Below are 193,791 nucleotides of genomic sequence, written 5' to 3'. Positions count from 1 at the left end.
CGGTGGCCTACGGCACGCTCGTCCCGGTGACGCCGAAGGTGTCCGGGTCAGTGAAGGTCGGTTACACGTTGACCGCAACGCCCGGCGCCTGGGGACCGGCGCCGGTGAGCCTGACCTACCAGTGGTACCGGGTTTCCTCCGCTGGCGCAGTGACGCCCATCTCCGGTGCCAAAGCGTCCACCTATAAGGCAACAGCCAGTGACCGTGGCTACCGGTTGAAGGTCGCGGTGACAGGTAGTGAGTCCGGGTACACCACCGCGGACCGCGAGAGCGCCCTCACCAGCGCGGTGGCCTACGGCACGCTCGTCCCGGTGACGCCGAAGGTGTCCGGGTCAGTGAAGGTCGGTTACACGTTGACCGCAACGCCCGGCGCCTGGGGACCGGCGCCGGTGAGCCTGACCTACCAGTGGTACCGGGTTTCCTCCGCTGGCGCAGCGACGCCCATCTCCGGTGCAAAAGCGTCCACCTATAAGGCAACAGCCAGTGACCGTGGCTACCGAATGAAGGTACGAGTCACCGGCACCGAAACCGGATACACAACCGCGTATCGCGAGAGCACCCTCACCAGTTCTGTCCCTCGTTAAAACTGGCCGGAGTTTTACATTCCCTGCTCGTGCTCGGACGCACGCCCGCGGGATCGAGCGTCGTGGGGTGCTGCTCTTCCTCGGCCGCAGCAGTCGCGCCCTCGCGTGCTCGCCAATTGCGCTGCCCTCGCGCGGTGGGGACTGCCGCACGCACGGGTGACAGTTCCTAGTCACGCAGCCTGGTCGGCAGGCGTGGTCATGGTGGTCTCGTATTCGATGGGCGTGAATCGGCTAAGGCGGTCTTGCCGGCGGCGTCGGTGGGAGGTGCGTTCGATCCGGGTCACGATAGCGATCGGCTGCTTCAACCACCGACGCCTCTGCGGCAAAATCGGACTCCTCCCACCCGCCGAGCTCGGGGCCACCCACTAGGCCTCACAGCCCGACGAGCACCACCGTCCGAACCCGATCCCCACCGAGGTCGGATCCAACTAACCGAGCCTCCACGAGACCTGGCGCGCTTCAGTCGGTGACAATGTTCGCTGCATCTCGACAGCGGACGGCGCCTCGCCACGCTCGCGTAGTCCGTACCTCCCCGCGCAACGCGAAGGACGAAGCACCACACACCTCTTGCATTCCCGGTCGTTGATGTGTCGGTCACAGTCCGCAGGGACGCCCGCTGGCGCCTCAGGGGGGTGTGACGATGAGCATCCACAAGCTGACCGCGGGGTCGGGGTACGACTATCTGACCCGTCAAGTCGCGGCCTTGGACGCCACCGACAAGGGCCACACCGGGCTCGCGTCGTACTACAGCGAGAAGGGTGAGACACCTGGGGAGTGGGTTGGGTCTGGGATCACCGGCATCGAGGGGCTCGCCGCCGGCGACATCGTCACCGCCGAGCAGATGCAGGCGTTGTTCGGTTCCGGGCACCACCCGCTGGCCCACGCACGGCGCGAGAGCTTCCAGGGTCAGGGAGTGAGTGCCGAGGACTACCGCGCGGTGACCCGGTTGGGAGTGCCGTTCAAGGTGTACGAGCACGACGTCTCCGCGTACCGGCTCGAGGTCGCGAAGCGCTTGAGGTCACCCAACAAAGCCGCGGGCGTCCCTGGTGAGTACCCAGTCTCGGCCGAGGACCGCGCCCGCGTCCGCACCGAGGTCGCCCGGGAGTTCTTCCGCGCCGAGCACGGCCGCGATCCCGATGACGCCCGCGAGCTGTCCGCAACCATCGCCACGCACTCGCGCCCCAAGACGCAGGCGGTGGCGGGTTTCGACCTCACGTTCAGCCCGGTGAAGTCGGTCTCGACGCTGTGGGCGATCGCCGACCCATCGACCGCTGCCCGGATCGAACGGGCCCATCACGCGGCCATCAGCGACGCGCTGGGGTTCGTCGAGCGGCACGCCCTGTACTCCCGGGAGGGCGCCAACGGGGTCCGTCAGGTCGACGTGCGCGGCCTGGTTGCCACGGCGTTCACGCACCGAGACAGTCGGGCCGGTGACCCCGATCTGCACACCCACGTCGCCGTCGCGAACAAGGTGCAGACCCTCGACGGCAAGTGGCTGGCGGTCGACGGGCGCGTGTTGTTCAAGGCCACGGTCGCCGCGTCCGAGACATACAACAGCGCGCTCGAACGGCACCTGAACGCGGATCTCGGGCTGCGCTTCGAGGCACGAGACGACACCGACCCACGCACACGTCCGATCCGCGAAGTCGTGGGCGTCGACCCGAGGTTGAACCACCGCTGGTCCGCCCGTCGGGTGAGCATCGAGGAACGGCGCAGCACCCTGGTCACGCGGTTTCAGCGCACCCACGGCCGGCCACCGACCCCGATCGAAGCGATCCACCTGGCCCAGCAGGCAACCCTGGAAACCCGCGACGCCAAGCACGAACCACGGGCGCTGGCCGAGCAGCGCGCGACCTGGCGGGAACAGGCCCGCGAGGTGCTCGACGGTGACCACGGAATCCACGCCATGCTCGCCCAGACGATGGCCTCGCACGGGCCCAGCCCCGTAGACCGGTTCGTTCGGGTCGACATCGACACCACCGCCCAGGCGGTCCTGACTCAGATGGAGAACCGGCGGTCGGTGTGGCAGGTCTGGCATGTCCGTGCCGAGGCCGAACGACGGACCCGCGGCGCGGGCGCCTCTCACCTGCTCAGGCCAGGCCTGGTCGACCAGGTGGTGGCCCGTGCCCTCGAAATGTCGGTGCCGATCGGTCGCCCTGAGAACGACATCGCCGAACCGAAAGAGCTGCGGCGCCAGGACGGTTCGTCGATGTACACCGTGGCCGGTGCGGACTTGTTCACGTCCGCGACGGTGATGGCCGCCGAGCAGCGTCTGGTCGAGGTGGCGGGCCGCACCGACGGCCTGGTCGTGGACGAGATGGCGGTCGAGCTGGCGCTGATGGAATCGGCGGCTAACGGTGTCCCCCTCAACTCCGGACAGATCTGCCTGATACGGGCCATGGCCACGTCCGGCGCCCGCCTCCAGCTTGCGATCGCGCCGGCCGGGTCCGGCAAGACCACCGCGATGCGGGCCCTGTCCGGGGCGTGAGCCGAAGGCGGCGGGCAGGTACTGGGACTGGCCCCCTCGGCCGCGGCCGCCGCCGCGCTGCGGTCCCAGATCGACACCACCACCGACACCCTCGCCAAGCTCGTCCACGAAATTTCCAACCGCGACCCGAATGCCCGCACCTGGATCGACGTCCCCGTCAACGAGAAGGACACCGCCACGGCGGCCGGTGCACGCTGGGACCCGCGGGCGCGCTCCTGGTACGCCCCCGAGGGTGCGGCACAGGTCGCAGCCGGGGCACCGCTCGCGCCGTGGCGGGTCTGCGTGACCGACATCGGCCCCGGGACGCTGGTCGTGATCGACGAAGCCGGCATGGCCGACACGATCTCCTTGGATCTGGCGGTGCAGTTCGTCCTGGATCGAGGCGGCAGCGTCCGGTTGATCGGCGACGATCAGCAGCTGGCCGCGATCGGCGCCGGCGGCGTGCTGCGCGACATCCAGTCCACCCACGGGGCCTGCCGGCTCACCGAACTGGTCCGGTTCGCCGACCCCGCGGAGGGCGCCGCCACCCTCGCGCTGCGCGAGGGTCGGCCCGAGGCGCTCGGGTTCTACCTGGACCGGGCCCGGGTCCACGTCGGCGACCTGGCGACGATGACCGAGGACGTGTTCGGCGCCTGGCAGACCGACCGCGCCCAGGGCCTGGACTCGATCATGCTGGCACCGACCCGGCAGCTGGTCAGCGACCTCAACCAGCGAGCTCGCGCGCACCGGGTGGAAAGTGCCGACCCCGGCAGCAGCCGGTGCGACGAGGCGCGGACAGTGTGCCTCGCGGACGGAAACCTGGCCGGTGTGGGCGACCTGGTCATCACCCGGTCCAACGACCGCCGGCTGCGGTCCTCCTCGACCGACTGGGTGAAGAACGGCGACCGTTGGACCGTGCGGGCCATCGACGAGAGGGCTGTGAGGGTCCAGCACACGCGAAGCGGTCGGCTGCTCACCCTCCCGGCGGACTACGTTCACCGCCACACCGAACTGGGCTACGCGACAACGATCCACACCGCCCAGGGCGTGTCGGTGGACACCATGCACGGCCTGGCCAACGGGGACGAATCCCGCCAGGCGCTGTACACGATGCTGACCCGCGGCAAGCAGGGCAACCACGTGTACCCGGAGGTCGTCGGTGACGGCGACCCGCACAGCGTGATCCGCCCGGAGATGACCCACCCGCCGACCCCCACCGGCCTGCTTGAGCAGATCCTGGCCCGCGACGACGCGCCCCGTTCGGCGACCACGATGCTGCGCGAGCAGGCCGTGCCGGCCACCTTGCTCGGTCAGGCGGCACAGCGGTACCTGGACGCCTTGTACGTCGCGGCCGAGCATGAGCTCGGCCCGGAGCAGGTCGCCAGACTCGAAGCAGACGCCGAACGTGTCGTTCCCGAGGTCACGCAGCAGCCCGCCTGGCCGGCGTTGCGGGCCCACCTGATCCTGACCGGTGCACACGGCGTGGACCCCACCGTAAAGCTGCGGGCCGCCGCCGAGTCGCGTGAGCTCGACACCGCCGGCGACACCGCCGCGGTGCTGGACTGGCGCCTTGACGACACCGGCCTGCGCGGCGGCGGCCACGGCCCGTTGCCGTGGTTGCCCGGTGTGCCCGCATCCCTGGCCGGCAACGACACGTGGGGGTCCTACCTCGTACAGCGGGCGGCGAAGGTCACCGACCTGGCCATCACGGTGCGTGAGCAGGCGGTCGCCGGTGCGACACCGGGCTGGGCGCCCAGCGGCCGGCCCGCCGATCCGGTGCTCGGCGATATCGCCGTGTGGCGGGCCGCGACGCTCGTCGACGACGCCGACTGGCGCCCCACCGGGCGCGCCCAGCTGCAGAAGGCGCCCGCGATTTGGCAGCGCCAGCTGACGGAGCGGCTGATCGGTGACCGTGCCCCCGCCATGGAGGAGTGGGGCCCGGTGATTGCCGCAGCCACCGGCACGACCGTCCGGGCCACCGGCCGCGACCCGTTCGCGCCGGTCTTGGCCGGACGGCTCGCGGCGATGGCCCGCTCGGGCGTCGACGCGCCCGGCATGCTGCGGCGAGCCCGCGCGACCGGGACCCTTCCCGACGATCACACCGCCGCCGCACTCTGGTGGCGCCTCCGTCGTCACCTGCCGCCCGCCGTCGTGCAGCAGATCGACCACGCAGGACAGGACGGGGGCCTGCGCGCTGCATGGACGCCGAGGGTGCTGCAACTGCTGGGCCAAGACCGTGCCGCACAGCTGCAGGCCAGCCCCTGGTGGCCCACCCTGGTCACCACCGTCGACCACGCACTGGCACGCGGATGGTCGGTGCAGGACCTGTTCCGAGGCGAGGCGGCGCAGCTGACCGACCCCGGTGACGACCCCTGCCAGAGGTTGGTCTGGCGACTGTCGGTCGCGATGGACCCCGTCCCCGACGAGCCCTGCGACGCCTACCCGGTCGTGGGGGTGTGCCCCTGGCACCACGTCCCCGTGCCTGCCGATGCAGCGCAGACACTCTTGCCGGACCTGTCCGCCGACCAGCTCCCGCCAGTGGTCGCCGAACGCCGGTTGGCAGCGCCTCCGGCCCGGGATCTGCGCGACCGCCTCGTCACCATGCTCGACGTCCAGATCGACACCCGTCCGCCCATCGGTCCGACCCTGACCGGCGCCGCGCAAGAGCGGCGGTCGATCAGCCCGACCTCGCCCGACCGGTCGGTCGGTCCCCGCCGTTGACCAGCGCAGTCCTCGCCGTCCAGCTCCTGGTGCTGCGCGCGCACCTGCTGGCCCCCGGGCAACTGGACCAGCTGGTCCCCGGCGATCGCCGCTCCCAGGCCGAATGCTCCATGCCGAGCTGCTGCATCGCAGCGACATCGGCCAGTCGCCGCGGACAGGAGCGGCTCGTGGCGGGCGCCCGTTATGCCCCAGTTATGCCCGCAAGGGCAGTGACAGAACGCCCCGATCCGCGTTCCCGCAGGTCAGGGCCGTTCTCCTTGCTGGTCGGGGTGACAGGATTTGAACCTGCGGCCTCGTCGTCCCGAACGACGCGCGCTACCAAGCTGCGCCACACCCCGTGGCTGCTGCACCCGTCGTGTGGATCGCACACGAGCCGGATGCAGCCCGGCATACGTTACCGGTAAGGCTCGCGCATCTCCCAATCGGTAGGCGCGCCAGGCGGCCGGCTCACAGCGTGGGGCCGGAGTCCCACGACGGGGGAGCGAGGGTGAGCAGCGTCGCCTCGGGCCGGCAGGCGAAGCGCACCGGTGTGTACTTGTTGTGGCCGAGACCCGCCGACACCTCCAGCCACGCGGCGTCGCACGGCGCACTGGTGGACGGTTGACCGTTCGCGCCGGGCCACCACCGCGAGACCCCCTTGGCACGGGTCCTGTCCAGATCGCAGTTGGTGACCAGCGCGCCGTACCCAGGCACGCAGAGCTGTCCGCCGTGCGTGTGCCCGGCGAGCAGCACGCGCGCGCCGTCGGCCGCCATCGCGTCCAGGACGCGGGTGTACGGCGCGTGCAGCACCCCCAGCGTGAGATCGGCCGCCGGGTCTGCGGGCGCGGCGTCGTACCGGTCGTAGCCGAGATGCGGGTCGTCGACGCCGACCAGCTCCAGGTCGAGCCCGCGCAGCGACAGGGACCGGCGGACGTTGGTCAGGTCCAGCCAGCCGCCGGAGGTGAAGCCCGAGACCAGTTCCCGCCACGGCAGCTCCAGCGTCTCCATGTCCGCGCCACGGGGGTGTGAGCGGTCGAAGTAGCGCAGCGGGTTCTTGACGGTCGGCGCGAAGTAGTCGTTCGAGCCGAGCACGAAGGCGCCGGGCAGTTCCAGCAGCGGTTCCATGGCACGCAGCACCGCCGGGACCGCGTCCAGGTCCGAGCAGTTGTCGCCGGTGTTGACGACGAAGTCCGGCTCGAGAGAGGCGAGCGCGCGCACCCAGGCGATCCGCCGCTCCTGGCGGGGCACGAGATGCAGGTCGGAGATGTGCAGCACCCGGACAGGGGTGGCGCCCTCGGGTAGGACCGGGAGGGTGGCTCGGCGGACGGCGTACCAGTGCCGCTCGACGAGCGAGGCCCAGGCGAGCGCCCCCGCTCCGGCGGTGGCTGCCGCGGCGGCGGCACGGGCGACGGGATGCATCCGCACATCCTCACACGCGCTCGCACACGCGAGGACGGGTGACAGACTGCCCCGCATGAGCCTCAAGGACACCCTGCAGACCGACCTCACCGCGGCGATGCGCGCGAAGGACACCGTGCGCACCCAGACCCTGCGGATGGCGCTCGCGGCTGTGCGCACCTCGGAGGTGAGCGGCGACGCCAAGCACGAGCTGACCGACGACGAGGTGCTGGCCTGTGTGACCAAGGAGGCCAAGAAACGGCGCGAGGCCGCGACGGCGTACGACGACGCGGGTCGGCCCGAGCTGGCCGACGCCGAACGCGCGGAGCTGGCCGTCCTGGAGCACTACCTGCCGGCGCAGCTCAGCGACGAGGAGCTGACCACGATGATCCAGCAGGCGATCTCATCGACCGGTGCCTCCGGGATGGGGGGCATGGGCCAGGTCATGAAGGTCCTGCAGCCGCAGATCGCCGGTCGTGCGGACGGCGGCAAGGTCGCCGCCGCCGTGCGTGAGGCGCTCAGCGCCGGCTGAGGCTCAGCCCGAGCTGGGGTAGATGTAGATCGTGGTGCCCTGAGTCGCGCCGCCGGACGCTGACATCGCGGTGATCTGACCCCGTGGCTGCGGGCCGGGACGGCTCGGACCGACCTGCACGTGGAACCCGGCCGCCTGCAAGGTGGCGATCGCCGAGTTGATGTCCTGCCCGACGACGTTGGGCACGGAGATCTGCGTCGACGTCGATGAAGAAGATGACGTCGACGATGACGAGGACGACGAACTCGGGGTGGATGTGCTGGTGCCGGTATTCATGCCGGGCACCACGGGGAACTGCTCGATGGGTTGGCCCTTGAGGGCCGCGTCCATGATGCTCTTCCAGATCGGCCCGGCGAGGTCGCCTGCGAACACGTAGCCGTTGTACTTCTTGCCGGCCAGGGTGATGTCCTTCAGGTTCGGCTGCGACCCCGACCCGTGTCCGACCCACACCGCTGTGGCGATCTGCGGGGTGTAACCGACGAACCAGATGTTCTTCGCCCCCGTCACCGTGCCGGTCTTGCCCGCGGCCGGCCGTCCGCGGGCAAGCGCGGACTTGTGCCCCGTCGCCTTCGGGTCATTCGGATTGAGTACGGCTCGGAAGATCTGACTGGTCTCCTCGGCCGTCTTCTTGGAGATCACTTGTCTGCAGGTGATGCCGGTCAGCTTGAGCTTCTTGCCGTTACCGTCGGTGATCGACTCGACCGGTCGCGGCGGGCAGTACTTGCCGCCTGCCGCGGCCGTTGCGTAGGCGTTGGCGAGCTGAATCGGGGAGGTGACACCCACGCCCAGCACGATGCCGGCCGGGGTGATCTGCAGGTCTCTGCGGTCCAGGCCCAGTTTGACCATGGTGTCGACCACGTTGCACATGCCGACGTCCGCCGTCAGCTGGGTGAACGCGGTGTTGACCGACCATGCGGTCGCTGTGGCGTACGGCATCGGTCCGGACGGTACTGAGAAGTCGTTTCCGATCTGGAACGTGCCGCGCTTGTTGTCATAGCAAGGACCGTTGAAGGCGAGGTACTTGAAGGTGGACCCCGGCTGATTGTCCGTTGTCTTGATGTTCTGCTTCGGGACGTTGATCGTCTGGTCCGGTGACGCACCGCGCTCGAGCGCCGTGAGGATCTGGAAGTACTTCGTGGAGGAGCCGAAGGTGAACTTCGCCGTGCCTGCGAGGTCCAGGGACGTCTTCCCGCGCGCGGTCGTGTTGCTGTAGGAGGTGTTCTGCGCCGTGGCGATGATGTCGCCCGTGCCTGGCTTGATCATCACGCCCGCGCTGTTGATGCCGTACTTGTTGTTCTGCGGCACCTTCGCACGGATCTGCTGGTCGATGATGGCGGCCATCTTGGGCTGGAACGAGGTCTTGATGGTGAGCCCGCCACTCTGCAGCGCTGCCTGACGAGCCTTGACGGTCTTGCCGAGCGCCGGCTGCTGGTCCAGCCAGCTCGTCACGTAGTTGCAGAAGTACGGGTACTGCGACGACGCGCAGTTGCCGCTGATGTTCTTCAGCTTCAGCGCGATCGGCGACACCGACGCGTCCGAGTACTGCTTGAAGGTGATGATCTTCTGCTGGTACATCTTCTGCAGCACGATGTTGCGGCGCGTCTTGGAGTCATGGGGGTTGTTGACCGGGTCGAACGCGGAGGGCTGGTTGACCACCCCGGCGAGCAGGGCGGCCTGCGGCAGGTTCAGTTGCGAGGCGTGCACGCTGAAGTAGTGCTGCGCGGCCGCCTCGATGCCGTACTGCTGGTCGCCGTAGTAGACGAGGTTGAGGTAGCCGTCGAGGATCTGGTCCTTGCTGTACTTCTGCTCCAGCGCCGTCGCGTACTTCAGCTCCTGCAGCTTGCGGACGTACCCCTGCAGACCTTCGCGCGCCACCGCGTTCTTCGCGGCCGCGGTGTTGCCGGAGCTGAGCGCCTCGTTCTGCAGCGACACCTTCACGTACTGCTGGGTGAGGGTGGAGGCTCCCTGGACGCCGCCCCCCTGGGCGTTGCTGGTGAGCGCGCGGAGCAGGCCCCTGGGGTCGATGCCGCCGTGCTGGAAGAAGCGCTCGTCCTCGATCGCCACCTGCGCCTTCTGCATGATGGGCGAGACCTTGTTCAGCGGCACCACGATGCGGTTCTCGTTGAACGGCGTGGCGATCGTCGAGCCGTCGGCCGCCAGGATCCGCGACTGCTGAGCAAGCGGGTTCATGGCGAACGTCGACGGCAGCCCGTTGAAGAGGCTGATGCTCTTGTTGGTGGCGAGGCCGGCCCCGCCGACGGCGGGGATCAGCAGTCCGGCCGCGAGCAGGCCCATCACCATCGCGGTGGCGAGCAGGGCGATGAGCAGGGTGAGCACGGATCCGAGCCGGCGGGTGGCACGCATGGACACGAGGCTAACCCGGTCCGCTGTGCAAGGCCTCGATCCCGCGCTGTCGCGGCGTCGGAGCAGGTAACTTACCCCAACGTCGGTCCGTGTAAATAGTCATAAATAACTAGGTTTAATTAGTTCTCAGTAGGCCTAGCGGATCAATTACCAAGTATTTACTCTTCTGACATTACCTTGGGGAAAGTACGACGCTATGGGGAAGGGTTCAAGCGATGACTGCAGTTGCTCCCGAGCACACCAGCTGGGACGAGAGCTGGGCGGCGCGTGCCGCGTGTCGTGGAGGTGTGCCGGACGAGCTGTTCGCCAAAGGCGCTGCTCAGCAGCTTGCCAAGGCGATCTGCCAGGGCTGTCCCGTGGTGGCCGAGTGCCTGGCCGACGCCCTGGACAACCACACCGAGTACGGCGTGTGGGGTGGCATGACCGAGCGTGAGCGCCGTGCACTGCTCCGTCGGCGTCCCGAGGTGCGGTCTTGGACCGCCTTGTTCAAGGCAGCCCGCGCCAACGAGCGCCCCTGACCGACGCCGATCGTTCGACCGGCACCGACTAGTCCCCACTGAGTGCCGCACCGATCTCCCGCAGTTGGTCGACATCGTTCACGTCGCTGCCGGACGTCGGCACGTGGACCTGGGGGATGTCCTCGTGCGCCGCGGTGAAGCGGGCCACCGCCGCCCGGTGCCGCGCCGCCTGGTCGGCGGCCTCGGCGTGCACCTGCAGCAGAGCCGCGGTGTCCGCCGGCTTCCAACCCTCCGCCCGGCCGGGTAGATCCCGGATCGCCTGCGCCGTCTCGATCGCCCGCGCCGCGGACAGCGACGGGATGGTGATCGGCTGCAGCCGGTTCACCACGAGCCCGGCCAGCGGCATCCCCTCCGAGGCCAGACGGTCCACGAAGAACGACGCCTCACGCAGAGCATCGCGCTCGGGTGACGCCACGACGAGGAACGCCGTACTCGCGTCGCTGAGCGCGGCGTACGTCACCTCCGCGCGCTCGCGAAAACCGCCGAACATCGTGTCCAGCGCGGCGATGAAGGTCTGGGCGTCCTTCAGCATCTGGGCGCCGAGGATCTTCGCCATCACCCCGGTGACCGAGCTCATCCCCACCGACACGACCTTCAGGTACGCGCGGCCGCCCACCTTGGCGGGCGCGGTCATCAACCGTATGAACCGGCCGTCGAGGAAGGACCCGAGCTTCTTGGGCGCGTCGAGGAAGTCCATGGCCGAGCGCGAGGGCGGGGTGTCCACCACGATCAGGTCCCACCGCCGGTCGGTGCCGACCGTCTCCTGCTGCAGCTGCCCCAGCCGCTCCATCGCCATGTACTCCTGAGTGCCGGCGAACGAGCTGGACACGGCCTCGTAGAACGGGTTCGCCATGATCGCGGCGGCCTTCTCCGGCGTGGAGTGGGACATCACGACCTCGTCGAAGGTCCGCTTCATGTCCAGCATCATCGCGTCGAGCGATCCGCCCGCCGAGGTGTCGATGGTGTGCACGGGGGCCGGATCGTTGTCCAGGTGCTCCAGTCCCAGAGCCTGCGCGAGCCGTCGGGCCGGGTCGATGGTGAGGACCACGACGGACCGGCCTGCCTCCGCGGCACGGATCGCCACGGCGGCCGCGGTGGTCGTCTTGCCCACCCCGCCGGAGCCGCAGCAGATCACGGTGCGGATCGTGGGGTCGTCGATCAGGGTGTCGATGTTCAGGCTCGGGGTCGTCATTGCATTCCCTGGCGGTGCAGGTCGGCGGCGAGCTGACGCAGCCCGCCCGCGTCCATCCCGTCCGGCAGTGCGGGCAGCCGCACGATCGGCAGGTCGAGTGAGCTGAGCCGGGCCCGTTCGCGCTCCTCCAGGGACAGCCGCTCGTCCAGACGCCGTCCGGACTCCACGAGCCCGTCCACGAGCGTGGGTCCGACCCGCAGACCCCCATCGGCCAGGTCGGCGCTCAGCGGCTCGGCGTCGAAATCGGGGCTCTGCAGCAGGGCGCGGGACCTCTTGCCGAGCAGCGCCCCGCGTTCCTGGTTGACGATGATCGATCCCATCGGCAGGCCCTCGCCGCGCAGCTCGGCTGTGGCGTCGATGGTCTCCTGCACGGGCATCTCCTCCGCGACCGCGACCAGGTGCACCCGGCTGCGACCGGAGGTCAGCATCCGCATGATCGAGTCGGCCTGCTTCTTGATCGGGCCCACCTTCGCCAGTCCCGACAGCTCACGGTTGACCGCCAGGAACTTGCCGATCCGGCCGGTCGGGGGAGCGTCGAGGACGACGGCGTCGTACTGCTGGAAACCTCGTCGCGCGTGGTGCTCGTCGCGGCGTACGACCTCGTAGACCTTGCCGATGACCAGCACGTCGCGCATCCCCGGCGCGATGGTGGTCGCGAAGTCGATGGCGCCGAACTTCTCCAGCAGACCGCCGGCCCGGCCGAGCTTGTAGAACATCTGCAGGTATTCCAGCAGCGCCGCCTTCGGGTCGATGGCGAGGCCGCGCACCTCGCCGCCTCCGAGCCCGCGGGCGACGTGGGTCTCCTCGTCGCCGAAGGGTGCGACGTCGAAGACCTGACTGATGCCGCCGCGGCCCTCGACCTCGACGAGCAGCACCCGCCGGCCGTCGTGTGCCAGGGCGAGCGCCAGGGCGGCGGCGACCGTCGTCTTGCCGGTGCCCCCCTTGCCCGAGACGATGTGCAGCTGTGCGGTCACCGTTCGCGCCCGCCCGCGAGATCGGCCGGGTCGGCCAGGTCAGTCGGATCGGCCAGCTCTGACACCGCCGCGCGGACGATCGCGAACGCCGCCGACTGCGGATCGATAACGTCGAAGTGATCGGCGCCGTCGATCACCCGCAGCCGCGTGCTGGGGACGGCAGCCGTGTAGCTCTGCGAGATCGAGAGCGGCACGTGCTCGTCGCGGGTGCCGTGGATCGCGACGACGGGCGCCGGGGGACCCCCGAGACGGGCCGGATCCGCCTGCTCCCAGCCGGCCGGGTCTTTCTCGGGCGTGCTGCCCATCAGGGCCTCGGCGGCGCCTGCGCCCAGGCCGAGCTCGTGCACCAGATGCAGATCCACGCAGCCGGCCAGCGCGACTGTGCCGACGACGCCGTGCGTCTCGGGCTGGGCCGCGAGCCACGCGACCAGGTGGCCGCCGGCCGAATGCCCCACCAGGACGACGCGATCCGGCAGATCGGTGCGGGCCGCGACGGCGGCGACGACGTCCCGCAGGTCCGCGCGCATGGCCGGCCAACCGCCGCGCGCCGCTCGCCGGTACTCCGGCACCACGACGTGGAAACCGTCCTGCGCGAAGGCCACGGCCTCGCTGCCGGTGTGGCTGCGGTCGGTGGCGGGCCGCCAGAAGCCGCCGTGCACGACGATCACCGTCACCCCACGCGGTGGCCCGGTCGGCTGCCGCACGTCGTAGATCTGGTCCGGCTCCTCGCCGTACGCGGTGGTCTCGTCGGGCGGCGCGGCGGCGCGGTCCAGCACGGAAGCCATGCTGGGAGCCTACGCAGCGCGCGGGAGGGGTTCGCACCGAGCGGTCGCGCCCTGCCAGACTGCGGTGGATTCCGCTCGTCCGCGAGTGGACCGACCCGACCCGAACGACGACGAGGAGAACCCGTGAACACGTGGGAGTACGCGACCGTCCCGCTGATCGTGCACGCGACCAAGCAGATCCTGGACCAATGGGGTGAGGACGGTTGGGAGCTCGTGCAGGTGCTGCAGAGCCCGGACGGCGGCAACCTGGTCGCCTACCTGAAGCGTCCCAAGCACACCTGATGTCGCAGGTCGAGGACCGGCTCGCGGCGATGGGGCTGAGCGTGCCCGACGTCGTCGCGCCGCTGGCGTCGTACGTCCCGGCTGTGCGGTACGCCGACACCGTGCAGACCTCGGGTCAGCTGCCGATGGTCGACGGCGCGCTCACCGCCACCGGCAAGGTCGGGGCGCAGGTCACCCCGGAGCAGGCGACCGAGCTGGCCCGCACCTGCGCCCTCAACGCGATCGCCGCGGTGAAGTCGTTGGTGCCCGACCTGGACACCGTGCGGGTGGTCAAGGTCGTCGGCTTCGTGGCCAGCGACCCCGCGTTCACCGGTCAGCCCGCCGTCGTCAACGGCGCGAGCGAGCTGCTCGGTGCGGCGTTCGGCGCGGACGGCGTGCACGCCCGCTCCGCGGTGGGCGTGGCCGTCCTGCCGCTCGATGCCCCTGTCGAGGTCGAGATCACCGTCGTCGTCCGTGACTGAGCCCTCGGCGGTCGCTACCCGCGAGCACGTCTTCGTCGCCGTCGGACCGGTCGGCGAGCTGGCACGTCAGTGGCTGGACGCCGGATCGCCCGCCGGGGTGGCGCCCCGGCGCGCCTCGACGGTGATGGTGCTGCGGCACGGCCGATCCGGTAGCGCACCGGAGGTGTTCATGCTGCGGCGGGTCGCCTCGATGGCGTTCGCGCCCTCGATGTGGGTCTTCCCGGGTGGCGGGGTCGACCCGCGCGACGCCGATGTCGACGTGCCCTGGGCGGGGCCGTCCCCGCGGGAGTGGGCGGTCCGCCTCGGCGTTCCGCGGGCGGAGGCCGTCGAGTTGGTGTGTGCCGCGGTCCGCGAGGTCTTCGAGGAGTGCGGTGTGCTGCTCGCCGGGCGCACGGCCGACGAGGTGCTGGCAGACGTGACCGGCCCGACCTGGCAGGGGCATCGGGCGGCGTTGCTCGCCAAGGAGATGTCCATGACGCAGCTGCTCTCCCACGAGGGGCTGGTGCTGCGCTCGGATCTGTTGTCGTTCCAGGACCACTGGCTGACGCCGGAATTCGAGAAGCGGCGCTACGACACCTACTTCTTCGCCGCGCTCCTGCCCGAGGGTCAGCGCGCCGACGATCAGACCAGCGAGGCGGACATCTCCCGATGGGTCGCCCCTGCCGATCTGATCGCCGACGTCGCCTCCGGTGAAGCGTCGATGTTGGCCCCCACCGTCACCAACCTCGAACGCCTTGCTCAGGCAGCCGGCCCGGAGGCCGTCATCGGGTCCACGCCGCCCGTCGTACCCGTGATGCCGATGGCCGAGTACGACGGGGCCGACGTGATCCTGCGGGCGCAGCTGCCGGTGCGCTGAGACTCAGCGCGCGCCGAGGGCGAGCGAGCGCAGCCCGGCCGTGGTGCCGTTGAAGCGGTCCTTGTCCAGGCCGCCGCTCTGGCTGTACTGCCAGATGTGGGAGAACCGCGTCCCGGCCGGGAGCTGGTTCGGCACGTGGCTGTACTGAGCGATCCAGAACGGCGTCAGCCCGGCGAGCGCCGAGGTGTTGCCGGTGCAGGTGGCCCACCAGTCGTACGTCGTGTAGACCACCGGGTAGCGGCCCGTACGTGAGCGATAGCGGTTCACGAACGACTTGATCCACGAGGTCATCCCGGACCGGCTGTAGCCGTAGCACGACGAGCCGTAAGGGTTGTACTCGATATCGAGCGCTCCAGGGAGGGTGCGACCGTCCCGGGACCAGCCACCGCCGTGCGCTAGGAAGTAGTCCGCCTGGTAGCTGCCGCTGGACTGGTTGGGGAGTGCGAAGTGGTACGCGCCGCGGATGAACCCTGCGGCGTACGACCCGTTGTACTGCGCCCGGAACGTCGAGCTGCTGTACCCCGTGCCCTCACTCGCCTTGACGTAGGCGAAGGAGAACCCCTGGCCCCGCAGGTAGTTCCAGGCCACGTTGCCCTGGTACTGCGACACGTCCACCCCGTAGGCGTTGCCATTGGTGTACATCGGACGCATCATCTGAGCGGTCTGCTGGCCGGACGAGACGGTCTTGGACCGCCAGCCCGGATAGCCGCCGCCGGCCGCGGTGAGGCCCGCGGCCCGTGCGGTGGCAGTGAGGCGGTGGGTGGCGGGCGTAGCGTGGGCCTGCGCCGCCGGCAGAGCGGCGGTGACCCCTAGTGTCACGATCGAGGTGCCGCACAGGGCACGCAGCGCGTTTTTCATGGTGGTCCATTCATCGGTGGGGAGAGGCGAGCGTCGTTGACACAGGTGAACAATGGGTGCGGCGCAGCCCTGGAAAACGTCAGTTCTCCGTCAAGATGTAGTAGTGGTTAACACGATATGGCGCGGTGGCCCTGTTACGCACGGGGCTGGAGTGGTGCTCTGCCCCAACCCGGGCCCGATGACCCTTGACGGCACGAACACCTGGGTGCTGCACAGCCCAGGGGCGGACGAGGCCGTGGTGGTCGATCCGGGACCCCTGGACGAGGGGCATCTGCAGGCCGTCCTGGAGGTCGTCCGCGCCGCAGGGGCGCGAGTGGCGCTCACCCTGCTGACGCACGGTCACTTCGATCACGCGGAGTCCGCGCAGCGGTGGGCGGAGCTGACAGGGGCACCGGTCCGCGGCGCCGGACACGGACGCGCGTTCACCGACGGTGAGTGGATCGCGGTGGGCGAGGTGCGCATCCAGGTGCTGCTCACGCCCGGGCACACCAAGGACTCGGTGTCGTTCGTCGTGCCCGACCAGCAGCTCCTACTGACCGGCGACACGGTCCTCGGCCGGGGGACGAGCGTGGTCGCGCACCCCGATGGCGAGCTGGCGGCGTACCTCGCCTCCCTCGATCGGCTCGCGGGCGTCGCGACGGGTATGACGCTCGGTCCGGGTCACGGGCCGACCCACGCCGACGCGGCGGCCGTGATCGCGCAGTACGCGCAGCACCGGCTCCAGCGGTTGGACCAGGTGCGAGCGGCGCTGGCCGCCGGAGCGAGTGAATCGGACGATGTCGCGCAGGCCGTGGTGGAGCAGGTCTACGCGGACGTGCCGCGCGAGGTGTGGCCGGCGGCGCGCAGCACCGTGCTGGCGCAGCTGGACTATCTGGCCGAGCGGGGCTGACCCCGCAGGGAGCCGCGGTGCATCAGGGCGTCAGCGGGCGCGGTGTTGCAGGCGCTCGACGTCGATCAACGTCACGGCCCGCGCCTCGAGCTTGATCCAGCCGCGGGAGCTGAAGTCCGCCAGCGCCTTGTTGACGGTCTCGCGGGAGGCCCCGACCAGCTGGGCGAGCTCCTCCTGGGTGAGGTCGTGCGCGACCAGCACTCCGTCGTCGGCCGGCTGACCGAACCGGGAGGACAGGTCCAGCAGCGCCTTGGCGACACGACCCGGCACGTCGGTGAAGACCAGGTCGCCGAGCGCCTCGTTGGTGCGCCGCAGGCGGCGGGCCAACGCGCCCAGCATGGTCATCGCGACCTCGGGCCGGTCCTTGAGGAACTCGGTCATGTCGGCGTGCGCGAGCCCGGCCAGCTCGGTGTCGGCGACGGCCGTCGCGGTCGCCGTACGGGCACCAGGGTCGAAAAGGCTGAGTTCGCCCAGCATTTCGCCCATGCCGAGGATCGCCAGGAGGTTCTCGCGACCGTCCATGGAACGCCGACCGAGCTTCACCTTGCCGGCGGTGATGACGTAGAGCGTGTCGCCCTGATCGCCCTCGCGGAAGAGCTCGCGGCCGCGGGCGACCTTGGTGCGGGACATCGACTCGAGCAATGCCTCGGCTGCGCTGTCGTCGAGTGCGGCGAACAATGGCGCCTTGCGTACGGCCTCGGTTTCCACGGGGTCAGTGTGCCACGTCACCATCCTGACGGCGCGTGCTCGGCACACCCTTAGTCTCGGTCGGGTGAAACGCCTCGATGTCACCGCCGAGAGCTCGGTGTCGCGCACCCGCCGCGCTCGCAAGATGTACCGCGTCCTGCACGACACCTACCCCTACGCGCGGTGCGAGCTGGACTTCAGCACCCCGCTCGAGCTGCTCGTCGCCACGATCCTGTCGGCGCAGACCACCGACGTCGGCGTCAACAAGGTCACGCCGACCCTCTTCGCGCGTTATCCGGACGCCGCGGCGTACGCCGGCGCCGACCGCGCGGAGCTGGAGCAGCTGCTCAAGCCGACCGGGTTCTTTCGGGCCAAGACCAACGCGGTGATGACCCTGGGCCAGGCGCTGGTGGAGCGCTACGAGGGCGAGGTGCCGCCCCGGTTGAAGGAGCTGGTGACGCTGCCCGGTGTCGGTCGCAAGACGGCGAACGTGGTGCTCGGCAACGCGTTCGACATCCCGGGGCTCACCGTGGACACCCACTTCGGCCGGCTCGTACGACGCTTCGGCTGGACCGTGCTGGACGACCCGGTGAAGGTCGAGCAGGAGATCGGCGCGCTGTTCCCCCGCAAGGACTGGACCATGCTCAGCAACGTCCTCATATTCCACGGGCGCCGGATGTGTCACGCCAAGAAGCCGGCCTGCGGGGTGTGCCCGATCGCCCGGTGGTGCCCGTCGTACGGCGACGGCGAGACCGATCCCGAGAAGGCACGCAAGCTGCTGAAGTACGAGATGGCCCCTGCGTGAACGACATCCACCCGGTCCCGTCCTGGCTGCTGGGCATCGAGGAGCAGGCGGTCGGGCGGATGCCCACGTTCCCCGCCGGTGCCGACGGGGAAGGCCGCCGGTCAGCGGTGCTGATGCTCTTCGGCCCGCACGACGGCGGGGGTGAGGACGTCGTGCTGACCCAGCGCGCGGACACGTTGCGTCAGCACGCCGGTCAGGTGTCGTTCCCCGGGGGCGGCGTCGACCCGCGCGACGCCTCACCGCAGGAGACCGCGCTACGGGAGGCGCACGAGGAGATCGGCCTCGACCCCACGGGCGTGCAGGTGCTGGGCAGCCTGCCGTCGCTTCCGTTGAGCGTCACCGGGTTCCACGTGACCCCGGTCGTTGCCTGGTGGGAATCTCCCTCGCCGGTGCGCGCGGCCGAGGCGGAGGTCGCACGGGTGGAGCGCATCCCGATCGCCGACCTGATGGATCCGGCGAACAGGTTCACCGCGATCGCACCGGAGCGCCGGTTCGCGGCCCCGGCCTTCGAGGTCGACGGGCTCTACATCTGGGGGTTCACCGCGATCGTGCTGGACGCGCTGCTCACCCTCACCGGTCACACGCTGCCGTGGGACGAGGGCGACGAGCGCGTCGTACCCGAGAAGTACCGCCGCCGCTGAACGATCAGCGGCGGCGATGGTGACTTAGGAGGCCTTGGGCGGCTTGACGGCGGCGATGGCCTTCTGGCTGGTGTCGATGGTGCGCTCGGGCTTGCCCTTGATCTTCTTCAGCGCGCTGATCCCGATCAGTGCCAGCACGATCGTGATCAGCAGGAGCACACCGCCGACGATCAGGAAGCCCGCCCAGGTCGGTACGACGAGGGCCAGGGCCCATGCGGCGGCCGTGAGCAGGAAGCCCAGCGCATACAGACCGAAGAGGCCCGCGCCGGCGAGCAGTCCAGCACCCTTGCCGCCCTTGGCCACGTCGGCCTTGATCTCCAGCTTCGCCAGGGCGATCTCACCCTTGACGATGTCCTTGACGTCGGTCTGGGCGTCGGCGACCAGCTGACCGAGGGTGCGCTCGGTGCCGGCCCCACGGGTGTCCAGACGGGTTGCCCCGGCGTCCTTGGTGCTCTGAGCCATCGAGGGTCTCCTTCGGTGCGGATCGGGTTCTCACCCATGACGTCTGGGAAGAGACTAACGACACGCTACCGCCGGGTCTCCTCGACGCGGGTCCCGTAGCAGTCCGGGACCCCGTCGCCGTCGTCGTCCCGGATCTCTCGTTCGTGCAGCGCCCGGTAGATCCTGCTGCGGGCTCGCAGGACCGCGGCGGCCAGCAGCGCCGACACCAGGGAGCCCAGCAGGACGCCGATCTTGACGTGCTGGTCGCGCACGCTGCCGTCGCCGAACGCCAGCTCGCCGATGAGCAGCGACACGGTGAATCCGATGCCTGCCAGCAGGCTGAGCCCGACGACGTCCCACCAGGCGAGATCGTCGTCGAGGCGGGCACGGGTGAAGCGCGCGACGGCGTACGTGCCCCCGAGGACGCCGACCGCCTTGCCCAGCACCAGCCCCGCCACGATGCCGAGCGTCACCGGATCGCGGACGGCGTCGCTGAACCCGGTCACGGCGACGCCCGCGGAGAAGAACGCGAAGACCGGCACGCACACCCCGGCGGACAGCGGTCGCATCCGGTGTTCGAGGTGGTGAGCGCGATCGTCCTGCACGGGCACCGCCAGGCCGAGGAGCACCCCGGCGATGGTCGCGTGGATGCCCGAATTCAGCACCAGCACCCAAGTGAGCAGCGCGAGCGGGACCAGCACCCACGGGCTGCGCACGCCACGCCGCATCAGCACCGCGAAGGCCACGAGCGGAACGACAGCCGCCAGCAGCGCGACGAGGTTGAGTGAGCCGGTGTAGAAGAAGGCGATGATCGTGATGGCGATCAGGTCGTCGACCACCGCGAGCGTCAGCAGGAACGACCGCAGCGCCGACGGCAGATGGGTGCCGATGACCGCCAGGACCGCGAGCGCGAAGGCAATGTCGGTGGCGGTGGGGATCGCCCAGCCCCGGAGCGCGCCGGCGCCGAAAGCCTGCACCACGGCGTAGAAGAGCGCGGGCACGGCGACGCCGCTGGCTGCTGCCACGACGGGTACGACGGCCTTGCGCCGGTCGCGCAGGTCACCGCGCAGGAACTCGTGCTTGAGCTCGAGGCCGACCACGAAGAAGAAGACGGCGAGCAGCCCGTCGGAGGCCCAGTGGCTGAGGCTGAGGTGCAGGCCGATCGAGGACGGCCCGACGTGCGCGTGCTGCAAGTCTGAATACGTCTTTCGCCAGGGGGTGTTGGCCCAGGCGATGGCGATGACGGCGGCCGTGAGGAGCAGCGCGCCCCCGATGGTCTCGTGGCGCAGGAGCGCGGCGACACGTCGAGCCTCGGGCCATTCGCCGCGGGAGAACAAGCGTGGTCGCTGCGGGTTCGGGAGGGACACTGCGGACCGCCTTCGCGGTGTGGGGTCGGTCGATGACGTGCCGACCAGACTTCCCGGCTCACCTCGCTCCAGGGTAGCGGTGGGATGCTCGCCGCTGTGATCTCGATCCGCGAGCTGGGACCCGACGATTGGCGAGTCTGGCGGGAGGTCCGGCTGGCGGCGCTGCGGGACGCGCCGGAGGCGTTCGGGTCGACGTCTGCCGAGTGGGAGGACGCCGACGAGGCTCGGTGGCGGGCGCGGCTCGTGGACGTGCCGCTGCACGCCCTGGCGGACCTGGACGGCTTACCGGCGGGTGTCCTCAGCGCGACCGCACCGGACGAGACCGGCCGCCTGGAGTTCATCTCGATGTGGGTCGCGCCGTTCGCTCGTGGCCGGGCGGTGGGTGGCGCGCTGATCGAGTACGCGCTGCGCTGGGTGGCCTCCCGCTACCCCGAGGTGCCCGTCGTGCTGCAGGTGCGCAAGCACAACGCGCCTGCGATCGCCCTCTACGAGCGGCACGGGTTCGTCATCGTCGGTGAGAACCCGGAGGACGAGCTCGAATTCACGATGCGGTGGCTGGGAGCGGGGTAGGTGGAGTCGCGGCGCGCTCTATACGGCGCGCGACGACTCCCACTGCGGCCGGGCGCGGCCGGTCGCGCGTCCTGTCCTAGGTTGGTGCGACGTGGCCGGCCCTCTTGACGCTCTCGTCGCTCTGCCAGGGGTGTCCGCGGCCGTCGACGACGCCCGGGAGACCTGTACGGCGCTGCGCTGGCATCCCGCGCTGCGCCGCCGGATCCCTGAGGCGGCGACCGAGTCCAGGGTGCGCGGGGCGCGGGCGAGTGCGGCGCTGGACGGCGCGGAGTTCGCCGTCGACCTGGTGCGCGACCTGATGCGCGGCGCCGTGGCCTGGCCGGACCCGGTCGGCCCGCTGGAGCAGGGTCTGCGGTCGGCGGTGCTCGCCACCGCCGAGACCGAACGGATGGGTGCCCAGGTCCGGTCCGCGCCGGCTGGCGCGCTCGCCCGACTGCACGTCGCCGCGTCCGCCGGGGTCGCCGATCCCGACGACGTCGGGCGCCCGCGGGTCACCGGACAGGACAGCCGGGAGCTGATGGAGCTGGGGCCGGCGCCGGAGGCCCCCGCAGCGGCCGAGCGGATGCGCGCGGTGGCGTCGCTGGTGGCCGATCCGCAGGGTGCTCCCGTGCTCGTGCTGGCGGCAGTCGCGCACGCAGAGATCGCGACCGCGCGGCCATTCGTGCGCGGAAATGCAGTGGTGGCAAGGGCTTTCGAGCGTGCCCTGCTCATCGACGGTGGAGTGGACCCGACCGGTGCGGCGGTGCCGGAGTGGGGTCACGGCAGGCAGGGTGCGGTGGACTACCTCGGTGCGCTGTCGGCGTACGCCACGGGCACGACGGACGGGGTGCGGCTCTGGCTGATCCACTGCGCGGAGGCCGTGGCGGCCGGTGCCCAGGAGGGCGGCCGGATCTGCGATGCGGTGCTCGCGGGACGGCTCAAATAGTGGATTGTCCTCTTCTTCGGGCTCACCCGCGAGGCCTTGTGTGACAGGCGGGGGAGGAGTAGACCTGTGGTCACAACTCCAGACCACCGCGAACGACAGGCACCCACGCGCAGGCAGTTCACTGATGAACGCGATCGGTCCCCGGACCATCTGACGGCCGGGCCGACACAACGCCGAGTGCACGCTTGGTAACCAGGTCACGCGCGTTGGCGAAGACGCCTCCACCGAGTCCGTTGGGGGCGTCTTCGACGTCCGGGTTCGGGCCGTGCGGGCGGAATCCGCCGAGAGGCTTGCCCGGATCGCCGCGACCGTCCACACTTGAAAGACGGCGCTCCCTTCGGGTTGCAGCGCCTGGGTCGGTTGCCCTCCCCCAGGGCGATCCACCAGAAAGGCCCCCGCCACCCCCCTGGCGGGGGTCTTTCTACGTCCGCGGGCAGAGGCTGATTCTCGCGGCCCCTCATCCACATCCCCCGAGAAGCAGCCTCGGCGTCCACAGGTGCTGACGCACGGGTGGGCCTCGGCGTTCCCTCGCCGCTTGCATGTGGCTCATGCGAACAGATGCGGACCGGCGCGACGTCGGCACAGCCGACACCGTGGTGGTCATCGGGTGCGGCGGCGGCGCCGGGGCGTCCCTGCTGGTCGCGGGTCTGGCCGGTGCGGCCGATCGTCGCGGGCTGCGGGTGGCCGCGGTCGACCTCGACCCCTACGGCGGAGGGCTCGACGTCGTCTTCGGCATCGAACGCGCGGACGGGGTGCGGTGGGCCCAGGTCGCCGGATCCCAGGGTGCCCTCGACGGGACGGCGCTGTACGACGCCCTCCCCGCCATGGGAGAGCCCGGTGACACCGCGGTGCTGTCCTACGGCCGTGAAGGTGCAGCGGCACCCAGTCCGGTGGTGGCTGAGGCAGTGACGGCGCTCGCGCAGTCCTGCGACCTGCTGCTGATCGACGCTCCGCGAGGGGCCGACCTCACGGAGCTGCCCGCGGGCGCCGTCGTCGTGGTGGCCCACGGGTCGGTGCGCGGCAGCGCGAGCGCCGGTGCCGTCATCCAGATGCTGCGATCCGCCGGCCGGGAGCCGGCCGTCGTGCTGCGGGACGCCTCCGATCAGCTGGCCGGGGAGTTCGCCGACGCCGTCGCGGTGGAGGTCGTGGGCCACGTGACCAGCGAGCGGCGGGTGCGCAGCGATCTGGCTCGCGGGGTGGCGCCGGGTGCGCACGGCGAGCTCGCGCGGACCTGCGACGAAGTCCTCCGGGTGCTGCTCGAGGACCGGTCCGAGGCGGCGGCGTGAGCATCGGGGAGGCGATGTGGGGCCAGATCCGTGAAGGTGCCGCGCCGACACCGGAGACGGTGGGCGCGCTGGCATCTCTCGACCGGGTCACCCTGGGCGCCGGTCGGGTTCGGCAGTTGCAGTCCCAGCTCAGCGCGGAGGTCTTCGGCGCCGGACCGCTGGAGGAGCTGCTCGCACTGCCCGGAGTCACCGACGTGCTGGTCAACGGCACCGACGGCGTGTGGATCGACCGGGGTGAGGGCCTGGAGCCCACGGCCTGCGAGGTGGGCGACGCAGCGGCGGTCCGCCGGCTCGCGGTCCGGCTGGCGACGAGCGCCGGGCGACGTCTGGACGAGACGAGTCCGTTCGTGGACGGGCTGCTGCCCGGCGGCGTGCGGTTGCACGCCGTGCTGCCCCCGCTGGTGCCCGACGCCGCGCACATCAGCCTCCGGGTGCCACGGCAGCACACCCCGACCCTGGAGGAGTTGCAGGCCAATTCGACGATCTGCCCGTTCGGCGCGGAGGTGCTCGACCAGCTCGTACGGGCCCGCGCGGCGTTCGTGGTCAGCGGCGGCACGGGCTCGGGCAAGACGACTCTGCTCGGCGCGCTGCTCTCCCGGGTGCCTCCGAGCGAGCGGATCGTCGTCGTCGAGGACGTCCGCGAGCTGCGGGTCGAGCATCCGCATGTCGTGGCGCTGCAGGGTCGCACCGCGAACGTCGAGGGGGCCGGCGCCGTGCCGTTGGAGGCGCTGGTGCGCCAGTCCCTCCGGATGCGACCGGACCGGCTGGTCGTCGGCGAGGTGCGCGGCGCCGAGGTGCGCGAACTCCTGAGCGCCCTCAACACCGGGCACGACGGCGGCTGCGGGACGGTGCACGCGAACACGGCGACGGACGTGCTCGCCCGATTCGAGGCGCTCGGTGCGCTCGCGGGGATGTCGCAGCATGCCGTGCGCAGCCAACTGGTGAGCGCCGTCAAGGTCGTCGTGCACCTGCGCCGGGAGCCGGCCGGTCGGGTGGTCAGCGAGGTAGGGGTGATCGGCTGGGACGGCGACGCTCTGCGGGTCCAGCCCGCGCTCGCACGCCGAGACGGCGCCCTGCGCCGCCAGGACGCCTGGCCGGTGCTCGCCCACGTGCTGGGCAGCGCCCGATGATCGCCGCGCTCGCCTGCGGGTGTCTGGCGGTGCTCTGCTGGCCGCTGCGTCACCCGCGCCCGGACATCTCGTCGTCGACGGCGTCGCTGCGCCAGGCGGCGGTTCACCGGCTCCACCGCGGCAGGGCCCAGGATCCGGTGAGCGCCGTCTTCGCCACCTTGGTGCAAGGCATCGCGCCCGCGGTCGAGGCCGGAGTGCCACCGCCCGTCGCGGTCGCCACCGCGGCGGCGGTCGCCGCCCGCACCGTCGAGATCCCCGACCTCGCCGCGGAACTCGCGGGTCTGTCCGCCGTCGCCCGCACCGGCAGCCCACTTGCGGCGACGTGGGCGGGTCTCGCCTCCCGCCACCCTGACGCCGGTCTCGAACCGGTGGCGCGGGCGTGGTCCCTGTCCGACCGGATCGGGTGCGGGCTGAGTGACGCGCTCAGCACCGCGGTCGCATCGATGCGCGAGCAGGAGGACCACCGTCGCCGGGTGGCCGCGGCCACCGCGGGCCCGCGCGCCACGATGCAGCTGCTCACCCTGCTGCCGGTCGCCGGCGTCGGCATCTCGGCGTTCATCGGGGTGGATCCGGTGCGGCTCTACACCGGGACGCCGGGTCTGATCTCTCTGGTCTTCGGGCTGGTGCTGCTGTGGGCGGGTCGTCGGATGATCCGGTCGATGATCGCGCGATCGTGCGCGCCAGGACCGCTGCGATGAGCGCCTCCGCGCCGGGAGAGTGGTGGTGCGCGGTCCTGCTGGTCTGTGCCGTCCCCCTCGTCTGGCCCCGCGTGCAGGGGCCCGAGGGCTCCGCGCCGCTCGCCGCGCCGTCGACCGGCCCGGACGACGTACGCGCTGTTGCGGCGTCACTCGACCTGCTGGCCCTCGCGCTGGGCAGCGGTGTACCGCTGGTGACGGCCGTCGAAGCGGTCGCCGAGGACGCCGGCGCCGAGGTCGCCCGCCATCTGCGGCAGGCGGCGGCCGCGATGCGCTGGGGAGTGGACGAGGTGCGCGCATGGGACGGGCTGCCCGCAGTGTGGAAGCCGGCCGCGGCATCGCTGGCCCTGGCGGTGACCGCCGGCGTGCCACCGGGTGCGCTGCTTCGGCGTGCCGCGGACGACATCCGGCGCCGCGAGCGCCAGCGTCTCGACGAGGCGATCGGTCGGGTGTCGGTCCTCATCGTCGTGCCGTTGGGGTTGTGCTTCCTGCCGGCGTTCGCGCTGCTGACGGTGGTGCCGGTCGTGATGACGATCGCGCGCAGCGTCCTAGCGGGTGCGTCGTGAGCGCGTCCGCCCGAGGTGCGCGGTTTGCGTCCGTGCCAGTGCTGCAGTCCTGGCCACCGACGCAAACTACCCTCCGGCGCACTCCCCACCCATCTCGCACAACGTCATCCATCGACCGGTGGATGGACATCCGGCGCACGACCGCCCCGGTCGACGCCACCAACGATGAAGGAGCACGGGATGACACGACACGCGGTACGGATGCACCGGTGGGGTACGAGGCGCTGGTCTGCGGTGCTTGCCACCGGGCGACAGGCGGGGATGTCGACGGCCGAGTACGCGGTGGGCACCCTGGCGGCCGTCGCCTTCGCGGTGGTGCTGATCGGGGTGGTGAAATCCGGAGCGGTGAAGACCGCTCTGACCTCGATCATCCATCAGGCGCTGAGCGTGGCGTCGTGACCCGAGGGCGCTCGCGGGCTCGGCGCCCGGACGCCGGGATGGTCTCTGCCGAGCTCGCGGTCGCCCTGCCGGCAGTGGTCTTCGTCATGCTGGTCGCGCTCGGCGCCCTCATGGTCGGCGTCGACCAGATCCGGTGCACCGACGCCGCGCGGGTGGCGGCCCGGGCGGCCGCTCGCGGCGACCCGGCGGACGTCGTACGGCGAGACGGGGTGCGGGCCGCGCCGCCCGGCTCGTCCGTCACGGTGCAGCCCGCCGGAGGCCTGGTGCGGGTCACGGTGACAACTCCGGTGCGTGGCCCGTTCGGCTGGGTCGCGGGCAGCGGCTCCCTGCACGCGACCGGGGTGGCGCAGCAGGAGGCGGGACCGCCGTGAGGCCGCCGCCAGACCGGGGCTCCGGCACGGTGCTGATGGTCGGCGTGATCGCGGTGGTGCTGTCCGTGCTCGGCGGCGGCCTCGCGCTCGTAGCGGCGGTGCAGGCCAGCATGCGGGCGCGGACGGCGGCGGACATGGCGGCCCTCGCCGCCGAGTCGGCCCTGCTGAACGGCACGGGTGACCCATGCGTGGCCGCCGCGCGAGTCGCGTCAGCCGGCGGCGCCGCACTGCGGGTGTGCCGCCTGATCGGGGACAGCGTGACGGTCGGGGTCACCGTGGAGACCGGCGCGACCAGGCGGCTCGGCATGGGAGCGGCGACTGCTCGGTCCCGCTCGGGCCCCTCAGCCCTCCCGGCCACCGGGGGCGTCGCGCAGCAGCCGGTCCAGCAGCAGCACGGCGCCGGGCTTGTCCAGGGGTTCGTTGCCGTTGCCGCACTTGGGCGACTGCACGCAGGAGGGGCAACCGTGCGAGCAGCTGCACTCCGCGATCGCCAAGCGGGTGGCCGCCAGCCAGACGCGGGCCGCGGCGTACGCGCGTTCGGTGAAGCCCGCGCCGCCGGGGTGGCCGTCGTAGACCACGACGGTCGGCACGCCGGTGTCCGGGTGCAGCGCGGTCGACACCCCGCCGATGTCCCACCGGTCGGACTGGGCCACGAGGGGCAGCATCCCGATCGATGCGTGCTCGGCGGCGTGCAGCGCACCGGGCAGGTCGGCGGGATCCAGACCCGTTGCGAGAGCGACGGGTTCAGGCATCGTCCACCACACCCCGCGGGTGACCAGTTCGCGCTCGGGCAGGTCGAGGGGGTGCTCGCCGAGCACCTCACCGGACGGCAGCCGACGCAGGAAGGACGTCACCTGGCTGCGCACCCGGATGGTGCCGAAGTGCAGCTCGCAATCGCCCCACACCTCATGTCGATCGGAGCTGACGATGTCGAACGAGCTGACCGACCTCGCCATGGTCGACCACCCCGGGTCGCCGGGCACGACGTGCGCGCTGCCGTCGTCCAGGTCGAGCGCGGTCACCACGAACGGCGCGCCCTGGTGGGTGTAGACGGCACCCGTGTGCACGGTCGTGTGCGACCGGGCACCGTCGACCGTGCCGAGCACCCGCGCGGTGCGGGTCTCCACGATGCGCACGACGTCCTCACCGGAGCCGCGCAGTGAGAAGTGGTCGGCGGGCCGGTCCTCCCGGGCCCAGAACCATCCGCGCGGCCGCCGGCGCAGGACGCCTCGCGCCACGAGCGCCGCCAGCAGGCTCACCATGTCGTCGCCGAAGTAGGCGGCGTCGGCCACCGTCACCGGCAGCTCGGCCGCCGCGGCCGCCAGGTGCGGCGCGAGCACGTACGGGTTCGCCGGGTCGCAGACCGCCTGCTCGACCGGGCGGTCGAAGATGGCTTCCGGGTGGTGGGTGACGAACGTGTCCAACGGGTCGTCGGCCGCGACCAGCACCACCAGCGACGGGGCCGCACCGCGTCCGGCGCGGCCGGCCTGCTGCCGAAACGACGCGACCGTGCCGGGCCAGCCGGCCATCACCACCGCGTCCAGGCCGCTGATATCGATCCCCAGCTCGAGCGCGTTGGTCGCCGCCAGCCCGCGCAGCTCGCCGCTGCGCAGGGCGCGCTCCAGCTCGCGGCGCTCCTCCGGCAGGTAGCCGCCGCGGTACGCCGCCACGGACGACCCGTCCGACCCCAGGGCCGCGCGGGTCATCTCGGCCACCACCTCCACCCCGACGCGGGATCGCGCGAAGGTGAGGGTCTGCACCCTCTGGCGGACCAGCGCGGTCATCAGGTCGGCCGACTCCGCGACCGCACTGCGGCGTCGCTCGCCCGTCGGGTCCGACGGGGCGCTTCCCGGCTCCCACAGCGCGTACGTCGTGGCGCCGTGCGGCGACCCGTCCTCGTCGACGACCTGCACCGGGCGTCCGACGAGGCGGCCGAGTTGCTCGCTCGGCGCGGCCGAGGTCGCGGACGCGAGCACGAAGGTGGGGGAGGCGGAGTACCTGGCCGCGATCCGTTGCAGCCGGCGCAGGATCAGCGCGACGTGCGCGCCGAACACCCCCCTATAGACGTGCGACTCGTCCACCACGACGTACCGCAGCCGCCGCAGGAACGAGGCCCACCGCTCGTGCTGGGGCAGCAGCGTGTGGTGGAGCAGGTCGGGGTTGGTGAGGACGAGGTGGGCGTGCTCGCGGATCCACCGGCGCTCGTCGGTGGGCGTGTCGCCGTCGAGGGTCGCGGCGCGGATGCCGGGGATGGCGTACGAGGCGATCCGGGCCTCCTGGTCCGCGCCGAGCGCCTTGGTCGGCGCAAGGTAGATGGCGGTCGCGCCGCGCCCGGTCGGCGCCGACACGCCCTCGGACAGCGCGGACAGCACCGGCAGCAGATACGCCAGGCTCTTCCCGGACGCCGTCCCCGTGCAGATCCCGACGTCGACGCCCTCGTGGGCCAGGTCGGCGACCCGGCGCTGGTGCGTCCACAGCTCGCGTACCCCGGTGCCCTCGACGGCCGCGCGGACCGGGGCGTGCACCCAGGTGGGCCACGGAGCGGAGTACGCCGGTCGCGCCGGCTCGGTGCGCACGTGCAGCAACCGCCCGGTGCCGACACCGGTCAGGGAGGGCAGAGCCGATGCCACATCGGGTCGGAAGGTGCTGGACGTGATGATCGCTCCGTCCGTGTGGGGTCCGAGTGACTGGTGGGGGGCCATGCCACAATGTGGAGGGTCGTAAGACTTGGTCCGATTGTGACCACCATCATCACTGTCGCATCACCGGACGACATCCCTGTCCCGGGTATCACGACGATGTCCGCGGAAAGGCGGTTTCATGCAGGTCTCGGTGTCCGGCTCGGCCGAAACCGATCCGATGGTCGTGAGCGTCCAGGGTGACCTGGACGCCTCCACCTCACCGGTCCTCCGCGCGGAGCTCGCTCGCCTGATGGCGGCCCGCAACGCCCGGGTGGTGCTGGACCTGCGGGGGGTGCCGTTCCTGGATTCGACCGGACTTGGCGTGCTGGTCGGTCGGTTGCGGTCCATCCGGCTCGCCGGCGGCGATCTGGTCCTGGTCATCGACAACGAGCGGGTGCTGCGGAACTTCGCGATCACCGGTCTGAACAAGGTGTTCCAGATCTTCGACAGCCGCGACGAGGCCCTGACCACCCTTGGCTGAACCGACCGTCGCTGCGGGGGCGCTCAGCGCGCTGCGCACCGACCTGGCGGCGGCCGACTTCACGACCGACGCCATCGGCGACCTCCTCGGTGAGGTGGCGGCACGGGCGCTGCACCGCGAGCAGCCCATGGCCGCGATCCGGGCGACCGCCGGCGGAGGCGTCCTGGCGACGCTGGTCCGCCTCTTCACCCTGGGACGGCCGGTCGAGCCGGCCGATCTGGCGCGAGCCGTACCCACCTGTGGAGTGGGTGGTCTGCAGGACCTGGGCCTGATCGTCGAGCAGCACGACGGCCTGCTGCGCTCCACCTGCGATCTGCGCCCCTACGGCGACGAACAGCACAGCTGGTGGGTCGCCTCGGACCTGTCGCAGGTCGTCACCGGCACGATCCTGCCGCCCGACCACGTCCTCGGCATCGGCGGCGCGTCCACCACGTTGGCGTCCTGGACACCGCGTCGCCCGGTCGCCCGCGCCCTCGACGTGGGCACCGGGTGCGGGGTGCAGTCGCTGCATCTGCTGACCCATGCTGACGACGTGGTCGCCACCGACATCTCGACGCGGGCCCTGGCCTACGCGAGGTTCAACGCGGCCCTGAATGACGTGGACCTCGACCTGCGGGACGGTTCGATGCTCGACCCGGTGCGGGGCGAGACGTTCGACCTGGTGGTCAGCAACCCGCCGTTCGTGATCACCCCGCGCACGACCGCGATGCCCCAGTACGAGTACCGCGACGGCGGGATGACCGGCGACGCCTTGGTCCGCACGCTGATCCGGCGCCTCCCGGACGTGCTCGCGTCCGGCGGGATCGCCCAGCTGCTCGCCAACTGGGAGGTGCCGCGCGGACGGGACTGGCGCGAGGTGCTCACCGAGTGGGTGGACGGCACCGGGCTGGACGCGTGGGTCGTGCAGCGTGATGTGCAGGATCCGGCGCAGTACGCGGAGCTGTGGTCCGGTGACGGTGGTCACACCGTGGGCCACCCGTCGTACGACGCGATGTACGCCGCCTGGCTCGATGACTTCGAGGCGCGCGACGTGGACCGGATCGGCTTCGGGATCATCACCCTGCAACGCCCGCAGACCGGGCGCACGCCGTTCGTGGACCTGACCGAGGCCCACGGCACCGTGGGCGACGCGATGGGCGCGGTCGTCGACGCCGGCCTGCGCGCGCGCACCGCACTGGCGGAGGGCGGCGAGCGATACCTGCTCGAAAGCCGTTGGCGCACAGCGCCGGACGTGACCGAGGAACGCCACGGCCTGCCGGGGGCCGACGATCCGAGCGTCATTCTGCTCCGCCAGGGCGGCGGACTGCGGAGGGCGATCCCGATGGACACCGCGCTCGCGGCGTACATCTCGGTGTGCGACGGCGAGCTGCCTGCCGGAGCCGCGATCGACGCGATCGCGGACCTGCTGGAGCAGGATCCCGCCGAGCTGCGCGCGACCCTGCTGCCACGGCTGCACGAGCTGGTCGCCGACGGCCTGCTCGTCTGAGAACGGGGGTGGGCCTGCAGCCCACGTCCAGGCTCGACCGGTTACCGTCTAAGCGCCCGAGGTCGAGGCGGTGACGAATCCACCGCACCAGGGTGACCAACGCAAGGAGTCCGTAGTGCCACGCAAGCTCGTCATCGTCGAATCCCCCGCCAAGGCCAAGAAGATCGGCGGATATCTCGGCTCCGACTACGTCGTCGACGCCAGCGTCGGCCACATCCGCGACCTGCCGACGCCGTCGGAGATGCCCGCGGACATGAAGAAGGGGCCGTACGGCAAGTTCGCCGTCGACGTGGACAACGGCTTCGACGCGTACTACGTGGTCGACCCGGACAAGCGCAAGAAGGTCGCCGAGCTCAAGCGGCTGCTGAAGGACTCCGACGAGCTGCTGCTCGCGACCGATGAGGACCGCGAGGGCGAGGCCATCGCGTGGCACCTGCTGGAGGTCCTCAAGCCCAAGGTGCCGGTGCGCCGGATGGTCTTCCACGAGATCACCAAGGAAGCGATCGTCCGCGCCGCGCAGGACACCCGCGAGCTGGACACCCACCTGGTCGACGCGCAGGAGACCCGCCGCATCCTCGACCGGCTCTACGGCTACGAGGTCAGCCCGGTGCTGTGGCGCAAGATCCGCCAGGGTCTGTCGGCCGGGCGTGTGCAGTCCGTTGCGACCCGCCTGGTCGTGCAGCGTGAACGCGAGCGGATGGCGTTCCGCTCGGCGTCGTACTGGGACGTCGAAGGTGACTTCGCCCCGCAGGAGGCCGGCCAGTCGTTCGCGGCGCGGCTGAGCTCCGTGGACGGCGTACGCGTCGCCACCGGCCGCGACTTCGCCGACTCCGGCGAGTTGCGCGCCAGCAACGTCGTGCACCTGGACCAGTCCCGCGCGACCTCCATCGCGAACGCCGTCGCAGCGGCCACCGCCACGGTCAGCTCGGTGCAGGAGAAGCCGTACACGAGGCGGCCCTCCGCGCCGTTCACCACCTCGACGCTGCAGCAGGAGGCTAGCCGCAAGCTGCGCCTGTCGAGCAAGAACGCGATGCGCGTTGCGCAGCGGCTGTACGAGAACGGCTACATCACCTACATGCGCACCGACTCCACGACGCTGTCGGAGTCGGCCATGACGGCTGCGCGCGCGCAGGCCAGCGACATGTACGGCGCGGAGTACATCACCGACACCCCGCGCCGCTACGAGAAGAAGGCCAAGGGCGCCCAGGAGGCGCACGAGGCGATCCGCCCCGCCGGGGACCGCTTCCGTACGCCGGCCCAGGTCGCCGGTGAGCTGCGCGGCGAGGACTTCTCCCTCTACGAGCTGATCTGGAAGCGCACCGTCGCCTCGCAGATGACCGACGCTCGCGGCTCGACCGCGACCGTGCGCCTCAGCGTGCCGGTGGCGAGCAGCGGCGTCGCGGAGCAGGTCGAGTTCAGCGCCAGCGGCACCGTCATCACCTTCCGTGGCTTCCTCGCGGCGTACGAGGAGGGCCGCGACGCCGGAGACGCGACGGACGCCTCCGAGCAGGAGCGTCGTCTGCCGCAGCTGACCGAGGGAGCGCTGCTCGACGTCGAGCGCGCCGAGGCCGACGGCCACGAGACGAGCCCGCCGGCCCGCTATACCGAGGCCAGCCTGGTCAAGGCGATGGAAGAGCGCGGGATCGGCCGCCCCTCGACGTACGCCGCGACCGTGGGCACGATCCAGGACCGCGGGTACGTGCGCACCAAGGGCACCGCGCTGGTGCCGACGTGGCTCGCGTTCGCCGTCACCCGGCTGCTGGAGGAGCACTTCCCCTCCCTGGTCGACTACGACTTCACCGCCTCGATGGAGGAGGGCCTGGACCTGATCGCGTCCGGCGACCGCGGCCGAGTGGAGTGGCTCAACAAGTTCTACTTCGGCGCGACCGGGCAGACCGTCGAGGGTCTGCGCGAGATGGTCGAGCACCTCGGTGAGATCGATGCCCGTGAGATCTCCACCATCGAACTCGGCGACGGCATGGTCGTGCGGGTGGGTCGCTACGGCCCGTACGTCGAGCAGGTCGTCCCCGTCGGCGTCGACCCCGCGACCGGTGAGGTCACCGGCGAGGCGCCCGACCCGGACGCCAAGCCGCGGCGCGCCACCATCGGCGACGACGTCGCCCCCGACGAGATGTCGCCGGAGAAGGCCCGCGAGCTGCTGGCGACCGCCGACGACGACGGCCGGGTGCTGGGCAAGGACCCGGAGACCGGTCACGAGATCATCGCCCGCGCCGGCCGCTACGGGCCGTACGTCACCGAGGTGCTGCCTGACGAGCCGGAGGCGGAGAAGCCCGCCAAGGGCAAGAAGAAGGCCGCCAAGGCCAAGCCGCGCACCGCGTCGCTCTTCAAGGACATGGACCTGGCGACCATCGAGCTGGACGCCGCGCTGAAGTTGCTCAGCCTGCCGCGGGTCGTCGGCACGGTCACCGAGGGCGAGGGCGACGAGGCCGCGCAGGTCGAGATCACCGCCCAGAACGGCCGCTACGGGCCCTACTTGAAGAAGGGCACCGACTCGCGTTCGCTCGTGACCGAGCAGCAGCTCTTCGACATCACCCTGGACGAGGCCGTCGCGATCTACGCCGAGCCCAAGCGCCGGGGTCGTGCGGCAACGCCGCCGTTGAAAGAGCTCGGTGAGGACCCGGTGTCCGGGAAGCCGGTGGTGGTCAAGGACGGCCGGTTCGGCCCGTACGTCACCGACGGCGAGAGCAACGCCACGCTGCGCAAGGACGACGACCCGGAGACGATCACGCCGGAGCGCGGCTTCGAGCTGCTCGCCGAGAAGCGCGCGAAGGGTCCGACGACCCGCAAGCGCACGGTGAAGAAGACGGCGAAGAAGTCGACGGCCAAGAAGAGCACCGCGAAGAAGACCACGGCCAAGAAGGCGACCGCCAAGCGCAGCTGACCCGGCGTCCCCCACCCCGCCGAGTGGCATACCTATGTTTCGAGTGCACCCCTTGTAGGTGCGCCACTCGAGGCGTACGTATGCCACTCGGCGAGGGTGACCGGCGCTCAGCCCGTCCTGACATGATCGATCGGTATCCCCCTACCGACTGATGAGGACACCACCATGGCCACTGTTCGTGCAGCCCAGGTCGACGCCGAGGGCGGTGACTTCCACATCGTCGAGAACGACGTGCGGGAGCCCGGCCGCCGCCAGGTGCGGATCACCGTCGAGGCCTGCGGCATCTGTCATTCCGACGCCGGGTTCGTGCACGCAGCGTTCCCCAACGTGCATTTCCCGCTGGTCACCGGCCACGAGATCGCGGGCCGTATCGATGCCGTCGGCGAGGACGTCGAGGGCTGGGAGACCGGAGACCGGGTCGAGGTCGGCTGGTTCGGCGGTAACTGCGGGCACTGCCTGGCCTGCCGCGAGGGCGACTTCATCAACTGCGCCGAGCTGCAGGTGCCCGGCTGGGCCTACCCCGGCGGGTACGCCGACTCCGTGATCGTCCCGGCGACCGCGCTCGCGCGCATCCCGGAGGGCATGAGCGCCGTGCAGGCCGCGCCGATGGGCTGCGCCGGGGTCACGACGTACTCCGCGCTGCGCTCCAGCATCGCCAAGCCGGGCGACCTGGTGGCCATCCTCGGGATCGGCGGCCTCGGCCACCTGGGGGTGCAGTTCGCCGCCAAGCTCGGCTTCGAGACCGTGGCGATCGCGCGCGGCGCCGACAAGAAGGACTCCGCTCTGGAGCTGGGCGCGAAGCACTACATCGACAGCAACTCCGAGAACGTCGCTGAGGCGCTGCAGAAGCTCGGCGGCGCCAAGGTCGTGCTCGCCACGGCCGCGAACGCCGACGCCATGTCGGCCACCATCGACGGGCTGACCCACCGCGGCGAGCTGATTGCCATCGGCGCGGTGCCCGAGGCGATCCAGGTCAGTCCCACCCAACTGATCATGGGCAGCAAGAAGGTGCACGGGCATCCGTCGGGCACCGCCCAGGAGGTGGAGGAGACGATGAACTTCGCCCAGGCGCACGGCATCAAGGTCATGACCGAAGAGGCTTCGCTGACCGACGTCAACGACGCCTTCGCGAAGATGATGAGCGGCGAGGCGCGCTACCGGATGGTGCTGACCACCGGCAACTGACCGCGGCCCGCCACCCCCGCCGAGTGGCGTACCTATGTTTCGAGTGCACCCGATATATGTGCGCCACTCGAGCGTTGTGTACGCCACTCGGGCGAGGGGTGCGGGCCTGATCCGGTAGGGCATGGAACCGCTCCGGCGGTGCGCCCGTCGTATTCCCAACGTCTTCTACGAAGGGAATGCTCATGCGTACCACCCTCACCCGTATCGCCACCGCCTCTCTGAGCGCCGCCGCCGTCGTGGGCATCGCCGCCTGCGGACCGGGTGGTGCGCCGACGGTGGGCGCCGCCAGCAGTAGCAGTTCGGCGACCTCCTCCGCGACGTCGGCGCCGACCACCCCGTCAGTGCCCTCGACGCCGTCGACGGCCTCGTCGAGCCCCACGACGCCGTCCACTACGGAGTCGTCGACGAGCAGTTCTGCGCCGGCCGGCGCCGCGCTGCCCGCGGGCTGCAGCACCAAGCTGAGCCCGCAGACGGCGGCGCTGCGCTACGGCCAGCCCGCGGTCTACAAGGACGACAACGGCACGACCGTGTGCATGACCGTCAAGAAGCTGACGGTCGCGCCGGAGTCGGCGTACGGCGGCAACGTCTCCAAGGCCAACGGCACGCTCTACTACATGACGGTCAACTACGCGAACGTCACGGGCGGGACCAAGCAGGTCGAGGCCGGCGACATGAACCAGCTGGAGCTGCACCCGATCTTCGAGTCGTCGCAGACCGGCAAGACGCTCTACTCCTCGGTGCCGGGGTGTGACAACGAATCCGACTACCAGGCCATCCCGGCCGGGCAGTCGCGCGACACCTGCATCGCCTACCAGATCACCGGGGCGAAGGTCGCGTCGTCGGTCTACGACAACTACACGCTCCGCTACACCTGGAAGTGAGGCCCCGTCAGGCCCGTGACCTAGGCTCGCGGTATGCCGTCCGCGACCTCGCCCTTCGTCGTCTTCGAGGGCGGCGACGGCGCGGGCAAGACCACCCAGATCGAGGCGCTGCGGGCGTGGCTCGCCGAGGGCGAGCAGGAAGTCGTGGTGACGCGCGAGCCGGGGGGCACGGAGCTCGGTCATCAGCTGCGGGACCTGCTGCTGCACGGTGACCACGTGGCGCCCCGCGCGGAAGCGCTGATCTTCGCCGCGGACCGGGCCCACCACGTGGAGACGGTGGTGCGCCCGGCGCTGGCGCGTGGTGCGGTCGTCATCGCCGACCGCTATCAAGACTCTTCGATCGCTTACCAGGGCGCCGGCCGCACGCTCGATGCCAAGGAGGTCGCCGAGGTGTCGCGCTGGGCCACGGAGGGGCTGGTGCCGGACGTGACGATCCTGCTCGACCTCGACCCTGCCGTCGGCCTGCACCGCCGGGGTCCGGGGGGTGACCGCCTGGAGCAGGAGGAGGCGGAGTTCCACGAGCGGGTACGCGCGGGGTTCCTCGCGCTCGCCGCCGCCGAGTCGCACCGCTACCTCGTGGTCGACGCGACCCTGCCTCCCGAAGAGGTCGCGGCGCTGGTGCGCGACCGGGTCGCGCCGATGGTGGAGCGGCAGCTGTGAGCGTCTGGGACGACGTCATCGACCAGCCCACGGTCGTCACCACGCTCGACCGGGCGGTGCGCGATCAGACCGCGATGACACACGGGTGGTTGCTGACGGGCCCTCCTGGGTCCGGAAGGTCCACTGCTGCACGGGCTTTCGCCGCCGCGCTGGAGTGCCCACGGGACGGCTGCGGCGAGTGCCACGAGTGCCGTACGGCGCTGGACGGCAGCCACGCCGACGTCGAGATCGTCGCCACGTCGGGGCTGTCCATCCCGGTGCGCCAGGCCCGCGAGCTGGCGCTGCTGGCGCAGGCGCGGCCGTCGGTGGGGGCCTGGCGGGTCATCGTCATCGAGGACGTCGACCGGCTCACCGAGCGTGCGGCCGACGCGCTGCTGAAGGCGTTGGAGGAGCCGGTGTCGCGCACCGTGTGGGTGCTGTGCGCGCCGTCGCTGGAAGACGTCATCATCACCATCCGCAGTCGCTCGCGGCACGTGCGGCTGCGCACCCCGTCGCCGGAGGCGGTCGCGGAGCTGCTGACCCGTCGTAACGGCATCGACCCGCAGCTGGCGCTGGACAGCGCGCGTGCGGCGCAGTCGCACGTGGGGCTCGCGCTGCGGCTGGCGCGCGACGACGGCGCACGCGAACGCCGAAGGGAGACGTTGCGGTTCGCCGGCGGTATTCACAACCTGGGGGATGCGATGACCGCGGCGGCGACGCTGGCGTCAATCGCGGGCGACGAGACCAGCGCGGCGTCGGGCGAGCGGGACGGTGCGGAGCGGACCCGGCTCCTGGAGCAGCTCGGCGCCGACCCGGCGGCGCGCACCCAGCCGCCCCACATCCGTTCGCAGGTGGCGGCGCTGGAGAAGGAGCAGAAGACCCGCGCGACCCGCTTCGGCCGCGACGTGGTCGACCGCGCGCTGGTCGATCTGCTGTCGCTCTACCGGGACGCGCTGATGGTGCGCTCGGGTGCGCCGGTCGACCTGGTGAACGCCGACCTGGGCGACCAGGTGCGGGACGTCGCCCAGACCCACACGGCCGAGCAACTGCTGCTGGCGATGGACGCGATCGGGGTCGCCCGGGAGCGGATCGAGGCTGCGGTGCCGCCGTTGTTGGCGTTGGAGTCGATGGCCATCTCGTTGCAGGTCAAAGGAGTCCGCGTATGACGCGTCGACCGGCGTACGCCGCGAGTGTCTTTCTCGTGGGTGCGTCGCTGGCGCTGTCGGGGTGCAGTGTGCTCGGCTCCAGTGCGCCGTCGCCGACCACGCCGGTGCCTCCGTCGGTGACGTCGCCGCCGACGCCCTCGCTGGCGAAGTTCTACAGCCAGAAGATCAGCTGGGACGACTGCGGGCCGGTGCGCTGCGCGAAGCTGACGGTGCCGCTGGACTACGCCAACCCGGGCGGCGCCACGATTCAGCTGGCGATCGACAAGGTGCCGGCGACGGGTTCGCGCAAGGGGTCGCTCATCGTCAACCCTGGAGGTCCAGGCGGGTCGGGCTACGACTACGCGGCCGCGGCCGACCAGATCGTCACCGGTTCGATCCGCAAGTCCTACGACGTGGTGGGTTTCGACCCGCGCGGGGTGCAGCGCTCGGATCCCATTCAATGCGTGGGGGATGCGCAGCTCGACGGCATCCTTGGGTCCGATCCGACACCGGATACCCCGAGCGAGGTCACCGCGGCCGTTGCTCTCGCGAAGGGCTTCGGCGCGGCCTGCAAGAAAAACGCCGGTCCGCTGCTCGGTCACGTGTCGACCGTCGAGGTGGCGCGCGACGTCGATGTGCTGCGGGCGGCGCTCGGCAGCCCGAAGCTGGACTACCTGGGCAAGTCCTACGGCACGCTCATCGGCTCGACGTACGCCGGCCTCTTCCCGCGCAACGTCGGCCGGATGGTGCTCGACGGGGTGGTGCCGCCGGACCTCACGTCCGAGCAGGTCGCGCAGGGGCAGGCGGGCGGTTTCGAGCTGGCCACCCGCTCGTACGTCGCGAACTGCGTGTCGTCGGGCGGCTGCCCGCTTGGGTCGACAGTGGATGCCGGGATGGCGCGGATCCGGTCGTTCCTGAAGCAGGTCGACGCGCAGCCGCTGCCGGTCTCCGGCGAGAGCGACGTGAAGAAATTGACCGAGGGGTGGGCCTCGCTCGGGATCGCGGAGGCGATGTACACCAAGCAGTCGTGGCCGACGCTGACCAAGGCGATGAAGCAGGCCTTCGGCGGGAAGGGCGACCAGCTGATGGCGCTGGCCGACCAGTACGCCGATCGCAGCAGCGACGGCAGCTACCAGGGCAACATCATGCAGGTGGGCAACGCGGTGAACTGCCTGGACCAGCCGTCCAGCTCGAGCACTGCCACCTACGAGGCCGACGTGACGTCGTTCTCCAAGTCCGCGCCGACGTGGGGGCCGTTCCTGGCGTGGTCGGGGCTGACCTGCGCGCAGTGGCCCATCAAGGCCACCGGCACCGCGCATCGCATCTCTGCGGCGGGCTCGGGTCCGATCCTCGTGGTGGGGACGACGCGCGACCCCGCGACGCCGTATGCCTGGAGCCAGCGGCTCGCCACAGAGCTGTCTAACGGGCACCTGCTCACGTACGACGGTGACGGGCACACGGCGTACGGCCAGTCCGGCTGTGTCGATGACACGGTGGACGCGTACCTGCTGAACGGGTCGGTGCCTGCGAACGGCAAGCGCTGCTGAGAGGCCTGTACGCGCTTCGGGCTCCCGATTCGGGCGCACGCCTGGTCCCTGCGTATACTCGGCGGCGCGCTCAAGCAGCCTGGCTGCCGGGGCGCACGCCGCTTTAGCTCAGTCGGTAGAGCAATTCACTCGTAATGAATAGGTCATCGGTTCGACTCCGATAAGCGGCTCGACACGCTCTCACCATTGGTGGAGGCGTTCTTACTTCGAGAGTGCCTCAGCAAGAGCTGGCATAATTTGACACAACATCCGCAGCGTCGACGCCACTCGTAAATGCCTCGCGACTATGCACCGTTTAAACGGTGTAGTGCTCGAAGACAATGGGCCGTCACCTATCGCCTTAATGAGTCCAGGCTGGATGTCGCGCGACGCCTCCAAGCCACGGCGTCGACCGGCAAAGGAGACCTTTATGCCGCTACTGTGGCGGCCGCTACCGACAGCTCGCTGCTTTAGAAGATGCGGGTCACTAAGATCCGGCAGTTTGAGAAACACCCGTGCCTCCTCTTGCATAGCGAGAGGTGCAAGACGAAGAAGCCCTTGAGGGAAATACTGCACGTCTTTCGTCAGATCGGGTACACCCGGTGCCGGATACGCTCGTGGGTGACGCGGCGCGACGGGTCGACCTGGCCGAGTACGGCGCGCAAGAGAGCTACTGCCGCGCGACGGTCGATTTTTATGACTGGTCATGCGCTTCTAGTACCGCTCCCGGGATGTGGCCACACGTGACACAAAACCCCGCTCAACTGCGTCGCTCGCGCGCGGATGTCCTCGTCGGTCCACGCCTCCGCGTGGTGGTCGACGATCTCACGAGTGAGGAGCAGGACGCTGTATTTGTTCAGCAGTGACCGCTTTCCCAGGCCCTTGTTCTCGCCGGTTGTTTTAAGGGGGGCGGTGGCGATATCGGTCCAGGGGCGGTGAGACAGCGTCCCATTAAGTTCTGACGTAACGAGGGTGAGGTTGCCCAAGGTGTTGACCAGCCTGTCGCGGTCCGCAGCTTCTTCCGGTGACAGTTTCGGCTCGGGGTCCCAATGGCTTCGCCACGCCTGAGGCATGACGTGCTCCACCGAGAGCTTGGTAGGCACGGTGACAGCCTCGTGCCGCTGAGTGCGCATCTGCAATTCGAGCGCTTCTAGCACCACACGCAGACGAGATTGGCGCACGTTGCCGTAGAGCTTGATGCCAGGCAGGCCCGCGAGCATATCGACGTCGCTTGGCCAAGTCCTCGCGTCCGAGGTTTGGCTGACGAGGTAGTCCCTGACTGCGACGCCAACCTCTCCAATGGGTACCTCGTCAAGGGCCGCCAGGATGGCAACCATCATCTTGTTGACGTCCTTCATGGTACCGCGCAAGAGGGTTCGTCGAATGACCCAGCTCTCCAGTGCACCGAGCGCAATCGAAATCTGATCGTTCGGGACTGAGTGGTTCTCCGACAACATCCAAAGGAGGAGTGGGGTGGTGGCCGCTAATTCGAGCGACTCCACCACCCGCCCGTAGAATCGGCCCTCAACGGTCTCTCGCGACAGCTGCGCGAAACTGCGGAACGTGTCGGCGTCTCGACGCAATTCGCCAAGGAGGGCCTCGGCGTCGGTTGCCGTGGTCATCATGGGTTTGGCGTAGGCGACAAACTCGCGGAACACCTCGTCGGTCAGAACATCGCTACGACGTCGCATGGTCAGCCAGTACTGCAGGAAGATGTCGATGCGGGACCGCATGTGACGACCCTGTGTGATTTCCTCTCGCCACCATGTGTCGTCGAAATCGGCCCAGTACTTCTCGGGCCAGGAGTCGACGCCCGCGTGAACCCGTTCGCCGATCTGGAAGATCCAGTTCTTGATGAGATCTGCCTTTAGTAGAGGGGTGCCCCGATCGTTCAGAGTTTCAAAGATGACCTGGTCGTCGTCGTGACCGGTCAAGTTGATCGCGACGACGTACAGCCGGGACTGGACGACATCGGCAAGGGCGGCCACCCGGTCCTTCTCCTCACCGACCGCCTCCTCGCCTTCGTCGACTATTCCCACAAGCCAGTCACCGACCTCAGTCCGGAAGAACTCGTGGGCCTCGACGATTAGATGGTCGCCGGTGTGGGCTCCCGTTTGATCCATTGCGTACTCGAACGCGGACCGGTCCGAGCGTGATGGCCACAGCTTGAAGCGTTCAGGGCGTCCAGCGAATCGCTTGGCCTGATTGAGGATCAGCTCCTCGATTGCTTCTGCTTCCAGCTCGTGCCCACGGCTGAGGACGGCCTCGTGCACGGCGTCCAGCATGATTTGGAGGGTGGTGCTTCGCTGCTGCCCGTCGATCACGGACTGGCGCGTGACGTCACCCGCTATCGCAGACTTCAGCTTGAAAACGACAGCCCCGAGGAAGTGGCCCCCCAAGGCCTCAAGCATCTCCTCGTCGCCGTCTGCAGCGATGACCTTCTCAGCCACCCGGCGGACGTCCTGCCACAGGGGCCGCCACTGGTCCTCGAGGGTCCAGACGTACGGCCGCTGGAAGGCCGGAATCTCGTAATGCACCGTGGTGCCGAACAGTTCACGCGGGTTTAGCGCGTCAGCCTTCATCAAGTCTCCCCATCCTGGTCTGGTACGCCAACAGGCTAGAGCGTCAGTGTCTTGGCGATGAGCACTCGCGAAACCGAGCAGTTTTTGCCCCGCCAACGCTGGTGATCGCGGAGCGACACCCGCACGTCACATTGGTCAGCATCCACCACCTTCGGTATCGGCAGCTGGACTCGTCACACCAGCAGCTGACCGATCCTGTCACTTATCTGTGCAGCAGCCCCGACGTGTCGTTCGAGGCCATATCGTATGGTCGATCCATCACGCAGCCGGCCGAACAAAAGCGCACTAGAGGCCATCCTCCACAGCGAGATCGTTGCTGGGCGACTTGGACAAGATCAGGCGCCTCCCTCCTTGCGGTTACTGCCGGGGGCAGGTGCGGGCCCGGCCACTCGGACCCGTACGAACGACCCTGACGATTGCGCGTCCGTCGATCTCGACCTGTTCTGCGCGAGACTGAGGCGCCGGCCATAGATGAACCATGAGGAGATGTGTTGAGCAGTCTGGGCAATTTCGTGTGGTCGATCGCGGATCAGCTCCGCGGCGTCTACAGACCACACCAGTACGGCGACGTCATCCTGCCGATGACGATCTTGCGCCGCTTGGACTGTGTGCTCGAACCGACTCGCGAGCAGGTCCGCGACATCGCGTATGCCGAACCTCGCGACGAACTGCGCGACGTCAAGATTAAGAAGGCCACCGGGCTGAACTTCTACAACACCTCACCCTGGACGTTCGCCAAGCTCGTCGGTGATCCGGACGGCCTCTCCGCCAACCTCACCGACTATCTCGCGGGGTTCTCCAAGAACATCGACGTCTTCGAACGATTCCGGTTCGACAGCCAAATCGCGACGATGGCCGAGAAGAACCGGCTGCTGATCGTCGTGCAGAAGTTCGCCGACGTCGATCTGCACCCACAAATCATTAGCAACGCCGAAATGGGCGACCTCTACGAACACCTGATCCGCAAGTTCGCCGAGGCCTCCAACGAAACAGCTGGCGAGCACTTCACCCCTCGCGACGCGATCCGGCTCATGGTCGAACTGCTCTTCGCCGGCGACGACCGAGCTCTCACCGAGAAGGGCGTCGTCCGCAGCATCTATGACCCGACCGCGGGTACCGGCGGCATGCTCTCGATCGCCGAGGAACACCTCATCGGCACCCCCGACAAGCCGGGCCTCAACCCCGACGGCCGCCTGCGGCTGTACGGGCAAGAGATCAACGACCAGTCCTACGCCATCTGCAAGTCCGACATGATCGGCAAGGGACAGGACCCCAAGAACGTCAAACTCGGCGACACCCTGGCCGACGATCTGTTCGCGGGCACCACCTTCGACTACTGCCTGTCGAACCCACCCTACGGTTTCGACTGGAAGGCCTCCGAGCGGGCAGTCAAGGCCGAGGTTGCCCGGGCCGGCGAGCACTCTCGCTTCCCTGCCGGACTGCCGTCGATCGGCGATGGGCAGATGCTCTTTCTGCAGCACCTGGCAACGAAAATGCGTCCGATCAAAGACGGCGGCGGCCGCGCGGGCATCGTCCTGAATGGCTCGCCCCTGTTCACCGGAGCGGCCGAGTCAGGACCGTCCAAGATTCGCCAGTGGCTGATCGAACGCGACCTGGTCGACGCGATCGTCGCGCTGCCGACGAACATGTTCTTCAACACCGGCATCGCGACCTACGTGTGGGTGCTGGACAACAACAAGGCCGTTGACCGGGTCGGCAAGGTCCAGCTCATCGACGGTACCGGCTTCTACGCCAAGATGCGCAAGAACCTCGGCGCCAAGTCCCGCGAACTCTCACCCACCGACCGGGCGGAAATCGTCAAGCTGTATGCCGAGTACGCGTCCTCGAAGCACTCCAAGACGTTCCGCACCGACGAGTTCGGCTACTGGACTGTCACCGTCGAGCGTCCGCTCCTGGACGACGACGGCACCGCAGTCACCGACCGTAAGAGCAACCCAAAGGCAGACACGAAGCTGCGGGACACCGAGAACATCCCCTTCACGTATGCCGGGAACGTCGCCGGGGACGAGGGTCGCGACGCGACCGTCAAGGCGTATGTCGAGTCCGAGGTCCTCCCGCACGTCCCCGACGCCTGGGTCGACCACAAGAAGACCAAGGTCGGCTACGAGATCCCGTTCACCCGGCACTTCTACGAGTACGTACCGCTGCGACCACTCGAAGAGATCGACGCCGACCTCAACAAGCTTGTCACCGAGATCATGGACCTCCTCCGCGAGGTCGAACAGTGATCGGTCGACACCTGGCAGTCGAGCCGCTGACCGCGACGGCTCCGCCCACTTGGGCTATTACACGCTTCAAGGCAGCACTCGACCGGCTCGAGGATCGCAATGCCGACCTCAGTGAGCCCATGATGTCCCTTAAATCATCTGGCGAAATCGTCGCTCGATCGTCGCTTGGTCAACGTCAGGAACCGGACAAGAAGAGCCTTCCGCGGTACCTGGTCACCCGCCCGGGTGACCTCGTCGTAAACCCGATGTGGCTCATCGGAGGAGCGATCGGCACGTCCAAAGTGAGCGGTGCCGTCAGTCCGGACTATCGCGTTTTCCGGCCCCGCAATCACAACCCTCGCTACCTCCATTACCTCCTTCGCACGTGCGCATACATCGACCAGTACCGCCTCTACACGCGCGCGCAAACCACATTTGACCGTCGAGTACAACAGCCCGACCTCGACAATTTGCCGCTGCTGACGCCTCCCGAGACCGAGCAGCGGGCGATTGCGGACTTCCTCGACCGCGAGACCGCGCGGATCGACACCCTCATCGCGAAGCAGGAACAACTCATCACCAGACTCGGCGAACGACGAATCGGAGTCATCCGCGCGTCGGTTGCGGGACTGGCTTCAGGAGGCGCTTTCGATTACGACGGTCACTGGTTCGGAACGCCGCCGTGGACCTGGACGACGGCCCCTGTTCGTTACGATTTCTCTGTCGTCTTGGGCAAGATGTTGAATGCCTCCAAGTCTGGGAACGTACCCGAGAGCGATACCGCCAGGCCCTACCTTGCGGCGGGATCGATCCAGCCAGATCAACTGGTACTCGACGAGTCGAAACAGATGAGGTTCAGTCGTGCCGAACTCGCTCGCTACTCACTGCGAGCGGGCGATGTCGTTGTAGTCGAAGGTGGCGCTGGATACGGTCGCAGCCACCTTCTTCGAAACGACCTTGACGGATGGGGTTTCCAGAACCACGTCGCCCGTATCCGACCATCGTCAGGGCGGGTCGCAAGTGAGTTCCTCACGTACTGCCTCAAAGCATGCCTCGCCACTGGATACGTCGAGGCGAACAATCGGACCGCGACGATGCCGTCCCTCTCTCGCGATGTGCTCGGCGCAATCAGAATTCCCGTCCCACCGATTGCCGAGCAGCACCAAATTTCGGCTTACCTCGACGAGCAGACGGCGAAGATCGACACGCTGATCGAGAAGACCGAGCGGTTCATCGAACTGTCCAAGGAACGGCGGTCGGCGCTGATCACAGCAGCGGTGATCGGTCAGCTCGACGTGCGTGGAGAGGTGACGTGATGGCGATCGAGCACGAGAAGGCGTTCGAGGACGAGATCTGCGCACACCTCACAGTGACGGGATGGCTGTACTCCCCGACCGACGCCGGGTACGACAAACAGCGGGCGCTGTTCCCTGAGGATGTCTTCGACTGGTTGCAGGAGACACAGCCGGACGAGCTGGCGAAAGTGGTCAAGCCGTCGTTGTCCGAGGCTGAGCAGGTACGGGCACGCGACCAGTTGCTGGACCGGTTGGTCAAGACGTTGGACGCGCCCTTGGACGCGGGCGGCGGCACGCTAAACGTCCTTCGTGGCGGCTTCAAGAAGACCCCGGCCCGACTCTCAATGTGCCAGTTCAGGCCAGCGACCACATTGAACGCCTTTGCGCTAGAGCGCTATTCGGCGGTTCGAGTGCGAGTAATGCGACAGGTGCACTACTCGACGAAGAACGCCAACAGCATCGACTTGGTGTTCTTTATCAATGGTCTGCCAGTCGCGACTATCGAGTTGAAGACCGACAACACCCAGTCGATCGACGACGCCACGACCCAGTACCGCCTCGACCGCGACCCGCGGGGTGAGCCGCTATTGGGGTTCGCGAACCGGTGCCTGGTGCACTTCGCGGCCTCCAACGACGAGGTCGCAATGACCACCCGGCTCGCCGGGAAGGCGACGCACTTCCTGCCGTTCAACATGGGCCACGACGGTGGCGCAGGGAACCCGGTGAACCCGGGCGGGGTGGCGACGTCATACATGTGGGAGCGGGTCCTGGAGCGCGATGCGTGGTTGCACATCATCGGTCGCCTGCTGCACTTGGAGACACGCACCGATATCGATCCGATCAGTGGCGGGGCGACCCGGACGACGACGCTGCTGTTCCCGCGGTTCCACCAGTGGGAGTTGGTGACCAAGTTATTGGAGACGGTCAGCGCCGAGAGCACCGGGCACCGGTACCTGGCGATGCACTCGGCCGGGTCCGGCAAGACAAATTCGATCGCCTGGACCGCGCACGGCCTGGCGACCCTGCACGACGAGACGAACCAGCGCGTCTTCGACACCGTGATCGTCGTCACCGACCGGACCGTGCTGGACGATCAGTTGCAGAAGGCGATCAAACAGATCGAAGGTGTGGACGGCACCGTCGCGCAGATCAACGCCGACGAAGTCCGCAACGCGGGCAGCGACGACATCAAGTCCAAATCCGGGCTGCTCGCCGCGGAACTGCTCGCCGGCCGGTTGATCGTGATCGTCACCATGCAGACATTCCCGTTCGCGTTGGAGACGATCCGGGAGAACAAGGGCCTCCAGGGCAAACGGTTCGCGATCATCGCCGACGAGGCGCACTCCTCCCAGACCGGACAGGCATCGAAGAAGCTGCGGGCAGTCCTCTCGTCGGAAGAGCTGGAGACGCTGGCCGATGGTGGCGAGATCGACACCGAGGCGATCCTCGCCGCAGACATGGAGTCCCGCGCAGAGTCACCGAACTTGTCGTTCTTCGCGTTCACCGCGACCCCGAAGAACAAGACACTGGAGTTGTTCGGCCGGCCCGGCGCCGACGGGCGCCCTGAACCGTTCCACGCCTACACGATGCAGCAAGCGATCGAGGAGGGCTACATCCTTGACGTGCTGCGCAACTACACGACATACAACACCGCGTTCCAGATCGCGGAGAAGTCCAAGCGGCACCTGGAGGAGGTAACGCTGGTCGACGAGACCGAGGCCACCAAGGGTCTGATGCGGTGGGTCTCACTGCACCCGACAAACATCGCCCAGAAGGTCCAGATCATCATCGAGCACTACCGCGCTAACGTGCGGCACCTGCTCGACGGGCACGCCAAGGCGATGGTGGTCACCTCGTCTCGCGAGCACGCCGTGCGCTACAAGGAAGCGATCGACGCGTACATCGCCAAGCGCGGCTACCCGCTCGCAACGCTGGTCGCGTTCTCCGGGTCGATCGAACTCGATGACGTCACCTTTGCCAGAATCGAGCAGCCCTACACCGAGACCAACCTCAACAGCGGACTACGGGGCCAAACCTTGCCCGTCGCGTTCGGGACCGACGACTTCCAGATCCTGATCGTCGCGAACAAATACCAGACTGGGTTCGACCAGCCGCTGCTGAGCGCGATGTATGTCGACAAGCGACTCTCCGGTGTGACAGCCGTACAGACGCTCTCCCGGCTCAACCGCACCTATTCGGCGGGCGGCAAAGACACGACATACGTGCTGGATTTCGTCAACGATCCCGACGAGATCCTCGAGTCGTTCAAGCCGTACTACCGGCAGGCCAGTCTCGAAGACGTCACGGATCCCGACATCGTCCATGATCTGCAGGCAAAACTCGACGCCGCCGGGATCTACACCGACGGCGAAGTCGAGGCATTCACTACCGCTTACCTCAGCGGGAAGCACGGCGCCATCAGTGCACCGTTAAAGTCGGCCGCTGATCGGTTCAACGACGAATACGCGGCAGCTCTCGCATCCCAGGACAAGACCGCAGCGGAGCAACTCGACCTATTCCGCAAGGATGTTGGCTCGTTTGTGCGGCTGTATGACTTCCTGTCGCAGATCATCAACTACCAGGACACCGACCTGGAGAAGCGATCGCTGTTCCTGCGGTTCTTACAACGGCGACTGACGGGGCGGACCAGAGCGGACGCGGTCGACTTCAGCACGGTCGAGCTCACCCACATCAAGCAAGCCCGATCAGGCGATCACGACCTCGACCTCGCCGGTGGCGAGACTCGTCACCTACAGCCGGTCGCCGCAACCGGGACGGGAGCCGCCCGGGATCCACGGATGGTCCGCTTGGCCGAGGTGCTGGCGAAGGTCAATGACTTGTTCGCCGGGGAGGACTTCACCCCCGGCGAGCGACAGTCGTGGGTCGAGGGAATCGTCACGGTCCTACTCGACAATGAGACCGTCACCACCCAAGCGCGCGCCAACAGCATCCGTCAGTTCGTCGAGTCACCCGACCTGACCGACGCCGTCACCGACGCGGTTGCCGGAAACCAGACCAGTCACAACAAGATGGTTGACTACTTCTTCACTGATGAACGGATGAAGGTCCAGATCGTCCGGCTCCTTGGCGAGCTGGTCCACGAGAACGTGAAGGCAGAAGGTTGAGGATGGCCAAGCTTGTTGAGCCCCAATGGCTGGAACCACTCCTTGCAGGCTCGTTGACGCCGCAACAGCAGGCGACCGACGAGGCGGCCGCGTACCGATCCACGTTGAGTTTGGCGCAAGCCACGACCGTGGCGGCTCTTGCAGGTATAAACCTCAATCACCGCGTGCAAGCCGTGGATCCGACGGTTGGAACAGGCATGATGCTGGCCACCGCGGCAGCTGCACTTCAACGCACCGGCCATGAGGTAAATGCCATTGGGCAGGACATCAACGCGGTAGCCGCCACTGCGGCAGCCAAGAAAGTTGAGACATCGGCGTCAACATGCGCGATCCACTTCGGTGATCTTCTTACCGAGACCACTAAATTTGAAGGATCCGCTGACCTATTGGTCTCGGAACCACCATGGGGGTTGTCCTGGCACGCGCAGCGTGACGGTGTTGAAAAGATGGTCCAGCGAGGGCATTACGACCTCGGGCTTGGCTCTCAAAACGACTCCAGCTGGCTGTTCGTGCAGCGAGCGCTCGACCTGCTAAGACCAGGGACTGATCACGGCGCCCGAGGCGTTCTGCTGGTGACTCCACAGTGTTTGACCGATGTACCGGGGCGAGCCATCCGCAAACATCTCTGCCAGAACGACCTCCTCGAAGCGGTCGTACGACTACCCGAGGGCTTGGCAGCCAACACGCAGATCCCCCTCTATCTTCTACTGATTCGTCTAGAAAAACCGGTAGCCATCCGCGGCAAAGTCCACATCATCGATCTCCAACCCTTCTTGACGACGACCGGAGGGGGTCGCTCAAGGGCGCTGCGTACCGAAGGACTTCGGGTGCTCTGGTCATCGTTAGCCCTGTCACGCCCCGGGCCAAGCAACCGCATTGTCCCCTCCGAGTCGTTCGTCCGGCAGCAAGCAACGGTCCGACGCGAAGGCACCTCGACCCAACGCACTTGGAGGATCGAGGCACCGCGGGAGAGCAGCGGCGAGTGGCTCCGTCACAGGTACGGCCCAGTCGAAATGGCCCTCGAACGTCACGGCCAAAGTTACGTGAACCTGCGCCTCGACCTAAGTGGCGCCCGTCAGGCGGCGTCGAAGCCATGGCGCACAACCAGGCTCTCTGCTCTTCTCCTGACGACGCCAGAAGTCGCTGCCGAACGAACCGACCATGCGGCAGTCTCGAAGACCAACACGAACCTATGGCTACCAGTCAACGGTGAGATCGATGCCTCGGTGACACCCATCGACGCCAAGAGCCGTGTGCTGCAGCTCGTTGTCGATGCAGAAGTGTGTGGTCCGGAATTTCTGGCCGGGTGGCTCAACTCCACCGATGGACGTGAGGCGCGTCGTCTGGGACTTCAAAACGCATCCACGGGAACCACCATCAGAACGGTGAGGTCTGACCGGCCTTCCCTCTGGCGGCTGATGGATGAGATTGAGGTGCCTGTGCCGGAGTCGGAGGATCAAGCACGCATTAGCGCGAGTGCGCTGACGTTGAAACGAGCAGAGACCGCCGTTCAACAAGCAAAGGCGGAGCTGTGGACCAACCCTCATCGGGCGGAACTCGTCGCAGCGCAGTTTGACCCTCTCTTCGATCAGTCCCTCGAACGGTGGTCCGACAGCCTGCCGTACCCGGTGGCCACGGCCCTGTGGACCCTGACCAGCCGAAGGTCTGTCGAGGCCCAGCACCGACAAGTGTTTCTTACATGGGAGTCCTACGCGGGGTTCCTTGCTGCCGTTCTTGTCTCCGTGGCACGACAGGATGCAGACCTAGCCGAAGTCGAAGGCCGCGCGATACGCCGGACGCTAGACGAAAAGCACCTCAGCCTTGAGCGCGCAAGCCTTGGAACGTGGACCGTCATCATCGAGCGCCTCGCCAGTACCTTCCGCAGGATGCTCCATTCCGAGGACCCTGACGAGGGAGCACGCGTACAACAACTGTTCGGAGGAGCTACACCGAGCACAATCGGCATACTCACTGCATCCCGCTGCGTTGAGCTTCTGCGCGAGGCCGGTTCGCGACGAAACACCTGGAGCGGGCATAGCGGCGCCGCGACAGAGGCAGCCCTCACGATGCAGATCGACCAGATGATGTCGTTGCTTGAGGACCTTCGACAAGCGGTTGGTACTGCGTGGACTGGGCTCCCACTCGTACGTGCTGGCGGCGGCCGCCGAAAAGGTGGCGAGTACACCCAAGACATCGAGATGGTCATGGGTACAAGCGCGCCATTTCGACCAGAGGTGCTCCGTGTCGGCGAAATGATGGACGAAGGCGAGTTGTACCTAGCAACGGACGGGTGCTCCGAACCCGTCCCGCTCACGCACTTGGTAGTGCTGCGGTCGTCCCCTCAGGATCAACTTTTCTCGTGCTACTTCTTCAACCGAATCAACCGCTCCACCGCGCGCCTGGTCAGTTACCAGATGACCGAAGCGGGCGAGATCGAGGAGCCTCTTGCGGACCTCGACTTGCGGATCCCTTGGCTCCTTGCGCCCGACGCCGCCTCGTAAGTGGTTGTACGACGACTCGTCACCAAGACACTGTGACGTTTATACCAAGTTCCACAACTTCGCGAAATGATTAACTGCAACCTTAGGTTCGTTGATTCTGGCTGCAACTCGACAACTCAAATCTCGAGGTGGGCTGTGCCTCTGCGTGGGGGTACTAGCTATTCGGCTTCGCCCATGACCAGGTCCTCGATGGTGTGTTTCTGCTCGATGGGGGTGAGGTGGTCGACGACGGGGCAGTGCAGGTGCTTGGCGGACGCGGTCGGGCAGCTTCGCCCAGTAGCCCTGCGTGACGGCCACGTCGTGGTGTTCGACGTTGCCGGCACCCCGTGCGTCCATCCCAAACACCAATACCGGGCGTGACTTCCGGGTGTGGTTCGTGGTGCCGCGGTGGATCGTCAGGACCGAGCGCGCCGAGATGTCGCCCATCTGCGGGTATTCGCGCACCGCGCATTCCTCGTAGCGCGACCAGGTCGAGCGATCGGGGAACATCTCGTGCTCGAAGTCCTCACCGGTCTCCCACAGAGTGCCGGGCGCGATCTCGATGGGACCCTTGTACCAGGGTCATCTTGACGACTGGGCTAGTCAGCGGCCTGTCGGTGCGTGTCACGGCAGGGGAGGGGAGTCGCGGTGCCAGGCTGGTCGTGCGCCCCAGCGGACGGAAACTCAAAGCCGGCCTCGACATTCGCGGCCGTCGACCCGAGGATCGCTTCGCACACCGACAATGTTCGGCCATCACAGCAACGCTCCAGGCAGGTGCGCGGGTCAGGCGGGAAGCTCGACGGGTATCGACGCGAGGAGCCGCAGGACCTCGGTCACCACTCGCCTCGGCTCGTCGCTCCGTGTGTGAGCGAAGTACCACGACGGTGGAACGCCCGCGAGCTCCACGCACGACACCGAGGCGGGCAGGGCCGGGCCGAGGAGACGTGGGGTGACCGCCACGGCGGACCCACGTGCCACCCCACCCAAGACGTCGGACACAGCGCGGGGCGCGACCTCGACCACCTTCGCCTCGTCCATCGGGCGCACATCGCCCAGGCACCACAGCGACATCCAGTCGGGAGGAGCCGCGGCTGATCGCAGGAATGGCGGGTCGCGAACTGCTCCACCGGCACCGTACGGCGACCGCTTAGCGGATGAGATCTGGCCACCAAGCCGACCCGGGTTATGGGCCACAGCGGAGTCGAAAGGGTCCCGGGCTGGGTCGACGGGCCGGCCGTCAGCAGGATGTCGACGCGCTGGCTCTGCAAGATGAGGTCGAACTGGCCGAAGGCGACCCCACCCAGCACACGAACGCGGCGAGCGTCTATCGGACAGTTCGTGGTTGATCCCGGGCCCACCGCTGCAACACCCGGGCTCCGTCGTACCCGGGCACGCCGACGACCACCGGCGCGGCAGGCTCGTGGGTGGACGTTGCGAGGCGGCGCGCATCGTCGAGCAGTCGCTCGGCTCGAATGGCGAAGAGTCGGCCGGGGCCGGTGATGGCCAGTACGCCGCCCGGTGCGCGTTCCATGAGCGGAGTCCCCAGTTGGCGCTCAAGGCGCTGGATGCGTTTCGTCAGGCACGATGTGGACACGTGCAACTCGTCGGCCGCCCGGCCGTAATGGCCTGCACGGGCGAGGACGGTCCAACTCGCGACCTCGGTGAGATTGAGTTCCACGCTGTCACCGGCTCCGGGCGTCGCCTCATCGGGATGAACTGACGCGAGCGGCGTCCAGCAAATCCACAGAAAACCGTGTCCGATCTGGAAACGCCCGCCGAATTTTATCGCGACTCGGCTCTACGTTGAATCCGATCAGGGAGGAAATCGGCGAGACGATCGCCACCGTTCACGGCGTTCCGTGGACGAGACAAGGACACGGAGGAACGGCATGGCAACACCGCAGGACCCAGGGTCGACGACCGAGACCGTCCACACGCCTGGCGGACCGCGACCTGCGGCCCAGGTGCATACCGTCGCACCGGGCCAGGTTGTCGCGGCCGACGAGAGCGGCCGATATCGAGTGGCTAGCCGACCGCCGTTGACCGTGAAGCGAACTCGCGAGTTGCTCGCGACGGGCGACTACGGAATCACCCCTGGTGGGCTCCGACCGAAGTCGAAGATCCACCTCGTCGAGCCCGATGAGGTCGTGCGCACGGACGGCGGGCGGATGAAGCGGTTCAACACCCGCACCGAGACCTTCATCGAGCCGCCTAAGGTCACCGTCGAGGACGCGGAGCTGCCGGGCCTCGGCAGCGGCTGGATCACGTACGCCGCGTACACCGAAGCGGCCACGAACGTCATCTCATCGATGACCACGACCTGGACAGTCCCGCCCGAGCCCCTCGCCGATGACGGTCAGCTGCTCTATCTGTTCAACGGTCTGCAGGACAGCTCCGTGACGCAGATCCTGCAGCCGGTGCTGCAGTGGGGCGTGTCTCCGGCCGGCGGTGGCAACAGCTGGGCATTGGCCAGTTGGCTGGTCGTCGGCACGAACGCGTTCCGCACCCAGACCCTGGACACGGTGCAGCCGGGCGACGTACTCACCGGCGTGATGAAGCTGGTGTCCCGGCACACGACCTTCGACTTCTGGACGTGCGAGTTCGTCGGCTTTCCTGACACGGTGCTGTCGGTGAACGTCACCGGGCAGCTGGTGATGCCGGTGCAGACGCTCGAGACGTACACGGTCGCCCAGTGTCGTGACTACCCTCCGACGCTGATGACGAGCATGCGCGACATCAGCGTCAACACCGACAGCGGTGCGTTGACAACGGCTTTCGCGGCGTACGACGCGGTCACCGACTGCGGTCAGCACACCGACGTGGTCAGCAACACCGCTGGGGCGGGGCAGATCGACCTGAACTACTCGCAGCAGTTCCTGAGCCTGGCGCCCGCGCCGGTGGCGTCCATCAGTCGCACCCAGGATCAGATCGATCTGTTTGCCGTGGGGACCGACGGCAGCGTCGACTCCACCTTCTGGAACCCGGCCGGCGGCTGGCTGCGCACCTGGTTCCGGCTCGGGGACGGCCGCTTCGGCGACGACTTCACGCTTGCTCCCGGTTCGCCGATCAGCGTGCTGAGCCGCTACCCCGACCACCTCGACCTCTTCGCGACCGGACGCGACGCCCACGTCTACAGCACGTACTGGGACGCCTCCAGTGGCTGGAGCGGGCAGTGGTTCTGGCTCGGCGACGACAATTTCGCCGACCAGTTCACGATCCCCGTCGGCAGTCAGATCAGTTGTGTCGACCGGGCGCCCGATCTGATCGGCCTGTTCGTCGTGGGCTTCGACGGAGGCGTCTACAGCACGTTCTGGAACGCCGGCGGTGGCTGGAACAACCACTGGTTCCGGCTCACGGACGGCCGTTTCGGCGACGGATTCACCGTGGCCCCCGGTACGCCGGTCGGCGTCCTGTCGCGCTACACCGAGCACCTCGACCTCTTCGCGACCGGACGCGACGGCCACGTCTACAGCACGTACTGGGACGCCTCCAGTGGCTGGAGCGGGCAGTGGTTCTGGCTCGGCGACGACAATTTCGCCGACCAGTTCAAGATCCCGGTCGGTGCGCCGGTGACCGCGTTGTCACGCTTCCGCAATCAGATCGACCTGTTCGTATCGGGCCTCGACGGAGGGGTTTACAGCACGTTCTGGAACGCCGGCACCGGCTGGAACAACCACTGGTTCCGGCTCCCGGATGCCCGTTTCGGCGACGGGTTCACCATCCCGCCGAGCTCGCCGGTGACCGCGATCTCCCGCTTCGAGGGCCACATCGACCTGTTCGTCAGTGGGCGCGACGGTCACATCTACAGCACGTTCTGGGATGCCAGCAGCGGCTGGTACGGGCAGTGGTTCTGGCTCGGCGACGACCGTTTCGGCGACGGCTTCACCATCCCTCCGGGAGCCCGCGTCACGGCGCAGTCGCGCGAGCAGGACATCATCGACCTCTTCGTCACCGGCAAGGACAACCACGTCTACTCGACGTACTGGAACGCCGCGGGCGGTTGGGCCGGTCAGTGGTTCAGCCTCTGACGAGGTAGCGCGGCCTCACTCCGCCTCACCCATGACCAGGCCCTCGATGGTGTGCTTCTGCACGATCGGCGTGAGGTGGTCGACGACGGGGCAGTGCAGGTGCCGGCGTACGCGTTCGGGCAGCTGGGCCCAGTAGCCCTCGGTGACGGCCATGTCGTGGTGCTCGGCGTTCCCGGCTCCCGGTGCGTCCATCCCGATCACCAGCACCGGGCGGGACTTCTGGGAGTGGTTGGTTGTGCCGCGGTGGATTGTCAGCGCCGAACGCGCCGAGATATCGCCCATCTGCGGGTACTTGCGCACCGCCCGCTCCTCGTAGCGCGACCACGTCGAGCGATCGGGGAACATCTCGTGCTCGAAGTCCTCGCCGGTCTCCCACTGCGTGCCTGGCGCGATCTCGAACGGCCCCATGTCCTGCTCGGTGTCGACCAGGGTCACATTGAACGCGAGACTCGTCAGCCGCTTGTCGGTGCGCGTCACGGCGGGAGAGGGGAAGTCGCGGTGCCAGGGCTGGTTGTGCGCCCCCGCGAACGGGATGTCGAAGCCGACCTCGACGATCTCGTAGTCCGGCCCGAGGATCGCCTCGCTCACTGCGCGTACCCACGGGTGCTCGACCAGTTCGACGAAGCCGACGAGCGCCTCGGGGTGCATCTCGGCGTACCACCGGTTCGGTCCGCGGCCGACCGCGCCGTTCTCCCGGGAGCGCGCCTCGCGGAACGCTTCCTCCACATCAACGCGCATCTCGGCCACGAAGTCACGCGCCAAGGCACCCTTGCGTCCGATGATGCCGTCGGTGCCCAGCGCCTCGACCGCCGCCTGTACGTCGGCCTCCGTCACCACGGTGCCGGACGTCGTGGTCTCGCTCATGGTCGGCTTCCTCTCGAACAGCTGTAACGTGATTCACGCTTTGCAGCGTTGCAAACGTACGCCGCAACGCGCCGCGGCGGTAGGTCTCACGAGAGGATTCAATGGTGGTGGGTCTTCGAGAGGTCGCCGAACGCGCAGGGGTGTCGGTGCGCACGGCCTCCAACGTGGCCAACGACTTCCCGCACGTGGCCCCGGAGACCCGGCGGCGCGTTCAGGCCGCGATCGAGGAGCTGAAGTACCGCCCGAACACCGCCGCACGGCAGCTGCGTCGCGGACGCACCGAGGTGATCAGCCTCGTCGTTCCCGAGATCAGCTCGCCTTATTTCAGCGAGCTCGCCGCCATCACCGTGCGCGTCGCCGCCGAGCGCGGATGGACCGTGCACATCGACCAGACCGACGGCGACGCCGACCAGGAGCGTCGGATGATCCTCGGCCCGGCCGGTCGCAGCGTGGACGGCGTGCTGTGCAGTCCGTGGGCGGTGTCGCCCGCCGAACTCGTCGAGCTCGCGGCTGGCCCGGTCGTGCTGCTCGGCGAGCGCGAGACCGACGGCGTCCTGGACCACGTCGCGATCGACAACGTGCGGGCCAGCCGGGAGGCGACGCTGCACCTCCTCGCCCGCGGGGACCGTGTGATCGGCGCGATCGGCGCGCAGCCGCATCTGCAGAACGGCACAGCGGAGCTGCGCGTCGAGGGCTACCGGCAGGCGTTGGAGTCGGCCGGACTCCCGTTCAGGACGGACCTGGTCATGCCCGTGCGGTCACTGCACCGGCCGGACGGCGCTGCCGCCGTCACGCGGCTCCTGGAGGTGGAGCCGCGGGTGGATGCGGTCTTCTGCTTCAGCGACGAGCTCGCCCTCGGCGCACTGCGCACCCTGCTCGAGCAGGGCCGCCGGGTGCCCCAGGACGTCGCGGTGGTCGGGTTCGACGACATCGAGGACGGCCGCTACAGCACCCCGACGCTGACCACCATCGCGCCGGACAAGACGCAGATCGTCCGGGTCGCCCTCGACCGGCTGGCGGCCCGCATCGCCGGTCAGACCGGCTCTGGTGCCGAGGCCCCGCTCGATCTCGTCGTCCCGCATCGGCTGCTGATCCGGGAGAGCACCACCTCGGTCCGGACACGTAAGGGCTGAACTCGTCGGGTGGGGGTTCTGCGTTGGTGGCCAGGGCTGCAGCACTGGCCACCAACGCAAACCGTCGTCGTCGTGCTCGGTCAGGCGGTGACGTCGAGCAGCACCTTGCCGACGGCGCCGTCCTCGACGGCGGAGTGGGCATCGGCGGTCTTCTCCAGCGGGTAGTGGTGCAGAGGCAGACCGTGCTCGTCGCCGATCGCGAGGCCGCCGTCGGCCACCGCGGCGGTGACGTCGTCGGCTGCGGCGCGCAGCGCGTCCTGACCGACGGTGTAGAGCAGCACCCACTGGATCCGGGCATTGGTAGAGAACGTCTCCCGGACGTTCAACGTCACCTCGTCGCCGCCGTTGTTGGCGTAGACCGCGATGGTGCCGCGGGGCCGGATGACCTGCAGGTCGAGCGCGAGGTTCTGCGCGGGCGCCACCTCGACCACGATGTGCACGCCCTCGGGCGCGATCTCGCGGATCGCGGCGGCGGTGTCGCCCTCCCGGTAGTTGACGACGTGCTGCGCGCCGGCCGCCGTCGCCAGGGCTGCCTTCTCGTCGCTGCTGACAGTGCTGATCACCGTGGCCCCCGACCACCGGGCGAGCTGGATCGCGGCGTTCCCGACCGCGCCGGCACCACCGGCGACGAGCACCGTCAGCCCGTCCATGGCGCCGCGGTAGAGCCGGTCCGGTCCTCCCTCGGAGGTGGTAAGTGCGCGGTGGGCAGTGACGGCGGGTACGCCGAGGGCGGCGCCCACGTCGTACGACGCGCTGTCGGGCAGCACGGTGACGTTGGCTGCCGGCAGCACGACCTGCTCCTGGGCAGTGCCGCCGGGGCGGGTGTGCTGGGCGAGCATCGTCCACACCCGGTCGCCGACGCGCAGCCCGTCGACCTCGGGGCCGACCGCGTCGATGGTGCCCGCGCCGTCCTGACCCGGGACGATCTCGGGGAAGGCCAGCTCGCCGCCGGCACGGAACTTCCAGTCGGTCGGGTTCACCCCAGCACGCTCGATGCGGACGCGCACCTCACCGCGTCCGGGGTCGGCGGCCTCGCGCTCGACCATGTGCAGGACGGAAGCGTCTCCGCCCTCGGTGTAGACCACGGCGCGCATGAGAATCCCTTCGTCGACAACGATGTACGCCCGGTGCAACGTCGCGACCGGCTCGCGTTATGCCGTGTAGCGGGTCCGGCGGACGCTAGGAGTCCACTCGTTCGTCCGTCTGGTCGCCGTCGGCCCCATCCGTCACCTCGTGGAGCCACGCTGCGTGTTCACGGCGCGCCCAGTGTCGAGATACCCAGCCCGTGCGCATCCCGGCGCGCGCCTCGGGATCCTTCATCGCGAAGGTGATGTGACCGACGACGAGCAGGCCCACAGCGATGGAGAACCAGTCGTGGACGAACGTCGCGCCGGTCCGCCACGGCAGGGGCGCCAGCGTGACGAAGTACATGATGATGCCGGTCGCGAACAGGACCAGGATCGAGCTGGAGGTGAGTGCGCCGTTCAGCTTCTGCCCGGCGTTGAACTTGCCGACCCGGATCGTGCCGTCACGGCGCGTACGCGAACGCAACCAGCGGCGGTCGGCGCTGGAGAACTGGCCGAGGCGGTGCAGGTCCGCTCGGTAGGCGACCGAGACCGCACCCAGCAGCATGGGCACCGGCAGCGCGAATCCGCAGTAGACGTGGATCAACTCGACGAGATGCCGGTGCCCGATCGCGACCGAGAGCGAGCCGTTGTAGAGAACGGCAGCCGTCAGGATGCAGACGATCATGAGGACCGCGGTGATGCGGTGCACGATCCGCTCGGCCAAGCTGAATCGATGGATGCGTCCGTCGTCGCCCTCCGATGCGGAATCGAACGACGTCGACCCCCTACGCCGGGAGTCGTCCGTCGATGGCATAGCCCCTCGGCTCCCAGTAGCCCGGTATCTGGTGGTCGGTCAGTTCGATGCCCGAGAGCCACTTCGTGCTCTTGTAGCCGTAGTTGGAGCCGACGTACATGCGCACCGGCCCGCCGTGGTCGTGGGTCACCGGAGCCCCCAGCATCTCCAGTGCCACCAGGACATCGTCGGCGCGCGCTTCGTCCAGCGTCAGTGACTCGGTGTACGTGCCGTCGAAGGAGCGGAAGCGCACCGCTCGTGCCTGGCTGCTGGGTCGGGCGCGGTCCAGCAACTCCGCCAACCGCACTCCGGCCCAATGCACTTCCGGCACCTGCCATCCCGTGACGCACTGGAAGGTCTGCACGAACGCGGTGCGGGGCAGCGCCTGCAGGTCGGCGTAGGAGTAGGTGTGCGGCGCATCGACCAGCCCGGACACGGGGAGTCGGTACGTCGCCGCCGATTCCGTGCGCACCGCACCCGTCACCGAGTAGAAGCGGAACGTGTCCCCGAGGGGGATGAGGGAGAGCAGGCCGGTGGGGTCGCGTTGTTCAATCGGCGCGAGAAGTCCGGACAGTCCACTCGACACCCGGTCGCCTGCCACGATGCCGACGGCACCGAGCCCCAGTACGCCGAGCATTACCCGCCGACCGACGGGCGCGCCCTCGTCGACGTTCGGTGCTTCCGTGTCGCGCGACGAGTGAGCGCGTCGGATCCGCAAGCGGCTCAGCGGGATCGGCCCCTCATGCCCACTCCGACCAACGCAAGTCCGACGATGATGATGATCGGCCCGGCCACGGACCAGAACGTGGTGTTGCTCATCGAGGACCCCTTCAGCACCCCGACGCCCTGCAGGGTGAACAGCAACCCGAGCAGTGCCACGACGACGCCTACGACGACCCATACCGGCTTCTTCAAGGCATCCGCTCCTGCATCGACGATGTCGTTCGATAGCTGCTCGATCGATGCTACGCGGCGCCCGGGTCGACCAATTCGGCGATCACGGCGGCGATCTCGTCGGGGGAGAGCTGCAGCGTCGCGCGACCGACGTTGAGCTCAACCTTCACGACGTTCGGGTCGATCGTGCTCTGGGCGCCGCGGAAGGTCTGCAGTCCTTCCTCGGCCAGGATCAGCGCGGCGTTTGCGGTGAACGTCGGCTCGTCGACCTGCAGCAGCAGATGCATCATCGAGGTGTGTGGTGGATCGGGGACGACTGTCACACCGGCGACCGGGCGCAGCGCGTCGGCGATGGCGCGGGCGTGCGCCAGACGGGCCGGCATCTCCGGCAGCCGTTCCGGGAGCAGCGCGAGGGCGGATGCGGCGAGCGGCCACAGCCCGTACAGCGTGCCGCCGAGGCGGCGTCGCCACTCGCGCAACTCGTCGGCGACGTCCGACTCACCCGCGACGCAGCACCCCGACAGAGCGCCGATGCCCTTGTAGAACGACACGTACGCGGTGTCGAAGAGCGCCGCGACCGAGGCCGGCGTGCGGTCGTACGCCGCCGACGCCTCCCAGAGCCGTGCGCCGTCCAGGTGCAGGCTGACGTCGTGGTCACGCGCCCACTGCACGTGGGAGTTCAACTCCTCCCAGGTCGGCAGCTGGCCGCCGATCTCCCGCTGCGGCAGCTCGAGCAGGAGCACGGCGAGCTGCTCGGGGACGGCCTCCAGGTCCGACAGCCGCAGCAGCCGCGACGCATCGCCGACCGTGCGGGTCGTCAGGCGGTGCAGGCGGGTGATCGTGTCCAGCTCGTGCACCTGCGGGTGCGCCGTCGGATGCCACGCCACGGTCGAGGAGACGTGCCGGGCGGCGTGCACCGTCAGCGCGGCGCCCTGGCCCATGATCCCGCTGGGGAAGAACACCGCCCCGGGCTTGCCGAGCAACTCCGCCGTGTACCGCTCGAGCTCCTCGACGGCGCCACCGTTGCCGTAGACGTCGGTCTGCGTGTCCGGCGGGATGGTGGCGAGCAGGTCCGCCGCGGACTTCGGGCCGTCGCCGTTGAGGAACCGGGTGGGAGGTGCGTCGGTCGCCGGGGGTTCGTGGGGAGTGGTCGTCACCCGCCCATCGAACACCCCGGGAGACCGGGGGACCGGTGTCGGGTCAGCGCGAGCGTCGGCTGAAGTTCGCCGCCGAGTGATTGCCACCCGAGGCGGCACCCGCTCCGCGAGAGCCCGAGCCCGCACTGCGGGAACCGCCGCCTGAACCGCCGCGACGAGGGGCCGAGCCCGGCGTCGTACCGCCGGAGCCCGAGCCGTTACGGCGCGAACCGCTGCCCGACCCGCCTGCGGGGCGTCCCGAACCCGAGCCGGCACCGCGACCACGGCCGCGACCGCCTGCCTGTCCGGTGGAGGGCGCCTTCTTGCCCGACCGCTGCTGCTGCGGCGCGGCCGGCGGGACGTAGCCCTCGACCAGCACTCGCTCGCCCGGCGCGAGCTCGCGCAGCACCGGGTGCTCGGTGTTGGCGACCTGCGTCGTCGTCGGGTGGATGCCCGCGGCCCGGGTGAGGCTGCGGACGTCGCCGCGCTGGTCGGGCGTCATCAAGGTGATGACGGAGCCCGCGGCGCCGGCCCGCGCGGTGCGACCCGAACGGTGCAGATACGCCTTGTGTTCCGACGGCGGGTCGGCGTGGATGACCAGCGCGACGTCGTCTACGTGGATGCCGCGTGCCGCGACGTCGGTCGCGACGAGGGTGTTCACGGCACCGGAGCTGAAGGCCTCCATGTTGCGGGTGCGCGCGTTCTGGCCCAGGTTGCCGTGCAGGTCGACGGCAGGCACACCGCGGCTGTTCAGTTGGCGGGCAAGGGCTTTCGCGCCGTGCTTTGTGCGGGTGAAGACGATCGTGCGCCCCGGCGCCGAAGTGAGGTCGACGAGCACCGGCACCCGCAGGTCCTTCTCGAGACCGAGGACGTGGTGCGACATCGCGGCGACGGGAGACTGGGCCGAATCGGCCTCGTGCGTCACCGGCTTGCGCAGGAACTCGCGGACCAGGACGTCGATCGCCTTATCCAGGGTGGCCGAGAAGAGCAGCCGCTGGCCGTCCTTCGGCGTCTGGCGCAGCAGGCGGCGTACGCCGGGCAGGAAGCCCAGGTCGGCCATGTGGTCGGCCTCGTCGAGGATGGTGACCTGCACGTCGTCCAGGCGGCAGAAGCCCTGGGAGATCAGGTCTTCCAGGCGACCCGGGCAGGCGATGAGGATGTCGACGCCGGCCTGCAGGCCGCGTACCTGCGGGTTCTGGCCGACACCGCCGAAGACGGTGAGGGTGTTCAGACCCATGGTGCGAGCGAGCGGCGTGATCACGGCGTCGATCTGGGTGACCAGTTCGCGCGTCGGGGCCAGGATCAGCGCGTGCGGCTTGCGGGCCGTGCGGGGGCGCTTGGACTCGGCGAGGCGCGCCACCAGGGGGAGAGAGAAGGCCAGCGTCTTGCCGGAGCCCGTGCGGCCGCGGCCGAGGACGTCGCGGCCCGCGAGCGAGTCGCGCAGGGTGGCGGCCTGGATAGGAGTGGGCTCGGCGATGCCCTGCTCGGTCAGTACGTCGACCAGGAGAGCGGGCACACCGAAGTCAGTGAAAGTTGAAGTCATCGAATCGCGATCTATCAGAAGTCTCCCCGGTCCGGCCGGTTCTCCAGGCTGGAGGGCCGCGCATGGAGCGAACTCGACATGCGAATCAATCCGTGGGTGAGACGTACGACGAATTGATGTCTCACAGGATACCGGCGCGAAGGCTGTGAGCCGAATCGGCGCGCGGCGGCAGCGTCTCAACGCCCAGTGGCAGGCAAACGTGCCGAGTGGCACACCTGCAGAGGGTGCACTCGAAACATAGGTATGCCACTCAGGGGAGAGGTGCTGCGAGACTCGACGGATGGTGGGGGAGCGGGACGCGGTGGTCGTCGGCGCGGGGCCGAACGGGCTCGCCGCGGCGGTCACCCTCGCGCGCGCCGGGCTGCGCGTCGACCTGTTGGAGCAGGCGGACCGGATCGGCGGGGGAGCCGGCACCCGAGAGCTGACCCTTCCCGGCTTCCACCACGACGTCGGGTCCGCGGTGCACCCCATGGCGTTGGCGTCGCCGTTCTTCCGGCAGTTCCAGATCGAACGCCGCATCGACCTGCGGGTGCCGGACATCTCCTTCGGCCATCCGCTGCCGCACGGCCGCAGCGGCATCGCCTACCGCGACCTGGATCGCGCCGCGGAGGCGCTGGGGCGGGACGGCGCGGCGTACCGGCGACTCTTCGCTCCCTTGGTACGCCGGGTGCGGGAGCTGACCGCGTTCACCGGGGAGCCGCTCCTGCAGCTCCCAAGTCACCCCGGCGTGATGCTCGAGTACGGCCTGCGGGCTCTCGAGCAGGGCTCTCCTGCGTGGCGATTGCGCTTCAAGGAGGACGTTGCGCCCGCACTCCTCAGCGGCACCGCCGCGCACACCATCGGGTCGCATCCCCGCCTCGCGATGGCCGGCGCCGGGCTGGCGCTCGGCACGCACGCGCACGCCGCCGGATGGCCGGTGCCGATCGGGGGCAGCCAGACGATCGCCGACGCGCTCGCCGCCGACTTCGAGGCGCACGGCGGCCGCATCGTGACCGGCACGCGGGTGCGAAGTCTGAGTGAGCTCGAGTCCTACGACACGGTCGTGCTGGACGTCTCCACCTCGGCCCTCGCGGCAATGGGCGCCGACCGGCTCCCGGCCAGGTACGTGAGCGCGCTGCGTCGCTTCCGACGCGGCAACGGCGTGGCCAAGATGGACCTCGCACTGGCGGGCCCCGTGCCGTGGACGGACCCTGAGCTGCGGCGTACGCCGACCATCCACCTCGGCGGGACCCGCGAACAGATCGCCGCCAGCGAGCGCCAGGTCGGCCGCAGCCGACTGCCCGACCGGCCGTACGTGCTCCTCGTGCAACCGAGCGTCATCGACCCCACCCGCGCGCCCGCCGGCAAGGCCACGCTGTGGGCCTACACCCATGTGCCCTACGACTGTCCCGTCGACCGCACCGAGGTGATGCTCGACATGGTGCAGGAGTACGCGCCCGGGATCCGTGATCTGATCCTGGCCCGATCGGCAACGCCGGCAAGCAGATTCGCCGATGTGAGCCCCAACTTCGCCGGCGGCGACTTCGCGACCGGCGCGGTCACGATGACCCAGATGATCAAGCGGCCGATCGTGTCGCGGACCCCGTGGCGCACTCCGCTGGCCGGGATCTACCTCGGCTCGTCCGCAACCTCACCCGGCCCGGCGGTGCATGGTCTGAGCGGCTGGTACGCCGCCTGCACGGCGCTGCACGATCGCTACGGCCTGGGCGCACCCGAGCTGGGCATCGATTGAGGAACGCAGCACCGGCCCGAAACCTGCTCGCACACCCGTGCTCCCCCTACGGCACACGGCGGGTGCTCCCCCTCGTTCGGGCCGGTGCGGCCTTCCCGGGCTTAATTGTGTGGGGCCTGAACGTAGCCACACATAGGACTGAGGCCTAAGTTTCCGACCCGGAAAGTCCTAGGACCATGGCCCCCGCGACGTACCGCAACTCTGAACGCTGGCTGACCCCGACCTTCTGGAAGACATGCGACAGGTGTGTCTTGACCGTCTTCTCACTGATGACCAGTCGTGACGCGATCTCGGAGTTGGACAGCCCCTCGAGCACGATCAACCGCGCCACCGCGATCTCGCGATCAGTGAGCGGTGCCTGCGGACCCGAGGCCGCACCCGGCTCCGTCGCAAGCAGCGCCAGCTCGGTGTTGAACCGCTCGCAGAGCAGGCTGATCGAGCGCAGCTGATCGGCCGCGGCCTCGCCGTCACCGGCGTCCAGGGCCACGGTCGACTGATCCACCTGGAGTTTCAGGCGCCCCAGCCGATCGGAGATCGCATGGACCAGATCCGCGCTGCGGTCGAGGGCGGTGTCGGGACCCGCGGTCACGAGGTCCAGGTCGGTGGTGTCCTCGGCGTCGCGGCTGATCGCCCGGCGCAACTGCCGCGCCAGCCATTCTACGACCCCGACCGTCTCCGCCGTGAAGCGCTCGGTGGTGTAACTGAGAGCCGCGAGCATCCCGCTCACCGTGCCGTCGGGCTCCATGAGCGGCGCGACCACGGCGTCCTGCACGAGGGGGTTGCCGAACGACTTCCCGGCGTGGATGAGGCGTCCGCGGTCCTGGGAGAACGTGTAGGTCTTGGACCAGGTGCGCAGCCAGTGCGACAGGCCGAACTCCCCGAACGACATGACGTCGGGCGAGCCCGCCTTGCCCCGGTCGTAGAGATAGGGGATCACCACCCGGTTCGGGCCCCGGTAGTGGCCGATGTAGCACGCGTCGACGTCCGCCACGTGGGTGAGCGCGCCGCGGCACGCCTCGTACAGGCCGTGCACGTCCCCCTGCTCGGTCTGTCGCATGATCTGCCCCGCACGGCGCAACGCCTGTGCCGTCGCCGGCGAGAAATCCGTCGGCGGCGTCCCCTTGGTCATGTCACAGATACTGACACCGCGCTCGGCCTCAGGTGTCCCGGTTGCCTCGGATCGTTTGCGCGCGACGGTCTATCGCACCGGCGCGCAGAGCAGACCCAGGCGGATGCGCGACAATCGACCTCGTGGTCACCGCGTCGTTCCCCGCCTACTCCGCCAAGCTCGACGAAGGCTCCGGTCATGCCATCGGCATCGGTCTGGGCTTCTTCGGCCTCGCGGCGTTCTTCGTGATCCTCTTCCTGCTGATCGCGTGGGTCGGGCGGATGCGCGACCGGCGGCGCGGCGGTCCGCGCCCGGGGCCGACGCTGCCGGTGCTCGGCACGCCCGGCGACGAGCACGACCCGAAGACCCGCCACCCGGGCGCGTCCGGCTAGGACGCGCTGCCCGCCCGCGCGAGGACGGCGTCGGCGACGACCTGCGGCTGCAGCTCAGGCACCCAGTGGTTCTCGTCCACCTCGACGAATCGGTAGTCAGCAGAGACGTACTCGGCCGTCTTCTCCGCCGCGGCCCTCCCGAGTGCCGCGTCGCGGGCGCCCCAGACGAACGTGGTCGGCACGGCGATGCGCCGATCGGGTCGCGGCGCGCTCGAGGACGACTTCTTCTTCCTGCCCGGCAGCATGCTCTGGCGCATCGACCTGCTGGCCGGCATCGCGCGGTACCAGCCGAGCGGGCCGGTGAGGCTCTGCGGCGTCGGGAAGCGGGCGACGTACGCCGCGGCGCGCTCCTTGGGCATCCCGAGCGCACGGTAGATCCCGAAGAGCCGCTTGTGCGTGAGTCGTTCGGCGAGCCACGGCACCTGGAAACCGAGCATGTAGAGGCTCTTTCGCGCCTGGTCGCCGTGCCGGAACGCCCACGCCATCGCCTTCGGGTGCGGCGTCGAGCAGACGGTGAGGGACTCCAGACGGTCGGCGTGCCGCCCGGCCATCGCCCACGCGACCGCCCCGCCCCAGTCGTGACCCACCAGGTGCACCCGCTGTGCGCCGCTTGCGTCGATGAGCGCCACCGTGTCGCCGAGCAGCTTCTCCAGCGTGTACGACGAGCGGCCGTCCGGGGTCGCGCCCGGCGAGTAGCCGCGCTGGTCCGGTGCCAGGGTGCGCAGCCCGGCGGCGTTGAGGAGCGGGGTCACTTCGTCCCACGCGGTGCGGTCCTGCGGGAAGCCGTGCAGCAGCACCACCACCGGGCCGTCGGCCGGGCCGCGGTCGGTGACGTCGAAGGTCAACCCGTCATGGGTGAAGGTGTCCATGACCCCACCCAACCGCCTCGACCGCGTCAGGGGAAAGTCACGCTGCGAGAATCGCTCCCGTGACCGACCCGACGCTGCGCTATCCCATCGGCGGACGTCGCGCGTACGCCGTCTGGGCGGGTGGCCTCGCGATCTACGTGCTGGCGGTCTTCAACCGCAGCTCCCTCGGGGTCGCCGGCCTCATCGCCGCGCACCGGTTCCACATCAGCTCCGCGCAGCTCGCGACCTTCGTGATGGTGCAGCTCGGGGTGTACGCCGCCATGCAGGTGCCGGTGGGCGCGCTGCTGGACCGGGTGGGCTCCAAGGTGCTGCTGTCGGTCGGCGTGGTGCTGATGAGCCTGGCGCAGCTGGCGTTCGCCTTCGCGCACTCCTTCGCGGTCGGGATCATCGCGCGGGTCTTCGTCGGCATGGGCGACGCGATGACGTTCGTGTCGGTGCTGCGTCTCGTCGCGCTCTGGATACCTCCCGCGCGGACCCCGCTGGTGACCCAGATGACCGGCGTCATCGGACAGCTCGGTGCGCTGGCCGCGGCCACCCCGCTGGTCGCCGTCCTGCGTGGGTTCGGTTGGGAGACGAGCTTCCTCATCGCCTCGGGCACCGGCCTCGTCCTCGGAGTGGTGATGGTGCTGGTGGTGAAGGACACGCCGTACGCCGCCGCCGAGCGCACCGAGCTGAAGCTGCGCGCGGTCGCGCGGGCCGTGCGCCTGTCGTGGCGCGAGCCGGGCACCCGCCTCGGCCTCTGGTGCCACTTCACGCTGCCGTTCTCCAGCAACCTCTTCACGATGATCTGGGGATTCCCGTTCCTCACCCGCGGTGAGGGCCTCAGCTCGGGCGCGGCGAGCCTGCTGCTCTCCCTGATGGTGATCGTGTCGCTGATCACCAGCCCGCTGCTCGGGATCTACCTGGGGCGCTTCCCCTACTCGCGCTCGACGCTGGTGCTGAGCGCGCTCGCGACCATCGTCACGGTGTGGACCGTGGTGCTGCTCTGGCACGGGCCGGCGCCGCTGTGGGTGCTGCTCGTCCTGGTCGCGGTGACGGCGGTCGGCGCGCCGGGCTCGATGATCGGCTTCGACCTGGCGCGCAGTTTCAACCCGCTGGAGCGGATCGGCAGCGCCACCGGCATCGTCAACGTCGGCGGGTTCGCCGCGTCACTGGCCGCCGTTTTCGCCGTGGGCGTGGTGCTGGACCGGATCTGCCCGGGCGGCCCGTCGGCGTACACCACCGCCGGCTTCCAGGCCGCACTCTCGGTGCAGTACGCCGGGTGGGCGCTCGGGATCGCGATGATCGTGCGCTACCGGCGTAAGACGCGGGCGATCGTGCACGGCGATGTTGCCCAGTGGGCCCATCTGCTGCCGGCCCGGCACCGTTAGCCGCAGATGTGGGAACGCGCGCGCTCTATAGAGCGCGCGCGTTCAGACAACTCCGGTCCGGTCAGGTTGTTACGCCTCGGGCTGGGCCGCCTGCGAGTCGTCGTCGGCGCGGTCGATGCCGCGCGCGGTGTCCTGCGGGTCGTGCTGCGGCATCGCCCAGCGCGCCGTGGTCACGCCCTCCGCCTTGGCCTTGTCGAGCGCGCCCTGGACGACCTTGTCGGCCTCCTCGACCCCGATCCAGTGCGCACCCTCCTCGACGCTCTTGCCGGGCTCGAGCGCCTTGTAGGTCTCGAAGAAGTGCTGCACCTCCTTCAGCAGGAAGTCGTTGACGTCGCCGAGGTCCTTCACGTCGCTCTGGCGGGGGTCGCCCGCTGGTACACAGAGGATCTTGTCGTCGCCGCCGGCCTCGTCGACCATCCGGAAGACGCCGATCGCGCGGGCGCGCACGACGCAGCCGGGGAACGTCGGCTGGTCCAGCAGCACGAGAGCGTCCAGCGGGTCGCCGTCCTCACCGAGGGTGTCCTCGATGTAGCCGTAGTCCGAGGGGTAACTCATCGCGGTGAACAGCAACCGGTCCAGCCGGATGCGCCCCGTCTCGTGGTCGACCTCGTACTTGTTACGGGTGCCACGGGGGATCTCGATGGTGACGTCGAACTCCATGCGACTTCCTCGAATCTTGGGGTGTGATGATGTCTGCGGCAGGCAGTCTCCCGCACCCGCGGGCCGATCGCGAAACGCCTGCCTGACCAGGGGGTGAGGATGCGCCGTTCCGGCAAGGTCGGGCTCGCCGCCGGGGGAGTCGTGACCGCGTTGGCGGCGTACGCCACGCTCGATGTGTACGACGTGGTGCCCGGCGTCCTCACCCGCGCCACCGCCGCCCGGCATGCCGTACCCGCTCCGGGGCACACGACCGTCGGGCCGTCGGTGGCTCCGCCGCGCGCACCGGTCAACCCCGCCCTGGCCGGGGCCGACACCGGCCCACAGGCGGGCGCCGCCTCCCTGAAGGCGCGCATCCAGGCCGCGCAGAAGGCCGCGGGCCTCTCCGGCAAGGTCACCATGACCGTGCGCGACGCCGTCACCGGCACGGACCTCTACGACCAGGGCGCCGGCACCGCGATGACGCCCGCCTCGACCACCAAACTCCTGACCGCGTGGGCGATCTCGCACACCCTGCCGCTGGAGAGCACGTTCACCACGAAGGTCGTCTCACCCGTTGCCGGGTCCATCGTGCTCGTGGCCGGCGGCGACACCTGCCTCAATCCGCACGCCGGCAACCCGAACGCGGTGTGCGGTCGCGCCGGCGTCGGTGACCTGGCGACCCAGATCGTGGCCGGCCTGAAGAAGCAGGGACGCACCTCGGTGCGCCTCGCGTACGACGCGTCGTACGACCCGGGTCCGGCGACCGCGCCCGGGTGGGGGCGGGACCTGCTCGACATGGGTTTCACCACCCGGATCGCGATGCTCGGGCTGTCCACGCAGCATGCCGAGACCGGGCCGGCCGTCGCGAACCCGGACGCGAGCACGACCGCCGCCCTCGCGACTGCGTTGCGCGCCAAGGGGATCGCGGTCACCGGTGTCGCGCCGACGACCGCGCCCGCGGGCGCGACGACCGTGGCGTCGGTGCAGTCGGCGCCGCTGCTGGACCAGCTGGGATTCGCCCTGCAGGAGAGCGACAACTCGATGATCGAGTCGCTGGCCCGGCAGGCCGCGTACCACTCGGGCACCCGCGCGAACTCCGAGGCGGCGCTCACCGGTTGGGTGCGTTCGCGGCTGGCCGGCGGCGGATTCGACCTGGCCGGGCTGAAACTGGCGGATGTCTGCGGGCTGTCCGACGGCACCACCCTGACGGCCCGCCTGCTCGGCGACCTGCTCAGTGCTGCGACCACCGGCAAGGACCCGCAGTTCGCGCCGGTGCTCACCCGGCTGCCGGTAGGGGGCTGGAACGGCACGCTGAACAACCGGTACGCGACCCTCGCGACGCGGGCCGGCGCGGGGTGGGTGCGCGCCAAGACCGGCAGCCTGCCGTCGGTGAACTCGCTGGCCGGCACGGTGCTGGACGTGCAGGGACGGCTGATGGTCTTCGTCATCATCGCCAACGGCTCGCAACCACTGGGCCCGACGGGGACCCGGGCGGCCATCGACACGGTGGTCACCGCCGTCCGCGGTTGCGGCTGCCCCTAACCCCCGTAACCCCCGTTGGCCCATCTGCGGAACGCGCAGTCGACGGGGTGTGGATAACCCCTGGAACGACCATCTCGCCGAGGGGGATGTAGATAACCAGGGCCTGAATGATCAACATTGGCAGGCCTATTCGCCATATTTTCCTTGCTACCGACATCGAACACGCGTATGATTCACGGTATACGGACGGGGTATCAGCTAGCAGCCGAGGAGGGGCTATGGCGCAGTTGACCAACGCGACACGTCAGCCCGCTGCGCCGGGGACGGGTGCCCGGTTGATGGCCCATCTGGAGCAGGTCGCCGCGGACCTGCAGGAGTGGCCCGGGGCGTTGTGGCAGTTGGACGAGGCGGCCCTGGGTGCGGTGGTCGGGTCGATGCTGCGGATCGGGTCCCGCTTCGAGAACGTCGCTGCGTTGGTGACCGCCGAGGCGTTGAGCCGGGGGACGGTCGCCAACTCGACCGCGACGGGTGCTCCGGCGTGGGTTGCCCGGCAGGCGGTCGGCGCCGAGCCGGCCGTGGTGCGCCGGGTCGGGGCGGTGGGGGTCGAGTGCGCCGATCCCCGCAACGACGTGGTGGCCGAGGCGTTGGCTTCTGGGTCGGCGAGTGTGCCGGCGGCGGCGGCCGCGTTGCGGGAAGTGCCCCGGGTCCTGCCGCTGCTGCCGACCGCGGATCGCGACGACCTGTTGGGCCGCTACCTGTCGCTGTCCGACCACGGCTGGCGCACGCTGCGGCAGCTGTCCACCCGGATCGTCGGCGAATTCGCGCCCGAACAGCTCGTGCGGGACGAGGAACGTCAGCAGGAGTGTGAGTCGGTGTTCTGGACCGACCTGCCCAGTGGGTTGACCCGGTTCGTCGCCGAACTCTCCGGTGGTCACGCCGCGGTGGTCAAACACGCTCTGCAGGCGCTTTCTGCGCCAACGCCAGAGACCGAAGACGATGCACCAGAGCGTGACCTGCGGACCCCCGCCAAACGGCGTGCGGACGCCCTCGTGCGGCTGGTCGACACCGCCGCCGGGGTCCTGGACGGCACCACCCCACGACCGGTCGGGGAGTTCGGCGGGACCGCCAAAATCCTGGTCACCCTGGACTACAACACCCTCTACGAGGGACTCCGCAGCGCGGGCCGGCTCGACCAGCTCAGCGAAGATGGTTCAGCAGCATGTGAATCCGCGCCCACGTACCTGCCCGGGATCGGGCGCACCACCGACGGGGACGACCTCGACGCGGGCACGCTGAGGCGGCTCGCGTGCGATGCGGGCCTGATCCCCGCCGTCCTCGGAGGCGACTCCGAACCACTCGACGTCGGAAGGGCCAAACGCCTCTTCACCGGTGGCCTACGCACCGCGATCATCCACCGCGACCAGCACTGCACCTTCCCCGGTTGCGACCGACCACCCGACTGGTGCGACGCGCATCATGTGAGGCCCTGGTGGGCCGGCGGCGAGACAACCCTGACCAACGCCGCACTCCTCTGCGCCCGCCACCACACCATCGTCCACCGCGACCTGCTCACCGCCCACGTCACACCCACCGGCGTCATCTGGGACCTCACTCCAGGACTGATGCCCACTCGACCCGGGCCGTCGCCAGCAGCCTGAAGTCGTTGCGACGTTGTAGGTGAGTCCGACGACCACTGAGGGCTGTCGCGGTTGTTGCAGGTGGCAGCAGTTCATGCAACCGGCTTGATAGTCCACGGCAGGTCATCAAGTCTTCAGCAAGAGGTTTACGGGAGGTCAAGTAATGGTCAAGGGACGTCTTCGCCGTCCACCTGACCCCCTTGTTCCCGGCCTTCCGTGCGCTGCGTCGCGGCGCACTACCGACTGAAGAAGGAGACCCCGTGCGCGTAGTGATTGCTGGTGGAGCAGGCTTCCTGGGTTCGCATCTGAGCGACCGGATGATCGGCCGGGGACACAGCGTGGTGTGCCTGGACGATCTGAGTACCGGTCGGATGCAGAACGTCGAGCATCTTCTCTCCCACAGCGCGTTCTCCTTCGATCGGTGTGACATCAGCGGCGGGGTCGAGGTCGCCGGCACCGTGGATGCGGTCATCAACCTGGCGAGCGCCGCATCACCGCCGGACTACCACCGCATGCCGCTGGAGACCCTGCGGGTCGGGAGCGCGGGGACGGAGGCCCTCCTCAAGCTGTCCGTCGCGAAGGGGGCGCGGTTCGTGATGGCCTCGACCAGCGAGATCTACGGGGATCCGCTGGAGCACCCCCAGCGCGAAAGCTACTGGGGCAACGTGAATTCCATCGGCCCACGCAGCGTGTACGACGAGGCGAAGCGGTACGCCGAAGCGCTCACCGCCGCGTACGTTCGCACCGAGGGCCTGAACGGCGCGATCGCCCGGATCTTCAACACCTACGGTCCGCGGATGCGTGCGTTCGACGGGCGGGTGGTCTCGACGTTCATCCGCCAGGCGCTCCGTGGGGAGCCGCTCACGATCTTCGGAGACGGGTCGCAGACGCGCAGTTTCTGCTACGTCTCCGACCTCGTCGCGGGACTGGACGCGATGCTGACCTCGCAGGATCCCGGGCCGATCAATCTGGGCAACCCGGTCGAGCGCACCGTCACCGAGCTCGCGGAACTGGTGATCGCCGCGACGAACTCCAGCTCGACGATCGACTACCTGCCGCTGCCCACGGACGACCCGACCCGCCGCCGACCGGACATCGGGCGCGCTACGGCGGCTCTGCAGTGGGTGCCCGAGGTCGACTTCGATGAAGGTCTGGCAGCGACGATCGACTGGTTCCGCCACGACACGGCAGACCTCGACGGCCCCCTCTGGGGCGACCTCGACGGTGAGGCTGAGGAACTGGGACGCATCGTCGAGCGCCCGGTGGTCTCACCGGTCGACAACCCGCTGGCCGTCGCGAGCGGGTTGAAGGTCACGGTGATCGGGACGGGGTACCTCGGCGCGGTGCATGCCGCGGGGATGGCGATGGTGGGCCACGACGTGCTCGGTGTCGACACCGACGCCCACAAGATCGCGGCGCTGCAGGCCGGCGAAACCCCCTTCTACGAGCCGGGATTCGCCGAGCTACTGGCGGAGGCCATCGCCTCCGGGAGACTGCGGTTCACCACCTCTTTCGAGGAGGCCGCCGAGTTCGGTGATGTGCACTTCGTCTGTGTCGGCACGCCCCAGGTCCCCGGGTCGGATCGTGCGGACGTGTCGCACCTCGACGCGGCGGTCACCCGGTTGGTCTCGCTGACGCGCCGCGACTGCGTGATCATCGGGAAGTCCACGGTACCCGTGGGCACCGCCGTCCGACTGACCCGGATCGTGGCCGATCACGGCGCTCCGGGCGTCGACATCCGGCTGGCGTGGAATCCGGAGTTCCTGCGGGAGAGCATGGCGGTCAAGGATACGCTGGCGCCGGACCGCATCGTCTTCGGAGTCGCGGACGCCGAGTCGGAGCGGGTCATGCGCGCCGTCTATGCGCCGGTCCTGGCTGCCGGTACGCCGCTGATCGTCACCAACCTGGCGACGGCCGAGCTGATCAAGGTCGCCGCCAACTCCTTCCTGGCGACCAAGATCTCCTTCATCAATCTGATGGCCGAGGTCTGCGAGCACGCGGACGCCGACGTCGTGACACTCGCCGATGCCATCGGCCACGACGCGCGCATCGGCAGAGCGTTCCTCAACGCTGGACTGGGTTTCGGCGGCGGGTGCCTCAGCAAGGACATCCGGGCGTTCAGTGCGCGCAGTGCCGAACTCGGTGTGTCCGGCGTGCCGGATCTTCTGGGGGTCGTGGACGACGTCAACCTGCGCCGTCGGCGCCGGGTCGTCGAACTCGCGACCCAGTTGGTGGGTGGTGACATCGCCGGGCGGCGGGTCGCCGTCCTCGGTGCCGCGTTCAAACCCGGCACCGACGACATCCGCAACTCCCCGGCCCTCTTCGTCGCGCTCGCGCTGGCGCAGGCGGGCGCGGAGGTGCGCGTGCACGATCCGCAGGCGTTGGACAACGTCGCGAACGCCGCGCCCGAGCTGCACGGCTGCGCGGACATCGACGCTGCGGTCGAGCAGGCGGACATCGTCCTGCACCTCACGGAATGGGAGGACTACGGCCGCCTGGATCCGGCGCTGATCGCCGGACTGGTCCGTTCGCCGATCGTGCTCGACGCGCGTAACTGCCTGGACATCGAGCACTGGACCCGCGGCGGCTGGGAGGTCCACAGCCTCGGGCACACGAACATCCGGACACCCGCAGCGTTCGCGAGCTGACGTCGAAAACCCCTCAACGAAAAGGACTTCCATGAAAATCTTGGTCACCGGCGGAGCCGGTTTCATCGGGTCGCACGTCGTCGATCTCCTGCTCGCGCAGGGGCATGACGTCCGGGTCTACGACAACCTGATCGAACAGGTCCACGAGAGCGATCAGCCGCAGTACCTGTCGGACGCAGTGGAGTTCATCCGCGCCGATATCTGCGATCGCGCCGCCCTGCGCGAGGCGGTGCGCGGCGTCGACAAGATCGTGCATCTCGCAGCCGAGGTCGGCGTGGGCCAGTCGATGTACGAGATCTCCCGGTACGTCGACGCCAACACCGGCGGCACGGGCGTACTCCTCGACATTCTCGCGAACGAGGAGCACCACGTCTCTAAGATCGTGGTCGCCTCGTCGATGTCGATCTACGGCGAGGGCTCCTACACCTGTGCACGCCACGGAAGCGTCGCGCCCCGGCTGCGTACCGAGGAGCAGTTGCGCGACCATCGCTGGGAATTGAGTTGCCCCGACTGCGGGCTCGACCTCTCGCCGGTGCCGACCGTCGAGACCAAACCGCTGTTCCCCACCTCCGTCTACGCCATCTCCAAGATGGACCAGGAGCTGCTCTGCCTGGCGGTCGGTGCGGCCTACGGCATCGGGGTGACGGCGGTGCGGTACTTCAACGCCTACGGCCCTCGTCAGGCGCTGTCCAACCCCTACACCGGGGTGGCGGCGATCTTCAGCGGCCGCATCCTCAACGGCCAGGCGCCGATCGTGATGGAGGACGGGGAGCAGATGCGCGACTTCGTGCACGTCGCGGATGTGGCGCGCGCGACCGTCTTCGCCCTGCACGCAGGACGAGCCGACGGTCGTGCGGTGAACGTCGGCATGGGCGACCCTATCTCCATCCGGGAGGTCGCCGAAATACTCGCCGAGGCGCTGGGTCGGCCGGATCTGCAGCCGCAGATCACGGGCATGTACCGGGCGGGGGACATCCGGCACTGCTGGGCGGACCCGACCGTGGCCCGGGACCTGCTGGGTTTCGTACCGGAGCACGACTTCCGGACGGACGGGGTGCGCGAGCTGGTCGACTGGGTGCGGACCCAGACCGCGGTGGACCGGGCGGCCGCGGCGAACGAGGAACTCGCGCGGCGGGGTCTCACCGTCTGATGTGGGGCGATCTGCTGCTCGTCCTGTTCACCGTCTTCGAGGTCGCGTACCTGACCTCGGTCCTCGTCAGCATCTGGTTCTACACGCTGCCGGTGGACAGGGTGACGCGTCCGAGCGAGGGCGCGGTGCCCACCGCGTTGCCCTCGATCGTCCTCTTCTATCCGGTGCTCAACGAGATGGAGGAGACGATGCGCACGACCCTCACGGGTATGGAGCGCGCGCAATACCCGTCCTTCCTTCTGCGGGTTATCGCGATCCCAAACGACAACGACGTCGTCACGATCGACTCGCTGCGTCGTCTGCAGGACGAATTCCAGTTCCTGGAGGTACTCCCCGTCCCTCCCACGTCGGATCCGAGCTGGGAAACCGTGTGGTCGGCGTGGGGCAGCAGCCGCAAGGCGTACTGGTGGCACGAGGGCAAGCGGGCGGGGATCACCGATCTGCCCCCGAAGAAGACCCGTCAACTGATCTGGGCGATGTACCAGGTCGCTCCCGGCAACGAGGACTCGTTGCTGTCCTACATCGACGCGGACAGCGTCGTACCCACCGACTACTGGATGTGCGCGGCCAGCGGCATGAGCCAGTACGACGTGGTCCAGCACACGAACATCGCCGGGAACATGCTCTCGTCGTGGCCGGCGTCCTTCTACGCCAACGACCACATCGGGTGGGACGCGTCGATGTACCGGCACATGTCGGCAGGCGGGCGTCAGCCGTTCTACGTCCTCGGCAAGGGCCTGTTCTTCCGCTTCTCCGATCTGTTGCGGGTCGGCGGTTTCCACCCGTGGCTGACCATCGAGGACCCCGAGATCGGGATGCGGCTGTGGACCAACGGCGCTCGACTCGGAGTGGTGGAGTCGCCCCTGGTCGAAGAGGTGCCGGCGACGTGGAGTCAGGGCATCACCCAGCGCAAACGGTGGATCGCCGGCTTCTTCCAGTCGCTCGCCTCCCCCCTGGTGTGGATGGGGATGACTCCGGGCCAACGGTTCCGGGCACGCTTGAACTTCGTGCCGTGCCTCTCGCTCGCTCTCAACCCCATCGGGGTCCCGCTCGGAGTGCTCGTCTCCGTCGAGCTGTGGTCCAGGTCCTCGTTCCTGCCGCCCCCGCTCCTGGCGCTCGCGACGGTGACGACCGTGGGTGCGCTCGTCCTCATCCTGCGCGGCTGGTTGCAGGCCTGGAGGATGAGCGCAGCCGTGCTGGCGAGCAGACGCGACCGGGTGCGGTACGTGCTGCGGGTCAATCCCGTCTTCGTGCTGCTCTATTGGATGTGGTGGTCCATCCCGCTGGTCATCGGACTGAACATGTTCGTCCGGGACCGTGGACTGGTGTGGGAGCGCACCGAGAAACGGGACGCCAACCGCGAGCTCGTGCGCGGGTAGCGGGAGCGAGTTGTGCAGTCGGCCCGGTCAGCCGGGGCGAGGTCGGCATACGGTTGAGGGCATGGCCACTTCGGGACGCTCGTACGTCGACTGGGATCTCGCCCGCACGACCGGCCGGCGGCTGGTCAGCGACGGGCCGCAGACCACCGCGAAGGACGCCGCAGCCGTCGTCGCCGATCTGCGCCAGGCCGCCGCGAACGCGGCCCAGCCGGTGGCCGACACCGCGCGGATGGACACCGGTGGCGCGGCCCAGACCGACGTCCACGTGGTCGACCGCGGCGGCTGGATCGACGTCAACGTCGAGTCCACGGCCGCACTGCTCTCACCGGTCCTGGAGAAGGTGACGGCCAAGAAGGCGGCCGGCCCCCTGGCGATCGCGGTCGGCGCGAAGATCACCGGTGCCCAGGTCGGAGCGCTCCTGGGGTTCGTCGCACCGAAGATCCTCGGCCAGTTCGACCTGGCGCCCGAGGGCCGGCCGAGCCTGCTGCTGGTCGCGCCGAACATTGTCTCCGTCGAACGCGAGCTGGACCTGGACCCCACCGACTTCCGGAGCTGGGTGTGCCTGCACGAGGAGACCCACCGGGTGCAGTTCACGGCCGTGCCCTGGCTGCGCGGACACGTCATCGATCGGTCCCGCGGGTTGATGACCGACCTCATGCCCGACCCGGAGGACCTGCAGGAGCGGTTGCAGCACGCGCTGAAGGCGCTGCCCGACGCCGTACGAGGCGGCGGCAACGGGCTGATGGACCTGTTCACCACCGCCGAACAGCGCGAGCAGCTGGCGTCGCTCACCGCTGTGATGTCGCTGCTCGAGGGGCACGCGGACGTGGTGATGGACGACGTCGGCCCGAAGGTCGTGCCGAGCGTGACAGAGATCCGCCGCAAGTTCGACGAGCGGCGCAAGGGCAGCGGCGGTGTGGACCGGTTGCTGCGCCGTCTGCTCGGTCTGGAGGCCAAGATGCGCCAGTACCGCGACGGTGCGGTCTTCTGCCGCGCGGTGATCGACAAGGTCGGCGTCGACGGCTTCAACGCGGTGTGGTCCTCCCCGGATGCCCTGCCCACCGCCCGCGAGATCGAGGCGCCCGCCGACTGGGTCGCCCGCGTGCACGGCTGACCGAATCCCACAGCAGCAAGATGCCCGGACCGCACCCCGCCGTCGCCGCGACCCGGCTCGCCGTACGACGAGCCGTCGCCGACGCGCCCGCCGGAAGCCTGGTGCTGGTCGCCTGCTCCGGCGGGGCGGACTCCATGGCGCTCGCTGCTGCGGCCGCGTTCGAGTTGCCAAAGCAGGGACTGCGGGTCGGCGCGGTGGTGGTCGACCATGGGCTGCAGGCCGATTCGGCACAGGTGGCGCAGGCCGCGGGCGACCGCTGTCGCGCACTGGGGCTCGACCCCGTCGACGTGGTCCGCGTCCAGGTCGCGGAGGGCGACGGAGACGGGCCGGAAGCGGCCGCACGGGCGGCTCGGCACGCGGCGTTCGGGGAGGTCCTGGAAACCCGCGACGCCACCCGGCTGCTGCTCGGACACACCCGCGACGACCAGGCCGAGACCGTCCTGCTGCGGCTGGCTCGCGGGTCGGGCACCCGTGCCATCGCCGGGATGGCGAATGACGGTCCGGGTCCGCTGCGCCGCCCGTTCCTGCTCGGCGTGGGTCGGGCACAGACCCGCGCGGCCTGTGCCGCGCTGGGCCTGACCTGGTGGGACGATCCGCACAACGAGGACCCTCGCTTCGCCCGGGTCCGCGCCCGCCGGGCCCTGCGCCTCCTGCAGGACGACCTCGGACCGGGCCTCACCGACAACCTGGTCCGCACCGCGACCCTGGCCCGTCAGGACGCCGATCACCTTGACGCTCTCGCGCAGCGCCAGGCCGACGCCCTCGACGGACCCCCCTGGCAGGTAGGCGATCTGGAGGACCTGCCCGACGCCCTGCGCACCCGCGTCTGGCGGTTGCTGATGGCACGTGCGGGCGCGACCGCCGCGGACGTGGGCGCCGTACACGTGGCGTCCCTGGACGAACTGGTGACGCGCTGGCGCGGGCAGGGAGCGGTCGACATACCAGGTGGTCTGCGGGTGGTTCGACGCGAGCGGCTGATCGAGGTCGCTCCCCGTCCGGTTGAATAGCGCCATGGATGCATCCGACGCCGGCACCGACCTGGACCACGTGCTCTTCACCGAGGCGCAGATCCACGACAGGCTGCAGGAGCTGGGCGACCGCATCTGGGCCGACTACGAGGGCAAGGATCTGCTGCTCGTCGGGGTGCTCAAGGGCGCGGTGCTGGTGATGGCCGACCTGATGCGCACGCTGCCCGGGTCGGCGCCGATGGACTGGATGGCGGTGTCGTCGTACGGATCGGGCACCAAATCCTCTGGGGTCGTACGGATCCTGAAGGATCTGGACACCGACATCTCCGGCAAACACGTCCTGATCGTCGAGGACATCATCGACTCCGGCCTGACCCTCAACTGGATCCGCAGCAACCTGCTCTCCCGCGACCCGGCCTCCCTGGAGATCTGCACGCTGCTGCGGAAACCGGATGCCGCGAAGGTCGCGATCGACTGTCGTTACGTCGGATTCGACATCCCCAACGAGTTCGTCGTGGGGTACGGCCTGGACTACGACGAGCGGTACCGCAACCTGCGCGACATCGGCACCCTGGCGCCGCACGTCTACTCCTGAGCCGACGAATACGCGCGCACCCGCCGGAACGTATGACGCGCAACGTGCGTTGGACGTATCGATGCCGTGTCAAGTCTTCAGGCTGACGCGGTTTAGGATCGTTCGGTCCTCGGTTGTCGGGCTCATTGCCCGCCGAGCGCCCATGAGCAGGAGGTACGGGGTTCACCCCGGCACATGTTGACTATGAAGCGCCTCGTCAAGAACCCCGGCATCTGGATCCTCCTCGTCGTGGTCGTCGTTTTCCTGATCTACACCTTCGGCAAGGTCGGCGGCTATCAGCAGGTCGACACCTCGCGCGCCGAGACACTGATCTCCACCAGCAAGGTCGAGTCGGCCAAGCTCACTCCCGACTCCATCAACCTCACCCTGAAGAAGGGTGACGAGTTCAGTGGCGACGGCATCAAGGACGCGGCCCGGGTGCAGTCCAACTACGTCAGCGCCCGCGGCAGCCACCTGGTCGATCTGCTCGAGAAGTACCCCCCGAGCAAGGGCTTCACGGACGACCCCGGCAAGCAGAACATTTTCGTCAGCCTGCTGCTGTCGATCCTGCCGTTCATCCTGATCCTCGGCCTCTTCTGGCTGATCATGAGCCAGATGCAGGGCGGCGGCTCGCGGGTGATGCAGTTCGGCAAGTCCCGCGCCAAGCTCGCGACCAAGGACATGCCCAAGGTCACCTTCCACGACGTGGCCGGTGCCGATGAGGCCGTCGAAGAGCTGGAGGAGATCAAGGACTTCCTGCAGGCGCCGAAGAAGTTCCTCGACGTCGGGGCGAAGATCCCCAAGGGCGTGCTGCTCTACGGCCCGCCCGGCACCGGTAAGACCCTGCTGGCGCGCGCCGTCGCAGGGGAGGCCGGAGTGCCGTTCTACTCGATCTCCGGTTCGGACTTCGTGGAGATGTTCGTCGGTGTCGGCGCCTCGCGCGTCCGCGACCTGTTCGAGCAGGCCAAGGCGAACTCCCCGGCGATCATCTTCGTCGACGAGATCGACGCCGTCGGCCGGCACCGTGGCGCGGGACTCGGCGGTGGCCACGACGAGCGCGAGCAGACCCTCAACCAGTTGCTGGTCGAGATGGACGGCTTCGACGTCAAGACCAACGTCATCCTGATCGCCGCCACCAACCGCCCGGACATCCTCGACCCGGCGCTGCTGCGCCCGGGCCGTTTCGACCGGCAGATCGCGGTGGAGGCCCCCGATATGGCGGGTCGGCACCACATCCTGCAGGTGCACGCCAAGGGCAAGCCGATGGTCGACGACATCGACCTGCTGACGGTGGCGCGTCGTACGCCGGGCTTCTCCGGTGCCGACCTCGCGAACGTCCTCAACGAGGCGGCCCTGCTGACCGCTCGCAGCAACGCGCAGATCATCGACAACCGTGCGCTGGACGAGGCGATCGACCGCGTGATGGCCGGACCGCAGAAGCGCACCCGGGTGATGAGCGCCAAGGAGCGCAAGATCACCGCGTACCACGAGGGTGGTCACGCCCTGGTCGCGTCGGCGCTCAACTACACCGACCCGGTCAGCAAGATCACGATCCTGCCGCGTGGTCGCGCCCTCGGTTACACCATGGTGCTGCCGGCCGACGACAAGTACTCCACCACCCGCAACGAGCTGCTCGACCAGCTGGCGTACGCGCTCGGTGGCCGGGTCGCGGAGGAGATCGTCTTCCACGACCCCAGCACCGGTGCCTCCAACGACATCGAGAAGGCGACGGGGCTGGCCCGCAAGATGGTCACCCAGTTCGGGATGAGCGAGCGGATCGGCGCGATCAAGCTCGGCTCCGGTGGCGGCGAGGTCTTCCTCGGCCGCGACATGGGCCACGAGCGGGACTACTCCGAGGACCTCGCCGGTGTCGTCGACGAAGAGGTACGCCGCCTCATCGAGGCCGCGCACGACGAGGCCTGGCACGCGCTGAACGACAACCGCGACCTGCTGGACCAGTTGGTGCTGGAACTGCTGGAGAAGGAGACGCTGAACGCCGAGGCGCTCGCCGAACTCTTCGCGGCGGTCCACAAGCGCCCGCGCCGTCAGGTCTGGCTCTCCAGCGACGCCCGCAACGTGAGTGACCGCCCGCCGGTCCTCACGCCCGCGGAGCGCGAAGCGGTCGCCCGTGGTGTCGACCTGGACAAGCAGGATCGCCAGCAGGTCGATGCCCACCCGCCGGAGGCGGTCATCGAGGTGCCGGACGGTGGGTATGTCGACCCCACCGAGGGTTGATCTGCAGCGCGCCGCCGCAGCGGTTCGTGAGTTGCTCATCGCGGTCGGGGAAGATCCCGGCCGCGAAGGGCTGCTCGACACACCGGACCGGGTGGCCCGCGCGTACGCCGAGATGTTCGCCGGCCTCGGGAAGGACCCGGCCGAGGTCCTGAGCCGCACGTTCGACGTGGCTCACGACGAGATGGTCCTGATCCGCGACATCGAGGTCTACAGCACGTGTGAGCACCACCTGCTGCCCTTCCACGGGGTCGCGCACGTCGGGTACCTCCCGCCGAAGGACGGACGGGTGCCGGGGTTGTCCAAGATCGCCCGGCTGGTGGATCTCTACGCCCGCCGCCCGCAGGTGCAGGAGCGACTCACCAGCCAGATCGCGGATGCGCTGGTCACTCATCTGCACGCTCAGGGTGTGATCGTCGTGGTGTCCTGCGAGCATCTGTGCATGTCGATGCGCGGCGTCCGCAAACCGGGTGCCCTCACCACGACTTCCGCCGTCCGAGGTCAGCTCCGCGATCCCACGACCCGCGCCGAGGCGATCAGCCTGATGGCACCGGATCACCGACGGTGACGGCGCTTCCCGCTCGCCCCGCGACCCGCCCCCTGGTGATGGGCGTCGTCAACGTCACGCCCGACTCCTTCTCCGACGGCGGCCGCTGGTTCGCCGCCGACGAGGCCGTGCGCCACGGCCGCGAGCTGCACGAGCAGGGCGCCGATCTGGTCGACGTGGGCGGGGAGTCCACGCGGCCCGGCGCGCGTCGCCCGGACGAACGGGAGGAGCTGCGCCGGGTCGTGCCCGTGGTGCGCCAGCTGACCGCCGACGGCGTCCGCGTGTCGATCGACACGATGCGCGCCCGGGTGGCGGCCCGCGCGGTGGAGGCGGGGGCCGTGATCGTCAACGACGTCAGCGGTGGCCTGGCCGATCCGGAGATGGCCGCGACCGTGGCGGCTCTGCGGGTGGGCATGGTGGCCATGCACTGGCGCGGGCACAGTCACCAGATGGCCGACCGGGCGGTCTACGACGACGTGGTCGCCGACGTACGCCGTGAGCTCGGCGACCGGGTCGACGCGTTGTTGTCCGCCGGGATTGCACGTGACGCGCTGGTCATCGACCCCGGCCTGGGCTTCGCCAAGACCGCGGAGCAGAACTGGACCGTCCTGCGGGACATCGCCGCGTTCGAGCAGCTGGGCCTGCCGGTGCTCGTCGGCGCCTCCCGCAAGGGGTTCCTGGCCAGGGTCGGATCCGACGCTCCGCTGCCGCCGGACCGCCGCGAAGGTGCCACGACGGCGTTGACCGTCCTGCTGGCCCAGGCGGGCGTGTGGGGCGTTCGGGTGCACGACGTGGCGGCGGCGCGCGCGGCGCTCGCAGTGGTGGAGACGATGGGGGCGGGGGAGTGAGCGACCGGATCGGGCTGACCGGCATCGTGGCCGAGGCGTGTCACGGAGTGCTGGAGCACGAGAAGCGGGAACCGCAACGGTTCGTCGCCGACATCGTGCTCGAGTGCGACCTGCGCAGGGCAGGCGCCGCCGACGAGCTGCACTCCACGGTGAGTTACGCGGACATCGCCCAGGGCGCGTACGCCGTCCTCACCGGCGACAGCGTCGACCTCATCGAGACGCTCGCGGAGCGGATCGCCGCTCTGGCTCTGGTGCCGGTCGCGGTCGAAGCCGTCGAGGTCACCATCCGCAAACCGCAGGCGCCGGCCGGTGTGCCGTTCGTGGACGAGCTGACGGGTGGCCCGTTCGTGACCGTGCGGCGGGTGCGCGACCGGGAGGTCGTGATCGCGCTCGGTGCCAACATGGGCGACCGCGCGGGCACGATGGCGGCCGCCGTACGCGCCCTCGCGGCCGTCGACGGGTTGGAGATCGTGGCCTGCTCACCGCTGCTCGAGACCGGCGCGGTCGGCGGACCCGAGCAGCCCGACTACCTCAACGCGGTGGTCGTCGCACGCAGCCGGCTCGCTCCGTGGAGCCTGCTCGACGAATTGCACCGCATCGAGCGCAATCACGGCCGCGTGCGCGAGGTGCGTTGGGGCGCGAGGACGTTGGACCTCGACCTGATCCAGGTCGGTGACTCGACCGATGACTCCGATCTGGAGATCGACACCGAGGAGCTCACGCTGCCGCACCCACGTGCGCACGAGCGGGCCTTCGTGCTCGTGCCGTGGTCGCGGGTCGACGGCACCGCTCAGCTGCGGACGGACGCCGGGTCCAAGGACATCCGCGAGCTGATCGCCGCGCTGCCGCCGGGCGCGCTCGACGGTGTGCGCCCCGGGCCCGGATGGCACCCGCTGTGAACGCCCGACAGCTCACCTGGAAATACGCGCTGGGCGTCGCCGCCGTGGTGTTCGTGGTCGCGTACGCCGCCCTCTCCGTCTGGAACGCGCGGGGTCGGTCGATGCCCCAGAACTCCTGGGTCGCGGTCGGTGTGGTCGTCGTGATGGCGGTCCTGGTGCTCTACGCCGGCAACGAGATCCGGCTGTACCTGCGTGGTGAGTCCACCCGTCCGCCGTCACCGCAGCGGGCCCGCAGCACGCTGGTCGGTGCGCAGGCCTGCGTCCTGGGCGGCGCCGCGTTCGCCGGTTGGTACGGCGGGACCGCGGCGGTCGAGGTCGGCCGACTGCAGACCACGACCGGACCGAGCTCGTTCCTGCTGGCCGTCGTGCTGACGGTGGTGTGTGTCGGGCTCGTGGGGAGCGGCCTGGTCGTGCAGTGGTGGTGCAAGCTGCCCGAGGACGACGACGACAAGAAGCGGCGTACGCCGAAGGGGCCCCCCGGCGAAGTCGTGTGAACGAGCGCGCTCGACAGCGCGCTGACCGTCACACGACGTCGATGCGGTATCCGGTCAGGACCGGGGCAGATCCATGGCCCGGGCGATGAGCCGGTCGAAGGCCCGGTCGGGCAGAGCGCGACGCGCCGCGATGAGCGGTTTGGCGGCGAATCCGACGGCGTAGCGGGTCCTGGGTCTGCGGGCGGTGACGGCCTTGCCGATCGCGTCCGCGACGACCCCGGGTGGCGAGCTGCGGCGCGTCTCGCTCTCGGATTCCAATGCCGCGGCGACCGCCTGCACCTGCGCCGCGTAGGCGCTGTCGTCGGCGGTCCCTCGCAGGTGCTCGGCCGCGATCCTTCCCCACTCCGTCGCGATCGCGCCGGGCTCGATGACGACCACTGCGATCCCGAACGGCGCGACCTCCATGCGAAGGCAGTCGCTGAGCGCTTCGACCGCGAACTTGGTGGCGTGGTACCACCCGCCGAGGGGGGTGTGGATCCTGCCGCCCATCGAGGAGACGTTGACGACCAGACCAGACCTCTGGTCGCGCATGTGCGGCAGCACCAGTTGAGTGAGCCGCGCCAGGCCGAAGACGTTGACGTCGAACTGTCGACGCGCCTCCTCGATCGAGACGTCCTCGAGGGCGCCGTACGAGCCGTACCCGGCGTTGTTGACGAGGACGTCGATTCGGCCCGTCTCGCCGATAATCGCTTCGATGGCAGCGGTCATCGCGTCGTCGTCGGTCACGTCCAGGGCCAGCGGACGGATTCCGTCGGCCGACAGCGCCTCAAGACGGTCCGTTCGGCGCGCGGCCCCGTAGACGGTGTAGCCCAGCGAGTGCAGCTTTCGCGCGGTGGACTCCCCGATGCCCGACGAAGCGCCGGTGACGAGGGCGGTCTTGACGGGTGAATCAGACATGATCCGGTCCTCCATGGGGTGAGCTCTCAGCCTATGTTCGATCCGAACGGCGGCCCCTCCCGCTGCAGGGCCTGCTGCCGAGCGCTCGCGGACCACGATCGAGCCCACCGGGCGCAGGGGCGTGGCTGCAGTACCGATAACCGAGCGGGCAGGGTCCCTGCTATTTGTCGATGTCGCCGACCACGAAGAACATCGAGCCGAGGATCGCCACCATGTCGGCCAGCAGATTGCCCGGCAGCAGCTCGGCCAGGACCGCGACGTTGTTGAACGACGCGGACCGCAGCGCGAGCCGCCACGGGGTCTTGTCGCCGCGCGAGACGAGGTAGTAGCCGTTGAACCCCAGCGGGTTCTCCGTGGCCACGTAGTCGCTGCCCTCGGGCACCTTCAACACCTTCGGCAGCTTCAGGTTGACCGGTCCCGCGGGCATCGCGAGCAGTCGTTCGACGCAGGCCTGCGCGAGGTCGAGACCGACGTGGGTCTGCTCCAGCAGCACCTCCAGTCGCGCGAGGCAGTCGCCGGCCTGCCGGGTGACGACCCGGCCCGGGCCGCCGGGTGCGAACAGTTCGTCGTACGCCAGGTAGGGCTGGTCGCGGCGCAGGTCGACATCGAGACCACTGGCCCGCGCGATCGGACCCGAGACGCCGTACGACGCGACGGCCTCGGCGGTGAGGACGCCGACCCCGCGGGTTCGCGCCTGCAGGATCTCGTTGCCGACCAGGAGGCTCTCCAGCTCGGGCATCCGGGCACGCACGCCGTCGATCGCGGCCTGCACCCGCTGCAGCCAGCCGGCCGGGATGTCCTCCCGCAGTCCGCCGACCCGGTTGAACATGTAGTGCATCCGACCGCCGGAGATCTCCTCCATCACCGTCTGCAACTCCTCGCGCTCGCGGAAGGAGTAGAAGATCGGGGTGATCGCGCCGAGCTCCAGGGGGTAGGAGCCGAGGAACATCAGGTGGTTGAGCACCCGGTTCAGCTCCGACAGCAGGGTCCGGGTCCAGGTCGCGCGGACGGGCACCTCCATGCCGAGCATCCGCTCCACGGTGAGGGCGAGCCCGACCTCGCTGCTGAACGCCGACAGCCAGTCGTGCCGGTTGGCCAGCACCATGATCTGTCGGTAGTCGCGCACCTCGAAGAGCTTCTCGGCGCCGCGGTGCATGTAGCCGACGATGGGCTCGGCGCGGGAGATGCGCTCGCCGTCGAGGGTCACCCTCAGTCGCAGGACGCCGTGGGTGGCGGGATGCTGCGGACCGATGTTGAGGACCATGTCCGCGGTCGCGAGCTCACCCGCGCCGACGCCGACGGTCAGTTCACGGGTGGTCATGGGCTCAGTCTGCCAGGGTGTCTCCGCGGTCCGCGGCGCGCACGAGCACCACGCCGAGCACGATCAGTCCTCCGCCGACGAGCTGGACCGGCAGCGGCAACTCGCCAAGGAAGAACCAGGCGAAGAGGACGGCGAAGAGCACCTCCGCCAGTGCGACGAACGAGGCGACCCGGGTGCCGAGCATGCGGGCAGCGACCACGCCGGAGACGTACGCGAAGGCAGCAGCGAGGACGGAGATGCCGAGCACCGGCACCAGCACGCTCACGTGCCACCCGGCCAGCGGCACCGACCTCGTCGACGCGTGCATCGGCAGTGCCCCGGTGACACCGAGAAGGAGCAGCGGCACGAGGCCCACGGCGAGACCCGCGCCGGACAGCACCAGCGGTGACAGCCCGTCCTCGGGCGTTTCTGCGGCGACGACGAAGTACGTGGCGGAGCAGACCGCGGCCCCCAGGCCGAAGACCACGCCGATGGCGTCGACGCTGACCGACCCGAACACGTCGAGCACCAGCATCAGCCCCGCCAGCGCGACCACCGCACCGAGCAGTGTGAGGCGCGACGGTGCCCGACGCGTCCGCGCCCAGGCCAGCAGGACCAGCAGCGTGGGGGACAGGTACTCCAGCAGCAGCGCGACGCCCACCGAGAGGTGCTGCACGGCGAGGAAGTAGAACAGCTGACCACCGGCGACGCCGAAGAGCCCGTAGAGGAGCACGGCGCGCAGGTGCGTGCGCAACAGATACCACCGTCCGCGCAATTCGCGCGCCGCCGGGATCGCGAGGATGGCGGCGGCGATCCCGATGCGCATTGTCACAGCCGCCGCGGGGGACCAGCCGGCGCTGAAGAGTTCCTTGGCGAACGGCCCCGACGTCCCGAAGGCCGCCGCGGACGCGAGGGCGATGATCAGCGCGCGAGATGTGGAGCCGGTCGGGGCTGTGGCCGGTGCGACTGCGTGACTGGTCTCGATGTCGACGGACATGGCGCCCCTTTCCCTGTCGGGCTGCTGTAATGGGTAAAGATGTCTTACACTCGTGACTATGCCGAGCGTACGGTGCCGCCAGGTCAGGAGTCAACATGCCATTCACTCATGACACGGAGGACGCCTTGTCGGCTGCGGTCGCGCTGGTGAACTCGGCGGCGTCCACCGGCCCGGCCGGCAGGGCCGGTCCCGAGCACGACGTGCTCGTCGACCCCGAGGAGTTCGAGGAGTTCGTCGCCCAGTGGGACTGGACCGGGGCGCGTGCCCGCGACGAAGCCGAACGCCGTGCCGTCCGCGCGCTGCGGCCCCGGCTGCGGGCCTTGTGGGAGGCGGACGGCGAGGACGAGCTGGTGGTGCTCGTCAACGATCTGCTGAGTGCGGGCAGGGCCCTGCCCCAGCTCGTCCGGCACGGGGAGTGGGACTACCACCTGCACGCCACCTCCGCGGACGCGCCGTTCGCGACCCGCTGGATGGTCGAGGCCGCCATGGCGATGGTGGACGTGCTGCGCGCCGGTGAGATCTGGCGGCTCAAGACCTGCGCCGCCGACGACTGCGACGACGTGGTCGTGGACCTGTCCAAGAACCGGTCGCGACGCTTCTGCGACGCGGGATGCGGGAACCGCACGAACGTCGCGGCGTACCGTGCGCGCCAGAAGTCAGGCGACGACGGGCCGCCCGGGTAGCGTTCGCCGCGTGTCAGACAGTGGGGAGCCGTCCTCGCAGGACCGCTACTACGAGCGGTACCAACAGGCCGAGGGCGGGTTCCAGGACCCCGGTGGCGGCCGGCGGAGCACCCGCGTCTGGATCCTCGGTGGCGCAGCCCTTCTCGTGCTGATCCTGATCGCAGTCGTCACCTTCGTGTTCGTCGACCACAGCGGTTCGGATCAGCAGGCCGACACCTCGTCGTCCAGCTCGACGGCGACCAGCACCGGCAGCGGGTCCGCCAGTCCGACCACGGGAGCCCAGGGCGCACTCCTCGTGCGGCCGGTGGTGCCGGGCTGGCAGGCCGTCGGCGGGGTCGTCAACGACGAGTCCCAGATCTATGGCGCGTACGACGCCCCGCCGAACTGGCAGGTCAAGCAGGACAACGCCATCTACTACGACACGGCCACGGGCACCAAGCTCTTCGGGCAGCACACGAGCTGGGGGCTCTCCGAGATCAACTACGGCAAGTGCGCCGCCCATCCGAACAACTCGCAGGCCAGCGCGAGCTTCGTCGACATCGGCAAGCGCGATCCGGTCGATGCGGTGCAGGGTGTGCTGCAGGACTTCGCCTCGGCCGCCAGCCTCGACAAGGACAAGTCCACCCACGCTGCGCAGGGCACCGTGTCGGTGCGCAACACCACGGTCGCGGCAGGATCGATCCCGGCCGTCCGGGGCAGCGTCACCGCGACGGCGGGCACGCTGAACGCCGACTGCGGCACCGGCAGACCCATCACGTTCCAGGCCGTGGCCTTCACCACCAACGGCAGGTCGGTGATGGTGCTCGTGGCGATCGCGACCTGGCCGGGATACAGCCCGCCCGCGGCGGACACCATCGACAAGATCCTGTCGTCGGTACGCCCCGCCGGCGGCTGAGCGGACCCTGCTCGATCACCGCGTCGGGTGCGGTGGCGCGGTTACGATCCGCTCGTGAGCGACAACGGGAACCACGGGCCGCCGACCGGCCCGCCAGGATCTCCCCAGGATCGCTACTACGAGCGGTACGCCCAGTCGGCGGGAGCGCTCGACCGGCCACCCCACCGCGGCAGGGGTCGATGGCTGGCGCTGGGCGCCGGCACGCTGGTCGTCGTACTGGCCGCCGTGATCGGTTTCGTCGTATTCGGTGACAACGGCAGTGGTGACGCCGCGGCATCTTCGTCGTCGACCGCGCCCTCATCCGGCACCACGCCGTCCTCGAGCACCACGCCGGCATCGGGGGCGACGTCGACCGCGGTGGACGGCGCCCTGTCGGTGCGTCCGGTCGTGTCGGGGTGGCAGGCGGTCGGCGGGGTGGTCAGCTCGGATCTGCAGGTGTACGGCGCGTACGACGCGCCGCCCGGGTGGCAGGTGAGGCAGGAGAACAACATCTACTTCGACGATGCCCACGGCACGGGTATCGCGGGCGAGCACACCGACTGGGGCCTGGCGGCGTACAACCTCGGCAAGTGCACGGGCCACCCGAACGGCACCCAGGCGAGTGCGAGCTTCGTCGACATCGGGAAGCGAGACCCGGCGGAGGCCGTCGGGACCCTGCTGGTGGACTTCGGGTCGGCGGCGAGCGTGAACAAGGACAAGACCACGCACGCCGCGCAGGGCAGTCCGGCCACGACCAACATCACCGTGGCGAACGGGTCGATCGCCGCCGTACGGGGTCAGCTCACGGTGACCGAGGGCACGCTGAACGCCGACTGCGGGGTCGGGAAGCCCATCACGTTCTACGCCGCGGCGTTCACATCGAACGGGCGCTCGGTGATGCTGCTGATCGCCGTCGGCACCTGGCCCGGCGTACCCGGTCCGGACTCCGGCACGATCAACAAGATGCTGCAGTCACTGCGTCCGGCCGGCGGCTGACCGGGTCGAGCGACCACCAGAATCCGCCGAGCCCGCCCCGAGCGGTGAGGGCGGAGTAGGCACCGCGCAGTGCGAGCGAGCGCAGGTACGCCGGCGGATTCGTGCGCGCGAGCGCGTCGTCGGCCGCGTCCGGGCGGATGCCCAACTCGGCGAACAGGTCCCGCTGCCGCACGAGCCGTGGTGCGCCGAGCGTGTCCATCGCGACGTGCGCCGTGATGTCGGTGCCGCCGTCGGGGAGCGGCGGGCGCGCCTGTCCGTCGCGGTAGCCCATGAGCGTGCCGGCGCCCGGGCGAGCACTCCGCAGATGGCCGTAGTCAGTCGTGACCAGGACGCCGGAGCGCACCGATCGCCGCAGCTCGGCGTACGCCGCGTCGCGGGTCAGGCCGACCTCCACCCGTGCGTGCGCCACGTCCCAGCCGGGCCAGTTGTCTTCGCACCAGCGGCGATCGGCGCGCGTCGCCGAGGCGCCCAGTCGTTCGGTGCCGTCCTCGTCGACCTCCACCACGCGCAGCCGCCGGCCGTCGTGCTGCAGCACCGGACACGGCACCACATCGAGCCACTCATGGGCGAGGACGAGCGCATCCGAGAGTCCGTGCAGCGACGGCGGCACCGCCGTGCCCCCCGTGCCGGTGATCCACGCGACGTCCTGCGGGATGCCCACCGGGCGGTCGACGATGTCCACCGCGGTCAGTTCCAGATCCGGGGCCGCGGCACGGATCTGGGTGATCAGTTCCCCTCTCCCGCAGGCGAAGTCGACGATGTGCCGCGCCCCGTGCTGGCGCGCGAGCGCCACGACGGCCGTGGCGAGCAGAGCGCCGCCCCCGGGGATGCCCTGCGCGGACGTCGCGAAGTGCGCGGCCGGCCCGCCTGGCGAGCGATAGAAGCCGTGTTCGCCGTACAACGCCCCCTGCCAGGCCTGTTCCCACGGCGCCCAGCTCATCGGGCCACCGTAGGCGCAGATCGGGACGCAGGTAGCGTCACTGCCTGTGAGTACGACGGGTCGGCCACCGAGCTTGCGCGTCGCGGTCATCGGATGTGGCCGCGTCGGCGCGGTGCTCGGTGCCGCGTTCCGCGCGGCGGGCCACGAGGTCGTGGCCACGAGCGCTGTGAGCGACGCCTCGCTGCATCGGGCGGCCGAGATGCTGCCCGGCGTGCCCGTGCTGCCGCCCGCCGAGGTCGCCCGGTCCGCCGAGGTCGTGCTCCTCACCGTGCCGGACGACGAGCTCGGTGATCTGACGCGCTCGCTTGGCGCGGAGGGTGCGTGGAACGGTGGTCGTCTGGTCATCCATACCAGCGGTTTCCACGGCTGCGAGGTGCTCGCTCCTGTCGTCGAGGCCGGTGGTGACGCGATCGCGATGCACCCGGCGATGACCTTCACCGGCACCGCCCGTGACCTGCCCCGGCTCCTCGGCATCCCCATGGCGGTGACGGCCTCGATGGGCGCGGATCTGATCGCCGAGGCGCTCGTGCTCGACCTCGGCGGCGAACCGCTGCCGTTGTCGGAGGAGCAGCGGCCGCGGTACCACGCCGCCCTCACCCACGGCGCCAACCATCTGGTGACGCTCGTCGCGCAGAGTCAGCAGATCCTGCGCCACGCCGGGATCGAGGCACCGCAGCAGGTGCTCGACGGACTGCTGACGGCCGCCCTCACCAACGCGCTCGAGCACGGCGACCGGGCCCTCACCGGGCCCGTGGCGCGCGGTGACGTCGAGACGGTCCGCGCCCACCTGGAGGTGCTGTCCGACGAGTCACCCGATGTAGGGAGCTCCTATCGTGCGATGGCACTCGCCACTGCACGACGCGCTGCCGAACGCCACGCGACCCCGGCGCGATCCACCCGACCGATGCTGGACCTGCTCGACCCGAACGGACACGAGGGATGACGGACGAGACCCCGACGATCGCCTACACCCGCACCGAACTGCAGACCGCTCGCGCGGCGCTCGGTGACGACGTGGGCGTCGTCATGACGATGGGCGCGCTGCACGAGGGGCACGCGCGACTGATCCGGCAGGCGCGTCAGGAGATGGAGCACGTCATCGTGACGATCTTCCTCAACCCACTGCAGTTCGCGGCGGGTGAGGATCTCTCGCGGTATCCGCGCACCTTCGAGGACGACGTGGCGATCTGCGCCCGCGAAGGCGTGGATGTGGTCTTCGCGCCCTCACCCGATGTCGTGTACCCCGACGGCGAACCTGGTGTGCGCATCTCGGCGGGCGCGCTCGGCAACGTCCTGGAGGGCGCCGCGCGACCCGGGCATTTCGACGGTGTCCTGACGGTGGTCGCGAAGATGCTGCATCTGGTGCGACCGTCTCGGGCGTACTACGGGCAGAAAGACGCTCAGCAACTGTTGCTGATCAAACGAATGGCACGTGATCTGGACTTCCCCACCGAGGTGGTGGCCGTCGAGACCGCGCGGGAGGCTGACGGTCTGGCGCTGAGCAGTCGCAACCGCTATCTGACCGAGACCGACCGCGAGGTCGCCGGCTGCCTGTCGCAGGCGTTGCGCGCGGGCGCGGACATGGCGCGGATCGGACCGGCCGCCGTACGTCGTGCTGCCCGCGACGTGCTGGTCCGTGAGCCGCTGGCGATGATCGACTATCTCGTGCTCGTCCATCCGACCGAGCTCACCGAGGTGGCCGAGTGGTACCGCGGACCGGCCCTGCTGGCCGTCGCAGGCCGGGTCGGCACCACGCGGCTCATCGATAATCTGCCCATCGAACTCGGCCCGGAGGGTGGGGCGCGACCCATCTCCTGACCCGGTGTCACTGGCGAGAAACCGACATGTCGCTTTTCCGCTAGCTTCGCCTCGGCATCCGGCGCAGACTGGACGCATGCACACCGACACCGACGCCTGTCTGCGGGCCGTGTGATCCCGTGACGCACGGTTCGACGGCTGGTTCGTGACCGGCGTACGCAGCACCGGCATCTACTGCCGACCCAGCTGTCCGGCGACCCCTCCCAAGGCCCGCAACATCACCTTCCTGCCGACGGCCGCCGCGGCCCAGTCGGCCGGTTTCCGCGCGTGCAAGCGCTGCCGACCGGATGCGAGTCCCGGCTCGCCGGAGTGGAACGTGCGCGCCGATCTGGTCGGTCGCGCGATGCGACTGATCGGCGACGGTGTCGTGGACCGCGACGGCGTGACGGGTCTGGCGCGGCGGCTCGGCTACTCGGTGCGGCAGATCGAGCGGGCCATGCAGTCCGAGCTCGGTGCGGGACCACTCGCGATCGCCCGGGCCGGGCGCGCCCAGTCCGCGCGCACCCTGATCGAGACCACGACCCTCCCGCTGGCCCAGGTGGCGCACGCGTCCGGCTTCGGCAGCATCCGCGCGTTCAACGAGGCGGTGCAGGAGGTGTTCGCCATGACTCCGTCGCAGTTGCGCGCCGCGAAGGCCGGGCGCGGTGAGGCACGGGGTCACGACGCCTCGCCGTGGCAGCGACTGTCGTTGCGGCTGCCCTTCCGCGCGCCTTTCCACCCCGACAACGTCTTCGGCCATCTGGCCACCACGGGTGTGCCGGGGGTGGAGGAATGGCGTGACGGACGGTACCGGCGCACGCTGGACCTTCCCGGGGGAGCGGGCATCGTGGAGTTGTCGCCGACCCCGGACCACGTCCGCGCCGACCTGGCGCTCACCGATCTGGCCGACCTCACGGTCGCGGTGAGCCGATGTCGGTGGCTGCTGGATCTGGACTGCGATCCGGAGGCCGTCGACGCGGCGCTCGCGGAGGACCCGCTCCTTGCCCCGCTGGTGCGTCGTACGCCGGGTCGTCGGGTCCCGCGGACCGTCGACTCCCGCGAGATGGCGATCCGGCTGGTGCTCGGTCAGCAGGTCTCCACGAAAGCGGCCCGCACGCACGCGGGGCGGCTCGTGGCGACGTACGGCCGACCCGTCGACGATCCGGGTGGGGGTCTCACCCGGCTCTTTCCCGGACCGGAGGCGCTGCTGCAGGCCGGGGACGAATCGTTCGCGATGCCGGTGACCCGCCGGGAGACCATCCGGTCGTTGTGCCGCGTGCTGGCCGACGGCGCGCTGGACACCAGCGCCGGAGCCGATCGCGACGAGGCCCGCCAGGTGCTGGGCGCCGTGCCGGGCATCGGCCCCTGGACCGTCGAGAGCTACGCGATGCGGGCGCTGGGCGACCCCGACGCGTTCCCCGGCACCGATCTCGGCGTGCGGATCGCCGCGCGCGCTCTCGGGATCGAGGACAAGCCGCGCGTCATCGAGAGCGCCTCCACGCGGTGGCGGCCCTGGCGTTCGTACGCGGTGCAGCACCTGTGGGCCACCGGCGACCACGAGACCAATCGACTCCCGGAAAAGGACATCTCATGAATCAGACCTCGCATTTCCAGATGACCGGTACTCCTATCGGCGACCTGACCCTCGTACGACGGGGACCGGCGCTCTCGGCGCTCTACATGCAGAAACACCGCCACCAACCGGAGGAATCCACCTTCGGACCGCGCGAGGAATCCGCCACGGGAGTGCTCGCTGACGCGGTGGCGCAGTTGCGGGAGTACTTCCGCGGTGAACGGCGCACGTTCGACCTGCCGTTGGATCCGGTGGGTACCGATTTCCAGCAGCGCGTCTGGGCGCAGTTGCGCGCGATTCCCTACGGGTGCACCCGCAGCTACGGCGACCTCGCCCGCGCGCTGGGTTCGGTCGGCGCCAGCCGCGCGGTCGGACTCGCCAACGGGCGCAACCCGATCTCGATCGTGGTGCCGTGCCACCGGGTCATCGGCGCGAACGGCGCGATGACGGGGTTCGGCGGCGGCATCGAGCGCAAGGTGTGGCTCCTGCAGCACGAACGCGAGACGCTCGGTGAGCAGGACCTGGGCAGAGGCGAGGCCCAGCAGATGCTGCACCTGCCGCGCTGAGCGATCGGTGGGGCGGCCTACTCTGGAGCCATGTGGGCCGCCCTCGAAACACTCGTGCCGTCGATCGGCCTGCTGTTTCTGTTGTATCTCGTGCTGCGCCACATGATGGAGGGCGACCGGCGTGAGCGAATAGCGCAAGCGCAGTGGGAAGAAGAACACAAAAGCGATACACCGGATGCCCCGACACAGCCTCCGACTACGCCGAGTGCCTCTCAAGACTCCTGAATTAGTATGTTATCTTTGCATCGCCTTCAATGACGCCCAGGTGTGCGTTGTTGAAGGGTCCACCAAACGATGCATAACCCACATCGGGTACATAGGAGATTGATATGGCTCAGCGCGTCCAGATTCTGCTGGAAGACGACCTCGACCACTCCGAAGCCGCGGAGACCGTGACTTTCGCCCTTGACGGCGTCAACTACGAGATTGATCTGTCCTCGGCAAATGCCGCCCGCCTGCGCGACGACCTGGCTACCTGGACCGGCCACGCCCGGAAGGTCCGGGGCGCCCGCAAGGCGACCGTCACTCGTGCGACGGCGGGCAGCACGGCCGGTCGCGACGACCTGAACAAGATCCGTGAATGGGGTCGCTCCAACGGTTTCACCGTGAGTGACCGCGGCCGGGTTTCCGGTGAGCTCCAGACCGCCTACGCCCAGGCCAATTCCTGAATTCAGTCCAGCAGCGCGTCGCCGAATAGATCCCCGTCAGAATCGAGTCGGTCAAGCACTTCTTCGAAATCGAGTTGTGTGAGCCGGCCGTGGTCCTCGACTTCTTCCCAGCTGCGCGGGGCGGCCACCATCGGCCGTTCCCTGCCGCGAAGGGAATACGGAGCGATGGTGGTCTTAGCAGCGGTGTTCTGTGACCAGTCCAACAGCACTTTCCCGCCGCGGATGGATTTGGTCATCTTCCACACGACCAGGTCCGGATTGCGTCGGGTCAAAGACTGGGCCAACTCCTTGGCCCAGTCGCGTATCTCCTCGCTCGTACGCGAACCGTCCACCGCGGCGTACACCTGCATCCCCTTGCTACCCGACGTGACCGGGACGGTGCGTTCCATCCCCGCCGCCGCCAGTTCTTCCCGTACCTGCAGCGCGAGACGTGCGCACTCGGCCAGACCCGCCGGCGCTCCGGGGTCCAGGTCGATCACCAGTCGGTCGGGATTGGCGGGGGCTTCGTCGACCCAGCGCCATTGCGGCACGTGCAATTCGATGGCGGCCAGATTGGCCAGATAGGTCAACGCGGCGAGGTCGGACACGAACGGGTAGGTGACACGGTCGCCGCCGCCGCGTGACCCGCTGGAGCTCACCGTCATCCGCGGCAGCCAGGAGGGCGCACCGCGCGGCACGTTCTTCTCGAAGAACGACATGTCGCCCACGCCGTGCGGCCAACGGACCCGGGTCACCGGCCGCCCCTGCAGGATCGGCAACAGCACCGGAGCCACCCGCGCGTAATAGTGCAGCACCTCGCCCTTGGTGGTCTCCGTCGCCGGATACAGCACCTTGTCCAGGTTGCTGATCGCGAGACGACGGCCGTCGACCTCGACACTGACCTGCTGCGCATCAGGCATCCGCGGGGTCCTCTACGGCGGTGTCCATCAATTCGGCGGGCGTGAGGTCGGGACGCAGGCCGCGCCAGGTGGGTTGCCGCAACCGGCCGCCCTCGGAGACACCGTGGTACTCCAGATCCGCCACCAGGTCCGGGTCCACCCAGGTGCAGCCTTTGGCGTCGATCGCTGGAACCCGCTCCAGGAACGGGGAGTCCGAGCGGCTGCGGGATCGCAGCTGCTCCAGGAGGCGAGCACCCGCCGCACCGGCCAGCCCCGAGCCGATCCGTCCCCGGAAGGCCAGACCACTCGGCGTGGGTGTCCCGACGAGCAGCGCGCCCAGCCGCGCGGAGTCGGTCTCCGGTCGCCAACCGCCGATCACGTACGACCCGGTGGTGCGGTGCACGATCTTGCGCCATTGCGGGCTGCGCGAGCCCGGAAGGTAGGCCGAGTCGGTGCGTTTGGAGACGATCCCCTCCAGGCCCTGGTCCGCGGTGGCGCGCAACAGGTCCGCGCCCCCGGGGAACGTCGGCGGCACCTGCACCCGGGCCGTGGCGATCCCGATGCCCTCGAGCAGTTCGCGCCTCTGGGACAGCGGGCGCGTGAGGGTCGGCGTACCGGCGACCCGCAGCACGTCGAAGGCCATCAGCGTCACGGGCGCCTGGACCGCGAGGGTCGCGGCGGTGCGTGCGTCACCGACGTTGAACCGCTCGGCCAGCGCCCCGAACGACGGTCGACCGTCGCGCAGGCTGACGATCTCCCCGTCGAGCAGCAGATCGTCGTACTCCGTGAGGCCCGCGGCGTCCGTGAGCAGCTCCGGGAAGGCGACGGACACCTCCCGCTCGGTGCGTGACGTCAGCCGCACCCGGCCGTCGTGCACGTCGGCCAGCACCCGCATGCCGTCCCACTTGACCTCGTGCTGCCACTGGTCGCCGCTCGGCACCCGCGCGGAAGGGGTGGCGAGCATGGGGCGCATGGGGCAATCTTGCCTGGTGCGAGCCATTTGGAGAGGTGCCGTGTCGTTCGGACTGGTGAACGTGCCGGTCCGGCTGTACTCGGCGACCGAGAACCACGACGTGCAGTTCCGTCAGGTGCACCGCGAGGACGGCGGTCGGATCCGCTATCAGCGGGTCTGCTCGGTCGACGGTGAGCAGGTGGCGTACGACGACATCGCCAAGGGGTACGAGACCGAGGACGGCCAGATGGTCGTGCTGACCGACGAGGACCTGTCCTCGCTGCCGACGAGCAGCAGCCGGGAGATCGCCGTGGACAAGTTCGTCCCGAGCGACCAGATCGACCCGATGTACCTGGACAAGTGCTACTACCTCGAACCGGACAAGTCCGCGGTCAAGCCGTACGAGTTGTTGCGCTCGGCGCTGGAGGAGACCGACCGGGTCGCGATCGTGACGATCTCGATCCGCACCCGGATGACGATCGCGGTGCTGCGCGTGCGCGGCGGCGTCATCGCCCTGCAGACCCTGCTGTGGCCCGACGAGGTGCGGGAGGCCGACTTCGGCGTCCTCGACGACGCGGACGAGTCGCCGGCCAAGCCCGCGGAGCTCGCGATGGCGCAGATGCTGGTCGAGTCGCTGGCCGGCGACTACGAGCCGGACGACTACGTCGACGACTACGAGCAGGCGGTCAAGGAGGTCGTCCGCGCCAAGCTCGACGGAGGCGAGGTCAAGGCTCCTCAGGACGAGGACGAGGGAGACTCCGCCCAGGTGGTCGACCTGCTGGCGGCCCTGCAGCAGAGCGTCGACCGGGCGAAGGCATCGCGGGGCGAGGCGCCGGCGAAGAAGGTCGCCGGCGGCACGAGCACGGCCACGAAGCCGGCTGCCAAGAAGACCGGCGCGGCGAGAACGACCGCGACGAGCGCTGCGAAGAAGACAGCCGCGAAGAAGTCGGCGGCGAAGACGACCACGAAGAGCGCAGCGAAGAAGACGGCGACGAAGGCGACCAAGAAGAGCACGGCCAAGAAAGCCAGCTGAGGCGGGCTGGTCTCGCCGGCGGGGGTGTGTTCGGGGCCGAGCGGGCCAAGACGTGGGCTGGCACAGGCGTTCGGGGTGTGTTCGGGGTCGAGTGGGCCAAGACGTGGGCGGGTGCTGGGTGGCGGGGGTGTGTTCGGGGTCGAGCGGGCCCAGACGTGGGCGGGTGCTGGGTGGCGGGGTGTGTTCGGGGCCGAGCGGGTCAAGACGTGGGCGGGTGCTGGGCGTACGGGGGTGTGTTCGGGGCCGAGCGGGCCACGACGTGGGCGGGTGCTGGGTGGCGGGGGTGTGTTCGGGGCCGAGCGGGCCAAGACGTGGACTGGCACCGGAGTTCCGGCGAGCGACCCAGATCGGTCGATCAGCCCTGCGCCAGCACCCCGTACCTGCACAGTTCCTCGACGGCGGCGCGGACCAGTGCGTCGGCGTCCGGGTGCTCGCCGTGCATCTCGATGCAGATGTCGACCAGTTCCTCTGCGGTGCGCGGCTGCGCGGTGGCGTCCCACACCGTGGCGCCCAGCCCGCTGCAGCGGATCGGGAGGTCCTCGATGAGCAGCAGGATCTCGTCGTCGATCCGGACGGCGTCGGCGTACGCGCCGCGATGGTACGAGCCGACCTGCCCCCGGGCGGGCGTACCGGTGGGCGGAAGGTGCTCGACCTCGGCGACCTCTGCCGGGTCGTCGGCGACCAACTTCCGCAGCGTGTCGGCGCATTCCTGGATCTCGGTGTACCGCAGGCGGTGGATGCCTCCACAGGACCGCACGTGCCGCGTGAGGGTGAGCAGAGGATCGGCCATCTTCGTCAGGAACGACAGTTGCGGGATGAGCGCCAGGATGGCGTCGAGCAGGGCCAGCTGCTCGACCCGCGGCGGGTCGCCCGGTGCGCCGTCGCGCTCGAGCAGGACGATCCGGTGCAGCCGCAGGTCCGGATGCTCGGGCGCGGCGAGCAGCCCCAGCTCGTCAGGCCCGTGTTGCTGCTTGTGGTCCTCGCCCTCGATGATGACCGACAGCGGCTTGGGGAACGGCAACACCTGACCGTCCTCGCGTACGGCGACCGTCTCGTCCGTGACGTAGCCGAATCCGGTCGTGCACAGCCGCTGGGCCGCAGTCGTCTTGCCGGTGCCGGACTCCGCGACGAGGGCGATGACGGCGCCCGTGCCCGGGTCGGCGACCCCCGCCGCGTGCAGCATCATGAGGCGGCCGGCGCACAGCTGAATCAACCGCAGGGTGACGCTGGAGACGACGGTGTACTCGGCGAAGTCGAGGTCGAACTCGGCGCCGTACCGGACCGAATCCACGGTTGCGTCCGCAGAGCCGTCGGCCAGACAACGCGCCCACTGGCCGCGCACACGCCCCGCCGACGCGGGATCGGGGACCTCGATGGCGAGGGTGTGCCCGAAGGCCTGCACCTTCACCACGTCCGTGTCCGTGTCCGTGTCCGCCACGGTATGGATCGTAAGCGTGGCGCTCGGGCTTTCTGCTGACGGCGAACGTCTTTCGTCTGAGGGGTCCGCGCGGAACACACTGTGGGTGGGTCGCGTTGAGGTCATCAGACACCAGCAGCAGGGCAGGTAGGTCGCCCAGCCGCTGCGGATAGCATCGAAGGACGCAGGCAGCAGCCTCAAGGGAGTTGACATGTTCGAACGGTTCACCGACCGCGCACGGCGTGTGGTGGTGCTCGCCCAAGAAGAGGCGCGCATGCTCAACCACAACTACATCGGCACCGAGCACATCCTGCTCGGCCTCATCCACGAGGGTGAGGGCGTCGCGGCCAAGGCCCTGGAGAGCCTCGGCATCTCCTTGGAGGCCGTCCGCGAGCAGGTGCAGGAGATCATCGGCCCCAGCCAGCAGACCCAGCCGGGCCACATCCCCTTCACCCCGCGGGCCAAGAAGGTCCTGGAGCTCTCGCTGCGCGAGGGTCTGCAGCTCGGCCACAGCTACATCGGCACCGAGCACATCCTGCTCGGCCTCATCCGCGAGGGCGAGGGCGTCGCCGCCCAGGTGCTGGTCAAGATGGGCGCCGACCTGGCGCGGGTGCGCCAGCAGGTCATCCAGCTCGTCTCCGGCTACCAGGGCAAGGAGACCGCGGGCGCAGGCGTCGGCGGTCAGGGCCAGCAGGAGGGCACCCCGGCGGGTTCGCTGGTGCTCGACCAGTTCGGTCGCAACCTGACCCAGGCGGCGCGCGACGGAAAACTCGATCCGGTCATCGGGCGCGAGTCCGAGATCGAACGTGTCATGCAGGTGCTGTCGCGGCGTACCAAGAACAACCCGGTGCTCATCGGTGAGCCCGGCGTCGGCAAGACCGCCGTCGTCGAGGGCCTCGCCGCGGACATCGTGCGCGGCGACGTGCCCGAGACGCTGAAGGACAAGCAGCTCTACACCCTCGACCTCGGGTCGCTGGTGGCCGGTTCGCGCTACCGCGGTGACTTCGAGGAGCGCCTGAAGAAGGTGCTGAAGGAGATCCGCACCCGCGGCGACATCATCCTGTTCATCGACGAGATCCACACCCTCGTCGGTGCGGGCGCGGCCGAGGGCGCCATCGACGCGGCCTCGATCCTGAAGCCGATGCTGGCGCGCGGCGAGCTGCAGACGATCGGCGCGACCACGCTCGACGAGTACCGCAAGCACATCGAGAAGGACGCGGCACTCGAGCGCCGCTTCCAGCCCATCCAGGTCATGGAGCCCTCGATCCCGCACGCCATCGAGATCCTCAAGGGTCTGCGCGACCGGTACGAGGCCCACCACCGGGTCACGATCACCGATGCCGCGCTGGTGGGCGCGGTCAACATGGCCGACCGCTACATCAACGACCGGCACCTGCCGGACAAGGCGATCGACCTGATCGACGAGGCCGGTGCGCGACTGCGCATCCGCCGGATGACGGCTCCGACCGACCTCCGTGAGTACGACGAGAAGATCCAGCACGTGCGCCGTGAGAAGGAATCGGCGATCGACGGGCAAGACTTCGAGAAGGCCGCGTCGCTGCGTGATGACGAGAAGAACCTCATCAACGCCAAGGCGCAGCGTGAGAAGGAGTGGAAGGCCGGCGACCAGGACGTCGTGGCCGAGGTGGACGAGGAGCTGATCGCCGAGGTGCTCGCCGCCTCGACCGGAATCCCCGTCTTCAAGCTGACCGAGGAGGAGTCCTCGCGACTGCTGCGGATGGAGGACGAGCTGCACAAGCGGGTCGTCGGCAACGACGACGCGATCAAGGCGCTCTCCCAGGCCATCCGTCGTACCCGCGCGGGTCTGAAGGACCCCCGTCGTCCCGGTGGCTCGTTCATCTTCGCCGGTCCGACCGGTGTCGGTAAGACCGAGCTGGCCAAGGCGCTCGCGGAGTTCCTCTTCGGCGACGAGGACGCGTTGATCACCCTCGACATGTCCGAGTTCGCCGAGAAGCACACCGTCTCGCGGCTGTTCGGTTCGCCTCCCGGCTACGTCGGGTACGAGGAGGGCGGCCAGCTGACCGAGAAGGTGCGGCGCAAGCCCTTCTCCGTGGTGCTCTTCGACGAGGTCGAGAAGGCGCACCCGGACATCTTCAACAGCCTGTTGCAGATCCTGGAGGACGGTCGGTTGACCGACTCCCAGGGCCGGGTCGTGGACTTCAAGAACACGGTGATCATCATGACCACCAACCTCGGCACCAGGGACATCTCCAAGGGTGTCTCGCTGGGCTTCGCCTCCGGCAACGACGCCGCAACCGACTACGACCGGATGCGCGCGAAGGTGCAGGACGAGCTCAAGCAGCACTTCCGCCCCGAGTTCCTCAACCGCGTGGACGACACCATCGTCTTCCCGCAGCTGACCGAGGAGCAGATCGTCGAGATCGTCGACCTCATGGTCGAGAAGCTCGACGTGCGGCTGAAGGACAAGGACATGGCGATCGAACTCACCTCGCCCGCCAAGGCGCTGCTGGCCAAGCGCGGGTACGACCCCGCGCTCGGTGCCCGACCGCTGCGTCGCACGATCCAGCGGGAGATCGAGGACATGATGTCCGAGAAGATCCTCTACGGCGAGATCGGCGCGGGTGAGATCGTCCTGGTCGACGTCGACGGTGAGGGCAAGACCGCGAAGTTCACCTTCGCCGGCTCGCCCAAGCCGAAGGCGCCCGACGCACTGCCCGAGCCGGCAGGTGTCGGCGAGGGCGGCGGCGAGCACGGCGTCGACCTCGGCAAGGACTGACCGACCGACAGCCGAATTGGCCCCGGATCCCACAGCGGATCCGGGGCCGATTCGCGTCCGCCGACCCGCTGGTTAGGGTCGTGGGGTGGACGACGCGTCGGTGAGCACGACCCTGCGCCCCGCCCGCACCGCCGACGTACCCGCCATCCGCGGCTTGATCGAGCCGTACGTCGCGACCCGGGCCATCGTCGCCAAACCGCCCGTCGCGTACTTCGAGGGCCTGCAGGAGTTCGTGGTCGCTGAGCGCGACGGCGTCGTGGTCGGGTGCGGCGCCCTGCACGTGATGTGGGAGGACGTCGCCGAGGTGCGCACCATCGCGGTCCACCCGCAGGTGCGCGGTCACGGGACCGGTCACCAGATGCTGCGCCACCTGCTCGCCCACGCCCGGGACCTGGGGGTCGGACGGGTCTTCTGCCTCACCTTCGAGGTCGACTTCTTCGCCCGGCACGGATTCCGGGAGATCGAGGGCGATCCGGTCGAGCCGGACGTCTATCGCGAGCTGCTGCAGTCCTATGACGAGGGCGTGGCCGAATTCCTCGATCTGGACCGGGTCAAGCCCAACACCCTCGGCAACACCCGGATGCTGCTCACTCTGTGAACGAGTCGTCGTCCTCCAGCCCCGGCAACGGGCCGAGGGCGGCCTCCGCCGCGTCGGCGAGGACGGCGAGGTCGGCCCGGTAGCGCCGGATCGCCACTCCCAGTCCGTTCGGCTTGAGCGCCAGCCCCTCCTCGTGCCAGTGCTCGAGGGCGTGCACCCGCACGTGCGGTGGCAGATCGCCGTACGAGTTGACCACCCGCCAGAACGGCACGTCCTCCTCCTCGCACAGCGCCATGAACCGCCCGACCATTCGCGGCGACATGGCGAGCATCCCGGCGATGTCGCCGTAGCTGACGACGCTCCCGCGCGGGACCAGCCGGACGATGGCGTAGACGCTGGTGCGCAGATCCATGCCCGCAAGGTAGTCAGTAGGGTCGAGGACCATGAGTACCGCCTCGGGGCACGACCGTCCGCAGTTCGTGATCGTGATGGGGGTCTCGGGCTCCGGGAAGACCACCATCGCCACTGCGCTCGCGACCAGACTCGGGTGGGACTTCGCCGAGGGCGACGACTTCCACCCCGCGGCGAACGTGGAGAAGATGGCGCATGGCACGCCCCTCACCGACGAGGATCGCTGGCCGTGGCTGCGGGCCATCGGAGCGTGGATGGACGAGCATGCGCGCGAGGGCCGCAGCGCGATCATCACCTGCTCGGCGCTGAAGCGCGAGTACCGGGACCTGCTGGTGAAGGGGCGCGACCGGGTGCGGTTCTGCGATATCGACGTGCCTGTGCAGGAGCTGGAACGACGCCTCGCGGCGCGCACCGGCCATTACATGCCCGCGTCGTTGCTGCCGTCGCAGTTGGCCACGCTCGAGGCGCTGCAGCCGGACGAGCCCGGTGTCGTGGTGCACGCCCACGGCGATCCGCAGGACGTGGTCGACGAGGCGTTCGAGAAGTTGGGCCTGGGCGCTCAGCCGGGCAGCGCGTAGGCCCGGTCCGGCAGCGGGTCGATGAGCCCGTCCTCGATCAGGCCCGCCAGGCAGCGACCCCGCTGTGCCGCGTCGGCCCACACGAGGTCGAGACGGGCCTGCTCCACCGGGCCGTCCGCGTCCCGCAGCGCCTGCAGGAGCAGTCCGCGCACCTGCCGGTCGGTGCCGGCCCACCGCTGCGCGCGCTTGACCGGCCCGTCGTACGCCGGGCGGCCGGCCGCCACCCAGGCGCACCGGTCGGCGATCGGGCAGCGGTCGCAGGTGGGGGAGGCGGCAGTGCAGACCAGCGCGCCGAGCTCCATCACCGCGACGTTCCAGACGGCGGCTTTCGCGTCGTCGGGCGGGAGGAGTTCCTCGGCCAGGCGCGACTCGGCCGCGGTCAACGCCGGGGCCGCCTGCGCCGACCCCGTCACGCAGCGGGCGTGCACCCGGCGCACGTTGGTGTCGACGACGGCGCAGCGGATACCGAACGCGAAGGCTCCGACCGCGGCCGCGGTGTACGAACCGACTCCGGGGAGCGCCCGCAACTGCTCCAGGTCGTCCGGGACCGCGCCGTCGTGCGATGCGACCATCGCGGTGGCCGCGGCGTGCAGGCGTAGGGCCCGGCGCGGGTATCCGAGGCGCCCCCAGTGCCGGACAGCGTCGCCGGGCGCGGCGGCGGCGAGGTCCGCAGGGGTCGGCCAACGCGTCATCCACTGCGTCCACACCGGCAGCACCCGTACGACGGGGGTCTGCTGCAGCATGACCTCGGACACGAAGACGCCCCACGGCGTGGCGCCGGGGGACCGCCAGGGCAGGTCGCGGCGTTGCTCGGCGTACCAGTCCAGAACGGGTCGATGGAGTACGGCGTGGTCGGTGGCGGTCACCGCGTGCAGCTCAGACGTACCGCTCGAGGATGCTGTTCTCGGCCAGCCGTGACAGCCCCTCGCGGACCGAGCGGGCGCGCAGCTCCCCGACGCCCTCGACGGCCATCAGATGGTCGAAGTCGGCCGCCAGCAGTTTCTGCAGGCCTCCGAAGTGCTCCACCAGGCGGTCGTTGATCATCGGCGGAATCCGCGGGATCTTGCTGAGCAGCCGGTAGCCGCGCGGTGAGACCGGCGCGTCGAGCGATTCGGCGACGCCGGGGGACCCCAGCGCCCCGGCGCCGGCGTGCAGGTCGAGCAGGTCGGTGGAGCTGATCGCCGCCAGCCGGTCGAGTGCCTGCTGGGTGGTGATGCCGTCGCGGGCGACGTCGACGTAGTCGCGCACGACCAGCTCGCGGTCGTCCGAGAGGGTGCCGACCAGCTCGTCCAGCTGCAGGGACATCAGCCGCCCGTCGACGCCGAGCTCCACGACGTACTCGGCGATCTCCTCGCTGATCCGCCGCACCATCTCCAGCCGCTGCAGCACCGTTGCCACGTCGCGGACCGTGACCAGGTCCTCGATCTCCAGGGCGGACAGGGTGCGGGTCACCTCGTCGAGGCGCGCCTTGTAGCGCTCCAGCGTCTGCAGCGCCTGATTGGCACGCGACAGGATCGCGTTGGAGCCCTCCATGACGTGCCGCAGCGAACCGACGTAGAGGGCGATGGTCTGCATCGACTGGCTGACCGAGATCACCGGCAGTCCGGTCTGCTTCGCGACCCGCTCCGCGGTTCGATGCCGGGTGCCGGATTCCCGGGTGCGGATATTGGGGTCGGGGACGAGCTGGACGGCGGCGCTGATGATCCGCGTGACCGCACTGTCCAGGACGATGGCGCCGTCCATCTTGGCGAGCTCTCGCACCCGCGTGGAAGAGAAGTCGATGTCGATCGGGAAGCCGCCGGTGCTGATGCTCTGCACCACGGCGTCGTGGCCGAGCACGATCAGTGCGCCGGTACGGCCCCGCAGGATGCGCTCGAGGGCGTCGCGCAACTGGGTGCCCGGCGCGGCCGCGGCGAGCGTGTCGCGCAGCAACTGGTCCTCGGTGGGTGGCACGCGCTGGATTCTATGTGAGACGCGGGCCGCCGCCCCCGTCGATCAGTCGCACGGCACTCTGCACGTCGGTGACCTCGACCACCTGCATGCCCTCGGGGGCCGCTTCGCCGGCGAGCGAACCGGCGGGGATGACCGCCCTCTTGAACCCGATGCGGAAGGCTTCGGCCAATCGCCGCGCGACTCCGGACACCGCGCGTACCTCGCCTGCCAGTCCCACCTCGCCGACGGCCACGGTGCCGGCGCCCATCGGCCGGTCCTGTACGCCGCTCGCGATCGCCAGGGCGATCGCCAGGTCGGCAGCCGGTTCGCTGAGGCGGACGCCTCCGACGGTGGACAGGTAGCAGTCGCTGCGGGAGACCGGCAGTCCGGCGCGGCGGTCGAGCACAGCCAGGATCATGGCCGTCCTCGAGGAGTCGATCCCGCTGGTGGTGCGCCGCGGGTTGCCCTGCACGCCGTCGACCATCAGCGCCTGCACCTCGGTGACCAGCGGGCGGCGCCCCTCGAGGGTCACCGTGACGCACGTGCCGGGCACCGGTTGCTCGCGGCGGGTGAGGAAGAGCCCGCTCGGGTCCGGCAGGCCGACGATGCCGACGTCGGACAGGTCGAAGCAGCCCACCTCGTCCGTGGGGCCGTACCTGTTCTTCGCGGCGCGCACCAGGCGCAGCCGCGAATGCCGCTCACCCTCGAACTGCACGACGACGTCGACCAGGTGCTCCAGCACCCGCGGCCCGGCGATCGAGCCGTCCTTGGTGACGTGTCCGACCAGCAGCACGCTGATGTCGCGCTGCTTGGCGACCTGGATGATCGCCGCGGCCACTTCGCGCACCTGGCTGACGTTGCCGGGCGCGCCGGGGATCTCGGTGGAGGCGATGGTCTGCACCGAGTCGATCACCAGCAGCTCCGGGCGGACCTGATCGATCTGCGCGAGCACGGTGGCCAGATCGGTCTCGCTGGCCAGGAAGAGGGTGCGGGCCAGGGCCTCGATCCGCTCGGCACGCACCCGCACCTGGGCGGCCGACTCCTCGCCGCTGACGTAGAGCACCCGGCGCGGCCCGCGCGCGGCACGCGCCGCGACGTCCAGCAGCAGCGTGGACTTGCCGATGCCCGGCTCTCCGGCGACCAGGATCACCGCGCCCGGCACGAGCCCGCCGCCCAGCACCCGGTCGAACTCGCTCACCCCGGTCGGCCGGGCGGAGGCCTGCGAGCCGTCCACCTCGCCGATCGGCACGGCAGGCCGTTCGAGCACGGTCGCGGCGGCGGTGTGCACGCCGACCTGGCCGATCTCCTCCAAGGTGCCCCACGCCTGGCACTCGCTGCAGCGCCCGACCCACTTGATCGCGGTCCAGCCGCACTCGGTGCAGCGGTAGGACGGCGCTGGGGGTTTCTTGCGGGCGCTCGCGGTCGGCATACGCAGAAGGTATGCGCCGCCGCCGACAGGCGTGCGGCCGGTCAGAGGCGCTTGCGGTTCTGCTTCTGCGCGTCGAGCGTGGCCGGGTGGATGAGCAGGGGCAGCAGCGTGCGGTTGCCCGGCCGACGCGCCGCCTTCGCGAGCGCCAGGTGGGCCTCGCAATGGGTGACGAGCACGGCGTACGCCGCCTCACCCATCAGGTGGCGCAGTTCGCCGGCGTTGGAGAGGTAGAGCGGCTCCTTCCCGACGTGTGCCTCGGGGTTGGAACTGCAGTACCAGTCCAGGTCGTGCCCGCCCGGACCCCAGCCGCTGCGCTGGTACTCACCGATCGAGATCTCCAGGTACGACGTGTCGTCGCCCCGCTCGACCGTGCGGAAGGTGCGCCGCAACGGCAGCTGCCAGCAGACGTCCGGCTTGACCGTGTGGGGTTCGACGCCGGTCAGCAGCGCGTGCTGGTGCAGGGAGCAGCCGTCGCCCGCAGGGAAGCCGGGGCGGTTGAGGAAGATGCACGCGCCGTCGACGACCCGGGTCTTGGTCGCGCCGTCCTCCTTCTCGCGCCAGCCGAGGGCGGAGTGGCCCTCGTCGTAGTACTGCCATTCGTCCGGGCCGAGCTCTTTGACGACCCGGCGGACGTTCTTCAGGTCGTCCTTGTCGGCGAAATGCGCGCCGAGGGTGCAGCAGCCGTCGTCCGGCCGGTCGGCGTAGATGCCCTGGCAGCCGCGGCCGTAGATGCACGTCCAGTTCGAGGTCAGCCAGGTCAGATCGCATCGGAAGCGCTCGGCACCGTCGTCCGGGTTGTCGAATTCGACCCAGCTTCGTGCGACATTCGGATCGGTCTCGGCCACGGCGCGATGGTAGCCCGGCGCGCCGGACGACCGGATCGGGAAGGATCGACCCATGACGCCGGCTCACGACCCGCACCGCGATCTGCTCCTGGACTACCTGCGCGCGCAGCGCCGTCACGTGCTCGGCATCGTCGACGGGCTCACCGAGGAGCAGCTGCGCCGTACGGTGCTGCCGTCGGGATGGTCGTGCGCGGGGATGCTGGCGCACCTGGCCAGCGACATCGAGGACTTCTGGTTCACGGCCGTGGTGGCGGGGGAGGGGCAGGACTACCAGAACGCACCCGACGTCTGGGACGTGCCGGTCGACGTGCCCGCCCTGCGGATGGTCGACCGGTACCGCGCCGCGATCACCCGTTCCGACGCGGTCATCGCGCGTACGCCGGCGCACACGCCACCCGGCTGGTGGCCCGGAGATCTCTTCGGCGACTGGCGGATGCACGACCTCGGTGAGGTGATCCTGCATGTGATCGCCGAGACCGCCTGCCACGCGGGGCATCTGGACGCGCAACGGGAGATCATCGACGGGCGCCAGTGGATGGTGCTCACCGACTGAAGCCGTGCCGACTAGTTTGGCCGCATGCGCCTCGGAGTGATCGACGTCGGATCGAACACGGTCCACCTGCTCGTGGTCGACGCCCACCGCGGTGCCCAGCCGATCCCGGCGTTCTCGCACAAGCGCGAGCTGCGGCTCTCCGAGCACACCACCGCGGACGGCGACATCGCCGAGGACGGCATCGCGGCGTTGAACGGCTTCGTCGAGGAGTGCAAGACGATCGCCGAGGACCAGGGCGCCGAGCAGCTGCTGGCCTTCGCCACCAGCGCCATCCGCGAGGCGCCCAACGGCGACGACGTGCTGAGGACCGTCCGCGACACGACCGGCATCCACCTGCAGGTGCTCTCGGGCGAACAGGAGTCGTCGCTGACCTTCCTCGCCGTACGACGCTGGTTCGGCTGGTCGTCCGGGCGGCTGATCGTCATCGACATCGGCGGCGGATCGCTGGAGCTCGCCAACGGGCAGGACGAGGTGCCGGAAGCCGCGATCAGTCTGCCGCTGGGCGCGGGACGCCTGACCCGCACGCTGCAGGGCGACCCGCCGGCACCGGAGGACCTGCGCGCGATGCGCAAGCAGGTCCGCACCGAGATCGCCCGCAGCATGCGCGACCTGACCCGGTTCGGCCGCCCGGACCATGTCGTCGGCACCAGCAAGACGATCCGTTCGCTGGCGCGGCTGTGTGGGGCAGCGCCGAAGGACGAGGGCCCGTACGTCGAGCGCACCCTCGAGCGCGCCGACCTCACCAAGCTGGTGCCCCGCCTGGCGAAGATGACGGCCGCCGAGCGAGCCGGGCTCCCGGGTGTCTCGGCCAGCCGGTCCGCCCAGATGCTGGCCGGTGCGGTGGTCATCGAGGGCACCATGGAGCTGCTCGACGTACCCGCGCTGACGCTGTGCCCCTGGGCGCTGCGCGAGGGAGTGATCCTGCGCCGGTTGGACGCCATGGACGGATGGGACTCCGCGGAGTGAGCATCAGCCGCATCCCGGACGCCCGGGTCGCCCTCTCGACCGCGTCCGTCTATCCGCACGGTGTCGCGGCCACCTTCGACCTCGCCGACCGGCTCGGCTACGACGGGGTCGAGGTGATGGTGTGGAACGACCCGGTCAGTCAGGAGGCGGGCGCGCTGCAGCGCCTCATCGACCACTATCAGCTGCCGGTGGTCTCCATCCACGCGCCGACCCTGCTGCTGACGCAGCGCATCTGGGGCACCGAGCCCTGGGACAAGGTCGACAACTCGGTCCGGGTCGCCCGCGAGGTCGGCGCGGACACCGTGGTGCTGCATCCGCCGTTCCGCTGGCAACGGGACTACGCCGCGGAGTTCGTCGAAGGTGTCGCGCAGCGCGAGGAGGACAGCGGCATACAGCTCGCGGTGGAGAACATGTTCCCCTGGCGTGCGCGGCAACGGGAGATGCAGGCGTATCTGCCCGGCTGGGACCCGGTGGGCATCGACTACGCGAACGTCACGCTCGACCTGTCGCATACCGCGACCGCCGGGTCCGACGCGATGGCCATGCAGGCCGCGCTCGGCGACCGGTTGGCGCATGTGCACCTGGCCGACGGCTCGGGGTCGTTCAAGGACGAGCATCTGGTGCCGGGGCGTGGGGGACAACCGTGCGCGCAGTTCCTGGAGACGCTGGCTGCGAGCGGGTACGACGGGTCGATCGTCCTGGAGGTCGGCACCCGCAAGCTCGACGACGAAGAGCGCGAACTGGACCTGGCGGAGGCGCTGGCGTTCGCCCGTTTCCACTTCGCCGCGCCGGCGGTTCCCTGAGCTGCTTCGGTCGCCGCGCGCGCTGCAGTCAGGCGCCAGGTGCGGGTTTTGCGTTTGCGGCCAGGGCTGCAGCACTGGCCGCGAACGCAAAACCCACGCACCTACGCGCTGCGGCCACGTCGACCATGGCGTGGGCACGTGGCCGACATCCCGGCGTCGGCTAGTGGAGCTGGTCCTGCCAGTCGGCCGGCACCTTGTCGGCGGGCGCGGGGACGCCCTGGCCATGGGGGTGACTGGTGGGCGGGGCGAGCGGAGGCCCGTACGCGAACCCGCCGGTGCGGTAGTCGAAGCACCAGTCCTCGCCCGGTTCGAAGCTCTGGATGACCGGGTGGCCGGTCGCCTCGTAGTGCGCGGTCGCGTGCTGGCCCGGTGAGGTGTCGCAGCAGCCGATGTGCCCGCACTGGGCGCAGCGGCGCAGGTGCATCCACCAGCCCGGGCTCGCGCCGGTCAGGCAGTCCGCGCATCCTTCGCCGCTCGGCGGGACGGAGGTGTCGAAACCCTCGGTGTCGGTCATCCGGCCAGGCTAGGCCCCTCGGCCTCCCGGTGAATCGGGGTCAGCCGAGGTCGTCGATCCACTCGTCGGTGGTCGTCACCATCGCCTGCCGGGGGAAGACCTTCTCGGTGAGCACCCGGTGCACCTCGGGGTCACGGTCCGCACACGCGTCCTGCAGTACGACGAGCCGGTAGTCCAGGTCGGCGGCCTGGCGCAGGGTCGAAAGGACCACCCCGCTCGTGGCGATACCGGACAGGACGATGGTGTCGGCGCCCGCGCCGCGCAGGAGCACCTCGAGATCGCTCCCGGTGAACGCGCTCACCCGGCGTTTGGTGATCACCGGCTCGTCGTCGCGGCGTTCGAGATCGGGATGCAGCCGGGTGGCCGGATGATCCTGGGTCATCGTGTCGCCCGCGTGCTGCGCGGTGCCCGAGAACGCTCGGTTGGACGTGGCCACCTCGGGGTAGCCGGGCCGGAACGCAACCCTGACGAAGAACACCGGGATTCCCGCCGTACGCGCGGCGGCGACGGCACAGGACGCGGCCGCGAGTACGCCGTGGGCGTCAGGGAGGCGTTCGACGATGCCCTGCTGGAAGTCCATGGCCAGGAGGACGGTCTTCGACTCGCTCATACCGATCAATATAGGTAGTTCAAACTGAACAGGTCAATCTGTTCAGGTTAGACTGTAGAAATGGCCCGAATGAAGACCAGCCCCTCGGCAGCCCAGGCCTCCCACGACATCAGGGTGGCTCTCGGTCGATTCCGACGCAGACTGCGCGAGGTCGCCACGGAGGGCGAGCTGAGCCCCGGGCAGGCGTCGGTGCTCGCGCGCGTGTCGAAGGACGAGGCGCACACCGTGTCGGCTCTGGCGAGGTCGGAGGGGGTGCGACCGCAGTCGATGGCCAGCACGGTGGCCTCGCTCGATGCGCTCGGGCTGATCACACGGACACCCGACCCCAGCGACGGGCGTCGGCAGATCGTCACGCTGACCACGGCCGGGCGCCGGCTCGACCTGGGCAACCGGGCCGCACGGGGTGAGTGGCTGGCCGGTCGCCTCGACGCGCACTGCACCGAGGAGGAGCGGCGGACGCTCATCGCGGCCGCGCAGATCCTGGAACGACTGGCCCGCGCGTGACCGCAGCGACGGCATCCGCCGACAGGTTCGACCGCCGGCTGCTCGCGCCGATGATGCTCGGGTCGATCCTCAACCCGGTCAACTCCTCGATCATCGCGGTCGCGCTCGTGCCCATCGGTGTGGCGTTCGGCGCGCCGGCCTCGCAGACCGCGTGGTTGGTCTCCGCTCTCTATCTCGCGACGTCGATCGGGCAGCCGCTGGTCGGGAGCCTCGTCGACACGTTCGGGCCGCGGCGGCTCTACCTGATGAGCACGGCGCTCACCGGGATCGCCGGGGTGGTGGGCCTGCTCGCTCCCAGTCTCGCGGTCCTGATCGTCGCCCGCGTGATCCTCGGCTTCGGCACCTGCGGTGCCTATCCGGCGTCGATGTACCTGATCCGTAGCGAGGCCGAGCGGACCGGCATCAGGAGTCCTGCCGGCGTGCTCACCGCGCTGTCGGTCGCCACCCAGACCATCGCGGTCATCGGACCGACCCTGGGCGGACTGCTCATCGGGCTCGGCGGTTGGCGTACGACGTTCGCCGTGAACATCCCGCTGTCCATCGCGTGTCTCGTGCTCGGCTGGGTCTTCCTGCCGCGCACCACCACCCTGCAGGCCGAGCGTCCGGAGCACCCGCGCATCGATGTCGTCGGCATCCTGCTCTTCGCCACCACCTTGGTACTGCTGCTGGTCTTCCTGCTCCACCTGAGCCTGACGGGTGGCTGGCTGCTGCTCGCCGCGGTCGTCGTCGGCGCCGGATTCGCCGCGTACGAGCTGCGCAGCCGCGCGCCGTTCATCGACCTGCGGCTGCTCGCGGGGAACGTGCCGCTGATGGTGACGTACGCGCGGGCCCTGGTCGCGTACACCGTGTCGTACTCGTTTATCTACGGCTTCACCCAGTGGCTCGAGGACGGTCGCGGGCTCAGTGCCGCGTCTGCCGGCCTGATCCTGCTGCCGGCGTTCGGGACCGGCCTGATCGTCTCCTCGCTCACCGGCCGTCGCCCGCAGGTTCGCGGCAAGCTCATCGTGGGGGCCGTCGCTCAGGTGCTCGGGTCGACGTTGGTGCTGCTCGTGCGCGGAGCCGCACCCATCTGGTACCTCGTACTGATCGCCGTCGTCCTCGGCGTGCCCCAGGGACTCAACAGCCTGGCTATCCAGAACACGCTCTACCACCAGGCGGATCCGGCGCACATCGCCGCATCGTCTGGGCTGCTGCGCACGTTCGCCTACCTCGGAGCGATCCTGGCCGCCGCCGCCGGCGGGGTGTTCTTCCACGCCGGCGCCGACAGCGCCGGCCTGCACGGTCTGGCCGTCTTCATGCTGATCGCGGCCGTCCTCTTCTTCGCCATCACCGTGACCGATCGGTCGCTGCGGCGGGTTGACCGGCTGGCCCGCGGCGCCTAGCAGCACGTCGACCCTCAGCGCCGATAGGTCTGCCCGTCAATCGCCTCACGCAGCAGGTCGGCGTGGCCGGCGTGGCGGGCCATCTCCTCCACGAGGTGCAGCAGCACCCAGCGCACGTTGTTCGACGGTCCGCCCTGGTAGTCCGGCACCTCGCGTTCGAGGGCGATCCCGGACCGCACCACGTCCTCCGTGTGGGTGGCCTCGACCTGCCACGCAGCGAGCAACTCGGCGACCGTCTCGTCGTCGCCGAGGATGAACTCGTCCGTACGCGGCTCCTCCTCACCGCGTTCGACGTCCGTGCGGATCCACGACCTCTCCGTGGCCACCACGTGTTTGAGCAGACCGCCCAGGGTCAGGGTCGTCGACGGGATGGGCCTCAGCCGCGCCTGCGCGTCGGTGATGCCGTCCAGTGCGTAGCGGATCCCGTGGCGTTGCCACTCCAGGAACCCGAGCAACCCGTCGATCTCGTCCGGCCGGTGAGGTGGGGGCGAGGGCTGAGAGGGCTGAGACGGCATGGCCGTCACCCTAGGACCGGCGTACGGCGAGGTGGTCGGTCTGCGTTTGCGGCCAGTGCTGCGGCCCTGGCCGCGAACGCAAACCGCGCACTACGAGGGGAACCCGCGCGACCGACGACGACCGCGCGGGGTGCTCGGATGGGGTCACCCCGCCTTTCCACAGCACCGCCGTCTTTACTGGTGACATGTTGCTGCCGCGGTCCAGACTCCCGCGGTCGCGCACCGTACGCGCGTTGCTCGCGGCGCTCGTGGTCGTCGTTCTGGTCGCCGCTGGGATCGCGCTCTTCAGGCCCGGCAGCCCGCACATCGCCACCCGCTCGCAGTTCGTCGCCGGCACGCCCGAGGGCAGGACCCCGGTGCGGCTCGACACCACGGTCTACCTCCCGGCGAAGACGCCCGCCCCGGCGATCCTGCTGGCGCACGGCTTCGGCGGAAGCAAGACGGATCTCGCGCCCGAGGCGCGGTCGCTCGCCGCGGACGGCTACGTGGTGATGGCCTACACCGCAAGGGGATTCGGGAGGTCAGGCGGTTCGATCCACCTCGACGCGCCGAACTACGAGGTCGCCGACGCCCGGCTCCTCGTGTCCTATCTCGCGGCCATGCCGCAGGTCGTCAAGGACCACCCGGGAGACCCGAGGATCGGCGTCGCCGGATCGTCGTACGGCGGGGGACTGGCGCTGCTGCTCGCCGGCACCGACCGCCGGGTCGACGCCGTCGGAGCCGACATCACCTGGAACGACCTGTCGACGGCCCTCTTCCCCAACGCCGCGGAGGGCGGCGCGCCCGGAGTGTTCAAGAAGCTCTGGGCGGGTCAGCTGTTCGGCGCCGCCGCGAGTCGGACACCCAGCGGAAGCGGGTGCGGGCGCTTCGCGGCCGACGTATGCGCGGCCTACCAGCGGGCCGCTGCGACCGGCCGGCCCGACGCGACGATCCTGAGCCTGCTGCGCGCGTCCAGCCCCGCGCGGGTGCTGAGCCGGATCACGGCGCCGACCCTGCTGAGTCAGGGCGAGCAGGACTCCCTCTTCGACCTGTCCCAGGCCGACGCGAACGCCCGCGGTATCGCCGCCACCGGCACGCCGACCAAGGTCGTCTGGCGCAGCGGTGGCCATGACGGCGGCACCTCGACCTCCCAGCTCGAGAGCTATCTGCGCGGCTGGTTCGACCCGATCCTGAAGCATGGACGCGTCCCGGACCGTTCGTTCACCGCGTCCCTGACCGGCGCAGCCCTGTCGGCCCAGGACGGCTCGAGCATCGATCAGACGGTGCAGGTCGAGGGTGGCTACGGCGCCGGCAGGCAGGTGCCGACCACGCTGTCCGGCCCGTCGACGACGGTCTTCGCCCCCGCGGGCGGAAACCCCGCGGCGGTCACCGCGGTCCCCGGCCTCGGCGGTCTACTCGGCCAGGCGGCCGGTCTCGCCGGCGTGGCCGGAGCCTCCCAACTGTCCTCGATACCAGGGCAGTTCGCGTCGTTCCCGTCGAAGCCGCTGGCGAAGACGGCGCTGGTCGCCGGCTCCTCCACCGTCCGTCTGCGCATCACCGCGCGGAGCACGACCGACGCCACGCTCTTCGCCTCGCTGCACGACGTCGCACCGGACGGCACCGATACCCTCCCTTCCGGCCTGGTCGCCCCGATCCGCCTGACAGGTATGCGGCCGGGCGTGCCCACCACGGTGACAGTCCGACTGCCGGGCATCGTGCAGTCGGTGCCTGCAGGCCACCGTCTCGTGGTGCGTGTCGCGACGACCGACCTCGCCTACCAGCTGCCGGTCGACGCGCGTAGCTACGACGTCGCGCTCGCTTCCCCGCAACTGCAGCTGGCCACCGTCGTCGGCCGCACCCAGTCGACCGGCCACCCATGGCCCTGGCTGATCGTGGGGGTGGTCGCGATGGGGCTGTTCCTGCTCGGCGCCGCTCTGAGCGCCATACGTCGGCGCCGGCGCCGGTCGTTCGAGCCGGCGCTGCAGGAGGTGCCCGTCAGCATCGAGCACCTCGGCAAGGTGTACGCCGACGGCTACCGGGCCGTCGACGACGTCACCTTCTCGGTGCAGCCGGGCCAGGTCGTGGGGCTCCTCGGGCCCAACGGCGCGGGCAAGACCACCCTCCTGCGCACGCTCATGGGGCTCATCGCGCCCACCACCGGCACGATCCGGCTCTTCGGCGAGCTGGTCGGACCCGGAGCCGCGGTGCTCTCCCGCACGGGTGCTTTCATCGAGGGCCCCGGACTGCTGCCGCACCTGTCCGGCCGCGACAACCTGCGCCTCTTCTGGGCCGCGACCGGCCGCCCGCACGAGGACGCCGACTTCGAGACCGCTCTGGAGATCGCCGGACTCGGCCCCTCCATCGAACGCCGCGTCAAGACCTACAGCCAGGGCATGCGGCAGCGCCTCGCGATCGCGCAGGCCATGCTCGGCCTCCCGGAGCTGCTCATCCTGGACGAGCCCGCCAACGGACTGGATCCGCCGCAGATCATCGAGATGCGTGAGGTGCTGCGCCGGTACGCCGAGACCGGCCGCACCGTCGTCCTGTCCAGCCATCTGCTCGACGAGGTCGAGCAGACCTGCACGCACGTCGTCGTGATGCACAACGGACGGCTGATCACCGCCGGGTCGGTGCAGGAGATCGTCGGCGCGGTCGCCGGACCCGACCGCCTGCGGGTGGCCGACCCCGAGCGGGCAGTGCGGGTGCTCGCCGCGGCAGGCATCGACGCCGATCAGGTCGCCACCCGGCATTCGCTGGAAGAGGTCTTCATGCAACTGGTCGGAGCGGACGAATGAACGAGATCGCCGCGACGCGCCGTGGCGTCCACGACCGGCTGGGCGAGTTGCCCACGACCGAGCGCGCGGTGTTCCGCCCCGGACGCACCCTCTCGCTGCGCGTGGAGTTCGTGCGCCAGCTGCGCCGCCGTCGCACCCAGCTGGCGGCCCTGCTGCTGATCGTCCTCCCGGTCATCGTGGCGGTCGCGCTGAAGGTCAACAACGGCGGCGGCGGCCGCGGTGGTGGCGGCGGGGGTGGTGGCGGCGCGGGCGGATCGGCGCTGATCACCCTCGGCACCGCGGGTGCCACCAACTTCGCGTTCTACACCGAATTCGCCTCTGCCGCCTTCCTGCTCGTGGTCATCGTCGCCCTCTTCTGCGGTGACACCGTGGCGAGCGAGGCCAGTTGGTCCTCCCTGCGCTATCTGCTCGCCATCCCCGTGCCGCGCCCTCGCCTGTTGCGTCAGAAGCTCACCGTCGCGCTCTGCCTCAGCCTCGGCGCCAACCTGCTGGTGCCCGTCTGGTCGTTCCTGGTGGGCGGGGTGTTCTTCGGCTGGGCGCCCGCCCAGTCGCCCCTCGGCGGCTCGTTCAGCACCGGAGTGGGCCTGCAGCGCCTGCTGATCGTCGTTGCGTATGCGAGCGTGCAGTCGCTGTTGGTGGCCACTCTGGCCTTCCTGTTGAGCGTGCTCACCGACGCCCCGCTCGGTGCGGTCGGCGGCGCCGTGCTCCTGGTGGTCGTCTCGAACATCCTGGACGCCATCACCGCACTCGGTTCCTACCGCGACTACCTGCCCACCCACTTCCAGTACTCCTGGCTCGATGCCCTGGGCCCGAGCGTCAACTGGGACGACATGATCCGCGGCACGGGCGTGGCGCTGACCTTCTCGGCGGGGTTCCTGGCGCTCGCCTGGTGGCGTTTCGAACGCAAGGACATCGTCAGTTGAGCCGGTCGAGCCGCCCGCGAAACGGCGTACACGGGATCGATCCGGCCGAACGAAACAGCGACTTAACACGATCGGGATAGCGTGACCGGCGTGACGCAGAGCCAGAGCCAGACGCAGGGCGGCACCTCGGGTCAGGTTTTCGGCGGATACCGCTCGGGGACGGACACATTCGACGAGATGTACGACGGCACCAGTTGCCGGCCCGACTACATGGGCATCCAGCGTCAGATGCAGCGCCTGTCGGTGCAGGAGGTGCAGGCGCGGGCCGACTACCTGGGCCACTCCTACCTGGACCAGGGCGTCACCTTCGACATCGGCGGACAGGAGCGCCCGTTCCCGATCGACATCGTGCCGCGTCTGATCGAGGCGCAGACCTGGTCGCACGTGGAAGCCGGTGTCGCGCAACGCGTCCGGGCTCTGGAGGCCTTCCTGGCCGACATCTACGACGAGGGGCAGGTCTTCCGGGACGGCGTCATCCCGCGCCGCGTCGTCACCAGCAGCCCGCACTTCCTGCGGGTCGCCAAGGGGATCAACTACCCGCACGGCGTGCGGGTGCACGTCTCGGGCATCGACCTGGTCCGCGACGGCAACGGGGACTTCCGGGTCCTGGAGGACAACGTCCGGATCCCCTCCGGCGTCTCGTACGTCATCTCCAACCGGCGCGCCATGTCCACGGCGCTGCCCGAGGTCTTCGCCCACCACCGCATCCGGCCGGTGTCGCAGTACCCCGCCAAGCTGCTGGCCAGCCTGCGGGCCTGTGCCCCCAGCGGCGTCGCCGATCCGACGGTCGTCGTGCTGACCCCCGGCGCCTTCAACGCCGCGTACTTCGAGCACGCGCTGCTGGCCCGACTGATGGGCACCCGCCTGGTCGAGGGACGCGACCTCGTCGCCCAGGGCGGCCGCGTGCTGGTCAGGACCACGAACGGCCTACGTCCGGTCGACGTGATCTACCGGCGCGTGGATGACGACTTCCTGGATCCCGTTCATTTCCGCAGGGATTCGATGCTCGGGGTGCCCGGGCTGCTCAACGCGGCGCGGGCCGGCAACGTCACGATCGCCAACGGCGTGGGCAACGGCGTCGCCGACGACAAGCTGACCTACACCTACGTGCCCGACCTGATCCGCTACTACCTGGGCCAGGAGCCGATCCTGCCGAACGTCGACACCTGGCGGATGGAGGACGCCGAGCACCGCGCCGAGGTGCTCGACCGGCTCGACGAGCTGGTCGTCAAACCCGTCGACGGCGCCGGCGGCAAGGGCATCATCATCGGTCCGCGCGCCACCAAGACCCAACTGGACGAGATGCGCAAGCGACTGATCGCCGACCCGCGCGGCTGGATCGCGCAGCCGGTGATCCAGCTGTCCACGGTGCCGACGCTCATCGGCGACACCATGGCACCGCGGCACGTGGACCTGCGGCCGTTCGCGATCAACGACGGCGAGAAGGTCTGGGTGCTGCCCGGCGGCCTCACCCGGGTGGCACTTCCGGAGGGTGAGCTCATCGTCAATTCCAGCCAGGGCGGCGGCTCCAAGGACACCTGGGTGCTCGCGGGCGACCGCGGCGCCGTCCCGGAGCCCTCACCGGCACCGGCCGCCGAGGACGCCGTCGTCCATCCGAGCCTGCGCGCCGGACGTTCGGCCGAGCCCGACACGACGCAGTCCCAGCCCCCTCCCACCGAATCCGCGCAGCCGCAACGGCAGTCGCAGAGCGGTTCCGGTGGCACGCAGAGCCAGAGCCAGACCGTGCAGACGTCGTTCGGCGGTGAGCGCTAGATGCTGAGCCGGATCGCCGAGGCCCTCTTCTGGATCGGCCGGTACGTCGAGCGCGCTGAATGCACGGCACGCATCCTCGATACCTACCTGCAACTCCTCATCGAGGACCCGGTCATCGACGAGGAGGCCACCTGCCGGTCGGTGATGGCCGCCATGGGCATCGACTACGGCGAGGGCACCCCGGACGCCAACGCGCTGCTGCAGACCCTGCTGCTGGACCGTACGGCGGCGCCGTCCATCGCCTACGCCATCGAGACCGCGCGGGAGAACGCCCGTCGTTCGCGGGAGGTCGTCTCCACCGAGGTGTGGGAAGCGATCAACAGCACCTACAACGCGGTGCTCGCGGGCCAGCTGCAACAGCGGCGACCCGCGGACGCGTTCCGGTTCGTGCGCGAACGGGCCAGCATGATCTCCGCGCTCGCCGACAGCACCCAGAGCCACGACGACGGCTGGCAGTTCATCGTGCTGGGCCGCAGCATCGAGCGGATCGACATGACCGCGCGGCTGATCATGATGGGCAACTACGTCTCCGGCCCGAACGGCGCGTGGGCGCTCACGCTGCGCTCCTGCGGCGCCGCCCACGCGTTCACCCGCGTGTATCGGGTGACCGAATCACCCCGCGCCGCAGCGGAGTTCCTCCTGCTGGACCGGCTCTTCCCACGGTCCATCTCCCACCTGCTGGAGCAGGCGGGCCACTGCCTGGAAGAGCTCGACCCCCGGTCGCGGCGGGTCGGCTTCGGCGGCGACGCGGCCCGGGTCATCGGCCAGGCGCACGCTCGACTGTCCTATCTGCCGCTGACCGACCTCGTCACCGACCTCCCGCGGGAGATGGAGGAGCTGCAGCGCGTCTGCGCTGACGCCACCCAGGCGATCGCGAAGCGGTATTTCGAGGGCGTCGTGGCGCCCGAGTGGCTGACGGAGGCGCTGTGAGCGTGACCATGCGGCTGGTGCACCGCACCGGCTACACCTACACCGGACCGGCGACGCAGTCCTACAACGAGGCAAGGCTCACGCCGCTCTCGAGCGCCCGGCAGACCGTGCTGCACTCCCGCGTCGACGTCACGCCGACGCCGTGGATGGAGCAGTGGACCGACTACTGGGGCACCACCGTCACGTCGTTCGAGCTGCACGAGCCGCACGAGGAGCTGAAGGTCGTGGCCATCAGCACCGTCACCGTCGACCGGCACCCCGTCGAGACGACCGGCATGACCTGGGAGCAGTACGCCGATCCCGCCGTGCGTGACGAGTTCGAGGAGGTGCTGCGCATCGCGCCGCGTACGGCGCTCGGCACGGCATTCGCCGACGTGGTCACCCGGATACGCGAGGACTCCCCGACACCGGCGGCGTTCGTCACCGACGTCATCGCCGCGATCCGTGAACGGCTGGACTACGTCGCGGGCCGGCGGACCGTCTACGCGCGCTGTGCGGGCGCCTGGGACGACGCCCAGGGCGCGTGCCAGGACTTCGCGCACCTGACCCTCGGCGCGCTGCGTTCGCAGGGCATCCCGGCCAGGTTCGTGACCGGGTACGTCTTCCCCGACCGGGACGCGCCGGTCGGTGCGAACGTCACCGGTGTGTCACATGCGTGGATCCAGTGGTGGGACGGCGCGTGGACGGCGGTCGACCCGAGTGCAGGGGTCGTCCCGGATGACTTCTACATTGAGGTGGCGCAGGGTCGCGACCACTCCGACGTCGTACCCCTGCGGGGCATCTTCACCGGTACACCGGGGAGCAAGATGTTCGTGACCGTGGAGATCAGCCGGCTCGCGTAACTCGAGGAGATCGATCGTGTTCGACCCCAGCGCAGCACTGCGCGCAGGCCTGCTCGGCCTGTCCCGTAACGACAAGGTGCGGCACGTCGTGCAGAGCGCGCCCGTCAGCCGAGACGTCGTACGCCGCTACGTCGCCGGCGAGGGCACCGCCGACGCGGTCGCCGCGAGCACCGGACTGCACGAGCAGGGACTGCTCGGCACGCTGGACTTCCTCGGCGAGGACTGCACGGATCTGGAGGGGGCGCAGCACACCCGCGACGCCTACCTGGACGTCCTGCGGGCGCTGCGTGACGCCGGACTGGCCGAGCACGGCGGCGTCGAGGTCAGCGTGAAGCTCAGCGCCATCGGCCAGGCTCTGCCCCACGACGGGCACAAGATCGCGGTGGACCACGCGCGGGAGATCTGCACCGCGGCCGCCGCGGCGGGCACCACGGTGACCATCGACATGGAGGACCACACCACCACCGACGACACCCTCGAGGGTGTCCGCGAGCTGCGCGCCGACTTCCCCTGGGTGGGCGCGGTCCTGCAGGCCTATCTGCGGCGTACCGAGGCCGACTGCCGCGATCTCGCGACCGCCGGCAGCCGGATCCGACTGTGCAAGGGCGCGTACGACGAGCCGGGCAGCGTCGCGTACCTGGACAAGTCGCACGTCGACCTGTCCTACGTGCGGTGCCTCAAGGTGCTCATGCACGGCGACGGCTATCCGATGGTCGCCAGTCACGACCCCCGACTGATCCAGATCGCCGGTTCGTTGGCCGACCGGTGCCTACGTGCCTCGGACTCCTTCGAGTACCAGATGCTCTACGGCATCCGCCCGGACGAGCAGCAGCGACTGTCCGACGCCGGCCACCAGATGCGCATCTACGTGCCGTACGGCGACCAGTGGTACGGCTACCTCGTGCGACGGATGGCCGAACGACCGGCGAACGCGATGTTCTTCGCCCGCTCCCTCATCAGCAAGGGCTGACCATGTCACGCGCTCACACGGTCGCGATCCTCGGAGCCGGGGTGATGGGCGAGGCGCTGCTCTCGGGATGGTTGCGCGGCGGCCGCGACCCCGCGTCCGTGCTCATCAGCGACCGCAGCCCCGAGCGGCTCACGCACCTGGAGGGCAAGTACGGCGTACGCGCCGTCCCCGCGACCGACGCCGCCGCCCAGGCGGCCACGCTCGTCCTCGCGGTCAAGCCGCAGGACATGCGCGCGCTGCTCGGGGAGATCTCGGGTGCGGTCGGCGAGGGCACCCTCGTGGTCTCGCTGGCGGCCGGCATCACGACGGCGTTCCTGGAGACGCATCTGCCGGACGGCACCTCGGTTGCCCGCGTCATGCCGAACACCCCGGCCCTGGTTGACCAGGGCATGTCCGCGGTGAGCCCGGGCGCGCACTGCGACGCCGACCAGCTGGCCACCGCGACCGGGCTGCTGCAGGCCTGCGGCAGGGTCGTCGCGCTGCCCGAGCACCACCTCGACGCGGTGACGGCCATCAGCGGCAGCGGACCGGCGTACATCTTCTACGTCGTCGAGGCCATGATCGAGGCCGGCGTGCTGCTCGGGATGCCGCGTGGCACGTCCACCGAGTTGGTCGTGCAGACCCTCTACGGCGCCGCGACCATGCTGAAGGAGACCGGCGAGCACCCCACCGTGCTGCGCGAGCAGGTCTCCAGTCCAGGCGGCACCACGATGGCCGCACTGCGCGAACTGGACGACCACAAGGTCCGCGCCGCGTTCCTCACCGCGATCGAGGCGGCGGCACGGCGCTCGGCCCAGCTGGCTGCGGGGGAGTGAGGCCGCGAGGGGTGGACGCCGCTACCCCCGGGCGCGACCGCCGTGCGAGAGTACCGGCATGACTGACATCACGGTTCGTGCTCTCGGGGAGCAGGACTGGCAGATCTACCGTGACGTACGGCTGGCTGCACTGTCCGACAGTCCCAACGCCTTCGCGGCCAGCGCCGCACAGGAACGGCAGTTCGACGACGCGTTCTGGCGTCGCCGCCTGGCTCGCTCCCGCCGGTTGATCGCCGAACGCGGCGACGACGTCGTCGGCGTCGTCTCGGTCGGGCGGTCTCCCGCGGAGGATCCGCGCAGCTGCGAGCTGTTCGGGCTGTGGGTGAAGCCGGATCTGCGCGGCCAGGGCGTCGCGTGGCAGCTCGTGCAGGCCGGTGTCGAGCAGGCCAGCACCGATTCCTTCCAGTTCGTCGTCTACTGGGTGGGCACCGACAACGGTCGGGGCGTCGCGTTCGCCAGCAGTTTCGGCTTCCGTCCCACCGATGCCCGTCGGCCGATGAAGGTGACCGGTGTGCCGGAGGGCACGCAGACTGTCCCGGAGGAGCAGGACTCCCCCGAGGACGAGATGGCGATGGTCTACTCCCTCGGCGAGGACCCCGGCACGGTGCCGACGTCGGCGCTGTGACGAGGACCGGTCGATGAGGAGTCGATGACCGCGTCGACGCGGATCGTCTGGGACGAGCGGTTCACCCGCTACGACTTCGGCGATCACCACCCGATGGACCCGCGGCGGCTCGCGCTGACCGCGATGCTGGCGCGCGAGTACGGCGTCTTCGACGCCCCCGGCGTGCAGGTCACGGCACCGTCGGAGCCGACCGAGGACCTGATCCGCACGGTGCACGACGCGGCGTACGTCGACGCGGTGCGCGTCGCGTCCGCCGACCCCTCGCAGGCCGACGTGGGATACGGGCTCGGCACCACCGACGACCCAGCGTTCCTCGGGATGCACGAGGCGTCGGCACTGATCGCGGCCGGCACCCGCGACGTGTGCGACGCGGTGTGGGCGGGCGAGGTGCAGCACGGGGTGAACTTCGCCGGCGGCATGCACCACGCGATGCCCGGCTCTGCGTCCGGGTTCTGCGTCTACAACGACGTGGCCATCGGGATCGAGTCGATGCTGCGGGCCGGCGCCCAGCGGGTGGCGTACGTCGATCTCGACGTGCACCACGGCGACGGGGTCGAGAAGGTCTTCTGGGACGACCCGCGGGTGCTCACCATCTCCATCCACGAAGGTCCGCGCACGCTCTTCCCGGGCACCGGCTACCCAGGGGACACCGGTGGCCCCGGTGCTCCGGGCAGCGCCGCCAACATCGCGCTGCCGCCGGGGGTCGGTGACGCGGCCTGGCTGCGGGCCGTGCACGCCGTCGTACCCGGTCTGCTGCGCGCTTTCGCGCCGCAGGTGCTGGTCACCCAGCACGGGTGCGACTCCCACTACCTGGATCCGTTGGCGCACCTGCGGCTGTCGGTGGACGCACAGCGGACCGCGGCCGAATCGATGCACGACCTGGCGCACGAGGTGGCGGGCGGCCGCTGGGTGGCGCTCGGCGGCGGCGGCTACGAGATCGTCGACGTCGTCCCGCGCACCTGGACCCACCTGCTCGGGATCGCGGCTCACGCGCCGATCCCGCTCGAGACGGCCATCCCGCAGTCCTGGCACGACTACGCGCGGATGTCCTGCGGTCGGCCCGGACCGGCCCGGATGGGCGACGGCGTGGCCGAGCACGGTCGGGTGTGGTGGAAATCCTGGGCCACCGGCGCCGACCCGGACGACCGCGTCGACCAGTGCGTGCTCGCCACCCGTGAGGCGGTCTTCCCCGAGCACGGCCTCGACGTCTGGTTCGACTGAGTTCGCGAGCCGAGTCGTCACAACGGCGCCGCGTGGTCCGTGGTGCGCGCCGATGGGGTGGGGGACCGCCGTAAGGGCGCCGCGTGGTCCGTTGTCGTCCCGGTCCTGCGTGTGCTCCGTGACGACGCCCGACAGCAGCCGTAGGCGGACAGGTGAAAATCCACGCTCGTACGGCGTGTCGACTGGACATTTTAGTCCCAAACTTCACACGGATCGCGTTTTACCCCTAGGGTGCATTTCAGCACCAGCCGACCCGCACTCCTGGCCCGCTGAATTGACCATCCGTTGCGGACCGCACAGAAAATCGAGGGCCCCACCATGCCGCAGGAGACCAACGTGGGCGAGGTCAACTTCATGACCGTCGCCGAGGTCGCCACCATCATGCGGGTGTCGAAGATGACGGTCTACCGGTTGGTGCACAGCGGCGAACTCGAGGCCGTCCGGGTCGGGCGCTCCTTCCGGGTGCCCGAGGGAGCCGTGACTGAGTACCTCAGCCAGTCCTACATGGGTACCGCCTGAATCCCGCCAAGACCGCTCGCCCGGGCCAGGAAACGGTTGATTCGGCCGCATCCCGGGTATGCCGTAGCCTGGCGGACAGCCTTTCTCGAATTTCCCGATCATCGAAGGACAGCGTTCACGCATGGGTTCAGTAGTCAAGAAGCGCCGCAAGCGGATGGCGAAGAAGAAGCACCGCAAGCTGCTGCGCAAGACGCGTCACCAGCGTCGCAACAAGAAGTAGTAGCGAGACCTACGAAGGCCCCTGTCGCCTGGCGTGAGCCGTGGCGGGCGGGGGCTTCGTCGTAATATCTGCGCACAGCGATCTTCCGCACCCGCGAGAGGGAAACCGATGGCCACGACCGTGCTCGTCACCGGGGTCTCGCGTTTCGTCGGCGGCCTCGCCGCGCGGGCACTGTCGACCGACCCGCGGATCGAGCGGGTGCTGGCCGTCGACGTCGTACGCCCGGCCCACGACATCGGCCGGGCGGAGTTCGTCCGCGCCGACATCCGCAACCCGATCATCGGCAAGATCATCAAGCAGGAGAACGTCGACACCGTCGTACACCTGGGTGTGATCACCACGCCGCGACAGGCGGGCGGGCGCACGACGCAGAAGGAGATCAACGTCATCGGCACGATGCAGCTGCTCGCTGCGTGCCAGAAGGCGCCCTCGTTGAAGCGGCTCGTCGTGAAGTCATCCTCGGCCGTCTACGGCTCCTCGCCGCGCGACCCCGCGATGTTCACCGAGGATATGACGGCTCGGCGCACCCCGCCGCGCGGCTTCGGCAAGGACTCGGTCGAGGTCGAGACCTATGTACGCGGCTTCGGCCGTCGCCGCCCCGACGTCGAGGTGTGCATGCTGCGGATGGCCAACGTGATTGGCCCGGGTCTGCGCACGATGTTCTCCGACCTGTTCCACCTGCCGGTGATTCCCTCGCCCGTCGGCTTCGACGGCAGGTTCCAGGTGCTGCACCTGGACGACGCCATCGGCGCCATCCACGCCGCGACCCTGCGCGAGGACTGCACCGGCGTCATCAACGTCGCCGGTGAGGGCGTGCTCACCCTGCACCAGGCCGCCCGCATCGCCGGGCGCCCCACCCTCCCGGTGCTGGCGCAGGCCGGCCCGCTGGTCCAGCAGCTCACCGCACGTACCCGGGTCGGCAACTTCGACGCCGAGCAGATGGACCTGCTGTGCTTCGGGCGGGGGATGGACACCACAGCCCAGCGCACCGTGCTCGGGTTCACCCCGGAGCGCACCACACGCCAAGCATTCACCGACGTCTTCGGCGGCGACAACCGGCTGACGGCGCTGCTGCGAGCAGGGGGAGCCCATGCCTGACAAGCCCACCGGATCCGACGCCACCGGCGCCCGCAAGCGTCCGCCCCGCTCCGCGTTCGCCGGTGCGCGCGCCGACCGGCCGCTGCATGTCGTGCCCGACCCCGCACCGGCACCGCAGACCGGCGGATCGTCGTACGACGTCGAATCGATCATCAAGCTGCTCGTGCGCGGGCTGCGGATGACCGGCGCGGCGGCCGGGTTGTCGGGGGAGGACCTGGACCGCCGGATCACCAGGGCGCTGGCCTTCCTGCGCCGCCGGCTGACCGGTGAGTACGAGGTCGACGACTTCGGTTTCGACCAGGAGTTCACCGATGAGGTCTGGCTGCCGCTGCTGCGGCCGATCTACAAGCGCTGGTTCCGCGTGGAGGTGCGCGGCATCGAGAACCTCCCGCTCGAGGGTGGCGCGCTCGTCGTGTCCAACCACTCCGGCACGGTGCCCGTCGACGGACTGATGGTGCAGGTCGCGATCCACGACGAGACGCCGGGCCACCGGTACGCGCGAGCGCTCGGCGCCGACCTGGTCTTCCAGTCCCCGGTCCTCGGCGATCTGGCCCGCAAGTCCGGCTCCACGCTGGCCGCCAACTCCGACGCCGAACGGCTGCTGCGCGCCGGCGAACTCACCTTCGTGTGCCCCGAGGGGTTCAAGGGCGTCGGCAAACCGTTCGGGGAGCGCTACCGGCTGCAACGCTTCGGCCGCGGCGGGTTCGTCAGCGCCGCACTGCGCACCGGAGTGCCGATCATCCCGTGCTCGATCGTGGGCGCCGAGGAGATCTTCCCGCTGCTAGGCAACGCCAAGAGCCTGGCCCGCCTCTTCGGTTTCCCCTACTTCCCGCTGACGCCGACCTTCCCGTGGCTGGGACCGCTGGGGCTCGTCCCGCTGCCCAGCAAGTGGATCATCGAATTCGGCGCGCCGATCCCCACCGACAGCTTCGAACCAGCGGCGGCCGACGACCCGATGCTGGTCTTCGATCTCACCGACCAGGTGCGCGAGACGATTCAGCAGACTCTCTATTCGCTTCTGCTGCAACGGCGTTCGGTCTTCTGGTGACCCAGGATCCGCGCATCACCCTCATCGGCAAACCGGGGTGCCACCTATGCGACGAGGCGCGGGCGGTCATCGCCGCGGTCGCGGCCGACACCGGTGTGGGGTGGGTGGAGGTCTCGATCCTCGACGACCCGGCGTTGCGCGAGCAGTACGCCGAACAGATCCCCGTGACGCTCGTCGACGGCGCCCAGCACGACTACTGGCGTGTCGACGAGAAACGGCTGCGCGCGGCTCTGGCCTGAGACCCGTTTCTGATCAGGCCCTCAGGGCGGCGAAGATCTGCTCGTAGCGGTCCGACGGGTCGAGGGAGAGCCCCGACTTCACGAACTTCGCCCATTCGTCGGCCAGTACTTCCTGAGCACCCGACTCGACGGCGTCCAGACCGGCGTTCGCGAGATCGGACGGCGAGATCTTGGGCGCCTGCATGCCCTTGGCCATGTCGGTGTCGACCAACCCCATGTGCACGGCGACGACGTGTGTGCCCTGCGCGGCGAGCTCCAGCCGCGCGCTGTCGGAGAGCATCCAGGCTGCGGCCTTCGATGCGGCGTACGCGCCGGCGCCCGGAGCGGTGAACCAGGACAGCGCCGAGACGACGTTGAGGATCGCCCCTCCGCCGTTGACCGCCAGGATGGGCGCGAAGGCACGCGTCATGAGCAGCGGCCCGAAGAAGTTCGTGTCCATCTCGCGCCGGATGCTCGCCTCGTCTCCGGTCACGAGTGAGGTGCCCGTGGAGATACCGGCGTTGTTGATGAGCACCTGGACATCGCCCGCCGCGGCGGCCGTCGCTTCGATCTGGTCGGGGTCGGTGATGTCGAGGTGGAGCGGATGTACCCCGTCGGCGTCGATCGAGTCGGCATCGCGGGCGGCGGCGTAGATCTTGGCTGCTCCGCGCCGTTGCAACTGCTCGACGAACTGCGCGCCGATGCCTCGGTTGGCTCCGGTGACAAGTACGACCGCACCCTTGATATCCACGATGACCTCATTCTGTAGTGATCGATACTGTTTGGTCTGACGACGGTAACACAATTCGTAGTGATCGATACGATATGCTCATGGGCATGGCTGGTCGCCCGCGGAGTTTCGATCGGGACGTCGCCCTGGGAGCGGCTCTCGAGCAGTTCTGGCGGTCCGGGTACGAGAGGACCTCGCTCGCGATGCTGACGTCCGCGATGGGAGTGACGCCTCCGAGTCTCTACGCGGCGTTCGGTGACAAGCACCGCCTGTTCGAAGAGGCGTCAGCGCTGTACTTCGCGCGCACCTGTGAGGCGGTCGACCGTGCCGCCGCGCTCCCGAGCGCGCACGAGGCCATCGCGAGGATGTTGGACGACACGGCACACGCTCATACCGACGCGGCCACACCCGCGGGGTGCCTGATGCTGACCGAGCCGCGGCTCGAAGCGCAGCGCGAGGTCCTGTACGCGAAGATCAAGGATCGGCTCGACAAGGCGGTGCGGGACGGCGACCTCGCACCCGCGGCGTCCACCGACCACCTTGCCGCGTTCCTGGTCGCCGTCATGCGTGGCATGTCCGGCCGTGCTCGCGACGGCGGCACCCTCGAAGAGCTCCTCGCCATCGCGGAGACCGCGATCCACGCTCTGCCGCGAGCAGGGGGCTGATGCGGCAGGTGTAGTGCCGCTTAGCACTTATGACGCCGCGGAGCGATTTTGTGCATGCCTTCACAAAGTCTTATGGTCAGGGGGTATTACATCCTCTGCGCAGGCGTTTGATATAGGGCCTGCCGACCTCGGGAGGAGTCGAGCGCTCTTGACGACCGACCCCATGACGCGGCGGGACATCCCGGACGCGACGGTAGCTCGGCTTCCGGTCTACCTACGTGCCCTGCACCCCCTGGTGACAGCCGGTGTGGAGGTCGTCTCCTCCGAGGAGCTGGCGACCATCGCCGGTGTCCGTTCGGCCGGGTTGCGCAAGGATCTGTCGTACCTCGGCTCGTACGGCGTGCGCGGCGTGGGCTACGACGTGGAGCGGCTGGCCAGCGAGATCACCCGCCAGCTCGGACTGCAGCACCCGTGGTCGGTCGCGATCATCGGGATGGGCAACCTCGGCCACGCTCTCGCGGCGTACAGCGGCTTCGCCACCCGGGGATTCCGGGTGCAGTGGCTCGTCGACCGGGACCCCGCCGTGGTCGGCACCGAGATTGCGGGCATGCGGGTCGTGGACTTCGAGCAGTTCGCCGCCACCGTCACCGAGCAGGTCATCGCCGTCATCTCCACCCCGCCCGTCGCGGCCCAGGAGGTCGCCGACGCCGTGGTCGAGCTGGGAGTGCGCTCGATCCTGAACTTCGCTCCCGGGGTGCTGAGCGTCCCGTCGCACACCCAGGTGCGCAAGGTCGACCTCGCCACCGAGCTGCAGATCCTGGCCTTCCACGAGCAGCGCGGCAAGGACGACGCCCGGATCGCCACCGACGGGATCGAGGCCAGCGGATGAGCGTCATCGTCATCGGCATCTCCCACCGGACCGCCGACCTCGCCACCCTCGAGCGCGTCGTCCTGAACGACGTTCAGCAGGACCGAATCGGGCAGTCCCTGGTCGGCAACGAGCACGTCAGCGAGTTGCTCGTGCTGTCCACCTGCAACCGCACCGAGCTGTACGCCGAGGTCGGCACGTTCCACGGTGCGGTCACCTCGATCAGCGAGACGCTCGCGGCCGTCACCGGGATGCCGCTGCCGGCACTGCGCGACCACCTCTACGTGCACTTCGAGGACCGGGCCGTCGCCCACCTCTTCTCCGTGGCGGCCGGGCTGGACTCCATGGCGATCGGCGAGAGTCAGATCCTGGGTCAGCTGCGTGCCTCGATGCGGGCCGCGCAGGACGCCGGCCGACTCGGATCGTCGCTGTCGGAGCTCGTGCAGCACGCGCTGCGGGTGGGCAAGCGGGTGCACGCCGAGACCGACCTGGACACGGTCAGCCGCTCGCTCGTCGAGCAGTCGCTGGGCATCGCGCAGGAGCACCTGGGCGCGCTGTCCGCGCAGTCCGCGGTCATCATCGGTGCGGGCTCGATGAGTGCGCTCGCTGCGCACACCCTCACCCGTGCCGGGGTCGGCGCCCTGACCATCGTCAACCGCACGCCGGAGCACGGGCAGCGTCTCGCCGCCTCCACCGGGTCCACCGCGCGGCCCTGGGCGGAACTGGCCGACACTGTCGCCGGCGCCGACATCGTGATCTCGTGCACCGGCGCGGTCGGGCACGTCCTGGTGCCGCACCTGCTGTACGCCGACGGACCCGCGACCCGGCCGATGGTGCTGATCGACCTGGCGCTCCCGCGGGACATCGACCCTGTATGCGGCCAGCTCGACGGCGTCACCCTCGTCACGCTGGACGAGCTCGGCGCCCGCACCACCGCCGACGGCCCGCAGCGCGACTCGCTGCGCGTCGTACAGGACCTGGTCACCGCCGAGGTCGCCGAGTTCCTGGTGCTGCGTCGGTCCGCCGCAGTCGTGCCGACGGTGTCGGCCCTGCGGGTGCGGGCCGCCGATGTCGTCGACGCGGAGATGGACCGGCTGGGCAGCCGGATGGAACTGACCGATGCGCAGCGGGCGCAGGTGCGCCAGACGCTGCACCGGGTCACCGAGAAGATCCTGCACACCCCGACGGTCCGGATGAAGCAGCTGGCCGGCGAGGAGCACGGCCAGGACTACGCGGCCCTGTTGCGCACCCTCTTCGACCTGGACCCCCACGACGCCCGCGTCTCGCGGGTCCCGCGGCTGCCGGACGGTGAAACCCGATGATCGTGCGACTGGGCACCCGGCGCAGCGCGCTCGCGACCACCCAGAGCGAGAGCGTCGCGAAACTGCTGCGCGAACGCGGACACCAGGTGGAGCTCGTGATGATCACCACCGAGGGTGACACCAACCGCGCACCTCTGGAATCCATGGGTGGCACAGGGGTTTTCGCCGCCGCGATTCGTCATGCACTGCTCGCCGGCGAGGTCGACCTCGCGGTGCACTCGTTGAAGGATCTGCCGGTGCAGCCCGAGCCCGGCCTGGTGATCGCCGCGATCCCGCCGCGGGAGGACCCCCGCGACGCAATCGTCGCGCGTGACGGACTCACCCTCGCCGAGCTCCCGCAGGACTCCGTCGTCGGCACCGGCTCTCCCCGTCGGGCCGCGCAACTCAACGCCCTCGGGCTCGGCCTGCAGGTGCGCGGGATCCGCGGCAACATCGACACCCGCATGTCGCTCGTGACCAGCGGGACGGTGGACGCGGTCGTCCTAGCCCGCGCCGGACTGGCCCGGGTGGGCCGCACCGAGGCGATCACCGAGGTGCTGGACCCGCTGCAGATGCTGCCGGCACCCGGACAGGGCGCACTGGCGCTCGAGGTCCGGGAGGACGACACGGAGCTGCGGACGGCGCTCGCGCCCCTGGACGACCCCGACACCCGCGCGGCGGTCACCGCCGAACGTGCGGTGCTCGGTGCGCTGGAAGCAGGCTGCTCGTCGCCGATCGGGGCTCTGGCGGAGGTCGTCGAGGAGCTCGACGGCTCCCTGCTGATCTCGCTGCGCGCCTTCGTCGGCAGCAAGGACGGGTTGTTCGAGCTGCGTCGATCCGTCACCGGACCGATTGAGGCCGCCCCCCGACTGGGTACCGAACTGGCACAGCTGTTGCTCCAGGACGGCGCCGCCGACGTCATACCTCCAGGGGCGCCTCCGCAACCGGATGCGTCCCGCACCCACCCCGAAGACCTCGTCCCAACAAACGCTGCGGAGCGTGAATCGTGAGCACCACCACTGCATCGAATCGGAAGAGCAGCACCTCCGGCACCTCCACCACCTCCAAGGGCGCCAAGGCCAAGACCCTGCCGACGGTCGCCTTCGTCGGCTCGGGCCCCGGCGACCACGGGTTGCTGACCACGCGGGCCGTCAGCCTGCTGCGACGCGCGGACGTCATCGTGATCGACCGGATCGCGCGGGAGGACTTCGTCGCGCCGTACGCCCGCGCCGACGTGGAGATCGTGGACGCCGGACACGGCGAGGCGGGCCAGCCGCTGACCCACGCCTCGCGCGCCAAGCTGGTCGTGCGCGCCGCCAAGCAGGCGTCGCCCAGCGACCCGTCGTCCGAGGAGACCCTCGTGGTCCGGCTGATGGACGGCGACCCGGCCATGTTCAACGGTCTCGCCGAAGAGGCGATCGCCCTCAGCAAGGCCGGCATCCCCTTCGAGATCGTGCCCGGTGTGAGCGCGGTGTCCGCGGTGCCGGCGTACGCCGGTATCCCGTTGACCAACAACGCGACCCGCGCCGTGCACGTCATCAGTGCCGGTGACGGGAAGGTCGCCTGGGAGCGCTCCACCGGAGACGACACGACGGTCGTGCTCCTCGGTGCGACCGAGAACATCGCCGACGCGCTCGGGCGGTTGCTCGCTGCGGGCCGCGACGGTGACGCGAAGGTCGCGCTCACCGCGCAGGGCACGCTGATCGAGCAGGCCACCCAGGTCACCACCCTGAGCGAAGCCGCAGAGGTCATCCGGGCCGACAAGGTGCACGCGCCGACTGTGGCGATCGTGGGCAGCACCGTGGGTCTGCGCGACCAGCTGTCCTGGTGGGAGACCAAGCCGCTCTTCGGCTGGAACGTCCTGGTGCCGCGCACCAAGGAGCAGGCCGGCACGATGACCGAGCGGCTCGCGTCGTTCGGTGCGGCCAGCGACGTCGTCCCGACCATCAGCGTCGAGCCGCCGCGCACCCCGCAGCAGATGGAGCGGGCCATCAAGGGCCTGGTCACCGGCCGCTACGAGTGGATCGGTTTCACCTCCGCCAATGCGGTGCGTGCGGTCAAGGAGAAGTTCGCCGAGTTCGGGCTGGACGCGCGAGCGTTCGCCGGCCTGAAGATCGCCGCCGTCGGGGGAGTCACCGCCGACGCCCTGCGCGAGTGGGGTCTCGAACCGGATCTGGTGCCGGAGGGCGAGCAGTCCGCCAAGGGCCTGCTCGCGGGCTGGCCGGAGTACGACGACCTGCTCGACCCGATCAACCGGGTCTTCCTGCCGCGCGCGGACATCGCCACCGACACCCTGGTGGCGGGTCTGCAGGAGATGGGCTGGGAGGTCGACGACGTGACGGCCTACCGCACGGTGCGGGCCGCTCCGCCGGCTCCGCAGGTGCGCGAGGCGATCAAGTCCGGTCGCTTCGACGCGGTCCTCTTCACCTCCAGCTCGACCGTGCGCAACCTGGTCGGCATCGCCGGCAAGCCGCACACCTCGACGGTGGTGGCGTGTATCGGCCCGGCGACCGCGAAGACCGCCGAGGAACACGGCTTGCGGGTCGACGTCCTCGCGGCCGAGCCGTCCGCCGCATCGCTGGTCGACGCCCTGGCCGACTACGGCCGCGGCCTCGCCCTGTCGGCGGCCGAGGCGGGCGACGGCGTACGCCGCCCGAGCGACCGCCGTTCCGCGACACGGCGCAAGGCCAAGGCCTGATGGAGCACCGCCCGCGCAGGCTCCGGCAGACCCCCGCGGTCCGCCGGCTGGTGGCGCAGACGCGGCTGCACCCGGCTGACCTCGTGCTGCCGATGTTCGTCAAGGAAGGGCTGACCGACGCGGTCCCGCTCGGCTCGATGCCCGGCGTCCTGCAGCACAGCCTGGACTCCCTCGTGGTCGCCGCGCGGGACGCGGTAGCGGCCGGAGTCGGGGGCCTGATGATCTACGGCGTACCCGAGCATCGTGACGAGATCGGTTCGGGCGCAACGGATCCGGACGGGATCCTCAACGTGGCGCTGCGCCGGTTGCGCGACGAACTGGGTGACAGCACCGTTCTGATGTCCGACCTGTGCCTGGACGAGTTCACCTCGCACGGGCACTGCGGGGTGCTCGACGAGCAGGGCCGGGTCGACAACGACGCCACTCTGGAGATCTATGCGCAGATGGCGCTCGCGCAGGCCCGCGCCGGCGCGCACGTGCTCGGGCTGTCCGGGATGATGGACGGGCAGGTCGGCGCATGTCGCGCGGCGCTGGAAGGTGCCGGCTTCACCGACACGATCATCCTGGCGTACACCGCGAAGTACGCGTCGGCGGCGTACGGACCGTTCCGGGAGGCCGTCGACTCGACGCTCCAGGGCGACCGCGCGACCTACCAGCAGGACCCGGCGAATTTCACCGAGTCGATGCGGGAGCTCACCCTCGACCTCGCCGAGGACGCGGACATCGTGATGGTCAAGCCCGCGCTGCCCTACCTCGACGTGCTGCGCGCCGTCGCCGACGAGGTCGACGTCCCGGTGGCCGCCTACCAGGTGAGCGGCGAGCTCGCGATGATCGAGGCGGCCGGAGCCAACGGCTGGATCGACCGCGACCGGATGATGATGGAGACGCTCACCTCCATCAAACGGGCGGGTGCCTCGATCGTCCTCACCTACTACGCCGTCGAGGTCGCGACGATCCTGAGGTCGACCGTCTGAGACGGTGCGCGACGGTAGGCTCAGCTGACATGGACGGGCAACCGTGACAGCCGCCGACCAGCCCTGGCTGACCAAGGACCAGCAACACGCCTGGCGTGCGTACCTGCGCGCCAGCCGTGCGCTCGAAGTGCGCCTGGACACCGAGTTGCAGGGCGCAGGACTGTCGTTCGCGGAGTACGAGCTGCTGTCGATGCTCTCGGAGGCGCCGGACGGTTCGATGCGGATGAGTCAGCTCGCCGACCTGATCATCCAGTCGCGCAGCCGCGTCACCCACACCGCCAACCGTCTCGAGCGGCGCGGATGGGTCTCGCGCAGCGATGCGCCCGAGGACCGCCGCGGTGTGGTGCTTTCCCTCACGGCCCCCGGGTGGGAGACTGTGCGTCGTGCGGCCCGCCTGCACGTGCAGGGCGTGCGGGAGCACTTCATCGAGCAGGTCGGCCCGAGCGAGCTGGAGGTGCTGGGGAAGGCGATGGACGCCATACGCCGCCACCTCACCGGCAAGGACACCGAAGTCGCCTGAGGTCGTCGCCTGACCCCCTCGCGGCGGTGCACGCACCCCTCCGCGATGCGCGCGTTCTGCGTCGAGGTGCGCGTTCTGCGTCTGCGGCCAGGACTGCAGCACTGGCCACGGACGCAAAACCCCCACCTGGACGCAGGACGACCGCGTAGGCCACCACGTCGCCTTGGAGACCCGACCGCCTGGACGGTGGGGGCCGAGCCGGGCGTCCGGGCGCCTGCGAGGATGGCGGCATGCCTGCAGCACAGTCCACGACCCGATCCGACGAGTTGATGCGCACGGCGCGCGCGGTGATCCCCGGAGGCGTGAACTCGCCCGTGCGAGCCTTCCGATCCGTAGGCGGCACACCGCGTTTCATGGCCTCCGGCACGGGTCCGTGGCTGACGGACGTCGACGGGAACCGGTACGTCGACCTCATCTGCTCGTGGGGTCCGATGATCCTGGGGCATGCCCACCCGGACGTGGAGCAGGCGGTGCGGGACGCGGCGGCCAAGGGCTTCTCCTTCGGTACGCCGAGTGAGAACGAGGTCCTGCTCGCCGCGGAGATCGTCGACCGAGTCGCCCCGTTGGAGCAGGTCCGGCTGGTGAGCTCCGGCACCGAGGCGACGATGAGCGCGCTGCGCCTCGCGCGCGGTGCGACCGGGCGCAGCAAGGTCGTGAAGTTCGCCGGCTGCTACCACGGTCACGTCGACGCCCTGCTGGCCGCGGCTGGGAGCGGGCTCGCGACGTTCGCGCTGCCCGATTCAGCAGGAGTGCCGGTCTCCAGCGCTCACGAGACGATCGTGCTGCCCTACAACGACGTGGCCGCTGTCGAAGCGGCGTTCGCCGAGCACGGCGACGAGATCGCCTGCGTCATCACCGAAGCGGCCGCCGGCAACATGGGAGTCGTACCGCCCGAGCCCGGGTTCACCGCAGCGCTGCGACGGATCACCCACGAGCACGGCGCACTACTGATCAGCGACGAGGTGATGACCGGCTTCCGGTGCTCGCCGGCCGGCTGGTACGGCCTGGAGGGTGAGCCGGAGGGCGGCGCGCCGGACCTGTTCACCTTCGGCAAGGTGATGGGCGGCGGCTTCCCGGCGGCGGCGTTCGGCGGGTCGGCCGAGCTGATGAGCAGGCTCGCACCCGACGGGCCGGTCTACCAGGCGGGCACGCTGTCGGGAAACCCTGTCGCGACCGCCGCCGGCCTCGCGACCCTGCGCGGCTGCACCGCAGAGGTCTACGAGCGGCTCACCCAGGTCAGCGACGCGCTGGCCGCGGGTGCTGCCGATGCACTGAGCGCGGCCGGCGTCCCCCACGTGATCGGGCGCGCCGGCTCGATGTTCAACGTGTTCTTCCGCGAGGAACGGGTGCGGGACTACGACGACGCGCGCGACCAGGACACGGCGGCATTCGGGCGGTTCTTCCACTCGATGCTGGAGCAGGGCGTGCACCTGCCGCCCAGCTCCTTCGAATCGTGGTTCGTCAGCGCGTCCCACGACGACGCGGCCGTGGACGCCGTACTGACAGCGCTGCCCGCTGCGGCCGCCGCTGCCGCCGCTGCCGCAAGGTCCTGATCGGCCCCCGGCACGTCGCGTTCGCGTCGACGCCCCTGCGGTCACGAGGCACACAGACATGGATGAGAAACTGGGGGACATGACGGGCAGTGAGCGCACGATCGTGCACCTGGTGCGTCATGGGGAGGTCTACAACCCCGGCAAGGTGCTCTACGGCCGGATGCCGGGGTTCAAACTGTCCGAGCTGGGCCACGAGATGGCGCAGCTGACCGCGGCGTACCTGGCGGACAACGACATCGCGCACCTGGTGTCCTCACCGCTCGAACGCGCCCAGCAGACCATCGAGCCGCTCGCCGAGGCGGCCAAGCTGCCCGTCGCGCTGGACGACCGGGTCATCGAGGCCGACAACGATTTCGAGGGGATGACGGTGGGCGCTCAACCCCGGCAGCTGCTGCAGCCGCGCTTCTGGCCCAAGCTGGTCAACCCGATCAAGCCGTCCTGGGGCGAGCCGTACGCGCACATCGCCACCCGGATGCGCACGGCGATCGACGATGCCCGGGTGCAGGCCGAAGGTCGTGAGGCAGTCATCGTCAGTCACCAGCTGCCCGTCTGGATCGCCCGGCTCGACGCCGAGCACCGCCGTCTGTGGCACAACCCGCGCCACCGCGAGTGCACCCTGGCCTCGGTCACCAGCCTCACCTTCCGCGGCCCGGACGTCACGATGGTGACGTACGCCGAGCCGGCCGCCGCACTGTTGCCTCGCGCATCGGCGGTGGCGGGCGCATGAGGTCGCTGCGTCTGACCACGGGTGCGCTGTGCGCCGCGATCCTGCTTTCCGCGTGCAGCAGTGGTGGTGGGGGCAACGGCATCGGTGCGCAGGCGAAGAACGCTGGTGGCACAGGTGGGGACGGCGCCGTCGAACAGCTCTCGGTCGGCCAGCGCGGCAAGCCCCTCACGGTGTCCGGCTCGGTCCTGACCGGTGCGCCGTGGTCGAGCGCCACCGATGCCAAGGGCAAGGTCGTGGTCCTCAACGTGTGGGGTTCGTGGTGCGGGCCGTGCCAGACGGAGTTCGGGAGTCTGCAGAAGGCGTGGACCCAGCTGAAGGCCAGCGGTAAGCCGGTCGTGCTGATGGGCCTGGACTACAAGGAGGGCGCGGCCACCGCGCTGGCCACGACCCAGCAGCGGGGGATGACGTATCCGTCGCTGCAGTACGGCGACGGACGGTCGATCTCCGCGCTCGGTGGGAATTTCAACGGCGCTCCGCCCACCACTCTGGTGCTGGACTCCCAGCACCGGATCGCGGCGCGGGTGACCGGTCCGATCGATGACACCACCCTGGTCGGCCTGGTCGACGACACGCTGTCAGGTAAATGATGTCCGCCGACGTGAAGCAGATCGTCGCCTCCGGCAGCCTCCCGCTGGCGGTGGGCCTTGCTCTCGTGGCAGGGCTCGTCTCCTTCGCATCACCGTGCGTGCTGCCCTTGGTGCCCGGGTTCCTCGCCTATGTCACGGGCTTGACCGACGAACGTCGCCGCACCCGTCTGGTGTCCGGCGCGCTGCTCTTCGTACTCGGTTTCGGCGTCGTACTCGTCGGGATCTCCGTCGCTCTCAACTGGGCCCTTGATCTCACCCAGAACCACCTCGGTCTGGTCACCAGGGTCGGTGGGGTCATCGTCATCCTGCTGGCGCTGGTCTACCTCGGCTTCATCGGACAACGCGGTCTGCCGGTGAGCTGGCGTCCGGCGGCGGGCCTGCTCGGCGCACCGCTGCTGGGTGTGGTGTTCGGGCTCGGGATGAGCCCGTGCGTCGGCCCGGTGTACGGCGCGATCCAGGTCGCAGCCGCGCCCCTGGGACACCAGGGTGGTCCGGTACCGCGTGGTGTCCTGCTCGCCGTCTGCTACACGGTCGGGCTCGGGATCCCCTTCGTGCTCATCGCGGCTGGTTGGTCCCGGGCCGAACGCGCGTCGCGCTGGCTGCGCGACCACCACCGGGCGGTGCAACTGGTCGGTGGGACCCTGATGCTGATCGTGGGTGTGCTCATGGTGAGCGGCCTCTGGGAGGACTTCGTGGCGTGGATCCAGACGCAGCTCGTCGGCAACGGCAGCTTCGAGCCGGCGATCTGATGAGTTCCACGATCACTCAGCCACGCCTCGGGCCGCTCGGGACCGCCCGCTGGTTCTGGCGGCAGCTGACCTCGATGCGCACGGCGCTCTTCCTGCTCCTGCTGCTGGCGGTCGCCGCGATCCCCGGGTCGATCATCCCGCAGACCGGCATCGACGCCGGCCGGGTCGCGATGTACAAGACCAACCACCCGAGCCTGGCGCCCTGGCTGGACCGGTTGGGGTTCTTCAACGTCTTCGTGTCGCCGTGGTTCGCCGCCATCTACATCCTGCTGATCATCTCGCTCATCGGCTGTGTCATCCCGCGCATCCGCATCCACCTGCGCACCCTGCGCGCACCGGTGCCCCGGACGCCCAAGAACCTGTCGCGGCTGCCGGCGTACGTCGAGCGCAGCGTCGACGAACCGGCCGACGTCGTGCTCGACCGCGCGCGGCAGGTGCTGAAGCGCAAGCGGTACCGGGTGCGGGAGGACGCCGCGGTCGAGGGCCGAGCGCGCAGTATCGCCGCCGAGGCCGGCCGGATGCGCGAGACGGGCAACCTGATCTTCCACTCGTGCTTGATCTGGGTGGTGCTGGCCGTCGCCGCGGGACACCTGTGGGGGTGGCGCGGCGATGCGATCGTGCCCGTCGGGACGCCTCTGGTCAACGGCCAGTACGACACCCTCAACGCGGGACCCCTCGTCGACACCTCGAAGTTCAGCCCGTGGTTGCTGCGCCTCAACAGCCTCGACGTGTCCTTCGAGGACAAGGTGGCGCCGACGTCGCCGCAGTACGGCCAGCCGCGCCACTTCACGGCGTACACGACGGTGCAGGACGGCAACGGCAAGCCGCAGCGCAAGGTCATCTCCGTCAACCACTCGCTGTCGATCGGCGGCAATTCCGTCTACCTGCTCGGCAACGGGTATGCCCCGATGATCACCGTGCGGGACGCGAAGGGCGACGTGCTCTACCAGCAGGAGACGCCCTTCCTGTCCCAGGACAACAACTACAAGTCCACCGGTGCCGTGAAGGTGTCCTCGCTTCCCTCCTCCCAGCAGATGGGCTTCTTCGGCTTCTTCCTCCCGACAGCGGCCTTTTCCGACACTCTCGGCCCGGTCTCCACCTTCCCGGCGCCCAAGGATCCGGCGCTCGTGCTCGGGATGTACGTCGGCAACCTCTTCCCCGGAAACGAGCCGCAGTCGGTCTACACGCTCGACACCTCGGCGATGAAGCAGGTGCAGGGGACGGGCGCGCAGAGCAAGCAACCGCTGCGGCTGATGCTCAAGCCCGGCCAGACGGTCAAACTGCCCGGTGGTCGGGGCTCCATCACCTTCAACAGCGTGCAGCGCTGGGCGGGCCTGTCGACCCGGCACGACCCCGGCAAGCTGCCCGCGCTCTACGGCGCGCTGCTCGGTCTGATCGGGCTCATCATGTCCATGACGCTGCGCCGTCGCCGGGTCTTCGTGAAGGTGACGGCGGACCCGCAGGATCCCGCGCGTAGCCTGGTCAGCGTCGGTGGTCTCGCCAAGGGTGAGGACCCACGGTTGGAAGTGGCGATCGACGGGCTGGCGCTCGCGGTCGCCGGCGACGACAGCACGCACGTACAGCTCCGTACACAGGCAGGTGCCCGCACATGAAGTTCGACTTCAGCAACGACCACATCGACACGGGCATCGCCACCCTCTCCTCGCATTTCCTGTGGGCCTCGGCGCTCGTGTTGACGCTGGCGATGATGTCCTTCGCGCTCGACCTCGCCGGCGCGCCCTACCGCGCCGCGCGGCTCGAGGCCCGTCGTTCGGCCACCACGCAGACGCAGGCCACGGCCGACGGCGACGTGCTCGTCGACACGGCCGTGGCGACCGATGTCGCGCCGGAGAAGCGACCGTGGGGCGGGCGGGGAATCACCCTGTCCTGGCTCGGGACGCTGCTGCTGATCGTCGCCGTCGTGACCCGCACCATCGCCGTGGGCCGCCCGCCGCTGGGCAACATGTACGAGTTCTCCATGGTCGGCTGCATGTTCGCCATGGTGTTCTTCCTGGCGTGGAGCCTGAAGTCGGACATCCGCTGGCTCGGCGTCTTCATCACCGGCCCGATCGTGCTCTTCGAGATGCTCGCCGCCGTCATCTACTACACCGCGGCCAGCTCGCTGATGCCGTCGCTGCAGAGCTACTGGCTGTCCATCCACGTCACCGTCGCGACCCTGTCGGTGGCCCTCTCGACGCTGGCGTTCAGCCTGACGCTTGCCTACTTCGTGCAGAACTGGCGCGACGAGCGCGGCGAGGCGGGTCGCGAGCGGCTGAAGTGGATGGATGCCCTGCCGTCGGCGGCCTCGCTGGACCGCACGACGTACGGCGTGCTGATCGTGGCGTTCCCGATGTGGACCTTCACGCTCATCGCCGGCGCGATCTGGGCGCAGGAGGCGTGGGGCCACTACTGGAACTGGGACCCCAAGGAGGTCTGGACGCTCGTCATCTGGGTCGTCTACGCCGCCTACCTGCACGCCCGCGCGACGGCCGGATGGTCCGGCAAGAAGGCGGCGTACATCGCGCTCGCCGGCTTCGTCGCGATCCTGATCAACTACGGCATCGTGAACGTGTACTTCGTCGGTCAGCACTCCTATTCGGGGCTGTGAGCTGAATGGCGCGATACACCCTCCTGCGACTGTCGACGTTCTTCCTGGTCCTCATCGCGCTGTGGTTCTGCCAGCTGCGCGGCTGGCCGCTGCTGGTGATCTCCGCAGTGCTGTCCGCGGTCATCTCGGTCTACGCGCTGCGGGTGCCGCGTGAGCGGTTCGCCGCCCAGGTCGAACGCCGCGTGGAGAAGAAGCGCGCCAAGGCCGACGCGATGCGCACCGCCGAGGACGACGACTGACCTCCTGCGCCGACAGGTTGTGGGTGCTCGACCTGGGGTCGTGCGACTGCACCGCCTCGACCGTGGCGCCGGGCTCGCCCGACATGCCGCGGCTGCAACTTCCGGTCTCGGCGTACCTGATCCGTCTCGTCGACGGCGCCCATCTCCTGGTCGACACGGGGATGCACCGCGGTCACGTCGACGACCCTGACCTGGCTTGGCGGGGCACGGTGTCGGAGGGCGACCTACGCGGCGACATGACTTCCGCGGACACCCTGACCCATCGGCTCGGCGAGCTCGGTCTGACGCCGCCGGATGTCGCGTACGTCGTCAACACCCACCTGCACTTCGACCACGCGGGCGACAACGACCTCTTCCCGCATGCGCGGTTTCTCGTGCAGCGTGCCCAGGTCGACTTCGCCCGCGACAACCCCGACTACCCGGGGCGGTTCTGGGACCTGCCGCAGCTGGCGTACGAGTTGCTCGACGGCCCCGCTGACATCGCGCCGGGAGTGCGGGTGCTGCCCACCCCCGGGCACACGCCGGGCCACCAGTCCGTGGTCGTGACCCTTCCGCAGACCGGGACGGTGATCCTCGCGGGGGACGCGGTGCACATCGCGCAGAGCTTCGAGCGCGACGACTGGTCGGCCCACCACGACCCGGCGGCCGCACGGCGTAGCGCGTACGAACTGCGCGACCTGGCGGACTCGACGGGCGGGCTGCTCATCTATGGCCACGACCGGTCGCGGCCGCAATCCCTGCGCCTCGCGCCGCACGCCTCCTACTCCTGACACCCATCCGCCGACTGCGCATGTCGTGGGCCGGATGCGGCTGAAAACGTGACCGACATGCGCAGTCGGCGAGGTGGGTCAGATCGACCAGGCGAGCCGGAAGAGGTCGGCGACCTCCTCCGGCTCCCGGTCGCCGTACGTGTCGAGCTCGTGCCGCCGTACGCCGACCGTGGCGTCGACGATGTCGTCGCCCAGCAGCCGCCGCGCGCGTTCGGATCCGTCCAGGGCAGCGAGGATCGTGGTGAGGTCGTCCGAGAGCAGCGGCACCCCGGCCGCAGCCCTGTCCTCGTCGCTCCACCCGCTTGGGTCGCCCTCGACCTCGTCGGGCAACGCTGCGCCGTCGGTGATCCCGTCGAGCGCCAGCGCGAGCACGGCTGCGGTCGCCGCGTAGACGCCGGCGGACGGGTCGATGCACTTCACCTCGACGTTCGAGCCCTCCGGAGCGCCGCCCTGGATGAGGCGTACGGCGGTCTCCCTGTTCTCCAGACCCCAGCCGGCGTGCGCTCCGGACCACATGCCGGGCGAAAGGCGGGCACCGGACAGCAGCGAGCCGGTCAGCAGACCCTGCACATCGGCCAGTCCTCGCAGAATGCCGCCGATCGCTGCACCGCCCTCAAGCGTGAGGCCGTGCGGGCCGTCGCCTCCGCCGAAAAGTGGTCGGCCGTCGCGCCATAACGAGAAGTGCTGGTGCGCTCCGTTGCCCACCGCTCCATGGAAAGGCTTGGGGGAGAACGACGCTCGCAGGCCGTGGCGCCGAGCGGTCCGCCCGACGAGCAGCTTGGCCAGCACGACCGCGTCGGCCGTTGCGACGGGGGCCGCCGGTGCCAGGGAGAACTCGAACTGCTGTGGGCCGTACTCGCTGTGCAACTGCTCGATCCGCAGACCGGCGGCGCCGGCGGCCGCGAGGAGGTCGGCCGCGAACGACTCCTGGTCGAGCAGCCCGGTGGCGCCGTACGGCACCCATCCGCCTCCCTGCGCCGCGCCGTCCGGAGCCACGAGCACGAACTCCAGCTCGTGCCCGACCAGCGCGGTCAGCCCCGCGCTCGCCAGGTGTGTCTCGATGTCGGTCAGGAGACTGCGTGTGCACGCACCGATCGAATGGCCCTGCTGCGTCCGCAGATCGGCCGGTGCCCAGGCCAGGCCGTTGCCGATGTCGCGTACCGCATCGATGTCGATGCGCAGCCGCAGATCGCCGGTGGCGTCGATGCCCGGCGCGGACGCGATCGCGGCGTCGATGCAGAACACCGGCCATACCCGTGCCGCTCCGAGACCTGTGCGATGGAAGGCCTCGAAGCGCTGCATCGGCACGCTCTTGGCGAGGGTCAGCCCGGCGGCGTTGACCGTGGTGCCGAGGACCGCGTGCACCCCGGCCGTCTCCAGCGTCGTGCGCAGGTGTTCGAACTTCTCACGGTCGGCGTGCTGCGAAGTCGTCATCGCAGCATCATGCCGGGTCGGCCGCGGGGCCATCCGGATCCGCCGCGGCACCCAATCGGCCGACGACGACTCTCACGATCGGTCGGGCACGAGCCGGAGGGTGGCGGCGGCGGCCTCGTCACCGACCATCCGGTCGTCGGAGCCACCGCCGTACTTGGCCCGATACGCGGCGTCGATGTGCGCTCGCAGGTCATCGCCGCCGAAGCCCACGTCCTCGATCCGCACGTCGACCTCGACGCCCGGGACCCTGATCCGACCCTTCAGGGACCTCGTCGCGTGCCCGAACCAGCCCGTATCCCGTCGGTACCACGTCCGCACGTAGACGTGGTCCCCGGCGCGCACGACCCAGATCGTCACCCACCGCCGCAACGTGCCGTCCGCACGCTTGACGGCGATCTGCAACTCGTCGGCGGCTGCGATGCTTCCCAGCTCCTGGGCCGACCACGAAGAGGTCATGCTCGCTGCTCCGATCCGCGTCGGCCGGACTGCCGACGCCGTCAGGTTCATCATGCCGCGTGGGGTCAGCGGACCATCCGGATCTCCGGCAGGGCCGCGGTCTCGGGGAGGTAGACGTGCCGGCTGCCCTCCGGCGCGAACCCGTTACGGCGATAGAAGCGTTGCGCCGCGAGATTGGCCTCGAAGACCCAGAGCTCGGCCTGCTCACCGCCGGGGAGTGCTGTGTCGAGGAGACGTTGGCCGAGTCCGTGGCCGGGGGCGCCGACGTACAGGGTGTAGAGCTCGCGGTCGCGGGCTCGCGGGATGTCGATCTGCTCCGAGCGCGCCCGGCCGCTGCACACCCATCCGACGACCTCGTCCCCGTCCACCGCGACGAGCGCGGTCAGGGCGAGCAAGAGATGGGAGCGGATCTCCGCGGCCCAGAACGTCATCGGGACGGTTGCCCAGAAGGAGTCATCGACCAGGTCGGCGTACGTCGTACGCCACATCCGGTCGACCAGGGCCGCGATCGCCGCGACGTCCTCCGTCGTCGCGGCGCGGATCTCCGGGTCGTGCGGGTCGCTCTGCGCGGTCGTCACCGCAGCATCATGCCGTGGTCCGCGCCGGCCCGACGCGCGCGATCCGGCGAGTCAGCCGACCAGGTAGTCGAGGTAGAAGCCGAGGCCGAGCAGCACGCCGTACCCGAGGGCCGCGAGGCTGGTGCCGGCGATCGCGGGGATCAGCGCGCGACCGCGGGTGCCGCGCACGATCAGCAGCATCGACGGGACGGCGGCGCCGACTCCCAGGATGCCGAGCAGGGCGTACGTGCGGGTGTGGGCCGCGACGATCGTGGCGGCCAGCGCGACGCAGAGCAGGAAGACGTAGAACACCGCCGTGCCGTGCTCGCCCATCCGCACGGCCAGGGTGCGCTTGCCGACCTCGCGGTCGCCCGGGATGTCACGCAGGTTGTTCGCGACCAGCACCGCGCAGGCCATCGCGCCCACGCCGACGGCGGCCGCCCAGGTGGCGCTCTCGACGCGGCCGACCTGGGTGTAGGTGGTGCCGAGGGTCGCGACGAGGCCGAAGAACACGAAGACGAAGAGCTCGCCGAGACCGAGATACCCGTAGGGGTGCTTGCCGCCGGTGTACTTCCACGCCGCGACGATCGCGAGAATCCCGACGAGCAGCAGCCAGAACTGGTTCGCCAGCGCGACGAGCGCCAGCCCGCACAGCGCGGCGAAGCCGAACGCCATGAACGCCGCGAGCTTCACGTTGCCCGCCGTCGCCAACCGCTGCCCGACCAGTCGCACCGGGCCGACGCGCTCGTCGTCGGTGCCGCGGATGCCGTCGGAATAGTCGTTGGCGAAGTTCACGCCGATCTGCAGGCTGACCGCGACGAGGAGTGCGAGCACGGCGTACGCCGGGTTGGCGTGCCGCAGCGCGTACGCCGCTCCGGTGCCGGCGACCACGGGCGCGACGGCGAGGGGGAGGGTGCGCGGCCGGGCGCCCTGCACCCACTGGTTCAACGTGGCCATGGTGGGGTGCGGCTGCCTTTCGGACGTGCGGGGATGTGGCTCAATCCTGCCATCCGGGCAAAGTGGCCAGCGCAACCCGGTCCGGCTTGCCCGGTCCGCGCAGCGGCAGCGCGTCCAGGACGAGCACCCGGCGGGGCAGCGCGTACGCCGGGAGGTCGGCGCGCAGCGCGTCCCGCACCTGCCGCACCGTCCATCTTTCGGACATGCGCACCGCGTCGGATGTGCCCCGTTCTACATGTCCGAAACCGGTGGGGACGAGCGCCAGCGCAACCACCTGCCCCCACTCGGGGTCCGGCAGCGCCAGCGCCACCGCGTCCGCGACCCCGGGGAGCGCGGCCGCCGCATCCTGCACGACCTGCGGCGCGACCTTCATGCCGCCGGTGACGATCACGTCGTCGCGTCGCCCAAGCACCCGCAGCACGCCGTCGCGCACTTTGCCAAGGTCGTCGGTGCGGAACTGCCGTAGGGGGGTCGACAGATCGAACGCCGCGGCCGTCCGCTCGGGGTCGGCCAGATATCCGTGCGCGATCGTCGGCCCGGACAAGGTGATCCGCCCGTCGTCCTCCAGCTCGATCGACACCCCCGCGAGGGGCACTCCGTCGTACACGCACCCACCCGCCGTCTCGCTCATGCCGTAGGTCGTGAGCACCCGCACCCCGGCGTCGGCGGCACGCGCGAGCAGCGTCGGTGAGGCCGCGGCACCGCCCAGCAGGACGCCCGCGTAGCGGCGCAGGCTCTCCGGTGCGGCATCGAGCAATCGACCCAGCTGGGTAGGCACCACCGAGGTGTACGCGCGTTCGTGGGTTAGTTGCGTCGTGAGAGAGACGAATCCGTCGACATCGAACCGGTCCAGCACCAGCAGGTCGGTCCCGGCGCGCAACGACCGGATGATGACCTGTGTGCCGGCGATGTGCTGGGCCGGCATGGCCAGCAACCACTGGCCGGGGCCGCCGAGTCGCTCGTGCGTCGCGTCCGCGCTCGCGCGCAACGCCGCGGCGGTCAGCATCGCCCGCTTGGGGGAGCCGGTCGACCCCGACGTGCTCACCACCAGTGCCAGGTCGTCCGGCAGGGGACCGTCCGGCAGGGGCCCGGAAGCGGCGGAGTCGGGCGCAAGGGCCGGGCCGCTTCCGTCCAGCGCGCGTTCCAGCGCGGAGCGGTAGGCGTCGACCTCACCCGGCCTGACGGCATACGGCACGAGGGCTGGCACGGTCAGCAAGCGTATGCCGCGGCCCTATCGTTGCCCCTATGACCAAGCGGATCGCAGTGGTGACCGGCGCGAGCAGTGGGATCGGGGAGGCGTCGGCGCGGCGACTCGCGGCGGACGGTTTCGAGGTGGTCTGCGCCGCGCGGCGCACCGACCGCATCGAGGACCTGGCGCGCGAGATCGGCGGCCGGGCGGTGCGGTGCGACGTCACGTCGAGCGCCGACGTTGCCGCGCTCGCTGAGGCGGCGGGCGACCGGGTCGACCTGCTCTTCGCGAACGCCGGCGGCGCCTATGGACTCGACCCGGTGGCCACGGCGGACCTCGACGACTGGCGGAAGATGTACGAGGTCAACGTGATCGGCGTCGCCGCGACGATCAAGGCGTTGCTTCCGGCGCTGACCACCGGGCACGGCACGATCCTCGCGACCGGGTCGTACGCCGCGTGGGCGCCGTACGAGGGTGGCGCCGGCTACTGCGGTGTGAAGGCGGCGGTGCAGGCGCTGATGCAGTCGCTGCGGCTCGAGCTGTGGGACCAACCAGTCCGGGTCTGCGAGATCGACCCCGGGATGGTGGCCACGCCCGAGTTCAGCCTCGTGCGCCTCGGCGGCGACCAGGCGAGGGCGGACGCGGTCTACCGGGGAGTGAAGGGTCCGCTGACGGCGGAGGACATCGCTGAGTGCGTGGCGTTCGTCGCGGGCCAGCCAGAGCACGTCAATCTCGACAGCATCCTCGTGCGCCCTCGAGCACAGGCCAGCAAGGACAAGATCGACCGCGAATGATGCAGACGGAGGAGATCCTGGCCCTTCTGCAGGAGGTCGGGGAGCAGGTCGTCACCCCGCGGTTCCGCGCGCTCTCGGCGGACCAGGTCATGGAGAAGAACCCCGGCGACCTGGTGACCGTTGCCGACCGCGAGGCCGAGGTGCTCATCACGGCGCGGCTGCAGGCGGCGTACCCCGGCATGCTCGTCGTCGGTGAGGAGGCGGTCGCGGGCGACCCGTCGCTGCTGACCGCCGCGCGGACCACGCAGGACTTCTTCACGGTCGACCCGATCGACGGCACCAAGAACTTCGTCCACGGGTCGATCGACCACGCCATGATGATCGGCGAGGTGCGCGGCGGGCAGCCCGTGCGCGCGTGGATCTGGCAGCCCGAGCACCACGCGGCGTACGTCGCGGAGCGCGGCGCGGGCGCGTACCGAGACGGGCAGCGGCTGGAGCCTCGGATACCGCAGGAGCCCGCGGACGGCCGCACGTCCGATCGCGCGATGATCGGCCGGACACCGGCCGGCTTCGAGCCGCTCAGCCTGACCTGGGTCAGCTGCGGGATCGACTACCCCAAGCTCGCGGTCGGCGAATGCGACTACCTGCTCTACCGATCCGTCATGCCGTGGGACCACGTGCCCGGCGCCCTGATCGTCGCCGAGGTGGGCGGAGCCGTCGGTTACCTCGACGGCGGGGCGTACGACGCGGGCAGCCTGGCAAAGCCGCTGCTGGCGGCCGCGACGCAGGAGCTCTTCGAGTCGGTGCGGGGTCCGTTGCTCGGTCTCTGACGAGGGTTGTCGGCGCTGCGGTCAATTTCCTGCGCAGGCGCCGTACGCCTAGGTGGGTTGTGGGCGCTGCGGTCATTTTCCTGCGCAAGCGCCGGTTCTCAGGCTGCTCGGCGAGAGTGCTGCGGTCGGGCTTGCGCTGCCGCCTGCCACCCCCGTGGGAAGTTAGCGCTGCGGTCACTTTCCTACGCCCGGGTGCGGCGCGCGGGTGGGAAGTTGGCGCTGCGGTCACTTTCCTACGCCCGGGTGCGGCGCGCGGGTGGGAAGTTGGCGCTGCGGTCACTTTCCTACGCCCGGGTGCGGCGCGCGGGTGGGAAGTTGGCGGTGCGGTCACTTTCCTACGCCCGGGTGCGGCGTGCGGGTGGGAAGTTGGCGCTGCGGTCACTTTCCTACGCCTGGGTGAGCACCTGGTGGCAGGCGGTCACGCGCTCCTGCCACCATTGCACCCGCTCGGGCGCCGCGGTCCACCGGTCGAGCAGTTCGGGCGAGACCTCGGGGCGGCGCACGTGCAGCGAACCTGCGTGCGGCACAAGCCGATCCGTCGTCACGTCGCCTTCCAGCAGCTCGACCGTGCCGAGTCCGCAGGCGTGGTCCAGCGACGGCAGCGCCGCGGCGAGCGCGAGGCCGGCAGCGATCCCCACGCTGGAATCCAGCGCGCTGGAGACCACGATCGGCAGCCCGCACTCCTGCGCGACCGACAACGCGGCGCGCACTCCGCCCAGCGGTGCGACCTTGACCACGGCGATGTCCGCAGCGCCGAGCCGCGCCACCCGCAGCGGGTCCTCGGCCTTGCGGATCGACTCGTCGGCCGCGATCCGCACCTCGATACCCCTGTGCGCCAACAGCGTCCGCAGCTCGACCAACTCCTCGACGGTCGCGCAGGGCTGTTCGGCGTACTCCAGCCCGTATGCCGCCAGTCGCTCGAGGGACGCGGCGGCCTCCTCCACGGACCAGCCACCGTTGGCATCGACCCGGATCAAGCCGTCCGCGCCGAGGACGTTGCGCACCTCGGCCACCCGCGCCAGGTCATCCGCAGGGTGGTGGCCGCTCTCGGCGACCTTCACCTTCGCGGTCGTGCAGCCGTCGTAGCGCGCGAGGACGGCGGGCACCTCGGCCGCGTCGACGGCCGGGACGGTCGCGTTGACGGCGACCGTCTCGCGTACGGCGGCCGGCCACTCCTCGTACGCCGCCTCGATCGCGGACGCCAGCCACCGCGCCGCCTCCGGCGGCTGGTACTCGAGGAACGGTGCGAACTCTCCGTAGCCCGACGGGCCTGCCAGATAGGCGATCTCGCGATGGTCGATGCCGCGGAAGCGGGTGCGCAGCGGGATGCTCACGACCCGCAGGCCGTCGAGCAGATCCGACAGGGCGGGTACGTCGGCGTCGCTCACCGGGCTCACTCCGGTGGCGCGTCGTGCGGCAGCGGACCCAGGCCGGCGAAGAGGTCGAGATGCTCCTCGATGTTGCCCACCGTCGTCCAGGCGCGCAGTTGGTCGGCGCTGCGGCGGGACATCAACGCCCGCGTCAGATCGAAGTCCGAGGCCTCCATCCGCACCGTGGGTGCCCCTTCGCCCGCGACGAACTTCCAGTCAGGGGAACGCAGCTCGATGGTCGGCGCCCCCGCGTCGCGTACCCGCGCGTCGAAGCCGTCCGCCATCCGGTCGCGGAGCGCGCGCAGCCCGTCGGTGTCGCGGGCACCCGGGGCGTCCAGAGCCGCGCGCAGGTCCTGCTCATGGATCACCACGTCACCCAACGGCCGGGTGCTGTGCTCCTGCATCCACGACGCGAGGGGGTCGGTGATCGAGCGCCATTCGGCGATCAGCGTCGCAATGTCGTGTCCGCGGCGCTGATCGACCTGTCGGGCGGTCCACGTCTCGTTGTGGTCATCGGGTTCGTCGCCGGCGAGGACGTCGGCGTCCAGACCGATCATGTGCGACAACAGGTCGCGCACGCTCCAGTCGGGGCACGCGGGCACCGTCGTCTCCGCCGCGTCGGTGGCCAGCCCCTCGACCAGCTCGATGACGCGTCCCTGGGCGTCCTTCCATTCCTGCACCGCATCCATGCCACCGACAGTACGACCGGGTCGGCGGCCTCCACCGGGAGGGAGTGCACCCGGTCGACCCCCCGGCATACAGTCGTCCGCGTGACCGACGCAGCCGCCGACCAGCCGTTCGATCCTTCGTCGTGGGAGCCGGTCGCCGGCTTCGACCTCACCGACATCACCTATCACCGGTGCACGCTCGACGGGCCGGCTCGCGGGACCGTCCGCATCGCCTTCGACCGCCCCGAGGTGCTGAACGCGTTCCGGCCGCACACCGTCGACGAGCTCTACCGGGTGCTCGACCATGCCCGGATGACCCCGGACGTCGGTGCGATCCTGCTGACCGGCAACGGCCCGAGCCCCAAGGACGGCAAGTGGAGCTTCTGCTCGGGCGGTGACCAGCGCATCCGTGGGCGCAGCGGGTACCAGTACGCGGAGGGTGAGACCGCCGACACCGTGGACGCCGCGCGGGTCAAGGCGCAGGGCGGCCGGTTGCACATCCTGGAGGTGCAACGGCTGATCCGCACGATGCCCAAGGTCGTCATCGCAGTGGTCGGCGGCTGGGCCGCGGGCGGCGGGCACTCGCTACACGTGGTGTGCGACCTCACCATCGCGAGCCGGGAGCACGCGCGGTTCAAGCAGACCGACGCGGACGTCGGCTCGTTCGACGCGGGCTACGGGTCGGCGTACCTCGCCAAGCAGGTGGGTCAGAAGTTCGCGCGGGAGATCTTCTTCCTGGGCCGCACGTACGACGCCGAGTCCATGCAGCGGATGGGTGCGGTCAACATCGTGGCCGACCACGCCGAGCTCGAACGCGAGGCGATCCAGGTCGCGGCCGAGATCAACGGCAAGTCCCCGACCGCGCAGCGGATGCTGAAGTTCGCGATGAACCTCACCGACGACGGCCTGATGGGTCAGCAGGTCTTCGCGGGCGAGGCGACCCGCCTGGCATACATGACCGACGAGGCCGTCGAGGGGCGCGACTCATTCCTGGAGAAGCGCGACCCCGACTGGTCGCCCTACCCCTGGTACTTCTGATGGACGACCACTACGTCGATCCCGCACGGCCGCCGCGCACGCGTGGCTGGTGGCCGCTCGGGATCGGACTGGTCTGCCTGCTGATCCTCGCGCCGGGCTCCCTCGGCCTCGGGATCTGGCTGGGTGTGCGCAGCGGTCTCGGCGTCCTGCAGGACGGCCGATGGACGGCATCGGCCCCGCAGCCGCTGGCGGCGTCGACCCGGTACGTCCTGCTCGCCTCCCGCGGCGCCGCCGACCAGGTCGGCGCGGGCACGCGGTGCGGCGCGCTGGACCCGTCCGGTCAATTCATCCGGTTCGTCAGCAGCACCGGCACCACGATCAGCAACGATGCGGAGGCCGCAGCCTTCACCTCCACCACGGCGGGCAGCTACCGGCTCGACTGCGGCAACGCGTCGTTCCGGGTGGCGACGAGGGCGAAGATCGACGGACTGGGTCACGACATCGGGATCCCCGTGCTCCTCGGCTTCGCCGGCGCCGCGGTCTTCGGACTGCTCGGGCTCGCTCTGGTGATCTTCGCGATCGTGCGGCTCGTGAGCTCCTCCGGCGAGCGTCGTCGGTGGGCCCAGGGCGGGCAGCAGTCCAGATGGTGACCGGCGTGCCGTTCGTGGTGGGTTTCGACCTCGACATGACGCTGGTGGACTCCCGCCAGGGGATCGTCGAATGTATGCAGCAGGTCCTGTCCGCGCGCGGCGTCACCGCCCGCGACGAACAGCTCTGGCCGTTGATCGGCGCTCCGCTGGAGGCCAACCTGGGTCACTTCCTTCCCGACGAGCAGGTGCACGGCGCGGCCGACGACTACCGCTCGGCCTACCTGCGGCACGCCGTGCGGTTGACGACCGCGCTGCCCGGGGCGGGCGAGCTGGTGGACCTGATCCACGCCGATGGGGGCCGCGTGCTGGTGGTGAGCGCGAAGGCTCCCGCGGCGGTGCACGCCGTACTCGACCAGGTGGGTCTGCGCCCTGACGTGGTGGTCGGCGCGGTCTTCGCCGAGGACAAGGCCGTCCCGCTGCGCGCCCATGCTGCGCGGATGTACGTCGGCGACCACCAGGGCGACATGTACGCCGCCCGCGCGGCATCGGCGTACGCCGTCGGTGTGACGACCGGGCCGCATGACGAGGCCATGCTGCGGGAGGCCGGGGCCGACGCCGTCGTGCCGGACCTGGTGCGCCTGGGGGAGCGGCTCAATGAGTTCGAGCGAGCCGCCTCGACGGGTTAACCTTGACCGTCAGCGGAAACGCGACGGAACACCCCCACACGCAGCGAACGAGTAGGTGCATCGTGCCCAGCGGCAAGGTCAAATTCTTCGATTCCGAGAAGGGCTTCGGATTCGTCTCCGGCGACGACGGCCAAGACGTCTTCCTGCCCTCCAGCGCGCTGCCCGCCGGCACGACCGTGGTCAAGGGTGGCACCCGCGTGGAGTACAGCGTGGCCGAGGGACGCCGCGGCGCGCAGGCGCTCAGCGTGCAGATCCTGGACGCAGCCCCCTCCCTCGCCGCCCGGCACCGCAAGCCCGCCGACGACATGGGCCTGATCGTCGAGGACCTGATCAAGATGCTCGACGGGCTCGGCAACGGACTGCGGCGCGGCCGTTATCCGGACAAGGCGCAGACCGGCAAGATCGCCGCCGTCCTGCGCGCCGTCGCCGACGACCTCGAGGTCTGAGCAGATGCCGACCAAGACACGAGCCGCCCGCTCGACCCGCCCCAAGGCCGACAAGGTCCTCACCGAAGCGGTCGACGTCGCGCGCGCGGCCGCCGTCGAGATCTCCTCACCGCAGGACGTCGGCGATCACCTGGGTGTGCTGATGCTCGACGAGCGCTTGGCCATGCACCAGTTCGCCTGCAATCGCAGGGGATATCAGGGTTGGCACTGGTCGATCTCCGTCGCCCGCGCGCCCCGCGCGAAGGTCGCGACGGTCTGCGAGGCCAATCTGCTCCCCGGTGATCAGGCTGTCCTGTCTCCCGACTGGCTGCCGTACGCCGAACGACTCGCCCCCGGCGACATCGGCGCCGGCGACATCACGCCGTACATCGAGGACGACCCGCGCCTGGAGGCCGGCTTCGAGGCCACCGGCGACGACGACGTGGACGAGACCGGCTTCTTCGAGCTCGGCCTGGGCCGCCCGCGCGTGCTGTCCGCCGAGGGCCGCGACGAGGCGGCGCAGCGTTGGTACGACGGTGCCCACGGTCCGACGTCCGAGGTGGCGCTCAAGGCTCCCGCGCACTGCACGACGTGCGGTTTCTTCCTGCCCATGGCCGGTGCGCTGCGCCAGGTCTTCGGTGTCTGCACCAACGCGTGGTCCCCGAGCGACGGCGCCGTGGTCTCCCTCGACCACGGGTGCGGTGCGCACAGTGAGGTCGAGCTGGATCTGCCCTCGTCCGAGCCCGAACAGGGGCACGTACTGGACGAATTCGCCCTCGAGGTCTCGCAGCCCGAGCCCGCCGTGGAAGAGTCGCCCGTCGTCGCGGAGATCGCGACCTCCGACGAGCCCGCCGCCGACCTGTCCTGACGGTCTTCGCGTTCGTTGACGGTGTTCGAACGCCGTCAATCGTGGTGAACGCCGTCACCGTCAGGCGACGGGCCGCTGTGGCCGCGAATGCCCTCACGCTCCAACGCCGTTCGACCCTGTGAGAGCCCTATGCTCCAGGAGCCGCGGGCGCTTGTCCATGGCTCACATTCAGGGAGAGAGCACACATGTTCAAGACGCTCGCCGCGGTGGCCGGCGCCACTGCGCTTGCCGGCACCGGCATCGCCATGTCGTCCGCGCCGGCGCACGCCGCGGCACCCACCGCCGTTCACGCCAAGGGGTCGGTCTACCTCCACGGCACCAGCACGGCGGCGCACTTCTGGTCGCGCAGCGACTGCAACACGCACGCCTCGTGGGAAATGAACCACATCAAGAACGCCACGACAGTGGCAGCACTGCTCCCCGCGACGACGGACCCGTCCAGCCACGGCGAACTGAGGTTCACCTGCTACCCGGTCCAGGGGGCTCAGTGGAGCTACGTGGTCGCCTACAAGTCCACGACGGGCAACCCCGTCGCGAAGAGCGATCGCTACGTCGACGTCGCGGGCCGGAACAACGGCACGGCGACGAGCACCCCCGACGCCGACAACGTCTGGCTCTTCGACCACGGAGTGCGCAAGGCATCCGGGTCGGTCAGCGTCAAGACCTGCACCGGGTGGCTGAAGTGGTTCGAGAACCTCGTGACGACCAATCCGCACGCGCGGCTGGCCCTCACGGACAACTCGTGTTCGGGCAACTCGGCCGGCACCGGCTACGACGTCGTCTACTTCTCGACCACGAAGACCGCCGGCCTGCGGGGTGACCACCCGTTCGACATCCGGGGCATCCCGATGCTGGACGTCCTGGGCTACAACTACGGGCAGAACCTCAACGGCGCGGCACACGCGCGCGCCTGGTACGCGCACAAGTAGGCAGTGCGAACGGGTGGCCGGAGCGGGACTCCGGCCACCCGACGTACGCGCGAACGCTTGGCGATTTGCCGGTGAACAACCGTGCCAACCACGGTGCAAAGCCGCTTGTGCCTCCTATGATCCGTTCGTGAGCGGTTGCTCACGACCGCACTCGAGAAGGACCACCTCATGCTGAAGACGCTCGCCGCGGTCGCAGGGGCGACCGCGCTCGCCGGTACCGGCATCACCCTGGCGGCCGCGCCCGCACACGCCGCCACCCACCCGGCCGGTTCGATCTACCTGCACGGCACCAGCCACCAGGCGCACTTCTCGTCGCGCAGCGACTGCGAGTCGCACGCCACGTGGGAGGTCGGGCAGGTCAAGAAGGCCTCCACGACCGCCACCCTGCTGCCGGGGACCCAGAGCTCGGACTTCCAGGGCCCGGAGCTGCGCTTCACCTGCTACCCGGTCCGTGGCGCGCAGTGGACGTACCTGACGGCGTACACCTCGAAGACGGGCAAGCCGGTCGCCTCGACCGACCTCTACGTCGACACCACCAACCGGTTGTCCGATCTGGTCAACGGCGTGAAGACGGTCGACTCCGAGAACGTCTGGGCCTACGAGCACTTCGTCAGCAAGCCGGCGTCCTCGACCGACGTGGCGACCTGCACGAGGTACCTGAATTCGTTCGTCCACCAGGTCAAGGTGAACCCGCATGCCCGCACCGTCGGCGCGGACACCGCGTGCGAGGTCGACAACGGCACGATCAGCTACTACGTCGACTACGCCGCGACGACCGCGACCGCCGGGTTGCTCAGCGACAAGCCGCTGACCGACGTACCCGCCTCGCAGCCGATGCTCGACGCGCTCGGCTACGACTACCCGCTCGCGCAGGACGCGAACAAGGCGCACACGCACGCCTGGCACGGCCTGAAGTAAACCGCAGATGAGAACGGCCGGTCGGGGTGATCACCCCGATCGGCCGTTCTCGTGTGCAGAACTCAATCCCTAGCGGGCGCACGCCATTTGCGCTCGAAGGGCAGTCGCCACGCCCGCGGGGCGATGAGCTGGTGGATCTGGTTCGGGCCCCACGAGCCGAGGGCGTACGGCCGCACCGGCGGCGGGTTGTCCAGCAGTGGTTCGGAGATCTCCCACAGCCGCTCGATGCCCTCGGCCGACGTGAACAGCGTGTGATCGCCACGGATCGCGTCGTAGATGAGCCGCTCGTACGCCTCCAGCACCGACCCCGCCCAGCTCGTGTCCTGGTACGCGAACTGCATCGACAGTTTGTCGAGGCGGAAACCGGGCCCGGGACGCTTGCCATAGAAGGACAGCGACAGCTTGGCCTTGTCCGCGAGGTCGAAGGTCAGGTGGTCCGGGCCGTTCTGACCGACACCGGAACCGGCGGGGAACATCGACTTCGGCGGCTCCTTGAACGCGACCGAGATGATCCGCTGTCCCTCGGACAGCTTCTTGCCGGTGCGCAGATAGAACGGCACGCCGGCCCAGCGCCAGTTGTCGATGTAGCACTTCAGGGCGATGAAGGTCTCGGTCTCCGACTCCGGGGCAACGCCCTTCTCGTCGCGGTAGCCCTGGTACTGACCGCGTACGACGTCGCGCGGGTTGATCGGCTGCATCGACCGGAAGACCTTGTTCTTCTCCTCGGTGATCGCCTGGGGCAGCAGCGCGGTGGGCGGCTCCATGGCCGTGAACGCCAGCACCTGGAAGAGGTGGGTGACGACCATGTCGCGGTATGCGCCGGTGCCCTCGTAGAAGGACGCGCGCTGTTCGAGGCCCAGGGTCTCCGGCACGTCGATCTGGATGTGCTCGATGTTGTTGCGGTGCCAGATGGGTTCGAAGAGTCCGTTGGCGAAACGGAAGGCCAGGATGTTGAGCGCGGCCTCCTTCCCGAGGAAGTGGTCGATGCGGAAGACCTGCTCCTCCTCGAAGTTCTCGTGGACCGCCGCGTTGAGTGCGACCGCGCTCGCGAGATCGGTGCCGAACGGCTTCTCCATCACGATCCGGCTGCCCTCGGCCAGCCCCGCCTCGGCGAGGGTGCGGGTCACCGCGAGCGCCGCCTTGGGCGGCACGCTCAGATAGTGCAGCCGTTGCGGCGGCAGATCCCCGGTGACCTCGGCCTCGGCTTCGGCAACGGTCTTCGCCAGGCCCTGCGGGCCGGCCGAGCCGGGGACGTAGTAGACGCGCTTGGCGAACGCCTGCCAGACCTTGTCGTCGCGGTTGTGCACCGAGAACTCGTCGATCGACCGCGACGCCAGGTCGATGAACTCCTCGCGGGTCATCTCCTCCAGCGAGGTCGCGACGAGCCGGATGTCGCCCAGCAGCCGCGAGTGGAAGAGGTGCAGCAGGCCAGGCAGCAGTTTGCGTTTCGCCAGGTCGCCGGTGGCTCCGAAGAGCACGACCGTCGCCGTACGGTCGGCGACCTTCTCCTCAGCGGTTTCGGAGACCATGGGCAGCCTTTCGAGAGAAGGGGTTCCGCCGGATCATGCCGCGCTCGCGTTGCCGCGACCACGTCGTACGTAGGCCAGTCCCAGTCCGCCGAGCAGCAGCCCGGAGACCGCGGCCCACGGCCACCAGTCCCGGTCGCCGCGGTGCAGTGCCGGTACGACGAGCGTGACGACGAGCGCGACCGCCCACAACGCCAGACCGACGACGATGATGTGCGGCGTGTCGACCTGCAGCGGCTCGATCTGCGCGTCCTGCCCGGGCTCCTGGCTCACGTCCTGGCTCACGCACGCCAGCCTAGCCGCGGCCGGTCAGCGCGCGGCGGACGGCGCAGTATCCCCGAGGTCCTCGGCGTCGACGATCCGGTACGCGTAGCCCTGCTCAGCGAGGAACCGCTGCCGGTGCGCCGCGAACTCCGCGTCGACCGTGTCGCGGGCGACCACCGTGTAGAAGTGCGCGGTGCCGTGGTCGCGCTTCGGGCGCAGCACCCGCCCGAGGCGTTGCGCCTCCTCCTGGCGCGAGCCGAAGGTGCCCGACACCTGGATCGCGACGCTCGCCTCCGGCAGGTCGATGGAGAAGTTCGCCACCTTGCTCACCACGAGCAGGGTGATCTCACCGTCGCGGAACTGCTGGAAAAGCTTCTGGCGTACGGCGACCGAGGTCTCGCCGGTGATGATGTCGGCGTTCAACCGCCCGGCGAGGGTGTCGAGCTGGTCGAGGTACTGACCGATCACGAGAGTCGGGGCGCCCGCATGCCGCGCGACCAGCTGCTCCACGACGGGGTTCTTGACGTCCGAGCAGGACGCGAAGCGATATCGGTCCTCCGGCTCGGTCGTGGCGTAGACCAACCGGTCGTGCTCAGGCAGCGTGACCCGCACCTCGACGCAGTCCGCCGGCGCGATGTAGCCCTGGTTCTCGATGTCCTTCCACGGCGCGTCGAAGCGCTTCGGGCCGATGAGGCTGAAGACGTCGGACTCCCGGCCGTCCTCGCGCACGAGGGTGGCGGTGAGGCCGAGACGCCGTCGGGCCTGCAGGTCGGCGGTCATTCGGAAGATCGGTGCCGGCAGCAGGTGCACCTCGTCGTAGAGGACCAGCCCCCAGTCGCGGGCGTCCAGCAGCTCCAGGTGCGGGAAGACGCCTTTGCGCTTGTGGGTGAGCACCTGGTACGTCGCGATGGTGACGGGGCGGATCTCCTTGCGGGCGCCGCTGTACTCGCCGATCTCGTCCTCGGTGAGCGAGGTGCGCTTGAGCAGCTCCTCCCGCCACTGCCGGGCCGAGACCGTGTTGGTCACCAGGATCAGCGTGGTGGCCTTGGCACGTGCCATCGCGCCGGCACCGACGAGCGTCTTGCCGGCGCCGCAGGGGAGGACGACGACCCCGGATCCGCCGTGCCAGAACCCGTCGACCGCCTGCTCCTGGTAGGGCCGCAGCGACCATTCGGTCGTGTCGAGCGCGATCTCGTGGGCCTCGCCGTCGACGTACCCGGCACGGTCCTCGGCGGGCCAGCCGACCTTGATCAGCTGCTGCTTGATGGCACCCCGCTCGCTGGGGTGCACCGCGACGGTCAGGTCGTCCAGTCGGGCGCCGATCATCGGGGCGATCTTCTTGTGCCGCAGCACTTCCTCGAGCACCGGCTTGTCGGTGGAGGTGAGCACCAATTGGTCGTCCTCGCGCTTCTCCAGCACCAGGCGTCCGTAGCGGTCCATCGTCTCGGCGATGTCGATCAGCAGCGCGTTCGGCACCGGATAGCGGCTGAAGCGAACAAGGGCGTCGACAACCTGCTCGGCATCGTGCCCGGCGGCGCGAGCGTTCCACAGACCGAGTGGAGTGATCCGGTAGGTGTGGATGTGCTCGGGGGCGCGCTCCAACTCCGCGAACGGCGCGATCGCGCGGCGGGCTGCCGTCGCGTCGGGGTGGTCGACTTCGAGCAGCACCGTCTTGTCGCTCTGCACGATCAGGGGTCCGTCGGTCATACCTGCTCTTTCGCCTCGAGGTTCCCCCGTACAACGCATCGGGCGGCGCCGATCTTCCGACGCCGCCCGATCCGGACTGTGGGCGAGGTCAGAATGTCGAGCTGTAGCTGGGGGTGCTTCCGTACTGGTAGGTGTCGCTGGAACCAGAGCCTCCCGCGAAGGTGCCCAGCGCGATGAGCCCGACGAAAGCGATCACCGCGAGCGCAACCAGGACACCGAAGACGATCCACCCGATCTTCGCGAGTCGTGCCGCGCCCGCTGGGTCGGCCGCCTGCTTGGTCAGCGCGATGATCCCCATGATCAGGGACGGCAGACCGGCCCCGCAGCAGAAGAAGATCGCCAGTCCCGAGGCGACCGTGAGCACGATCGCCGAGGTGTTGTTCCCGTTGCCCTGAGGGGAAGGCGGTGAGTAGTAGCCCTGCTGTTGGTACCCGCCGTAGCCGCCCTGCTGGCCGTACGCGTCGTACCCGCCCTGTGGGTACGGATCCTTCTCTGCCTGCCCGTACGGCGCGGACTGCCCGTACACGGGAGCGTTGCCGTACTGAGGCGCTTGGCCGTACGGCGCGGACTGCCCGTACTGCGGAGCGCCGCCGTACTGCGGCGCGGACTGGCCCCACGATCCGGAGTCCCCTCCGTACGGCGATGCGATCGGCGGCGCGGACCAGTCGCCGCTGCCCCCGCTCTGCGCGCCCCCGGAGTCGTCCCCCTGGCCCTCCACGTGCGGCACGCCCTGGGTCGGCTGCTCGTGGATGGGGTCCTGCGAGCCGTCGTAGGGCGGCTGGTTGCTCATCGTGATCTCCCGGTGCTGGCGGTGGGCGGCAAGCATCGCATGAAGTCAGGGCTCCAGCGGGAACCGAGACGTCCGCGTCGAGGACTCTGCTGCTGGGCCCTGCGGACGCCCACCGGCGCGATCCACAGCGGCGATCACGGCGCCCGGATGGGTCACGGGCACCATGTGCGCAGCGCCTCCGACGGTGCTCAGGTGACCGTTCGATGCGCGCGCCAACGCGGCCGACCACTCCTTCGCCGCGATGCGATCCCGCTCTCCTCTGACGATGACCACCGGCACGCGTACCGAGTGAAGGGCGAGGTCGGTGCGAAAGCAGCGCACGGCGTCCATGCCGCGCAGCATGCTCCCGGGCCCGGTGTGCGCCCATTGGCGCAAGAGGGACGGCAGCTGCCACCACGGTTCGCGGACCGCGGTACGGGCCCACTGCACGAACAGCCGGGGCCACGACGCGGCGGCCGGGTCGGTGACAGGGCCGACGAGGACCAGTCCCACCACGTCGACCGACTGCGAGGCGACCGCGGCGGCGACCGGGCAACTCGCTGAATGCGCGACCAGGATGAGTGGTTCGCCGTGCGGGAGTCGCTGAGCGAGCAGCGCTGCCTGTGCCTCGACCCGCAGGTCGATCCCGCGGCCGACTGGCTCGCCCATCGACGGCAACGCCACCACCACGCTCGCCGCGTCGAGCAGCGTGCGCACGGACGCCCACTCCCGCTCGTCCAGACCGAGACCGGGCACGAGGACGACCAGCGGGTTCACCATGATGCTCCGACTGTGACAGACGGACCCCACGCGTCCGCCAGCTCTTGTGTGCGACCGAATTCCGGGCGGAATACGAGCTCCGTGATTTCAGGCGTGCAGGAGTCGTCCGAGCCCTACAGTCGGCACACACGTCACGCGGGGGAGAGAGAGAACATGCTGTTCGGAAAGCGGCTTGCCGTTCTGGCTGGTATCGCCATCGGGGTCTCGGGATCGATCCAGTCGCCCATGGCGACTGCGGGTACTCCTCCTGCGACGACCAGCACCTCAGTCGGGTCCCATCGTCATCCGGTGTGGCGCACGAACCCGGTGGATGCTTGGGCGCAGGGCCTGGCCGACGGTGGCAACAGCGGCTTCAACGCGGGCGAGCGACAGCTGACGGCCACGACGGTGCGTCATCTGCACCAGGCGTGGATCGCTCCCGCCTTCTTCGCGAGTGTCAGTGGTCCGGTGATCGCGAACGGATCCGTCTACTACATTCCCTCGCCCGGAAATCTTGCGGACCCGATCAGTCTCGTCGTGAAGAACGTGGTCTCCGGCGCCCGATTGTGGAACGTCGGTCTTCCGCGGGGGAACTACGGCACAGGCGCGATCAGCAACGGCCGCCTGATCCTTCCGTTCGCGCAAGCGCCCGGTGCCGGCCTGCTTGCCGTCGACCTGACCACGCGCCGGATCGTGTGGCGCACGGTCCTGGCGGGCAACCAGGATTATGCGTTCCCCCTCGTCGCCGACAACGGGTCGGTCTTCTTCGCCGACGGGGTGCACTTCACGGCGTACCGAGTGTCTGACGGGCATCCCTTGTGGTCCCACACGTACACCTCGGCCGTCGACCTCCCGAACTCCTATGCGGCGGCCGATGGGACGGTCTTCACCAGAGACAACCAATACCTGTCCGCCTACAGCGCGACGACGGGCCGTCTCCTGTGGCGCGCGCCTATCGGCGCCTACGGCAGCGGGCCCGTGGTCGCTGACGGGCGCGTTTACATGGAGGAGGGAAATGGCATCGAGGCATTCGATACGAAGGGGTGCGGGAAGACCCGGTGCACCGGGGTGTGGGACGCGGTGATCCCCGGTGATGTCGACGACCTGGAGCTCGGCACCGCCGAGGGCGGACGACTGTTCGTCGTGTGGAGGGATACGCCGGTCTCCGGGCCGTGGACCTACCACCTGGGCAGTCTGTCGGCGGCGACCGGCAAGACGGTTTGGACCACCGGCGTGACCGGGTTCGGTGCAGGTCCGGTCCGCGCTGGGAGTCTGCTCTGGATGCAGTCGGGCAACACCACGATGGAGGCGTATGACGCCGATCGTGGCACCCCGGTCGGTGGCGTGACGATCCCCGGGACGGGGGGCATTCCTCAGACCCTCGCCATCGCCGACGGATCGGTCGTGGTGGGTACCGGCTCTGAGATGGTGGCATTCCGATCGGGCGTCTGAGCGTGATGGCAGCATGTCGGGATGAGCCTTCCCCAGGTCGAAACGTCCTCGGTCATGCCCGACCGGATCACGATCTACGAGGTCGGTCCGCGCGACGGCCTGCAGAACGAGAAGGCGATCCTGTCCACGGACGTCAAGGCCGAGTTCGTACGACGTCTGGTCGCCACCGGCTTGCGGACGATCGAGACGACCTCGTTCGTGCCGTCTGCGTGGGTGCCGCAGATGGGTGACGCGCCCCAGCTGCTGGACCAGCTCGGCGACCTCGGACGCGGCGCGGACCGGCCCGTGCTGGTGCCCAACGAGCGGGGACTGGACGCGGCGCTCGCAGCGGGTGTCGGCGCGGTCGCCGTGTTCGGCTCCGCCACCGAGACCTTCGCGCAGAAGAACCTCAACCGCAGTGTCGAGGAGTCCCTGCGGATGTTCGCACCCGTCGTCGAGCGCGCCAAGGCCGCGGGGCTGTGGGTGCGCGCGTACGTCTCGATGTGCTTCGGCGACCCGTGGGAGGGTGCGGTCCCGATCGAGCAGGTGGTGCGCGTCTGCGAGGCCATGCTCGCGCTCGGCGCGGACCAGCTGTGCCTGGGCGACACCATCGGCACCGGCACGCCCGGTCACGTCATCCGTCTGCTGAATGCGTTGGGGGAGAAGGGGATCGCGCCGTCCACGCTCGGGGTGCACTTCCACGACACCTACGGGCAGGCGCTGTCCAACACCCTGGCAGCGCTCGCGAAGGGGGTCCGCACCGTCGACGCGTCGGCCGGTGGCCTGGGCGGGTGCCCCTACGCGAAGAGCGCGACCGGCAACCTCGCCACCGAGGACCTGGTGTGGGCGTGCCGCGGTCTCGGGATCGAGACCGGGGTGGACCTGACCGAGCTGGTCGCCACGAGCGTCTGGATGGCCGGGGAGTTGGGCCGTCCTTCCCCGTCACGGGTCGTGCGCGCTCTCGGTGACGGTGGGCAGTGACAGGATGCCAGTGACCAGATCATCGGGTCCTCACGACGGCCGGGGGAGCAGGGCAACGCCCATCTGGCCGATGTGAGGCACCTGCAGTCGACGCAGTAGACGGGAATCTTCGTGGGGCAGACATCGGGCATCACCGCAACGTTCGACCCGGACATCCGGGCGCAGGACGACCTGTTCGGGCACGTCAACAGCGTCTGGGTGCGTGAGACCCAGATCCCGGGCGATCGGGCACGCTACGGCTCGTTCGACCGGCTGCGCGAGGCCTCCGAGGCGAGCATGCGCGAGATCGTGCAGCAGGCGGCCGCCTCCGACGACGCCGCCGGCACCCCCGGTCGCAAGGTGGGTGACCTGTTCACCTCCTTCATGGACGTGGAGCACATCGACGCCCTCGGGGTGGCCCCGCTGGTGCCGACCCTCGATGCCATCACCGCCGTCGCGACGGTGCAGCAACTGTGCGCGCAGCTGGGCGTGCTGGCGCGCGAGGGCGTCCCGACCGCGGTGGCGGCGTACGTCAGCGCGGACGCCAAGGACCCCGACAACTACGTGGTCTACCTCGAGCAGGCTGGTCTGGGTCTGCCCGACGAGTCCTACTACCGCGAGGACAAATACGCGGAGATCCGGGACAAGTACGTCGCGCACATCGCCGCGATGTTCGCTCTCGCCGGCATCGACGAGGGTGCACGGCGCGCGCAGACCGTCCTGGAGCTGGAGACCCGTCTCGCCTCCCACCACTGGGACGTCGTCGCCACCCGCGACGCGGTCAAGACCTACAACAAGTACGACGCGGCCGGGCTGCGCGAGCTGGCACCGGAGTTCGACTGGGATGCGTGGACGTCCGGTCTCGGTGCGAGCGACCGCGCTTTCGCCGAAGTCGTCGTCGGAGAGCCGTCCTTCTTCACCGGGCTCTCGGACACCCTGCGCGAGCTGCCCCTGGAGGACTGGAAATCCTGGCTGCTCTGGCACACCGTGAGTGGCCGTGCGCCGTACCTCAGCTCCGCCCTGATCGATGAGAACTTCGCGTTCTACGGCAAGGCGCTGTCGGGGGTGCCGGAGCTGCGCGAGCGGTGGAAGCGTGGTGTCGGGCTCGTCGAGGGTTCCCTCGGTGAGGTCGCCGGGCAGCTGTACGTCGAGCGGCACTTCCCGCCGCACGCCAAGCAGCGGATGGTGCAGCTGGTCGACAACCTCATCGAGGCCTACCGGCGCGACTTCCAGACACTGCCGTGGATGGGTGAGCAGACCCGGACCAAGGCCTTGGAGAAGCTCGCCAACTTCACCCCGAAGATCGGCTACCCCGACAAGTGGCGCGACTACAGCGGACTGCAGATCGACGCGGCCGACCTGCTCGGCAACGTGGTGCGCTCGGCGCAGTTCGAGTCCGACCGTGAGCTGGCCAAGCTTGGCGGCCCCATCGACCGCGACGAGTGGCTGATGACACCGCAGACGGTCAACGCGTACTACCACCCGACGATGAACGAGATCGTCTTCCCGGCCGCGATCCTGCAGCCCCCGTTCTTCGACGTCGATGCCGACGACGCGGTCAACTACGGCGGCATCGGTGCGGTCATCGGCCACGAGATCGGGCACGGTTTCGACGACCAGGGTTCCCGGTACGACGGCGACGGGCGACTGGAGGACTGGTGGACGGAGGAGGACCGCTCACGATTCGACGCCCTCGCGAAGGCCCTGATCGAGCAGTTCGACGAGCAGGAGCCCGCGGACGCGCCAGGCTCGAAGGTCAACGGCGGCCTCACCGTCGGCGAGAACATCGGCGACCTCGGTGGCCTGACCATCGGGTTCAAGGCTCACCGGATCGCCACCGAGCAGGCGCCGTCGCCGGAGCTGGACGGACTGACCGGTGACCAGCGGTTCTTCGTGGGCTGGGCGCAGATCTGGTGCGCCAAGGCCCGCGGCGAGGAGGCCGTGCGCCTGCTCGCGATCGATCCGCACGCCCCCGCGAACTGCCGGGCCAACGTCGCCCGCAACCTGGCCGAGTTCCACGAGGCCTTCGGGGTCGACGAGGGCGATGGGATGTGGCTGCCGGAGGACCGGCGGGTCCGCATCTTCTGACCGTCGAGGGGTAGGGAACGCGCCGAGGGGTGGGGAAATATCCCCACCCCTCGTGCATTGCTCCACCCCTCGATAGGAAGACGGGCCTCAGGCGACCTCGACGATCCCGGTGATGCGGTGGATCGAGAACGTGCGCGGGTGCTCCGGGTCCTGCTCGCTCGGGCTGATCAGGCCGGACACCCGGCCGCCCTCGATCCGCCGCGGCCGGAAGAGGCCCCGACGCAACTCACCGGACGGCTCGGCGTACCCGATCCACACCCGAGCGCTGCTGCCGACGGCGTCCTGCAGCAGCGATCGGGTCACACTCGGCTCGGTGGACGGGATACGCGGACCGGCCGAGGGCTCGGGACGGTCCCGCTCGCCGGCCCGCATGGCGGCGACCAGACGCTCCGCCAGGGGCTCGTCGACGAGGGAGACCTGGACGGCCTGCGGCGCGCGCGGGGTCGGGGCGCGGTCCTTCCCCGGGCCGCCGCCGACCACCGTCCCGGTCGCACTCTCCGCGACCGGGGTGTGCCGGTGCTCTCGCAGCATCTCCAGCACCGTGGTCGCGTGTGCGGGTGAGATGAGCACGGTCGGTGCGATACGGCGCAACTGCAGCGGCGCGAGGGCGCGGTCGCCGAGGATCGCCTGGAGCGAGGCCTCGTCGTCGCTGCGCAGATAGCAACCGGCGGCCCCGATCCTGGTCTGACCGTGCCGGCGAGCGACGTCGCCCACGAGGTATTCGAGAGGTTGAGGCAGCGGGGTACGACTGGCCTCGCGCAGGCGGTCCAGGACGTCGTCGGCGTCGGCGCCACCGTCGAGCACGGTGCGGATCGATGTGGGGGTGAAGCGGTAGACCGTTGCCGCGCCTCGTGATTCGACCTCCGCGGCGCGGTGCATGAATCGACGCAGATCATCACTCAGCGCACCCGGCGCCACCGCGGTCAGGTCGGCCTGCACGAGGAGTTCGTCGATCGGCGTCGGCAGGATGGCCACCGGGTCGGTGTCGCCGGCCAGCGCACGACCCGTACCGGCGACGGCTCCGGTCGCCACCAGACCGAGCCACTCGGCCTCGCGCAGTACGACGTCGGCGCGGGTCGGCGCGCTGCGCGGCAGCCGCATCGGCAGGTGCCAGCGCAGCAGTTCGCCCAGTTCGTCGAGGGTCGCCGGCCGGCCGGGCGGCAGCGCGGCGAGGACACCGATCACCTCGTGCCGGCGGGTCCGCAGCAGCGGCCAGGTCGCCTCCGGGGCGAGCACGTTCAGCGGGCCGCCCGGCTGGTCGGTGTCCGTGCAGAGGCTCGGCGCCCGCAGCGTGGCCCACCAGGTCTTCGCAAGCACCGTCCAGCGGTCGGCCGGCTCGGCGTCCAGCCACTCGTCGTACTCGGCGGTGGGCAGGAAGACGGGGACGGCATCCGAGGTCCGGCCGACCAGACCGCTCGCCGCGGCGATCTCGATCACGAATGCCGCCAGCTCGGGAGGGACCTCCAGCGCGTTCGCGACGGCGCGATGGTCCTTGACGCCCAAGCCGCCCGAGCGCAGCACGCGCGGCCGCTCGCTGCTCCACAGGTCCGCGAGCTCCTCGACCCGCACCAGCAGTTCGTACGCGGCAGTGCCGGCGGCGCGGTCGACAGCGGTCGGGTCGAGCCCCGAGCCCGCGGGCTCGGGACGTGTGAGGGCATCGGGGTAGAGACGTCCGTCGCGTAACGCGAGCCCGACCTCGCGCGGCAGGACCGCGGTGTTCTCCTCGATCGAGGCCGCCAGCGACGCCGCGAGCAACTCATCGCGCACCACCCGGGCGCCGTCACTGGAGAACGTCACTCGCGGGCCTGCCCACCGCAGCCGGTCCAGCGCCGCTCGGGTCGCGTCGGAGCACTGCGTCACCGTGGCGGCCACGTCGGCCGGTGGCCGGATGCCGAGTTCGCGCGCGGGCGGGCCGAGATGCGCCGGCTCGGGCAGCACCTCGGCGACCGCGCGGGCCGGGGTGAGACCGGTGGGCGAGCGCCACAGCAGACCGAGCTCCTGCAACGAGCGCAGCTGCGGGGCGACGACCTTCTGTGCGACTCCGAGCAGGGCGGCCGCGCTCTTGTCGTCGCCGACGAGGACGGCCTCGAGCACCCGCAACGTGTCGGCCTCGAGTGCCTCGATCGCGCGCTGCACGCTGGGCCGGGTCGCCGCACGAGCCGCCAGACCGGTCAGATCCGCGGGTGCGGGCCGGGCCAGGTCAGGTCGGCGCAGCACCAGACGGCGCAGCTGGGCGTCGGTACGCGACCGCACGTCGTCGGCGAAGCTGCGGGCGGTCATTACCCGAGCGTATGGCGCGGGCGAAGGACGCCGCGAACGCCCGCCTGCCGGTCTAGGGTCTTCTCACCGAATCGCCCGCGTTCCAGGAGGCTCTCCGTGGTCACCGTCCCCCCGCCGTCCTACGCGTCCGGCACGTCCGACGTCACCCTGCTCGGCGACACCATCGGCGCGAACCTGCGTCGTACGGCGGCCGCGCACGGAACGCGCGAGGCGCTCGTCGACGTTCCCAGCGGACGGCGGTGGACCTACGACGAGCTGCTCCAGGACGTCGACCGGCTGGCTCGGGCGCTGCTCGCCAGCGGAGTGCGGCGCGGCGATCGGGTGGGCATCTGGGCGCCGAACGTGCCGGAGTGGGTGCTGGTGCAGTACGCCACGGCGACCATCGGCGCGATCCTGGTGTGCGTCAACCCGGCGTACCGCTCGCACGAGTTGGCGTTCGTGCTGCGGCAGTCGGGCATGCGCACACTGGTGAGCGCGACGGCACACAAGTCGTCCGACTACCGCGCCATGGTCGACGAGGTCCGCGGCGAGTGCCCGCAACTGCAGGACGTGGTCTACCTCGGCGACGACAGCTGGTCCGAGCTTTTGGCCCGGGCGGACGAGGTGAGCGCGGACGACGTGGCAGACCGGGCTGCCGAGCTGGGCCCGGACCAGCCCATCAACATCCAGTACACCTCCGGGACGACGGGTTTCCCCAAGGGCGCGACCCTTACCCACCACAACATCCTCAACAACGGTTTCTTCGTGGGCGAGATGATCGACTACTCCCACGAGGATCGGATCGCGGTGCCGGTGCCGTTCTACCACTGCTTCGGGATGGTCATGGGCAACCTCGCGGCCACCTCCCACGGTGCCTGCCTCGTCATCTCCGCTCCCTCGTTCGAACCAGCGGCCACCCTCAAAGCTGTGCAACAGGAACGGTGTACGTCGCTCTACGGGGTGCCGACGATGTTCCTCGCCGAGCTGGGGCTGGAGGATTTCGCGTCGTACGACCTGTCGACCCTGCGGACCGGCATCATGGCCGGTTCGCCGTGCCCGGTGGAGGTCATGAAGCGGGTCATCGCCGACATGCACATGGACGCGGTCGCGATCTCCTACGGGATGACCGAGACGTCGCCGGTCTCGCTGATGACCAGGATGGACGACAACCTCGCCCGACGCACGGAGACCGTCGGGCGGGTGATGCCGCACCTGGAGGTGCAGATCCTCGACCCGGCGACCGGCCGGCGGGTGGGCCGCGGGGAGACGGGTGAGTTGTGCACCCGCGGCTACAGCGTGATGCGCGGCTACTGGGAGCAGGACGACAAGACCGCCGAGTCCATCGACGACGCGCGGTGGATGCACACCGGCGACCTCGCGACGATGGATGACGACGGCTACTTCGCGATCGTCGGCCGGATCAAGGACCTGGTCATCCGGGGCGGGGAGAACGTCTACCCGCGCGAGATCGAGGAGTTCCTCTACACGCACCCGGACATCGCGGACGTACAGGTCGTCGGGGTGCCCGACGAGCGGTACGGCGAGGAGCTGATGGCGTGGGTGATCATGCGTCCCGGCCGGTCGGAGTTGCAGATCGACGCGTTGCAGGACTTCTGTCAGGGCAAGCTCGCGCATTACAAGATCCCGCGCTACCTGCACGTGACCGACGAGTTCCCGATGACCGTCACCGGCAAGATCCGCAAGGTCCAGATGCGCGAGGAAGCGGTCGAGATCCTGGCCCGCTGAGGTTTTGGACATGCACGGCGGGGCAGATGTGCCCCGTCCTGCATGTCCGAAGGCCGGATCGTGTTGAGATTGACCCATGGCAACGGCGCTTCCCAGCGGGGACCAGTGGACGATCCGGCACGGTGACCACGAGGCGGTGATCGTGCAGGTCGGCGGCGGGCTGCGCACCTATCGGGTCGGGGACCGGGAGGTGCTGCACGGATACCCCGAGGACGCCAAGGCGGACGCCGGCCGCGGGCAGCTGCTGATGCCGTGGCCGAACCGGATCCGGGACGGCAAGTACACCTTCGCCGGCAAGGACGAGCAGCTCGCGCTCACCGAACCGGCCCGATCCAACGCCTCGCACGGTCTGATCCGGTGGGCCGACTGGTCTGTGGTGCAACACGATCCGGACGCGATCGTCGTCGAGCACCTGCTGCGACCGCAGTCCGGTTGGGACTGGACCCTGCGCCTGCAGGTGGCCTACACGCTCAGTGACGCCGGTCTGATGGTGACTCCGGCGGCCACCAACCTGAGCGACACCCCCGCCCCGTTCGGGTTCGGCGCCCACCCCTACCTCACGGCCGGCGAGGACACGGTCGACGAGTTGACGCTCACCATGCCCGGCGCCCGCACCATCACCGTCGACGAGCGGCTCAACGCGATCGGCACCGCGCGCGTCGACGGGACGGCGTACGACTTCCGGGGCGGACGGGCGATCGGCACCACCCAGCTCGACCACTGCTACGGCGATCTGACGTCGGACGGCGGGCGCTGGACGGCGTCGATCGAGCGCGACGGCGAACGGGCGACGTTGTGGGCGGACGCGGCGTGCTTCCCCTACGCGCAGGCGTACACGGGGGACACGCTGACACCCGACCGGATCCGGCGGGCGGGAGTGGCGATGGAGCCGATGACCTGCCCTCCCGACGCTTTCAACACCGGCGAGGGGCTGCTCACCATCGAGCCCGGTCGGACCTGGACCGGGTCGTGGGGGATCAGCCCGAGCTGAGGGTCAGCGCGGGGGCATCCGCAGCGCGCCGTCCAGGCGGACGACCTCGCCGTTGAGCATCGGGTTGTCGACGATGTGGGCGACCAGGGCGGCGTACTCGGTCGGCTTGCCGAGACGGGAGGGGTGCGGGATCTGTGCCTCGAGGGCCTCGATGGCCTCCTGCGGCAATCCGGCCAGCATCGGCGTCTCGAACGTGCCCGGGGCCACCGTCATCACCCGGATCGACTTGTCCGCCAGGTCGCGCGCCGCGGACAGGGTCAACCCGACGATGCCGCCCTTGGACGACGCGTACGCGGCCTGGCCGATCTGACCGTCGTACGCCGCGACGGAGGCGGTCATCGTGATGACGCCGCGCTCGCCGTCGACCGGCTCGAGGTCCAGCATCGATGCGGCGGAGAGCCGCAGCACGTTGAACGTGCCGATCAGGTTGATCTCGACGACCGCGCGGTAGTCCTCCAACGGCAGGACGCCACGCTTGCCGACGATGCGACCCGGCGTGCCGATCCCCGCGCAGTTCACCGTGATCCGCAGGTCGCCGAGCTCACGGGCTGCGTCAACGGCGGCCTGCACCTGCTCCTCGTCGCGGACGTCGGCCGCCACGAACCGTGCCCGCGCGCCCAGCGAGGCCGCGACGTCGGCGCCGGGGGACCGGTCCAGGTCGAGGATCACCACGGCTGCGCCGTCGGCGGACAGCCGTCGCGCGGTCGCCTCGCCGAGGCCCGATCCGCCTCCGGTGACGAGGGCGACGGTCGAATCAGTGATCTGCACTGGCGTTTCCTTTCGGGGAAGTGGTGCCCGCGAGCAGGTGCCGGGCGATGACGATGCGCTGGATCTGGTTGGTGCCCTCGAAGATCTGGGTCACCTTGGCGTCGCGGAACATCCGCTCGACCGGGAAGTCGCTGGTGTAACCGGCGCCGCCGAGCACCTGGATCGCGTCCGTGGTCACCCGCATGGCGGCGTCGGTGGCGATCAGCTTGGCACTCGACGCCTCCATCGAGAACGGCCTGCCGGCGTCCTTCAGCCGTGCGGCCAGCAGGTACGCCGAGCGCGCTGCGTACGTCTGCGCCTGCAGGTCGGCGAGCAGGAACTGCAGTCCCTGATTGCTGGCGATGGTGCGCCCGAACTGCGTGCGGGTGCCGGCGTACGTCACGGCCGCGTCGAGTGCCGCCTGGGCCAACCCCGTTGCCGCGGCGGCGATTCCGAGCCGTCCGGAGTCGAGGGCCGCGAGGGCGAGGTGCATGCCCTCGCCGTCGGCGCCGATGCGGCGGCCGGTGTCGACGTGCACGTCCTCGTAGTGGATCTCCGAGACGGTGTCGCTCGACAGACCCATCTTGCGCTCGGGCGTCCCGGCCGAGAGCCCCGGCGCGTTCGCGGGGACGAGGAAGCAGGACAGGCCGCGACCGCCGGTGTCGGCGGTGCGCACGAAGCTCGTGTAGTAGTCGGCGTGCCCGGCATGGGAGATCCAGGCCTTGGTGCCGCGGATGACGTACGCCGAGCCGTCCTCGACCGGTTTCGCCCGGGTCCGCATACTCGCGATGTCCGAGCCGGCGTCCCGTTCGGACAGGCAGTAGGCGCCGAGCAGGTCACCGCCCAGCATTTCCGGAAGCCATTGCGACTGTTGCTCATCGGTGCCTGCTCTGACCAGCGGGAAGCACGTCAGGGCGTGCACGGAGACGCCGACAGCCACGCTCATCCAGGTGGTGGCAATCTCCTCGACCACCTGCAGATAGGTCTCGTACGGCTGGCCGCCACCGCCGAGCTCCTCGGGGTAGGGCAGGCCGAGCAGTCCGCTGCGTCCCAGGGTGCGGAAGACGTCGCGGGGCAGCTCCCGGCTGCTCTCGGCGGCCTCGACGCTCGGTGCGAGCTCCTTGCGGCACAGGTCGCGGGTCAGCTCGATCAGGTCGTCGCCAGCGGCATCCGGCAGCAGGCGTGAGACAGGCATGCGACCGACTGTAATTGGCGCTCCGAACGGAGTGTGGTGCGCCCCACAGGCCGCCTTGCGACAGGAAATAATCTCGCCTAACCTTCGCCTGACAGGAAATAGTGATGCAAGGAGACGTAGTGGCTGTCTTTCCGAGGGTTCTGGTCGAGCAAGAGCACTCCAGTGCCTGGGCGTTGGATCGCGGCCTCGCGTCGATGATCAACCCCGCGAACCCCGACGACGCCAGCCTGGAGCGCGCCGCGGCCACGCTGCGTGCGCGCGGCTTCGAGGTCGCCGCGCGCCGCGGCGGCTCGGTCGATGCCGCGGGACTCGACGGCGCCGACGTTTACGTCGTCGCGCATCCCGCCGACGGCCGCTCCGAGCGGGTCGCGGGCAGCCTGCCGGCCGCGTTCGAGGAGTCGGAGCTCGACGCCGTCCTGCAGTTCGTCCGCGCCGGCGGTGGCCTCGTCGTCCTGGCCGACTGCGACCAGGACGTGCACGGCAACAACGTCAACGATCTGCTCGCGCACTTCGGTCTTCGTGTCCGCAGCACCGTGGTGCACGAGTCCGCCGACGGCGGCCGCCGCCATCTGGGCAACGCCACCTGGGTGCTCGCCGACCTGACCGACACCAAGGGCCAGGGCCTGCTTGCCGGCGTCGACGACCTGTGCTTCTACCGCAGCGGCGTCATCGACATCGAGCCCGGCGCCGACGTGCAGGTGCTCGCGCGCACCAGCCCGACGGCGTACCCGGCCGAGGAGGCGCTCGTCGTGACCGCGGCGTACGGCGCGGGCCGGGTCGTGGTGCTCGCCGACTCCGACATCATGGGCGACGACTCGATCGGCGAGCTGGACCACGCGCAGTTCTGGACGAACGCCGTCACGTGGGCGGCCGGTCGCCGCACCCACGAGACGCGGCACCAGGGGTCGGGCGTCGAGACCACCGCCGAATGGCTGCGGTTGAAGGAGGCGGTGCAGGAGCTGCGCCTCCTGCAGTCCAAGGACGGCTCCATCGACGGTGCGGCGCACGAGCACGCGCGCGCCGCAGACCTGGTCGACGTCATGAAGCGCGAGATCGCAGCGTTGGCGCCGCGATTCGCGCACGACGCGGCCTACCTCGCGGCACTGCCGCGCGATCTGGACGCCTGGGTCGACGGCGGCTTCGGCGTGCCGGACTTCCTGGACTCCCTCATGCTCTTCCGCCCCGACCAGCACCGCGCGGACGGTGTCGAGCACCTCGTGGTCTTCCCCATGTACACCCAGAACGGCAATCCGGACCGCGTCTTCGAGGCAGTCCTGCTCTGGGTGGCCTGGCCGGACTGGCTGGCCTGGGTCGAGGCGTCGTACGACAACCCGATGTTCCTGGCGATGAACTTCATCGACTTCACGCCCGGTTACGACACCAACTCCGCTGTGCTCTTCCCGGAGACCGTTGCGGTGCGGGAGATCCCGAAATTCAACTGGGGTGGCATCTTCTGTGACCGCGAAGGCGCGCGCTTCCGCCGCGTCGTTCGCGAGGCCTCGGCGCTGTTGTCGCTGCAGCTGCCGCCGGACGCCGAGCGGCTCATCGGCTCACAGGATCTCGCGCAGAGCACCTTCGCCATGTGGGACCTCATCCACGACCGCACGCACAGCCACGGCGACCTGCCGTTCGACCCCTTCATGATCAAGCAGCGGATGCCGTTCTGGATGTACGCGCTGGAGGAGTTGCGCTGCGACCTCAACACCTTCCGGCAGGCCGTCAAGCTGGAGGCGGCCGGTCAGCCGTACGCGCGGTCGGTGCAGCTCGCGATCCTCTTCGACCGCGTCTTCCGTTTCCCGATCACCGGTGACCGGGTGCGCAACTACGACGGACTGGGCGGCCAGCTGCTTTTCGCCTACCTGCACAAGCACGACGCGCTGCGGTGGACCGACAACAAGCTGTCCTTCGACTGGCGGCGGGTGCCCGAGGTGGTCATCGAGCTGTGCGACGAGGTCGAGCAGCTCTACCGCGCGGGCATCGACCGGTCGCGCGTCGGCCACTGGCTCGCGTCGCACGAGTTCGTGGCGCGGTACGTCGCGCCGCACCCGGCCTCGACCTGGGCGAAGGGCGCCGCGGCACTGCCGCTGGACGGTCCGCTCAAGCCGCTGACGGACGCCGTGCAGCCGGACGAGTTCCCGCTCAACGTCTTCTACGAGGCGCTGCGCAAGAAGATGACGCCGGTCATCGCGTCGACCGCGGGCATCACCGCGGCGACGGCCGATGACGCTGCGGGTGCTGCTCCGGCGCCGACGGTGCGGGTCGCATGACCGACCTGTCTCAGCTCGTGATCGTGGTCACGGGCGCCACCGGCGCGCTCGGACCGGCCGTCGTACGCCGCGCGGCCGGTGCCGGTGCCCATGTGGTCGCGGCCGGTCGCGACGAGACCGCACTGGCCGAACTCGCGTCTGCCACCGACGGATCGGTGAGCCCGAGCACCGTGGACCTGGCCGACGAGCAGGCCACGTTGGCGTGGGGCCATGAGCTGGTCGAGCAGTACGGCCGGGTCGACGGGCTGCTGCACCTGGTCGGCGGATGGCGCGGTGGCAAGGGCATCGTCGAGTCGGACCTCGCCGACTGGGATGTGCTCCATGCGTCCCTGATCCAGACCCTGCAACACGCGTCCCGGGCGCTGCACGACCCGATCCGCGACAGCCCGCGGGGGCGGCTCGCGATCGTCTCGTCCACCGGGGTGGCACGCCCGCGCGCGAAGAACGCGTCGTACGCCGCCGCGAAAGCCGCCGCCGAGGCGTGGACCCTTGCCGTGGCCGACTCGTTCAGTGGCACGCAGGCCGCAGCGAGCGTCGTACGCGTGATGGCGCTGCTCACACCGCAGATGCGCGAGGCGCGACCCGACGCGGCGTTCAAGAACTACCGGGACGTCGACGACGTTGCGGCGCAACTGGTCTCGCTGTGGGACTCCCCAGCGGCAGAGGTCAACGGCGCGATCCTCTGACCCTCCGGTCGTCGTAGCGACCGACATGCAGTTCGCCCCGAACGGCGGTGCGATCGCACGACTGCGGCACACCGGGCGCGTGCGCGACGTCGAACTGCAGGTCGCTCGCTGCACCTGTGGACAACTCCGGCGTCGTCGGTCGCATCTGCAGCAAGTTCTTCCCATGGAGGAACCGGTGGTGCTGGCTGTCGCGCAGTGCGGTGGGTGGGCGACGCGCGCGCAGCTGCGGCGGCTAGTGACCGAGCGGCAGATAGACCGCGCCGTCGGAGCTGGGCTCGTCCAGCGCGTGGGGCGGGGTAGGTACACCCTGGCTGGTTTCGATGTCACTCGTGCTGCGGCGACCGAGTTGAGCGCAGTCATCAGTCATCGCAGTGCGGCTCTCGCACACGGCTGGTCCGTGCGCAGTGAGCCGCGCAGACCGGAGCTGGTCGTGCCGCGCTCCCGCAAGGTGGAGCTCACCCGGCGCCGCGGACGTGACGTGCGGTGGAGGGACCTTGCCGACGCCGACGTCGAGGGCGGGATGTTGACCACGCCCGCGCGGACCGTCGTCGACTGTGCACGCGATCTGCCGCTCCCCGAGGCGCTCGCGGTCGCGGACTCCGCGGTGCGAAGTGGGGCCGTGACACCCGACGAACTATTGGAGCGAGTGCCGACCCTGCCCCGGAGCGGACGAGCGAAGGCGGAGCTCGTCCTGCGTCAGGCGACAGGGCTCGCGGCGAACCCGTTCGAGTCGGCGTTGCGCGCGCTCGTGCTGCAGGCCGCCGGACCGGTCTTCACCCCCCAGGTCGAGGTCGATGTTGACGGAGCGACTGTGCGGCCCGATCTCGTCAGCAGGTCGTTGCGCATGGTGATCGAGGCGGACAGCCATGAGTTCCACACCTCGCGTGCCCAACTCGTTCGCGACTGCTGGCGATACGACGAGCTGACACTCGCGGGATGGCTGGTGTTGCGGTTCTCTTGGGATCACGTGATGTTCGAGGAGAAGTGGGTGCGGCGTGTGGTGCAGCGAGCGACCTGCAGTTCGCGCCCGGGGGATCTCGGTGGGGGTGGTATCGCTGGTCAGCGTCATGCCGCGACGCCCGAACTGCAGGTCGGTCGCCGCAGCCCACCCCGGTCTGTGACGATGTCCTGGTGACTGTGAGCCTGCCGATCCTGCACGACCGCGCCGAGCGCGGATTCGCGAGCGACAACTACTCGGGTGTGCATCCCGAGGTGCTCGCCGCCATCATCCGCGCGAACGGTGGCCACCAGACGTCGTACGGCGACGACGTCTACACCGCTCGCCTGCAGGAGGTGTTCCGCGAGCACTTCGGCCCGCGGGTCGAGGCGTTCCCGGTGTTCAACGGCACCGGCGCGAACGTCGTTGCGCTGCAGTCGGTCACGCAGCGATGGGAGTCGGTCATCTGCACATCGACCGCGCACATCCACGTCGATGAGTGCGCGGCGCCAGAGCGGATGGGCGGACTGAAGCTGATGACCGTGCCCACCCCGGACGGGAAGTTCACCCCCGCGCTCATCGACACCGTCGCCATCCGGCTCAACGACGAGCATCACGCGCAGACCAAGGTCGTCTCCATCACCCAGACGACCGAGCTGGGCACGGCGTACACGGTGGAGGAGATCGCCTCGATCGCCGAGCACGTGCACTCCCGCGGCTGGGTGCTGCACGTCGATGGTTCTCGTCTGTCGAATGCCGTGGCGACACTGGGGGTCTCGTTCAAGCAGATGATCACCGACACCGGCGTCGACATCGTGTCGTTCGGCGGCACGAAGAACGGCCTGATGGTCGGCGAGGCCGTGCTGGTGCTGAACCCCGACGTCGTCACCGGCATGAAGTACCTGCGCAAGCAGTCCATGCAGCTGGCGTCGAAGATGCGTTTCATCTCCACCCAGCTGGAGGCGCTGCTGTCCGGCGACCTCTACCTGCGTAACGCCTCGCACGCCAACGCGATGGCGCGGCTGCTGGCCGAGCGGGTGCGCGACATCCCCGGCGTGCAGGTGCCGCGGCCCGTGCAGGCGAACGCCGTCTTCGCGATCCTGCCGCATGACGTCAGCGAGCGCCTGATGGAGCGCTTCCACTTCTACTTCTGGGACGAGGGCCTCGGCGAGGTGCGCTGGATGTGCTCCTTCGACACCACCGAGGACGACATCGAGACGTTCGCGGCGGCGATCCGTGCCGAGATGACGAGCGCGACGAGTCCGATGAGCTGACCGTGCCGTCGAGCGGAGGGGTCCCGCCCCGAGCGGAGGGTTTACAACCCCTCCGCTCGAGGATGGACCCCTCCGCTCGATGAAAGAGCAGGGGTCACCAGAGGTGCAGCGACCCCGCGAAGATGTCGTGGATGTCCTGCTCGGTGACGTCCTTGGGCGCGGTCGCGAGCAGCCGCTGCTGCTTCAGGGTGCCCTCCACCAGGTCACCGAAGTCGTCGGCTGAGTAGCCGATCGCCGCAACGCCGTTCGGCATACCGATGTTGCGCATGAGGCCCGCCAGCACCGACGGCAGCTGCTCGCGCGGGTCGTCCGTCCGCGGCGCGTCCGGTGCGAGCAGGGCGGCGGCGCGCAGGTGGCGCTCCGGCGACGCGTCGTACGTGAAGCGGAACGCCGCAGGAGCCGTCAGGGACACGGACATCCCGTGCGGCACCATCGCCTCGTCCTGCGGATAGTCGGCCGGGCGGTAGTCGCGGACCCGGCCCGCGATGGGGTAGGCGTTCGCATGCGGGATGTGCACGCCGGCGTTCCCGAAACCCATGCCGGCGAACGTCGCCGCGAGCGCCATCTCGAAGCGCGCGTTCTTGTCCGAGCCGTCCTTCACCGCGCGGCGGAACGAACCGGCCATCAGCGTCAGTGACTTCTCGGCCCACATGTCGGCGACCGGGTTGGCGCCGCAGTACGGCACCCGCTCACTCGGCTGCTTCGCCGCGAACGACGTGTACGGCTTGGCGGTGTAGCTCTCCAGCGCGTGGCACAGGATGTCCATGCCCGAGCATGCGGTGACCATCGGCGGCTGGCTCACGGTGAGGTCCGGGTCGACCACCGCGGTGGTCGGCCGCAGCGACGCGTGGCTGATGCCGGTCTTCACGTGCTGGGAGAGCACGTCGAGCACACAGATGGTGGTGCTCTCCGAACCCGTCCCGGTGGTGGTGGGCACGGCGACCAGCGGCTTGAGCGGCCGCGTCGGGTCTGCGCCCTTGCCGACCGGTGCGTTGACGTAGTCCATCAGCTCGCCGGAGTTGGTGGTGAGCAGGTTGACCGCCTTGGCGGTATCGATGCTCGACCCGCCGCCGACGGCCACGAAGGCATCCCACGGCCCGTGCTCGCGTGCCCAATCCACTGCAGCGGCAAGACTTTCGTCGGTCGGCTCGACGTGGGACCCGTCGTACACCTCGACCTGTACGCCCGCCTCGCGCAGTGAGTCGGCGACGTGTCCTGGGGCACCGGTGGCCGCGACGCCCTTGTCGGTGATCACCAGCACGCGTCGCGCTCCCTGCGCCGCCAGGTCGTAGCCGACCTCGCGCGACGCCCCCGGGCCGAGCTTCAGGTGGGGTGCGGCGTAGGTGAAGACGGTCTCGCGGGCATCGCTCATTTCGCCAGTATGTCGTCGGCCGTCTCGGTCGGTGGATCGGCCCATACGACGATGCGTGAGGGGTCCACGTCGAAGCGGCAGGTGCCGCCGACCGGTACCTCGGACAGGTCGCGCGCCGCAGCCGCGAGATGCACGTCCTCGCCGAGCCGCAGGGTGACCGCGACGTGGGATCCGAGGTCGGCTGCGTCCTCGACGACGGCCTGGTGCGCGCCGTCGGGGTGGAGTACGACGTCCTGCGGCCGCACGCACCAGGTCACCGCCGCACCGGCGGGTGCGTTCGTAGGGACAGGGAATCGGCAGTCCCCGGCCTGCAGGGTGCCAGCGGACGTCGACGTACCGAACGCCACGTCCGGGATGCCGACGAGTCGCGCCACGGTGGGGGACGCCGGGCGACGGTAGACCTCGGTGACCGGGCCGGCCTGCAGCAGCACACCGTCGGCGATGACCAGCACCTCGTCGGCGAGCAGCGCCGCCTCGACCGGGTCGTGGGTGACCAGCACCGTGGACAGCCCGCTCTCGCGCTGCAGGCGTCGTACGGTCGCCTGCAGGCCCGCGCGCACGGGGGCGTCCAGCGCCGAGAACGGTTCGTCCAGCAGGACCACCCGCGGGTGCTGGCTGAGCGCCGCAGCCAGGCTGACCCGCTGACGTTCTCCACCGGACAGCTCCTGCGGTCGGCGGTCCAGCAACTCGCCCAGTCCCAGGGTCTGCAGCCACCAGGCGGCCAAGGCCGGGTCGGCGCGCACCCCGAACGTCGCGTGCTCCCACACGGTCAGATGGGGGAAGAGGCCCCGGTTCTGCGGGACGTAACCGACGCCGCGCCGCTGAGCGGCCAGGCGCTCGACGGACTCGCCCGCGAAGTCGACGCGGTCACCGTCTGCCGTGGTCAGCCCGGCGATCGCCCTCAACGTCAGGGTCTTTCCCGACCCGGAGGGGCCGAGCACCGCCAGCCGGTCGCTGCCCGCTCGGTGGGCCAGCTGCAGGTCGAAATTACCCACCTGCTGCCGCAACGCGAAGCCGACGGGCACGGGCCTGGCAGCCGGCGGGTGCACCGGGGATGGTGTGCGGGCGCGGTGCCGGCGCCGGGGGAGGCGGAAACCCGCGAGCAGCAGACCGACGACCGCGATCCCGAGCGCCAGGGCGGTCGGTGCCTGCGTCGTGGGCAGGCCGGTGGCGGAGAACTGCACCGAGGTGAAGACCGGCAGGGTGTAAGGGTGGTACGCGAGCAGCACCGTGGCGCCGTACTCTCCGAGCGCTCGCAGCCAGGTCAGCACCGCACCCGCGCGGATCCCGCCCGCGGCCAGCGGCAGATCCACCTTGACGAAGCGGGCGAGCGCTCCGTGGCCAAGGGTCGCCGCCAGGTCGTCCAGCGCCGGGTCCCGCTCGGCGAACGCCGACCGTGCCGCGATGATCAGGAACGGCGCGGCCACGAAGGTCTGTGCGATCACGACCCCCGCCGTGGTGCCCGTGAGCCCGCCGTTGACGTGGGTGCCGAGCCACGTGTACGGCCCGACGAGGTAGATCAGCACGATGCCGCTCATGACGGGTGGCAGGGCGAGCGGGAGTTGGACGACGACCGTCACCACGCGCGAGACCGGACCGGTCGACGTCGCGAGCCAGTGCGCCAGGGGCACCCCGAGCAGCAGCACGATGACGGTGCTGATGCTGGCGCTCACGACCGATGTACGCGCTGCCGCCCACAGGCCCGGCTCGCCGAATCCGCGGTCGCCGGACGTCACGAAACGCCAGGCGAAGTAGCCGAGCGGCACCAGCAGGTAGAGCGCCAGCAGCCCGCCGAGATAGCTCAGCGGGCTGCTGCGCCTGATCGCGCGTGGGTGGGCTACGGGGTGCTCCTCGAGCTGCTCACGGCAGCAGACCCGCAGGCGGGGTGCCGGTGACCTTGGGCGGGGACTTGACGGTGAAGGCCGCCGCCTTGAAGATCGCCTGCGTCTGCGACCCCAGCAGATACTTCACGAACGCCGCGGCTCCGGCCGCGTTCGGCGCGCCCTTGAGGACGGTCACGGTGTAGCTGGCCTTGAGGTCGGTCCCGGTCAGCGGGACGGTCTCGATGCCGGCCGTCTTGGCCTCGCTCGTGTAGAAGAAGCCCGCATCCAGTTGCCCCGACTGCAGATTCGCTACGAGCGTCTCTTCGGGGAAGACGTTCGAGGTGGCCGAGGCCACCTTCGACAGGGCGGGGTGGGCCTTGGCGTTGTCGCTCAGCGCCTCCGCGGTGAGCTTGCCCTTGGGGTCGGTCTTGGGGTCGGTGAAACCGACCTTGAAACCGGGCTCCGCGATGACGTCGTACCAGGGCTTGGTCTTCAGGTCGCTCGCGAACTTGCTCTTGGGGTTGATCCCCAGCACGAGCTTGGAGGACCCGAAGGTGACGTACCAGCTGACCCAGTCGCCGTTGGCCGCTCCCTGCAGCGACTGGTCGGCCTTCGGGCTGGCGCTCACGAAGACGTCCCCCTTGCGCACCTTGCCCTTGATCTGGCTCGCCAGGGCGGTGGACCCCGCGGAGAAGCCGCTGAACGAGTATCCGGTGGTGGCCTTGAAGCCGGGCCCGATCTTGTCCTCCATCAACTTGACCAGGGACCCGGCGTACAGCACGTCGACACTCCCGCTGCCCTTCGTGGCTGTGCTGCCTGCGCTGGACGAAGCGGACGACGAGGACGAGGTGGACGACGAGGCGCCCGACGAGGACGACGAGGACGACGAGGACGACGAGGACGACGAGCCGCCCGAGGAGGACCCGCCGCCGCATCCGGCGGTGGTGCAGGCGGCGACGGTGACGAGGACGAGACTCCCGAGCAGGCGCTTCATGGGTGGTGCCTTCCGTGGGGTGGCGACGGCGGGTGCGCGCGACGGGGACATCCTGTCGTATCGGTAGTCAGGGTGCGACTACCGCGTGGGGTTCATCGACGATCGTGTCCAGGAAGTCGATCGCGACCCGGGTCGACAGCAGCCGCCACATCACGACCCGGCGGTCGAATCCCATGCTCTGCTCCAGCTCCTGCTCGATCTGCGCCACCCGCTGGGTGAACTGGTCACGCTGCGCCCGGGCGAGGGGGCGTGGGTCCGCGCCGGCGCCGTCGATCAGTGCCAGCTTGAGCAGGAACATCGACCGGAAGTCCCGCACCCGCTCGACCGGCTCCGCGAGCCACCGGTCGGTCTCGAGGCGCCCCGCGGCGGTGATGTCGACGATGGTGCGCCGCGGACCGCGGTCGCCCGCCTCGCCGGCCTGTTCGCGCACCAGGTCGCGCTCGATGAGCCGGCTCAGTTCGCGGTAGACGAGCGGGCGGGTCAGGCTCCACACCTGCCCCAGGTCGCCGGTGGGCTGCAGCCGCCGTGCGATCGCGAAACCGTGGGTGGGTCCCTGCGCGATCGCGCCCAGCACGGCGTACGCCGCGGGGCTCATCGGCGGGTGACTGGGCGGCATCGGGGAGGGGTCGCTGAACCGGCGGAGTGGCTCAGTCGTTCCGCGGGGTCAGCGGACGCGGCTGCGGCTGCTTGGGCTCGAGGTCGTCGCCGGAGCTGCGGCCCTTCAACCGTCGCTGCACCCAGGGCGCGAGGTAGTCCTTGGCCCACGCGGCGTTCTCGTGGGCGATGTACGCGCGTGACAGTGCGGGTCCGGCGGGCAGGGCGGCCGCCCACTCGCGCTCGCCCTCGACGACGCCCAGGGTCCACGCGGCCTGCAGAGCGACCCGGCGATGGCCCTCCGTCGCCAGGTGCAACCGGTCCGGTGCCCACATGCGCGCGTCCCGCAGCGACCGCATGGACCAGATGTCCAGCACGTAGGCCTCGGTGCGTTGGGCGATGCCCCACAGGTTGGCGTTGTGCGCCGCGATCCGGGGGCGGGCGGCCTTGATGACCGGCGCCTGGGCAGGGTCGGCCAGCGTGGAGAGCAGGACGTCGGCGCCCGCGGCCCGGGCTCGCAGGACGGCCGCCTCGATGCGGTCGGCGATGTCGTCCAGGTCGGCCCGAGGCCGCAGGATGTCGTTGCCGCCGCCGATCATCGACAGCAGATCGGGCTTGAAGCGCAGTGCGGCGTCCAGTTGCTGCCCGACCACGTCGGTCAGCAGACGGCCACGGACCGCGAGGTTGGCGTACTCGAATTCGGTGCGGCGGTCGCTGTTCTGCTTGCCCAGCTGCCCTGCCAGCCGATCGGCCCAGCCGATGTAGGACTCCGGCCGGGCCGGGTCGGGGTCGCCGACCCCTTCGGTGAACGAGTCCCCGATCGCGACGTACCGGTGCCACGTCATGCCAAGCTCCAATCCACGGGTGCCCCACCTTGCTCGGTCAGCAGCGTATTCGCGCGACTGAACGGACGGGAGCCGAAGAAGCCGTTGCGTGCCGACAGGGGTGAGGGGTGCGCGCTCTCGACGTACGGCGTGCGCCCCAGCCGCGGCACCAGCGATCGGGCGTCGCGACCCCACAGGATCGCCACGAGCGGCTGATCGCGCGCCACGAGCGCGTCGATGGCGGCCGCCGTCACCTCCTCCCACCCGTGCCCGCGGTGACTCGCGGGCTTGCCGGGCTGCACGGTGAGCACCCTGTTGAGCAGCAGCACACCACGCTCGGTCCAGGGTGAGAGGTCGCCGTTGCCGGGGGTCGGCACGCCGAGATCGGAGCTCAGCTCGGTGTAGATGTTCGCGAGGCTGCGGGGCACCGGGCGCACGTCCGGCGCCACCGAGAAGGACAGTCCGACCGCGTGACCCGGTGTCGGATAGGGATCCTGGCCGACGATGAGCACCTTGACCTGGTCCAGCGGCTGAGCGAACGCGCGCAGCACCTTGTCACCGGCGGGGAGATACCCCCGCCCGGCGGCGAGTTCGGCGCGTAGGAAGTCACCGCAGGCGCTGATCGTGTCGGCGACCGGCTCGAGGGCGCCGACCCAGCTCGGGTGCACGAGCTCGGGCAGGGGAGCGGTCGGCATACCGCCAACCTACGACGCCCATGTGGCACAGCCCGTCCGGCACCTACACTCGCGGTCGTGCACGGCTACGACGAATACACGCAGGACCTGGGTAAGTCGATCCTGGAGTACGCCGCTGAGCGGCTGGCTCTCGACCCGGTCCCTCTCGATGGTCCGCGGACCAAGGAGCAGCTCGACGCTGTCGCCGGGGCGGCCCTCACGAGCGAGGGGATCGGCGGCCAGGAGGCCCTGCGCCTCTTCGCCGAGGAGCTGTCACTGGCGTGCCTGTCGACCGACCACCCGCGCTATCTGTCCTTCATCCCGTGCGCGCCGACGCGTGAGGCCGCGATGTTCGACCTGGTCGTCGGCGCATCCTCGATCTACGCCGGGTCGTGGCTCGAGGGTGCGGGCGCGGTGTACGCGGAGAACCAGGCCCTGCGCTGGATCGCCGACCTCGTCGGACTGCCCGAGGGCGCCGGCGGGTCCTTCGTGCAGGGCGGCACCATCGGCAACCTGTCAGCGCTCGTCACCGCGCGCGAGACCGCCCGCGTACGCAGCGGCGCCCGCCCGTTCCGCGTCGCGGCCACCGTCGGATCGCACTCCTCCATCGCGTCGGCCTGCCGGGTGATGGACGCCGAGCTGGTGCAGGTGCAGGTCGGCGACGACCTGCGGCTGACCGGCGAGGCGCTGCGCGAGGTGCTCATCGACGAGGGGCCGGAGTCCTTCTTCGCCGTCGTGGCGACCTGCGGCACCACGAACTTCGGCGTCATCGACGACCTGGAGTCGGTCGCCGCGGTGTGCGAGGAGTTCGGGATCTGGTTCCACTGCGACGGCGCGTACGGCGGCGCCGGTCTGGCCGCACCCAGCGTCCGGCCCAAGTACGCCGGCATCGAGCGGTGCGATTCCTTCATCGTCGACCCGCACAAGTGGCTCTTCGCGCCCTTCGACTGCTGCGCGCTGCTCTACCGCGACCCGGCGCTGGCGCGAGCCGCGCACACCCAGCACGCGTCGTACCTCGACGTCCTCACCGACGCACCGGACTGGAACCCCACGGACTACTCGGTGGGTCTCACCCGGCGTGCGCGGGGGCTGCCGTTCTGGTTCTCCCTGGTCGCCAACGGCACCCAGAAGTACAGCGAGGCGATCGAGCGCACGCTCGAGGTGACCCGGTTCGCCGAGGCGCAGGTGAGCTCACGCGACTACCTCGAGGTGGTGCGCCACGCCGACCTGTCGATCCTGGTCTTCCGCAGGCTCGGCTGGGAGCCTGCGGATTACCACCGGTGGTCCGACGGCCTGCTCGAGCGGCAGGAGGGCTTCGTGGTCCCCACTTCGCACGACGGGGAGACCTTGGCGCGGTTCGCCATCGTCAACCCGCTCACTACCGAGGACGACATCACCGCGATCCTGGACTCGATGCGCTGACCGCGAGGTGACCGCTCGCGACGGTCACCGCGTCGGTGCGACCGGCAACACCCGCGTACGCCGGTGTTGCCGGTTTGCGTTCGCGGCCAGTGCTGCAGCCCTGGCCGACGACGTAAACCGGCCCTCTCGCGCGGTCGTGGCGGCTGCGCGGGCCTGTGCCGGCAGCGCATTCGCACCACCGGACCCATCCGTCACAGGTGTCCCTGGCGGAATGACAAGCGTGTGATTCGCTTCTATAGTCGGGCGTGTCCACGCCCCCGGCTGAGAGGTTGCCCATGAGCGTCGCCAATGCGCAGGTCCAGGGGGCCGACCGCTCCAGCGATCTGTCCGACCGCGATCGTCGGATCCTGGACTTCGAGCGCACCTGGTGGAAGCTGCAGGGCTCCAAGGAGCAGGCCATCCGCGAGACGTTCGACCTGAGTTCGACGCGCTACTACCAGGCGCTGAACTCCCTGATCGACACCCCGGGGGCGCTCGCGTACGACGCGATGCTGGTCAAGCGACTGCAGCGACTGCGGGCCGGCCGGATGCGCCAGCGGACCGCTCGCCGACTCGGATTCGACCAGGGCGAAAAGGGCTGACCCGCTCCTACCGCCGGGCCTGGCGCCCGGCCTGCGACATCGCACCATCCGCGTGACCCCAGCCGTTTGCACTCGGGGGCGGCGAGTGCCAATAATGCTGTTAGCACTCTCGGCATGAGAGTGACAGACAGTGGCCGTCCGACGAGTGCCGCTCACCGCCGGGTATCCGTACACCCGAGCAGGCGCGGCGCGTCCGTCGCGGGCGTCGTACGGCCAGCTTCGGTACGCACTGTGGGAGGACCACGCAGATGGCCAAGACCATTGCATTCGACGAAGAGGCCCGCCGCGGCCTCGAGCGGGGCATGAACATCCTCGCCGACGCCGTGCGCGTCACACTCGGCCCCAAGGGCCGCAACGTGGTGCTCGAGAAGAAGTGGGGAGCCCCCACGATCACCAACGACGGTGTCAGCATCGCCAAGGAGATCGAGCTCGAGGACCCGTACGAGAAGATCGGCGCCGAGCTGGTCAAGGAGGTCGCGAAGAAGACCGACGACGTCGCCGGTGACGGTACGACGACCGCGACCGTGCTGGCCCAGGCCATGGTCCGCGAGGGGCTGCGCAACGTCGCCGCCGGCGCGAACCCGATGGCCCTCAAGCGCGGCATCGAGGCCGCCGTGGCCGCGGTGTCCGCATCGCTGCTGAGCCAGGCCAAGGAGATCGAGACCAAGGAGCAGATCGCTGCTACCGCCTCCATCTCGGCCGCCGATCCGCAGATCGGCGAGCTCATCGCCGAGGCGATGGACAAGGTCGGCAAGGAAGGCGTCATCACCGTCGAGGAGAGCAACACCTTCGGGCTGGAGCTCGAGCTCACCGAGGGCATGCGCTTCGACAAGGGCTACATCTCCGGCTACATGGTGACCGACACCGAGCGCATGGAGACGGTGCTGGACGACCCGTACATCCTGGTCGTCAACTCCAAGATCTCCAGCATCAAGGACCTGCTGCCGCTGCTGGAGAAGGTCATGCAGTCCGGCAAGCCCCTGATGATCATCGCCGAGGACGTCGACGGCGAGGCGCTGTCGACCCTGGTGGTCAACAAGATCCGCGGCACCTTCAAGTCGGTCGCCGTCAAGGCACCCGGTTTCGGTGACCGTCGCAAGGCCATGCTCGGCGACATCGCCATCCTCACCGGTGGTCAGGTCATCTCCGAAGAGGTCGGCCTCAAGCTCGACACCGCGGAGCTGGACCTGCTGGGCACCGCGCGTCGCGTGGTCGTCACCAAGGACGAGACGACCATCGTCGAGGGTGCGGGCGACACCGACCAGATCGCCGGTCGGGTCAGCCAGATCCGCGCCGAGATCGAGAACTCCGACTCCGACTACGACCGCGAGAAGCTCCAGGAGCGCCTCGCGAAGCTCGCCGGTGGCGTGGCCGTCATCAAGGCGGGCGCGGCGACCGAGGTCGAGCTGAAGGAGCGCAAGCACCGCATCGAGGACGCCGTTCGCAACGCGAAGGCCGCCGTCGAAGAGGGCATCGTCGCCGGTGGTGGCGTCGCGCTGCTGCAGGCGACCGACGCCGCCTGGGGTGGACTCAAGCTCGAGGGCGACGAGGCCACGGGTGCGAACATCGTGAAGGTGGCCGCCGAGGCTCCGCTGAAGCAGATCGCCAAGAACGCGGGCCTCGAGCCCGGCGTCGTGGTCGAGAAGGTGCGCAACCTGCCTTCCGGTGAGGGCTTGAACGCCGCCACCGGCGAGTACGTCGACATGGTTGCGACCGGCATCATCGACCCGGCCAAGGTGACCCGCTCGGCGTTGCAGAACGCCGCGTCGATCGCCGCGCTCTTCCTCACCACCGAAGCGGTCATCGCCGACAAGCCGGAGAAGAACGTGCCGGCGGCGCCGGGTGGCGGCGACGAGATGGGTGGCATGGGCTTCTGACGAAGCACGCAGCGAAGGTTGGGGCCGAGCGAAGCGAGGACCCGGCCGGAGCGGAGTGCGAGGAAGAAGCCCAAAAGGCTTCGTGCGGGTCAGAAACCCAGAAGGCTTCGTGTGGCCCAGGATCCACTGAGCCGGGCCTCACACCCTCGCACTGAACGAACGAAGAGCGGCGCGTCCCGAAAGGGGCGCGCCGCTTGTTCATCCCCTCCAGCCGGTATGCCTCACTCCATCTCGGCCTGGGTGCACGGACGACCACCGGAGGTGGCGCCCAGCGAGGTATCGAAAGTGAGACTGCCGCGCTGCTCGCCTTGTGTGTAGTCGATGCGGATGCGTCGTACGTGCGCCGTTGCCTCGCCCGTGCGGTGCATCCGGATCTCCAGTTGCTTTTCGGTGCCCGGCTCGAAGAGGGTGCCGCGCTCGGCCGGTGGGCGCCAGTAGTCGGCTGCGCCGGGATTGTCGTCGGAGTACCTGGTCCAGAAGTACCAGCCGTCGATCGTGGCGCCAGAGGTCCCGGCGGCATTGACGTCGGTGACGTTCAGATCAGCGGAACCCGTGTTGGCGACCGATGGGCGAGCAGCGTGACGTTTCCGTCCTGGCCGGGTGCGACGATGGCGCAATGGCGATCCTCGACGCGAGCCTGGACCAACTACGCGAGACGCGCACGAGCATCAAGTGGCGTGCGTACGACCCGGATGTGATCCCGGTCTGGGTCGCTGAGATGGACTGCGCGCCGTGCGATCCCGTGATCGACGCCATCGAGAGCGCGTTGCACCGGGGGGACGTCGGTTACGCGGCCCCCGGGCCGTTGGAGGAGGCGTTCGCGCACTTCGCGAAAGAACGCTGGGACTGGGCGGTCGACCCGGCACGGGCGATGATGCTGCCGGACGTGATGATCGGCGTGGGTGAGCTGCTGCGCGCGAACACCCGTCCCGACGCGGCGGTCGTGGTGAGCCCGCCCTGCTATGACGCCTTCTTCGGTTTCGTGCAGTCGGTCGGCCGACGACTCGTCGAGGCGCCGCTCAGCGCGGACTTCCGGCTTGATCCCGACGCGTTGGAGGCGGCGTTCCGGGACGCGGGGCCGGGAGCGGCGTACATCCTGTGCAACCCGCAGAATCCGATGGGCACCGTGCACACCGCGGCTGAGCTGACCGATCTCGCCCGGCTCGCGGACCGGTATGACGTGCTGGTCGTGTCCGATGAGATCCACGGGCCGCTGACCCATCCCGGAGTGACGTACACGCCGTATCTTGCGGTGCCCGAGGCGAGCCGGGGTATCAGCGTGGTGAGCGGATCGAAGTCCTGGAACCTCGCCGGGCTCAAGATCGCGCTGGCGGTGCCCGGCGCCGATGCCGAGGCGTCCCTCGGGGCGCTGCACGAGGTCAACACCCACGGCGCGAACCACCTCGCCGAGATCGCCCACACGGCGGCGTACGCGCACGGCGGCCCGTGGCTGGACGAACTGCGCGGTGAGATCGTCGAGCGGCGAAAGCTGTTAGGACGGTTGCTCGCCGAGCAGCTCCCGCAGATCCGGGTGGCGCCGGGAGAGTCCACCTACCTGGTCTGGCTGGACTGCGGTCCGCTGGGGTTGGCGAACCCGGCACGGACCTTCCTGCAACAGGGGCGGGTGGCGCTGGGTATCGGCACCAACTACGACCCGCGTGGGGAGCAGTTCGTGCGCTTCAACGTGGCGACCTCGCCGCAGGTGATCACCGCGGCCGTCGAGCGGATGGCGTCGGTCCTGCACTGATCGAATCACCCGGTCACCGGCACCCGGATACCGGGAGCACAATGGTCGCTCGTGACCACTGAGCAGGCCCTCCCGAAGGGCGCCCCGGCCGACCGACCGACCGCGCCCGTCACCCACGGATCCGGCGGTCTGGCCCTGACCCTGGCGGCCCTCGGGGTGGTGTTCGGCGACATCGGCACCAGTCCGCTCTACGCGTTGCAGACGGTCTTCTCCATCGACCACAACAAGGTCACCGCCGACCGCGGCGACGTGTACGGCGTGATCTCCCTGGTCTTCTGGTCCATCACCGTCGTGGTGTCGATCAAGTACGTGCTCTTCATCCTGCGTGCGGACAACGACGGTGAGGGCGGCGTGATGGCCCTGGCCGCGCTGGTCCGCCGCCACGTGCCGACCGGGGGCAAACGCTTCAGCGTGGTGATGATCCTCGGCGTGCTGGGCGCGTCGCTCTTCTACGGCGACAGCGTCATCACCCCGGCGGTCTCGGTGCTCTCGGCCGTGGAAGGGCTGGAGGTGCCGGCGCCCTCCTTGGCGCACTACGTCGTACCGATCGGCGCCGTCATCATCACGGTGCTCTTCCTGGCGCAACGCTTCGGCACCCAGGTGGTCGGCCGACTTTTCGGCCCGGTGATGGTGGTGTGGTTCGTCGTGCTCGGGGTGCTCGGCGTGCGCAAGGTCATCGCCGACCCGGCGATCCTGAAGGGGCTTTCTCCGTCGTACGCCGTGCTCTTCATCGTCGACCACCAGTACGTCGCGTTCGTGGCGATGGGCGCGGTGGTGCTATCGATCACCGGTGCCGAGGCGCTCTACGCCGACATGGGCCACTTCGGACCCGCGCCGATCCGCCGGGCGTGGTTCTTCCTGGTCTTCCCGTGCCTGACGCTGAACTACCTCGGTCAGGGCGCGTTGATCGTGCACAGCCCGAAGAGCGTGAGCAACCCGTTCTTCCTTCTCGCGCCGAACTGGGCGCAGCTGCCGCTGGTCGTGCTCGCCACCGCCGCGACGGTGATCGCCTCTCAGGCCGTGATCTCGGGCGCGTACTCCGTCTCCCGGCAGGCCGAGCGGCTCGGCTACCTGCCGCAGCTGACGGTGCGCTACACCTCCGCGTCGAGCAGCGGCCAGATCTACGTCCCGAGCATCAACTGGATCCTCTACGCCGGTGTGATGGTCCTCCTGCTGGTCTTCCAGTCCTCCGCCAAGCTCGCGACGGCGTACGGCCTGGCCGTGACCGGGACCTTCCTCATCACGACCACGCTCTTCCTGGCGTACGCCGAGTCGGCCTGGAAGTGGGCACGCTGGAAACTGCTGCTGGTCGGGATCCTCTTCGGACTGCTCGAGCTCACCTACTTCGGTGCGAACCTCACCAAGATCGTGCACGGCGGCTGGCTGCCGCTGCTGATCGCGTTGCTGGTCTGCACCGCGATGCTCACCTGGCGCAAGGGCAGCCGGATCGTGACCGAGCGCCGCGCCAAGCTGGAGGGTCCGGTCGAGTCGTTCGTGGAGTGGTTGCACTCCGAGCAGCTGACCACGGTCCCGGGCACAGCCATCTTCATGCATCCCGACCGGCCCACGACGCCGCTGGCGCTGCGTGAGAACGCGAACTTCAACCACGTGATCCACCAGAACGTCTTCATCGTCTCGACCTCGCCGGAGAACATCCCGCACGTCGCGGACGCCGACCGTTTCGAGACGAAGCCGCTGGGCGGCACGTACGACGCCATCACCCACGTCACGTTGCACTTCGGCTTCCAGGACGAGCAGGACGTGCCCGAAGGCCTGCGGTTCGCCGCGACGCAGGGTCTGGACATCGACCCCGACGAGGCCTACTACTACCTCTCCCGCATCACCGTGCACCCCAGCTCGCGGCCGGGGATGTCGCGCTGGCGCAAGCGGGTCTTCCTCGGGATGGCGCACAACGCCGCGTCCCCGGTCGACTACTTCCGCCTCCCGCCGGACCGCACGGTCGCGATGGGTGCCCAGGTCTACTTCTAGACCGGTGCTCCATCACGTGTAGAACATCACGTGCTTTCAGGTGGGTCCGTCTCCATCGGTTGCCCGCCCTGACGCTCTCGTCCCCATCGCAGTCCCCTCCCTGGGCGTGCATGTCTACGCAGGGAACGCCTAAAAGGTTGAGTCGTTAGCGTGGCCGGCATGACGTTCTCCATCGTTGGCCACGATCCGGCCACCGGCGACCTCGGTGTCGCGGTCGCATCGAAGTTCCTGGGGGTCGGCGCCGCGGTGCCGGCCGCGCGCCTCGGACAGGGCGCGATCGCCACCCAGTCCTTCGCCAACACCCTCTACAAACGTGATGGTCTCGCGGCACTCGCGGGCGGGTCCGATGCAGCCGCCACGCTCCGCTCCCTGACCGGCGCCGACGACCAGCGCGAGGAGCGGCAGGTCGGCATCGTCGACGCGGCCGGGCGCGCCGTCACCTTCACCGGCGAGGGCTGCAACGCCTGGGCGGGCGGTGTCGCCCGCGACGGCGTCGCGATCCAGGGCAACATCCTGACCGGCCCGGAGGTGGTCGAGGCGATGAGTGACGCCTGGACTGCGGGGGAGGGGCTGCCACTGGCGCGCCGCTTGTACGCCGCGCTGGTCGCGGGTGACGGCGCAGGCGGCGATCGGCGGGGTCGTCAGTCCGCCGCGTTGTACGTCGTGTCCGAGACCGGCGGGTACACCCCGGGCGACGACCTGGCGTACGACCTGCGGGTCGACGACCACCCCGACCCCGTGACGGAGCTGGGTCGGCTGCTCGACATCCACGACGTGCTCTTCAAGCCGCCGACCGACGAGGAGTTGCTGCCGCTCGCCGGTGAGCTCGCGCAGGAGGTGCGCTCGCGGCTCTTCCGGCTCGGTTACGAGGACCTCGACACCTGGGCGGGAGTGGAGAACCTGGAGCTGCGCCTGCGCGCCGGCCACATCGACACCACGGTGCTGAGCATCCTGCGCTCCCAGACC

The 193,791-nt window shown here is 69.7% G+C and carries 178 protein-coding genes, 2 tRNA genes and 5 pseudogenes (1 of these 185 running past the window's edge); 123 read left to right on the top strand and 62 right to left on the bottom strand.

The window, feature by feature from the left end; genetic code table 11:
* Positions 1-584, top strand: a pseudogene (locus J4030_RS01475) (carboxypeptidase regulatory-like domain-containing protein); the annotation flags it as partial.
* Between the two features lie 170 nt (positions 585-754).
* Here J4030_RS01475 and J4030_RS17745 read toward each other — a convergent pair.
* Positions 755-901, bottom strand: a pseudogene (locus J4030_RS17745) (IS3 family transposase); the annotation flags it as partial.
* 323 nt (positions 902-1,224) lie between these two features.
* On the opposite strand from J4030_RS17745, the pseudogene mobF reads away from it, so the two are divergent.
* A pseudogene (mobF, locus tag J4030_RS17740) lies at positions 1,225-5,772 on the top strand (MobF family relaxase).
* A gap of 261 nt (positions 5,773-6,033) precedes the next feature.
* Here mobF and J4030_RS01460 read toward each other — a convergent pair.
* Positions 6,034-6,110 (bottom strand) — tRNA-Pro (locus J4030_RS01460).
* Between the two features lie 109 nt (positions 6,111-6,219).
* Complete coding sequence (locus tag J4030_RS01455) at positions 6,220-7,170, bottom strand: metallophosphoesterase (RefSeq protein WP_208047390.1); 951 nt, start codon at positions 7,168-7,170, stop codon at positions 6,220-6,222.
* A gap of 55 nt (positions 7,171-7,225) precedes the next feature.
* Between J4030_RS01455 and J4030_RS01450 the strand changes: the two genes are divergently transcribed.
* The gene (locus J4030_RS01450; RefSeq protein WP_208047389.1) at positions 7,226-7,681 is read left to right on the top strand and encodes a GatB/YqeY domain-containing protein; all 456 of its coding nucleotides are present in this window, start codon (positions 7,226-7,228) and stop codon (positions 7,679-7,681) included.
* A gap of 3 nt (positions 7,682-7,684) precedes the next feature.
* Here the strand turns inward: J4030_RS01450 and J4030_RS01445 are convergent, their stop codons facing one another.
* Positions 7,685-10,045 (bottom strand): penicillin-binding protein, encoded by a 2,361-nt coding sequence (locus J4030_RS01445; RefSeq protein WP_208047388.1) that lies wholly within the window; start codon positions 10,043-10,045, stop codon positions 7,685-7,687.
* Positions 10,046-10,260: 215 nt separating this feature from the next.
* On the opposite strand from J4030_RS01445, the gene J4030_RS01440 reads away from it, so the two are divergent.
* Positions 10,261-10,563 (top strand): WhiB family transcriptional regulator, encoded by a 303-nt coding sequence (locus tag J4030_RS01440; RefSeq protein WP_208047387.1) that lies wholly within the window; start codon positions 10,261-10,263, stop codon positions 10,561-10,563.
* Positions 10,564-10,591: 28 nt separating this feature from the next.
* Here the strand turns inward: J4030_RS01440 and J4030_RS01435 are convergent, their stop codons facing one another.
* The 3 genes from J4030_RS01435 to J4030_RS01425 are packed head-to-tail and all read right to left on the bottom strand — an operon-like array spanning position 10,592 to position 13,514.
* Positions 10,592-11,755, bottom strand: coding sequence for an ArsA-related P-loop ATPase (locus J4030_RS01435; RefSeq protein WP_208047386.1), 1,164 nt, complete (start codon positions 11,753-11,755; stop codon positions 10,592-10,594).
* The gene (locus J4030_RS01430; protein WP_208047385.1) at positions 11,752-12,729 is read right to left on the bottom strand and encodes an ArsA-related P-loop ATPase; all 978 of its coding nucleotides are present in this window, start codon (positions 12,727-12,729) and stop codon (positions 11,752-11,754) included. The genes J4030_RS01435 and J4030_RS01430 overlap by 4 nt, the downstream gene beginning before the upstream one ends.
* The gene (locus J4030_RS01425; protein ID WP_208047384.1) at positions 12,726-13,514 is read right to left on the bottom strand and encodes a S9 family peptidase; all 789 of its coding nucleotides are present in this window, start codon (positions 13,512-13,514) and stop codon (positions 12,726-12,728) included. Before J4030_RS01425 ends, J4030_RS01430 begins: the two co-directional genes overlap by 4 nt.
* A gap of 123 nt (positions 13,515-13,637) precedes the next feature.
* Between J4030_RS01425 and J4030_RS01420 the strand changes: the two genes are divergently transcribed.
* Genes J4030_RS01420 through J4030_RS01410 form a run of 3 tightly spaced genes read left to right on the top strand, consistent with a single transcriptional unit; the run spans position 13,638 to position 15,113 of the window.
* Positions 13,638-13,796: a DUF4177 domain-containing protein gene (locus J4030_RS01420; RefSeq protein ID WP_208047383.1), complete on the top strand. Its 159-nt coding sequence runs from the start codon at positions 13,638-13,640 to the stop codon at positions 13,794-13,796.
* A complete protein-coding gene (locus J4030_RS01415; protein ID WP_208047382.1) occupies positions 13,796-14,257 on the top strand; it encodes a RidA family protein in 462 nt (153 codons plus the stop codon). Before J4030_RS01420 ends, J4030_RS01415 begins: the two co-directional genes overlap by 1 nt.
* Positions 14,250-15,113, top strand: a complete 864-nt coding sequence (locus J4030_RS01410) for an NUDIX hydrolase (protein ID WP_307864505.1) — start codon at positions 14,250-14,252, stop codon at positions 15,111-15,113. The genes J4030_RS01415 and J4030_RS01410 overlap by 8 nt, the downstream gene beginning before the upstream one ends.
* A 3-nt stretch (positions 15,114-15,116) precedes the next feature.
* Here J4030_RS01410 and J4030_RS01405 read toward each other — a convergent pair whose 3' ends face one another.
* On the bottom strand, positions 15,117-15,971 hold the full coding sequence (locus J4030_RS01405; protein WP_208047380.1) for a GH25 family lysozyme: 855 nt from the start codon (positions 15,969-15,971) through the stop codon (positions 15,117-15,119).
* A gap of 178 nt (positions 15,972-16,149) precedes the next feature.
* Between J4030_RS01405 and J4030_RS01400 the strand changes: the two genes are divergently transcribed.
* Positions 16,150-16,860, top strand: coding sequence for an MBL fold metallo-hydrolase (locus J4030_RS01400; protein ID WP_243762662.1), 711 nt, complete (start codon positions 16,150-16,152; stop codon positions 16,858-16,860).
* 30 nt (positions 16,861-16,890) lie between these two features.
* Here J4030_RS01400 and J4030_RS01395 read toward each other — a convergent pair whose 3' ends face one another.
* A complete protein-coding gene (locus tag J4030_RS01395) occupies positions 16,891-17,592 on the bottom strand; it encodes a Crp/Fnr family transcriptional regulator (RefSeq protein WP_243762661.1) in 702 nt (233 codons plus the stop codon).
* A 100-nt stretch (positions 17,593-17,692) separates the two neighbouring features.
* Between J4030_RS01395 and nth the strand changes: the two genes are divergently transcribed.
* Together nth and J4030_RS01385 are read left to right on the top strand one after the other, a co-directional pair.
* Positions 17,693-18,352, top strand: coding sequence for an endonuclease III (gene nth / locus J4030_RS01390; protein WP_208047425.1), 660 nt, complete (start codon positions 17,693-17,695; stop codon positions 18,350-18,352).
* On the top strand, positions 18,349-18,993 hold the full coding sequence (locus J4030_RS01385) for a CoA pyrophosphatase (RefSeq protein WP_307864504.1): 645 nt from the start codon (positions 18,349-18,351) through the stop codon (positions 18,991-18,993). The genes nth and J4030_RS01385 overlap by 4 nt, the downstream gene beginning before the upstream one ends.
* A gap of 24 nt (positions 18,994-19,017) precedes the next feature.
* On the opposite strand, the gene J4030_RS01380 is transcribed toward J4030_RS01385, so the two are convergent.
* A complete protein-coding gene (locus tag J4030_RS01380; RefSeq protein ID WP_208047377.1) occupies positions 19,018-19,455 on the bottom strand; it encodes a phage holin family protein in 438 nt (145 codons plus the stop codon).
* A 65-nt stretch (positions 19,456-19,520) separates the two neighbouring features.
* Positions 19,521-20,801 carry a Na+/H+ antiporter NhaA gene (gene nhaA, locus J4030_RS01375; RefSeq protein ID WP_208047376.1) on the bottom strand — a complete coding sequence of 427 codons (1,281 nt, stop codon included), beginning with the start codon at positions 20,799-20,801 and terminating at the stop codon, positions 19,521-19,523.
* A gap of 96 nt (positions 20,802-20,897) precedes the next feature.
* Between nhaA and J4030_RS01370 the strand changes: the two genes are divergently transcribed.
* From J4030_RS01370 to J4030_RS18635, 9 genes and pseudogenes are all read left to right on the top strand, one after another.
* Positions 20,898-21,371, top strand: a complete 474-nt coding sequence (locus tag J4030_RS01370) for an N-acetyltransferase (RefSeq protein WP_208047375.1) — start codon at positions 20,898-20,900, stop codon at positions 21,369-21,371.
* Positions 21,372-21,462: 91 nt separating this feature from the next.
* On the top strand, positions 21,463-22,296 hold the full coding sequence (locus J4030_RS01365; RefSeq protein WP_208047374.1) for a Fic family protein: 834 nt from the start codon (positions 21,463-21,465) through the stop codon (positions 22,294-22,296).
* Positions 22,297-22,844: 548 nt separating this feature from the next.
* Positions 22,845-23,582 (top strand): hypothetical protein, encoded by a 738-nt coding sequence (locus tag J4030_RS01360; RefSeq protein ID WP_208047373.1) that lies wholly within the window; start codon positions 22,845-22,847, stop codon positions 23,580-23,582.
* A complete protein-coding gene (locus J4030_RS01355; RefSeq protein WP_307864503.1) occupies positions 23,579-24,712 on the top strand; it encodes a TadA family conjugal transfer-associated ATPase in 1,134 nt (377 codons plus the stop codon). The genes J4030_RS01360 and J4030_RS01355 overlap by 4 nt, the downstream gene beginning before the upstream one ends.
* Positions 24,709-25,410, top strand: coding sequence for a type II secretion system F family protein (locus J4030_RS01350; protein WP_208047372.1), 702 nt, complete (start codon positions 24,709-24,711; stop codon positions 25,408-25,410). The genes J4030_RS01355 and J4030_RS01350 overlap by 4 nt, the downstream gene beginning before the upstream one ends.
* Positions 25,407-25,973 carry a type II secretion system F family protein gene (locus J4030_RS01345; RefSeq protein ID WP_208047371.1) on the top strand — a complete coding sequence of 189 codons (567 nt, stop codon included), beginning with the start codon at positions 25,407-25,409 and terminating at the stop codon, positions 25,971-25,973. The genes J4030_RS01350 and J4030_RS01345 overlap by 4 nt, the downstream gene beginning before the upstream one ends.
* A gap of 180 nt (positions 25,974-26,153) precedes the next feature.
* Positions 26,154-26,372, top strand: coding sequence for a DUF4244 domain-containing protein (locus J4030_RS01340; protein WP_208047370.1), 219 nt, complete (start codon positions 26,154-26,156; stop codon positions 26,370-26,372).
* Positions 26,369-26,743 carry a TadE family type IV pilus minor pilin gene (locus J4030_RS01335; RefSeq protein ID WP_208047369.1) on the top strand — a complete coding sequence of 125 codons (375 nt, stop codon included), beginning with the start codon at positions 26,369-26,371 and terminating at the stop codon, positions 26,741-26,743. The genes J4030_RS01340 and J4030_RS01335 overlap by 4 nt, the downstream gene beginning before the upstream one ends.
* Positions 26,740-27,072 (top strand): annotated as a pseudogene (locus J4030_RS18635) (Rv3654c family TadE-like protein); the annotation flags it as partial. The gene J4030_RS01335 and the pseudogene J4030_RS18635, both read left to right, overlap by 4 nt.
* Before the next feature lie 12 nt (positions 27,073-27,084).
* Here J4030_RS18635 and J4030_RS01325 read toward each other — a convergent pair.
* Positions 27,085-29,445: a DEAD/DEAH box helicase gene (locus J4030_RS01325; RefSeq protein ID WP_208047368.1), complete on the bottom strand. Its 2,361-nt coding sequence runs from the start codon at positions 29,443-29,445 to the stop codon at positions 27,085-27,087.
* A 118-nt stretch (positions 29,446-29,563) separates the two neighbouring features.
* Here J4030_RS01325 and J4030_RS01320 point away from each other — a divergent pair, with 118 nt between their 5' ends.
* From J4030_RS01320 to J4030_RS01280, 9 genes are all read left to right on the top strand, one after another.
* Complete coding sequence (locus J4030_RS01320) at positions 29,564-29,905, top strand: STAS domain-containing protein (RefSeq protein ID WP_208047367.1); 342 nt, start codon at positions 29,564-29,566, stop codon at positions 29,903-29,905.
* Positions 29,898-31,391 carry a methyltransferase gene (locus J4030_RS01315; protein WP_208047366.1) on the top strand — a complete coding sequence of 498 codons (1,494 nt, stop codon included), beginning with the start codon at positions 29,898-29,900 and terminating at the stop codon, positions 31,389-31,391. Before J4030_RS01320 ends, J4030_RS01315 begins: the two co-directional genes overlap by 8 nt.
* 115 nt (positions 31,392-31,506) lie before the next feature.
* Positions 31,507-34,293, top strand: a complete 2,787-nt coding sequence (gene topA / locus J4030_RS01310) for a type I DNA topoisomerase (RefSeq protein ID WP_208047365.1) — start codon at positions 31,507-31,509, stop codon at positions 34,291-34,293.
* 165 nt (positions 34,294-34,458) lie between these two features.
* Positions 34,459-35,478, top strand: a complete 1,020-nt coding sequence (locus tag J4030_RS01305; RefSeq protein WP_208047364.1) for an alcohol dehydrogenase — start codon at positions 34,459-34,461, stop codon at positions 35,476-35,478.
* 182 nt (positions 35,479-35,660) lie between these two features.
* On the top strand, positions 35,661-36,359 hold the full coding sequence (locus J4030_RS01300) for a hypothetical protein (protein WP_208047363.1): 699 nt from the start codon (positions 35,661-35,663) through the stop codon (positions 36,357-36,359).
* Positions 36,360-36,392: 33 nt separating this feature from the next.
* On the top strand, positions 36,393-37,019 hold the full coding sequence (gene tmk / locus J4030_RS01295; protein WP_208047362.1) for a dTMP kinase: 627 nt from the start codon (positions 36,393-36,395) through the stop codon (positions 37,017-37,019).
* Positions 37,016-38,164, top strand: a complete 1,149-nt coding sequence (locus J4030_RS01290) for a DNA polymerase III subunit delta' (protein WP_208047361.1) — start codon at positions 37,016-37,018, stop codon at positions 38,162-38,164. The genes tmk and J4030_RS01290 overlap by 4 nt, the downstream gene beginning before the upstream one ends.
* Positions 38,161-39,690: an alpha/beta hydrolase gene (locus tag J4030_RS01285; RefSeq protein ID WP_208047360.1), complete on the top strand. Its 1,530-nt coding sequence runs from the start codon at positions 38,161-38,163 to the stop codon at positions 39,688-39,690. Before J4030_RS01290 ends, J4030_RS01285 begins: the two co-directional genes overlap by 4 nt.
* 97 nt (positions 39,691-39,787) lie before the next feature.
* A tRNA-Thr gene (locus J4030_RS01280) sits at positions 39,788-39,860 on the top strand.
* Positions 39,861-40,373: 513 nt separating this feature from the next.
* Here the strand turns inward: J4030_RS01280 and J4030_RS01275 are convergent.
* The gene (locus J4030_RS01275; RefSeq protein ID WP_208047359.1) at positions 40,374-42,251 is read right to left on the bottom strand and encodes a DUF262 domain-containing protein; all 1,878 of its coding nucleotides are present in this window, start codon (positions 42,249-42,251) and stop codon (positions 40,374-40,376) included.
* 491 nt (positions 42,252-42,742) lie between these two features.
* Here J4030_RS01275 and J4030_RS01270 point away from each other — a divergent pair, with 491 nt between their 5' ends.
* The 4 genes from J4030_RS01270 (at position 42,743) to J4030_RS01255 (ending at position 51,400) form a co-directional block, all read left to right on the top strand.
* Positions 42,743-44,500: a class I SAM-dependent DNA methyltransferase gene (locus J4030_RS01270; RefSeq protein ID WP_208047358.1), complete on the top strand. Its 1,758-nt coding sequence runs from the start codon at positions 42,743-42,745 to the stop codon at positions 44,498-44,500.
* Positions 44,497-45,795 (top strand): restriction endonuclease subunit S, encoded by a 1,299-nt coding sequence (locus J4030_RS18405; RefSeq protein WP_208047357.1) that lies wholly within the window; start codon positions 44,497-44,499, stop codon positions 45,793-45,795. Before J4030_RS01270 ends, J4030_RS18405 begins: the two co-directional genes overlap by 4 nt.
* Positions 45,796-46,049: 254 nt before the next feature.
* The gene (locus J4030_RS01260) at positions 46,050-48,899 is read left to right on the top strand and encodes a type I restriction endonuclease subunit R (RefSeq protein WP_243762659.1); all 2,850 of its coding nucleotides are present in this window, start codon (positions 46,050-46,052) and stop codon (positions 48,897-48,899) included.
* 2 nt (positions 48,900-48,901) lie between these two features.
* Positions 48,902-51,400 carry an N-6 DNA methylase gene (locus J4030_RS01255; protein WP_208047356.1) on the top strand — a complete coding sequence of 833 codons (2,499 nt, stop codon included), beginning with the start codon at positions 48,902-48,904 and terminating at the stop codon, positions 51,398-51,400.
* Positions 51,401-52,703: 1,303 nt separating this feature from the next.
* On the opposite strand, the gene J4030_RS01250 is transcribed toward J4030_RS01255, so the two are convergent.
* Complete coding sequence (locus tag J4030_RS01250) at positions 52,704-53,057, bottom strand: LysR family transcriptional regulator (protein WP_208047355.1); 354 nt, start codon at positions 53,055-53,057, stop codon at positions 52,704-52,706.
* A gap of 361 nt (positions 53,058-53,418) precedes the next feature.
* On the opposite strand from J4030_RS01250, the gene J4030_RS01245 reads away from it, so the two are divergent.
* Complete coding sequence (locus J4030_RS01245; RefSeq protein ID WP_208047354.1) at positions 53,419-55,407, top strand: hypothetical protein; 1,989 nt, start codon at positions 53,419-53,421, stop codon at positions 55,405-55,407.
* A gap of 15 nt (positions 55,408-55,422) precedes the next feature.
* Here J4030_RS01245 and J4030_RS01240 read toward each other — a convergent pair whose 3' ends face one another.
* Entirely contained in the window at positions 55,423-56,271 is an 849-nt protein-coding gene (locus J4030_RS01240) for a phytanoyl-CoA dioxygenase family protein (RefSeq protein ID WP_208047353.1), read from the bottom strand.
* A gap of 101 nt (positions 56,272-56,372) precedes the next feature.
* On the opposite strand from J4030_RS01240, the gene J4030_RS01235 reads away from it, so the two are divergent.
* Positions 56,373-57,404 (top strand): LacI family DNA-binding transcriptional regulator, encoded by a 1,032-nt coding sequence (locus J4030_RS01235; protein WP_208047352.1) that lies wholly within the window; start codon positions 56,373-56,375, stop codon positions 57,402-57,404.
* Positions 57,405-57,484: 80 nt separating this feature from the next.
* Here J4030_RS01235 and J4030_RS01230 read toward each other — a convergent pair whose 3' ends face one another.
* The 6 genes from J4030_RS01230 to J4030_RS01205 form a co-directional block, all read right to left on the bottom strand.
* Positions 57,485-58,498: an NADPH:quinone reductase gene (locus J4030_RS01230; RefSeq protein WP_208047351.1), complete on the bottom strand. Its 1,014-nt coding sequence runs from the start codon at positions 58,496-58,498 to the stop codon at positions 57,485-57,487.
* Positions 58,499-58,583: 85 nt separating this feature from the next.
* The gene (locus J4030_RS01225) at positions 58,584-59,285 is read right to left on the bottom strand and encodes a cytochrome b/b6 domain-containing protein (protein ID WP_208047350.1); all 702 of its coding nucleotides are present in this window, start codon (positions 59,283-59,285) and stop codon (positions 58,584-58,586) included.
* Positions 59,257-59,901, bottom strand: coding sequence for a molybdopterin-dependent oxidoreductase (locus J4030_RS01220; protein ID WP_208047349.1), 645 nt, complete (start codon positions 59,899-59,901; stop codon positions 59,257-59,259). Before J4030_RS01220 ends, J4030_RS01225 begins: the two co-directional genes overlap by 29 nt.
* Positions 59,902-59,987: 86 nt before the next feature.
* Positions 59,988-60,179 carry a hypothetical protein gene (locus J4030_RS01215; protein ID WP_208047348.1) on the bottom strand — a complete coding sequence of 64 codons (192 nt, stop codon included), beginning with the start codon at positions 60,177-60,179 and terminating at the stop codon, positions 59,988-59,990.
* Positions 60,180-60,229: 50 nt separating this feature from the next.
* Positions 60,230-61,315, bottom strand: coding sequence for a low specificity L-threonine aldolase (locus J4030_RS01210; RefSeq protein ID WP_208047347.1), 1,086 nt, complete (start codon positions 61,313-61,315; stop codon positions 60,230-60,232).
* 43 nt (positions 61,316-61,358) lie between these two features.
* Positions 61,359-62,837 (bottom strand): DEAD/DEAH box helicase, encoded by a 1,479-nt coding sequence (locus J4030_RS01205; protein ID WP_208047346.1) that lies wholly within the window; start codon positions 62,835-62,837, stop codon positions 61,359-61,361.
* Positions 62,838-63,117: 280 nt separating this feature from the next.
* Between J4030_RS01205 and J4030_RS01200 the strand changes: the two genes are divergently transcribed.
* On the top strand, positions 63,118-64,569 hold the full coding sequence (locus J4030_RS01200) for an NAD(P)/FAD-dependent oxidoreductase (RefSeq protein ID WP_208047345.1): 1,452 nt from the start codon (positions 63,118-63,120) through the stop codon (positions 64,567-64,569).
* 145 nt (positions 64,570-64,714) lie between these two features.
* On the opposite strand, the gene J4030_RS01195 is transcribed toward J4030_RS01200, so the two are convergent.
* The gene (locus J4030_RS01195; RefSeq protein WP_243762658.1) at positions 64,715-65,698 is read right to left on the bottom strand and encodes a LuxR C-terminal-related transcriptional regulator; all 984 of its coding nucleotides are present in this window, start codon (positions 65,696-65,698) and stop codon (positions 64,715-64,717) included.
* Between the two features lie 122 nt (positions 65,699-65,820).
* Here J4030_RS01195 and J4030_RS01190 point away from each other — a divergent pair, with 122 nt between their 5' ends.
* Positions 65,821-66,069, top strand: a complete 249-nt coding sequence (locus J4030_RS01190) for a hypothetical protein (protein WP_208047344.1) — start codon at positions 65,821-65,823, stop codon at positions 66,067-66,069.
* Here J4030_RS01190 and J4030_RS01185 read toward each other — a convergent pair.
* Positions 66,066-66,938, bottom strand: a complete 873-nt coding sequence (locus J4030_RS01185; RefSeq protein WP_208047343.1) for an alpha/beta fold hydrolase — start codon at positions 66,936-66,938, stop codon at positions 66,066-66,068. The two genes, J4030_RS01190 and J4030_RS01185, sit on opposite strands and share 4 nt — an antisense overlap.
* A gap of 59 nt (positions 66,939-66,997) precedes the next feature.
* Here J4030_RS01185 and J4030_RS01180 point away from each other — a divergent pair, with 59 nt between their 5' ends.
* Positions 66,998-68,308: an MFS transporter gene (locus J4030_RS01180; protein ID WP_307864502.1), complete on the top strand. Its 1,311-nt coding sequence runs from the start codon at positions 66,998-67,000 to the stop codon at positions 68,306-68,308.
* Between the two features lie 69 nt (positions 68,309-68,377).
* Here J4030_RS01180 and J4030_RS01175 read toward each other — a convergent pair whose 3' ends face one another.
* Positions 68,378-68,968, bottom strand: a complete 591-nt coding sequence (locus J4030_RS01175) for an inorganic diphosphatase (RefSeq protein WP_208047342.1) — start codon at positions 68,966-68,968, stop codon at positions 68,378-68,380.
* 99 nt (positions 68,969-69,067) lie between these two features.
* Here J4030_RS01175 and dacB point away from each other — a divergent pair, with 99 nt between their 5' ends.
* The 13 genes from dacB (at position 69,068) to J4030_RS01110 (ending at position 84,919) form a co-directional block, all read left to right on the top strand.
* Positions 69,068-70,489: a D-alanyl-D-alanine carboxypeptidase/D-alanyl-D-alanine-endopeptidase gene (dacB, locus tag J4030_RS01170; protein ID WP_208047341.1), complete on the top strand. Its 1,422-nt coding sequence runs from the start codon at positions 69,068-69,070 to the stop codon at positions 70,487-70,489.
* 218 nt (positions 70,490-70,707) lie between these two features.
* Positions 70,708-72,087 (top strand): HNH endonuclease signature motif containing protein, encoded by a 1,380-nt coding sequence (locus tag J4030_RS01165; protein ID WP_208047340.1) that lies wholly within the window; start codon positions 70,708-70,710, stop codon positions 72,085-72,087.
* A 239-nt stretch (positions 72,088-72,326) separates the two neighbouring features.
* On the top strand, positions 72,327-74,714 hold the full coding sequence (locus J4030_RS18400; protein ID WP_208047339.1) for a nucleotide sugar dehydrogenase: 2,388 nt from the start codon (positions 72,327-72,329) through the stop codon (positions 74,712-74,714).
* A 31-nt stretch (positions 74,715-74,745) separates the two neighbouring features.
* Positions 74,746-75,864 (top strand): SDR family NAD(P)-dependent oxidoreductase, encoded by a 1,119-nt coding sequence (locus J4030_RS01155; protein ID WP_208047338.1) that lies wholly within the window; start codon positions 74,746-74,748, stop codon positions 75,862-75,864.
* Positions 75,864-77,243: a glycosyltransferase family 2 protein gene (locus J4030_RS01150; RefSeq protein WP_208047337.1), complete on the top strand. Its 1,380-nt coding sequence runs from the start codon at positions 75,864-75,866 to the stop codon at positions 77,241-77,243. Before J4030_RS01155 ends, J4030_RS01150 begins: the two co-directional genes overlap by 1 nt.
* 61 nt (positions 77,244-77,304) lie before the next feature.
* Positions 77,305-78,357: a zinc-dependent metalloprotease gene (locus J4030_RS01145; RefSeq protein ID WP_208047336.1), complete on the top strand. Its 1,053-nt coding sequence runs from the start codon at positions 77,305-77,307 to the stop codon at positions 78,355-78,357.
* Positions 78,358-78,377: 20 nt separating this feature from the next.
* Entirely contained in the window at positions 78,378-79,364 is a 987-nt protein-coding gene (tilS, locus tag J4030_RS01140) for a tRNA lysidine(34) synthetase TilS (protein WP_208047335.1), read from the top strand.
* A gap of 4 nt (positions 79,365-79,368) precedes the next feature.
* Positions 79,369-79,920, top strand: coding sequence for a hypoxanthine phosphoribosyltransferase (hpt, locus tag J4030_RS01135; RefSeq protein WP_208047334.1), 552 nt, complete (start codon positions 79,369-79,371; stop codon positions 79,918-79,920).
* Positions 79,921-80,097: 177 nt separating this feature from the next.
* Entirely contained in the window at positions 80,098-82,134 is a 2,037-nt protein-coding gene (ftsH, locus tag J4030_RS01130; protein WP_243762710.1) for an ATP-dependent zinc metalloprotease FtsH, read from the top strand.
* Entirely contained in the window at positions 82,112-82,699 is a 588-nt protein-coding gene (folE, locus tag J4030_RS01125; protein WP_208047333.1) for a GTP cyclohydrolase I FolE, read from the top strand. The genes ftsH and folE overlap by 23 nt, the downstream gene beginning before the upstream one ends.
* Positions 82,696-83,526 (top strand): dihydropteroate synthase, encoded by an 831-nt coding sequence (gene folP / locus J4030_RS01120; protein WP_307864501.1) that lies wholly within the window; start codon positions 82,696-82,698, stop codon positions 83,524-83,526. Before folE ends, folP begins: the two co-directional genes overlap by 4 nt.
* Positions 83,523-84,425, top strand: coding sequence for a 2-amino-4-hydroxy-6-hydroxymethyldihydropteridine diphosphokinase (gene folK / locus J4030_RS01115; protein ID WP_208047332.1), 903 nt, complete (start codon positions 83,523-83,525; stop codon positions 84,423-84,425). The genes folP and folK overlap by 4 nt, the downstream gene beginning before the upstream one ends.
* Positions 84,422-84,919, top strand: a complete 498-nt coding sequence (locus J4030_RS01110; protein WP_208047331.1) for a DUF3180 domain-containing protein — start codon at positions 84,422-84,424, stop codon at positions 84,917-84,919. The genes folK and J4030_RS01110 overlap by 4 nt, the downstream gene beginning before the upstream one ends.
* 54 nt (positions 84,920-84,973) lie before the next feature.
* Here the strand turns inward: J4030_RS01110 and J4030_RS01105 are convergent, their stop codons facing one another.
* From J4030_RS01105 to J4030_RS01095, 3 genes are all read right to left on the bottom strand, one after another.
* Positions 84,974-85,816 carry an oxidoreductase gene (locus tag J4030_RS01105; RefSeq protein WP_208047330.1) on the bottom strand — a complete coding sequence of 281 codons (843 nt, stop codon included), beginning with the start codon at positions 85,814-85,816 and terminating at the stop codon, positions 84,974-84,976.
* 160 nt (positions 85,817-85,976) lie between these two features.
* A complete protein-coding gene (locus J4030_RS01100) occupies positions 85,977-87,137 on the bottom strand; it encodes an NADH-quinone oxidoreductase subunit D (protein WP_208047329.1) in 1,161 nt (386 codons plus the stop codon).
* 4 nt (positions 87,138-87,141) lie between these two features.
* Positions 87,142-88,113: a DMT family transporter gene (locus J4030_RS01095; RefSeq protein ID WP_208047328.1), complete on the bottom strand. Its 972-nt coding sequence runs from the start codon at positions 88,111-88,113 to the stop codon at positions 87,142-87,144.
* Positions 88,114-88,208: 95 nt separating this feature from the next.
* Between J4030_RS01095 and J4030_RS01090 the strand changes: the two genes are divergently transcribed.
* The 3 genes from J4030_RS01090 to J4030_RS01080 are packed head-to-tail and all read left to right on the top strand — an operon-like array spanning position 88,209 to position 90,666.
* On the top strand, positions 88,209-88,796 hold the full coding sequence (locus tag J4030_RS01090; RefSeq protein WP_208047327.1) for a CGNR zinc finger domain-containing protein: 588 nt from the start codon (positions 88,209-88,211) through the stop codon (positions 88,794-88,796).
* A gap of 10 nt (positions 88,797-88,806) precedes the next feature.
* Positions 88,807-89,691, top strand: coding sequence for a hypothetical protein (locus tag J4030_RS01085; RefSeq protein ID WP_208047326.1), 885 nt, complete (start codon positions 88,807-88,809; stop codon positions 89,689-89,691).
* Between the two features lie 54 nt (positions 89,692-89,745).
* Positions 89,746-90,666 (top strand): hypothetical protein, encoded by a 921-nt coding sequence (locus tag J4030_RS01080; protein WP_208047325.1) that lies wholly within the window; start codon positions 89,746-89,748, stop codon positions 90,664-90,666.
* Here the strand turns inward: J4030_RS01080 and J4030_RS01075 are convergent.
* Entirely contained in the window at positions 90,626-91,606 is a 981-nt protein-coding gene (locus J4030_RS01075) for an SAM-dependent methyltransferase (protein ID WP_208047324.1), read from the bottom strand. The genes J4030_RS01080 and J4030_RS01075 overlap by 41 nt on opposite strands.
* Before the next feature lie 46 nt (positions 91,607-91,652).
* Between J4030_RS01075 and J4030_RS01070 the strand changes: the two genes are divergently transcribed.
* The 7 genes and pseudogenes from J4030_RS01070 to J4030_RS01045 all read left to right on the top strand — a co-directional run bounded on the left by J4030_RS01070 (position 91,653) and on the right by J4030_RS01045 (position 96,210).
* A complete protein-coding gene (locus J4030_RS01070; RefSeq protein ID WP_307864500.1) occupies positions 91,653-92,549 on the top strand; it encodes a DUF2520 domain-containing protein in 897 nt (298 codons plus the stop codon).
* Positions 92,546-93,424 (top strand): pantoate--beta-alanine ligase, encoded by an 879-nt coding sequence (panC, locus tag J4030_RS01065; protein WP_208047323.1) that lies wholly within the window; start codon positions 92,546-92,548, stop codon positions 93,422-93,424. Before J4030_RS01070 ends, panC begins: the two co-directional genes overlap by 4 nt.
* 127 nt (positions 93,425-93,551) lie before the next feature.
* Positions 93,552-93,701, top strand: a pseudogene (locus J4030_RS18200) (Ada metal-binding domain-containing protein); the annotation flags it as partial.
* Between the two features lie 66 nt (positions 93,702-93,767).
* Positions 93,768-94,997 carry a DNA-3-methyladenine glycosylase 2 gene (locus J4030_RS01060; protein WP_279538035.1) on the top strand — a complete coding sequence of 410 codons (1,230 nt, stop codon included), beginning with the start codon at positions 93,768-93,770 and terminating at the stop codon, positions 94,995-94,997.
* Positions 94,994-95,542, top strand: a complete 549-nt coding sequence (locus tag J4030_RS01055; protein ID WP_208047322.1) for a methylated-DNA--[protein]-cysteine S-methyltransferase — start codon at positions 94,994-94,996, stop codon at positions 95,540-95,542. The genes J4030_RS01060 and J4030_RS01055 overlap by 4 nt, the downstream gene beginning before the upstream one ends.
* Before the next feature lie 30 nt (positions 95,543-95,572).
* Positions 95,573-95,767 carry a hypothetical protein gene (locus J4030_RS01050; RefSeq protein WP_208047321.1) on the top strand — a complete coding sequence of 65 codons (195 nt, stop codon included), beginning with the start codon at positions 95,573-95,575 and terminating at the stop codon, positions 95,765-95,767.
* A gap of 104 nt (positions 95,768-95,871) precedes the next feature.
* Complete coding sequence (locus J4030_RS01045) at positions 95,872-96,210, top strand: Lsr2 family protein (protein WP_208047320.1); 339 nt, start codon at positions 95,872-95,874, stop codon at positions 96,208-96,210.
* A 2-nt stretch (positions 96,211-96,212) separates the two neighbouring features.
* Here the strand turns inward: J4030_RS01045 and ligD (J4030_RS01040) are convergent, their stop codons facing one another.
* Together ligD (J4030_RS01040) and ligD (J4030_RS01035) are read right to left on the bottom strand one after the other, a co-directional pair.
* On the bottom strand, positions 96,213-97,109 hold the full coding sequence (gene ligD / locus J4030_RS01040; RefSeq protein WP_208047319.1) for a non-homologous end-joining DNA ligase: 897 nt from the start codon (positions 97,107-97,109) through the stop codon (positions 96,213-96,215).
* Positions 97,102-98,061, bottom strand: a complete 960-nt coding sequence (ligD, locus tag J4030_RS01035; RefSeq protein ID WP_208047318.1) for a non-homologous end-joining DNA ligase — start codon at positions 98,059-98,061, stop codon at positions 97,102-97,104. Before ligD (J4030_RS01035) ends, ligD (J4030_RS01040) begins: the two co-directional genes overlap by 8 nt.
* Before the next feature lie 16 nt (positions 98,062-98,077).
* Here ligD (J4030_RS01035) and J4030_RS01030 point away from each other — a divergent pair, with 16 nt between their 5' ends.
* The gene (locus J4030_RS01030; RefSeq protein WP_208047416.1) at positions 98,078-99,073 is read left to right on the top strand and encodes a Ku protein; all 996 of its coding nucleotides are present in this window, start codon (positions 98,078-98,080) and stop codon (positions 99,071-99,073) included.
* Between the two features lie 355 nt (positions 99,074-99,428).
* Here the strand turns inward: J4030_RS01030 and J4030_RS01025 are convergent, their stop codons facing one another.
* Positions 99,429-100,511 carry a hypothetical protein gene (locus J4030_RS01025; RefSeq protein ID WP_208047317.1) on the bottom strand — a complete coding sequence of 361 codons (1,083 nt, stop codon included), beginning with the start codon at positions 100,509-100,511 and terminating at the stop codon, positions 99,429-99,431.
* A 190-nt stretch (positions 100,512-100,701) separates the two neighbouring features.
* Between J4030_RS01025 and J4030_RS01020 the strand changes: the two genes are divergently transcribed.
* Both J4030_RS01020 and J4030_RS01015 read left to right on the top strand, forming a co-directional pair.
* Complete coding sequence (locus tag J4030_RS01020) at positions 100,702-103,248, top strand: ATP-dependent Clp protease ATP-binding subunit (protein WP_208047316.1); 2,547 nt, start codon at positions 100,702-100,704, stop codon at positions 103,246-103,248.
* An 85-nt stretch (positions 103,249-103,333) separates the two neighbouring features.
* The gene (locus tag J4030_RS01015) at positions 103,334-103,846 is read left to right on the top strand and encodes an amino-acid N-acetyltransferase (RefSeq protein ID WP_307864499.1); all 513 of its coding nucleotides are present in this window, start codon (positions 103,334-103,336) and stop codon (positions 103,844-103,846) included.
* Here J4030_RS01015 and J4030_RS01010 read toward each other — a convergent pair.
* Positions 103,836-104,198: an MGMT family protein gene (locus J4030_RS01010; protein WP_208047315.1), complete on the bottom strand. Its 363-nt coding sequence runs from the start codon at positions 104,196-104,198 to the stop codon at positions 103,836-103,838. The two genes, J4030_RS01015 and J4030_RS01010, sit on opposite strands and share 11 nt — an antisense overlap.
* Positions 104,199-104,229: 31 nt before the next feature.
* Here J4030_RS01010 and J4030_RS01005 point away from each other — a divergent pair, with 31 nt between their 5' ends.
* Positions 104,230-104,775 (top strand): gluconokinase, encoded by a 546-nt coding sequence (locus J4030_RS01005; protein WP_208047314.1) that lies wholly within the window; start codon positions 104,230-104,232, stop codon positions 104,773-104,775.
* On the opposite strand, the gene J4030_RS01000 is transcribed toward J4030_RS01005, so the two are convergent.
* From J4030_RS01000 to J4030_RS00985, 4 genes are read right to left on the bottom strand one after another with little or no spacing between them, the layout of a single operon-like run.
* On the bottom strand, positions 104,757-105,641 hold the full coding sequence (locus tag J4030_RS01000; protein ID WP_307864498.1) for an A/G-specific adenine glycosylase: 885 nt from the start codon (positions 105,639-105,641) through the stop codon (positions 104,757-104,759). The genes J4030_RS01005 and J4030_RS01000 overlap by 19 nt on opposite strands.
* A gap of 10 nt (positions 105,642-105,651) precedes the next feature.
* Complete coding sequence (gene disA / locus J4030_RS00995) at positions 105,652-106,728, bottom strand: DNA integrity scanning diadenylate cyclase DisA (protein ID WP_307864497.1); 1,077 nt, start codon at positions 106,726-106,728, stop codon at positions 105,652-105,654.
* 10 nt (positions 106,729-106,738) lie between these two features.
* Positions 106,739-108,136 (bottom strand): DNA repair protein RadA, encoded by a 1,398-nt coding sequence (gene radA / locus J4030_RS00990; RefSeq protein WP_208047313.1) that lies wholly within the window; start codon positions 108,134-108,136, stop codon positions 106,739-106,741.
* Between the two features lie 41 nt (positions 108,137-108,177).
* Positions 108,178-108,981, bottom strand: a complete 804-nt coding sequence (locus tag J4030_RS00985) for a hypothetical protein (protein ID WP_208047312.1) — start codon at positions 108,979-108,981, stop codon at positions 108,178-108,180.
* Between the two features lie 52 nt (positions 108,982-109,033).
* Here J4030_RS00985 and J4030_RS00980 point away from each other — a divergent pair, with 52 nt between their 5' ends.
* Genes J4030_RS00980 through J4030_RS00970 form a run of 3 tightly spaced genes read left to right on the top strand, consistent with a single transcriptional unit; the run spans position 109,034 to position 111,303 of the window.
* Complete coding sequence (locus J4030_RS00980) at positions 109,034-109,534, top strand: DUF664 domain-containing protein (RefSeq protein ID WP_208047311.1); 501 nt, start codon at positions 109,034-109,036, stop codon at positions 109,532-109,534.
* A gap of 24 nt (positions 109,535-109,558) precedes the next feature.
* Complete coding sequence (locus J4030_RS00975; protein WP_208047310.1) at positions 109,559-110,500, top strand: Ppx/GppA phosphatase family protein; 942 nt, start codon at positions 109,559-109,561, stop codon at positions 110,498-110,500.
* 2 nt (positions 110,501-110,502) lie between these two features.
* The gene (locus tag J4030_RS00970; RefSeq protein WP_307864507.1) at positions 110,503-111,303 is read left to right on the top strand and encodes a sugar phosphate isomerase/epimerase; all 801 of its coding nucleotides are present in this window, start codon (positions 110,503-110,505) and stop codon (positions 111,301-111,303) included.
* Positions 111,304-111,463: 160 nt separating this feature from the next.
* Here the strand turns inward: J4030_RS00970 and J4030_RS00965 are convergent, their stop codons facing one another.
* Together J4030_RS00965 and J4030_RS00960 are read right to left on the bottom strand one after the other, a co-directional pair.
* Positions 111,464-111,817, bottom strand: coding sequence for a UBP-type zinc finger domain-containing protein (locus J4030_RS00965; RefSeq protein ID WP_208047308.1), 354 nt, complete (start codon positions 111,815-111,817; stop codon positions 111,464-111,466).
* Between the two features lie 40 nt (positions 111,818-111,857).
* Complete coding sequence (locus tag J4030_RS00960; RefSeq protein WP_208047307.1) at positions 111,858-112,427, bottom strand: cysteine hydrolase family protein; 570 nt, start codon at positions 112,425-112,427, stop codon at positions 111,858-111,860.
* A 60-nt stretch (positions 112,428-112,487) separates the two neighbouring features.
* Here J4030_RS00960 and J4030_RS00955 point away from each other — a divergent pair, with 60 nt between their 5' ends.
* Positions 112,488-112,931: a MarR family winged helix-turn-helix transcriptional regulator gene (locus J4030_RS00955; protein ID WP_243762655.1), complete on the top strand. Its 444-nt coding sequence runs from the start codon at positions 112,488-112,490 to the stop codon at positions 112,929-112,931.
* On the top strand, positions 112,928-114,313 hold the full coding sequence (locus tag J4030_RS00950; RefSeq protein WP_208047306.1) for an MFS transporter: 1,386 nt from the start codon (positions 112,928-112,930) through the stop codon (positions 114,311-114,313). Before J4030_RS00955 ends, J4030_RS00950 begins: the two co-directional genes overlap by 4 nt.
* 14 nt (positions 114,314-114,327) lie before the next feature.
* On the opposite strand, the gene J4030_RS00945 is transcribed toward J4030_RS00950, so the two are convergent.
* Entirely contained in the window at positions 114,328-114,828 is a 501-nt protein-coding gene (locus J4030_RS00945; protein ID WP_208047305.1) for a DinB family protein, read from the bottom strand.
* A gap of 185 nt (positions 114,829-115,013) precedes the next feature.
* On the opposite strand from J4030_RS00945, the gene J4030_RS00940 reads away from it, so the two are divergent.
* The 14 genes from J4030_RS00940 (at position 115,014) to J4030_RS00875 (ending at position 128,825) form a co-directional block, all read left to right on the top strand.
* Entirely contained in the window at positions 115,014-117,602 is a 2,589-nt protein-coding gene (locus J4030_RS00940; protein ID WP_208047304.1) for an alpha/beta fold hydrolase, read from the top strand.
* On the top strand, positions 117,599-118,525 hold the full coding sequence (locus J4030_RS00935; RefSeq protein ID WP_208047303.1) for an ABC transporter permease: 927 nt from the start codon (positions 117,599-117,601) through the stop codon (positions 118,523-118,525). The genes J4030_RS00940 and J4030_RS00935 overlap by 4 nt, the downstream gene beginning before the upstream one ends.
* Before the next feature lie 177 nt (positions 118,526-118,702).
* Complete coding sequence (locus tag J4030_RS00930; protein ID WP_208047411.1) at positions 118,703-120,298, top strand: circularly permuted type 2 ATP-grasp protein; 1,596 nt, start codon at positions 118,703-118,705, stop codon at positions 120,296-120,298.
* Positions 120,299-121,228: an alpha-E domain-containing protein gene (locus J4030_RS00925; protein WP_208047302.1), complete on the top strand. Its 930-nt coding sequence runs from the start codon at positions 120,299-120,301 to the stop codon at positions 121,226-121,228.
* A complete protein-coding gene (locus J4030_RS00920; RefSeq protein WP_208047301.1) occupies positions 121,225-122,070 on the top strand; it encodes a transglutaminase family protein in 846 nt (281 codons plus the stop codon). The genes J4030_RS00925 and J4030_RS00920 overlap by 4 nt, the downstream gene beginning before the upstream one ends.
* Before the next feature lie 16 nt (positions 122,071-122,086).
* Positions 122,087-123,040, top strand: coding sequence for a proline dehydrogenase family protein (locus tag J4030_RS00915; protein ID WP_208047300.1), 954 nt, complete (start codon positions 122,087-122,089; stop codon positions 123,038-123,040).
* Between the two features lie 2 nt (positions 123,041-123,042).
* Complete coding sequence (gene proC, locus J4030_RS00910) at positions 123,043-123,855, top strand: pyrroline-5-carboxylate reductase (protein WP_208047299.1); 813 nt, start codon at positions 123,043-123,045, stop codon at positions 123,853-123,855.
* 58 nt (positions 123,856-123,913) lie between these two features.
* Positions 123,914-124,480: an N-acetyltransferase gene (locus J4030_RS00905; RefSeq protein ID WP_208047298.1), complete on the top strand. Its 567-nt coding sequence runs from the start codon at positions 123,914-123,916 to the stop codon at positions 124,478-124,480.
* 24 nt (positions 124,481-124,504) lie between these two features.
* Positions 124,505-125,701, top strand: a complete 1,197-nt coding sequence (locus tag J4030_RS00900; RefSeq protein WP_208047297.1) for an acetoin utilization protein AcuC — start codon at positions 124,505-124,507, stop codon at positions 125,699-125,701.
* 318 nt (positions 125,702-126,019) lie between these two features.
* Positions 126,020-126,220 (top strand): helix-turn-helix domain-containing protein, encoded by a 201-nt coding sequence (locus J4030_RS00895; RefSeq protein WP_208047296.1) that lies wholly within the window; start codon positions 126,020-126,022, stop codon positions 126,218-126,220.
* Positions 126,221-126,341: 121 nt separating this feature from the next.
* Positions 126,342-126,440, top strand: a complete 99-nt coding sequence (locus tag J4030_RS00890; RefSeq protein ID WP_082775156.1) for a 30S ribosomal protein bS22 — start codon at positions 126,342-126,344, stop codon at positions 126,438-126,440.
* 108 nt (positions 126,441-126,548) lie between these two features.
* Positions 126,549-127,538, top strand: a complete 990-nt coding sequence (locus J4030_RS00885) for an NAD-dependent epimerase/dehydratase family protein (RefSeq protein WP_208047295.1) — start codon at positions 126,549-126,551, stop codon at positions 127,536-127,538.
* On the top strand, positions 127,531-128,586 hold the full coding sequence (locus tag J4030_RS00880; RefSeq protein ID WP_208047294.1) for a lysophospholipid acyltransferase family protein: 1,056 nt from the start codon (positions 127,531-127,533) through the stop codon (positions 128,584-128,586). The genes J4030_RS00885 and J4030_RS00880 overlap by 8 nt, the downstream gene beginning before the upstream one ends.
* Positions 128,583-128,825 (top strand): glutaredoxin family protein, encoded by a 243-nt coding sequence (locus J4030_RS00875; protein ID WP_307864496.1) that lies wholly within the window; start codon positions 128,583-128,585, stop codon positions 128,823-128,825. Before J4030_RS00880 ends, J4030_RS00875 begins: the two co-directional genes overlap by 4 nt.
* A gap of 13 nt (positions 128,826-128,838) precedes the next feature.
* On the opposite strand, the gene J4030_RS00870 is transcribed toward J4030_RS00875, so the two are convergent.
* Positions 128,839-129,555 (bottom strand): SDR family oxidoreductase, encoded by a 717-nt coding sequence (locus tag J4030_RS00870; protein ID WP_208047293.1) that lies wholly within the window; start codon positions 129,553-129,555, stop codon positions 128,839-128,841.
* Between the two features lie 86 nt (positions 129,556-129,641).
* Here J4030_RS00870 and J4030_RS00865 point away from each other — a divergent pair, with 86 nt between their 5' ends.
* The 15 genes from J4030_RS00865 to J4030_RS00795 all read left to right on the top strand — a co-directional run bounded on the left by J4030_RS00865 (position 129,642) and on the right by J4030_RS00795 (position 143,733).
* Positions 129,642-130,199 (top strand): TetR/AcrR family transcriptional regulator, encoded by a 558-nt coding sequence (locus J4030_RS00865; protein ID WP_208047292.1) that lies wholly within the window; start codon positions 129,642-129,644, stop codon positions 130,197-130,199.
* Between the two features lie 148 nt (positions 130,200-130,347).
* Positions 130,348-131,028, top strand: a complete 681-nt coding sequence (locus J4030_RS00860; protein WP_243762653.1) for a redox-sensing transcriptional repressor Rex — start codon at positions 130,348-130,350, stop codon at positions 131,026-131,028.
* Entirely contained in the window at positions 131,025-132,329 is a 1,305-nt protein-coding gene (locus J4030_RS00855; protein WP_208047291.1) for a glutamyl-tRNA reductase, read from the top strand. The genes J4030_RS00860 and J4030_RS00855 overlap by 4 nt, the downstream gene beginning before the upstream one ends.
* On the top strand, positions 132,326-133,318 hold the full coding sequence (gene hemC / locus J4030_RS00850; RefSeq protein WP_208047290.1) for a hydroxymethylbilane synthase: 993 nt from the start codon (positions 132,326-132,328) through the stop codon (positions 133,316-133,318). The genes J4030_RS00855 and hemC overlap by 4 nt, the downstream gene beginning before the upstream one ends.
* Positions 133,315-135,006 (top strand): uroporphyrinogen-III synthase, encoded by a 1,692-nt coding sequence (locus J4030_RS00845; protein WP_374221973.1) that lies wholly within the window; start codon positions 133,315-133,317, stop codon positions 135,004-135,006. The genes hemC and J4030_RS00845 overlap by 4 nt, the downstream gene beginning before the upstream one ends.
* A complete protein-coding gene (hemB, locus tag J4030_RS00840; protein WP_208047289.1) occupies positions 135,006-135,980 on the top strand; it encodes a porphobilinogen synthase in 975 nt (324 codons plus the stop codon). Before J4030_RS00845 ends, hemB begins: the two co-directional genes overlap by 1 nt.
* Positions 135,981-136,023: 43 nt before the next feature.
* Positions 136,024-136,500, top strand: a complete 477-nt coding sequence (locus J4030_RS00835) for a MarR family winged helix-turn-helix transcriptional regulator (RefSeq protein WP_208047288.1) — start codon at positions 136,024-136,026, stop codon at positions 136,498-136,500.
* Between the two features lie 230 nt (positions 136,501-136,730).
* The gene (gene hemL, locus J4030_RS00830) at positions 136,731-138,053 is read left to right on the top strand and encodes a glutamate-1-semialdehyde 2,1-aminomutase (protein WP_208047287.1); all 1,323 of its coding nucleotides are present in this window, start codon (positions 136,731-136,733) and stop codon (positions 138,051-138,053) included.
* 79 nt (positions 138,054-138,132) lie between these two features.
* Positions 138,133-138,780 (top strand): histidine phosphatase family protein, encoded by a 648-nt coding sequence (locus tag J4030_RS00825; protein WP_208047286.1) that lies wholly within the window; start codon positions 138,133-138,135, stop codon positions 138,778-138,780.
* Complete coding sequence (locus J4030_RS00820; RefSeq protein WP_208047285.1) at positions 138,777-139,367, top strand: TlpA disulfide reductase family protein; 591 nt, start codon at positions 138,777-138,779, stop codon at positions 139,365-139,367. Before J4030_RS00825 ends, J4030_RS00820 begins: the two co-directional genes overlap by 4 nt.
* Positions 139,367-140,116 (top strand): cytochrome c biogenesis protein CcdA, encoded by a 750-nt coding sequence (locus tag J4030_RS00815; RefSeq protein WP_208047407.1) that lies wholly within the window; start codon positions 139,367-139,369, stop codon positions 140,114-140,116. The genes J4030_RS00820 and J4030_RS00815 overlap by 1 nt, the downstream gene beginning before the upstream one ends.
* Positions 140,116-141,729, top strand: coding sequence for a cytochrome c biogenesis protein ResB (locus J4030_RS00810; protein WP_208047284.1), 1,614 nt, complete (start codon positions 140,116-140,118; stop codon positions 141,727-141,729). The genes J4030_RS00815 and J4030_RS00810 overlap by 1 nt, the downstream gene beginning before the upstream one ends.
* Positions 141,726-142,724: a c-type cytochrome biogenesis protein CcsB gene (gene ccsB / locus J4030_RS00805; protein WP_208047283.1), complete on the top strand. Its 999-nt coding sequence runs from the start codon at positions 141,726-141,728 to the stop codon at positions 142,722-142,724. Before J4030_RS00810 ends, ccsB begins: the two co-directional genes overlap by 4 nt.
* Before the next feature lie 5 nt (positions 142,725-142,729).
* Positions 142,730-142,963: a DUF4229 domain-containing protein gene (locus J4030_RS00800; RefSeq protein ID WP_208047282.1), complete on the top strand. Its 234-nt coding sequence runs from the start codon at positions 142,730-142,732 to the stop codon at positions 142,961-142,963.
* Positions 142,964-142,986: 23 nt separating this feature from the next.
* Positions 142,987-143,733, top strand: a complete 747-nt coding sequence (locus J4030_RS00795; protein ID WP_208047281.1) for an N-acyl homoserine lactonase family protein — start codon at positions 142,987-142,989, stop codon at positions 143,731-143,733.
* 78 nt (positions 143,734-143,811) lie between these two features.
* Here the strand turns inward: J4030_RS00795 and J4030_RS00790 are convergent, their stop codons facing one another.
* From J4030_RS00790 to menE, 5 genes are all read right to left on the bottom strand, one after another.
* Complete coding sequence (locus J4030_RS00790) at positions 143,812-145,167, bottom strand: glutamine synthetase family protein (RefSeq protein ID WP_208047280.1); 1,356 nt, start codon at positions 145,165-145,167, stop codon at positions 143,812-143,814.
* A gap of 72 nt (positions 145,168-145,239) precedes the next feature.
* Positions 145,240-145,623 (bottom strand): DUF2255 family protein, encoded by a 384-nt coding sequence (locus tag J4030_RS00785; RefSeq protein ID WP_208047279.1) that lies wholly within the window; start codon positions 145,621-145,623, stop codon positions 145,240-145,242.
* 65 nt (positions 145,624-145,688) lie between these two features.
* Positions 145,689-146,201 (bottom strand): GNAT family N-acetyltransferase, encoded by a 513-nt coding sequence (locus J4030_RS00780; RefSeq protein ID WP_208047278.1) that lies wholly within the window; start codon positions 146,199-146,201, stop codon positions 145,689-145,691.
* A gap of 51 nt (positions 146,202-146,252) precedes the next feature.
* Positions 146,253-147,137 carry a 1,4-dihydroxy-2-naphthoate polyprenyltransferase gene (locus J4030_RS00775; protein WP_208047277.1) on the bottom strand — a complete coding sequence of 295 codons (885 nt, stop codon included), beginning with the start codon at positions 147,135-147,137 and terminating at the stop codon, positions 146,253-146,255.
* 40 nt (positions 147,138-147,177) lie between these two features.
* Positions 147,178-148,344 carry an o-succinylbenzoate--CoA ligase gene (gene menE / locus J4030_RS00770; protein WP_307864494.1) on the bottom strand — a complete coding sequence of 389 codons (1,167 nt, stop codon included), beginning with the start codon at positions 148,342-148,344 and terminating at the stop codon, positions 147,178-147,180.
* A gap of 38 nt (positions 148,345-148,382) precedes the next feature.
* Here menE and J4030_RS00765 point away from each other — a divergent pair, with 38 nt between their 5' ends.
* Complete coding sequence (locus J4030_RS00765; RefSeq protein ID WP_208047276.1) at positions 148,383-149,120, top strand: SDR family oxidoreductase; 738 nt, start codon at positions 148,383-148,385, stop codon at positions 149,118-149,120.
* Entirely contained in the window at positions 149,117-149,890 is a 774-nt protein-coding gene (locus tag J4030_RS00760) for an inositol monophosphatase (protein ID WP_243762652.1), read from the top strand. Before J4030_RS00765 ends, J4030_RS00760 begins: the two co-directional genes overlap by 4 nt.
* 386 nt (positions 149,891-150,276) lie before the next feature.
* On the opposite strand, the gene J4030_RS00755 is transcribed toward J4030_RS00760, so the two are convergent.
* Both J4030_RS00755 and J4030_RS00750 read right to left on the bottom strand, forming a co-directional pair.
* A complete protein-coding gene (locus J4030_RS00755; RefSeq protein ID WP_208047275.1) occupies positions 150,277-151,287 on the bottom strand; it encodes an o-succinylbenzoate synthase in 1,011 nt (336 codons plus the stop codon).
* On the bottom strand, positions 151,284-151,949 hold the full coding sequence (locus J4030_RS00750) for a maleylpyruvate isomerase family mycothiol-dependent enzyme (RefSeq protein WP_208047274.1): 666 nt from the start codon (positions 151,947-151,949) through the stop codon (positions 151,284-151,286). The genes J4030_RS00755 and J4030_RS00750 overlap by 4 nt, the downstream gene beginning before the upstream one ends.
* 81 nt (positions 151,950-152,030) lie before the next feature.
* On the opposite strand from J4030_RS00750, the gene J4030_RS00745 reads away from it, so the two are divergent.
* The 7 genes from J4030_RS00745 (at position 152,031) to J4030_RS00715 (ending at position 157,322) form a co-directional block, all read left to right on the top strand.
* Positions 152,031-152,966 (top strand): 1,4-dihydroxy-2-naphthoyl-CoA synthase, encoded by a 936-nt coding sequence (locus tag J4030_RS00745; protein WP_208047273.1) that lies wholly within the window; start codon positions 152,031-152,033, stop codon positions 152,964-152,966.
* Positions 152,966-153,556, top strand: coding sequence for a hypothetical protein (locus J4030_RS00740; RefSeq protein WP_208047272.1), 591 nt, complete (start codon positions 152,966-152,968; stop codon positions 153,554-153,556). Before J4030_RS00745 ends, J4030_RS00740 begins: the two co-directional genes overlap by 1 nt.
* Positions 153,550-154,182, top strand: coding sequence for an HAD family hydrolase (locus J4030_RS00735; RefSeq protein ID WP_208047271.1), 633 nt, complete (start codon positions 153,550-153,552; stop codon positions 154,180-154,182). Before J4030_RS00740 ends, J4030_RS00735 begins: the two co-directional genes overlap by 7 nt.
* 62 nt (positions 154,183-154,244) lie before the next feature.
* Entirely contained in the window at positions 154,245-154,628 is a 384-nt protein-coding gene (locus tag J4030_RS00730; RefSeq protein ID WP_208047270.1) for a cold-shock protein, read from the top strand.
* A 4-nt stretch (positions 154,629-154,632) separates the two neighbouring features.
* The gene (locus J4030_RS00725) at positions 154,633-155,475 is read left to right on the top strand and encodes a DUF3027 domain-containing protein (RefSeq protein ID WP_208047269.1); all 843 of its coding nucleotides are present in this window, start codon (positions 154,633-154,635) and stop codon (positions 155,473-155,475) included.
* Positions 155,476-155,660: 185 nt separating this feature from the next.
* Complete coding sequence (locus J4030_RS00720) at positions 155,661-156,404, top strand: hypothetical protein (protein WP_208047268.1); 744 nt, start codon at positions 155,661-155,663, stop codon at positions 156,402-156,404.
* A gap of 168 nt (positions 156,405-156,572) precedes the next feature.
* A complete protein-coding gene (locus J4030_RS00715) occupies positions 156,573-157,322 on the top strand; it encodes a hypothetical protein (protein ID WP_208047267.1) in 750 nt (249 codons plus the stop codon).
* A 62-nt stretch (positions 157,323-157,384) separates the two neighbouring features.
* Here J4030_RS00715 and zwf read toward each other — a convergent pair whose 3' ends face one another.
* The 5 genes from zwf to J4030_RS00690 all read right to left on the bottom strand — a co-directional run bounded on the left by zwf (position 157,385) and on the right by J4030_RS00690 (position 162,368).
* On the bottom strand, positions 157,385-158,851 hold the full coding sequence (gene zwf / locus J4030_RS00710; protein WP_208047266.1) for a glucose-6-phosphate dehydrogenase: 1,467 nt from the start codon (positions 158,849-158,851) through the stop codon (positions 157,385-157,387).
* A 33-nt stretch (positions 158,852-158,884) separates the two neighbouring features.
* Positions 158,885-159,133, bottom strand: coding sequence for a DUF2530 domain-containing protein (locus J4030_RS00705; protein ID WP_307864493.1), 249 nt, complete (start codon positions 159,131-159,133; stop codon positions 158,885-158,887).
* A gap of 24 nt (positions 159,134-159,157) precedes the next feature.
* Positions 159,158-160,819: a DNA repair helicase XPB gene (locus J4030_RS00700; RefSeq protein ID WP_208047265.1), complete on the bottom strand. Its 1,662-nt coding sequence runs from the start codon at positions 160,817-160,819 to the stop codon at positions 159,158-159,160.
* Positions 160,820-160,907: 88 nt separating this feature from the next.
* Positions 160,908-161,609: a DUF4190 domain-containing protein gene (locus J4030_RS00695; protein ID WP_208047264.1), complete on the bottom strand. Its 702-nt coding sequence runs from the start codon at positions 161,607-161,609 to the stop codon at positions 160,908-160,910.
* Between the two features lie 45 nt (positions 161,610-161,654).
* Positions 161,655-162,368, bottom strand: a complete 714-nt coding sequence (locus tag J4030_RS00690; RefSeq protein WP_208047263.1) for an alpha/beta fold hydrolase — start codon at positions 162,366-162,368, stop codon at positions 161,655-161,657.
* Positions 162,369-162,656: 288 nt separating this feature from the next.
* Here J4030_RS00690 and J4030_RS00685 point away from each other — a divergent pair, with 288 nt between their 5' ends.
* The 3 genes from J4030_RS00685 (at position 162,657) to J4030_RS00675 (ending at position 166,826) form a co-directional block, all read left to right on the top strand.
* The gene (locus J4030_RS00685) at positions 162,657-163,799 is read left to right on the top strand and encodes a PQQ-binding-like beta-propeller repeat protein (protein ID WP_208047262.1); all 1,143 of its coding nucleotides are present in this window, start codon (positions 162,657-162,659) and stop codon (positions 163,797-163,799) included.
* Between the two features lie 21 nt (positions 163,800-163,820).
* Positions 163,821-164,759, top strand: coding sequence for a hydroxymethylglutaryl-CoA lyase (locus J4030_RS00680; RefSeq protein ID WP_208047261.1), 939 nt, complete (start codon positions 163,821-163,823; stop codon positions 164,757-164,759).
* Positions 164,760-164,870: 111 nt separating this feature from the next.
* A complete protein-coding gene (locus J4030_RS00675; RefSeq protein ID WP_208047260.1) occupies positions 164,871-166,826 on the top strand; it encodes a M13-type metalloendopeptidase in 1,956 nt (651 codons plus the stop codon).
* An 87-nt stretch (positions 166,827-166,913) separates the two neighbouring features.
* Here the strand turns inward: J4030_RS00675 and J4030_RS00670 are convergent, their stop codons facing one another.
* Positions 166,914-169,106 carry a helicase-associated domain-containing protein gene (locus J4030_RS00670; RefSeq protein WP_208047259.1) on the bottom strand — a complete coding sequence of 731 codons (2,193 nt, stop codon included), beginning with the start codon at positions 169,104-169,106 and terminating at the stop codon, positions 166,914-166,916.
* A gap of 96 nt (positions 169,107-169,202) precedes the next feature.
* On the opposite strand from J4030_RS00670, the gene J4030_RS00665 reads away from it, so the two are divergent.
* Both J4030_RS00665 and J4030_RS00660 read left to right on the top strand, forming a co-directional pair.
* Complete coding sequence (locus J4030_RS00665; RefSeq protein WP_208047258.1) at positions 169,203-170,831, top strand: AMP-binding protein; 1,629 nt, start codon at positions 169,203-169,205, stop codon at positions 170,829-170,831.
* Between the two features lie 76 nt (positions 170,832-170,907).
* On the top strand, positions 170,908-171,822 hold the full coding sequence (locus tag J4030_RS00660; protein ID WP_208047257.1) for an aldose 1-epimerase family protein: 915 nt from the start codon (positions 170,908-170,910) through the stop codon (positions 171,820-171,822).
* A 3-nt stretch (positions 171,823-171,825) separates the two neighbouring features.
* Here the strand turns inward: J4030_RS00660 and J4030_RS00655 are convergent, their stop codons facing one another.
* Complete coding sequence (locus J4030_RS00655) at positions 171,826-172,590, bottom strand: SDR family NAD(P)-dependent oxidoreductase (protein WP_208047256.1); 765 nt, start codon at positions 172,588-172,590, stop codon at positions 171,826-171,828.
* Positions 172,577-173,764 (bottom strand): acyl-CoA dehydrogenase family protein, encoded by a 1,188-nt coding sequence (locus J4030_RS00650; protein WP_208047255.1) that lies wholly within the window; start codon positions 173,762-173,764, stop codon positions 172,577-172,579. Before J4030_RS00650 ends, J4030_RS00655 begins: the two co-directional genes overlap by 14 nt.
* A gap of 119 nt (positions 173,765-173,883) precedes the next feature.
* On the opposite strand from J4030_RS00650, the gene J4030_RS00645 reads away from it, so the two are divergent.
* The 4 genes from J4030_RS00645 to J4030_RS00630 all read left to right on the top strand — a co-directional run bounded on the left by J4030_RS00645 (position 173,884) and on the right by J4030_RS00630 (position 178,928).
* The gene (locus J4030_RS00645; protein WP_208047254.1) at positions 173,884-176,031 is read left to right on the top strand and encodes a DUF6421 family protein; all 2,148 of its coding nucleotides are present in this window, start codon (positions 173,884-173,886) and stop codon (positions 176,029-176,031) included.
* The gene (locus J4030_RS00640; protein WP_208047253.1) at positions 176,028-176,717 is read left to right on the top strand and encodes an SDR family NAD(P)-dependent oxidoreductase; all 690 of its coding nucleotides are present in this window, start codon (positions 176,028-176,030) and stop codon (positions 176,715-176,717) included. Before J4030_RS00645 ends, J4030_RS00640 begins: the two co-directional genes overlap by 4 nt.
* Before the next feature lie 430 nt (positions 176,718-177,147).
* A complete protein-coding gene (locus J4030_RS18195; RefSeq protein ID WP_307864492.1) occupies positions 177,148-177,852 on the top strand; it encodes a DUF559 domain-containing protein in 705 nt (234 codons plus the stop codon).
* On the top strand, positions 177,849-178,928 hold the full coding sequence (locus J4030_RS00630) for a low specificity L-threonine aldolase (RefSeq protein ID WP_208047429.1): 1,080 nt from the start codon (positions 177,849-177,851) through the stop codon (positions 178,926-178,928). The genes J4030_RS18195 and J4030_RS00630 overlap by 4 nt, the downstream gene beginning before the upstream one ends.
* A gap of 94 nt (positions 178,929-179,022) precedes the next feature.
* On the opposite strand, the gene J4030_RS00625 is transcribed toward J4030_RS00630, so the two are convergent.
* From J4030_RS00625 to J4030_RS00615, 3 genes are all read right to left on the bottom strand, one after another.
* Positions 179,023-180,300, bottom strand: coding sequence for a hydroxyacid-oxoacid transhydrogenase (locus tag J4030_RS00625; protein WP_208047251.1), 1,278 nt, complete (start codon positions 180,298-180,300; stop codon positions 179,023-179,025).
* Positions 180,297-182,036 (bottom strand): ATP-binding cassette domain-containing protein, encoded by a 1,740-nt coding sequence (locus J4030_RS00620; protein ID WP_208047250.1) that lies wholly within the window; start codon positions 182,034-182,036, stop codon positions 180,297-180,299. Before J4030_RS00620 ends, J4030_RS00625 begins: the two co-directional genes overlap by 4 nt.
* Positions 182,037-182,160: 124 nt before the next feature.
* A complete protein-coding gene (locus J4030_RS00615) occupies positions 182,161-182,904 on the bottom strand; it encodes an extracellular solute-binding protein (protein WP_208047249.1) in 744 nt (247 codons plus the stop codon).
* 22 nt (positions 182,905-182,926) lie between these two features.
* On the opposite strand from J4030_RS00615, the gene J4030_RS00610 reads away from it, so the two are divergent.
* The gene (locus J4030_RS00610) at positions 182,927-183,184 is read left to right on the top strand and encodes a hypothetical protein (protein ID WP_208047248.1); all 258 of its coding nucleotides are present in this window, start codon (positions 182,927-182,929) and stop codon (positions 183,182-183,184) included.
* Here the strand turns inward: J4030_RS00610 and J4030_RS00605 are convergent, their stop codons facing one another.
* Genes J4030_RS00605 through J4030_RS00595 form a run of 3 tightly spaced genes read right to left on the bottom strand, consistent with a single transcriptional unit; the run spans position 183,185 to position 185,230 of the window.
* Entirely contained in the window at positions 183,185-183,733 is a 549-nt protein-coding gene (locus J4030_RS00605; RefSeq protein WP_208047247.1) for a PadR family transcriptional regulator, read from the bottom strand.
* Positions 183,734-183,764: 31 nt separating this feature from the next.
* On the bottom strand, positions 183,765-184,556 hold the full coding sequence (locus J4030_RS00600) for an SGNH/GDSL hydrolase family protein (protein ID WP_208047246.1): 792 nt from the start codon (positions 184,554-184,556) through the stop codon (positions 183,765-183,767).
* Positions 184,553-185,230: a uracil-DNA glycosylase gene (locus J4030_RS00595; protein WP_208047245.1), complete on the bottom strand. Its 678-nt coding sequence runs from the start codon at positions 185,228-185,230 to the stop codon at positions 184,553-184,555. Before J4030_RS00595 ends, J4030_RS00600 begins: the two co-directional genes overlap by 4 nt.
* A gap of 57 nt (positions 185,231-185,287) precedes the next feature.
* Here J4030_RS00595 and J4030_RS00590 point away from each other — a divergent pair, with 57 nt between their 5' ends.
* The 3 genes from J4030_RS00590 (at position 185,288) to groL (ending at position 189,089) form a co-directional block, all read left to right on the top strand.
* Positions 185,288-186,631, top strand: a complete 1,344-nt coding sequence (locus tag J4030_RS00590; protein ID WP_208047244.1) for an aspartate aminotransferase family protein — start codon at positions 185,288-185,290, stop codon at positions 186,629-186,631.
* A 275-nt stretch (positions 186,632-186,906) separates the two neighbouring features.
* Positions 186,907-187,212 carry a DUF3263 domain-containing protein gene (locus tag J4030_RS00585; protein WP_208047243.1) on the top strand — a complete coding sequence of 102 codons (306 nt, stop codon included), beginning with the start codon at positions 186,907-186,909 and terminating at the stop codon, positions 187,210-187,212.
* A 248-nt stretch (positions 187,213-187,460) separates the two neighbouring features.
* The gene (gene groL / locus J4030_RS00580) at positions 187,461-189,089 is read left to right on the top strand and encodes a chaperonin GroEL (protein ID WP_208047242.1); all 1,629 of its coding nucleotides are present in this window, start codon (positions 187,461-187,463) and stop codon (positions 189,087-189,089) included.
* 221 nt (positions 189,090-189,310) lie between these two features.
* Here groL and J4030_RS00575 read toward each other — a convergent pair whose 3' ends face one another.
* The gene (locus J4030_RS00575) at positions 189,311-189,706 is read right to left on the bottom strand and encodes a hypothetical protein (RefSeq protein WP_208047241.1); all 396 of its coding nucleotides are present in this window, start codon (positions 189,704-189,706) and stop codon (positions 189,311-189,313) included.
* Here J4030_RS00575 and J4030_RS00570 point away from each other — a divergent pair.
* From J4030_RS00570 to J4030_RS00560, 3 genes are all read left to right on the top strand, one after another.
* Positions 189,706-190,836 (top strand): MalY/PatB family protein, encoded by a 1,131-nt coding sequence (locus tag J4030_RS00570; protein WP_208047240.1) that lies wholly within the window; start codon positions 189,706-189,708, stop codon positions 190,834-190,836. The genes J4030_RS00575 and J4030_RS00570 overlap by 1 nt on opposite strands.
* 51 nt (positions 190,837-190,887) lie before the next feature.
* Complete coding sequence (locus J4030_RS00565) at positions 190,888-192,825, top strand: potassium transporter Kup (RefSeq protein ID WP_208047239.1); 1,938 nt, start codon at positions 190,888-190,890, stop codon at positions 192,823-192,825.
* Positions 192,826-192,984: 159 nt separating this feature from the next.
* A protein-coding gene (locus J4030_RS00560) for a DUF1028 domain-containing protein (RefSeq protein WP_208047238.1) crosses the window boundary here: on the top strand, positions 192,985-193,791 show its 5' portion. 9 nt of this gene lie beyond the right edge of the window; the window shows 807 of its 816 coding nt (coding positions 1-807); the start codon lies at positions 192,985-192,987; its stop codon lies beyond the right edge, outside the window.

This window comes from Allobranchiibius sp. CTAmp26 (assembly GCF_017565405.1).
Classification (GTDB): domain Bacteria; phylum Actinomycetota; class Actinomycetes; order Actinomycetales; family Dermatophilaceae; genus Allobranchiibius.
Note: the sequence above shows the minus strand (reverse complement) of the source record. Positions and strands in the feature narration are given on the sequence as shown.

Coding starts and splice junctions, on each gene's coding strand:
- J4030_RS01455 (WP_208047390.1), bottom strand. CDS start 7,170: ATGCATCCCGTCGCCCGTGCCGCCGCCGCGGCAGCCACCGCCGGAGCG.
- J4030_RS01450 (WP_208047389.1), top strand. CDS start 7,226: ATGAGCCTCAAGGACACCCTGCAGACCGACCTCACCGCGGCGATGCGC.
- J4030_RS01445 (WP_208047388.1), bottom strand. CDS start 10,045: ATGCGTGCCACCCGCCGGCTCGGATCCGTGCTCACCCTGCTCATCGCC.
- J4030_RS01440 (WP_208047387.1), top strand. CDS start 10,261: ATGACTGCAGTTGCTCCCGAGCACACCAGCTGGGACGAGAGCTGGGCG.
- J4030_RS01435 (WP_208047386.1), bottom strand. CDS start 11,755: ATGACGACCCCGAGCCTGAACATCGACACCCTGATCGACGACCCCACG.
- J4030_RS01425 (WP_208047384.1), bottom strand. CDS start 13,514: ATGGCTTCCGTGCTGGACCGCGCCGCCGCGCCGCCCGACGAGACCACC.
- J4030_RS01415 (WP_208047382.1), top strand. CDS start 13,796: ATGTCGCAGGTCGAGGACCGGCTCGCGGCGATGGGGCTGAGCGTGCCC.
- J4030_RS01405 (WP_208047380.1), bottom strand. CDS start 15,971: ATGAAAAACGCGCTGCGTGCCCTGTGCGGCACCTCGATCGTGACACTA.
- J4030_RS01400 (WP_243762662.1), top strand. CDS start 16,150: ATGACCCTTGACGGCACGAACACCTGGGTGCTGCACAGCCCAGGGGCG.
- J4030_RS01395 (WP_243762661.1), bottom strand. CDS start 17,592: ATGGTGACGTGGCACACTGACCCCGTGGAAACCGAGGCCGTACGCAAG.
- nth (WP_208047425.1), top strand. CDS start 17,693: ATGTACCGCGTCCTGCACGACACCTACCCCTACGCGCGGTGCGAGCTG.
- J4030_RS01380 (WP_208047377.1), bottom strand. CDS start 19,455: ATGGCTCAGAGCACCAAGGACGCCGGGGCAACCCGTCTGGACACCCGT.
- J4030_RS01360 (WP_208047373.1), top strand. CDS start 22,845: ATGCGAACAGATGCGGACCGGCGCGACGTCGGCACAGCCGACACCGTG.
- J4030_RS01350 (WP_208047372.1), top strand. CDS start 24,709: ATGATCGCCGCGCTCGCCTGCGGGTGTCTGGCGGTGCTCTGCTGGCCG.
- J4030_RS01345 (WP_208047371.1), top strand. CDS start 25,407: ATGAGCGCCTCCGCGCCGGGAGAGTGGTGGTGCGCGGTCCTGCTGGTC.
- J4030_RS01340 (WP_208047370.1), top strand. CDS start 26,154: ATGACACGACACGCGGTACGGATGCACCGGTGGGGTACGAGGCGCTGG.
- J4030_RS01325 (WP_208047368.1), bottom strand. CDS start 29,445: ATGGCCCCCCACCAGTCACTCGGACCCCACACGGACGGAGCGATCATC.
- J4030_RS01320 (WP_208047367.1), top strand. CDS start 29,564: ATGCAGGTCTCGGTGTCCGGCTCGGCCGAAACCGATCCGATGGTCGTG.
- J4030_RS01305 (WP_208047364.1), top strand. CDS start 34,459: ATGGCCACTGTTCGTGCAGCCCAGGTCGACGCCGAGGGCGGTGACTTC.
- J4030_RS01300 (WP_208047363.1), top strand. CDS start 35,661: ATGCGTACCACCCTCACCCGTATCGCCACCGCCTCTCTGAGCGCCGCC.
- tmk (WP_208047362.1), top strand. CDS start 36,393: ATGCCGTCCGCGACCTCGCCCTTCGTCGTCTTCGAGGGCGGCGACGGC.
- J4030_RS01285 (WP_208047360.1), top strand. CDS start 38,161: ATGACGCGTCGACCGGCGTACGCCGCGAGTGTCTTTCTCGTGGGTGCG.
- J4030_RS01275 (WP_208047359.1), bottom strand. CDS start 42,251: ATGAAGGCTGACGCGCTAAACCCGCGTGAACTGTTCGGCACCACGGTG.
- J4030_RS01255 (WP_208047356.1), top strand. CDS start 48,902: ATGGCCAAGCTTGTTGAGCCCCAATGGCTGGAACCACTCCTTGCAGGC.
- J4030_RS01240 (WP_208047353.1), bottom strand. CDS start 56,271: ATGAGCGAGACCACGACGTCCGGCACCGTGGTGACGGAGGCCGACGTA.
- J4030_RS01235 (WP_208047352.1), top strand. CDS start 56,373: ATGGTGGTGGGTCTTCGAGAGGTCGCCGAACGCGCAGGGGTGTCGGTG.
- J4030_RS01230 (WP_208047351.1), bottom strand. CDS start 58,498: ATGCGCGCCGTGGTCTACACCGAGGGCGGAGACGCTTCCGTCCTGCAC.
- J4030_RS01225 (WP_208047350.1), bottom strand. CDS start 59,285: ATGCCATCGACGGACGACTCCCGGCGTAGGGGGTCGACGTCGTTCGAT.
- J4030_RS01220 (WP_208047349.1), bottom strand. CDS start 59,901: ATGCTCGGCGTACTGGGGCTCGGTGCCGTCGGCATCGTGGCAGGCGAC.
- J4030_RS01205 (WP_208047346.1), bottom strand. CDS start 62,837: ATGACTTCAACTTTCACTGACTTCGGTGTGCCCGCTCTCCTGGTCGAC.
- J4030_RS01200 (WP_208047345.1), top strand. CDS start 63,118: ATGGTGGGGGAGCGGGACGCGGTGGTCGTCGGCGCGGGGCCGAACGGG.
- J4030_RS01195 (WP_243762658.1), bottom strand. CDS start 65,698: ATGACCAAGGGGACGCCGCCGACGGATTTCTCGCCGGCGACGGCACAG.
- J4030_RS01185 (WP_208047343.1), bottom strand. CDS start 66,938: ATGGACACCTTCACCCATGACGGGTTGACCTTCGACGTCACCGACCGC.
- J4030_RS01175 (WP_208047342.1), bottom strand. CDS start 68,968: ATGGAGTTCGACGTCACCATCGAGATCCCCCGTGGCACCCGTAACAAG.
- dacB (WP_208047341.1), top strand. CDS start 69,068: ATGCGCCGTTCCGGCAAGGTCGGGCTCGCCGCCGGGGGAGTCGTGACC.
- J4030_RS01165 (WP_208047340.1), top strand. CDS start 70,708: ATGGCGCAGTTGACCAACGCGACACGTCAGCCCGCTGCGCCGGGGACG.
- J4030_RS01155 (WP_208047338.1), top strand. CDS start 74,746: ATGAAAATCTTGGTCACCGGCGGAGCCGGTTTCATCGGGTCGCACGTC.
- J4030_RS01150 (WP_208047337.1), top strand. CDS start 75,864: ATGTGGGGCGATCTGCTGCTCGTCCTGTTCACCGTCTTCGAGGTCGCG.
- J4030_RS01145 (WP_208047336.1), top strand. CDS start 77,305: ATGGCCACTTCGGGACGCTCGTACGTCGACTGGGATCTCGCCCGCACG.
- tilS (WP_208047335.1), top strand. CDS start 78,378: ATGCCCGGACCGCACCCCGCCGTCGCCGCGACCCGGCTCGCCGTACGA.
- hpt (WP_208047334.1), top strand. CDS start 79,369: ATGGATGCATCCGACGCCGGCACCGACCTGGACCACGTGCTCTTCACC.
- folE (WP_208047333.1), top strand. CDS start 82,112: ATGTCGACCCCACCGAGGGTTGATCTGCAGCGCGCCGCCGCAGCGGTT.
- J4030_RS01105 (WP_208047330.1), bottom strand. CDS start 85,816: ATGTCTGATTCACCCGTCAAGACCGCCCTCGTCACCGGCGCTTCGTCG.
- J4030_RS01100 (WP_208047329.1), bottom strand. CDS start 87,137: ATGACCACCCGTGAACTGACCGTCGGCGTCGGCGCGGGTGAGCTCGCG.
- J4030_RS01095 (WP_208047328.1), bottom strand. CDS start 88,113: ATGTCCGTCGACATCGAGACCAGTCACGCAGTCGCACCGGCCACAGCC.
- J4030_RS01090 (WP_208047327.1), top strand. CDS start 88,209: ATGCCATTCACTCATGACACGGAGGACGCCTTGTCGGCTGCGGTCGCG.
- J4030_RS01075 (WP_208047324.1), bottom strand. CDS start 91,606: ATGAGCTGGGCGCCGTGGGAACAGGCCTGGCAGGGGGCGTTGTACGGC.
- panC (WP_208047323.1), top strand. CDS start 92,546: ATGACGGACGAGACCCCGACGATCGCCTACACCCGCACCGAACTGCAG.
- J4030_RS01060 (WP_279538035.1), top strand. CDS start 93,768: ATGCGACTGATCGGCGACGGTGTCGTGGACCGCGACGGCGTGACGGGT.
- J4030_RS01055 (WP_208047322.1), top strand. CDS start 94,994: ATGAATCAGACCTCGCATTTCCAGATGACCGGTACTCCTATCGGCGAC.
- J4030_RS01050 (WP_208047321.1), top strand. CDS start 95,573: ATGTGGGCCGCCCTCGAAACACTCGTGCCGTCGATCGGCCTGCTGTTT.
- J4030_RS01045 (WP_208047320.1), top strand. CDS start 95,872: ATGGCTCAGCGCGTCCAGATTCTGCTGGAAGACGACCTCGACCACTCC.
- ligD (WP_208047319.1), bottom strand. CDS start 97,109: ATGCCTGATGCGCAGCAGGTCAGTGTCGAGGTCGACGGCCGTCGTCTC.
- ligD (WP_208047318.1), bottom strand. CDS start 98,061: ATGCGCCCCATGCTCGCCACCCCTTCCGCGCGGGTGCCGAGCGGCGAC.
- J4030_RS01020 (WP_208047316.1), top strand. CDS start 100,702: ATGTTCGAACGGTTCACCGACCGCGCACGGCGTGTGGTGGTGCTCGCC.
- J4030_RS01010 (WP_208047315.1), bottom strand. CDS start 104,198: ATGGATCTGCGCACCAGCGTCTACGCCATCGTCCGGCTGGTCCCGCGC.
- J4030_RS01005 (WP_208047314.1), top strand. CDS start 104,230: ATGAGTACCGCCTCGGGGCACGACCGTCCGCAGTTCGTGATCGTGATG.
- radA (WP_208047313.1), bottom strand. CDS start 108,136: ATGCCGACCGCGAGCGCCCGCAAGAAACCCCCAGCGCCGTCCTACCGC.
- J4030_RS00980 (WP_208047311.1), top strand. CDS start 109,034: ATGACGCCGGCTCACGACCCGCACCGCGATCTGCTCCTGGACTACCTG.
- J4030_RS00975 (WP_208047310.1), top strand. CDS start 109,559: ATGCGCCTCGGAGTGATCGACGTCGGATCGAACACGGTCCACCTGCTC.
- J4030_RS00965 (WP_208047308.1), bottom strand. CDS start 111,817: ATGACCGACACCGAGGGTTTCGACACCTCCGTCCCGCCGAGCGGCGAA.
- J4030_RS00960 (WP_208047307.1), bottom strand. CDS start 112,427: ATGAGCGAGTCGAAGACCGTCCTCCTGGCCATGGACTTCCAGCAGGGC.
- J4030_RS00955 (WP_243762655.1), top strand. CDS start 112,488: ATGGCCCGAATGAAGACCAGCCCCTCGGCAGCCCAGGCCTCCCACGAC.
- J4030_RS00945 (WP_208047305.1), bottom strand. CDS start 114,828: ATGCCGTCTCAGCCCTCTCAGCCCTCGCCCCCACCTCACCGGCCGGAC.
- J4030_RS00940 (WP_208047304.1), top strand. CDS start 115,014: ATGTTGCTGCCGCGGTCCAGACTCCCGCGGTCGCGCACCGTACGCGCG.
- J4030_RS00935 (WP_208047303.1), top strand. CDS start 117,599: ATGAACGAGATCGCCGCGACGCGCCGTGGCGTCCACGACCGGCTGGGC.
- J4030_RS00930 (WP_208047411.1), top strand. CDS start 118,703: ATGTACGACGGCACCAGTTGCCGGCCCGACTACATGGGCATCCAGCGT.
- J4030_RS00925 (WP_208047302.1), top strand. CDS start 120,299: ATGCTGAGCCGGATCGCCGAGGCCCTCTTCTGGATCGGCCGGTACGTC.
- proC (WP_208047299.1), top strand. CDS start 123,043: ATGTCACGCGCTCACACGGTCGCGATCCTCGGAGCCGGGGTGATGGGC.
- J4030_RS00905 (WP_208047298.1), top strand. CDS start 123,914: ATGACTGACATCACGGTTCGTGCTCTCGGGGAGCAGGACTGGCAGATC.
- J4030_RS00900 (WP_208047297.1), top strand. CDS start 124,505: ATGACCGCGTCGACGCGGATCGTCTGGGACGAGCGGTTCACCCGCTAC.
- J4030_RS00895 (WP_208047296.1), top strand. CDS start 126,020: ATGCCGCAGGAGACCAACGTGGGCGAGGTCAACTTCATGACCGTCGCC.
- J4030_RS00890 (WP_082775156.1), top strand. CDS start 126,342: ATGGGTTCAGTAGTCAAGAAGCGCCGCAAGCGGATGGCGAAGAAGAAG.
- J4030_RS00885 (WP_208047295.1), top strand. CDS start 126,549: ATGGCCACGACCGTGCTCGTCACCGGGGTCTCGCGTTTCGTCGGCGGC.
- J4030_RS00880 (WP_208047294.1), top strand. CDS start 127,531: ATGCCTGACAAGCCCACCGGATCCGACGCCACCGGCGCCCGCAAGCGT.
- J4030_RS00865 (WP_208047292.1), top strand. CDS start 129,642: ATGGCTGGTCGCCCGCGGAGTTTCGATCGGGACGTCGCCCTGGGAGCG.
- J4030_RS00855 (WP_208047291.1), top strand. CDS start 131,025: ATGAGCGTCATCGTCATCGGCATCTCCCACCGGACCGCCGACCTCGCC.
- hemC (WP_208047290.1), top strand. CDS start 132,326: ATGATCGTGCGACTGGGCACCCGGCGCAGCGCGCTCGCGACCACCCAG.
- hemB (WP_208047289.1), top strand. CDS start 135,006: ATGGAGCACCGCCCGCGCAGGCTCCGGCAGACCCCCGCGGTCCGCCGG.
- hemL (WP_208047287.1), top strand. CDS start 136,731: ATGCCTGCAGCACAGTCCACGACCCGATCCGACGAGTTGATGCGCACG.
- J4030_RS00825 (WP_208047286.1), top strand. CDS start 138,133: ATGACGGGCAGTGAGCGCACGATCGTGCACCTGGTGCGTCATGGGGAG.
- J4030_RS00820 (WP_208047285.1), top strand. CDS start 138,777: ATGAGGTCGCTGCGTCTGACCACGGGTGCGCTGTGCGCCGCGATCCTG.
- J4030_RS00815 (WP_208047407.1), top strand. CDS start 139,367: ATGTCCGCCGACGTGAAGCAGATCGTCGCCTCCGGCAGCCTCCCGCTG.
- J4030_RS00810 (WP_208047284.1), top strand. CDS start 140,116: ATGAGTTCCACGATCACTCAGCCACGCCTCGGGCCGCTCGGGACCGCC.
- ccsB (WP_208047283.1), top strand. CDS start 141,726: ATGAAGTTCGACTTCAGCAACGACCACATCGACACGGGCATCGCCACC.
- J4030_RS00800 (WP_208047282.1), top strand. CDS start 142,730: ATGGCGCGATACACCCTCCTGCGACTGTCGACGTTCTTCCTGGTCCTC.
- J4030_RS00790 (WP_208047280.1), bottom strand. CDS start 145,167: ATGACGACTTCGCAGCACGCCGACCGTGAGAAGTTCGAACACCTGCGC.
- J4030_RS00785 (WP_208047279.1), bottom strand. CDS start 145,623: ATGACCTCTTCGTGGTCGGCCCAGGAGCTGGGAAGCATCGCAGCCGCC.
- J4030_RS00775 (WP_208047277.1), bottom strand. CDS start 147,137: ATGGCCACGTTGAACCAGTGGGTGCAGGGCGCCCGGCCGCGCACCCTC.
- J4030_RS00765 (WP_208047276.1), top strand. CDS start 148,383: ATGACCAAGCGGATCGCAGTGGTGACCGGCGCGAGCAGTGGGATCGGG.
- J4030_RS00760 (WP_243762652.1), top strand. CDS start 149,117: ATGATGCAGACGGAGGAGATCCTGGCCCTTCTGCAGGAGGTCGGGGAG.
- J4030_RS00750 (WP_208047274.1), bottom strand. CDS start 151,949: ATGGATGCGGTGCAGGAATGGAAGGACGCCCAGGGACGCGTCATCGAG.
- J4030_RS00740 (WP_208047272.1), top strand. CDS start 152,966: ATGGACGACCACTACGTCGATCCCGCACGGCCGCCGCGCACGCGTGGC.
- J4030_RS00735 (WP_208047271.1), top strand. CDS start 153,550: ATGGTGACCGGCGTGCCGTTCGTGGTGGGTTTCGACCTCGACATGACG.
- J4030_RS00725 (WP_208047269.1), top strand. CDS start 154,633: ATGCCGACCAAGACACGAGCCGCCCGCTCGACCCGCCCCAAGGCCGAC.
- J4030_RS00720 (WP_208047268.1), top strand. CDS start 155,661: ATGTTCAAGACGCTCGCCGCGGTGGCCGGCGCCACTGCGCTTGCCGGC.
- J4030_RS00715 (WP_208047267.1), top strand. CDS start 156,573: ATGCTGAAGACGCTCGCCGCGGTCGCAGGGGCGACCGCGCTCGCCGGT.
- zwf (WP_208047266.1), bottom strand. CDS start 158,851: ATGGTCTCCGAAACCGCTGAGGAGAAGGTCGCCGACCGTACGGCGACG.
- J4030_RS00700 (WP_208047265.1), bottom strand. CDS start 160,819: ATGACCGACGGACCCCTGATCGTGCAGAGCGACAAGACGGTGCTGCTC.
- J4030_RS00695 (WP_208047264.1), bottom strand. CDS start 161,609: ATGAGCAACCAGCCGCCCTACGACGGCTCGCAGGACCCCATCCACGAG.
- J4030_RS00690 (WP_208047263.1), bottom strand. CDS start 162,368: ATGGTGAACCCGCTGGTCGTCCTCGTGCCCGGTCTCGGTCTGGACGAG.
- J4030_RS00680 (WP_208047261.1), top strand. CDS start 163,821: ATGAGCCTTCCCCAGGTCGAAACGTCCTCGGTCATGCCCGACCGGATC.
- J4030_RS00670 (WP_208047259.1), bottom strand. CDS start 169,106: ATGACCGCCCGCAGCTTCGCCGACGACGTGCGGTCGCGTACCGACGCC.
- J4030_RS00660 (WP_208047257.1), top strand. CDS start 170,908: ATGGCAACGGCGCTTCCCAGCGGGGACCAGTGGACGATCCGGCACGGT.
- J4030_RS00650 (WP_208047255.1), bottom strand. CDS start 173,764: ATGCCTGTCTCACGCCTGCTGCCGGATGCCGCTGGCGACGACCTGATC.
- J4030_RS00640 (WP_208047253.1), top strand. CDS start 176,028: ATGACCGACCTGTCTCAGCTCGTGATCGTGGTCACGGGCGCCACCGGC.
- J4030_RS00625 (WP_208047251.1), bottom strand. CDS start 180,300: ATGAGCGATGCCCGCGAGACCGTCTTCACCTACGCCGCACCCCACCTG.
- J4030_RS00605 (WP_208047247.1), bottom strand. CDS start 183,733: ATGCCGCCCAGTCACCCGCCGATGAGCCCCGCGGCGTACGCCGTGCTG.
- J4030_RS00600 (WP_208047246.1), bottom strand. CDS start 184,556: ATGACGTGGCACCGGTACGTCGCGATCGGGGACTCGTTCACCGAAGGG.
- J4030_RS00595 (WP_208047245.1), bottom strand. CDS start 185,230: ATGCCGACCGCTCCCCTGCCCGAGCTCGTGCACCCGAGCTGGGTCGGC.
- J4030_RS00585 (WP_208047243.1), top strand. CDS start 186,907: ATGAGCGTCGCCAATGCGCAGGTCCAGGGGGCCGACCGCTCCAGCGAT.
- groL (WP_208047242.1), top strand. CDS start 187,461: ATGGCCAAGACCATTGCATTCGACGAAGAGGCCCGCCGCGGCCTCGAG.
- J4030_RS00570 (WP_208047240.1), top strand. CDS start 189,706: ATGGCGATCCTCGACGCGAGCCTGGACCAACTACGCGAGACGCGCACG.